Below are 230686 nucleotides of genomic sequence, written 5' to 3'. Positions count from 1 at the left end.
GATGTCCTTTGGTTTGTAAGAAGCATCGTTTATTGAATTTCTTGGATGCGCATAAATTGGGGCACCTCCAGCGTCTTCAGAAACTGTTTTTAGATCGGCATACGCATTTTTATAAACCGAAGAATTGCTTAGAATAATCCCTTTAATAGTATATCCATCTGCCACAAGTTGCTTAACAGCTTTAAGGGTTTCTTTTTCTACAACATCTATTAAAAGAATGTCTTTTCTATTAATATGTCTAATAGCATATCCTTGATTAAATCCATTTTCTTGTTCGCTTCCCTTAATAATAAAAGTATCAGGGATCAATTTCAAAAATTTCCCTATCTCTCCTTGTAAAATAAATTCGGCTGTTTGGCTGTGTAAAACTTCCATTTTATCTACTGTTTTCATAAGATATTTTTTTTTAAATTATAATTCAATTTACAAAGTGAACTTGCAAAAGGCTTCACCTTTAATAATGTTTAACGAGCATTTAGGAGATCCTTAACGCAATGGCAAAAGCTGCAAATTTTCCGTGATGGGAGAGAGAAAAGTTTTGCTCCAATTTCGTGTTCTTCAAATATAAAACGGGGAATTTGTTTTTATTCTTTTGAATTCTGAAATTGGTTTTTGGCTCTTTTAAAAGTACGGAATATTCGGCAAATAATTTGTCTTTAAGAGCGCTTTCCCCGTCAAGAATTTTGATGCATGCTTCCCGATTTATTTCTGAACCAGTCATAGCTGTACTGTGGATATAGGTTGAAGTGATTGTTGAAGTAGAGAAATAAATAAGGCCTTTTATTCTTAAAATTCCCTGAACCGCTTCTTTTTCTTCTGAAATTATTTCGCATATAAAATCAAGAGGATTATACTTTCTGGGTAAATTAAATTGGCGTTGATGTGCCTTATAAGCCGCTTCTTTTAAAGACCAAAATAATTGAAGCCAAATTTCAGGCTCTTCGGAATCAAAAATTGCAGTTTGTTCTGATGAGGTAAATAATTTATTTAAATAACGGGTAGTGTTCCAATTTGGAGAGATCGGAATTTCAAGATCTATGATATCATTCCCAATCAATTCTCCATTTTGGTTAAGATTATTCTCTTTGCATCGCCAGCCGTTAGCATTCCTTCCATAGAAGCGTTATCTATTTCTATGTTAAATTCGTCTTCTACATCCAAGATCACATCTACTAGGTTTGCTGAATTTATTTCGAGGTCTGTCAGAAAATCAGTTTTCTCATCAAAATCATCCAGGCCTTCTTGGCGTTGCACATACGGAGTAACAATGATTTTTATTTTTTCTAAAATAGTGTTGTCTGTCATGAGGCTAATATAACAATCTATTTGAAGTGAAAAGTTAAAAATATTAAATTCTGAATTAAACATATTTCTTAAATATCGCCACCGCATTCACATCCCCAAAACCAAAACTTGCTTTTGCTATTATGTTAATCGGTTTTTCAATTGTTTTTCGGGGAATACGCTCTTCAGGAATCAGCTCGAGGATCTCTGGATGTATTTCTTCGCAGTTGATGTTTGGAAATACAAAACCTTTTGCTATTTCCAGCACACTTGCTACACATTCCATACTGCCGGAAGCACTTAGGCAATGCCCTGTCATTCCCTTAAGAGAGTTGATATAAGGAAAACTCTCAACGCTCTTCAGATTTAATGCTTCTGCCCAATTCGCGATTTCTATGGAATCCTTGCTCGTAGCTGTTAAATGCCCATTTATCGAGTCTATTTCTGATGCTGATATTTTTGAATTGTTTAAAGCTCCCGTTATGCAACGTTGTACCGCTTCGTTATTTGCAGCCGTCATACTTCCTGCTCCTCGTTGTCCGCCACTGTTTACTTCTCCTCCCAAGACTTCTGCATATATTTTCGCCCCCCTTTCCAATGCAGCCTCCAGATCTTCCAAAACCAAAGAACCGGCTCCGCTTCCTGGAACAAAGCCCGAGGCATCGGCACTCATGGGTTTAGATGCGGCCTCTGGATTTTCATTGAAATTTCCGGGAAGAATCCGCATGGCATCGAAGCCGCCCCATACATAAGGTCCGTAATCACTACAGCTTCCCACTAGCATTCTGGTTGCTTTTCCGGCTTTAATACGCTCATAGCCCATTAAAAGTGCCTCTGTTCCAGTGGTACATGCAGAAGAGTTGGTGGTCACCTGATTTCCACAACCTAAAATACCTCCTAAATACGCACTTATCCCACTCGCCATGGTCTGGATCACACTGGTACTTCCTAAGCGCCTCGTTTTTCCTGCATCTATTAAATGTATGGCTTCCCTAAATTTATCTACTCCTAAAATCCCAGTGCCAAAAATGATCCCACTAGCCCAATCTGGTGAATCCTTATGAGAGATTTGAAGTCCGGCATCTTTCCAGGCATCCGTTCCAGAGATCACACCGTAAACTATTCCGCTGCTATTTAATCCTCGTAATTGTAATGGCGTAAAATATTCAGCTAGCTTGGCTTCAGAAATTTCTGGCTTCCCTCCTATCTGGCAACTAAAATTAAGTTCTTTAAGTTGAGGATGAAAAGTGATCCCGCTCGTACCTGCACGAAGTGCTTCCTTAAATTTAGGGATACTCACCCCATTGGGAGCACAAATTCCCAATCCTGTAATGACAACTCGTTTTTCCATTTTAATTATTCCAAAAATTTGAATTCTTCATAATATTGAACCTTAAACTTTGAATCCTCGAGATCAGTCGAAGGGTCATGAAAACATCTCGACTACGCTCGATGTGACATTTGAAACCCATAGCGATAAGAGGTGGAATTATTTTTAATAACATTCTAATCAAAAACTCGTCATCCTGAATTTATTTCAGGATCTCACTTTACCTTTTTCAATAACCTTGAACCTTAAATCTTGAACTTTGAATTTTATGTCTTCATCATCCCCGCAATCATTCCTCGACATACCAATTCGTTATTACTATTGAACATTTCAACAGCACATTTCAATTTATGGAACCTGAAATATTCTTTTTTTGAGACCACTCTCACTTGTTCCCCTGGATAAATCGGTAAAAAGAAATCTATTTGAGTAGAACTCAACGCGATTTCAATTTCTTCCGCAGCTAAACTTTTAGTATCTACTAAACTATTCAGAAGATAAATTCCTAGACATACCACCCCAATTTGTGACATACACTCGGTTAAGATCACTCCTGGCGTTACAGGGTGATCTTTAAAATGCCCTTTATAAAAATAAGCGTCTTCAAGAAATGTATAAGTTCCTTTACAAGCTTCAGCATTGACCTCTAAAATTTCATCAACAAATAAAAATGGCTTTGAATAAGGTAGTGCAGAAATGATCGAATTATAGTTCACCTGAGAAATAAAAATTTGGGTTAATGTTTATTTAAAAAAAATCGTTTGAGAAATTATTTTTTGATTTTCCGATTTTGTACAGTTATTAATTTTAAGTAGCAACATTCAGGTTTTACGTCATGCTGAACTTGTTTCAGCATCTCACTAAAAATCAGGATGAGACCCTGAAACAAGTTCAGGGTGACGATATGTTTCAGTTCATGCTGGATGAAATACAGCTCTACCTAATTATTTGAGATGTTCCCCGCCATTCACGGGAATTATAGTCCCTGTGATCCAACTGGCTTCATCTTTACTTAAAAGATATACCACATTGGCAACATCGTTTGGAACAGTTAAACGTTTAAAAGGATTGTGTTTTAGGGCATGCATGCGCAAAGTTTCATTTCCGGGGATCATTTGGAAAGATCTGGTAACCGTAACTCCCGCCTGTATACAGTTCGCACGAATCCCATAACGAGCAAATTCAAGCGCCATACTTCTAGTTATGGCTTCCAGAACCACTTTTGCTGCAGATACTGCAGCGTAGTTTTCCCAAGCTTTTTTATTTCCTTCACTGGTAAATGAAACAACCCGGGCATCTTTGGCAAATAATCCTGCCTGATACACCGCTTCGGTCCAATCGTATAAACTTAAGGCCATCGCATCTATAGTGATTTGGAAGTCTATATTTTCCAAAAAAGGCCCTTTCCCGCTCATGGGCTTTAAATTTCCTTTGGCAATACTGTGCACCAACGTCCTTATTTTACCTTTCTCTCCTAGAATATTGGTGATCTCCTTGATAAGATCTTCCCGTTTATCTTTCTGTACGGCGTCTATATTAAAACTCTCTAGCCGAACTCCAGATTCTCTGATATCTTCAAAAGCTTCTTCGATATCGGGGATTTCAGACCTTCGATCCCTATGTATAATTATAATATTCATGCCGTGTTTGGCAAGTTTTCTGGCTGTTGCAAGCCCTAGTCCGCTACTGCCTCCAAGGATCAGCGCCCAATAATTGAGATCTTTAAATTCTGCTACCATTCTATTAAAATTCGTTGTGCTGAAAACCCGGGACCAAAACTTAAAAGTAAACCCTGCTCTCCTTTTGGAATTTCTTTCTGAAGAAATCTTTCCAAAACATACAGTACGGTTACACTGCTCATATTCCCATATAATCGAAGTACTTCTCGGGTATCATCAATATTCTTCCCTAAGGTACCAAAAAGATTAGACACTGTTTGTACTATCTTTCTCCCGCCAGGATGAAAAATAAGATGCTCCACTTTGTCTATAGAACTTCCATTCTTCTCAAGAAAAGGATAAATAATATCAGGAAAATGTTTGGAAATCGTTTCGGGAACACGCTCATCCAAGATCATTAGCAAACCGGAGTTGGCTAAATGAAAGCCCATGAGATGGGTGGCATCAAAAAAATGATACATTTCATCCCCAATAATTTTGGGGCCTTTAGCATCTTCTTCAGAAGAAAGCAACACGCAGGCCGCACCATCCCCAAAAATGGCTGCACTCACCATATTCGCCATACTAAAATCTTCCAACTGAAAAGTAGCTGTTGGACTTTCTACGGCAATAATGGCCGCCCTTTTTCCTGGATTGGCTTGTAAAAATTTATGGGCGTAGATCATTCCTGAGATTCCTGCAGCACAACCCATTTCTGTAACCGGAAGTCGTGTGATGTTTTGATTTAGTTCTAGTTCGTTAATCAAATACGCATCTAGAGAAGGGATCATGATCCCCGTACAACTCACGGTTATAATAAAATCCAAAGATTCCGGTGCCCAGTGATTCTCTTCTAAGGCAGCTTTTAACACATTCTTTCCTAATTTCTTGACCTCCCGAACATAGATATTGTTTTTATCTTCAAAAGAAGTCTTTGTGAAAACTTCTTCCGGTGCCATTATGGAATATCGCTTATCCACCCCCGCCCCTTCAAATATTTTGGTGATCTTTCTTTTAAAACGCTCATCTTTTTCATCCAACCACTCTTCCACCAACGGAATAATATCTGAAGTTTCTCTAAAATATTTTGGAAGTTCTTTTTGAACACTAATAATTCTTACACTCATAAGGGGTTATTTCTTTAAGATCCAACGGTAGCGGAAGGCCCATTTCCATTTAATACTATGTTTTTGAGTTGGTATTTTTTTAGCTAAATTTTTTAGATCATTCTTTTTAAAACCGCGCAGAATAGAAGTTAATCCATCTTTTCTTGCAATTTCGTTATTGATGAACATTTTACAGAAAGCTTGAAATAATACATAGGCGGTTTTACTCCGCTGAAGATCATTAATTACAATTCCAATACTGGACTGATCCTTAAAGATATTAAGCAGTTCCAAAATCTCCTCATTTTTAAAATGATGGAGCGTCAAGGTACAAAGCACAATATCATATTTTTGCTTTTTATATGCCTCGCTGAAAATATTTAAGGCTTCAAACTTTATTTCAGGATAATAATCTGATCTCCTTTGAGCAATTTCAATAGTGTATGGATTGGCATCTATCCCCATAAGTTCGAGATCAAATTTTTGCTTTCTTCCCCAATTGGCAATCTCCCGAAGTACTGCACCACTACCACAACCAATATCGGCTATTCTAATAGTCGTTTTCTCAGGGGTATTTTTCAGAAGAAATTGAATTCCCTCTAAAGTAATTGTATTTCCTCCCAACCATTTATTTATCTTTTCAAGATCGCTCAGGGTTTGTTCCAAGTCTCCCCCCTTTAATTCGAAATCATCCATGATCTCGATTGTTTCACTGCGCTTAGAGGTATTTATAGCAATCATACTATTGGTTTTCCATGGGTTCTTGAAATGATCTTTGGTAGTAATGAGGGGAAAGTACTTATAATTCTTTGTACAAATCGAGAAAGTCCTGGACTTAACAAAACGTTTTGTAATAGTCTGCCCATCCGTAACCTGGAACTAAACTGGACATTCCAGTTTGTCTGATATTCCTTCTCCATTGCTTCTCTTGAGCTTCCATCATTTTTGTAATAATTAATGATAGCTTCGGAAGCAATCTTGGCACTGTGAATAGCCATTGCCATACCGTTGCCAGATAAAGGGTGAATTAACCCAGCTGCATCTCCTACCATCAGGATATGGTTTTGAATACTCAATTTCTTTTCAAAAGAGATTTGTGCGATACTAAGGTCATTTTCAAATAAGGGCGTAGCTTGTTGGAAAAAAGATCTCAAATGTGGGTTTTGCATTAAGACCTTGTTTTTAAAATCGAGGGAATCCTTATATCGTTTAAAACTCGAATAAGAAGTCAAATAGCATGCATTAATAGCTCCGCTCTCAGTTTTGGATAATCCGCAATAACCACCTTTAAAATTATGGAGCATCACCAAATTATCTGGGAAATCATCTTTTTTATAGTGGCATTTAATAGCCAGCCAGCCAGACTTTTGATCTATAAATTCCCGATCCAATTTTTTATCCAATAAAGACCGCTTTCCATATGCTCCCAGAACTATATTAAATTTAAAAGATTCCTTCTGATTTGTAATTATTTCAAACTCATCTTCAATAAAATCTACATCGATAACTAAGGCTTGTATAAATTTTACTCCAGATGCCATAGCTTTTTGATGTAAAAATTCATCTAAGGCATAGCGGGAAATCCCTAAACCACCTAAAGGCAATTTGGCACTTACTATTTTTCCTTTAACCGAGCTGTATTGCAACCTATTGATTAAAGCCGGCTCGAGTTCTTTAATATGGATATCAAGCTGTTCTAAATAAGGAAGTATTTCACGGGACACATATTCTCCACAAACCTTATGATTAGGATACCTGTTTTTTTCGAATACCGTAACCGGTATATTGTTTTTAGAAAGATGGATGGCGGCAACGAGTCCTGAGAGACCGCCACCAACAATCCCAATGGATTTCTTTTTCACCTGTTGAAGATACTAAATTGAAACAAAAAAATCCCGGGCTTTCCCCGGGATTTAATATGAATTTGTGAGTTGTCCTAGTGCTCTGATGTAGCTTCTTCAGCTTCTTTCTTCATTTGCTCATTTGCCACAATGGCTAACTCCACTCTTCGGTTTTTAGCTCTACCCTCCTCAGTGGTATTATCATACTTAGGTTGGGCTTCTCCATACCATTTGGTATCGAACCTACCTTTAGAAATCCCATCGCTTACTAAAAAGTTCGTTACAGCTTGAGCCCTGTTCTTGGACAAAGTTAAATTATAACTATCACTACCTCTATCATCTGTATGTCCCTCTACTAAAATTTCAGTATCTGGATATTCTTTGAAAATACCAACCAACTTGTGAAGCGCCTCTCTTGACTTTTCATTGATGTTATACTTTTCGGTATCAAAATAGATTCCACTATTCTCATCAAAAGTCACGTTAATTCCTTCCCCTACTCTTTCTACTTCGGCACCAGGGATTTCTTGTTCGATCTTTTTTGCTTGTTCATCCATTCTGTTTCCAATGTATCCTCCAGCAGCACCACCTACAACACCACCAATAATAGCACCCAAGGCGCTATTTCCTTTACCTACATTGTTACCTATAACCCCACCAATAACGGCTCCACTCCCAGCACCGATCACGGCCCCTTTTTGAGTATTGTTTGCATTCTTGGTAGCTTCACAACCAACTAATAGTGTTGCAGAAAATGCAAAGGCCAAAAATTTATTTATTCCAATTTTCATAATTTATATTTTAAAGTTTAGTAAAATTCATTCGGATAACAAATGGAGATCCCTCCAAAGTTACCGTTTGCTCCCAAGTCATTGTAGTTTCGGTTAAAGAAACCAGGTTGATCCTGAAGCCTTGATTGCCCGTAGTAGATTTCCATTTGTTATCTGTTGGCTTCAACAGAAAGTCGAAAGTTCCACTTGGAGTATTTTCCTCGTCTATAGACCAAACGAAATAACGTTCGCCTGCAGTACAGTTGGCACCAGCGGTACTATAAGTACCTGTATTGTTATTGGATACAAAGCTCCAATTGCTTCCTTTAAAGCATGCGGCAGAAGCATCATTAAACAAAGTCACATCGAAGGTTCCTTGAGAATTTGGATAGGTTACATTGTTTAGCATCCAATCCCCTTTAAAGGTTTTTCGGGCCTCTGTGGCTACCTTAGTGGGTCCACAGGAAACAATTAAAAGAATTGTGGTTAGTATAAAAATCATTTTTTTCATAAGGGTCGTTTTTTGTTTAAGATTTGAAAAAATCCAACCCGATAAAGTTATTTTATCTGATTGGATTTGTATGTTGTATTTAAATTATCTTCTGAATAATCTGCTTAATAAAGAAATAACAAGCAATACAATAAAAATATAAAAGATAATTTTTGCAATGTCCGCAGATCCTTCTGCAATTCCTCCAAAACCGAAGATTGCGGCAACTAGAGCAATGACAAGGAAAATAACAATAAGTCGTACCATAATATAATAGTAGTTTAAAGATTAGTTAAAGCTAAATTACTTTACGGCTGGGCATCTCGCAAAAGATTATTAATAATTTAACAAGGAAATTGTTAAGGAACCCTAAATATGAACTCCAAAAGCCAATATTATGCTAATACGCCATTAATTCCTTTAATTTTTCATTAATACGATTTTTGGGAAGGTATTGATTTTCTAGGTTTTGTGTAAAAGGTATAGGGGTTTCCATGCTTCCCAATCGCATTATGGGCGCATCTAAATATTCAAAACATTCTTCTGCTATTTGTGCAGCAATGTCTGATGCAATACTACCGAAGATGGAATCCTCATTTATTACAAGGACTCTTCCTGTCTTTTTAACAGAATTGAAAACAGTTTCTATATCCATTGGTTGTAAGGTTCTAAGATCTATAAGGTCCACACTAAGATCTGGGAATTCCAATAAGGCTTCCATTGCCCAGTGCACCGCGGCCCCATAAGTAACTATAGTAACCTCATGCCCTTCCTGAAGGAAAGCTGCCTTCCCGAATGGGATAGTGTAGTAATTAGTAGGCACTTCTTGACGAATACTTCTATACAGCGCTTTATGTTCAAAAAACAAAACTGGATTGGGATCGGTGAAAGCAGTATTCAATAATCCTTTTGCATCTTTTGGAAAAGCGGGATATACTACTTTTAATCCCGGTGTTTTGGTAAACCAAGCTTCATTGGTCTGACTATGGAAGGGCCCTGCTCCTACGCCTGCCCCGCAAGGCATCCTAATAACCACATCTGCCGGCTGGTTCCATCTATAATGAGCCTTGGCAAGGTAATTTACAATTGGGTTAAAACCAGAACTCACAAAATCTGCAAATTGCATCTCCACCATGGACTTTATTCCTTTAATGGAAAGTCCCATGGCAGTAGCCACTATTCCCGACTCACAAATAGGGGTATTTCGAACCCGGTCTTTTCCAAAATCAGCAAGACTGTTCTCCGTTATTTTAAAAACCCCACCATAATCTGCGATATCTTGCCCCATTAAAACAAGATCCTCATGCCGCTGCATAGATTGTTTTAAAGCTTCGGCTATGGCATCTATAAACCGAATTGTTTCAACTTCTTTATTTTCTTCAAAATGCTGATATTCAAACTTCTCATATACATCATTTAATTCTTCACTTTCAGAAGAGACAATTACTTCTTCGTCAAATGCAAGCTGTAGATTTTCATCAATTTCAGCTTTAATTTCTTTTATATAGTCGTTATCGACCTCTTCAGTAAGGATATTTTTTTCCTGAAGCAATTCTTTGAAATTTAATATTGGATCCTTCGCAGCCCACTCATTCAGCAGCTCTTCCGGAACATATTTGGTACCACTGGCTTCCTCGTGACCTCTCATTCTAAACGTGATAAATTCCAACAATACAGGTCTTGGGTTTTCACGAAGGCTTTCAGCAATTTCTGAAACCTTGGTATAGACTTCTAAAATATTATTCCCATCTATTTGATGTGCTTCCATACCATAACCAATTCCCCGATCCATGATATTCTTGCACCTGTATTGTTCTGTGGTTGGAGTAGAAAGTCCGTAGCCGTTATTTTCCACACAAAATAATACCGGTAGATCCCATACGGAAGCTATATTTAAAGCTTCATGAAAATCTCCCTCACTTGTTCCCCCTTCTCCAGTAAAAACAGCAGTTATTTTTTTCTCTTTTTTGAGTTTGTGCGCCAAGGCAATTCCATCGGCCACCCCTAATTGAGGGCCTAGATGAGAAATCATCCCTACGATCTTGAATTCCTGGGTTCCAAAATGAAAACTTCGGTCCCTGCCTTTTGTAAAGCCATTCGCTTTTCCCTGCCATTGTGAGAACAATCTATAAAGTGGAATTTCTCGAGCGGTAAAAACACCTAAATTTCTATGCATTGGCAAGATATACTCATCTTCTTGCATTGCCATGGTAATCCCTATGGAAATAGCTTCTTGGCCAATCCCACTAAACCATTTGGAAATTCTTCCCTGCCTTAAAAGAATAAGCATTTTCTCTTCTATGAGCCTGGGCTTAAGCATGCCACGATATAACTTTAATAAAGTGGTCTCTGAAAGCTCGGTATCTGGGTATTTTATTGTTGTAAACTCCGTGGGTGTTGGTTTCATAAAAAAATTCTAGTTAATCAAATGTAATTAATTTTATGAGTTCCCTATAATTGAAAAGAAAAATATATACTCCGTTAATTTTATTTAACTTTGTTTGTAAACTATGATAAAGACACCGTAAAATGGCAATGAGCAATATCCCAAGTGTAGACTTAGCAGATTTCCTTTCTGGAGATCCAAAACGCAAGCAAAAATTTGTAGATGAAATAGGTAAAGCCTATGAAGAGATTGGATTCGTTTCCCTAAAAAATCACTTTTTAAGTGATGAGCTGGTAGAGGAATTATATAAAGAAGTAAAATCGTTCTTTGATCTTCCAGAAGAGACCAAGAGAAGTTATGAAATTGAAGGTTTAGGCGGACAAAGAGGGTATATCTCTTTTGGGAAAGAACATGCAAAAGGTAAAAAAGAAGGAGATTTAAAGGAATTTTGGCATTTTGGACAAGAGCCAACAGCCGGTGCGAATTTAAAAGAAGAGTATCCTCCAAATGTAATCGTAGAGGAATTAAAGGATTTTAATCATACCGGGATGGAGGCATATAGAATGCTGGAAAAAACCGGAATCTATGTATTACGTGCACTAGCTTTATATATTGGCTTGGATGAGCACTTTTTTGACCATTGGGCCAGTAACGGAAACAGTATTTTAAGACCTATCCACTACCCTCCCATCACAGAAGAACCAAAAGGAGCAGAACGTGCCGGGGCACATGGGGACATAAATTTGATCACTCTTTTAATGGGAGCTTCGACCGGCGGTCTTCAAGTACTTAGAAAAGATGGGGAATGGATAGATGCTATTCCACAAGAGGATGAATTGGTAATAAATGTAGGTGATATGCTGGAAAGGCTTACGAACAATAAATTGCGGTCTACAATTCATAAAGTGGTAAACCCACCGAAGGAACAATGGAGCAATCCTAGATATTCCATTCCATTTTTCATGCATCCAAGAGGGGAAATGCCTTTAAATTGTTTGGAGGAATGCATAGATGAAAACAATCCTAAGCAGCATGAAGATATTACCGCTGGCGAATTTCTACATCAGCGTCTTGTTGAGATAGGCTTGATTAAAAAGTAAGTTATGTCCAAAAAAAAGTTAGGTCTTGAAGATCTGGGCGGATTTGTGTTTTCTACAGATAACGATTTTGATATAGGTGCCAACAATTCAGATGATACCGAAACCCCAGCACCAAAAGATCAATATTTAGAAGCTCATTACAGCAATAAAGGTCGCGGTGGTAAAATCGTGACGGTTATCAAAGGTTTTGAAGGGAATGATGAAGACCTTAACTCCCTTGGGAAAACATTAAAAAAGAAGTGTGGGGTTGGTGGATCTGTAAAAGATGGCGAGATCATTATTCAGGGAGATGTTAGAAACAAGGTCATGGAGTTTTTAAAACAAGAGGGTTATAAAGTGAAACGAGTTGGTGGATGATTAGTACTAATGCTTTTTTAATTTCAGAACATGCCTAGACAATTACATATTGCCAATGGAAATATCCTTGCACAAAACATCTTGGATTTGGGCATCCAAGGAGATATTGTAGTTTGGCGCGAAATGCTTTGTGAAGGACCTACCACCTATGAATTGGGAACACCAGAATTTATTAAAATGCGTACCGCCTTTTTAAAGAAAGGCTATCAAATTAATCCCGAAGATTACAAAGAGAAATTTCTTGATGAACTACATAAATTAGACAGGATAAAAAATGTAGATGAAATTATACTATGGTTCGAATTCGATCTTTTTTCCCATATCAATATGATAGCTGCCATTAGCCGATTAATAGAAAACAAGATCGATCTGCCGGTATATCTGGTGTGCAGCAAAAAACTAAAAGGAGAGAAAGAATTTCAGCCTTTATCTCAATTGTCCTTAAAACATTTAAAAAACCATTTTGACCAAAAGATACCTCTAAATGAAGATGATCTAGAAATGGCCAATGTAATATGGCAATATTACAATGAAGAAAATCCCTTGAAATTAAAAGCTTTGATCAAGCAGAAATCCAATTTCGAATATCTATCCAGCTGCGTTAGAACGCACATAGAGCGATTCCCGAATTCCAAAACCGGATTAAATACTATTGAAGCAAATATCCTACGATTAATAAAAGAGAACAACATCACGAGCTTAAACCAATTGCTTGGGTATTCTATTCAATATCAAGGGTATTTTGGGTATGGAGAAAGGCAAATTCAAAGATTATTGGACAAATTAAAACCATTTTACAGCCTTAAAAACAACAAGATTGTTTTAACTGCAAAAGGCGAAGAAGCTCACACGGCTGCTCGCAATTTTTATCAGGACCTAAAAAACAAGGATTCATTTGGCGGGGTTAAAATGTATGATTTTTTATACGATTCCGAATCACATAATATTTTAAAATTATAGCATGGCTTTAAAACCTTCAGAGTTTATCTTAAATAAAGATGGCAGTATATACCACTTAAACCTATTACCAGAACAATTAGCTTCAACTATTATAACAGTGGGTGATCCAGATAGGGTAAACCATGTAACGAAGCATTTCGACACCATAGAACATAGGGTTCATAAAAGAGAGTTTCATACGCAAACCGGAACTTATAAAGGGAAACGCATGAGTGTAATCTCTACTGGTATTGGAACCGATAATATAGATATCGTTTTAAACGAATTGGACGCCTTGGTGAACATTGATTTTAAAACCCGAAAAGTTAAAGAAAAGCTTACCTCTTTGGATATTATTAGAATTGGAACCTCTGGAAGTGTCCAGTCAGATCTTCCCATCGATTCTTTTTTGGTTTCTGAAACCGCAGTTGGTTTCGACTCATTGTTGCATTTTTATAAAAGTGAAAACATTCAGGATAAAGTATTTTCTGAAGCCTTAAAAGATCATTTAGAGTTTTCAAAAGATAATGGAACTCCCTATGTCGTAAATGCATCTTCAGCTTTACTGTCCCATTTTAATGATTCCAGCTATTTTAAAGGAACCACAGTAACAAATTGCGGGTTTTACGGTCCACAGGGGAGAGTTCTTAGGTTGCCGCTAAGCAATCCTAGCTTAAATGACAGAATGGCCAGCTTTGAATATTCTGGTAAAAGAATCACCAATTTCGAAATGGAAACAGCGGGGATCTACGGCCTATCACAACTCCTTGGGCATAGAGCTTTATCCTTGAACGCGATTATAGCCAATAGGGGAACAGGGGAATTCAGCAAAAACACCACAAAAACGGTAGAAAAACTCATCGCAAATGCACTGGATAGGATAGCTGGGATTTAGTAAGTTATTTAACAGAACATTAAAGTTGAGAGCATGGGAGTCTTTGTATTTTTGTTGAAAAATAGTCCCTTATGCTCATATCTAAAGAATCTCGTTTAAGACATCGCGACCTTAATTGGTTAAGTTTTAATGAACGGGTGTTACAAGAGGCAGAAGATAAAATTAATCCGCTTTATGAGCGGCTAAAATTTTTGGCAATCTTTTCTTCCAATTTAGATGAATATTTTAGGGTTCGCGTGTCCCAATTGCGGCAGATAAAGAAAGTAGAAAAGAGCATTCGTAAGAAACTTGCTTTACGCCCCAATAAATTTACAAAAGAAATTCTGGAAGAAGTAGAGCTTCAGCAACACAGGTTTGGAGAGGTCTTTCATGATCAAATTATTCCTGAACTTGCAAAAAATGGGGTTTTCCTTATTGAGGCAAAGGATTTTAATAAAGACCAAAATGCTACCGCCAAGGTTTATTATAAAAATAAAGTAGCAGAATTTCTTAGGCCTGAAATTATAGATCTTTCTCACGAATCTGATCTATTTCTCACCAATAACGTACTCTATTTTGCGGTGACTTTTGCCGATGAGAATAAGCTTGGAATTGTTAATATTCCCACTAAAGACTGTGGAAGATTTGTTCAGTTCAATAACAATACGATCACATTTTTGGATGACATTATAAGGAATATAATTCCAGAGTTGTTCCCAGAAGAATCTATTTCCGGGGTTTTTGAAATTAAAATGTCCAGAGATGCCGAGTTATACATTGAAGATGAATTTGATGGGGTTTTAGCTGAAAAAATTTACGAATCTTTGGCTCAACGAACCGATGGACAACCAACACGGTTGTTGTATGATGCAGAGATGCCTAAGGAAATTCAGAAAAAACTGCGCAAGCTTTTACATCTTGGCAAAATAGATATGATGCCGGGTGGCCAATATCATAATTTTAGCGATTTCTTTTCTTTTCCCGATCCATCCCATAATACTCAACTACACTATAAGGAGCTTCCACCCCTTAAACATAAGGTGCTAGGAAATACCGAAGATTATTTTGAGGCTATTGCCAAAAAAGATCAGTCCTTACATTTTCCTTTTATGTCGTTTGCTTATGTGGAGAAATTTTTGGAGCAGGCGGCTTCAGATCCGGATACAGAAAAAATCAAGATCTCCTTGTACAGGGTTGCCGATGAATCTGCACTTACTTCCAGCCTTTTGAAGGCTATTGAAAATGGTATAAAAGTAACCATTTTTGTGGAAGCCAAAGCAAGGTTCGATGAAGCCAATAACATCGTGTGGGGAAGGAAGTTTGAAGAAAAAGGAGCCAATGTAATTTATAGTTATCCTAAGATAAAAGTACACTCCAAGATCATGTTGGTGAAACGGCGTGAAAATGGAAAATCAAAAAGATATGCTTACATAGGAACCGGTAATTTTAATAGTAAGACTTCAAAAATCTACTGTGATCATGCAATCTTTACGGCAGATAAAAGAGTTACCAAAGAATTGGATCGGGTTTTTAAAGTTTTAGATGGAAAATTGATAATTCCCAGGGAAAAACACTTACTTATCTCTCCATTTTCTACCCGTAGAAATTTCACCAAACTCGTTTTAAACGAAATCAAGTTCGCTAAAGAAGGAAAAAAGGCTTCTATTATAGCTAAAATGAATAGCTTGGAAGACGAAGAAATGATCGAACTTTTATATAAGGCAAGCAATGCCGGGGTAAAAATTAGATTGCTTATTCGTGGATTTACCAGTCTTATTCCCGGAATTAAAGGGATGAGTGAAAATATTTATATCACCAGTATCATAGATAGATTCCTAGAGCATGGGAGAATATATCTTTTTGAAAATGGTGGAGAAGAACAAATTTTCTTTGGAAGTGCAGATTGGATGGGCAGAAACCTAGATAGGAGGATCGAGGTAATAACCCCCATTTTTGATGAAGATATAGCTCGGGAATTTAAAGAAATCTTACATATACAGTTATGGGATAACGTAAAGGCTAGGGTTCAGGATGAAGCGGAATCCAATAGATATGTTGAAAAAGGAGAGAATGAAAAAGCGATCCGTTCTCAATATGAGATTTATGAGTACTTAAAAGAAAAACATAGCTAAAATGAGAACACTTAGAGTTGGTGGAGTTCCAGAACATTTTAACCTTCCTTGGCATCTTGCTATAGAAGATGGCGATTTTGAATATGATCATTTACATATTGAATGGCATTCTTATCCTGGAGGAACAGGTGCCATGAACGCTGCTTTAAGAAGTAACGAAATAGATGTTGCCATTATACTATCTGAAGGCATTATTAAAGACATAATTGCCGGGAATCCATCCAAAATAGTGCAAACATACGTTCATTCTCCTTTAATATGGGGAATACATGTTGATGCTAATTCTCCTTATCATTCCGTTGAAGACCTTAGGAATACAAAAGCTGCCATTTCCAGGATGGGTTCTGGGTCTCATTTAATGGCCTATATAAATGCTGAAAAACATCACTGGGATACCAAGTCTTTAGATTTTGAAATTGTGGGAGATATAGATGGTGCCGTAAAAGCACTTTCCGATGATACTGCTCAATACTTCATGTGGGAGCGTTTTACCACAAAACCTTTGGTAGATAAAGGGATTTTTAGAAGAGTTGGGGAGTGCCCTACTCCTTGGCCATGTTTTGTAATTGCGGTTCGAGAAGAAGTTTTGGAATATCAACGGGACTCGGTTCGGGAGATGCTGAAAGTGATAAATACCAAAACCATCAGTTTTAAAGAAATCCCGGAAATTGAATCCCTGCTTGCAAAAAGATACGATCAAAAACTCGAAGATATTAAGGAATGGTTGGAAATCACTTCTTGGAGTGAATCCCAGCTGACTTTAGAAGAAATTGAAAATATTCAAACACATTTATTAAGTTTGAATTTAATTTCAGAAAAACATCCTGTTTCCAATTTAATTTATAATTTGTAGTCTTTTAAAAATCATTTTTATTCCAAAAGACTATATGAAAAATCAATTACTTCTCCCCCTATTTCTACTTGCTTCATTTTTAGGCTTTTCACAAGAAAATCTTACCAAAACCGAAACCACTGCTAAGGAAGAAGTTTATAAGAGGGACATTGCAAAAAACGAACTAAGTATAGGTACATTAAATTTAGTAGCCTTTGGGGCTTTGGATGTTGCCTATGAACGTATCATGACACAAAATTCCAGTTGGGCAATTGAAGCTTTTATATTGGCACTAGACAGGAAAAATGAGGACATTGGCGATGCCTTTAATAAAGATGTTTCTTTAACAGGAAAATACAAACATTTCTTTGGTGACCGCACTGCTTGGGGCTTTTATGTAAATGGACTTGCCATGATTTCTTCGGGGAAATTTAGAACTACAGAAGAAACATTTGTAAATGGTAATTTCTTTTATAATACGGAAGAAAAAGATTACACAGATTTCGCCCTTGGATTTGGATTAGGGGGCAAGTTTGTTTCTAAACAAGGTTTTTTCTTGGATCTAAGCACTGGGATTGGAAGAAATTTATTCAGTGATGACTCCCCTGTGGTTGTAGGGCAATTTAATGTGAATCTAGGGTTCCGATTCTAAACTACCAGTTTATTGGGGATCTCCCCTTTTTTATTAGGTAATTATTGGTTTGTGTAAAATGTTTATTGCCAAACCAAAAGCCTCTATTTGCACTTAAGGGAGAAGGATGGCCACTAGTTAAAATCAAGTGTTTAGCAGTATCTATCTTTCTTCCTTTTTTTTTCGCGTAACCTCCCCAAAGTAAAAACACTAGATTATCTTTTTCTTCAGAAAGAATTTTTATCACAGCATCTGTAAAACTTTCCCAACCTTTATTTTGATGGGAACCTGCATCGCCACCTCTAACAGTTAATACAGCATTCAATAATAACACCCCTTGATTTGCCCATTTTTCGAGATCTCCATTTTCTGTATTATAGGTTTCTCCAAGATCCGCATCTAATTCCTTAAAAATATTCTTTAATGAAGGTGGATTGGCAATTCCATTATTTACTGAAAAACACAAGCCATTAGCTTGTCCCTCTCCATGATATGGATCCTGCCCTATTATAACCACCTTGACTTTATCGAAAGTTGCTTTATTAAAGGCTTCAAAAACATGCTCCTGTTTTGGGTAGCAGGTACTATTTTCATACTCTTCGGAAATAAAATTTACTAAATCTTGAAAATAGGGTTTATTAAATTCATCGTTTAGTACCTTTTTCCAACTGTTATGGATAGTGAGCTTCATTATAATTTAAGTAAATTTGTAAAACCCAAAATTAGGGAAAAATTACTATGATAAAAATTGCATCGAAAAGCCTTCAGGATCTAGAGTTTCCTACCGTTAGAAAACAAATAAGTGAGTTGTGCACCACTCAAATGGGGAAAGAAAAGGCTTTAGACATTGTTCCATATACTTCTTACGATGACACTATTTTTGGTCTCCACCAAACAAACGAATATGTGGGTTCCTACATGCAGGACAGTAAAATCCCAAATCATGGTTTTGATGTCGTTCATAAAGAAATCAAACTCTTAGGGATAGAAAATGCGGTTTTAGAAATTGGGGGTTTTAAGAAAATCTCTAGTCTCTCACAAACGGTCAACGACCAATTACGATTTTTTAATAAATTCAAGGAACTTTATCCAAGTTTATATAAAACCACAGAAGAGATAGAATACACCAAAGTACTTATCCAAAGGATAGATGAAGTGATAGATAGGTTTGGTGATGTAAAAGATAATGCTTCTCCTTTGCTTCTAAATACTCGCCGAGCCATGACTTTGGTAAAGGCCCAGATAAATTCCAGTTTTACCAATGCGCTTTCTAAATACAGTGGCGCTGGCTATTTAGATGATATAAAAGAAAGTGTTGTGGATAACATTCGGGTATTGGCAGTCTCGGCCATGCATCGCAAGAAAGTGAAAGGCGGGATTTTGGGCAATTCCAAAACCGGGAGTATTGTATACATTCAGCCGGAAGCCACTTTAAACCATACCAGAGAATTAAATAATCTGGAATATGAAGAAAAAGAAGAGATAGACAGAATTCTAAAAGAGCTTACTATATTTTTGGTTCCCTATATTGAATTACTAAAAGAATATCAAGATTTATTAAGCGAAATAGATGTGATTGCTGCAAAAGCGAAGTATGCGCGTTTAATTAACGGCTTATTACCAAAGATCACAACAGATCGGGAACTTTTTATAAAAGATGCCTATCACCCCCTCCTTTACAGGAATAATCTAAAATCTGGCGAAAAGACCTATCCTCAAAATATTGAACTTTCCAAAGAAGAACGCATTATTGTTATTTCTGGCCCTAATGCAGGTGGAAAAAGTATTACCCTTAAAACGGTTGGTTTGCTTCAGATCATGCTGCAAAGCGGAATTTTAATTCCTGTTCATGAATATAGTCGGGTTTGTCTTTTCGATAAAATTTTAACCGATATTGGAGATAATCAGTCTATAGAAAATCATTTGAGCACCTATAGTTATCGCTTAAAGAACATGAATTATTTTCTGAAGAAATGTGATGATAAAACCTTATTTCTTATAGATGAATTTGGAACCGGAAGTGACCCGGAATTGGGAGGTGCTTTAGCCGAAACCTTTTTGGAGGTGTTCTATGAGCGAGAGTCTTTTGGGATCCTAACCACGCATTATACCAATTTAAAGATGTTGGCCAATGAATTGCCATATATGAGCAATGCCAATATGATGTTCGATTCCAGAACTTTGGAGCCACTTTTTAAATTGCATCTTGGAGAAGCAGGAAGCTCATTTACTTTTGAAGTTGCCCAGAAAAATGGTATTCCATATAGCTTGATAAACCGTTCAAAAAAGAAGGTGGAACGCGGAAAAATCAGGTTCGATAAAAGTATTGCCGATCTTCAACGAGAACGCAGCAAGCTTCAAAAAACCACAGATTCCCTGAAAAATAAGGAATTAAAAGCCTCTCAACAAAAAGAGAAACTCGAAGAAACCAATTCCAAGATTCAGCAGAAGCTGGAAAGCTATCAGGAATTATACGATAGCAATCAGCGGTTAATATATCTCGGACAGAAAATCAATGATCTTAGTGAGAAATATTTCAGCAATAAAAAGAAGAAAGATCTTATTGGAGAATTCTTGAAGATTGTGGAAATAGAAAACTCCAAACGCAAGAAGGCAACTCCAAAAGAAATCAAGGTCAAAAAAGTTAAAGAAAAAAAGGTATTGCAAGAAGCTGAAAAGAAAGTTGAAGTTATTAGGGAGCGTAAAAAGGAAGAAAAGAAAATAGAAGCCATTCAGCAAAAAAAAGAAGCGAACAAACCGAAAGTATCCTTAAAGATTGGAGACAGAGTGCGCATGGAAGATGGTCGCGCTGTTGGTTCCATAGATAAAATTGAAAAAGGAAAAGCCATCGTGAATTATGGGATGTTTACCACAAACGTAGACCTAGGCCAATTGGAACTAGTGCAACCGGCAAAAAAGAAATAGTAAATGGAAGCAGTTTTACCAGAAAATAAAAAGATCATCCTTTTTGATGGCGTTTGCAACCTGTGCAATAATGCCATCAATTTTATTATTGAACATGATAAAAAAGATGTTTTTAGGTTTGCATCTTTACAGGGCGATCTAGGTAAAAAACTGGTTTCAGAAAGAGGTATCGACCCCGAAATTCTGGATTCTATTATCTTGATAGAACCGGGAATTGTGTATTACGAAAAATCCACTGCGGCACTTAAGATAGCCAAAGAGCTTTCTGGAGGCTATTCTTTGCTAAAACATTTCTTGTTTCTTCCTGATTTTATTAGGAATGGAGTTTATAATATAATAGCCTCTAACCGATATAGTTGGTTTGGAAAAAAAGAAACCTGCATGATCCCAACGCCAGAGTTAAAAGCGAAATTTTTGGATTAAGAAATATTACCCGATTAAAGATTAAAGACCACTTCGCTGAAAGAGACAAGAACAAAGACATGAGGTTAGCTAGTCATTATATGATTGATTTTTAGCGACTTGTTGTTGACAGCATTTATCATTAAAAAACATAACGAATTGATTTACAGAAATTCTTAAGTGAAATTAAGGTTGTCAGCAAAGTATCATAAAAAGAAAATCTCTGTCATTCTGTTCCAGCTGAAGTTATCAGAATTTTTTAAGAATTAAATATCATAATAAATAAAGACCCTGAAACTTCCGAATCCTCGGGACTGGGTGACGATGTTGATTTTAGAATTGCCGTCATGTTGAACGGTCTTGGTTAAGGCAAGGGGCGTGGAGTATCTTTGTTACTTGATGTCTAAAATAGCACTTTTCACCACATTGACCGCTATTTGCGCTTAACCAATGTTGCCAACTGGCTGCTACTTGAATCTTTCTATTTTAGATGGTTTTTGTTGAGTACCAAAAACATCTGCAATTTTAATAAAACCATTTTCTTCATCCACCGAATAGATGATTTTGTAATGTTTGAAAACCAAATATCTATATGTGATTTTCCTTTCTTTAAGGAGTTCTTCCTTTTGTCCGATAAATGGATCTTTTTCTATTCTATTAGGTTCATTAATTAAACTTTGAACCATTTCTTTCGCAACTCTATTACTAGCATTTTTTTCATAATATTCGAAAATATCGTCGAGTTGTTTCTCTGCAAAATCTGACCAAATTATTTCTAAATTCATTATTTGTATTTAGATAATAATTCGGATGATTTTTTAAATCGGTTTTTCTTAAAGTCAGATTCAGATTGGTCAATTCGTTTATTCAATTCTTTTTTTGTCATTGGTTTGAATTCTTCTCCAACAACAATTTTTTTCTCTTTTTTAAGTAACTTTTCAAGTCGGGAAATAGCTTCCTCACTTTGAAGTTTTAAAAAATCTTGGACAAACTTTATTTTTCTTGACTGTAAATCCATTTCAATTACCTTTTTATCAAAATTACGAATTCTAATTTAATCCTTAAACTTTCTTTTGGATTTCCGATCAGCTTGTTGCCAACTCGTTTCAGCATCTCCTAAGGCATGCTAATAAATACGTAAATTTCCTACGCTAGATAAAATTTTTTTATCACGGGGGGGGGGAAGAAATAACGAATAAACCTAAACCCAACCTCTTCTTCAGAAACACCTGCAATATTCAAAAGCGATCTTATTACTGAAGGACTTCCTTCTCTTTTGCAGGCTTATAATTATCGTCCCAATCCTTCACGTTTGGAGGCCCTAATTGATCTACAGATTTTGCGACAAGCATAGAAACGGCAGCATCTCCGGTAACATTCACTGTAGTTCTGCACATATCCAAAGGCCTGTCTATGGCAAAGATCAACGCCAAACCAGCTTCTGGGATTCCTGCCTGAGCAAGTACAATTACCAACATGACCATCCCTGCACCAGGAACCGCTGCAGAGCCTATAGATGCCAAAGTAGCCGTAACTATAATTCCCAATTGGGCGCCAATAGTAAGGTCTATACCAAATGCCTGTGCAATAAAAACCGCGGCCACCGCTTGATACAGACTGGTACCATCCATATTTATAGTGGCCCCAATTGGCAAGACAAAACTGGTTACTTCCTTATGTACCCCAAGATGTTCTTCTACTCTTTCCATGGTAACAGGCAGCGTTGCTGCACTGGAACTTGTTGAAAAGGCCAATAATTGAGCTGGTGCAATTCCGTTTAAGAAGAAACCTGGCTTATTTTTAGTGAATATCCATACTATTAATATATAAAAACCAATCATTAATGCTAGCCCTATTAACACGGTTACTGCATACATGGCAAGTGCCGCAAAAAGATCGGCACTAGGAGATTCTACCACCAAAGCTGCCAAAAGAGCAAATACACCATAGGGAGCGGTCAACATAATAAGATCTATCATTTTTAAAATGACTTCATTAAAACCATCAAAAAAATCCTTTACAGGTTTTGCAGTAGCTTCTGGAATTAAAATCAAACCAATTCCGAAGAAAATAGCGAAAAAGATCACTTGCAACATATTTCCATTATCGCTTGCAGCACCAAAAATATTACTAGGCACAAGGTCCTCCAGAGCTTGTAAAGGCCCTGATTCCTTCTGTTTTTGTGCATCTGCAATCCTCACAGAGGCATCGGTTTCGTAACTGGTAATAAGATCTGTCCTGGTTTCCTCACTTATAGCATTTCCTGGTTTTATAAGGTTTACCAGTCCAAGTCCTATAGAAACTGCTATCACTGTTGTAATAATATAGGTAACAATGGTTCTTGTTCCCATTTGGGACAATTTGGAGATATCCTTTAAATCTGAGATCCCTTTTATCAACGATGCTAGAATCAATGGAACTGCAATTAATTTTAAGGCATTAATAAAAATGTTCCCGAATGGTTTAATCCAATCGCTTACAAATTCTGGCCCCCAACTAAAATTGGTCAATACCAATGCGAAAAGTACCCCCAAGAGCATTCCCAATAAAATTTGCCAGTGCAGTGCTAATTTCTTCATTATATCGTTTTGCTTTAATTATATTTTGGAGATCTTGTTTTGTAGCCAAAAATCTGCTAGAACCAAAGCTGCCATCGCCTCGACAATAGGAATAGCTCTAGGAACCACGCAAGGATCATGTCTTCCTTTTCCCTGCATTTCTACCAACTCTCCTTTGAAGTTAATAGTTTCTTGCTTTTGCATAATTGTAGCAACAGGCTTAAAAGCTACCTTAAAGTAGATATCCATTCCATTGGAAATTCCTCCTTGTACACCACCGCTTAAATTTGTTTTTGTAGAACCATCTTGATTAAAAAGATCGTTATGCTCACTGCCTTTTAATTTTGTACCCTCAAAACCACTTCCTATTTCAAAGCCCTTTACAGCATTAATAGAAAGCATTGCTTGGCCGAGAGTCGCATGTAATTTATCGAAAACCGGTTCTCCCAAACCTTTGGGCATATTTTTAATGATACATTTTACCGTACCACCAACGGTATCCCCCTGAGAACGAATCTCACGGATATAATTTTCCATTTTCACTGCTGTCTCAGGATCTGGACAACGTACGGGATTGGATTCTATTAAACCAAAATCCAGTTCAGCAGTCCCTTTCTCTAGTTGAATCTCACCTACTGATGAGGTAAAAGCAACTATTTCAATATCTTTTATAACTTGTTTGGCAATAGCACCGCCAACAACCCTACAAGCTGTTTCCCTTGCTGAAGAACGTCCCCCACCCCTATAATCCCTTACTCCATATTTTTCAGAATAGGTGTAATCTGCATGCGAGGGCCTAAAAGTATCTTTTATATGGGAATAATCGTTTGATTTCTGATTGGCATTTTCTATAGTAAAACCAATGGGTGTACCGGTAGTTACTCCTTCAAAGATCCCCGAAAGAAAAACCACAGTATCAGGTTCTTTGCGTTGAGTAACGATTGCCGATTGTCCAGGTTTTCTTTTATTGAGATCCTCTTGAATCTTATCCAAGTCCAATTTTATGCCAGCAGGACAACCATCTATAATTCCACCTATAGCAGGCCCGTGTGATTCTCCGAATGTAGTAAGTTTAAATAGTTTGCCAAAGGAATTTCCTGCCATAGCCCGATTTTTAACAAATGTAATTTTTTAACTACAGATTTAAAAATCTAAGTCAATATTAAAATAATGAAGAAAACATTCATAAATTAAAATATCCATTTAAATAGTTACTCCTTTTAGGCTAAGGCTTCTTTTAAAATTGTTACCGGGTGTTTAGCTTCTCTTTTTGTGCCATCAAAAATCTGGTGCCGACAACTAGTACCGTTGGCAGCAATTATAGTATCTGAAGTGCATTTCCTAACCGCTGGAAAAAGGCTTTGTTCCCCAATATTCATGCTAACCCCATAATGCTCTTTTTCATATCCAAACGAACCCGCCATTCCACAACAACCAGAGGTAATTATTCGAACATTATAATTGGTTGGTAAATTCAATATGTCAAAAGTGTATGCAGAGTTGGACATTGCCTTTTGATGACAATGCGTATGAATTTTTATTTCATTTTTTTCTGAAGTAAACGAACTGGATTCAATATTTCCAAGGGCAATTTCCTTCTTTAAAAATTCTTCGATCAAAAAGCAGTTTTTGGATAAATCTTTAGCCTTTTCGGAATCATTGGCCAATCGAAGATATTCATCCCTAAAACCCAATATTGCTGATGGCTCAATTCCCAATAAAGGTGTTTCGTTAGAAATCAAATCTGAAAATAGTTCAATGTTTTTATTGGCAACTTCCTTCGCTTCCTCCAAAAACCCCTTGGAGATATAACTTCGGCCGCTCTCTGGGTTTTTAAGGACAATAACTTGATAATTTAATTTTTGTAACAGCTCCAATGCATCGATTCCAATATGGGCATCCAAATAATTGGTGAACTCATCATTAAATAGATACACAGTTTTAATGGGATCTGTAAGCTCACTATGGTTTTTAGAATAATAATCCCAAAGGGTTTGCTTGGAAAGTTTTGGCAGTGTTCTTTCTGATGCCACTCCCATCACTTTTTTAGCAATTCCCGAAGTAATAGAATTGGAAAATAAAAAGTTGAATACGCCGGTGGCTTTAGAGGCAAAACCATTCATTTTTGCATTATTGGCAAAAGCCCTGCTTCTTAAGGATTTTCCGTTGGATTTTTGATACTGGTATTGAAATTCTGCTTTTAAGGCTGCTACATCTACATTCGAGGGACATTCACTTTTGCAACCCTTACAGCTTATGCAGAGATCAAATACTTCTTTTAGTTCTTCATGTTCGAATTTGTTGGGTTTGTCCGAATTTGTGAGAAATTCCCTTAAAGCATTTGCTCGTGCTCTTGTTGTGTCTTTTTCGTTTTTAGTTGCGCGGTAACTGGGGCACATGATACCACCAGCTTCTACCGACTTTCTACAATCCCCGCTCCCGTTACATTTTTCGGCCAATCTTAAAATTCCTTGAGAATCAGAAAAATCCATTAGGGTTTTAATTTCTGGTTCCTTTCTATCTACCTCATAGCGCAAAGAAGTATCCATAGGGGCAGTATTGGTGATCTTGCCCGGATTAAAAATGTTATGCGGATCGAAAATCGCTTTTACTTCTTCCAAAAGCTTGTAATTCCCAGTGCCTATCATCAGTTCAATAAATTCTCCACGTAACCTTCCATCGCCATGTTCCCCACTCATAGAACCCCGGTATTTTTTCACCAAGGCAGCTACTTCTTCAGTAATTTTCCTAAACAGGATTACGTCTTCATCCTTCTTTAGGTTCAGGATGGGCCTTAAATGCAATTCCCCCGCTCCCGCATGTGCGTAATACACGGCTTCCTGTTTATGGTTCTTCATAATTACTGAAAATTCTGCAATATAATTTGCCAGATCTGGCAATGCCACCGCGGTATCTTCTATGCATGCAACCGCTTTTTTATCGCCAATAAGATTTCCTAGCAAGCCAAGTCCGGCTTTGCGCAATTCCAAAGCTTTATCTATCTGATCGTCTAAAAGGATTGGTAAAGCATAGCTCAGAGTTGTTTTTTCCAGTCTGTTTAAAAGCTGGTGAATTTGGTTGTTCAAATCTTCCTGACTGTTGGACCGTAATTCCAGCATCAGTATTGCCTTGGGATCCCCTTCAATAAAAAACCGGTTCTCTTTATATTTTAAATTCTGAATGGTACAATCCAAAATTACCTTGTCCATCATTTCACAAGTAAACAAATCACTTTCCATAGAAGGCACTACGGCCAACATGCATTTTTCTATACTTGAAAAATGGGCAGCTACCATCGCAGTATATTTTGGAGGTAATACATCCAATTGTAAGGTGATTTCGGTTGTAAAAGCTAGGGTGCCTTCACTTCCTGAAAGCAGTTCGCATAAGTTTAGTGATTTATTGTTTTCAGAAAACACTTGGGTATCAATTAAGTTGTCTATTGCATAGCCCGTATTTCTCCTATGAATTGTTCCTAAAGGGAATTCTTTAATTATTTCTTGTTGAACTTCAGCAGGAGCAAGCAATTTATAAAGCTTCGCATATATTTCAGCCTTTAAAGAGTTTCCTTTTTCAACTTTTTCAAATTCATTTTTTGAAATAGTGCTAAATTCAGCTTCGCTCCCATCGCTTAAAATAGTTTTTAGAGCGAGGGTTTTATCGCGGGTTGTTCCATATTTAATAGAGGTAGTTCCGCTAGAATTGTTCCCAACCATGCCACCTATCATACATCTATTGGAGGTAGAAGTGTTGGGGCCAAAGAACAATCCATGTTCCTCAACAGCCCTATTAAGATCGTCACGGATCACTCCAGGTTGAACTGTGACGGTTCTATTTTTTGGATCGATTTTTAAAATCTTATTGAAATGTTTGGAAACATCTACGACAATCCCGCTTCCCACACATTGACCTGCCAAAGAAGTCCCTGCGGTCCGGGGAATTAGACCAACCTGATTTTTTGTTGCAAATTCGATTAAGGATTTAATGTCGGCCTTTGCTTTGGGGTAGCAAACCGCTACAGGTATTTCCCTGTAAACAGATGCATCTGTGGCATATATACTTTTATGTAGGTCATCAAACAGAAGTTCTCCTTCCAGGATACTTTCTAATTCTAATAATTTCTCTTTCATAGCTGCGCTAAAATTACGAATTTATGGATCATTTGCTTAACATGTTTTTAATGATTATTAACAATACATTGGCACTGGAAGCAATTTAAGTGTGATTTTAACGTTTAAATTTGCTGAACAAACTAAAATAAATCAAAAAATGAAAAAACTAATTTTATTGGCAATATTTGCAATTGGAGCAACGGCTGCTACCAATGCACAAACAATTTCTGATAATGCAATAGGTTTACGTATTGGAGGTGCAAATGCCTATGGAGCAGAGATCTCTTACCAAAGGGCCTTAGGAGAAAACAATAGATTGGAACTGGATCTAGGTTGGAGAAATGATAAAAACAACTACGATTCTTTTAAATTAGCTGCTTTGTACCAGTGGGTTTGGAACATTGAAGGTGGGTTTAACTGGTATGCTGGTGCTGGTGGAGGTGTAGGAAGTGTTAGCGATAACAGAAGGGACGATCTAAGGCGAAATGATGGAACGTTTCTTTTTCTTGCTGGGAATATAGGAATCGAATATAATTTTGATATTCCTTTGTTGATCTCATTGGATTTTAGACCAGAAATTGGGTTTAGCGATTATGATGTAATAGACGATTTCTCGCCAGATATCGCCTTAGGAGTTAGATACCAATTCTAGGAGCTAAAGAAATTTTATAAAAAAGGCTGAAGGAATTAAAATTCTATTCAGCCTTTTCTATTTCCATCAAAGCCTTTTCGTACAATCGCTCGTATAATGGCACTATTTTGTGAATATCGAATATGGTTGATTGCTTCCAGGCATTCAGCTTAAATTTTTCAAGAGTTGCATCGTTTTCAAGAATTTTTATGGCATTGGCAGCCATTTCTTCTATATTTCCCACGTCGCTTAAATATCCCGATATCCCTTGTTTATTTACCTCTGGAAGCCCTCCACTGTTGGAGGAAATAACCGGAACTCCATTTACCATAGCTTCCAAAGCAGCCAGACCAAAACTCTCTTTTTCTGAAGGCAATAAGAAAAGATCTGAAAAACATAAGATTTTATCTACCTCGTTACTTTGCCCCAAGAACACTACTTTATCTTGAATTCCCAATTCTTTCACCAAAAATTTCGCTTTTTCCCTTTCTGGTCCTTCCCCAACCATGATAAGCTTGGATTTTATGCTCTGTTGAACGATATAAAAAATTCTAATAATATCCAAGATGCGCTTTACCGGCCTAAAATTGCTTACATGGGAAATGATCTTTTCATCTTCATCTGCCATCAACGTACGCTGGCAGTCGGTAAATCCAATTTTGAATTTTGCAACATCAATAAAATTAGGAACAACTTCAATCTCCTTTTTAATTTTGAATAGCTTAAGTGTATCTTCTTTTAGGGATTCTGAAACCGAGGTAACAATGTCACTATTATTGATACTAAAAGTCACAGCTGGCTTATAAAAGGGGTGGCTTCCCACTAAGGTAATATCGGTGCCGTGTAGGGTGGTTACCATAGGGATAAATATTCCTTCTTCTTCCAACATTTTTTTTGCCATATACCCCGCATAGGCATGCGGAATGGCATAGTGCACATGTAGAACTTCAATTTCATGAAGCTTTACCATGGTCACCAATTTACTGCTTAATGCTAATTCGTAAGGTTGGAAATGAAATAAAGGATATTCCGGAACGGTTACTTCATGAAATTTTATATTTCCGGTAAGTTGTTCCAATCTTACAGGTTGCTTGTAGGTGATAAAATGGATTTCATGCCCCCTTTTGGAGAGTTCCATGCCCAACTCCGTTGCCACGACTCCACTCCCGCCAAATGTGGGATAACAAACAATACCTATTTTCATAATTTAATCCTCTATAGATTCATATATAATTTGTTGTATTTTTTCTCGAATATCCTCCCGAATCAATTTCCGATTGTTCACATCTGGATATGTCCTATTGGATAAAAATACATATACTATTTCCTTGTCCGGATCTGCCCAGGCCAACGTACCTGTAAATCCTGTATGGCCAAAACTGGATAAAGAAACACATCCGCAGGTAGGGCCCGCTTTTCCCAATTGGGGTTTGTCGAAACCAACCCCCCGCCTTACATCTTCTTTACAATAATAACAAGTATTAAACTTGTCCAAGGTTTCTTGCTCAAAATATTGCTTCCCACCATAATTGCCGCCGTTTAGGTACATCTGCATTATTTTAGCCACATCGGTAGCATTGCTGAACAACCCGGCATGACCTCCAATTCCACCTTGCATTGCAGCTCCTTGATCATGAACATATCCTAAAACTTCTTGTTTTCGCCAAAGCTTATCATATTCTGTAGGTACAATCCTATTTTCATTTATAGTGGCCAAGGGTAAATAGGTAATGGTATTTGCTCCTAAAGCGTCATAAAAATGTTCTTTTACCAAATAGCTTAAGGAAGAGTTATAATGATCTTCAATAAAATATTTCATAATATAAAATGGAAGGTCACTGTATTTGTAGACCAGTTTAGGTTCCAACTTGCTATCCCTTATCACTCCCATAATAGAGTCGCGTAAATCGTCCCGAATAAACATTTTATCTGCGATCTTGGTATTATAAATATCCATTGGTTCATCTCTATAATATTTTACAGACCTGCCTTTTGTGTCCTTATCTATGGTCGAAATATAAAACGGGATCCAAGGTTTTAACTTCGCATAATGCATAAGCATATCCTGTAACTTGATATTTGCTTTGTTCGATCCTTTAAAAAATGGCATTAGATCCCCTAATTTCGAATTGAATTTAAGTTCGCCTTTTTCTTCTAGCTCCATGATCAACGGCAAGCTCGCTAGGATCTTGGTTAATGAGGCCAGATCGTATACAGAAGAGTCTGTCACTTTTATAGTCTTCTCGTAGGTATGATAACCCGCATTCCTTTCAAAGATCACCTTGCCTTTTCGAGCTACAATTAATTGTAGTCCCGGGGTCATTTCTTCTGAAATAGCCAAATTGATCAATGAATCTATTTTTTGAAGTTTATAGGAATTCATGCCAACAGCTTCAGGATACCCGTAGGACAATCTGTTCACGCTTTTGGTATAATAACCTGTGCCCGCAGGAAATGCTTCACTGATGCTTACCGGTAACCTTCCCTTTGCTCCCAAGGCTCCAAAAATGATTTCAGCAGATTTCCTTTGGGCAGCTTCAGAGTTTTGGTAGCTCATTAGTATCCCTTCAATATTACTGCTCGAATTAAGGTCCATAAGGGCATAAGGCCTTGCAAATACATCTAGGATAGTGGTATTGTTTCTTGCTATTTCATGGATCCAGTTTAACTCTTCCGCAGAAAAGGCATATCTGGCCCAAGGAGAGGCATTGGATTTATGATACCCAATGATCACCTGATTGTAATTCTTTAGTTTTTCCAGTAACTCGTCTAGCCTCGTAGCCCGTACCCTATCTATTTGTCCATATTTGGATAAGTGATGATAAAAAGGTGCACCATCATCGTCTCCCAAGCTCACATAAGCAATCTTTTTAGTATCAAGTTCCTTTATTGGTAAATTGCCCACATCGTTCTTAATAATGGTGATGGCATTCTCTATAAGTTTATCATAAAGAGCAAGATCTTCTACCGTATTGAGTTCTGAAACAAGATTGGTAGTATCTACGGGCTTATAATTATTTAAACCGGCTTTATATTTGGCAAATAAGATCTTTCTAACCGAATGTGCCATTCGTGCTTCTGAAATGGTTCCATCGTTATAAGCCTCCATGACCTTATCCACAGCTTTCGGCACATCTTCAGAGATCAATAAAATATCATTCCCCGCCATAAATGCTGCAAGGTCTATTTCTCCAGGGTTTTTATAATTCGATGCTCCTTTCATATTAAGCGCATCAGTAAAAATAAGTCCGTTGAATTTTAATTCTTTTTTTAGCAGATCATTTACAATTGCTTTGGATAAAGAAGATGGAATGGTTTCTTGTGTTTCCAAACCAGGCACATTAAGATGTGCAACCATAATGCTGGAAACCCCTTCTTCTATAAGTTTTTTAAACGGGTACAGTTCTATACTGTCCAATCTGCTTTTTGAAAATGAAATTGTAGGCAAGGTTTTATGGGAATCCTTTTTGGTATCTCCATGCCCGGGAAAATGTTTAGCACTAGAGAGAATTCCCTCTTTATGCATCCCCCTCATAAAGGAAACCGACTTTAAAGCAACGTTTATTTTTTCTTCCCCAAAGGAGCGATTTCCGATAATTGGGTTTAACGGATTCGTATTGATATCTACAACGGGAGCAAAATTTATATGGACTCCCAATCTTTTGGAATTACGGGAGATAGCAGCCCCAGCTTCTTCAATTAGTTTAAGGTCCTGGACAGCTCCCAGGGTCATGTTCCAAGGCAGGGCGAAGGTAGAATCCAACCTCATGGCAAGGCCCCATTCTGCATCCATACCTATTAAAAGTGGCATTTTTGAGAGGGCTTGAAATTCGTTGTTCAACTTTGCTTGGCGTTGTGGCCCACCCTTGGAAAATATAATTCCCCCAATATGATAATCTTTTATAAGATCACGCACTTTCTCGATGTTTTTTCCTGTTTGATTGGAAAAAACATCCACCATAAATAACTGGCCTACTTTTTCCTGTAGGGTCATATTCTCATAAATACTATCTACCCAGATCTTTTGCTCTTTAAAATTTTCTGCAATGAGGGGATTGGTACTTTGAGAGAAGCAAGTATGGGCAAAAAATAGAAATAAGAAAACAGAATAAAATTGGGGTTTTCTCATTCGGTATTTAGTTTAAAAAACGGTTGTGCCAACTATCTGATGCAGGTACTTCCCAATCTGATAAGTATTCACCTTTATTGGTCACCAGGTTATTAAAAACGATGGTGTTCTTGCTAACGGCCTTTTCCTTTGCCATTTTTCTGAATTCGGTCAAAGTTTTATAAGCCACAAATTCACCTTGCTTATAACTTACGTTCATTTTATCCAAAAGATCTACATTGTATTTCTTTTCCAATTCCATAATAAATTTTACAGAACCATCTATAGAACAGCCTGAAGCAGCATTTAATTGCTGGTCGAGCGCTAGAGTGATAAAGCGTTTGTATTTTATTTCAAAAGAAGCTTTTAGATCGGCGCCATGGGCAGTCCATTGTGCAATAAAGTCTTCTAATTTAGCCGTGATCTCCTGAAGTTCCAGCTCTGTAAACGATCTATTGGACTGATATATCCAAACTCTGGAAGAATCTGGTAATTCGGTAAAAGGTACAAGCATATTTTGTGGAGTTATATTTTTACAAAGCTACTTTTTTAAAGGGATAGCTTCAAATATAGTACCACTAAAATGATGTTGTTAACATCATTTTATTAGTTAAAATCCTGAGGATTGCGTTTTAAATCGAAAAGCTAAAGATCGTGTGCATTTGCAATCATTTCGGCAACATCCATCACTTCAATAGTGCCTTCCTGATTTTTGCCTTTTACGCCATCTGTCATCATTGTATTACAAAATGGGCATCCAGCTGCGATAATATCAGGTTTAACTTCCATTGCCTGCTCGGTACGCTCGATATTCACCTCTTTATTTCCAGGCTCTGGTTCTTTGAACATTTGCCCACCCCCGGCACCACAACAAAAACCATTGCTTTTGCATTTACGCATCTCTACCAACTCCACTTCCAGTTTTCGAAGTAGGTCCCTTGGAGCTTCATATACATTGTTGGCGCGGCCTAAGTAACAAGGATCGTGAAAAGTAATGCGTTTCCCTTTAAATTTTCCTCCTTCAACTTTTAACCTTCCTTCTTCTAAAAGAGATTTTAGGAACGTAGTATGGTGCATCACCTCATAATTTCCACCTAAAGCTGGATATTCGTTTTTTAGCGTGTTAAAGCAGTGCGGACAAGCAGTTACCACTTTTTTTATCTCATACCCATTAAGCACTTCAATATTTGTTGCAGCCTGCATCTGGAATAAAAATTCATTTCCCGCTCTTTTTGCAGGATCCCCATTACAGCTTTCTTCTGTTCCAAGGACAGCAAAATCTACTTTGGCTTCATGCAATAATTTCACAAAAGCCTTGGTTACTTTTTTTGCGCGATCATCAAAACTGCCCATACAGCCCACCCAAAATAAGATTTCAGGCTTCTTTCCTTCAGCCATATATTCTGCCATTGTTGGTACCTTTATTACTTCTGCCATTTTCTGATATTTTTATAATTTGTATATCCGTTTTTTATCCCAACAGTTCTTTCGTCACCCTGAATTTGTTTCAGGGTCTCAATATTGCATTGGTTTACAATGAAATGAGATTCTGAAACTCCCGAACGGTCGGGACAGAATGACGTTCTTGTTAAGTTTAGGATCATTTACGGACAAACGATTTTATAATTAAGAGATTCAAATTTATCATAAGAATCTAATATTTAATCACTTAAATTAATTTACATGAAGTTTTACTTAAATCTAATTCTCATTGGCCCAATTCAATCTGTCCATTTGGTTGTAGGGCCAAGGTGCTCCATTATTTTCGATATTGGTCATTGCGTTTGCGAGATCTAAGGGAGCAGCACTTTGTTCCATTACCAGATATCTTCTCATATCCAAAATAATGGATAATGGATCTATCCCGATTGGACAAGCTTCCACACAAGCATTGCACGTGGTACATGCCCAAAGTTCTTCCCTTAAAATATAATTATCCAAAAGTTGTTTCCCATCATCCTCGAAACTTCCTTTTTCATTGATAATGTTTCCCACCTCCTCCAATCTATCCCGGGTATCCATCATGACCTTTCTTGGAGATAATTTTTTGCCGGTTTGGTTCGCTGGACATTCTGCGGTGCAACGACCACATTCTGTACAGGTATATGCGTTTAAAAGCTGTACTTGATTAAGATCCACCACATCTGATGCTCCAAACTTCTCAGGTGCCTCATCTTCAGCTCCTTCCGCAGGCATTGCGTAAGGATCGGCATCTGGATCCATCATCAACTTCACTTCGTTGGTAACCGCTTCCAGATTATCAAATTTCCCTTGTGGTGTTAATTTTGAAAGATATACGTTAGGGAAGGCCAATAAAATATGAAGGTGTTTAGAATAGTATAAATAATTCAAGAAGATTAGAATTCCAACTATATGCAACCACCAAGTGGTTCTTTCAATAATAATAAGTGTAGCATTACTGAAACCCTCAAACCAAGGGAGCAAATACTGACTAATGGGAAAAGAACCTGCAATTCCCGCATTTTGGGCATAATGATCGGCTCCGTTTAGTTGCAATTGATAATCGGCGGCATTCATGGTTAGGAAAAGGATCATCAAGACCATTTCAAAATAAAGAATGTAATTGGCATCGTTTTTAGGCCAACCTTTTAATTCGTTGCCCAAGAACCTGTAAATATTGGACACATTTCGCCTTAGCCAGAAAATGGTTACGCCCAAAAGTACCATAAGTGCCAATATTTCAAAAGAACCAATTAGAAAATTGTACCCAAAGCCTAAAAAGGATAATATTCTATGGGTTCCAAAAACACCATCAATTATAATTTCGAGCACTTCGATATTAATGATAATAAAACCCAGGTATACAATTATATGTAGAAATCCAGCAAATGGCTTTTTAACCATTTTTGACTGTCCCAGGGCAACTCTAGCCATTTTGGCAAAGCGTTCTCCGGGATTGTCCGATCTATCTACTTTTCTACCTAATTTAACGTTGCGAATTACACGCCGGATGTTTCTGGTAAAAAATGCGATCCCTGCCACAAGCACAATTAGAAAGGCAATTTGAGCGATAATTTGCATAAGATATTCTATTTTAAAGAATCTTTGGGAGGCTGATATGACCCCGGTTTTTTACCGAATAATGAAAAGTGGACATATCGTTTGGGATTCAATTTAAGATCTTGTAGTAATTCTTCCAATTGCCTGGTTGCTCTATCCAGGTTGTCATATACCTTATCGTCATTTAAAAGTTTCCCTGCCGTCCCTTTTCCATCATTTAAATTACTGGATAATTGCTCGAAATCTGCAATAACATTCTCCAAGTTTTGGGTCATTCCATTTAGATCTACTCGAGCAAGGGTGTCTGAAAACTTATTGAAATTCCCGGACATTTCATCTAAATTGGTAAAAGTTCTATCCAATTTTTCCGAATTACCCGCTACAATGCCATTTAAAGATCGTGCCGTATTTTTAAATGAACGCACTGTTTCCGATAGGTCATCGAAAGTAGCAGAAATATTGTTTCTGGTTTCAGGATTTAAAACCTGGTTGAAAGCAGTAAGCAAAGAATCGGTACTTACAATTACCCGCTCTACCTTAACTTGTAAGGGAGTTAACCTTTCATTTACCAATTCCATGATACCTTCTTCTATATCGCTAGGCAAAGTATCGCCCGTTTTTGCCATTTGCTTGGATTCATAATCTGGAACAATAGCAAGGGACTTCCCTCCTATTAAACCACCACCATAAATTTGTGCCAAACTATTTCTTGAAAATTTAAAATCGCTATCTACACTAAAGGTTACCAGAAGAATCCCGGTACCATCTAAAAAATCTATTTTATTAACTTGGCCAACCTTTAAACCATTAATGGTAACTGCCGATGATGGGGAAAGCCCCTCCACATCTGCATAAACCGCATGAAATTTACGGCTGGAATCCAAGAGGTTTTTACCTTTAAGAAAACTATAACCAAAAATCAATATTGCGATGGCTATAATTGCCAAGATACCAGTTTTAACCTCTCTAGAATATTTCAAAAGCTTTTTTTTAGATACGTACAAATTTAGAAATAAATATAGGAAAGTACTGCTATTTGGCTTGTGATTTTAACGCGTCGTTAACTGTAATCTTATTCCCATCCTTAAAAGCGACCAAATAACTGGTCTTATAGCCTTTGGTTTTCGCTTGTTCGTGCAAGCTTTGGATCTGGGAATAACTGGAGGTGGCTCCAAAGTAGTATTTAAACAATTTTCCCTCTTTCTCTCTAAAAACCGGTGTAAGACCTTTGAAGTTCGAAGATTTTGGTTCTAGTTTTTTAGAACTGGCAGCAAGTTGAACTTTAAACGTGATACCTTCGTAATTGTCCGTAAACTCTTTGATCTTGTTTTCTTGGGCAATAACTTCGATTTTGGCATTATTCTCCAAATTATCCAATACGCCAAGATTGATACTGTGGCTATAGTCTTTAATTGCACCTACAATTGCACCAGCCACTTTTGTTTGGCCATTTGTACTGTTAAGATATTTGCCTTCACTTGTATTGGTAAGAAACCCTGTTTCAATTAGCACACTGGGCATATAAGTTTGCCTTAAAACCAAAAACCCAGCTTGCTTAACTCCCCTATTACTTCTATTAAGGTCATTTGTGAATTTTTTCTGAACAAAATCTGCCAATAAAATACTCTGATCCAGATATTCTTCTTGCATAATGGTCATTCCAATGTAAGATTCTGGGGAATTAGGATCGAAACCATCATAGGTTATCTGGTAATCTTCCTCCAAAAATATAACCGAATTTTCACGTTTTGCAACTTCAAAATTGGCCTGATTTCTATGCAAACCTAGAACAAAAGTTTCGGTACCATAAGCTTGAGAGTTGTGGGCATTGCAGTGAACAGACACGAAAAGATCTGCTTTCGCATCATTTGCAATTTTTGCTCTCGTATCTAAAGGTATAAACTCGTCTTTATCCCTAGTATAGATAACTTTAATATCATTGTTCTTCTCGAGTTCTTTACCGATCTTGAGGATAATACTAAGCGCTATATCCTTCTCTTTGAAACCTCCACCTCTATTTCCAGGATCTTTTCCTCCATGACCGGCATCCAAAACCACCACAAACTTGGTTTTTTCGGTGTGGTTTTTGTTAGGTGTAGACGCAGATATTAGTATCCCTGTTAGTAATAAGACTAAAACTTTAAGACTGTTGGCTTTCATATATAGGTTAACGATTCTGTTAGAGCAATTATTTTAATGATCAGTTTTTTTAAATTCCCAAAAGGAAGCTTAAAAAATATATGTAATTTTGACTATTCAAAAAGCAAGCCATTCTTTACAAAAATAGCACTTATAGCATTGCAGACAAACGCACTTTATATTCTTTTTACAATTGTTTTAATGCTGATCTTGCCAGTATTATCTCAAGCTCAAGAAATAAAAACAACAGAAGAAGTCCGCATTAACGCACACAGGGATAGCACAATAACTGTTTCTGATTCTCTCTCCACTAAAACCGCAAAATTAATCCCCAACCCAATACAAACGGATACTTTAAAGAAAAAACCTGCTTTATTGACCGATGTTGTGGCCTATAAGGCCGAAGATTATATGCGTTTGAGTCCAGGAGAAAACAGAATGTATTTATACGATCAGGCGCAAATTACATATGGGGATATGGTAATTACGGCCGGACTTATTATTTTGGATAACGAAAAAAATGAGGTGTACGCCTTTGGAATTCCAGATTCTTTGGGGAATTATTCGCAAACCCCAATCTTCACTCAAGCTCAAAATACGGTAAGGCCAGATTCCATACGCTTCAATTTTAAATCCAAGAAAGCACTGGTTTATAATTCCAATACTGAAGAAGGAGCATTCAAGGTAAAGGGGGAAGTAACAAAAAGAGAGAATGATTCGGTCTATTTTATGCAAAATGTAAAGTTCACCACTTCTGAAAATGAGGAGGATCCAGATTATTATTTTTTCGCCCGAAGGATAAAATTTGTGCCTAAAAAGAAGATTGTTACTGGCTTGGTAAATATGTATATTGCAGATGTACCAACACCCTTGGGTCTCCCTTTTGGATATTTTCCATTGACCGAAGAAGAAACCTCCGGATTTATTATTCCATCTTACGGGCAGAGTAATAATAGAGGCTATAGTTTACAAAATGGAGGATATTATTTTGCGATTAGCGATTATATAGATCTTTTGGCACTTGGGGATTATTATACCAACGGGAGTTATGGCCTACGGCTGGAATCCAGTTATGCCCTGCGCTATAAATTTCGTGGGAACTTAAGTTTTAGATATGAGAACCTGTTAAATAGCGAACGAGGCTTCCCAGATTTTTCACAAAGTTCTGTTTATAATTTAAGATGGAGCCATTCTCAGGATACCAAGTCCAGTCCTAGTTCCAGGTTTTCTGCTTCTGTAAACTTGGGAAGCAGTACTTATTACCAAGAATCCATCAATCAAACCAACACCGCTAATTTTTTGAACAATACGTTAAGTTCTTCGGTATCTTATTCAAAGACCTTTCAGGGCGAGCCACAGGTAAATGTTAGTGTTGCAGCTACTCATACCCAAAACAGTAATACAGGGGCAATAAGCATGACATTGCCTACGGTTCAAGGAAGCGTTTCTAGGGTCTATCCTTTGGCTCCCAAATTGGGTGCAAAAAAAGGAATTATTGAGAATATCAATTTTCAATACAATTTTAGGGGGGAGAATAGGATCCAGACTTTCGATTCCTTGTTCTTTAAACCCGAAATGTTTAGGGATGCAACCTACGGTGCCCAACACAGCATCCCAATTTCCACCAACTTTAAGTTATTGAACTATTTAAGTGTGAGTGCCAATGCCAACTATGAGGAGAATTGGGTTTTCAAAACTTTTGAAAGATCCTATGATCAGGAAAATCAGGTAGAAGTAATAGATACCATAGATGGTTTTGATTCTTTTAGGACCTATAACTTTAGTACCAGTATGGGAACTACTATCTATGGAATGAAGAATTTTGGAGAAGATAAAAAGATCCAAGCCATTCGTCATGTAATGAGGCCTTCAATTAGTTACAATATTAATCCAGGTTTCGATCAATATTACGATCAATATGAGGTTATAGATGATCTAGATCCTACCCAAAATAAAACCGTAGATTACACAAGGTTTCAAGGATCGTTATTTGGTGTTCCTGGCCAGCTTTTTTCCAGCTCTATTGGTTTGTCTGTTAGCAATACGTTGGAAGCAAAAGTAAGGGATAAAGATAGCACCGCTACAGAGGCTAAAAAAATAAAATTATTGAACAATTTTAGCGTGAGCACTGCTTATAATTTAGCTGCGGATTCACTAAGTTTATCTCCAATAAGCATGCGTGGCAGCATCCCCCTTGTAGAGAATAAATTAGACATTAATTTTGGAGCAAACCTGGATATCTATACACTGGACAATAACAACAGAAGGGTAGACAAGCTAAATATAAATAATGGAGGGAGCCTCTTTAGAATGACATCTGCCAATATTAGTTTTGGATATGCGCTCTCCAGTAAAGATTTTGAATTGGGGGGAACTAATAAAGATAAATCTGAAAATGAAACCTTTAGAAATGGCGGCCGTCCAGATGATTTGTTTGGGAAATCTCAAGGCATAGACGGAAAACTATACGATGAAGAAGAGGATGTTTTTGATAAACAAGAAGACAAGAAGAAAAATGAATGGTATAATTACAAGATTCCTTGGGACCTAAGGCTTGCATACACCATGACCTATAGTAATAATGCCAGACAAAATGAAATCTCTTCCCATTCTATTATGTTCTCTGGAGATGTGGAAATTGCACCAAAATGGGTAATAGGGGCATCTTCTGGATTCGATATAAAAGATGGCGGATTTACATATACCCAATTGCGGTTTCAAAGAGATCTTGACAGTTGGAGGATGAGTTTTAATTGGATACCATTTAGCGAGCGTAGTTCTTGGAATTTCTTTATAGGAATTAAATCTTCAATATTAAGTGATATTAAATATGACAAGCGCCTAGAGCCGGACAAAAATTTATAAAATATATATGTTATGAAAAAAATAATCAAAACTTCCAATGCTCCTGCTCCCATAGGACCATACAATCAAGCTGTTTTAAAAGGCGATATGCTGTTTACTTCTGGCCAGATCGCAATAGATCCAAAAACAGGAAATCTGGTGACAGATACCATTCAGAATGAAACAGAATTAGTGATGGAGAATTTAAAAGCAATTCTTACAAAAGCAGGAATGACTTTCGAAAATGTTTTAAAATCATCTATTTTTATTAGCGACATGAACAACTTTGCGCAGATCAATGAAGTCTACGCCCGATATTTTAATGCTGAAACCGCTCCAGCAAGAGAAACAGTAGAGGTTGCAAATCTCCCAAAATTCGTAAATGTTGAAATTAGTGTGATTGCTTCTAAATAGCTTTCATTAACAAGCTTGCGGTTGCGGGATTTGTGGCCAAGGGAATATTATGCACATCACACAATCGCATCAACATAAAAATATCTGGTTCATGAGGATGCTTATCTAATGGATCCCTAAAGAAAAGCACCATATCCACTTTGCCTTCCGCCACTCTGGAGGCAATTTGCGCATCGCCGCCCATTGGTCCAGACAATAATTTTTCTACCTCAAAACCAGCAGCTTCGGTTTTTGCTCCTGTTGTCCCAGTGGCCATAAGTTTAATATGTTTTAGATGAAGAATATCTTTATATTCATTTAAAAATTGAACCATTTCTGGTTTTTTTCCATTGTGGGCTATAATTGCAATTGTCATGTTTTAAGTAGATAAGATGTCTGAAATTCTTAATAAGTCCCGATTAATATCATGCTTTTCTTTTAGGGCACTCACTAGGCTACAGGATTCAATTTGGTTATTTACAAAGCCTACCATGACATTTTTTTGCCCATCGAGTAATAATTCTACTGCTTTTACACATAGCCTGCTGGCCAAGACCCTGTCGAAACAACTAGGGCTTCCGCCTCGCTGAATATGGCCCAACACAGTTACCTTGGAGTCGTAATCGGGCAAGTTTTTGGTTACATATTCTGCCAATTCAAAAACATTCTTTCCAATTTTATCACCTTCAGAAACAACCACGATACTGGACATTTTGCCAGATTTTCGGCTGCGCTCTAAAGAAGCCAATAAGCGATCTAACCCAAGATCTTCTTCGGGAATCAGGATTTCTTCAGCTCCAGCTCCAATTCCACTGTTCAATGCAATAAAACCTGCATCCCTGCCCATCACTTCCACAAAAAACAATCTATTATGGGAACTTGCAGTATCCCTTATTTTATCGATTGCTTCTACAACTGTATTTAAAGCGGTATCGTAACCAATGGTATAATGGGTCCCAAAAATATCGTTATCTATGGTGCCTGGAACACCTATTACCGGAAAACCATGCTCCTCACTAAATATCTTACCACCACGAAATGTCCCATCTCCCCCAATTAAAATCATGGCATCTACTTTGGCCTTGCTTAAACTATTGGCAGCTTTTTTTCTGCCTTGCGGAGTGAGAAAATCCTTGGATCTGGCCGACTTTAATATGGTACCTCCCCTGGAAATAATATTTCGAACACTCCTCGCATCCATTTCCATATAATCCCCTTCGACCATTCCTTGGAATCCACGATAAAATCCTACACATTCTACATTATAATAAGCGCAGGATCTCACGACAGCTCGAATTGCTGCATTCATCCCAGGAGAATCCCCACCAGAGGTCATTACACCAATCCGTTTGATTTTGTTAACCATAAATATTTTTTTTTGAATTTTAAAATTACAAAGTATATTTCAAATTCTTAAAAAGTGAAGAACTATTTAACCTTAATATAATAAATGGAGGGTGAAATCTTATTGTTTTGGAAAAACTATATAATCTGGCGCCAAAGATTTGGCAGATTCTTCTTGCTCTTTTTCTTCTACAGATTTTACTATTTCTTTGTTTATGATCTTTCTGACCAATTCTTTAAAAGTATCGAAATCAACAGAATAGGAAAGTCCTATTCCTTGGGTAAAACCAATTTCTTCCCCGATAAACTGAATATTATTTTCCCTGTTGAAAACCTTTGCGCGTAAGCTCCCGTCTTCATTTAAAAGAAATTCAATTTCCACATCGCCCACAATTATAGATTCTGTAACACCCCCTACCGGGACTCCTACTTGCCCATTTATAAGTACTCTATTGGTGATTTGGGTAGAAAGTGTAAGTCCAAACCTATCTACAGTTTGCTGATCTGGAGTACGATCCCCTTGTACATAATTTACACCTACCTGGAATTTTCCGTCTTCATCCGCAAAAATATCATTTACCAAAGAAGAAGCTCTTTCAACTAAATTTCCGGTAATGGCGTTCTGCCCAATGGCAAATTCACTATAAAATGATCCTTGGGTGACCAAAAACAATGCTTGTAACTCCCTACTTGCCCTATCACTAATTCTATATTCCAATTCTGAACGGACTACCGAACTTGCATTGGGGAATTCCACATTAAAAGTAATATCGGGTTGTGCAATTTGCCCTTGTAATAAAATAATGACTTCTACAGGGATCTTTCTATTGATGGATGGGTTTTCCAATAATACCGCCGGGTTGGCATTTACTTCGTATACCGCACTTACATCTAGCTGGGCTTGGGCTGGGTTCCCATCCCAGTTTATACTTCCCCCGGAACGCACTTGGAACACCTTTTGTACAAGGCCTGCATATTTGAAATTATAAACTCCTTGATATACCACAAAATCCCCCCACATATTAAACTTTCCATTGGTATTGATCTCCAACAACAAATTTCCTGCTCCATGACCACGTAAAGTACTTCCGCTAGTTTGGTCCACAACCACCTCCAATTCGGCATCATTGGTGATGTCCAGGTCAAAATTAAGTTCCAAACCTTTTACTTCCTTAATTTGAATAGGGATACCTGCTAAACGAGATGCTTTTTCCTCAGGACTCAAAAAATAGATATAAGAGTTATCGCCAATAGATTCGGTGTCGCTTAATGGGATCTTAAAAATAGTTCCCTTTGCGGTAGAAGCATTCACATCTATCACCAGTTCATCTGTAGGCCCTTTTATACTTGCAAAACCATCTATGTAAGCTGTACCGTAATATAATGCATCTTCAGTAGCCTCTGTATCCAATACCAGCAATCTATCACTGGTAACACTAAGGTCTAAAAACCATTTTTTAAAATTCTTATGGGAGATAATCCCATCTAAAATTCCCGAAGTTTTGTATTTGGTATCTACTATTTCTATTTCATCAAAATTAAATTGCTGCTTTGTGAGGTTTACAGTGGCATTTTCCCTAAAATCCAGGTCTACGTTTAAATAAGGAATCCGAAGTCCCGCTTTTTCCAAAGTTAATTTCCCGGTAATATCCGGATTTTTATAATTGCCGCTCACTTTGGCATCTCCAGAGGCGAACCCCCTAATATTATCTATGGCATCCCTACCTAACGCACTAAAGGCAGCCATATTGAATTTCCTGAGATTCACATCCAGATCTATAGTTGGGTTGTTGCCCACATTAATACCCCCATTGGCATTCAAGGACTCAAAACCCTTATTGGCAATAGTGGCATCCACATTATAAAATGAAAGGTCCTCATTGCCCTCTACATCCAATTTTAAGTTCCCCAATAAATTATCATTTACCGTGAGATTTTGTATTTTCAAAGATGTATTGGGATAATAAGCTCCTTTTTGTTGTTGTAAATTCAAATTACCATTTAGTATTCCTTCCACATCCAGGCTATCTATATCTGGCGTGATCTTACCAATATCCACATCTTCAAATGCTATCTTAAAATCTTTGTACGTGCTATCCCTCAAACTCCCATTTAACCTGATGAATTCTTGATTATGGCTCAACACCAAAGAATCTATCATTACATCTGTGAATTTATTATCGAATACAATCTTGTTGCTTCGGTTGTTGTTTTCGTTTAAAAACCAAAGATTGTCTTTAAATACCACATCAGATCGTTGAACCCCAACCACCGATTTATTCTGTTCGTTTATGGTATGATAAAAGTTAAGATTGAAGACATCCTTGTTGTTCTTTCCGCCTTGCAATTCTGAACGTATAAACAAGGTATCCCGCAAGGTCACATTAATTAAGCTGAATTCTGAAAAATTATAAAACTGTGTAGAAACACTATCGGCTTCCACGTACATATTATAAATAGGATTATTATTATCTACCTGAATATTGATATCCTGCATCATATTCCCGAAAGCCTCGATCTTGGGAGATTTGAATGTTAGCTTGAATTCAGATTCATCAGACTCGATCCTCCCCCGAATATAAGTGTTTGGTGCCAATGCCACTTTTGGATAGAATACTTCCACGATCTTATTATAGATATCGAAATCGAATTCCAGATATTGATTTGTAGTAATTACATTGGGCCTATAATTGGTATAAATGCTTCCAATCGAGTTGTTTATTAAATCCCCCATTTCAGCAATTTTAAATTTCCCAATAACCTGTCCATTGATCACATCTGGAGAATTTACGGCAATGGTTCTCACCCCTTCAGCATCAAAAGTGGAATTCACCTCAAGGTCATCAAAATAGTACAGATCGTTCTGGTTTTGATAAGAGGTGTTCAACAACAACACTTTTCCCGCAACATTATCCAGCGTATTTCCCTGCATATTTATAAGGATATCCCCTTTTAATACCGAAATACTGTCACGTGTTATTAGATTGAGCTCATTTAAGTCTGCATAGGCTATGGAAGCCTGAAAGTCGTAGATATTTACTTTCTGGGAAATATCCACCAGCCCATTGAATTCCAATTTAAAATTTGGATCGTTGGAGTTGAAGTTCCCATTAAAAACCGAATTTCTTACATTCCCTAAAATACTGATGTCTGAATAGGTATAATCCTTAAAATTCAATCTAGATATTTTCCCACGAATTTGAGTGTTGAGGGACTCTTGGGTGAACCCATTCCCATTTATATTGAGGTTTAGGCTGGTTGTTCCCAGATCTTTATTATCCAATAACCGCCCGATATTGAATTGATTAAAAACCAGGTTCCCCTTATAATTAACATTTTTATCATTGCTTATATTGTTCATTACAAAGTCCGCCTTTGCACTACCCAGTTGTGTATCTATAAGAACATCGGCATCTAGGGAATTCTTCGTTACAGTCGTTTTCCCTGTTAATCTTAGATTACCAAATTCACGAAGCGTTAGCGGCAATTTATCTTTTAAGATAGTTGGCAAAAGGTTCACGAGATCGTAATAATTGGAAGCCAACTCATTAAATTCTCCAAAAAGCACAAAATCGTTCATCCCTTCAGAAAATGCTCCTTTTAAATTTACAAAGCCATCAATTCGGCTCCTGTCCATCCCCTTAAGATTTAGGTTCCTCAGTTCAAAATCATTCAGGGTTCCCACTAGATCTGTTGTAAGCTGTATATTCTGGTTGCTCCCAAAAGGAGCATAAAAATTCACAAGATCGTTGGTGGAAATATTCGAGTCTTTAAAAGAAGCTTTAAGCTGAACTTTATTTAGAAAATCTGAAAAATCCTGAAGTGCATAGTCCATTTCAATAGAAGCATCCAACCTGGAATATGGGGTAATAAGCAAAAAAGAATCTAGGATCATCTTTGTTGGCGAATACGAAAAATCTGTTTGCAAGTCCAGAATATCCATGCCACGGCCTTCTTCGGCCTGCAAAGAATTTATGTTTATCTTAAATTCCTGATCGATTACGTCGAGATATTCAGCTTGTAGTTCCAGCTTATCCAAAATAATTATTTCTGGATAAGTGACGTTTTCATCAACATAACTGTAATGGCCATCAGAAATAAAAATATCCCGAACCTTAAGTTTGAATTGTTTTGGCTCTCCAGTAGGCTCGGTTTTCAATTTATCCAGCAGCATGCTAAGGTTGTCTGACTCTTCTCCTTTATAGCGTTTCATCTTAAAAATAAAACCCTCAGCAGTGGAACTCCCTAGACTGGGATTGTTTACAAGGAGATTGGAAACTCCAAGGATAGAAGTTCTAAATTCCTGGATATCTAGCAAGGTATTGGCATGGTGATCTTTTATTAAAACCTCGTTCAGCTTTATTTTTCCAAAATACGAAAGACTCACCCTTCCAACAGACACGTCGACATCTGAACGCTCTTGTATGGAATTTGTTATCTTTTTTGCCACCGAGGTTTGCACGGCAGGGATAGAAAATAAAATCAATAAAAAAACGAAAAACAACAGCAGCGCTACTACTGTTCTAATTAGTATTTTCAAGAATTTTTTGATATGCTTTTATGTTTTAACTTTGTAAACAATATTAACAATTAATATGCCTACCTTTTCTTAATGGCTTCCCAAAATATATACATTCTGGCTATTGAATCTTCTTGCGATGATACAGCTGCCGCTATACTCAAAAACGATACTCTATTGTCCAATATTGTTGCCACGCAGGATGTGCATCAAAAATTTGGTGGTGTTGTCCCCGAACTTGCATCCAGAGCGCATCAACAAAATATTGTCCCTGTTATTCATCAGGCAATTGCCCAGGCAAATATCGACAAAAAAGACATATCTGCAATCGCCTTTACCAGAGGACCTGGTTTAATGGGCTCCCTCCTAGTTGGAACCTCTTTTGCCAAATCTTTAGCGCTTGGCCTTAACATTCCTTTAATAGAAGTGAACCATATGCAAGCGCATATTTTGGCTCATTTCATTAAAGAAGAAAATTTTGATATTCCGCAATTTCCATTTCTTGCACTTACTATTAGTGGTGGCCATACCCAAATTGTAAAAGTGGAGAGTCATTTTGAAATGGAAGTCATTGGCCAAACCATAGACGATGCAGTGGGAGAAGCCTACGATAAAAGCGCAAAAATCCTGGGATTGCCCTATCCTGGTGGTCCACTAATTGATAAATATGCCCAACTTGGAGATCCCAAGGCCTATAAATTTACCAAGCCAAAAGTGGGAGGCTTGGATTTTAGCTTCAGTGGCTTAAAAACTGCCATTCTTTATTTTATTCAGAAACAAGTAAAGGAGAACCCGAATTTTATTGAAGAAAACAGAAATGATATCTGTGCCTCCATTCAATATACCATTGTAAATATCTTAATGGATAAGCTGAAAAAAGCAGTAAAAGAAACTGGAATTACTCAAATAGCAATTGGGGGTGGAGTTTCGGCCAACAGCGGAATTCGAAAAGCTTTAAAAGAAGCTGAAGGCAAATACGCTTGGAAAACCTATGTCCCAAAATTCGAATACACCACAGATAATGCAGCGATGATTGGTATTGTTGGTTATTATAAATATTTGGCAAAAGAGTTTGTAGATCTTTCAGTAACCGCCCAACCGAGATATAAAATATAAGACATGCAGTTATTTTACCATCCAGATATCGCAGAAGAAGCGCAACAAATTATTTTTCCTCGAGAGGAGAGCAAACATATCGTAAAGGTATTGCGCAAAAAGGAAGGTGATCTTTTGCATGTCACCAACGGGAAGGGTTTTTTGTTTATTTCAGAATTAACTTTGATCACGGCACAACAGTGCATTGCCAAAGTAATAGAAGTTAAAAAGGAGGAAAAACCAAAGTATTATTTACATATGGCAGTGGCGCCCACTAAAATGAACGATCGTTACGAGTGGTTCCTGGAGAAAGCAACCGAGATTGGTGTTATGGAGATCACTCCAATTATTTGCGATCATAGCGAACGAAAAGTGGTGAAACTGGATCGTTTTGAAAGGGTATTACAAAGTGCCATGAAGCAATCTTTGCATTTTACACTTCCAAAGCTCAATCAGCCGGTTCGGTTTTCTGAATTTGTTACCGATACCCCTGAAGGAAGCAAATTCATAGCACATTGCGAAGCCGAAATAGATAAAAAATCATTGCAACATTCTTTAGCACTAGGCGAAAAATGCATTATTTTAATAGGTCCTGAAGGGGATTTTTCTACTGAAGAAATAGAGTTGGCAAAACAACATGAGTGGAATCCCGTTAGCTTAGGGAACACAAGATTAAGAACAGAAACCGCTGCAATTGTTGCTTGCCATACGGTGGCTTTGTTCAACGAAGAATAATTTTAAATGAAACGATTTCTTGCCATAATCCTTTTTTTTCTGTTTAGTCTATCTATGACTGCGCAGGAGATCGCCTTATTGAAATATCAAGGAGGCGGAGATTGGTATGCAAACCCCACGGCACTTCCTAATCTTGTAAAATTTTGTAATCAAAACATCAATACCGCAATAAAGAATAAGGTCGAAACTGTTACGCCTGAAAGCATTTCTTTATTTCAATATCCATTTGTCCACATGACGGGTCATGGAAATGTGTTTTTTAGCAATGAAGAGGCAGAAAACCTTAGAACGTATTTATTGGGGGGTGGATTTCTCCATATCGATGATAATTATGGGATGAACAATTTTATAAGAGCCGAATTGAAAAAAGTGTTTCCCAACAAGGAATTACAAGAATTACCTGCATCGCATCCTATTTTTAGCAGTGCTTTTAATTTCCCCAACGGATTGCCAAAGATCCACGAACATGATGGCTTGGCACCACAAGCTTTTGGAATATACGATAAGGAACGTCTCATTTTGCTTTTTACTTTTGAAAGTGATCTTGGTGATGGCTGGGAAGATCCTGCTGTGCACAACGATCCACCGGAAGTGCGTTTAAAAGCACTCCAAATGGGTGCTAACATCATTAAATATGTTTTTGAAAATTGAGTTTACAACTAGATCATTCCAGGCATTCCGAATCTGAAAATAAATTTCCCATCATTATCCTCACGGATAATATAATGGGCGAAGCCAATATTGGAAGCTTATTTAGGCTTGCGGATGCCTTTAATATTGAAAAATTGATCTTTTCGGGTACGCCAATCAATTTAAAAAGCAACAGGCTGCGCAGAACTGCGAGGGGCACTTTCGAAAAAGTGAATTTTGATCATACCAAAGATATTATAGATGCTATTGAAAGTTATAAATCCAAGGGTTATAAACCTATCGCCCTGGAAATCACCTCAGACAGTGTGGCTTTAGATACTCTAAACTTAAAAAAGGATTCAAAAATTTTACTGATTGTGGGAAATGAACGGCACGGAATAAGTCAAATGGTACTAGATGTTGTCCCAACTAAAGTTCATATTGCAATGTTTGGAAACAACAGTAGCATGAACGTTTCGCAGGCTACAGGAATTGCTTTGTACGAAATTTCAAAAACCTTTCTTACCTTTCGCCAGAAATAATATCTTTACCCTGTGAACGCAAAAACTTTTTCTTACGGGATACTTAGGGCAATAGGGATTTTATTGGGAATTTTTGCCCTCTTGTTTTTTCTATATAAGATCCAGTCCGTTTTAGTATATATAGCTATCGCTGGAGTTATTTCCTTGATAGGAAGGCCAGTCGTGATCTTTCTAAGATCACGGCTTAAAGTGCCCAATCTGGCTGCCGTACTAATTGTGCTTCTTCTGGTTTTAGCAATTTTTATTGGAATAATTTTGGTTTTTGTACCAATTGTAATTGAACAAAGCCATCATTTAGGTCAAATAGATATAGAAGCCTTTAAGAGTGATATCAACTTAATGAACGATCAAATTAATGATTATCTGGGAGTTAAAGATATTAATTTGATGGAAAGCTTAAGGAAAAGTGAGATAGCTCAAAGCTTGGATGTAAATCTTATTCCGAAGTTCTTAAACAGTGTTTTTGGGATCTTGGGAGCGACTTTGATAGCTGTTTTTGCTATCATGTTTATATCCTTTTTTCTGCTGAAGGATAGCAAATTGATGCTGAACAGTATTTTGGTTTTCGCAAATAAAGGAGAAGAAGATAAATTTCAGCGGGTTTTCAATAAGATAAAGATCTTGCTTTCCAGATATTTTGTGGGTCTAACCATGCAAGTCTTTGTTTTGTTTGTTTTGTACTATTTATTGCTAAGTATTTTTGAAATAAACAATCCCTTGGCCATTGCCTTTATATGTGCGTTCTTAAATTTAGTTCCCTATTTGGGGCCTATTTTCGCTGGGATCTTAATGGCTTTGTTCGTAATCTCCAGTAATCTTGGCGCCGATTTTCAAGTAGTGATCTTGCCAAACCTTATTTTTGTGATGATGGGGTACGCCATTGCTCAACTAATAGACAATTTAATAAGTCAGCCAATGATCTTTGGGGCCAGCGTTAGATCGCATCCCTTAGAGATATTTCTAATTATTCTAATCTCCGGACTTTTATTCGGAATTATAGGGATGGTGGTAGCGATTCCATTTTATACTGCCTTAAAAGTGATTGCGAAGGAAACATTGAGCGAATATAAGATCGTTAAGAGACTTACTAGAGATCTTTAAATCCATTAGCTTGAACAAAGCACTTTTATATCCAGAAGTCAAAAAATTCATTCAGGAGCACCTAAACGGGGACCTTACTACCCTTATTTTAAAAGGATCCCCTTTTCCAGAAGTTAGTATTCAAGAAATTGCGACCCAAATAACCGGGATAAAAAAGGCCAAAAACAAATTGCCTACTTGGTTTGGGAACAGGGATATTTTGTATCCCCAAAATCTGAATTTAGAACAAACCTCTTCAGAAGTCACTGCAAAGTATAAAAGCGGTTTAATTGGAGGTGATACCCTTATCGATCTTACTGGGGGTTTTGGAATTGACGATTATCATTTTTCGAAAAGTTTTAAAACAGTACTCCATTGTGAACTCAATGAAGATCTTTCTGAGCTAGCAGCCCATAATTTCTCAGTATTGGGTGTCTCCAATATCAAAACAATAGTTGGTGACAGCTTGGTATATTTAAGGAAAACCGAAAAAAAACATGATTGGATTTATCTGGATCCTGCCCGAAGGGATGATTATGGAGGAAAAGTGTTCCTTTTGGAACAATGCACCCCAAATGTGCCGGCCAACTTAAAATTGCTATTTCAAAAATCCTATAATATCTTGATTAAATCCTCTCCCCTTCTGGATCTTACCGCCGGAATAGCTGAATTGCGCAAAGTGATGGAAATACATATCGTATCGGTAAACAATGAGGTAAAGGAATTATTATGGATCTTGAACAGGAATATTTCGAAGGAAATAAAGGTCAAGACAATCAATATAACCAAAAAAGAAACTCAATATTTTGAAGCTGTTTTAAATGATGAAACCGAACCTTCAAAATATAGCTTAGCATTAAAATTTTTGTACGAACCAAATCCGGCAATTATGAAAAGTAAGCTTTTTGGAGCCTTATCTGCTGAAACCCATACCTATAAACTACAATCCAATTCCCATTTATTTACTTCTGAAGAATTACAACCTTTCCCAGGGAGAAGCTTCGAGATTATGGAAATTCTCCCCTACCATAAAAAAGCTTTAAGAAGGTCTTTGAAACTTAATAAGGCAAATATTACCACAAGGAATTTTCCAAAATCTGTAAGTGAGATAAGAAAAGAACTGAAAATTGAAGATGGAGGCAATAATTACCTCTTTTTTACAACAGATTTAAAAAACGATAAAATTGTTTTGGTTTGTAGAAAGGTTTCTAATATCAAGGAGGAGTAATCTAATTTTACAACTGACATCTGACTGTCATCCTGAAGGGAGCGTAGCGCACTGAAGGATCTCAACGAAGCAGAATTTTTTTATTGAGATCCCTCCCTCGTCCTATCGTGTGGACACATCTTTATGAATCGTCCACCCTTCCATGGCCGCCTTAAAATATTTCAGTCCTATCCATAGGGTCGTTATGCCGGGATGCCTTTTGCTTTCATAGCCTTTCCATCCGCCAAGTCTAGCTATCGCCCAAACATATCTTTTTAGCCCTTTTTCCTTGTACGGGTTTTTTTGTTTCCCTGTCCTACCTTCCAGTCTTATTATCTGGTGCTCTAAAAACGCTTGCTCTTCTTCCGTGAAACAGCTATCGGCGCTCATCTCTCCTTCTGGTACTGCATACGCCAGCCGCATCAAGAACAGTTGGATGATGACCTCCATTATCAACAAGCTCAGTTTTCTTACCGATGACCCATGCTCCAGCTCTGACGCCTCGATATTGTAGCCCTCTTTTTTCAATATCTTGAACACCTCTTCTATCGTCCACCTCCACTTATACCATTCCACGCACATTTCTGCCATTTCCAGGGTCTCTATGGGCAGGCTTGTCAATAACCTCCAGCACACCCTGCCCGGCCCGGCCCGGTTAGCCTCTTTGGCCTCCACCAGATATAGTTTTATGCTGGCCGCCACTGCCTTGCTGGCCGCCCTGGTCCTTTTCAGTTCTACCTCTTTATATCTGATTTCAATTTTTGCGGTCCTTTTTTTCCTTCTGGTCTTTGCACAGGCATCCACCTGTACCTCATAGGACCCTTGACAGGGCTGGTCCGCCAGGCAGCTGAACAATTTTGACCCATCCGCCAAGGCCCTATCCGCACGGGCCCTTATCAATAGATCTGTTCGTGCATCTGGTATGCTTGCAAACTGTTCGTAGATATCCCCTTCCCTATCTTGTACGATCACCATTCCCGCTACCACGTCCCTTAGTGAGGCCTGTGTGTTTTTGGACACCTCTATCCACTTATAGGACTCTTTTTCTTCCATGGGCAGCTTGCCGTACTGTCTTTCATGCTTTGATTTGAAGTCCAAGGACCTGTTCCAGATCTTAATATCAGAATAGCCGTAGGGGGTGCCGCTCACGGCATCCAAGACCAAACTTGGGTGGACAAAGAACCCCAGTCCCTGGGAATTCTTCGCATTGGTCGTGCCCACAAAGCCATCTTTGTTGATCCTATTACCATGGCTGCTTAGGTTGACCTCCGTGGTATCTTGGATACAGACAACAAATTTGCCCGCACAAGCCATCTGGCAATTATGTACCAGGTTCTCTACTATATCTTCTTCACTGACCCTATCGTTCTGCAAAAAACGGTAAACGGCCTTTGCGTCTGATTCGTTCCTGCTGAGCTGACGGATCGAATGGACGCTCTTGCTGAACAGGTCCGATAAAATCTTGTTGCCCCGATAAACCAAACGTTTATCCCCTAAGCCTGTGAACCCCCTTCTCATTTTTTGAGTAAAATTAATGCTAATCCCTTAAACTAGTAAATAATTGTGTCCACACGATAGGATGATTCAGGAGTATAAGAATCTCATTTCAATGTAAACCAATACAATAATTTGAGACCCTGAAATAAATTCAGGGTGACGACATAACTATTATGGGAAAAAATGGGTATACATAAAAATATTAATTGAAATCCGGTATATGCTATAACTACTAATTAATTAAAGGCGTAAGCCTGTGTGGCAATCTCGCAAATTTTATTGCACTCGTATTTTAAGCAGTATGTAATATGGGTTTAGCATCCATTTTTAAAATTCCTTTCGAATTTTGCTGCATCTCATGAGCCAGGTAATAATAAATCACGAAAAATATAAAATACATGATCATTGATTTTTGACGTATAATAATCCCAAGATTGGACATTACAAAAGTCATCGCAAAAGAAGTGATTAGAAATAAAGCCAGGCTCATTTTTACATTCATAGGTGCCAGCTTAATAAACTTAAAGAAATCCAATTTCATAATTTTCATAAATAACAAAATATAGATCAAATTTTCAATTGAAACGATTACCCCCAAAATACCCGGGGCATCAAAAAATAATGGTCGAAACCAAAAACTAAATATTTTTTCTGGAAGGGAATATTCCGCCATATTTAAACCAGAGCCCGAATGACTTAGTGAGTCTGCCCTATTTGAGGTGAACGTTAGAAAATCTGAAATAAGATCGTTTGAATTTTCCAGGTTCACCACCGAAAGAATTGAGTTTTGAAGCAATACTAAACTTAAAATGAAAACACAAAATGCAACACTTTTTTGTTTCCATGTAAATTTTCCGATACCCGTCAACACTCCTAGGAGGGATCCAATAGCCAAAATCAGGAAAATATGGGGGCGAATATAAAAAACCAAGAGGGAACCAAGTAGTAAGGTAACAACGCGCTCTTTGGGTTTTGAAATTGCATATCCAAAAAGCATTAATCCTAAAAATATAAGGGAACCTTTACCTAAAGAAGCCGTCCAGAAATGCATATTTGGAAGAAAAAGAATAAGGGTGAGCAAATCAACTTTTCTAAACACTTTTACATTTAAAGGAATATTTTCTTTAAAAAACAGGTATGCATAAACAAATCCCATATATCCTATCCAAGCAAACAGCAACATCATCATCTCATAGCTAAATCCTAAGTAATTAATAAAAGGATAGGAAATAAAATCGATAAAGGTGGTTTCAGTTCCAAAAAAATCCAACCATCCTTTATTTGTATTGTTAGGAACATTATAATATCTAACGGAATCGGATCTATTGAAAAGCGCATACACATAATAAATACCCCCAAAGGCTAAATGATATAATGAAAGCACATTCAGTAATTTTTTATTAAAAAAAGAATGCCTCAATTGTAATTTTGAAAAAATATGCTGATTAATAAAGAACAAAACCAACAATAATAAACTAGTTTGAATTAAATTAATAAAATCCATAGTCAATATCCCCATGCTTAATAAAATTATAATGTATATCCGTTTTCTGTCCTAAAAGCTCTTTCGTCACCCTGAATTTATTTCAGGGTCTCAATATTGCATTGATTTACATTGAAATGAGATTCTGAAACAAGTTCAGAATGACGTCATTTTTCAGTTAGGATACTTTACGGACAAGCAAAAAATTATTAAAGCATTTCACATTACAATTATAAGACCTCTTGGAAGTGAATTTAAATTTTCCATCTATGAAGTCAAATAATAAACTAATTACTAGGGTTTTAAGGGTTTCTCGTTTAGAAATTATTTACTATCCTGCATACCAAACACTTGAGATACCCCAGAAATGTGTGGAAATATTACATAGAAAACAGTAAAGCAGGACTGCTTGAAGTTACACAAAGGAGTTGAGCTCACTCATGGTCAAAGATCCAAAACCATATTTTATTCCACACTTTTTATAGTGTTCGAGTAATTTTCTTAGGTCTGAGAGATTTTCGTTAGGATTATTACCAAAATTATGTGGGTGCCACCATAAATGATATATTTCACCATTTTTTGCAGCATAAGTCATTTCAGATGTAATTCTTTTCAATTTTAGGCTATTCAGAAAAAAATTAGTGGAATATGGCCTAAGCAATCGACTTGCTTTTTGGGATAGCGGTTTTCCATCTATCTTATTTAATTCCTTAATCTTATAAGATTTGTTGTTAGAACCAAAATATGCATCGCCAGTGCGAAAAAGCTTATTCTTAAGGGAAGTGCTTTGTGTATCCTTCCAATACCAGTCTGTTGGATTCGAACGAACATTTTCGATTCCAAGTTCATAACAAACTTTTAGATAAGATTCATTGAACTGGTTCCTGGGAAAAACAAGGGATTTAAGTTCAATATCCATAGCTCTAGCTACAGATATAGATTTTTCCAAATCAGCTTTAAAAGATGCGAGGGTTTGTCCATCCTCTAGACAATAATAATGTGAATAGGTATGGGTACCTATTTCCTGGTTGGGAGTGTTTTTAATTTGTGAAATAAGATCTTTTGCAAAGCATGACAGATCGGACAATTCCGTCTTTAGTAAATCCCCATATTGATATGCCGAAAGAGAAGAATTTATATATTCCGGAAGTGTGGTAGGCTTATTCGCTTCCCACTCCTCAAAGTTCCTATTAAACGACATACCAACCGTTGCCCAGGTACAATGAATGTTATATTCAGAAAATAAGTTTAGTATTTTAGGAATTACCTTTCTTGTATTTTCAAAGTAAAGTTTTTTATCCTTATGATCTACCTTATCGAACACTCCCCAAAGCAGTTCAAAATCCAATGATATTACTAAAAAACCTTTATTGTTCATTTGTGATTTATTATTTCTAGGATTAGATAATCTACGAAATTTCACATCGAGCACAGTCGTGATGCCCTACTCGTGAAAACTAAATTGATCATAGATTTACGAAGATAATTATATTATTAAACTAAAAGTTTCATGTGCCTTCCCCTATTTCATTTTCTCCCTTGCTTTTTTTACTTCATCACAATGTCACTTCGTTACAAAACTAAAGAATCTCCTCTTTTCAATTCTATTTCTCTACTAAGTTTCAACTTCCTTAACCTCATGATTCTATCATATTTCTCTTGAGCTAAAAAGTAATAAATAACAAAAAAGGCAAAATACATTACCATGGATTTCTGTCTCATAATTATCCCCAAATTGGACATTACAAAGGTCATAGCAAAAGATGATAGGAGGAAAACTACTAGGCTCATTTTTACCAGGACCGGAGATTTAAGAATAAATTTCATGAATTTTTTATTTAGAATCTTGAAAAACAAGAGCAAATACAATAAATTCTCAATAGAAGTTATAATTCCTAAGATATTGGGTGCATCTATAAATAAAGGTCGAAACCAGAAAGTAAATAATTTAAGTGGAAGTGGATAAGACGACATATCTACTCCCGAACCAGATTTACCCAGTTCTTCAGCTCTAGTATCCGAAAAACTTTCAAAATCTTCCACCAAATTTTCTGATCCTTCCAATCCTGCAATACCTAAAATTTGATCCTGTACAATAATTAATCCTCCAATCAATGAAATGTAAATTAGAGCTTTTTTCCAAAATGCTATTTTTTCACTCCCACTCATATAACCCAACACAGTTCCTACTGCAATGAACAAAAAAACATGTGGTCTAATGAAATAGATAATACACGATCCCAAAACCAAAATAAACAACCTCGATTTCGGAACTTTAATAGCATATGCAAACATCATTAGTCCCATAAAAATAGCAGAACCTTTTCCGAGAGAGGCAGTCCAGAAATGCATGTTTGGAAAAAACAAAATAAGTGTTAATAAATCAATTCTCTTGAAAACTTTAACTTTGATAGGGATATTTTCACGAAAAAGAAGATAAGCATATACAAATCCAATATATCCAAACCATGAAAAAAGCAGCATCATCATTTCATAATTGAAATGCAAATAATTAATAAATGGATAAGAAATAAAATCTATAAATGTAGTCCCAGTTCCGAAAAAATCGAACCATCCAAATTCTGGATTTTGAGGCCTTGTAAAATAAGTTTTAGAATCAGAATTATTAAAGAAAGCATAGGCATAATAAATTCCCCAAAATATAAAATGATACCAAAATAAAATATTCATTAGCTTTTTTGAAAAAAAAGCATGTTTCTTTCTCAAGGAATTAAAAATTGCTTGAGAAATTATATAAAGAAATATTAACAAAAAAAATGTGCCAATCATCTTAGAATAATTCTAAATCTCCAAGGGAATAATTCCAATTATTAATTTGTAATAACTTTTTGTGAAACTCTATATTTAGGTTCAAATTTTTCAAGGTAAGAACCGGGCCGAAATTTCCAGAAAAACCGAAATTGGAGTTTAAGTCATTAGAAGCAGTTACTATTTGAGTTCCATGTTTAATGCTAAGGGTATTAATAGTTTTCATTACTTTTGATCGTCCTAGTTTAGTAGTAAAGATTTGATCAGTCACTCTTAGCTCTTTAAAGTATTTATGTTTTTTAACATAGGCGGCCATATAAAAATCTTCATCTCCCAAAATTTCGTAGCCTTGTAATGGATTGTTTTCATATCGCCATAAAAGATAGCTTAACGATTTAGGAGTAAAAAATCTTTGTCTTTCACCCATGATCGAATTATATTCTGAAATTAAATTTAAAAATTGAGAATCATCAGATTTTAAGTTTGTTTCGTATGCTTTATCTGGAGAATCGAATGACCATTTAAATGGATTGTTTAATACAACCCGAATGTTTAGCTTCCCAACTTCCTCCCATCCCATCTTAATATAGCCTGGTTTACTTTTTACATTAGGAGTATTGAAAATTAAATGAACACCTTTGGACTTTGCTATGTCTATTGCAGCTAAGGTTAATTTTTTAAATACACCTTTTCCTTGATGCGATGGATGGGTTGCGGTATCAACTGCCCTGTAAGCCAAATAATCCACATTTATTTTTTGCCATTTCCAGCTCATGAATGCTCGAATCCCGATAATTTCATTATTTTCTACTGCTAGCAAAACAAGAGATCTCCCAAATGGATTACCAACATGTTTGTATCTCCATACTTCCTCCGTCTTTTTTGAAGATGTCTCTCCAAGACTAGCTTTTAAAACTTCAAGGATACCTGGTATGTCTTTATCGGTTGCTTCCCTTATCTGCATTTTCTTTTCTCTTTTTGTTTAATCTTGTAATGTAGTGACGCTGTGATGTTGTGATTTGGGATTCGATAGTTCGATAATTTTCGCCTTCATCACATGTTTATTGTTCCGCCACTTCTTCACTACTTTACTCCATCACTTCTTCACTGCGTTAGTCCTTCACTCCTTAACTCCTTCACTAACTAACGAACCATAAATATCCTCCAAAGAATCCACCATCCTTTTTAAACTAAACGAATTCACAGCGCGTTCGCGAGCAGCTTTTTTAAGTTCCAGTAACTTTTCAGGATCATCAATTAAAACCTGGCACAAACCAGAGAGTTTTTCCCACTCTCCAATTTTACACATCAATCCATCCTGCTCATCCCGAATAACTTCTTTTATACCACCCGCATCTGTTGACACCACGGCGCACTCCATGCTCATAGCCTCTAAAAGCGCAATTGGTAAGCCTTCAAAAGAACTGCTCATCATAAAGATATCCATCGCCGAAAAATAGGGCTTAACGTCAGTTTGTAGCCCTGTAAATTTCACCTTTTTTTCTAATTTCAATCTTTTTAACTCCTGAATTATTTCTTCTTCCAATGGCCCGGCGCCTACTATTATTCCATATACATTTGGATTTTTAGTTTCAATTTTCTTAAATACCTGTAACCATTCCACAAGTCTTTTCTGAAAGCGAAAGACTGCTACGTTCCCTATAACCAATGCATCTTTCGAAATGCTCAATTCCCTTTTTATTTTAATACCCAAATCAGGATCTCTTCTAAAAGTATCAGTATTTGCTCCGTTTAGCAGTGTTTTAACTGGAATTTTTGGGTTTATATTATTCTTTATTGAATTGGTTACATCTTCTGAAACCCCCAATGCCAAACTTTGGGAATTAAACGTGAATTGATTGATCTTTTTGGTAGCAATATGATATCGCTCTTGCATATTATGCTCTGTATAAACTACCGGAACTTTGGTTTTAGCAAAAACCAGTCTTCCCAAAAAACCTGCCCAAGGAAGATGACAATGGATAATATCTATTGTATTTGTCTTGCAATAATCAATAACCCTTGAATACTGTTGCAATAGTTTTATATTGTTGGATGCCGAAAAACAAGTCACTTTACCTCCAGCCTCCTCTAAACTAGAAACCATCTGATCTTTCCATGGCAAGAAATAAATATAGTGGAATTCAAATTTAGAAGTAGTATGAATTTTCAAGGTCTCAGGCAGCAACATCTCTGCACCCCCTCTACCTAAAGATTTTATTATATGAAGAACTTTTATTTTATTCATTCCCTAGTATAGCTAATTGAAATTGCATTAACTTTAAATTACGTGGTAAAATTAACCTTTTAAGGTTTTAGAACAAGATTATATGTAGAATATAATAATATCTATGTTTTCAAATAAGTACATCTTGAATTGGAATTTGATAAAAGCAAAAAGAAGAAAGGATAACAATTATAGAAGATGATACAAAATAAAATTTGTTTTTCCGTAAAGCGTCCTAAACTGAAAAAGGACGTCATTCTGTCCCGACCGTTCGGGAGTTTCAGAATCTCAGTACATTGGTAATCAATACCATATTAAGACCCTGAAATAAATTCAGCGTGACGAGAGAACAATTAGGACAAAAAGCGGATATAAAAAAATAAAATAATCAATTTTTATTTTCCTTATCCTATTTAGATCCTTAAGCATAAGTATTAGAAAAGCCTTAAATTTTATAGAAAATTGTATAATTAGATTTAACCATATATAGGAAGGTTTAAACTATTTTATCATAAGTGAACTAAAAAATTATCTATTAGCTGATGCAATTAAATTCCGATATAAGTTCTCAAATTTCTTAGCATTTATTTCCGGATCAAAACCTTTGGATATCATGTTAAAAGCATTTTCTCCCAAAACCTTTCTCAATTGAGAATCATGCATTAATTCTAATAATTTCTCTTTAAATTCATCTTTATTAAATTCCTCTATTAAAAATCCAGTCTGCCCATTTATTAAAACCTCCGATACCCCCCCTACATTTGTGGATATAGAAGGGATTTTCTGGGTTCCCGCTTCCAAAACAACCCCAGGCACCCCTTCTATTTTACTACAAAGAACAAGGCAATCTGATGCAGCCAAAAGCTCAGGAATATCCTTTCTAAATCCAAGAAAAAAGACATTTTGGGACAAGCCTTTTTGCTCGGCAATTCGCTTGATTTTTTCAAGCATAATTCCGTTTCCAACACAAACAAGTTTGATGCCTGAACCTTCGTTTTTTAATTCATCAAAGATATCCAATAGGAACTCGTGGTTTTTTTCCGGACTGAAATTCCCTATATGCATGGCTATTTTGGATTTTTCATGAATTCTAAGATTCTTCCTTAAATCTTCATAAAGCTTGGATCTATCCACACCTTTTATAGGAATACCTCTCCTTATGACCTCAGTCCTTATTTTAGGATAATTATATGTTTTAATAAAATCTGCCATAGCCTCATCTCCAACCGATGTTACATGAGCAATACGCTGAAACATTTTCTTATATAATATTTTTTGTGGCCTACTTGAAATCCATTCACTTATTATACTTATATTTCTATAAACCAAAGGAATATTTCCGAAAAACAAAGATGCTGTAACCGTATATTTAAGAGTATCTGATCCATTACACTGAATTATGTCGGGTTTGATTTCTTTTACCAGACTAACAATCTTTTTCACTATATTAATTGAAAATTTTCCGTTCTTGGTAGAAACCAGATCTCTGTTATCTGCCTTTTCAACACTTAAAACATCCTTCTCATTCTCGTACAACCCCACAAAAATTACTTCATGACCTAATTTTATCAATTCACTACTGAGATATGCCGCAAAAAGCTCTGCACCCCTATATTGCCGTTTGGTAACAATTTGTAAAATTTTCATTTTACCACGGGGTGAAGGTTTTGGAGAATTTATAACATTATTATAACAATCAAGAAATTCATTGGTAATAATATCATTAGAGTAGTGATCAATTACCATTTTTTTTGCATTCTCAATCATTAAAGAATTGTTCTCACGATTTCCCAATACTATTTCTAACGTGTTTTTAAATCCAGATTCATCGTTTTTTTCAACCAAACAGCCGGTTATGCCATTCACTACTATCTCGCTTATACCCCCAACATCATAAGCAATCACCGGGATTTCACAATACATAGCCTCTAAAATAACAGCAGGTAAACCTTCTATTATACTGGGAAGGATGAACACATCCGCTGCCTTTATATAAGAAAGGGGATTATTAACAAAACCATAAAATGTGACTTTTGAGTTTAATTCCTTTTTATTAACCTCTTTTTCAATCTGAGGTTTCAAAGGACCATCTCCTATAAGGTGCAGATGAATGTTTTGATTTGTTTTTAGAACCTCATTAAATATTCTTAAAAGACCTTCATGGTTCTTTTCAAAAGTAAAACCTCCAACATGAACTATATGCTGACTGTCCTCAGGTTGTAGTTCGATTTCTTTAATATCTGAAATCGTTTCCAATCCTACAGGAATTACAGTGGTGTTACCTGCTAGAAATGGAAAATGGATTAAAATGTCTTTTTCTGATGCCTGGGAAACTGAAATAACAAATTCCACATTTTTATAAAAAAAGGAATTTAAACCTTTTTGAATTGGAGATTTTAAATAGCGCCCAACTTCACTTGCATTTCGGGAAATAATAGGTGTTTTCCATCCAAAAAATATTTTAGAAAAAACAGCATATTTTAGAGTATCACCGGCATTCGCTTGGATTATATCAGGATTGAAATTTTTTACTATCCTTGTCAATTTCTTCCATGCAGAGATATCAAAAAACCTATTTTTTGATGATGCTTTTAAAGAAGTGATCTCACCATTGAAAGGCAAAACAACTTCTTCTTCAAAAAGGGCCACAATTTTAACCTGATGTCCTGATTTAATCAAATGATTTGATAACTGACAGGTAAACATTTCTGCTCCTCGATTTTGGGGTTTTTGGATGAGGTGGAGTATTTTCATTTGCAAAATTAAAATCTACTTTTTATAATCGAGACTTTCATTATGGTTAAACATCTTACTAGGATTGCTAATTACCACTAAATATATGGGAATATCGAAATTCATTAATGTAAATGGTCTTATTAATACATCATTCCTAATTTTAATATTTCCAACAAAAGTAGAATGACACCAATTAGAACTCTATTACAAATTAGTGGTGATCCCTCTCTTTTTCCTCTACTTTCGTGCCCAATTGTACATTCCTACATAATATTACAATTTTCTCCTATCATCACATTTTGAATAATAATATTTATAAAACGACCAAAAATAATCCTTTTCCCAAATTATATAAATGCGGAATTTCTACATTAATTGGAAATTTAAAAGTTTATACCATATACGATAAATAAGCTCTAAATGACATGATTTTTTTATACTTAAGAGATATTCTATTAATAAACACAAATCTTGCCCCCAATTGAATTAAAAAGATTTCTCCTATATCGTTATTAGATTCATTACTATAACTATTAAAATCGGCTTTAATCACTCTAACTATTTCAATAAAATTATAAATAACTATTTATTAATTAAATCCTGATAAACTTTTTCATATTGATCAGAAATTTGAGAAATTTCAAATTTGTGGATTGCAGATTCTCGAGCCTTTTGGGCTATTTCTTTCATCTCCTTTCCATTTTGTAGGGCCCAAATTAATTTTTCTGTTAAATCCTCAATATTTCCTTTTCTAAAAATTACTGCTTCATCATAAGCCAAACATTCTAAATTTTCAGGAATGTTTGAAGCTACTATAGGGGTTTCTGCCATCATAGCTTCAATTAAGGCTCCAGGTAACCCCTCATACCAACTGGGGAAAACAAATATATCTGAAATTTCTAGTAGTGAAGGTATATCATTCCTGCTTCCCAGTAATTTTATTTTATTTTGAAGGTTGTTTTTAGAAATGAAATTTTCCAAAATATCTCTATATTGTCCCTCTCCTGCAATCAATAAGACCAGATTTGGATAAGTTTTACTAACTGTTTTAAATGCCTTTAATAAATCTAGCTGCCCTTTCCTGGCTAATAACCGACTTACATTTAGAAGGATTGTTTTATTAGCAATCCCAATTTCATCTTTTAATTCCTGAATTTTATTGATTCCAATTTGTTTAAATTCGTTAATATCTCTTCCACGATGAATTACTTGAATTTTATTTAACGGAATTTTTAGTGCTGATGCATTAGTAGCTTGAATCGCTTTGGAGTTGGATATAAATAAATCGACATCTCTACAAGTAAACCTGTCATAAAGTTGAAATAAATAAAGTTTTAGTTTACCATAATAGTTCAAATTTGTATATCGTTGTTTTATATATGAATTATTCACTAAGCTGTTTACTAAAGGTACATTAAAGTGCCTTTTTAATTTTCTTCCTATAATATCCGATTTAAAAAGAGTCGTGTGTATAATATCCGGATTTATCTCCTCTACAATTGGAATTAAAAGTTTTATTATCCTTTTAAAGTGATATCCTGGAACAATATCTAAATTAGTGACTTGTATTCCGTTCGCCAACAATATACTACTAAGTGTTGAACCTTGATAAATTTGGAGAAATACTGGTGTGACATTCTTAAAATTGATTGCTATTTTTACTAGACTTTTTTCAGCTCCACCAGTTTCTAAAGTGTCAATTATAAATAAAACTTTAATTTTCTTATCCAATTCCCTTATTTTATTTTGTTTTATTTCCAGATGTGGTTGCTCAATTGAAATAATTGAATGGTTTTTTAAGGTAAAGAAGTTGTTCCTCAAAATGAATCCTATCACAAATAGTATAATAGACTATTACATGTAAAGAATTAATATTCCTTTTCAAATTGAATTTATTTGGCGATTTTTATGAAATGATAAAAATACTAATTTTTGGGTATCAAATCAAGGCACTTTCCGTTTATAATAAAAAATCAATTGGATTTAGAATAAGTGATATAATTACAACAAGTCATTGTTTGATCAAAGATAAATACCTGGCTATATATTATCGCTTTTTCGCGGGAATTAAATCTTTGAAGTCCATAAGAGTTTTAAAATTAAATAAATAGCTTAAACCTAAATAAAAGACTATACTCATTAATGCTCCAGTTAAAATCCGGACAATATCTGAAGCTTTGTTGATATATAAGTCTAAAAAATACATGCAAGCGGCTACAAAAATTGAAACACCCAACATTGGCAAAATATCTAAAATCTGAGCCCAAGCAGAATAATTTATCATTTTACTTGTGTAATGACCAATAATAAAGAACGAAACAATTGAAACTACAACTTGAGACCACATTAAACCCAAGACTCCAAATTGGAGTCCCACAATTACACCCAAAACTAATAACACCTGTTTAACAATAGTCAACCGTAAAAAGATATCAGTTCGCCCTTTCACCATAAACACATTGGAATTGTAAATATGCAGAGGATAAAAAATACCTGAAATACATAAGATTTGAAAGTATGGCACTGCTGGCAACCATTTCTCAGTAAATAAAATCCGAAATATTGGTTCAGCCAGAACCCCAAGTGAAAGCATAAAGGGGGCAATAACAAATATCACCATCATAATGACTTTTCGATACACCCTTTTTAATTTCTCTGTATCATTTTGAATTTTAGAAAAAAGCGGAAAGGTAACTTTTTCTAAAGCCATGGTTAGATTAGTTACAGGAAGGTTTTTCATTGTTTCTGCTCTGGTATAAAATCCTACCTGGGCAGCGCTAAAAAATTTACCGATTACCAGAATATACAAATTAGCAAAAATGCGTTGGATAAGAGTAGAAAGTGTAATCTTGTAGCCAAAATTAAAATGTACTTTGAATTTTTTTACATTAAACTCCCAAGTAGGTTTCCAATCAGAATAGATCCAAAACTGAATACTTCTTATTACTGCTGTAACCAATTGATTCCATACTAAACTCCAAACTCCAAATCCATTAATAGCCAAAACGATTCCAGTTATACCTCCAATAATAATAGATGGAATTGAAATGATGGTTTGTTTCTTAAAATCCATCTCGATGGTCATCCGTGTTTGCTGTACAGCAGTAAAAGCAGATATTATAAAAACCAAACAATAAAGCTGGACCAAAGGTGTTAAAACCGGTTCCTCATAAAAATTAGCAATTAAAGGTGCCGAAAAATAGGCAACAAAATAGAGAATAATACTTGCACCAAGATTATAATAAAACACCGTTGCATAATCATCCTGCTCAATATCTGTATTTCTAATTAGGGATTGGGTAAGACCAGATTTTAGGAGAGCATCGCCTACATGTATAAAAACAGCGATCATCCCAATAAGCCCAAACTGCTCTGGCAAAAGAAGTCGTGCAAGAAAAATAGAGACAATAAAACTAACTAGTTGAGTACCAAACTGCTGGGCAAATGTCCAGACTAACCCGAATACAGCCTGCGATTTTAAATTGGGCATAAAAGAATAATCGTTTTATTAACTGAAAAAAAAAATCTAACTTTAGAAAGAAGGGTTTAAAAGAAACTTTTTCAAGGAACCAGCACTTTCCCAATCACTTATAATTTTAGCAGAATTCCTCAATACCACTTCTTTACGCTGCAAATAAATATTTACAATAATTGGAGATACCTTAATGCGTCATTACCAATCCTTATCTTCCCTAACACTACGGCGTCTGGCTCATTTAGTATCCTATCCCCAATTATTGGATGTCCTTAATAAATTTATTACTCTAATAATTGTTTATAGTAATCTTCAAAATTATTATCCACTCGTAAAAATTCTCTGTTTATAAAATTATATTCTAAATTGTCCAAACTGCCTATTTTTTTGCTTACTTCTCTAATATCCTGTAAATTCTCAGCGCTAGTATGTAAAGAATAATCCCCCACGTTTAAAGATTGACAATTCTCCAGGGAAATTTGTAACACGCGACAGCCTTCAGCCATGGCTTCAATCATTAAAGTGGAAATGGCACCAATTACCAAGCCGTAATTGTTTAAATTAATTTTATCCGTGAGTTTTACAGAATTATTTTCTAAAGCAGTATCTAATTCAGGAGATGATAAAGCACGTGGATGCTTTTTAAAATGAAAATCATTGTACTTTGAATTCAACTTTAAATAATTTATAACTTCCAGTAATTTTTCCTGATATTCCACATCAAATTCAGTGTTAATTTTATTTAACGATTCACCAATAATTAAAACTTTATTAGATCTATTCAGCTCTTTTATTTCCCTGAATAAATAGGTGGGCAGCACATGAATTTTTTCAGAAGCAATCCCTAAAGCAATATAATTTTGGGCAAGCAGGCTACTCCATACAACAGATCTGCTGGCCTTTATACTGAATTCAAATTCATAAGGCATATTATTAAGTTGATATAAACCATGTTGAATAATATAATACTTACTATCATCATTCTTATCTTCACATAATTTTGCCAAAAACGGACTTAATATGGAAGGGCCACAGTTTAAGATTGTAATATTTGACGGCCTAAAATAGTATTGCAAATAATTATAACCCCTCTTTGCTGCCCAAACACGAATTCTATCATTTGGAGATATATACCCAAGCTGAAGATAAAATAAGGCTTTCTTTAAAAATGCTGAATTATTTATATCCAGTTTTATAGCATCTGTAAATATTTTTTGAATTTCCGGTTTGGGGTGCAGCAAAAATATTTTCTCGTGGGTCTCTTCCGGTTTAACAAAAAATATTCGTAGAAAAATTTTTAATAGAGAGCGACCCGCCATTTGCCTTTTCCTTTTACGGATTTCAGGAAAACCTCTTTCCATTGTGCTATATGCAGTGCTTATAAAATTTTCATCTATCATAGATTCATTGCAAGTAAGTAAATAAATTATTTAGTAAATCGATCACCCTTTATCCAGTTCTTATCTGCCTTTTCTCCCAGAAAGTCTTTTAAATACTTAGGATGCATCCCGAAGCCCGGTCTAATACTCCTTACATTTTTTTTAGTAATCACTTCTCCCATTTTAATGTCTTCTACTACATAAAGTGATCGGCTAAAATCTCTCCCTTTTTTTTGTTTTTCGGTAAGGGAATAATCCACTTTTCCCATGGCCTTTTCTGCCTCTCTAACCGCTGTTACCATATCTGTAAATTCTTTTTCATCCATAGAAAATGAAGCGTCAGGACCTCCAATAGATTTATCTAGAATAAAATGTTTTTCAATAATCTTGGCCCCAAAACAGGTTGCAACCACAGGCACGGTACTTCCCATAGTATGGTCCGACAGTCCGGAGATTACTCCGTAACGATCTGCCAAGTCCTTTACCATGACCATATTGGCTTCTTCTATGGGTGCAGGATACGAGGAGGTACATTTCAACAATGCAATATCCTTATTCCCCATTCTTATACAAGCGTCTAAAGCCAGTTCAATGTCCTCTTTCTCGGCAATTCCTGTAGAAATTATTATAGGTTTCCCTTTTGAGGCAGTATATTCTATTAAAGGAATATCGGTAATTTCGAAAGAGGCTATTTTATAAGCTGGAACGTCTAAACCTTCCAAAAAATCTACCGCCGTTTTATCAAAGGGAGATGAAAAACACAATAAACCCTCTTTCTTAGCGGCTTCCATTATTTCCTTATGCCATTCCCAAGGCGTATAGGCCTCTTGATATAAATTGTATAAATTTTTCCCTTCCCAAATGGTTCCTTTTATCTTAAAGTCTTCTTTGTCACTATCTATTGTTATAGTATCAGCTGTATAGGTTTGTAGCTTAATACAATCTGCCCCTGCCCTTTTAGCTGCTTCTACAGTTTTTAATGCTGTTTCTAAACTCCCGTTATGGTTTGCAGATAATTCTGCGATAATAAATACTGGTGAATCATTATTTATATTATAATTTCCTATTTTCATTTTATTTCTTTTTCATATTTAAATTCCGAGTCATTTCTCTCTATAAGGTCAAATTTTAACTTCTCGAAGATTCGAATTGAAGCTTTATTTCCCTCTAATACATAGCCAAAAACGCTTTTTATATCAGGTCTATCATTTTTGATTGAGATTATACCTTTCTTTAAAATTGTTGTACCTAAGCCTTTCCCTTTAAATTTGGAATCTATCAAATAACTTATTTTTGCCTCGTTCCTATCATTAAAATCAAAACGCAATGAACCTGTAGCTGTGCCATGATTTTCCAATATATAATATTCACAATTGGTATCATGCAATTTTGAATAAAACCACTGAGTATGATTTTTTTGGGAAACTTTATTTTGATTATACGAAAAGCTTCTTATTTCAGGGTCATTCACCCATCGAAAAGTTATATCAACATCGGTCTTAGTAGCCTTCCTTAAAATACAGTTTCTAAGCATTTTGGAGTGGATAATTACATCAAGATATTTATCTTCAAAAAAACAATGCTCATTCAGAACTGCTTCCCTCCTGTAGTTATTGTTTTCCAATACCGAATATAAATGAGGTCTTAAGTCATAGGCATAGGTAAAAATCTTATGTAATTTAAGTTTTGTCGCAACTTGTTCAATCAAATTTAAAAGATTACTCCAATGGGTATCAAAATATTCCTTTTCTAATTCAGTATCCATTATAAAAGAAATCTCCGCATGTTTATCTACCCAGTTGATATGTACCAAGCCACCATAACCAATACATTTTTTTCCTTCTAAATAAGAAAACAAAATTTGATCTGGTTTATCTGTCTCAAAGAGTTTTGAAATTACAACATCAAAATAACTATCTTGTTTTTCTTTGGTTAAAGGTTCATTTTGTCTTAAATGGTACATCTGTTCATTGCGCCATTTCATAATCTCATAGCGATCTTCTGTCCTAAGTGGCACTATAGAATACTTTCCAAATGTATAAACTTGTTTATTGAGGACTTTATAATAATTCATCGTTTAAAAATCAACGGGCATTTTAACTACCATTTTTTTTACTTTGCTATGATTCTTATAAAGAGCCATATGAGCAAAAGTGTTTGGGATTATACAAAAATAACCCTTCGGCACTGTTAGTGTTTTTATTTCACCTGATTTTGCCAGTAAATAATCATTGGTTTCATCGTATTCTTGAAAAATAGTAGCTTCATTTTTTAAATCAGCATACGCAATAATATCCGTTCCTTCCAAGGTAATGTGAATATCCATAAAAATTTTGTGGGCTTCTAAAACACTTTCGTCAAAAATTGCTGAAACAGAATCACTAAAGATGGGAATCAGGTCAATGCCATCTATAGATTCTTTACTATTGATATCAGATAATTGCTTCGATTCCAATATTTTTATTAATCGAGATACTCCTGAAAACAACAATGTATATTTATCAATATTTTCTATTCTGTCTGTTATCATATTACAAGGTCTTGATTTTTGTTTTTTCATTTAAAGTGTCAATCAATGACTGGTCAGTTTTATATTTTGCGCTGATATGGGAATTTATAGAACTTATTTCATTATTGGCATCCAAAAAAGTAAAAACATCCTTAAGATTATAATCGGTATTATTTACGCTCAAATGTTCATGAATCTTACGAAACATTTCTAAATCTAAATCATAATCCAATGTTAATCTATAAGGTCTAATTAGTTCATTGGGAAGGTTTACAAAGTTCAGATTGAAATAACTTTCATTATTGGTAAAATACCAAGTCATATACTCTGAATAGGCTGCATTAGGGAAATAGGATTTTACCTCTTCCAATGCAGAAGAATTTATAATTTCTAAATTAGTACCAATAGCAGCCTCTTTTGCTGTAGTATAATCTGCTCCTGTTTTAAAATGGGAATTAAGAAGAATTTGTAATATACTATTGTCAATAAATGGGTTATCTCCTGTAACTCTAATAATCACATCAATTTTTAAATCACGCACAATTTGCAAATACCTATCAATTACATCATCAGGATCTCCTCTATGAAATATAACCTTATCACTGAAAGTATAATTTTTTAAAGGGGTATCACTATCTAAAGTTGAAGTCGCTAGTATTACATTATTCACATTTTCAAAGGCACATGCATTTTTAATACATTTTTCAATCGTTGTCAAAGAGCCTATCTTTAATAGAGCCTTCTCCTTTAAACGCGAGGATTTCAATCTTGCAGCTATCACAACTGCTATGGTAGCTTTCTTAAAATCATGTTTCATTAAGGTCGACCCTGCCTTTATATCTGATGATAAAATATGATATGAATTTAATAATTTCTCAATTTCTATAGCATTTATGCCATTTTTGTTGGATCTTTTATATTCAAGATCATTAACTAGAGAAATTCCATTTCCATTATATTTATCCTTCTTTAATATAGGTTTTAAAATAGAATTAGTTAGATATATTTGTTCTCTATTATTGATAAAAGGTTCCTTCATCAAACTGTCGTAAAGCGCAACCCTTTCCATAAGGATGTCAAATTTCTTAGGAGTTATGCTCGAGTAAAAGTCGAATTCTGTGTTAAAATCATCACTCAACATCACATGCTTTTCGATACAATCGGCACCTGAAGCAATAGCTAAAACAGGTAACCAAAGCGCCAATTCGTTAGTTCCATCAACGTGGTCAGCAAAAACAATTTTACAATTAAAGAGGTCTTTAACAACCTGTATCTTTGAAAGTCCAGAATCAGTGATAGTTGTCGGATACGCTTGAAAACCAACTTCAATAAGTAATTCTTTTACGTTCAACGATGCTTTGATTTTATCATAATGATATCGTATCTCTTCTTCATTCAACGAAGCAACGTTGATAATTAGCTTCAGATTTGATAAATCTAAGCCTGAAAGCTTTTCTACCAATGAAAAATTAAACAACACCGATACTTGAAGTTTGATACCATGTACCAATTGGATATTGTCTTCTAAAACCTCTACTCCGTAATCATCAAACAAATCAAGCCAAACATCTTTAGTCCTGCTTGCATTAACAATAAAAGATTTCCACTGTCCATTTTCAAAATGTAACTTTTTATAAATTTCATAAGCTACAAAATCAGTAGTAGCTAATTTATCTGGGTGTAAGGGTTGGAATTTGATACCTATATTTTCATTGTATTGAGAAAAGGAATCAATTAGTGTATTCAAGTATTCTGCATTTCCTCCATGAGTATTTGCGACTTCTATAATGGTATATGACATATTTTTAATTTATTTGATGGTCCAGCCACCATCGACTACTATATTTTGTCCGGTGATAAAATTAGCGGCATCTGAAGACAAGAAGGTAAAAATACCACCTAAATCATTTGGTTTTCCTATTCTATTTAAACAAGTTTTATCTGCAAGTGCTTTAACAAAACGCTCATCTTGTTGTACAGATTCTGAAGGAAAAGGACCAGGAGTTACCGTATTTACATTCACATTGTATTTACCTAAATAAGAGGCATAGTATTTTGTTAATTGAATTACACCAGCTTTCGCAGCACCGTAATGAGGTGGATTTAAAAAGTTAGGAGAATCTTCATAAACCGAAAAATCTGGGGCTACCACTCCATACATAGATGATACGTTTATAATTTTTCCACCAGTACTACTTTTAAAATAAGGGATTATTTCTCTAATTGCTCTAAAAACAGAATTTAAAGAACCGTCAATTCCATTTTCCCAATCTTTGTCTTCCATTTTTTCCGGAGATTGCCCTGAAGAATAAAAAGCATTATTAACTAATACCGAGATGGAATGATTTTTTGAAATTTCAAGAAAAGCACTCTTAATACTCTCTGTTTTTGAAATGTCACAATTTTGAAATAAGAGGGTGCTATTAAGAAATTCATTCTCCTTAAAAGCGTTTTTAAATTTCTCTATACTCCTTCCCAACACAATTACCTTAGCATTATGGAACAACAAACTTTCTGCAATAGCCTTGCCTAGATATCCATACCCTCCAGTAACCAATATTGTTTTTTCACCAAGATCGAAATTGTAGATCATATATGATTTATTTTTTCCATAACGAAGGATTAAGAATTTGCCTGGAAATATCCTTATTTAAAATGGGTAATTCCTTGGCATTTTTTAAACCTTCTATATTTTGCTTCAATTGTTTAGAATTCTCAACTCCAATAATTACTTTATCTATATAACTTTTATCCAGTACAAAACGAAGTAACGAAACCGAAAGATCTTCTTGCAGTAATTGTAATTCCCTAAGATTTTCTTTTATCTCGCTAAAATAAGATGATAATAGCTCTGGTTTCATAAAAAACAATCCCTGTAAAAAGGATGATCTTGTATGAATCTCGCATCCAATGCTTTTCAAATATACTAATGATTCTTCAAATCTATTATCAAAATAATTGAACGGAACTTGAACGAGATCTGGTATATAATTTTTTTTCAATAATTTCTCCAGCTCTTCTGGCTCATTTAATGAAAAACCTATTTTTTGTACTTTACCATGTTCTTTAAATTCAAGCAATTCTTTCCATTGAGTTGGATACTCTAACAATTCCATGGGTCTATGAGCCAAGTATCCATACAATTGTTTTACACCCAAGTTTTTCAGACTATTTTCCAATTGTACATTTACAGCCTGATTTTTTGGAGCTATAAATTTGGAAACAATTTTGAAATCATTTAAAGTGTTATTTCCTATTACTTCCTCAGCATTTCCATAAGCAGAAGCGGAATCTAATATCTTTATTCCATATTTTTTTGCCAAAGCTAGAATCTCAGTAACTTCTCTAACCTTAGTTTGGCCATTAACATTGGCTATTCCATAAGCTAATCCAAATTGAACAGTGCCAAGACCTATTTTTTGCCTATTTATCATAAAACTGGTTCACCTTTTTAATAACAAATATTTGCTCCTCATTAGTAAGCGTGGGATACATTGGTAAACTAATACAATGCTGATAATACTTTTCTGCATTCGGCATATCCTCTTCCTTCCAACCAAAATTTCTGTAATAAGGCATTAAATGACAAGGGATATAATGAATTTGTGCGTATATATTATTTTCACGTAAATAATTATACAAGCCTAATCTGTTATCTACTTCAAGTACGTATAAATGATACGCATGGCCTTCTACAACTCTGGATTGACCTTTGATAAATTCTTTACCTTGAAAAGCCTCAAGATAGGTGGCTGCAATTTCTCTTCTTTTAGCCAAACCTTTATCTGCTCTTTTTAACTGGCTAATACCCAAGGCCGCCTGAAAATCGGTTAAGCGGTAATTATATCCTAAATCCTGCATTTCCATGTACCAGTTTGGATAATCATGGGATTCGGGATTCGGAATCCGGGATCCGTCCGATGTCTCGACTCCGCTCGACATGACGGGCGAGCCAATGGCGAATTCTATTGAGTTTTTATATTGATCTTCATTTTTGGTAATTCCGTGGGTCCTTAATTGGAGAAGCTTTTCATATAATTCCTCATCATTGGTAGTGATCATTCCACCTTCACCACAGGCGATATGTTTTACTGGATGAAATGAAAATATTGCCAAATCTGCAAAATTCCCATTCCCACAGTGCTGTTTATTTGAATCGCTATCCATAAAATATCCACCGGGTGCGTGACAGGAATCTTCAATTATCCATAAACCATATTCATTAGCAAGTTTTCTAAAAGCTTCAAGATCAACCGCCCTGCCAGCAAAATCTACAGGAATTATTCCTTTATAGGTGCCTTTAGGAGATGCTTTTAGAAGTTCTTTTACTTTATCAATATCCAGTAAATAGGTTTTAGGATCAATATCTGCAAAAACAACTTCCCCACCACAGTACCTTACACAATTCGCAGATGCCGCAAAAGTAATAGGAGTAGTGATCACCTTATCTCCTTGCTGAACATTTAAAGCCATGGCACATAGATGCAACGCAGCAGTCCCATTAGAAATCGCCACCGCATATTTACTACCTACATAATTTGCAAAAGCTTCTTCAAAATTTGCAATTTTAGGACCCTGCGTTAGGTAATCAGATTTTAGAGTGCTTACTACTGCCTCAATATCTTCTTCTGTAATATTTTGTCGACCGTAGGGAATTGAATTGTTCATAAATTATACTTCAAAGGTTGAATCTACATGTTCTTTTATTAAATCTCTGAGGCCTTCTATCGACTCCCATTCTTCATTTTCAGCAGAATTATACTGAAAACCAGGTTTTACCTTCTCAGCATTAAAATTATTAATAAATTCCTCTAATTTCCATTTATGGGTTGAAGGAAGGATGGTATAATATTTACCTAAATCGTAGGTGTAATAAGAATCCGATGCGGTAATCATTTCTTCATGAATCTTTTCACCTGGACGAATTCCAATAACAGGCTTTTCGCATTTAGGTCCAATTGCTTCAGCTACATCAGTAATTTTGTAAGAAGGAATTTTTGGAACAAATATCTCACCACCCCATGCGTGTTCTAAGGCATGCATTACCATATCTACACCTCCCTGTAATGAGATATTAAAACGGGTCATTGTTGGGTCTGTTATTGGCAAAACTCCCCCACTCTTCTTTTTCAAGAAAAACGGAATTACGGAACCATTCGAACCCATAACATTACCATATCTTACTACAGAGAACTTTATAGGGTTCCAACCTGTAATATTGTTTGCTGCAACAAATAATTTATCGGAAGCTAGTTTGGTGGCGCCATATAAATTAATAGGAGCGGCAGCCTTATCAGTAGAAAGTGCTACAACGCGAGAAACTTCTGTTTCTAAACAAGCATTAATAATATTTTCTGCACCCATGATATTGGTTTTTACACATTCCATAGGATTGTACTCAGCAATAGGGACATGCTTCATGGCGGCAGCATGAATAACATAATCTATGCCTTTTAAAGCTCTTTTTACTCTGGCTTCATCCCTAACATCCCCGATGAAAAAACGAAGTTGTGGATATTCTGACGTGGGATAATCCTGAGCCATCTCGAACTGCTTTTGTTCGTCGCGAGAAAAAATAATTAGTTTTTTTACATCTGGGTATTTTTTTAAAATATGAGCTGTTAAAGCTCTTCCGAGAGAACCGGTTCCTCCGGTTATGAGAATAGATTTATCTTTTAAGTCTAACATAGCTGTCAATCATTTGTTTAAATTTCTTGTAATTAGTTTAAATTTTTAATTTATTCCAGTTTCTACATCATTTTAAAGAAGCTTCTCATACTGAACATTTCGTCGCTTTTCATGACAAAAATTTTGTCTAAGTTTTTTATAAGGAGCCTCTTATAAAATGTTCTTAGACATTCACTTTATTCACCCCCACAGCATAATGATTAATTTATTTAACATAGAAAAAACATCTCCATAATGAGTAAAAAAAAATAAATTGAGTTCAATTCCCAGAGCATCTATACCTTCTAATAAAAAAATCAATCCCCTAAGACTTTCCGTATCTATCGAACTGGTGCCACTCACCATTTGAGACAAAAACATCGTCAATCCCAACCCATCCAAAACTCCAATTAAAAGGCATAGCGCAAACACAATGAAATTGTGGTATCACAAATGAGAATAAAAATAAGCCAAACTCTCAAAGTATTTTTTACTTATTTTTTTTACCAAAATTGTATTTTTTTTTAAATTATACATTGTAGGATTTATTCTCTTTTTAAATATTTAATGATAATACTGTTTGTACCACGCAACGAACTCTTTAATCCCTTTACTTATTGAAGTACTGGGACTATAATCATAATCTTTAATCAAAGATTCCACATCTGCCCAAGTCCGGTTTACATCACCAGCTTGCATTGGAAACATTTGTTTTAGTTCTAATTAAAGATCCAAAACCACTACCATAAAATATATTGTCACCTAATATTAGAGCAACTTTATCTTTCCCAATAAATTCCTCTCCTATAACAAAAGCTTCCGCTAAACCATTTGGTTCAGGTTGTACAGCATATTCAAATTTACAACCCACTTGAGCACCATCTCCCAGTAAATTCTTAAAGGCCTCCTGATCATGTGGGGTCGTGATGATTAATATTTCCCTAATTCCAGCAATCATTAATACCGAAAGCGGGTAATAGATCATTGGCTTGTCATAAACAGGTAACAATTGTTTGCTAACAGAAATTGTTATTGGATATAAACGGGTTCCAGATCCTCCCGCTAATATTATACCTTTCATAATTATTAAATTTTTACTTGTTTATAATTATATTTATTTTCCAAGAACCAATTATAAGTAGCTTTAACACCTATCTCTAGGCTAGTTTTGGCCTCCCATCCGGCATTTCTCATTTTATCCACATTCATTAACTTACGTGGAGTACCATCTGGCTTTGAACTATCCCATACTATTTCTCCTTTATGACCTACAACTTTTTGAATTAACTCTGCCAATTCTTTAATAGAAAGATCTCTTCCTGTTCCTATATTATATAGATGCTCGGGCAATTTATTCTCTACTGCAAAAACAACGGCATCTGCCATGTCGTCTACATGTAAAAATTCCCGCATCGGACTGCCGCTACCCCATAGTTCGACGGACTTACTATTTACTTTCGCTTCATGAAATTTTCTAATCATTGCAGGTAAAACGTGCGAAGTTTTTAAATCGAAATTATCATGGGTTCCATATAAATTAGTTGGCATTAAACTCACATAATCCTTCCCAAATTGTTTTCTTATCGCTTCACAGGCTTTAACTCCGGCTATTTTAGCAATTGCATAGGACTCATTGGTCGGCTCTAAACTTCCGGTGAGTAAATAATCTTCTTTAAGTGGTTGTGGGGCAAGCCTTGGGTAGATACATGAACTTCCTAAAAAGATGAATTTCTCTACTTTAGTTTTATGAGCATTATCTATTAAGTTATTCTGAATTTGTAAGTTCTCCATTAAGAACTGGTATGGGTATTCATTGTTAGCAAGGATGCCTCCAACCCGTGCTGCAGCATCAATAACCACTTCAGGTTTTTCTTTTTCAAAAAAGTTGGACACTGCTTTTTGATCTCGAAGGTCCAATTCTTTGCTGGTCTTCCCCAAAAGATTAGAATATCCTTTAATAGTCAAAGCTCTCCAGATTGCAGAACCCACCATTCCGTGATGACCGGCGATGTATATTTTTGAATCTATATTCATTTCAATAGTTTTAAATTCCGAAGCAAGTTCAAAATGACCAATAAGCGAGCCTACTACTCGAAATAATTTAAAATATTATATCCTCCTTCTTGCAAATGCTGTTCTTTCTGCATTAATTTCACATCGCTTTCCATCATGTCTTTAACCAAGTCTTGTAAATCAAATTCTGGAATCCATCCAAGTTTTGTGTTTGCTTTTGATGCATTACCAATAAGCAATTCCACTTCTGTTGGTCTGAAATATTTTGGATCTACCGCTAAAACTTCTTTCCCTTCTTTCAATTGGAATTCAGGATTGCTACAAGTTACTACATAAGCTTTCTCGTTAACACCTTCTCCTTCGAACTTAAGCTCTATGCCAACCTCTGCAAAACTCATACTCACGAAATCTCTAACAGGAGTTGTCTTTCCGGTAGCAATTACCCAATCCTCTGCTTCCTCAGCCTGAAGGATCATCCACATCATTCTCACATAATCCTTGGCATGACCCCAGTCACGTTGGGCATCTAAATTTCCTAAATAGAATTTATCCTGTAACCCCAATGCAATACGGGAAGTAGCTCTGGTAATTTTTCGGGTAACAAATGTTTCCCCTCTAATAGGAGATTCGTGATTGAACAAGATCCCATTGCAAGCAAACATATTATAGGCTTCCCTATAATTCACTGTGATCCAATAAGCATACATTTTTGCAACTGCATACGGACTTCTTGGATAAAATGGGGTAGTTTCAGATTGCGGAACTTCTTGTACTTTCCCATAAAGCTCGGAAGTAGAAGCCTGATAAATCCTTGTCTTCTTTTCCAAACCTAAGATCCTAACCGCATCTAAAATTCGTAAAGTCCCAAGTCCATCTGCATTACCTGTATATTCAGGAATCTCGAAAGATACATGTACATGGCTCATCGCTGCTAAATTATAAATCTCATCCGGCTGAATTTGCTGTATAAGACGTATTAAATTTGTGCTATCAGTCATATCCCCATAGTGTAGAATAAAGCGTTGGTTTTCTTCATGAGGATCCTGGTATAAATGATCTATTCTATCTGTATTGAATTGAGAGGCCCTTCTTTTTAAACCATGTACGATATATCCCTTTTTTAAAAGGAATTCACTTAAATATGCGCCGTCCTGTCCGGTAACACCGGTTATTAATGCTACTTTCATTCTCTAATTTCTATTATAATCGTCCTCAATCCTTACTATATCGTCTTCTCCAAAATATGTCCCGTGCTGAACTTCTACAAATACTAAAGGTTCTTTAAATGGGTTTTCAATTCTATGTTTTGCACCCAATGGAATAATTACTACTTCCCCTGCCTTATAATCTCTCACTTCTCCATCTATTGTAATTCTACCTGTTCCATGCACGATTGTCCAGACTTCCGCCCTTTTATGATGATATTGATAGGAAAGCCTTCCTCCTGGATTTACTTCTATTCTTTTCACTTTGTGGGTATCGGCCTCTTCCAATACCCAATATTGACCCCATGGTCTTATGTCATGTTCCATATTTAATTATTTTAACTGAAGTATTTTCTTCTAAAACTTGAATATAAATAAAACGATCATGAGTAACGTTCATTTTAAAATAGTTTCATAAAAATTATCTAAATAATTATGCCAATCGCTTATCACCATACGAATTCTAATTGTGACCTTCTATTATTTATTCAACATTAATGAATTATTATCAAAATTAAGTATAGTAAGTATAGAATGTTGCTTTAAACAGCCTCTATTTGGACTGAACTTAAAATTAAACAATTATTAATATTGCTCATTATAATACTTTTGATAGTCCCCAGAAGTTACATTATCCAACCATTTTTTATTATTTAAATACCAATCTATTGTTTTTTCTAACCCTTCTTCAAAAGTAACAGATGGTTTCCATCCTAATTCTTTATTTATTTTAGTTGCATCTATTGCATATCTTTTATCATGGCCAGGTCTATCCTTAATATATGTTATCAATTTTTCAGATGTACCTTTATCTCGACCTAATTTCACATCCATTATATCACATAGTAATTTAACTAAATCAATATTCTGCCATTCATTAAATCCACCGATATTATAGGTGCTTTTTAATTTACCATTATGAAAAGCTAAATCTATTGCTACTGCATGATCTATAACATATAACCAATCTCTAGTATATTTTCCATCACCATATACAGGTAAATTTATATTATCAATAATGTTATTAATAAAAAGTGGAATTAGTTTTTCAGGAAATTGATTAGGCCCGTAATTATTTGAACAATTTGTTATAATATAGGGTAGATCATAAGTTTCACCGTATGCTCTCACAAAATGGTCTGAACTTGCCTTTGAAGCTGAGTATGGAGAATTTGGATCATATGAGGTACTTTCAGTAAATAATCCTGTTTCTCCTAAAGTTCCATATACTTCATCTGTACTTATATGATAAAACAAGTTGTTTTTATAATCTTTAGACCAGTGATCTTTCGCTGCATTCAATAAATTCATAGTTCCAATTACATTTGTTTTTACGAATGCCAACGGATCTTTAATGGAACGATCTACATGAGACTCTGCAGCTAAATGGATAACTTTATCAAACTTATATTTTTCGAATAAACTATTAATTTCCAGGATATTATTTATATCCGCTTTTATAAAATGATAATTCGATCTATCTTCTATGTCCACCAAGTTTTCCAGGTTACCGGCATAGGTCAATGCATCCAAATTAAATATCTCGTATTCCGGATATTTATTCACAAACAACCTCACTACATGAGAACCAATAAAACCTGCACCTCCAGTAATTAAAATCTTCATGATTAATTATTATTTGTAATATTGTTTGTACCAAACAATGAATTTATTCACGCCTTCACTAACATTAGTTTTTGGATTATAATCAAAAACCTGCTTTAATGAGTCTACATCTGCCCAGGTCCGGTTTACATCACCAGCTTGCATTGGAAACATTTCTTTTTTAGCTTCGATACCCAATTGTTTTTCAATTTCTTCGATAAAATCCAAAAGTTTTACAGGTTTGCTATTGCCTATATTATATAAAGAATATTTTTCTCCCTCATTCTCTTGGTTTATCACCTTGACAACACCATCTATGATATCATCAATATAAGTAAAGTCACGCTCAAGATTTCCTTGGTTAAATACCTTAACGGGATTTTCTTTTATTATGGCATCGGTAAATAAAAACATAGCCATATCAGGTCTCCCCCACGGTCCGTAAACAGTGAAAAATCTTAAACCTGTTGTTTTAAATCCATATAAATGGCTGTAGGTATAAGCCATTAATTCATTGCTCTTTTTAGTTGCGGCATATAGGCTTATAGGATGATCTACATTGTCTTCAGTGGAAAAAGGAACTTTTGTATTTAGTCCATAAACGCTAGAACTGCTCGCGTAAATTAAATGTTTGACATTATGATGCCTGCAACATTCCAGAAGATTAAGATAACCTACAACATTGCTGTCTATATACGCTTCAGGATTTTCAATACTATAGCGCACACCTGCTTGCGCAGCGAGGTTACAAACAATTTCGAAATTGTATTCCTTGAAAATCTCCGGAAGGTTTTCCCTATCCTCCAAATTAAGTCTTATAAACTTAAGATGGTCATATTTATTACTGGAAACAGGCTTATTAAAAATTTCTGCCCCGGATCTCTCAATTCCCAATTCCTTCAACCTGTCGTATTTCAGATTTACGTCATAGTAATTATTGATATTATCAATACCAACAACATTAAAACCTTCTTTTAAAAGTTTCTCCGCCAAATGAAAGCCAATAAAACCAGCTACTCCTGTAACTAAAATATTTTTCATAATTAATCCAATTAACTTCCAATCATAAAAAACTAAGACCCAATTTTTTTAAAATCAGCTTTATCCAATAATCACCTATCCTCAAATAAAAATGCCTATTACAGCATATCCTCATAAACTACTTTCTTTTCCAGATCTTCAATCGCTCCCATACACTTAAAAATGCCACAGCGTGATCATTTTTATACGCTTCCTGAAAGATGTAAATAAGCTTTAGCCAAATTATTTTTAAATTTTAATTTCTCCCGCAGGAAATTTTTTGTGCAAACTTAACTTTTTAAAGGCAGTTCTCCTTTAACAAAACATACTTTAGCTTTTATATAACAGTCTTTTTCGATAATATGGATAACTCTATTTCTCCAATCAACCGATTCTTTCATATTTTACGCTCCCTGCAATTCCCCCAATTTCCTGAAATATGGAGATTCGGAAATTAAATTTTCATATCTAATAAGGTCTAAAATTTTACTGCCTTTGATTATAACGATTCTATCTGCATTTTTTATAGTGGCAATTTTATGGGTAATTATTAATAAGAGTGTAATTTCCTATAAGTTGCTCAATACTCAATTGTATGGCCTTCTCCGTCTCACAACCCAATGGGGAAGTAGCCTCGTCTAAAATCAATATTTCCACATCTTTATGCAGCTCACGGGCTATGGAAATATGCTGTTTTTGCCCTCCACTTAAATTAATTCCATTATTTTTCAACATGGTATGCTCAAATAAGGGCAAATTTTGAATAAATTCTGTTACAGCTACCTTCTTTATTGCTTCCTGAAACTCGTTTTGTTTTTCTCTGAAAGTTTCGCCCGAAAGCGCACATTATTAAAATAGTATCATTAAAAATGATGGAATCCTAATTAATGTAACCAACTAGCAATTCCAGGCTAGATTTTAATTCAGCTATTGCTGCCTCTTTAGCAAAACTATTAACTCTTCGCCATGTTCAACATCACTAATACAAAGATTTTTCTGAATATATTTCCATATTAAATTATTGAAATATTTAACCTGAAGTGACCCAAATTTATTATTGGTGAGTTTTATATAGAACTTTAACCATTTAGGTTCCCTATATACGTATTCCACTTTTTCAATTTCGAAGGGGATGTTCGCCGCCTGAAGCTGATTTTCAAACAATTCCTGGTTATAATGTCTATAGTGCTTTGCAGAAACCGGTTTTACCGTGCTTGGAACACTTATTAGTATTTTGCCCTGTTCGTTTGTCCTTGCGGCAAGTTTAGTGAAAAAATCGCTTACTTCTTCATCCGGAATATGCTCTAAAACCTCAATTGCGGTGACTATATCAAACTTTTCTTCAATTTCGGAAGCATCTTTAGGAAAGAACTCAATCTCCGGATGGAAAGCCTTTGCAAAGCCTATGGCCCGCTTAGAAAGATCTACCCCTATTTTTTTAGGTACCTCCTTACCTAATAAACCTAAAAACCGACCTTCCCCACAGCCTACATCCAACACCGAATTTGCTCTTAAGGATTCTATGATTTTTTTACAATGCAATAAATAGCAGAAATATTTATAACCCCAGGCAAGGCTACGGTAATTCACTACATTGTCCTGGTTATCTAAATGAGGTAAATGATGATAGGGAAAGTGGTACTCCAGTTCCTGTATTTTAAATTTTTTATTCAAAATTTTATTTTTTATTTAGTCCTGTGGTATTTATAGTATTCCCTCGGCATCTCCGCAAGTCATGATTAATTTATCATCAATATGAAAGTTGTTTTCCTGATAAACAAGTACCACATTTCGATCTTTTTTGGTGTAAAGAAAGTTAATTTGGTTAGTGATAACATTTGGAAAATAATAAATTATATAGCATTGTTCATATTTGCAAAGCGCTTTAACCGCGTAGTTTATACTATTTATATCCCCAACGTAATCGCAAAATATAATATATTTAATTGCTTTGTACCTATTGATCCTGTAGGCCAAATAATTCTTGCTACCCTGAAAGGAAAACTCCTTTAATTTATACTCCTTTCTTTCGTACCTCCATTTTAAAAATTCCGTAGAATTTGCGCTTGTATAATAATTGTAATAAAGTTTTTTGGAAGCATCTTCTGGATTAAAATCCCTAATTTCACCATGGTTTTTGGTAGAAGGTACCACAACCCCCACCCTATAGTGAAAATCCCTATGTAAAGAGCGCCACCCTACTTTCATCATTTCGGGATGACTATTTTGATTGGGGTTTGCATATAAAAATTCATAATTTCCCTCGTGTAAATCCAGGGAAAACCGCAATAAATGTTTGAAAATTCCTTTTCCCCTATGTTCTGGTGCCGTACAACCATCTACTCCCCTAAGACAACGAATTACTCCTTTATCTTTAGACTGAAAATTATATTTCATATAAATTACGGTAGCAATAATTTTACCATTGTATAAAGCAAGTCCTCCTTTAGATTCCCCAAAAGGATTACGAGTATGTTTCCATAGCAGTAATTCTTTAGTGTAGCGTTTATTCTTATAAGCATGAATGTGTTTTACCGTTTCTTCAATATCCTTTTCTAAGTCAAAAGCCCTATACTCGATCATAATTTTAATATTAGTAATTTTCCTTAACTCCTTTTAATCTTGCAACGAGATGAGTATAGGTGGAGTGGGCGCCAGAAACCTTTGCCTTTAATTCTGGAAGGCTCATATAGGAGTTGGCAGCAATTCTCGCTATTCTAAGAGGGTTTAAGTCTTTCTCGTTAATTTTATGTTCAAATAAAAATGCCAGTTTCACTGAATATTCTTTAAGAATTTTTTCGGCCCTGCCACTATGATTTCCGTTTGGATAAGCAAAATACTCAAATGTCCCTACCTGCCAATCCTTAAAACATCTTTTGGAATTATCCAGTTCTGAAATTATCTCTTCTGTTTCACATTTATCAAACATAGGATGAGTATGGGAATGATTCCCTATTTCAATATTAGAATCTTCAAAATAATGTAAATCTTCACTTGTCAATTGTTTTCCATAAACAGGTATTGTTTCCTTTTTTACTTTTCTTCTTTCCCTGTTGGGAACTTTTTTTAAGCTGTTTAAACAGCTCCTAATTTCGGCCTGGCCCTTTCCTTCCTGTGCTTTTTTTCTCGCCAGCGTATCCCACCAAAATTCCTGATTGGAATTAATTGCTTCGGTAACCACAAAAACACAGGCCGGAATTTCGTATTTCTTTAGCAACGGAAGCCCATTTTCCTTTAAGTTATAAATTCCATCATCGAAGGTTAATAATAACGGATACTTAGGTAAGCTGAAAGCTTTCTCTTTACAATATAAATAATCATGAAGCTGGGAAATGCGAATAATGGAATATTTGGCTTTTAAATGCCGAAGTTGCTTTTCGAATGGAACAGGATCGGGAACTTCGTGATAGGCCAGAACCCGTAACCTATTGCGATACAAATACCTTGTAACAGGGCTCAAAAAACTTAAAAAGAGATAAAATATGCTGCGCATATATGCTTTGGTATTATTATTCTGTAGGGTTCAAATACTTTTCATTAGTTAGAACACGATATTTTTACCTGAATTCTTTGTCTGGATAAAATCCGTATCCCTAATTACCGGGTTATAGCTGCTGTTAACATCCGGATAGGGGATTAATTCCCAGGACACATCCCTATCCATAAAAAAATAGTAGGGAGCATTTGTACTAATATATGCGAAAACCCTACTAAATATATTAAGAAAATAGGTATAGGAATTTCTCACTTAAATTAAATTTTAGAATGCACATAGGTTTAGATAAAATGCGGGTAGCACTTAGAGGAGTTTTCATTCTTAACAAACTTTTATTTTGGCTCCATTAAATACTCACGTGCCTTTATCATACTTTTTTCATCTAAAGGAATTATTTTATAATCCAAGCTTTTCATGAGATTCAAACAGGCCTCCCGAATGTCGTCCCCGTGTGTAGAGAGGAAAATTACAGGTTTCTGAGACTTTAAAAAAGGTTCCAGATCTTTGAGAACCTGGTATTCTGCTCCTTCGATATCCATTTTTATTAAATCTGGAAACTGAATTATCTTTTCTTTAATAAATCTGCTAAGTTTTATAGCACATACGTTCATATCGCCTTCCAAACTCAGTTTACCTCCTACGGAATTCCCTCTTGCAAATCTTAAAACGCCTTCTTTATCTGCTACCGCTTTTTTAAAATGAAAAATATTATTAAGATTATTCATTTTAATATGTTTCTGCAAAAAGCCATAATTCGTTTCCACTGGTTCGAAGCTATAAACAGTAGCTGCTTTATTTACAGATTTATATAAAAGCGTATAATATCCTGCATGAGCGCCTAAATCCAAAAATATTTGGGATTCTTTAGATTTTTGAACAAATTTTAAGCTCTGATTACTCTCGTAAGTGCCTAGCCAAACACTATTGTTATGTGAACCTGCAATCCATTTTTTTCCTCTCAGGGGTCCAGTAAGAATGGGGATTACCATACTCTTTGGAATTATTAAAAAAGGCAATCTTAATAACCTTCCAAAAAGATTGCTCCTTCTCAATAAATTGTGTTTTCTTAAGTTCAGCATAGTGATGTAACGGCAGTTTAGTATTTCTTTCGAACCTATTAGAGACCACTGCATAGTCCTAAATTGATCTTATGTAACGTTGTTTGAAAAATCAAAATTACAACTAAAATTGTTCCTCCCCATATATAAAAGTATTTGTTGCCAATAATCACCATACTATAAAAAGTATTCTTTTGGATAAGCATAGGTCTTAGATTTCCTGCAACCGGACCATTTTTTTGAAATAGGGCGATTCTCTAATCAATTTATCATAACTGGCTATTTCCGAAATTCTTCCATTTTTCATTATTACAATTTTATCAGCATTTTTAATGGTGGCAATCCTATGGGCTATAATAATAATTATATAATCTCCTTTTAGGTTGTCCATATTATGCTGAATGACCATTTCTGTTTCAGAATCCAATGCTGAAGTTGCTTCGTCCAAAATAAGAACCTCTACTTCTTTATACAATTCTCTTGCAATAGAAATACGTTGTTTTTGACCACCACTTAATTTGATGCCGCTATGACCAAGTGGTTCATTTTCTTTTTCGGGAAGGGAATTAACAAAATCTGAAAGCGCAGCCTTATTTACTGCCTTCCAAAACCGTTCTAGGTTTTTCTCCGTTCGTTCGGCCCAAAAAGAAATATTGTTAAAAAGCGAATCATCAAAAACCACAGGATCCTGAGTAATATATCCTATTCTTTTTTGTAGATTATTAATATTTATATCTTTCGTTGGTATCTTATTTATAAGGAATTCACCTTGATCAACTGGCAATAAACCGGCAATAATATTTACTAAAGTGGTTTTCCCACTGCCGCTTTCTCCCACTAAAGCAATAGTCTCCTTTTTATTTATTCTGAAGGAAATATCTTTTAATATTGAAGTTTTTTCATAATTGAAAGAAACATTTGACAATTCTATAGTTTGAATTGGTTCTTCAAAGTTTACAGTTCCTCTTTTTTCCTGATTAACTTGTAATTCTCTGCTAAATTTTGTCATATTCTCTAAAGACCCAGACGTTCCCAAGAACTTATTCCATCTTATCTGCAAATGCACTAAATAACCTAAAGCCCTATAGAAAAATATTAAGCTGATTATAATAGGACCGAGATCGGAATCGAAATAGGTGATTTGAATAATAATTACAGCTACTACAACAGTTATTAGAATAGGTTCTCTTCCAGCATTGAGCAAAGCATCGAGTTTACCGATTTTTTTATTGCTCTGCTCAATCCTACTCGTTGAATCTATAAGCCTTTTGGTATATTTATCTGATGCTCCTGTGGCTTTAAGGTACTTGAAATTTCCAATATTCTGAATTACCAAGTTTTCAAAAACATTATTTTCACCAGTTAATTTTCGAGAAGCTTTTTTAGTGTTCTTATATAAATTTTTATAAAGAAAATTGGTTAAAACCCCTCCCAAACTCACTAAAACAGCAAACTGGGCATCTATAAAGAAAGCAAAAACCATATATATAAAAACCAGGATACCGTACTGGAAGGATGTAAAATATTCAGTATATGCACCTGAGACCTTATTTATCTCTCCTGTTAAAGTATTTTGAACTCTTCCAAAATTAGTATTTACGAAAAATTTATATGAAAGCCTATTCAATCCTTTTACAAGACTTACTCTTAATTTTTTAATAAACCATTGTTGCACATTCACCTTATATATACCTGAAACGTAGAGCATCACGCCTTTTCCGAAGAAAAAAACCAACATAAGGCAAAGAATAGAAACTAAATTCAAGGGTATACCTATCACTTCGAAAAAATCTACTAAAAAACGTAATCTCCCCAAAGAATCAGGATTAACCGTCGCTGATTCACTTACTAACTGTAGTAGGGGTAAAAACATTGTTAAACCTAGGCCATCCAAGAGCCCTACAATTACACTGAGAAAAACAATCACAAAAATTCTGTATCCTAAAAAAGAATAAAAATAGGAGAGGCCTGCAAAATACCTTTTAATAAATTTTTTAAAAAAATCCACTTTTCTATTCAAGTTAAACTAAAATTAACAACCTCTGCATACTAATATTTTATCTCTTCCCATCGGAAATAATATGAATAGAAAATTTCTCAAACAGATTAATCTTCTAGTGAAAGAACTTCATATTTTTCCCTAAACTCCCCATCCGGTTTAAAGCCATATCTGTACCCTATTTCTTCAAGCACTGGATTGCGGTAATCATTTAAAATATATAAAAATCTAAAGTGTTTGTATAAGAAAACATCAGAACCTACAGGATAATCTCTCCGGGTTTCTTCAGCGATCTCCAATTGTTCATTATATACCCCTTTATACCTATTTATCCTAGCAAACAACAAACCTGCTATTATTGCTAATACAAGATTTGAAATCATAAAGAATTTTTTATTGGATAGGTCTAAATTCCTTGCTAACAATATAAAAACAAATGGAAAGCTAAGTATAAAATAATGAGCTACGGTTTGTATATATAATGGTAAAAGATTAACGAAAATCCCGAGAATCAAAACTGTATCAATTTTATTCCGAAATGGATTAATGCGAACAAATATAATTGGTATTACTAATAAGATGAAAATCTTTGCACCTGCCAAAAACCTGAACCAGGTAGCCTCCAACTCTATCATCTCCTGGTCGTATCCAGAACCGGTTAACTGTAGTGATAAAGCCGTGAAACTAACCTGTTGCACAAGAACAAAATAGGTTAAAAAAATAATCAAGGGTAAAAACATTCCTAATATGAATTTTACGAAATAATCCTTTTGATAACCGTGATACACAAATATTAACACAAAAAATGGCAGAAAATTGAAAATGCCATATTGTTTGGAAAAGAAACCTAAAGCCAGAAAAAATCCACACCAAAAGAATTTCTTTTTAATTAAAAGATAGTATGCCATAAAGCAAAACATAATCACATATACCTCAAGGTTTATATAAGAACCGTCTGAACTTAAAACGGCTATAAACAGAAAAAGACTTAAGAAAGCAGATAGTGCTTTTCCAAGGCCTTCGCTCCTACTTATTTTGTAGAAAAACAAAACCGATATTGCTATTATACAATATTGAAAAGTCAGGAAAAGGTGATAGGAAGGATTATCTGTCAATAATCTTACAAGAGAGTTAAGATACATAGCTATAGGTGTATAACTACTGAAAATATCCCTATATGGTATATAGCCTAGAGCAATATCCCTGGCCATAGAAAGATAGTAAGGGGCATCTGTACTAATATAAGCGAAAACCACACTTAAAAGAAGCAGAAAAAAAAGAACAATTCCCCAAAAAAAGTTAATTAGCTTTAATCGTTTCATCTATTGTATTGGTAATTAAATCTATTGTATTTTTCCCAAGTTCAAAATAGAAGGGCAATCTTAGTAAACACTGGCTATATCTATCTGAATTTTTCAATTCTGTTCCGTGATATTTTTCGGAATAAAACGGGCTTTTATGCAAGCTTAAGTAATGAAAAACGGCTAAAATGTCATTCTCTTTAAGTCTTTCTATAAGGAGTGAACGTAGTTCCATATTTTCACAAACCATATAAAACATATGCCCATTATTTGTTGCGTAATTGGGAATAACTGGAAGTTTTACCATAAAGGCTTCACTTAAATGCTGAAGTTTTTCCCGATATAAGTTCCATATTTCAATCCTTCGCTTTTGAATTTCTTCTAAATGTTCCAATTGTGCCCATAAAAATGCCGCTGTAATTTCTGAAGGAAGAAATGAACTTCCAATATCCACCCAACTATATTTTGCTATTTCACCTCTAAAAAAAGCTGAACGGTTAGTGCCTTTTTCCCAAATAATCTCTGACCTTTCCATTAAACTGGAATCATTGATCACCAACATCCCTCCCTCACCAGAAATTATATTTTTTGTTTCATGAAAAGAAAAAGTACTTAAATGACCAAAGGAGCCCAATGCGCTTTTAACACCATCATTACCAATATAATAGCTATCAATGGCATGGGCTACATCTTCAATAACAAATAGATCATATCTATTGGCCAATCCCATAATTATATCCATATCGCAAGCCACGCCTGCATAGTGTACAGGGACAATTGCCTTGGTTCTCGGACTAATTAATGATTCTATTTTAGATTCGTCCATCCCAGGATGGTCATCTCTACTATCAACAAAAATTATTTTGGCTCCCCTAAGAACAAATGCATTCGCAGTGCTTACAAAAGTATAAGCTGGCATTATCACTTCATCCCCGGGTTGTATATTTATTAAAATCGCAGCCATCTCCAAAGCGTCTGTACATGAAGTTGTCAATAAGCACTTCCCAAACTTGTATTTTTCTTCAAAAAAACGCTGACATTTATTCGTGAATTTCCCGGCACCGGAAAGTTTCCCGGAAGCCATGGCTACTTTAATATAACTTAGCTCATTACCAGATATATATGGTTTGTTAAAAGGAATATTCATTTTATATCAAATCGGCTTTTTTTACTTGTATAAGGCATTAAACCCTACTTTTCATTATTGGATTATTGGCAATAATGATTTTCATTATTATCTTATTTAATCAAATCCTCTAGTTCCGTTTTTTGTTGCTCCTTAATAATCCTAATTAAATATTCCCCTATTATTCCAAAGGCCAATAAATTTAGTCCCCCAAAAAAACTAATAAGGGATACTGTAGAAGCATATCCTGGATAATCTATACCTATCAATAGTTTTCTAAATACGATGGAAAAAATAAAAATCATTGATCCTAAAAACCCTATTATGCCAATAAAACCCAATATTCTTAATGGTAGTGAGGAATAATACAAAATCCCATTAAGGGAAAGTGTTATCAATTTCGATAAATTATAATTAGTACTTTCAAACATCCTGTTTTCATGATCAACCTTGATGTTTTTTAAATTACTGGTAGCATTAACCATCAGGCTGGAAACAGCAGGCATCGCATTATAATTCTTGGTTATGGACTTTCCCAAATCCCTACTCATAATTCTAAATGAGGAAAGGACCAGACCTTTTGGTTTATCTAGAAAAATGACATCTATCTTTTTAAAAACATAACTCCCAAAAGACCTCCATAAGGAGTGTTTCCTTTCCAAATAATTTGGAACAGCAAAAACCCCTTCTATAACAACATTAGAAGTAATAGCGTTTATTAATTTGGGAATTTCGTTAATTGGGTGCTGAAGGTCATCATCCATTGTGATTACGTAATCTCCATTGGACCTATTAATTCCAGCTAGGGTAGCAATGTGTTGACCTTGGTTTTTCCTGAAAGCAATTGTTTTTATATTCACATACTCCTGCTCCAAGTAATCCAACATTTTTTTTGTTTCCAAGAAAAAAGGACTGTCATTTACAAATATAATTTCAAAGCTATACCCTAATTCGGTTTCCATCTTCGAAAGTTCTGAAGCTATGATCTTAAGACTCTCCGAACTTTTATAAACAGGAATAATTATTGAAATTAATGACATTGATTTAATATTTGTGATATTCTCGAGTATAACTGAAATTAAATTAACATTTTAAGGATATTAATTGTTATTCTATATTCCATTTTGAATTATTTCGAATAATTTTACATGGATTCCCATAAGCAATTACCCCAGAGGGGATATCTTTAGTAACCAAACTCCCCGCTCCTATCACAGAATTTTTTCCTATATTAATTCCATCCAATATAGTAGCGCCTGCTCCAATTACAGATCCTTTGCCAAGAATAACTTTACCTGCTATAATAGCCCCAGGGTTAATGTCCACAAAATCCCCAATTATACAATGATGCCCAATTAATGCACCTCGTTTTATGGTTATCCCAAAACCAAGTTTTGTTTGAGAACTTATGGTCACATTTTGCTCCACGAAACACCCAGCATCCAAAGTTACCGATTTTGATATATAGGACGTTTGGTGAACCACATTTATAAACTGCTTTATTGAAAGTTTATAAGTGTCCTTGAAATAATTGAAGATAGGAAATTTGTTTTTGGGTCCTGATGCACCAAAGATCACCGGATTTTTTTTATCTGGACCATTTCCTAATTCATGAAGGGCATATGGAAATTCGAAATTTGGCATTTGCGGTATGGCTTTCATTTTCAAATTAAGGAAAATATCCAAAAAATTTGCCTGCCCATTATCATTTAAAATATCAAAAATCACACTAACTAAATACTGCGACATTCCCAAAATTTGAATTTTTTTATCCATTCCTATGACGATTATAAAAACCTAATGCTCCAAAATCCTTAGGTTTAAAAAATTCTTTTTGGTTAATCTCAATCAACTCATGCGTTCTCTTAATCAACTCAACATTCGAAACAAGTCTCGTTCTACTTGAATCCCACCAAATATTATCTTCTAGACCCACTCTTGCGCCATAACCCATTGAAATAGCAGTTGCATTAACTGGCAATTGTTCTGCGCCCAAACCAGCTAAGGACACAAAATGGTCTTTGGGAATTTCATTCACTGCTGTTCCAATTTGTAAATACGAAGCTTGAAAACCTGCTATATTCCCAAATAATAAGTTCCAGTAAAATGGACCTTTAATATATTCTTTATTTATTAAATATTTGCCGTAATTAATCATTCCCAGATCAAAACATTCCAACTCGGGAACAACGCCATAGCCTGACATTTTTTCAACCAGCCTAATAATTATTTCCGGATCATTTATAGAAGCTTGACGTAAAAAATTTAGAGATGAAAGTGTTAAGGAGCACATATCTGGTTTCAGTTCTATTACTGCAGATCGCTTTTCGAATTCAGGAAAATTTCGACCAGAGGTACTACCACATATTATTAAATCTGGGCAGTGTTTACGAACTCCCTCAAAAATTTCCCTATACACTTCTGGTTTCCATGTTGGAACTTGGTTCTCTTCCCGTGCATGTAGATGTGCCATGGTAATCCCTATCTCATAAGCTTCATGAGTTTGTTCTATTATTTCATTGGGAGAAATGGGAACATGGGAAGTCATGGCTTTTGTTGGGATCATTCCCGTAGGACAGAAATTGACTATAATTTTATTTTTATTCACAATATATGAATTATACTAATTATTAGTTCTTATCTCAAATAATTTACAGAAATTTAAAAAAATAACTGATCCTAAAAAAAAGGGATTCCAAAAATGATGAAATTCTAAAATAGGCAATAGAATAAATCAAATTTGATACTTAAGTGTTAAACCTTAATTTTACAATAATCAACTACCTATTGCATAGAATTCAAAACCAAGTTCTTCTTTTGTTTTTCGATCTAGTAACCTTCTCCCATCAAAAAGGAATGCTGGTTTTAGCATATCATCATAGATCTTTTTCCAATCCAGTTCCTTAAATTCATCCCATTCGGTTAAAACAGCAACTGCATGCGAGTCTTTGCATGCTTCTTCAGCAGTATTAACCACTTTTACCAGAGACCTGTTTTCAGAATCTGGTCTTGTTCCTAAATAATCTAAATCTGCATAAATTTGTTCCGCAGTCACTTTAGGATCGTACACCACAATTTCAGCTTGCTCATTTAAGAGATAATCTGAAACATAAATTGCTGCAGATTCCCTTGTATCATTCGTGTCTTTCTTAAATGCCCAGCCTAAAATAGTTATTTTTTTACCTGAAACTGTATTGAATAAAGTTTTTACAATATTAGCGGCAAATCTGCGCTTTTGATGATCATTTAAAATAATCACTTGTTCCCAAAAATCTGCAACTTCATTCAATCCAAATGATTTAGCTATATATACCAAGTTCAAGATATCCTTCTGAAAACACGAACCTCCAAATCCAACAGAAGATTGCAAAAATTTAGACCCTATTCTGGAATCCATTCCTACAGCCTTTGCTACCTCGTTTACGTTGGCACCTGTTTTCTCACACAATTCACTCATCGCATTTATAGACGACACTCGCTGAGCAAGAAATGCGTTCGCTGTTAGTTTTGAAAGTTCAGAAGACCAAATATTTGTTGTGAGAATATGTTCAGCCGGAACCCAATTAGAATAAATATCCACAAGGGATTGTACCGCTTTTTTACCTTCAGCAGTATCAATATCCCCACCTATTAGTACTCGATCTGGATTATTTAAATCCTCTACAGCAGTTCCTTCTGCTAAAAATTCTGGATTGGATAAAATTTGAAAATCAACACCATTCCCTGTATTTTCTAAAATATCCTTTAATGCTTGAGCAGTTCTTACCGGTAAAGTTGATTTTTCAACTACAATCTTATCATTTTTAGCAACTCGGGCAATTTGTCTTGCACATAGCTCTATATATTTAAGATCGGCAGCCATCCCCTTGCCCATTCCGTAAGTTTTAGTGGGCGTATTTACCGAAATGAAGATCATCTCAGCATTATCAATTGCACTGTCGACATCTGTCGAAAAAAACAAGTTTCTGCCCTTCGCTTCTTTCACTATTTCTGATAAACCTGGCTCATAAATTGGAATCTTATTTACATCCTCGTCATTCCAGGCAGCGATCCTTTTTTCATTTATATCTACTACCGTTACTTTGATATCAGGACATTTTTGAGCTATAATTGCCATGGTCGGGCCTCCTACGTATCCTGCTCCTATGCAGCAAATGTTTTTAATTGTAGTCATCTTAATATTTTCTTTTCTTATAGTTTAAGTAACGGAGTAACCATGTAACGTTGTGATCATGTTACGGAGTAAAAATTTAACGCAATAACCTTGTGACGGAGTAAAAATGTGATGTTGTGACCAAGTGACGCAGTTACGTAGTTTCATTTAACTTCAATATATCGTCACTTTTATAAAATATTACTTTACATCATCACTTCTTCACTCCTTCAAACTTTGTATTAATTTCAACAACATTCTGCGAATGTAAATGGATTGTTCTTTTAATTCATTATTTTCTGAAATAAATTTCAATCGACCGGCGATTTCCATTTGCGTTTCCAATTCTGCCAGTGAACCCAACGAAATATATAGAAAGCGAATAAATTCCTTTTTACTGTTCCGGGCAGCACCTTTTGCAATATTTGAGGGAACAGAAACCGCCGCTCTTCTAAGCTGACTTATTAAACCAAATCTTTCATCAACAAGAAAATTTTTCGTTAAATTGTAAACTGCAACAACAAGATCAATACTTGTTTTATAAACAGTCAAGTCCTTGTGGGATTTCATATTCTTTAAATTGTTACGTTGTGATCCTGTGACACTGCAAAATAGTTTTATTTTAACTTCATTTCTTATGCAGTGACCTTATGACGAAGTGACGGAGTAATGTAGTTTTATTTTTACATATTACGAGGTTACCATTTTACTGAACAACGTAGTTTGTTTTCACTTCGTTACAAAATCACTTCATCCCAACATTACTTCGTTTCTTCATCACTTCGTTACAATTTCTTATCACATTTATCCCCTAGAACTCCCTTAACATCATAGACCACTGCATTTCCAGATTTAAGCTTTTTGAACTCCAAATTTAAAAATTCCTTATGAGCCACCGTCAAAACAATCGCATCAAACTTTTTCTCTGGCAATGCTTTAGATGTTGTCAACTCATATTCATGTTTAACCTCTTCTGGATTCGCCAATGGATCATAAATGGTGATGTATACACCATATTCCTTTAAATTCTTAATAACATCCACAACCTTTGTGTTTCGCACATCTGGGCAGTTTTCCTTAAAAGTGATTCCCAAAACCAACACTTCTGCTCCTTTGACTTTTATGTCATGTTGTAGCATCAGTTTTACAACTTCACTTGCAACGTATTGTCCCATACTATCGTTCATTCTTCTTCCGGCAAGAATGATTTCTGGATGATACCCCACTTCTTGAGCTTTTTGGGCTAAATAATAAGGATCCACTCCTATACAATGTCCTCCAACCAGCCCTGGCTTAAATGGTAAAAAATTCCATTTTGTGCCAGCTGCTTCTAAAACATCATTGGTGTCTATATCGAGCATGTTAAAGATCTTTGCCAGTTCATTTACAAAGGCAATATTAATATCCCGTTGTGAATTTTCTATAACTTTTGCTGCTTCTGCAACTTTAATGGTGGGCGCTAAATGAGTCCCAGCAGTAATTACAGTTTTATAAAGCTCATTTATTTTTTTTCCGACCTCGGGCGTGGAACCAGCTGTCACTTTAAGAATTTTATCTACTGTGTGCTCTTTATCTCCTGGATTAATTCGCTCTGGAGAATATCCCGCAAAGAAATCCTGGTTGAATTTTAGCCCACTTATTTTTTCGAGAACAGGAACACATTCATCTTCTGTAACCCCTGGATATACCGTAGATTCATATATTACTATATCTCCTTTTTTTAGAACTTTCCCTACAGTTTCACTGCTTTTATATAATGGCGTAAGATCTGGTCTATTGTTTTTATCTACCGGTGTTGGAACGGTTATAATGTAGTAATTACAATCTTTGATATCTTCTAAATTTGTAGAACAATAAAGACCATCTTCATTAGATGGTTTCGAAAGCAAAGATGCTTTTAAGATATCATCTTCCACCTCTAGAGTAGCATCCTTACCATTCATTAATTCTTTTACCCTAGTTTGATTGATATCAAATCCTATAACTGGAAATTTGGTAGCAAATAATCTGGCAAGTGGCAAACCCACATATCCTAGGCCAATTACTGCAATTTTTATATCGTTATTCATTATATAATAATTATATTATCAATATTATTTAAGGTTCTGCCAATACCAATCCACGGCCTCTTCCAAACCTGCCTTTATATTATATTTTGGATCATACCCAAAATTTGTTTTTGCTTTATCTATAGAAGCCAAAGAATGCGGTATATCTCCAGCACGATTTGGGCCATGCTTAATTTCTATACTTGCAATTTCAGGGTCATATTTCGCTAAATATTCTTTCAGCAAATTTGTTAATTCCAGTAAGTTTGTTCTATCTCCTACCGCTGTATTATATACTTCATTTAAAGCTTCCTTATTGTCTGATGTGAGCGCCAAAAGATTCATCTGGATTACATTATCTATATAAGTGAAATCACGGGAATAAGTTCCATCTCCATTAATTAAAGGAGATTCATGATTCATTAATTGAATAACAAATTTTGGAATAACCGCGGCATAGCCTCCATCAGGGTCTTGTTTTCTCCCGAATACATTAAAATAGCGAAGCCCCACAGTATCTAGATCGTATGCATTTTTGAAAATATCGGCGTAAAGTTCATTCACATATTTGGTAATTGCATATGGAGATAGTGGCTTCCCGATAATATGTTCCACTTTTGGCAAATTTTCTGAATCTCCATAAGTAGAAGAACTTGCAGCATATATAAAGCGTTTTACTTTTGCGTCACGAGCAGCTACCAGCATATTCAAAAAACCCGATACATTTACTTCGTTACTTGTAATTGGATTTTTTAGGGATCTTGGAACAGAACCCAAAGCAGCTTCGTGCAAAATATAGTCTACCCCCTTAACTGCTTTATGGCAAGTGTCCAGATTCCTGATATCCCCTTCTATTAAGGTGAACATAGGATTATCTTTAAAAGCTTCCAAGTTCTCAAGTTTCCCAGTAGCAAAATTATCCAAACATACTACTTGTGCCCCAAGGTTAAGAAGTGTTTCACAAAGATTGGAACCTATAAAACCTGCCCCACCGGTAACCAATATTTTTGAAGATTTTAATTTAGAAAATTGTTCTTGCATTAAATGCGAATGTTTTGATTAACAAGCGGCAAAGATAGTATTTCTGTACTAAGCCTTAGTATTGATAATCCTAAATTAATGTGAAAGAGAAACTGTTTTGCCATTTTTGAAATTTTTACCCACTAACTAATTTTGTTAAATAAGCTCCATATTCATTTTTATAATTATTTTTTGCCCACTTAACCAAATGATTTTTATCTATAAATTCTTTTCTAAAGGCAATCTCCTCCAAACAAGCTATTTTTAATCCTTGTCGTTTTTCTATTGTATGTACAAAATTTGAGGCTTCCAAAAAGGATTCATGGGTTCCCGTGTCCAGCCAAGCAAAACCCCGCCCATGAGTTCCACTTCTAGATCTCCAGCTTTTAAATATTCCTTATTTACACTAGTGATTTCGAGCTCCCCACGCTCACTATGAGTTACGGGTTTTGCTATTTCGATAACCGAACTTGGGTAAAAATAAATACCTGTACAGCTTAAATATTTTTTGGGGATTTGTGACGTTCATTACTAAGCGCGTTTCTTATTTTAAAGCGATATGGAAAGTATATAAAAATAGATGAACGAATTTATCCATGAGAAAAATCAATAAGAACATCGGGGAGAAATACTTTTACAAAAAGTCGAGGCAAGCTTTGGTAAATTAAACCCTCAATAATGGATTAAATTCCTTTGCTCAAGGAAATAACCCACATATCGGAAAATTTCTCATATCCCAACCGTGAAAAATGACAATTATCGGGCAATCTAAATTTTTTCTCTAAAAGCAAATCTGTATTCGGACCTGGAAAAACTATATCCATATCATGGATAATCTTATTTTGAATTTTTATCAATTCAGCATCTGAATCAGTATTACAGATTGAAGTCCTTGATAGGTAGATTGGAACTATAATCCCTTGAGCTTTTAAAGAATTAACTAAAATTTCAAAATCCTTATAATAATTAGAATTACCATATTTATTGGAATGATTAATTTCACCTTGATGAAAAAGAATAGCATCCACCCTGCCATAATCCCTATATAATTGATTGTAATTTTTAATCAAGTAATTTAAATAAGGTTCCTTGTTTAGGTCTTCTATTTTTCTTCCTCCATACCCATTATTAGAAAAAACAACCTTCTTGTGCACATTGTTTTTTATCAATTTATCACCAACCATTCCCCACACAGAACCATCATCCCCAGTTGCACCCAATGAGGGGTCTTTATAGGGATATGCCTTCCCGTCAAGATATTGAAAAACCTCATTTTCGACTTCATATCCAATTTGCCCATGATTTGCGGCATTTGATTGCCCATAGGTCAAGTATATTCCAGTTGTAGTATCTATGGATAAATTCCTTTCCTTCAAATTGCTCGTATCAAAATTTCTCTTATTTTCTGGCATGGGGGCGAAATGTTCCTTAAAACCAAACAACAAACTAAATGGAAAATGCTTATAGTGGCCTGTGGAAATTCCTATTAAGTAAACTATAACTAAAACACTTAAAGCAAGTAATATGTTACGTTTAGCAATCATAAAATGTTTTCCTTTTTTTTAATAAATATTTAAAACATTCTTCTATTTAAAAGTCAAATATATTAGGTTATAAAAAGGAAACCTATATTTTTGTTAAAAATAAAAGATGAAAATCTTAGGGATATCATGTTTCTACCATGACTCTGCGGCAAGTATAATGGTGAATAATGAAATTATCGCATCTGTCCAAGAGGAGAGGTTTACCAGGATTAAGCATACTCCAGATTTCCCCATAAATTCAATCAAATTTTGTCTGGAAGAGACCGGACTTTTGTTGAACGAATTGGATGCAATTATTTTTTATGATAAACCTTTACTAAAATTCGAAAGATTACTTAGTACCTATTACGCAATTGCGCCACAAGGGCTTTTTTCCTTTTTAAGATCGATTCCTATTTGGATTAAAGAAAAAATGTTCTTTAGGAAACTATTGAAGGAGCAACTAAAAAATATTGATAAGGATTTCGATAGTAAGAAAGTTAAAATTCTATTTTCTGAACATCATCTTTCTCATGCTGCTAGTAGTTTCTTTGTTTCAAACTACCAAGAATCTGCGATACTTACTATAGATGGTGTTGGAGAATGGAGCACGGCATCCATTGGAATTGGAAAAAGCAATAAAATTGAAATTCTTAAAGAGCTATACTTTCCCCATTCTTTAGGTTTGCTCTACAGCGCATTCACTTATTATTTAGGGTTTCGGGTAAATTCAGGCGAATATAAGCTAATGGGTCTTGCTCCTTATGGCAATCCAGAGTCTAAAGACACGAAAATTTATATTTCAAAAATTAAAGATGAGATCATTGATATTAAAGAAGATGGTTCACTATTTATAAATCAAAAATATTTTAGATATGCGGGTGGCAGCAGAATGATTGACCACAAAAAATTTGAAACTTTATTCGGATTAAAAGTAAGAGATGATACAGATGAACTTTTACAATCACATTGCAATCTGGCTTTCGCTATTCAAGATATTACTGAGGAAGTTGTAATTAAAATGGCAAAAGAGGCTAAGCGCCTTACAAATTCCAATAATTTGTGCTTGTCGGGTGGTGTTGCCTTGAATTGTGTTGCAAATGGAAAAATTCATGGATTAAATTTATTTGGTAACATTTATATACAACCAGCATCAGGCGATGCCGGTGGCGCATTAGGAGCTGCCCTTGCCGCAAATTATATGTACTTCCAAAATGAAAGAATTTATACAGATTCTTATGATAACATGAAGGGATCTTATTTAGGGCCTTATTATTCAAATAAGGAAATTCTTAGCATGAATAAAAAATATAAGGCAACATCCGTTTATCATGAAAGCTTTGAAAGTACCTCGGAGGAAGCTGCAAGACTTTTATCGAAAGGATTTGTGGTTGGGTGGTTCCAGGGAAGATCGGAATTTGGTCCCCGTGCACTCGGCAATAGATCTATATTAGCCGACCCCAGAAACCATGAAATGCAAAAAAAATTAAATCTCAAAATTAAATACAGAGAAGGGTTTAGACCTTTTGCCCCGTCCGTTCTAGAAGAAGATTATGAGGAATTTTTCAAGGATAATTTAAAAAGTCCCTATATGTTAATGGTAAAAGAAATTTCAGAGAGAATAAAATGTGATGTCCCAGAAAATTATTATAACCTAAATTATTGGGATAAACTATATACCAAAAGAAGTTCGCTCCAATCTATAACTCATGTAGATTTTAGTGCAAGGATTCAAACTGTTTCAAAAAATACAAACAAAAAATTTTGGACCCTGATTAATGAATTTAAAAAGGTGACGGGTGTAGGTGTTTTAGTCAATACAAGTTTTAATGTAAGGGGAGAACCTATTGTAAATTCTCCAGAAGATGCCTACCGATGCTTTATGTCTACAGAAATGGATTATTTGGTGATCAATAATCATGTATACGATAAAAACACACAAATCGCTGAAATTAAAAGGGAGATATTTAAAAATGACTAAGACGAAGATCATCAAATTAATAAAATTGATAGCCATCAATTTCGTGGTCATAATTCTTTTTTTGATGGTGACAGACCCTATTCTTGGTTTGATATTGGAAGATGATCCTGGGATTTCAAGAAGCATCAATTTTAAGGAAAATAATCCATTATCCTTGGTAAAAGTAAGTCCTTATGAGGATAGCAATGAAAAAAAACCAGTGATCAAACAAACCGATATACATGGTTTTTTAATCGGCCCCGGAGATAATTCGAAGGATAAAATTGATGTAGTTTTCATGGGGGCCAGCACGGTTGAATTAGAAAATGTTCAGGAAAACAAACGATTCCCTTATTTATCTATCAAAAAACTAAATGATAGCTTAAACACTAAACTTGTTTCAAGAAATGCAGGTGTAGGAGGAAATATATTGTCTATGACCAATCTTCTCTTAACAACTAAAGTGGTTCCTCTTAACCCTAAGTATGTTATACTTTCCTCGTCATTGATCGATATGATCTATTTATCGAAAAATAAGTCATATTGGACAGGATCTAAGAAGTACCTAAATAGAAATAATCCAAAAACAGATACCTATAAGGGGATTAAAAACATGTTTTTCCCCAATCTTTGGTTACAACTTCGAAAATATGCCAATTTCTCAGAAGATTTAGAGATGTTTAAACAATCTAAATTCTCTCCGATGGACAAATCAAGAATTTTAGATCAATATGAAAAACAGCTTGAGGTGTTTATTAACACATGTCTTATTTATGGGATAAGCCCTATTCTAACAACAGATTATCATGTACCTATGCTTATGAAAGCTAATTTGCAAAAACAGGGGATTTTTAACAATAAGGAAATTCAGTTCTATCTAAATGAATTAATTCCTTCATTAAATAATTTAATTGAACAGAAAGCTGGGTGTTATAATATTCCTCTCATAAAACTTCATGAACTCATTGATCGGAACAATAATTTTGTTAATATAAATGATGGTTTGCATCTTACGAATTTAGGAAGTGAAAAAGTATCAGAAAAAATTTCATTCTATTTAATCGATAAATTTCAAAATGAAAAAAATTAAGGACATCTTCATTTCTCTTATAATATTGATTATTGGACTATTCATACTTGAATTGGCTTTGAGATTAATTAACTCAGATATGAGTAATTATAACATCGAAATGTGGAAATATGCCAATGAACTTAAAACCCAAGATTCCGTTCTTGGCCATGTTCACAAGAAAAGCAAAGAAGCTACACTTCAAAATGTGGAAATAAAACTTAATTCATTAGGAATGAGATCCCCAGAGCCCAATCCTGACAAGAAAAAAATTTTATTCCTAGGATCTTCTATCAGTTTGGGTTGGGGCATAGAAAATGAAAATAGCTATGCAGAAATTGTTAATGACAGATTAAATGATGAAAACCTTGATTACCAGGTGCTAAATGCTTCGGTAGGTAATTATAACACATTCCGATATACAGAAAATTTTCTAAGAAATCAAACAGCGATTGATCCTGAAATTATCGTTATTAATTATTTTCTAAATGATGCAGAAATATTGCCAATGGGCTCTGGAAACTTCCTGCTAAAAAATAGTGAACTGGCAGCATCTGTAACAATAGCCATTAAAAAGATGATAGCCAATAATAAAGAGAGTTTAAATGAGCATTACAACACCCTATATGAACCTGAAAATAAGGGTTTTAAATTAATGGAGGGCTCTCTGGCCAAACTAGCTAAATACGCTAAAGCAGAAGATATCAAAGTTTATCTGGTTTTAATACCAGATATTCATTTTCTGCAGGATTACCCCTTTTTACCCATTCACAATAAGATAAAAACCATCTCTCAGGATTATGATTTTGAATTTATTGATTTATATGAAACCTTAAAAGGTGTCAGTTTTGAGAAATTACAGATAATCCCCGGAGATTCTCATCCCAATGAATTTGGGCATACTCTTATAGGTAAGAAACTTTCAGATATTTTAATTTCAGAATTGAAGTAATGCTTTTTAATTCATTTGAATTCCTGATTTTCTTACCAATTGTCTTTATTATCTATTGGCTTTTTCAGGAAAAGCGAATAATACAAAACATTATCATTTTAATAAGTTCATATATTTTCTATGGATGGTGGGACTACAGGTTTTTAGCATTGATTGTTTTTTCAACTATTATAGACTACCTAATAGGTCTTCGAATTGTAGAAACCAAAAGTGAATTTCAAAAAAAAATCCTCTTATTCACTAGTATAGTATGTAATTTGGGTTTACTTATGTTCTTTAAATACTATAATTTCTTTATAGATTCGTGGGTGGACCTATTAAATAGTATTGGTTATAGTACTGAGAACATCTGGACTTTAAAGATTATTTTACCGGTGGGGATCTCCTTTTACACTTTTCAGACAATGTCCTACACTATTGATATCTACAGAAATAATCTAAAACCTACTAGAAATTTTATCTCATTCGCATCTTTTGTATCATTTTTCCCGCAGTTGGTGGCCGGGCCTATTGAAAGAGCTACCAATTTTCTTCCGCAAATACTTAATAAAAGAATTTACAATAAAGATCAGATACTACAAGGTTTACGATTAATTCTCTGGGGGCTATTTAAAAAAGTGGTTATTGCCGATTCTATGGGTTTCGTCGTAGGGGAAATATTCGGGGATTTTGAGAATCAAGGTGGAGGCACACTCTGGTTAGGAGCCATCTATTTTGCGTTCCAAATATATTGTGATTTTAGTGGTTACTCAGATATAGCAATTGGTACTGCTAAACTTTTTGGCTTTGAATTGATGTCAAATTTTAAATTTCCTTATTTCTCCCGCAATGTTGGAGAATTTTGGAGAAGATGGCATATTTCTCTTTCCACCTGGTTCAGGGATTATTTATTTATCCCTCTTGGCGGGTCAAAAAACACAAAATTGATATCTATTCGGAATATTTTTATAATTTTTATTGTTAGCGGCTTGTGGCATGGCGCTAACTGGACATTTATAGTATGGGGTGCATTCCATGCTGTTTTGTTTCTTCCCTCTTTTATAGGGAAATCGAATAGAAAATTTATAGATATCGTAGCATTGAATAAAAAAATTCCAACTTTTAAAGAAGTATTTTTTATACTTAGGACTTTTGTTTTAGTAACAATTGGATGGGTTTTCTTTAGAAGCGAAACCTTAACTGAAGCATTCACCTATGTATGGCATATGTCCAATCCAACATATTTCACTATTAGTCCCAATATTAAACTTTTTTTCTACATGGTTTTGTTAATTATACTTGAATGGAATATGAGATATGATGAAAGAAACCCTCTAAAATTCAAACAAAAACCGTTAAGAATAATTGTATTCATGTTAATTATAACCCTAATAATCCTTAACTTTGGCAGCAATCCACAACAGTTTATTTATTTCGATTTTTAATTATGAAAGAACTTGTTAACTTTTTAATGGAGAGAAAAAAATTCTGGATGATTCCGGTGATTGTCATACTTGTATTAATTGGATTTTTGGTACTTGTAGCAGGAAGTAGTGCGCTTTCCCCATTCATCTATACATTATTCTAACTTCTAGATGAAATTACAATCCCATACCACAATACTTTCTATTGCATTTGGCTTTCTAATAATTAATTATTTTTTAAATTCAGAGATAATTACTTATGGCTTGTTAATCTTAATCGCCGGTAGTCTATTTTCGGAAAAATTTTCTGATTTTATTGAAAAGATATGGCACCAGATTGCATTAATTCTAAGCTATATTGTACCAAATATATTATTAACTCTTGTATTTTATTGTATCCTTACTCCATTAGCCTTATTAGCTAAATTTTTTAAAAGTGAAACAGATTATATAACTGATAATAATAGTAGTTCCAACTTCAAAAGTTCTAAAAGAGAATTTAATAAACAGTTTTTTGAGAAAACCTGGTAAAAAACACAAGTACTCTCTAAGATCATCTCCTTTGTAAGGGTTTTCAGAATTTTAATTCTACTGCTTTTGGTTAAAAATCAGGATACTTCTCAAGCTGTGTAGATTTAAATTATTTGACTAATTATCCATGCTTATCATCAGTTTAATCTAATCAAGTTTCAGGTTATTGCTTATTTTTATTTAAAATATTCATCAAGTATTGCCCATACTCATTTTTAATTAATGGAATTGCCAGTTCACTGAGTTTTTCCCTGGAAATATACTTTTTATCAAAAGCTATCTCCTCCAAACAAGCTATTTTTAATCCTTGTCGTTTTTCTATGGTATGCACAAAATTGGAAGCTTCCAAAAAGGATTCATGGGTGCCCGTATCCAGCCAAGCAAAACCCCGACCCATAAGTTCCACTTCTAGATCTCCAGCTTTTAAATATTCCTGATTTACACTAGTGATTTCCAATTCGCCACGGTCACTCGGTTTAACCGTTTTTGCTATTTTGATAACCGAATTTGGATAAAAATAGATGCCTGTAACGGCATAATTGCTTTTTGGGTTTGTGGGTTTTTCTTGTATGCTCTTAACTTTCCCGTTTTCACTAAATTCTACAACACCATATTGTTTGGGATTTTGTACGAAATAACCAAAAACGGTAGCTTTTCTGTTTTTAGAGTTTTCAACAGCACTTTTTAGCATTCCCGTAAAACCCTGTCCGTAAAAAATATTGTCACCCAAAATAAGGCATACATCATCATCGGCTATAAATTCTTCACCAATTATAAATGCTTGGGCCAGGCCATCTGGCGAAGCTTGTTCCAAAAAAGAAAAACTCATGCCCAACTCCTTTCCATTTCCCAATAATTTTCTGAAATTGGGGAGATCTTCTGGGGTGGATATTATTAAAACTTCCCGTATTCCCGCCAGCATTAAAACCGATAATGGGTAATAAATCATCGGTTTATCATAAATGGGCAATAACTGTTTGGAAATCCCTTTTGTTATGGGATAGAGCCTTGTGCCGGTTCCTCCCGCTAATATTATTCCTTTCATAAGTTATTTGGTAGAATATTGATTAAAATAATAGTCCTTATATGTTCCAGAAGTTAGATGATTTAACCATTCCTCATTATTTAAGTACCAATCGACTGTTTTAACCAAACCCTCTTCAAAAGTTACCGTTGGTTTCCAACCTAATTGTTTGCCTATTTTGGACGCGTCAATCGCATAACGTTTATCATGCCCTGGACGATCTTTTATAAAGCTGATTAGTTTGGCAGAGCTCCCTTCCTTCCTATGGAGTTTAACGTCCATTATTTGACATAGAAGTTTTACAAGCTCAATGTTTTTCCATTCATTGATTCCACCAATATTATAGGTTTCTTTATTTTTTCCTTTGTGGAAAACCTCATCAATTGCACATGCATGATCAATTACATACAACCAGTCCCTTGTATAATCACCATTTCCATAAACAGGCAGTGGTTTTTCTTCAATTATATTATTGATAAATAAAGGAATCAGTTTTTCGGGAAATTGATTGGGCCCATAATTATTGGAACAATTGGAAATTATAAATGGTAGATCATATGTTTCCCCGTAAGCCCTTACAAAGTGATCTGAACTTGCTTTGGAGGCCGAATAAGGAGAGTTAGGGGCATACGATGTGGTTTCTGTAAATAATCCCGTTTCTCCTAAGGTACCATATACTTCATCTGTACTAATGTGATAGAACACTTTATTCTCCATATCATTTTTCCAACATTCTTTTGCAGCATTCAATAAATTCATCGTACCAATCACATTGGTTTTAACAAAAGCCAAGGGATCTGTAATGGATCGATCTACGTGAGATTCTGCTGCGAGATGAATTACCCTATCGAATTGATGTTTTTGAAATAATCTTGCTATCTCTTGGGCATCATTAATATCTGCTTTTAAAAAAGTATAATTTGATACCCCTTCGATATCCCTCAAATTTTCCAAATTCCCCGCATAGGTCAACGCATCTAAATTGAACACCTCGTAGTTGGGATATTTATTTACAAATAATCCAACTACATAAGACCCAATAAAACCAGCTCCTCCAGTAACTAAAATTTTCTTCCCAATCTTTTTTTGCATAGGATTGCTTTACCATCATATTAACCTAAAGAGAATGACATCTCGTACATTCAAATTTTTAGGTGCTTTTCACAAAAGTATCAAATTCAAATTTTATAATTTTACTTTTTCAGTAATACCACAAAATGTTTAAGAAAATAACCAAGACCAAGTATCCGCCGAGTAGCCCGATTTTAGTTTGGGATGGAGAATGCAAATTTTGTAAGTGGTGGAAAACCAGATGGGAATTAAGGACCAAGAACGATTTGAGTTTTAAAACTTATCAAGAAGTTGCTGCTCAATTTCCAGACATTCCTGAAAAAGAATTTAAAAAGGCAAGCCGACTAATTGAGATTGATGGGTGCGTTTATTCTGGCTCAGATTCTGCTTACAGAAGCCTGTATATCGCCGGCGACGATAAATGGCATATTTGGTATGCTAAAGAGGGATGGTTTCAAAAAATAAGTGATTTGGGGTACAATCATATTGCAAAAAATAGAAACTTCTATTACAAGGCCACAATCGTTCTTTTTGGAAAGGATCCTGAAAAGCCTGCATTTTATTGGATGTATTATCTGCTGCTTTTTATGTTTATATTTCTATTTTTAATATTATGAAATTCATTAAAACATATTGGCTATATATTGTTGCTGCACTTATCACGTTAATAGGAATATTGACAGGCTGGTACTTGTTTGTTTTTTTCGCAATTCCATTCGCCCTCTTCAGAAGAAAAGATCAAGAAAAATAATCCCGTTTTTTTGAGTTAAATATATCTTAAATCAATAATGCGATTTGCTTTTAGATACGCTAGGCTGTAACTTCAAACTAAATTAAAACCAAGATAAAATGAAAGATTACGGCACGTTGTCTCAAGCAATAAACAAGTTGAAATTAGAGGAAGGTTACGAATATGATTTTAATTTATTGGATGAAAAAATCGAATTGAAGTCTCAATCAGAATCTTACCATGCAGACGATTTTGAAGTAGATAAGGTTTTGAGATTTGAAGGAATGAGCAACCCAGATGATAATGCCATCTTATATTGCATTCATACCAAAGATGGTAAAAAAGGAACTTTGGTAGATGGATACGGGATTTCAGGGGGTCAAATAGCAAAAGAGTTAATGGATAAACTTGATCTTAAATCTAGTAGGGAAACGAAATAAGCCTCTCGTTAAATTTATATTAAACCAACTTCCAAAATTGGATAGCACTACAAACTATCATAATTTCGTATCGTATTTTAAAAATCAATAAACAAAAACTATGAGCTATTTAGGATTAGACGAAAAAAAAACAGTTAATACAGTAAAAGAGTTAAATATTCTTTTAGCAGATTATCACTTATATTATCAAAAACTTCGAAACTTTCATTGGAACGTGATGGGAAAGAACTTTTTTGATCTTCATGAGAAATTTGAAGAATTATATGACGATGCAAAACTGAAAGTAGATGAAATAGCAGAAAGAATACTTACACTTCGCTATCAACCAGCAAGTAACTTAAGTGATTATTTGAAATCTTCCAGTGTAAAAGAGTCCAAGTCCGATCTTTCAGATTCTGAAATGATCAAGACTTTACTGAAAGATCATGGCATTATTTTAAAACAGTTAAGAAAAGTTGTTGAAGAAGCAGATAAAGGTGGTGATGAAGGAACAATTGACCTAATAGGAGCGTATATTGGAGAATTGGAAAAAACAAGTTGGATGTTGGATGCATGGAAAATGAAAACCAACGATACTCATAAAACCTTATAATTTATAAACTACTGGATGATCAAAGATTTCAATTTAAACGACTCTATTAAAGGTATTTGGGTTAAAATGGCCACATGGCTGGATTCCTTGATCCTCAACCTTCCAAATTTCATATTAGCTGGGGTAATTTTTGTGCTATTTATTTTTATTGCGAAATATGCAGCAAAAATAGCAGATAAATTGCTTAGAAGAAAAGGTTCTCAAGACTCTATAAGGCAGATTACCACGAAGGTTGTTAAGATTTTAATTATTCTGCTTGGTTTTTTTGTCGCTTTAGGACTGTTGAATTTAGATAAGGTCTTGACCTCTGTTCTTGCGGGTGCAGGTGTAGTTGGTCTGGCAATCGGGCTTGCCTTGCAGGGCACACTTAGCAATACATTTAGCGGGGTTATCCTAAGTTTTTTACCAGAACTACAAATTGGGGATTGGGTAGAGACCAATGGATATGCAGGAGAAGTTATGGAAATTAATTTGAGGAACATAGTTGTTAAGGAATCTGATAACAACTATGTGATGATTCCAAATTCCAAGATCGTCGATGAGCCATTTAAGAATTTCACTAGAACTGCAAGATCCCGGGTGATGGTTAATTGTGGGGTAGCTTACAGTAGCGATCTGGAATTCGTTCAAAAACTAACTACAGAGACCATGGAGTCCCTTTTTCCGCAGCGAGGCAATGAAGAAGTAGAATTTATGTATGGTGAATTTGGGGACAGCTCTATTAACTTTGTTGTTCGTTTTTGGACAGATGTTGCAAGAAATCGGGATATATTAATGGCAAAGAACAAAGCGATAATCGCAATTAAGAAAGCTTTTGATAAAAACGGAATCAATATTCCATTCCCTATCAGAACAATCGATTTTACAAATAAGCTATCTATTAATGGTCCTCAGAAAGAGGAATAATATCAAAATTTTAAACAGGAAAAGCCTCTGCAGTTGCAGAGGCTTTTTTATTACGCAGAACGCTGTACCGAAAGCGTGAGGATTTTCAGGGTCTCAAAAATTGTATTGATTTAAATTGAAATGAGATTCTGAAATTTCCGATTCTTCCGAAACAGGATGACGTCCTTTTTCAGTTTAGGATACTTTACAGATACGCATATTTATTTTGAATGGTTTGTTATTTTGACGGAGTGAAGTATGAGCGACGAGAAATCTCTATAAAATAAGATTCCTCCTCATTCTTCGTTCGGAATGACAGCATTTGCCATTAAAAAAATATCAAATTGTTTTGAAAAAATTTTTAAGTCGAACTAACTTTTTAAGACTTTGTTGTCCATTAAAATAACAAGAATCTGCGGAAGCCCAGTTACAGTTAAGTCTATTTTCTTATCTCTAGAAGTGTGAAGCGGTCTTTAATCTTTAACCGGACACTAATGGTTTTAAAACTTAAATCCAAATCCGAAAGTAAACCTCAAATCTTCTGCACTACTAAATAAACTAAACTTAGCACTCAATGCTTCAGCGCTATTAATCCACAGCCCTCCGCCATAGCTATCATGCCACTTGTTGCTATCTCCCTCTTCTGTCCATACCCTACCAAGGTCATACCCCCCAAATATTCCAATTTGGAATGGCAGGAAAGAGGTCTTAAATTGGTTAAAGCTATAACGCAAGTCTGCTCCCGTTGCAAATGCTTTTTTCCCAGTAAAACGTTGTTGTCTAAACCCTCGTAGACCGGAATTCCCTCCTAATTGGGCAGCTTGATAAAACTCGTAATCATCCCCGATATTAAAATGAGCTTGTACTTGGGATTTTAAAACCAACTTGCGATTTTCAGAAAGAGCATTATAAAACCCTAAATAGGGCTTTATATATCCAAAATTTCTATCTAAATCTTCAAGGTTTAGTTTTCCCCCACCATTTAATTCGAATTTCATTCCTCGAGTAGGGTTCAAATTATTGTCATAGCTTTCGTATCTATATGTGGCATCTAGACCTCCAAAGAATTTTCTTTCGAAAAAATCTGGATCATTGGGAACAAAATCTTCAGTAATAAATCTATTTTCGGTCTCATCTACTTTGATTCCTTCAAAATTGGCCATATAACCAAAATAACTTCCGAAGGGTGATTTCCTAACAAAACCAAATTTGATCCCTGCCCTGCCTATTTTGGTCCTGTTATAGTCATAATCCAGATCATCATCGAAATTTGGAGTTTCATTCCCGTAGCCAAAGAAATTATTGGAAGCATTTGGACTGGAAAAATTGGCACCTATTACCAAATTGAAATTTCCAATTATTCGAGCAAACTCTCCTTGATAGCTAGCATCAAAACCATTTGTTGCAAAATAATATCCCAAACTATACGTGTTTCTTATGGTGAATGGATTTCTCTTGAAACCATTCTCGGTCGAAACACTCTGTACCCCAATTTTAATTCCATCATCTGGGTTATACCCAAAGCCTGGCACTATGGATCCCGATTTAAACGTCTTTTTATCCTTATCAAAGGTGTTCTGGTTATAGTTGTCCCTAAACCTGATTTTTGCCTTCCCTTGTGACTCCACCGTACTAGGCTTGCTTAGATAATCATAAATCTTCACCTTTCTTCCACTATTCTCGGCAACCTTGTAAACATCGTTATTTTGCCCCCCAATAACCCGAACAAAGATTAAATTCTTCTCTGTATCTCCTATTACATTTATTACATCATCATCGTCTAGGGCATATAACCAAATTTCATCTGTATCTTCCATATTATATGTCTTATCACTTACCACATCAGCTTTTTCACCACCTTTTATCCTAGAAATGGTAATCCTGGTTTTGCCCTGGTCCAAACGTTCGATTTCTATGAAGTCATCTTTATCTGTTCCTGTAACTATGGCCAATTTGGCCATATAATCGTAATATCTTTTGGCGATATCCACAATATTTCCTCTTCTCCCCTTTAGGCTCTTTACAATAAAATCTGTGGTTTCGTTTCTTGTGATTTCTGGCAATTCCAAAAATGCCTCATCAATAATTTCGTCGGTTAAATTCTTCTGGATAAATTCAGCTTGTTCTATCCAGGCTTCCCTTCCCAAATTCTGGATAAGGGTTCTATCCATTCCGGTAGCTGCGGTATTGAACCATTTTACATCTTTAATATCATCGCCATATACCGCAAATTGATTTGCAAAGCCTGCCAAACCCTTTAATGTCCCAAAAAATGCTCCATCAAAATTAGAGAAAGCCTGATCGCGATCTCTTGGAATTGGCAAAAATCGCTTATTGCCATTTGCCAATTCTACTTCGGCCCATTTCCATTGGTCTTGGTGCCTGTCCCAGTCTCCAATAAGCATATCGAAGATTCTAGCCTTTATATATGCTTCTTCATCCAAAAAGTATTTTTCATCTTTCCTTAACTTCTCCAGCATATCTGAAGTACTTAAAATATCCTTGGTATCTTCTCCAAATGATTTCATGCCAGCCCAGTCATCTTCTGGTCTTTCCACGATCATATAGAGTTCGTCCCCAAAATCTGAATTATATTCCCCCAGTGCTTTTTGTTTGGGCACATAAAACAACTTTGGGTTTGTATGGTACAAACCAATAGCATTGGATAATTTGGGAACTGCGAGAAACGCATATGGATGTGCAGCGGTATAAAAATCCTCAATCACATTTTCTGCAACCGTATTTTCCAACTGCTCCTGCACAGGAGTACCTTTAAAGGCCACTGTTTGCAAAAATTGAACAGCACTCTTCTTAAGACGGCGCATATTATAATCCCTGCCCAAGCTATCTTCCATTCTAATAGAAATAGTTTGATGCCCTCCACCTTTAATCACAGGTTTTAAACCGCCATATAAGGTATCCAAATTTGCGACTTTTACAGTTATGGCAGTTCCATATAGGTCTCTATAGCGCTGGCCCCATACGCTTTCATATAAGCCCGTTTTCTCAGTTTCTTCTTCGTTGTAAATAGAAGTAGTAATCGTTGATGGGAATTCTGTTGGCAAGTGGGAAACATCATAAGGTTTGGGTGCAGAAAAAACTTCTTTCTGATATAAAAGCTTAGCCTTGTTATTTTTGTTTCCGTAAAAACTGACCCAAGAAGAACCATCTTCAAAAACATCGTAAACCGCAAAGCCTTGTTCGGGATATGCAAAATAGCCGTCGTTGCTCAGTACCGCATAAGATCCTTTAGATCCTGATCCTGCAACAATTTGACGGATACTATCGTGTTCTATATATTGAAGTGAATGTTCGTGACCAGAAACAAAAATCAACCTATCCGAACCTTGTGCGATGGTTTCCAATCTTTTTACAAGCGATTTATACCGTTCATTCTGTGCATCTTGAATAGATACTCCCCCACTTGTTCTTATTAAAGCAGCCAAAGAGCCCAAAATTGGAACGGGTATTTTCTTTTGTGATGGATAAATATGCCTGGTAAATTCGTATTGTCCTCCATGGACTCCATTGGTATACAAAGGATGGTGGACTGCTATTATAATTGTTTTATTTTGGTTTTTTTGCAATTCTGAAGCAAGTTCCAAAAACAAGGCTTCCCTTGTTTTTATCTTGGGACAATTATCATTAATAGTAGGGTGCCTATCCCAATTTTCCAAAAACCATTGAGAATCTAGGGTTATAAGTTGAATATTCTCTGAAATTTCTATTACATCTAGACCACATCCTGTTTTTGGAGCCCATATTAAATTCGTCTTCACCTTCTCTTTTAAATAATCCCGCTCTCGTTCCAGACCTTTTACCCCCTCATTGTACCAATCGTGGTTTCCAGGGATAACCACCACATTTCCTTCGTATGTCTCGAACGCATCCAATTGGGCATCCAATCTATATTCGGCAGCTTCACGCTCTGGGCTATCCTTGGGGGGCATCCCTACAGGATATATGTTATCTCCTAAAATTAGCGTGTAATTGTCTGTCACCTTTACAGAATCCATATAATTCTTTAGGGCAATCAAGCCCTTGGAACTTCCACCGGGAGGGGAGTAGCCGCCATCTCCCAACAAGTAAAAAGATTTCTCGATTTTCTTATCTGTAGGATAGTTGAAATTCTTGGTTGGTTCGCCTTCTCTATATTTTGGATCGTAGGTAGAACATCCAACAAGTAGTAAAATGGCTAATAAAGTTAGAAAAATAATATTTTTTTTCATAAAAATCCAAAGGGCATTTTTTTTTGTAATTTGGCTCCATATCTAATCACATTTTATATGACAGAATTACTAAAAAAGGCAGATAAGTTCGTCCTTGATTTGTTCAAGGAAAAACTGCCAAATACATATGTTTATCACAATTACAACCACACGAAGCGGGTGGTTAAAAGTACTAAAGAATTAATTGAGAATTCGGAAATAAATGTTAAAGAAGAAGAGGTATTGCTCTTATCTGCTTGGCTCCATGATACTGGGTACACTGTAAAGTTTGAAGGACATGAGGAAGAAAGCGTAAAAATTGCCAAGCGATTTTTAAAGGATAACAATGCAGACGAAGAGACCATTGAGTTGGTTTCAAAATGCATCATGGCTACCAAATTTGAAACTACTCCTAAGACCAAACTTGAAAAAATTATTAGGGATGCAGACTGTTCCCATCTTGCAAAAGACTATTTTGAAGAAACCAGCGAGTTATTACGGCAGGAATTACAATTGCTGAACATTCATAATTATTCTTCTGAGGAATGGTTGGCCGAGAACGTACATTTGTTTACAGATAAGCATAATTTTCATACAGAATATGCATCAAAGCACTGGAAAGTTGGGAAAGACAATAATCTTTCAGAAATATTAGAAAAACGGACAAAGAAAGTTCAGAAACTAAAAAAAGAAGAAACCAAAGCCCGGCTTAAGGCGGAATATAAAAATAACAATCCCGAAAGAAGCATTCAAAGCTTGTTTAGGGTCACCATGCGAAACCATATAAAGCTAAGTGATATTGCCGATACCAAAGCCAATATTTTGCTTTCTGTAAATGCAATTATTATCTCCCTTGCCTTGGCGAACATTATCCCAAAATTAGATGCAGTGACCAATAAGCACTTATTGATCCCCACCCTGATCCTGGTAATCTTTAGTGTGGCATCCATCATTTTATCTATTATGTCTACTAGACCAAATGTAACCACGGGCGAATTCACTAAAGAACAGGTTGAAAGCAGGGATGTAAACCTACTGTTCTTTGGGAATTTTCATAAAATGCCCTTCGATCAGTTTAAATGGGGAATTAACGAGATAATTAAGGACAAGGATTATGTATATGAATCCCTTATGTTGGATCTTCACCTTTTAGGAAAGGTATTGCATAGAAAGTACATGCTTCTGCGATTAACTTATACCGTATTTATGGTAGGGATAATAGCATCGGTATTAAGTTTTGTGATCGCTTTTTACCTTAAATAATCCATTAGGCCCTCATAAGTGATCGCCTTATCAAAAGCATTCTCATCCGGGTGATATAGGACATTTACCCGGATAGCTTTTAGGCCAATTACTCCTTGCACGTCTTCCAGTTCCAGTAGTTCCACCTCGTCTCCCAGGTATTGTTTGATCTGTAGGTATTTTATATACCTTAAATATTCCCGTTCATCACTGCTTTGGGAATACACAATGGAGATCTTCCCTTTTTGCGTAATTCGCTCCTCCGTATTTTTAATAAACGCCTTGTCTATGCGTTTTTTGATGATTTCGTAACGCGCATTATAGGTGCCATCCACATCAAATTTCTTTTCATCCATTCTATATCGAATAGATAAGGTACTGTTAAAAACCAATATTAAAGAAGCCGCATCCAATTGTATAGGGGTGTTTTTTTGAAGCTGATAGAATTTGTTTTCCATCTCGCACATGGTGGCCAACTGCCAAAGTCTAAGATTGTATAAATACACTTCATTGAAAGGCTTGTTATTGGTAAGGGAAGCACCAATATAAATATTATGGTCCACCCCATCGGTCTTATACCTTTCAAAATAATGTGGATATATTTTTTGAGCTTCTACTTGTTTTTTATCAAGCAACCTCGCCATTGTCCTATTGATTCGCTGCACCGTATCATCATAATTTTGACGATGATTATATATAATCCCTGTTTCAGGATTCAATTGCTTTTGGTATTTCTCTACTAATTTCTTCAGTTCCTTGGATTGGCTACTTAAATGTTCCATTAACGGGTTCACTTCTTTCTGAAGCAAATTAAAGACCCGCTGCTCGCTTGAAGCGTTTAAAGTGTCTTGAAGATCTTCTTTAAAGTCTGTAATCCTAAACCGCACCTGATCATAAATGGGCATATTCTCTATCTGGTAGGCCATATCTATAATATGTTCTATCTCTTCCAGCTGGTGCATTAGATCGTTTTGAATAGCATTGTTTCTGGCATCAGAAGAACCTACAATATCTATTTGGCCATAAAGTGGATACACATCTTTAAACGCAATATCCTTAAAGGAAGCTAATCCGTCTTTGTTGAGATCTTTAATAAATTGCTTTGCCTCCCTATCAAAAATCCATAACACGCTTGGATGTATTGCCGTACATTCACTTTGAATCACCGCCTTGACCTTGTTTTCGAACTCACTCCTGTTTCGTTCTATGGCAGTAACTATATAGGGAAGTATATCATCCAGTTTAATGGCATTTATACTGTTTAATTCATTTTTTCTATAAGATACTATTTCCAAAATTCCCCATAGTTCATTTTCAACGGCTATGGGTGCCAGAATACAGCTCATCACATTATTCTTTAAAAGATTTTGTGACAATAAATTGTTCCCTGTTTCTTTGGCGTAACGCTCTACGTTCGTAATCGTAAAATAGGTTTGTTCTTCTATTAACTTTTTAAAGGTTTTACTACAGATGCTCTCTTTACAATTACTTTCCTGTTTATCGTTTAGAATAAAACTAAAGGAATCTTGATTATCCATACGCTCAAAAACCATCCGGTTTTTATTGAACATGGTAAAACCAACCCTAATATCCGGAATCCTATAAATAGATTGAAAAATCTCCTCAAATTTCAATAATTCTTCTTCATTGGAAGATTCCTTGTGAAGCAGCGTGGTTTTAAGGTCAGAGATTGCATCGTCTACCGTAACATCGGTAAGATTAATGATTATAAAACCTTTGAATATCCAACTTAATGGCGGGAACTTCTTTTTCCAAAATGCTACATCCTCTATGTTTTGTATTAAAAGATCTACATCGTCCTCTGTAATTTCAACAGCGTTCTTCCCTTTTTCGATATCGATAAAATCGGCATTCAATGCCAATCTATAATGTTTTAATATCCCTGTCTCATCCGGAATATCATAATATAAAGGCCTTGAGAAATCTATTTTATAATTGTAGTGATGGTTAAGTATTAGAATACACCCATAGATATAGAACATATCCTCATTTAAATTCCGCATAGAAAGCTCGAATCCTTCCCCTGCATTATCCAAAATCTTTTTAAAACGCTTAGATGTATTAAAGATTAAATTATGAAAAGGTACCGTAGCTGCTTTAATTTCATTTTTACTTAAAATTTTTGGAAAAAGCTCATCCAATAAAATTTTAATTACATCTTTAAATTTAGATAAATCATTAGGGTCTTCTATTCCTTCCTCGAGTTTTGGAAAGGACGAAACATATTCCAATACCTTTGCCATGTACTCCTTGGATATACTACTTTGCTCCTCGTCCAATTGAAGTTTATACTCTTCTATAATTTTATGGAAACTTATTTTTATATCTAAAGGAAAATCCTGAATTTGATTTTTCATAAATTTTTTTAAAGCTTAAAATTACTATTTCTTTTAGCGCGCTACCTGCCAAGCCTTGAAATTAACATTTTTTTACAAACTTAATTCAACAATCCAAAGTGAGTTGTGTATTTTTGCCAAAAACAAACTTAAATGAAACGACTTATAATAGCTACAGCAGTACTAAGTATCCTTGGATGCAACAAGGAAAAAGAAGGATATTCCATCTCGGGGGATCTTCAAAACATCGAAGATGGAAAGATGGTTTACCTATCTGAACTCGATGAAAATACTCAGCCTTTAAAACTAGATTCGGTTGCAGTAAAAGATGGGAAATTCATGTTGGACCTACCAGAAGTTACAACTTCTAATTTAAACTTTCTTAACGTAGAAGGAGTTAGAGGAAACGTTCTATTTGTTTCAGAAAATGAGCCTATAAAATTCCAGATCTATAAAGATAGTTTGCAAGCATCTGTGGTTGAAGGAGGAAAAGAGAACAAATTGCTCTACACCTACCTAGATCATATTAAAGAGCTGAATTCCAAGGTAATGAGAATTAGAAAAGACCTACGAACTCAGGCCACCACAAGAGATTCTTCTGCAATGGCTAACCTGCAAAAAGAGGAAGAAGGCCTTATAAATAGCGACCTGGCATATAAGAAAAAAGTGGTTAAAGAAAATCCCGATAATTTTGTTTCTATTTTAATCCTTTCAGACATGATAAATATGGGAGCTCCTGCAAATGAAGCAAAAGAACTATACGGGAACCTTTCAGAAAAGATCAAACAAACATCTTTGGCTAAGGCATTAAAAGAGAATTTGGACAAACGAAGCAAGGTAGGGATAGGAAGCAAAGCTCCAGAGTTTACGGCTCCAAATCCGCAAGGAGAAGAAATAGCCCTTAAAGATGTTTTAGGCAAAGTAACATTGATCGACTTTTGGGCCGCGTGGTGTAAGCCATGTAGAGTAGAAAACCCCAACATTGTAAAAGTGTATGAAAAATATCACGATAAGGGATTTAATATCTTAGGGGTTTCTTTAGACAGAGCTGGTCAAAAAGAAAAATGGATGCAAGCGATCAAAGATGATAATTTAACATGGGAGCAAGTATCCAATTTACAGTTCTGGAACGATCCTGTTGCTACTTTATATAATGTGCGAGCGATTCCTGCTGCATTCCTTTTGGATGAAAATGGAATAATTGTAGCTAAAAATCTTCGAGGTGATGCTTTGGAAGCGAAGGTTAAGGAGCTGTTGGAAAAATAATTATCCCGATTACGCAGGTTTTGTTTGACCATTAGAAATTTCTGTTTGTTCTCTTTTTTTGTCGGTTATCATTTTTAACCTGCAACCTTCAGATTCTTCATAATGCTCTTTCAAATAAGTTCTAAAATCCGTAAGTTATCAACAAAACATACCGCAAAACCTTGATTAAAGAGGCTTTGCGGTTTTGTGTTTTTCACTTAAATTAGTGATTCTTACGAACACGTTATGAAAACAATAAATCGCAAGCAATTAAATGCATTTGGTGGCATAAATTTTATATATGAGCATTTAAATGAACTCCAATGTCAATCCACATTGGAAAATAACTTCCGCTTTATAGTCATTGAGTTAAAAAAATTAAAACATATACCCAAAAGATAGTTCAACAACAGAGTTCTGTGATTTTTCATCACCAAATTCTTCTGAATCCAATACGTTGGCTTGGCTAAACCAAGATTATAACGACCCTGCAGAAAAATTCCAGCAGGTAATTTATACCCTTAACCAAAATTCACACCATAATCAAAACCAGAAAAAAAATCTTTGCCATCAACTCCCATATCCTCTAATTCAACTTCGGATGAGGTTAAAAATCCAATTTGGGGACCTGCTTCCAAACTAAATCCATTAGATACATAATATCTGGCCACCAAAGGAATTTGGATATAATCAAGTTTAAAGTTTCCATCGAAACCCTCATCACTAAATTTTGCACCCTGGGATGAATATAAAACCTCAGGTGCAAAATAAAAACTTTCTTCAACTGGAATTTCCACTACAAGACCCAGATGGAAACTAGTACGAATATCGACATTCTCTGCATTCCCATTAAGATTGGCAAAGTTCACCCCCTCCCTTAGCTCCTATTTTAAAGAATTCCTGAGCTTGTAATACAGGTAGAGTCATAAAAGCAACTACCAGAAAAGTAAATGTGTTTTTTATTTTAAGATATTTTATTATTTAGCAATCAAACATATAATTTATTTTTATTATTTCAAATATTATCATAAAAAAATAATATAATACTTAACTTATACCAATTTTCATAACAATAATATAATTATAATAAAAATATTGTTCAAAATTGAAATCCAATCCTGAAACAATTTCGATAGCTATCGGAACATAATGAGGTTCTTTATCAGGATATTACACTTCATGAATATACAAATTTATTACATCTTTATTTACTCGATTTTTCATGTGTAATAAAATCAGTCTATTTTGTAATAGTTTGAATTATTTGTAAAAAAACTACAAGCCGAATTCTATCCCAAGGTTGATGGAATTAAAACTCCATCCCCCATCCATACTTATACCTTCATAGGAAGCAGCTATTCCCAATTTCCCAATTTTATAACCAACTAGTGGCCTATAATAAAACCCGCCATCATTTCCATCATCTATTCCTATAGCATACCCAAGGTCTGCCCCTAAATAAAGGGAGGAAAGACCAAAACGACCAGATGCAGCAATCGGCAGGAACTGGGCATCGTCAGAATCTGCAAAATAATGAGAATATCCCACCATCGCACCTACATCCAACATTTCAGCAACATTAAACATGTAGGCGACATCTGTTCCCACATGGAAATTTGAAATATCTTCTACATCCCCAACAGGAATTCCCCCATTTGCACCAAACCTAAAATTGCCCTGACTGTAAACAGAAGTAGCTGTGAAAAAGATAACTACAAATAGAACCAGTAATTTTTTCATAATTGTTATTTTTAAGATTAGTTACTTAAAATTATTAAAAAAATATGAGCAAACAACAAATAAACACACAATGAAAGGATTTATTTACATTGATTATCAATAAGTTAGGATGAAATACAAATAAAAAAGGCGCAACTTTACAGTTGCGCCCTTTAATACTGATTATTGGATCTCTAAAACATAAATCCAATTCCTCCTTGGAATACAGAATGTTTTACATCGCTGTTCTTGAAACCTACATAAGAATCATCGTAAACATCAGATAAACCAAAGTTATAACGTGCATTTACAAAGAAACCACCTCTAAACTTGTAAGAAGCTCCTAATCCTAAACTAAGATCTACTTTGTTAAATTGATCTTCATTCAATGCTACATCTCCACCATCCCCACTTGGGTTGCTGTCTATTTCGCTATTCACTAGAAAACCTATTTGTGGTCCTGCTTCAATAGAAAGTCCTTCTATTAAGTAATATTTTGCTAATACAGGAACATTAATATAGTCTAATTGATATTCTACATCATTAGCATTATTTCTGCTAGCAATATCATATCCTTGACCAGAATACAGCACCTCTGGCTGAACAGAAAACTTATCTGAGAGCGGGATTTCTGCTAAAAGGCCCAAGTTAAAAGAAGTTCTGGAACTTGGATTATCAAAATCCCCAAAACCGTCTCCCCTAAAAGTGCTAAGGTTAAGTCCTCCCTTTACACCAAAATAAACACTTTCTTGAGCACTTAAACTACCTATGCTCAACAAAGCCATTCCTATTAATAAAATTGATTTTTTCATTTATTTCTATTTACTGTTAGCCAACAAAATTAGTCCTACATTTGTTAAGGAAGCGTTATTCGATCTTAAAGTATTACTAATTATAGCCTAGCTATTTGTTAATAACCTTAAACATGAATTGGAAGGAAGCCTCGCTAGACTATAAGAATTATTTGTTGATAGAACGGGGATTATCCATTAATTCTGTTGCTAACTATTCTTTGGATATTCATAAACTTATTAACTATCTTGAAGAAAATAACATTTCTATCTCTCCAATAAAAATTTCCTCAGAGATACTCCAACAATTTATTTTTGAAGTTGCCAAATCATTAAATCCCAGATCTCAGTCTCGATTAATTTCAGGATTGAAAAGTTTTTTTGACTTTTTGATCTTTGAAGGCTATAGAGAACATAATCCCATGGAAATCATAGAATCTCCCAAGGTTGGAAGGAAACTTCCAGATGTGCTTTCCCTTGCTGAAATAGATAAAATGATATTTAATATAGACCTTTCCAGTGCACAAGGAGAGCGAAATAAGGCAATTATTGAAACCTTGTACAGCTGCGGACTCCGGGTTTCAGAACTATTGGATCTAAAAATTTCTGATTTGTTTTTTAAGGAAGGTTTTATTAAGGTAACCGGGAAAGGAGATAAACAACGCTTTGTTCCCATAAGTGATACAACGCAGGATTATATTACTGAATATCTTCAAAATTCCAGGAACCATAATGCCATACATCCTAAAGCTTCAGATATTGTATTCTTAAACCGAAGGGGGAAATCACTTACCCGAGCCATGATCTTTACCATTGTTCGGAATCTTGCCAAACAAGCTGGAATTCATAAAAAAACAAGTCCGCATACCTTTAGGCATTCCTTTGCAACCCATCTATTGGAGAATGGAGCCGATTTAAGAGCCATACAACTCATGTTGGGCCATGAAAGCATAACAACCACAGAAATTTATATGCACGTGGACAAAAGCCATTTAAAACAAGTAATACATAGTTTTCATCCCAGAAGCAATTACTAATGTTTTGCTAAAGCCCTGCTTTAATTTTTTATTAAGCTCCTTCCTAAGTAAATTCAGTAAAAATTATAAAAATGAAGTATTTGAAATTTAAAAATGGGGACAAAATGCCTGCTATAGGACTAGGCACTTGGAAATCTGATAAAGGAGAAGTAGGAAACGCTTTAAAAACTGCCATTAAAAATGGCTATAGACATATAGATTGTGCTGCTATTTATGGGAATGAAGCAGAAATAGGAGAAGCACTTTCTGAAGTTCTAAAAGAAGGCATTGTAAAAAGGGAGGAACTATGGATCACTTCCAAACTCTGGAACAATGCGCACAAACCTGAAGATGTAATTCCTGCACTAAAACAAACATTAAAAGATCTACAATTGGATTATTTGGATCTTTATCTTATTCATTGGCCGGTAGCCTTTAAACCAGGTGTCACTAACCCGGAAAAAGATGAGGATTACTTGTCTTTGGAAGAAGCCCCAATTATAGAAACCTGGAAAAAGATGTTGGAAGCAAAAAAAACAGGTCTTACAAGGCATGTGGGAGTTTCTAATTTTAGTGCAACCAAATTAGAAGACCTTTTATCCAAGACCGAGGAAGGCCCAGAAGTGAATCAGGTAGAATTGCACCCCTACCTGCAACAAAACTCATTGTTGGAATTTTGCAGTAAGAACAATATTCACCTTACCGCATATTCACCTTTAGGAAGCAGAGATAGAACCGATGCAATGAAAGCTCCCGATGAGCCTTCGCTTTTAAAAAATAAGGTGATCCAAAAAATTGCAAAAAAACATGGAGCCTCTCCTGCCCAGATTGTTATAAATTGGAACACGCTACGGGGAACATCCGTAATCCCAAAGTCTACGAATGAAGGCAGGATAATTGAAAACCTAGAAAGTACAGGTCTTAAACTGGATGAAGAAGATCTAAAACAAATAGCTGGTCTAGATGAACGTTTTAGGTACGTTACAGGCGAATTTTTTGTTACCAAAGGCAACAGTTATAGCGATATCTACGACGAAAAATAGGGTTTGCACCATTCCCATAAATCCAAAAATCCCGCTGAGTGCGGGATTTTTTATTATTCAGTACTAAGACCTATTTAGCAATGTTCACTGCCCTGGTTTCCCTAATTACAGTTACTTTAACCTGTCCAGGATACGTCATATCTGTTTGGATCTTTTGTGAGATCTCGAAAGATAAGTTTGCAGCCTTATCATCTGTCACTTTTTCACTCTCCACGATAACCCGCAACTCTCTACCTGCTTGGATCGCATAGGCTTTCTTAACCCCTCCAAATCCAAAGGCAATTTCCTCAAGATCTTTAAGTCTTTGGATATAAGAATCCAACACTTGCCTTCTTGCTCCAGGTCTTGCACCACTTATCGCATCACATACTTGTATGATGGGAGATAGTAAAGAGGTCATTTCTATTTCATCATGGTGGGCTCCAATTGCATTACATACCTCTGGCTTTTCTCCATATTTCTCTGCCCATTGCATTCCGAGGATTGCGTGCGGTATTTCTGTTTCGGTATCTGGCACTTTACCAATATCGTGCAATAGTCCTGCCCGTTTCGCTAATTTAGGGTTCAGGCCAAGTTCTGCTGCCATCACCCCACATAGTTTTGCTACTTCCCTTGAGTGATGCAATAGGTTTTGTCCATAAGAAGAACGGTATTTCATTCTACCCACCACTTTGATCAATTCTGGATGTAATCCATGAATTCCAAGATCAATAACAGTACGCTTCCCTATATCTATAATTTCTTCATCTATCATTTTTCTGGTTTTCTTAACAACCTCTTCAATTCTAGCAGGGTGTATTCTACCATCTGTAACCAATTTATGAAGGGATAAACGGGCTACCTCCCTACGAATACTATCAAAACAAGAGAGAATAATCGCTTCAGGAGTATCATCCACAATAATTTCTACTCCGGTCGCGGCCTCTATCGCCCTAATATTTCTACCTTCCCTACCAATTATTCTACCTTTAACATCGTCACTCTCTAGGTTAAACACAGAAACACAATTCTCAATAGCTTCTTCTGTACCTATTCGCTGAATGGTATTTATAATGATTTTCTTTGCTTCTTGCTGCGCGGTTAATTTGGCCTCTTCTATGGTATCCTGAATAAGTGCCATGGCATCGGCCTTTGCAATATCCCTTAAAGTTTCTGTAAGTTGCGACTTCGCATCTTCCGCAGATAATCCAGATATCACTTCCAACTGTTGGATTTGACTGTGGTGCAGCTTATCTATATCCTGTTTCTTTTTCTCCAGATAGTCATTTCTATGATCGTAGTCCTTTATTTTATCTTCTAAATCCTTATTAAGGTTCTTGTTCTTGGCTAGTTCACTAGATACTTGAGATTCCTTATCGCGGGTCCTTTTTTCTGAATCTTGGATCTTTTTATCACGGGAAAGGATTACTTTCTCGTGTTCAGTCTTTAATTCTATAAACTTCTCTTTAGCTTGAAGAATTTTATCTTTTTTGATGTTCTCGGCATCAGCTTTTGCTTCCCTTAAAATTGCAGCTGCCGACTTCTTGGCACCTTTGGTGATTTTTGAAGCATGATTCTTTTCTAGATATTTAGCGACCGCAAAACCAATTGCTACACCCACTATCCCGACAACTATCATAATTATTATTGATTCCATATATTTAATTTAATTGTATAAAAAAGCCTGTACTAGATCAAATTTTGTATAAACCCCTTAAAATAAGTTTAGGGCTAACAAGCTGATCAAGTATCCGCTCTAAGACGGCACGCTTTTACAGCTTAAACTCACCCTTTTCAAAGAATTCGTGTTGAGTTTATCAAATATATATCACTAATACAGGCAGTAAACCTTAATGCTATTTAAAAGAACTAGGTAGCTAATTGTTCCTGAAGAAGATTATTGAGCGATCTCAATTTTTCTTCCATCAGTTGCACTTCGCTAGTATTATCTATAGATTTTTGCTCGGTCTGGGCGGCAAATTGCAAGGCGCACATAGCCAATACATCTTGCTTGTCCCTTACGGCATAACTTTGCTCAAATTGCTTGATCATCGCTTCTATCTTCTTTGCAGCCTTGCGCAAGCCTTCTTCCTGTTCAGCCTGAATGGTGAGAGGATACACGCGATCTGCAATAGATAATTTGATTTTAAGCTTGTCGGACATTTATTGTTTTTATTCTGAAAGTTGAACTATACATTGATCAATCTCCCTTATTAAACCGTTTATTTTGAGCTTGGTTTCTTTCTTATAATCGTTACTGCCTAGCATTGCGTTGGCGGCTTTTAGTGTTTGAATTCGTTTTTCTGAATTTTTCACTTCTTCAGATAAACGCTCATTTTCAATTTTCAAAATTGCTAATTCTTCCCGAATTGAATGCTGTGACTGCCTTGTAGCCTCATACTTATGAAGCAACTTGCTAATTCTATTTTCAAGACTATCAACTATTTCCGTTAAATCACTCATAAAAGCTCAACGTGCTACTAATATTCACAAAGTTAACATACCGCTTGAAATTTCCCAATACTTTTAGAGCTATTTTTCAAATACATTGAATTTAATCTAAGTTACATTAAACCAAAGCTTTAATTATTTCTAAAAGTTTATTTATATTTATCGCCCCATAAAAATGCTGCTTAATATGACTATGAAGAAGATTTTTGCCCTCACATTATTGCTTTTAAATGCTGCTTTAAACGCCCAATCCAAAATACCTTCAGATTTCTTTCAAAACCCTTTGGATGTAGGTTTGGTGCTTTCGGGAACTTTTGGGGAATTGCGCTCCAATCACTTTCATTCTGGGATGGATATAAAGACCCAACAGCGGGAAGGACTTCCTGTTTTAGCATCAGGAGATGGTTTTGTAAGCAGGATCAATATCCAACATTATGGCTATGGCAAGGCGCTCTATATTCAGCATCCAAATGGATTTACAACGGTGTATGGTCATCTTCAAAAATTTTCCCCAGAAATAGAAGCATATATCAAAAAGCAGCAATACGCCAAAGAAACATATGAAATAGAGCTTTTCCCAAAGGCCAATGAACTAAAGGTTACTGCCAGTGAATTGGTTGCTATTAGTGGGAATACCGGTGGAAGTGGTGGCCCACATCTACATTTTGAAATAAGGGATGGCCAACAGCGACCTATGAACCCTAATTTATTCGGAATTGAGATCAAGGATACTCAAGCTCCCACCGTAAATAGTTTGTGGGTGTATCCTTTGGGAGAGAACGCGCATGTGAACAGTTCTGGAGAACGGCAACGGGTTAAACTTACTCCGCTTAAAGATGGTTCTTTTAAGGCTGAACAAATAAATGCCTGTGGTGAGGTTGCTTTTGGTGTGGATACTACAGACAAACAGGACGGCGCAGCCAATAATAACGGGATCTATCAAATAGATGCTGTTTTAAATGGAGACTCCATTTTTCAGCTAAATTTCGATCGCTTTTCATTTTCAGAGTCACGGCATTTAAACCAAATGATAGATTATGAATATTTCAGTAACAATAAAAGCAGGATCACAAGGCTATATGTGCAACCAAACAATCCGTTAAGTGTTTACCGAAATGTGGTAAATAAAGGAACCATCAATATTCAGGACAGTTTAACCTATTTATATAATATTACTATCCGTGATTTTGCTGGGAACGAACGCGTGATACGAGTGCCAATTAAAGGGGAGCAACCTACTAAGCCAATTGCAAAAAACGCCAAAAAGACCGATTATCTTGCAAAAGCTGCGCAAGCCTTTACCATTGAAGAAAACGGAATAGATGTGTATATCCCAAAGGGTAGTTTGTATGAAGATACCTTTTTGGATATTTCTTTTACCGGGGACACCCTTCATTTTCATAAGGATGATACTCCCATTCACAGTAATATTACCATTGGTTTTGATGTAAGCAAGTATTCTGCAGAGAGCAAGGAAAAGATGTTCATTGCCAGATTGGGATATCGCGGAAGGCCAAGTTATTCTACCACCTATAAAAAAGAAAATAGGTTTACCACAGGTGTTCGTACTTTTGGGGATTATACGTTGGTGGCGGATATCAAGCCTCCTTCCATCACTCCAGTAAACTTTAAGGACGGACAATGGATTTCAAGTAACAGCGATCTACAACTAAAGATTACAGATGACCTTTCTGGGATAAAAAGCTACCGGGCAACGGTCAACGGCAAATTTATTTTGATGGAATATGAGTATAAGAACAATATGCTAACTCATAATTTTAGTGATGCTGTGCTTATAGAAACCGAAAACAAATTAAAGGTGATCGTAACAGATAATGTGGGCAACAGCAGTACCTACGAAGCTACTTTTTTTAGAAAATAGGTTTTTAAAGAACAGCAAATGCCATCCTGAAACCCGATAAAAAAAAATACTTAGCATAGGAAATCGACGTATTTAAAATCACCTCGAATTAAGACTGTTAAAGGATCTCAGAGCAGATCCTACTGGGTCAAGTTAACAATAAAAAGAGTTGTCATTCTGAAGGGAACGTAGTGATCTGAAGAATCTCAATACAAGAGGAACAATTTAACTAGAGATCCCTCCTAAGGTCCTATCGTGTGGACACATCTTTATGAATCGTCCACCCTTCCATGGCCGCCTTAAAATATTTCAGTCCTATCCATAGGGTCGTTATGCCGGGATGCCTTTTGCTTTCATAGCCTTTCCATCCGCCAAGTCTAGCTATCGCCCAAACATATCTTTTTAGCCCTTTTTCCTTGTACGGGTTTTTTTGTTTCCCTGTCCTACCTTCCAGTCTTATTATCTGGTGCTCTAAAAACGCTTGCTCTTCTTCCGTGAAACAGCTATCGGCGCTCATCTCTCCTTCTGGTACTGCATACGCCAGCCGCATCAAGAACAGTTGGATGATGACCTCCATTATCAACAAGCTCAGTTTTCTTACCGATGACCCATGCTCCAGCTCTGACGCCTCGATATTGTAGCCCTCTTTTTTCAATATCTTGAACACCTCTTCTATCGTCCACCTCCACTTATACCATTCCACGCACATTTCTGCCATTTCCAGGGTCTCTATGGGCAGGCTTGTCAATAACCTCCAGCACACCCTGTCCGGTCCGGTCCGGTTAGCCTCTTTGGCCTCCACCAGATATAGTTTTATGCTGGGCGCCACTGCCTTGCTGGCCGCCCTGGTCCTTTTCAGTTCTACCTCTTTATATCTGATTTCAATTTTTGCGGTCCTTTTTTTCCTTCTGGTCTTTGCACAGGCATCCACCTGTACCTCATAGGACCCTTGACAGGGCTGGTCCGCCAGGCAGCTGAACAATTTTGACCCATCCGCCAAGGTCCTATCCGCACGGGCCCTTATCAATAGATCTGTTCGTGCATCTGGTATGCTTGCAAACTGTTCGTAGATATCCCCTTCCCTATCTTGTACGATCACCATTCCCGCTACCACGTCCCTTAGTGAGGCCTGTGTGTTTTTGGACACCTCTATCCACTTATAGGACTCTTTTTCTTCCATGGGCAGCTTGCCGTACTGTCTTTCATGCTTTGATTTGAAGTCCAAGGACCTGTTCCAGATCTTAATATCAGAATAGCCGTAGGGGGTGCCGCTCACGGCATCCAAGACCAAACTTGGGTGGACAAAGAACCCCAGTCCCTGGGAATTCTTCGCATTGGTCGTGCCCACAAAGCCATCTTTGTTGATCCTATTACCATGGCTGCTTAGGTTGACCTCCGTGGTATCTTGGATACAGACAACAAATTTGCCCGCACAAGCCATCTGGCAATTATGTACCAGGTTCTCTACTATATCTTCTTCACTGACCCTATCGTTCTGCAAAAAACGGTAAACGGCCTTTGCGTCTGATTCGTTCCTGCTGAGCTGACGGATCGAATGGACGCTCTTGCTGAACAGGTCCGATAAAATCTTGTTGCCCCGATAAACCAAACGTTTATCCCCTAAGCCTGTGAGCCCCCTTCTCATTTTTTGAGTAAAATTAATGCTAATCCCTTAAACTAGTAAATAATTGTGTCCACACGATAGTCCTAAGGTCGGGATGACATAAGAATAGAATTATCAATTATTCAAAAATCTCAACTCTCCATAAACTCTTTAAGCACCGCAACCACATAATCCAGTTCTTCTTTAGTGTTAAATCTGGAGAAGGAAAACCTAAGAGAAGGTTTGTTCATATCTTCTTCAGAAAGGAAAGCGCTTAGAACGTGGGAGCCTTTATCGCTTCCACTTTGGCAAGCAGAACCTTTAGAACAAGCGATCCCCTTAAGATCTAATTGAAACAAGAGCATTAAAGCTTTCTCCGGTGGAATTGGCAAACAAACATTTACCAAGGTATACGTGCTTTTTGTAAAATCCTTACAATTTCCGTTGAATTTCACTCCTGGAATATTTTCTTCTAATTGCTCTATAAAATAGGTTTTTAAAGAACTTATGTAGGCTGTCTCTTCTTCTAGGTTCGCATAAGCCAATTTAAAAGCCTCTTCCAGCCCAACAATATTATGTACGCTTTCTGTCCCGGCACGATGTCCGCGCTCTTGTTCTCCTCCAAAAATCAACGGTTTAAGTCCGCTGTTTTTACGAATAAATGCAAATCCAACTCCTTTTGGTCCGTGAAATTTATGAGCGCTCACCGCAGTAAAATCTATGGGTGTTTCCTTAAGATCCATTTTATAATGCCCTATGGACTGCACGGCGTCACAATGAAACAAAGCTTTATGTTCTTTACAAAGTGTTCCTGCTTTTTGAACATCCAATAAGTTTCCAATTTCATTGTTCACATGCATCAAACTCACCAATGTTTTTGCTTCAGAATTGCTGAGTACTTCTTCCAAATGTAAAAGATCTACATTTCCGGTAGTATCCAAATTTACATATTCCACCTCGATCTCGTAACACTCCTTAAGCTGATTTACGGTGTACAAAACCGCATGATGTTCTATTTTAGAAGTGATAATCCTCTTCACCCCTAGATCCCGGACAGCAGAATTAAGCGCCAGGTTATCGGCTTCGGTTCCACCCGAAGTAAAGATGATTTCGGCCGCAGTGACATTTAAAATAGAAGCTATGGCCTTTCTAGCATTTTCGATTAAAGCTTTAGATGACCTTCCGTAACTATGTATAGAAGAGGGATTTCCGTAAAAATCTTTCATCACTGTTGTCATTCTATCTATAACTTCGTCACGCATTTGCGTGGTAGCGGCACTGTCTAAATATACTTTTCTCATCGAAGACAAAAATAAAAGAAATAAAATTATTTAAAGGATGCTCTGCTATAAAATCCTAATACTTTATTTTTGTGGAAAACGGAAACTATGCGTAATTACTTTTATCTCCTTTTTTTATTGCTTGGTTTTACCTCCTGCGATGATGGAGATATCATAATAAACAATTTTGATTTTGAAGATGATACTTTATCAAGTTGTGATAAAATTGGTAGACCAAAAGTTTTTTTCAATATAAACAGTGATGATATATTTGAATCCATTTCTCTAGTTTCTAGCAATACCGCAATTAGTGATTTAGCAAGCATATTAACCACAAAAACAGAAACTGATATTAGTTTTAATCTTGATAGTAATAACAAAATAAACTATCGTGTTTATGATGGCAGTATAACTACAGATTATTTCTGCAATTCTTTACCACCAAGCAGTCCAAAGGTTATTCAGGAATTTGTAAGTGTTGGTGGGACGGTTAAAATTTCTACTACAAGAATTTATCTTGACTCAACAGATAGTGACGGGGATGGAATAAAGGACGTAGATGAATTTGATGGTGATACAGATGGCGATGGAATTGATGATAAATATGATATAGATGATGACGGAGATAATGTACTTACATCTAGAGAAATAGAAAATCCTAATGAGGATTTCGTTAATGAAGATGGATATAGAGATACTGATCAAGATGATATACCAAATTATTTGGACGACGATGATGACAATGATACTGTAAAAACAAAATTTGAAGTTTCAGAAGAATTTCAAGATCCTACAGTTTTAGAAAATGCTAACGCAGAGGGATTAGCAAATTATTTAAATCCAACTGTTACAAGTAGTTTTCTAGAGGTAACATTCGTAAAAGAAAATAAATTTAATGTAAAATACACCTCTATAATTAAAATAGAAAATTTACAATTACAAAATCAAGATGGGACCGGAGAAGTGATTTCCTTTGAATCTTATAGATTAGGAGAATATAATTCAACCTCTACGCCTTTAATTATAGTCCCTACAACTACCGAAATCGATAATTAAGAGTTCTGATAAATATAGACCTCGGTAGCACCCAATCCATATTTCTGGAAATTCGCATCATAAAATTTAAGGTTGTCATATCTACTCAATAGATAATCTAGCTCTGCTTTTAAAACGCCCTCACCCACTCCATGGATAAACACGATTTTTGGAATCCGTTTGCTAACAGCAAAATTAATTTGCCGTTTTGCGGTTTCCAATTGCAGGTTTAAAATATCATAATTGCTCATTCCCCTAAACGAATTTACCAATTTTTCGATATGAAGATCCACTTCCATTGGAGGAGCACTGCGATCCTTCGACTTTACCTTTTCAGCCTTAATCCGCTTTGTTGGCTGCTTTTCCTTTATTATTTGCGAAATAGGGATATTTTCCGAAGCGATCATCCTACTCTGCTCCTCTTCTATTTTAACCAATTCTGAAGCATGAAATTCCATTAAAAATCCTTCAGAAGTTTCCACATAAATAGTATCCCCATCCATATTGATCACTTTTCCTTCCAAAGCGTCATCCAGCACCTCTACTTTATCATTGACTTCAAATTTCATAACTAACTTTTTTCATCATTGTTATCGTCCTCATCGTCCTTGGTTTCTACCCAGAAATTGGTAGCACGGTACAATCCAAACATCAAAATTACCAAGCCTAAAATCTGTAAATATTTATTTCTATCCTCTTCAGAAATGGTATATATCAATATTCCCCCACCTATTACGATAAGGACAGTATTGATGATTTGACCATGTTTTTTATTCATAATATACTGATATTTAACACTTAAAAACCTTTTAGGGTTGTTTTTCAATTGAATAAAACCCTATTTTTAATTAAAATCACAGGGCGATGAGGCAAATATACATTTTAGTGCTATTTATTGTACCATACATTGGGCATTCTCAATTAACCATAAAACCATCTCAAGATTCAAATATTTATTTATATTCCGAAGGCTCACTATTATTTGTGGAAAAGGAAATGAATTTAATTGCCAACCTGGATAAACAACCTAGTCTTTATTTAAGAAACGAAGCTCAACTGCTTCAAGGAAAAGCCAATTCTAACAATAGTGGGGATGGAATAATTTCTGTTTTTCAGGAAGGAAACGCCAGCAATTTTACCTATAATTATTGGAGCTTGCCAGTTGGTAATACTGAAACCAATAGCAGATTTGGAAGCCTATTTTTCGATCCGGTTACTAGAACCGAAAGCAATCCGGCAATAATCACTTCAAGTTATAATGGAATTTCCCAGCCCTTAAGCATTTCTAATAAATGGATCTATAAATTTTCTGGAACAGAATATTCCGACTGGCAATTTATCGGGAACAATTTTGATCTTCCACCTGGCGAAGGCTTTACCATGAAAGGAGTGAACGGCACAAATACCGCTATAAATATTTATAATGTCCCTAACAATCCAGGCAATAAACAACGCTATGATCTACGGGGAAAACCAAATTCAGGGGTATATGAATTGGATATCCAGGAGGGCGATAGTAAACTCATTGGCAACCCTTACCCTTCTGCTCTAGACCTTAATGCTTTTCTCCAAGATAATACAAACACTACTGGCATTGCATATTTCTGGGATTCCCAGTTTATAGACTCCCACTATTTAAAGGAATATGAGGGCGGTTACGGGGTGTATTCACCTGGAGCTGGGATATATGGGTATGTCCCGGCCATCTTTAACAAATTTGATGGTGCTGGAAATACGTTGGGGGAAACAGGGCTTTTAGGAGCTTATTACGCCAGAAGATTCTCTCCGATAGGCCAAGGTTTTATTGTTATAGGGAGTCGGGATGGAAATATCACATTCGATAATAAATACCGAAACTTTATAAAAGAAGATCAGCTTTTATCTCAATTCAAATCCAAGAAAGTTGGTTTAAAAAGTTCAGAAACCGAAGAGTTTCCAATGCTAAGGTTGAATATTGAATTACAGGACAACTATATTAGACAACTGCTTTTGGTGCTTCGCGATAACGCAACTATAGCAGCAGACCATGCAATGGATGCCATTAACCCTGAAACGCTAAGTTCTAACGCTGGTTGGATGATAGAAGATGAAAATTATATTATTAATGTAAGGCCACTGGACGAACTCGAAGAAATTCCTCTTTTTATAGTGCTGGCAAAAACAACAGAAATAGTTTTTAGTATTGCTGAAATAAAAGGATTTAAGTCTAAAGTATTTCTGTTGGACTCTTCTACCAATAAATATCACGATCTAAGCAATGGTCCCATAATACTCAATTTGGATGCCGGTGAATATTCGGAAAGATTCAAACTCACTTATACCAATAAGGAACAAATCTATATAAATAGGGAGATTGTAAAGGATATTAATAATTATAGTATTTTTCAGAACAATCCCGAATCGAGATTGGAAATAAGGATTCCTGAACAATCCATTCCTATGGATATTGTACTTTTTGACAGCTTGGGCAAAAAGATCCTGGGGAAAAAAGGAATTACTAATGAGCATTATCATGAATTTTCCACTAGAAAATTAAGCAAAGGTTTATATATTCTGAAAATAACGAACAAGAATGCTACGATAATTTCCAAAAAAGTGATAATTTCAAATTAATATACGATCTCAGACAAATCCGTTAGAAATTACCTGGATGGGTATTACTATTAAAAATTTCGAGGCCAACCTCGGGAAAATAAACCCTCAGAGAGGGAAATCGAAACTATGGAAGAATTATTACTTCCCTGTTTAAATAAACAGCTTTTTGGAATTGAATGTTATGGCTGTGGCGGCCAACGTTCAGTTATATTATTGTTAAATGGCGATTTTCATGGAGCATTTCTTATGTTCCCGGCTATCTATCCGATACTCATTTTATTGGGGTTTGTGATATTCAACCTTTTCTATAAATTCCAGAAAGACTATTTCATTAAAATTACACTTATACTTATTACCGCAATCGTACTGGCTGCTAGCTATTTAACTAAAATATACTATTTTTTCAACTAAAACCAACTAAAAACAAAGTCATCTTATGGAAGTAAATAAACAAGAATTACCAAACGCCACCCTTATACTAATTTTGGGAATATTATCTATTTTAGGTTGCTGTTGTTATGGGATTGTAGGTGCAATATTTGCAATTATAACCTTGATCTTGGCAAAAAAAGCCATGGAAATTTATAATGCAAATCCAGAAATGTATTTGGGATATCAAAATGTAAAAATAGGACGAATCTTGGCCATTATAGGTTTGATACTAAGCGTACTGTTTTTATTGACTTTTATTGGAATGCTTATTTTCCATGGAGGAATGGAAGGATTGGAAGAATTTCAGCGTGAAATGATGGAAAAACAGGGTATGTAATTTAATATCTATAAATACAAAGGCCCAGAAATATGGCATTTCTGGGCCTTTGTATTTATTATAGGATCTATTTCAATCGTTCAATAAGTTTTTCTAAGGATATTTTTTCCTGATCTCCAGAAAGCATGTCTTTAAGTCCGTAGACTTGATTTTTCATCTCTTCTTCTCCTGCAAGCACTACAAATGGAATTTCCCGTCTATTGGCATAATTCATTTGTTTTTTCATCTTGGCAGCATCTGGATAAATTTCCGCGGCAATTCCTGCATCCCTTAATTTCTGAACGGCCTTCAATCCATAAAGGGCTTCCTTTTCGCCGAAGTTTATAAACAACACTTTGGTATTGGCAGTAACTGTATCTGGGAAAAGTCCGAGTTCTTCCAACACAAGGTAAATCCTATCCAAACCAAAAGAAATCCCAACTCCGCTCATATCTTTTAAACCGAAGATGCCTGTAAGGTCATCATATCTTCCACCGCCTCCAATAGACCCCAACTTTACAGTTGCGGGAGGCGCAACTTCAAAAATAGCTCCTGTGTAGTAATTTAAGCCTCGTGCCAAGGTAACATCCAGATCTAAAATGGCAGATTTCAATGGCAGTTCTGAAATCACATTCTGAATAAATTCCAATTCTTCCACCCCTTTCATTCCTATCTCTGATTTAGAAAGAATTTGCTTTAACACATCCACTTTCTCGCCGAAGTTACCTTTCAGTCCGAAAATTGGTTGAATATTTTTTAAGGCTTCCAAAGAGATTCCTTTTTCCAGCATTTCTTTTTTAACCCCTTCTTCCCCTATTTTGTCCAGCTTATCCAGCGCAACCGTAAAATCTATTAATTTATCTTGTTCCCCAATCACTTCGGCAAAACCAGACAACACTTTTCTGTTGTTAAGTTTTATACTAACACCTTCCAGATTAAGACTTGTAAATACTTCATCATATAGCTGAATGAATTCCACTTCTTGCCATAGGCTGTTACTTCCAACAACATCCGCATCACACTGAAAAAATTCCCTAAATCTTCCTTTCTGTGGTCTATCGGCTCTCCACACCGGCTGTATCTGGTAGCGCTTAAAAGGAAATTCTACCTCGCTCTGATGCTGAACCACATATCGTGCAAAAGGTACTGTAAGATCGTACCTCAGGGCTTTTTCACTAATAGACGGAGTGAGTTTTAAACTATCGAAATTACTATAAGCTTCTTGGTCGGCTTTTTTAAGAAAATCTCCCGAGTTTAAAATCTTAAAGATCAACCTATCCCCTTCTTCCCCATATTTTCCCATCAACGTATCTGAGTTTTCAAAACTAGGCGTTTCAATAGGTTGAAAACCAAATTTTTCGAATTGTGCTTTAATAGTATTCATTATATAAGTCCGCTTAGAAACTTCTATTGGAGAAAAATCTCTGGTACCTTTAGGGATCGAGGGTTTTTGTGCCATAATTTTATTTTGTGATATTCTAATAAACTAGTTGGTAAACAATATTCGAAATAAAAAAGTTAATATAATAAATCCTTTTTTTTCTAATATTATTTCAAAGGTCACATCGAGCGAAGTCGAGATGTTTTTTAGCCCCTTCTCCCGAAGTACGGGATAGCTGAGGGGGATAAAACTTGAAACCGATAAATCTAAAACTAACGAAGTAAAAATGGATATTTACAGCAGTTATTTCAATATTATTACCGCTGCAAATATCTTAATTTTTAAACGAACCGAAACAAATTTCAAAATTTAAGTAACATATAGGTATCTTCATAGTCTAATCTTTTTGTTAGACCGAAGATATTATGTTTCAACTTTTTAAGGAAAATGTAAGGATTGCTTTTGAATCTATTAAAAGTCAGCTTCTTAGGACCATTCTCACTGTATTGATTATCGCAATTGGGATTACCGCATTGGTAGGTATTCTTAGTGCAGTTAGTGCACTGGAAAATACCATTAGTAGCGATTTTGCCTCGATGGGTTCCAATACCTTTAATCTACAGCGCTATGAATTTACCACTCAAAGACGTGGTGGAAGTGAAAAAGAGAAAATAAATCCTATTTTATCTTATAGGGAAGTTAGAACCTTTAAAGAGGAGTTTATTTTTCCGAAAACCCAGACGTCCCTTTCCTTTAATGGAACCGGAAATGCCGAAGTAAAATATGAAAGTGAAAAGACAGATCCGGAAGTGTCTGTTTTAGGAGTCAACGAGAATTACCTTACCAACTCTGGGCTAAAATTGGAGAATGGTCGTGAATTCAACTATTTCGATATTCAGAACAACAACAAAGTTGCCATCCTGGGAGCCGATTTTGCCGATGGAATTTTCAAGAATACAAATCCTATTGGTAAAACGATTAGTGTACGAGGAGTAAAATTCCAGGTAATCGGGATTTTGGAATCCAAGGGTTCCACCTTCGGGAACAACCAAGATTTACGGGTATTGATCCCGATTGAAACAGCGAGATCCATCTTTACCCAACCCAATATCAATTACAACATCAGTGTAAAAGTGGATGACAAAGAATTAATGGAAGCTGCACAAAGTGAAGCAATTATCACTTTCAGAAACATTCGCGGGCTAAACCCTGTAGAAGAAAATAATTTTGGAATTGAAAAAAGTGATGATCTTATCAATAGAATTCTCTCCATTACTGGATATCTAAACATTGCTGCGTGGATTATTTCTATTATCACAATCTTTGGATCTTCCATCGCCTTAATGAATATCATGTTGGTTTCTGTGGCGGAAAGAACCCGGGAAATCGGGATTCGGAAAGCTTTGGGAGCCAAGAAAAGTACCATTGCCACTCAGTTCTTTATGGAAACATTGATTATTGGGCAACTAGGAGGAATCTTGGGAATTATACTCGGCATTTTAATTGGCTATGCCGTAGCATCTGTAGCCGACTTTGACTTTGTAACGCCATGGAAAGCGATGTTATGGGCAACCGGGATTACTATTTTAGTGGCCATTCTTGCAGGAAGTTATCCTGCCAATAAAGCTGCAAAACAAGATCCTATAGAATCCTTGAGGTACGAATAATTAATTATTCTCTACCATATCGTTAAAATACTCGAACAACTTACCTTTTGTAATGACAGCCCCTTGCTTTATCAAAGCAAAAATATCCTTGTTCCTATCCTCGCTTACCGCTTTGGTAGAAGTATAAAGGTTCACCGCATCATCTAACAAATTACTTTGAAGCCATTGATACCCTTCCCTGGTGGTAATATCTATTGCTTCGTTCTCTACTTTTACTGCGACAAGTTTAATTTCTGCCATGGTGATATTGAACAAATACATTTGATGCTTAGAAAAATGCTCCAAATAAGTTACTTTTTCCAATACTCCTTCCCAGATCAAATCGCTAAAAACATCCAATTCATCCTCTGCAAGCTTGGGCGTATCGCGTTTAATGTCGTCCCATTCATCTGCTGTTATAGATTGTGAGGCAAGAAAATTAATAAATTCCTGATGTAATTCTTCAAATTGCTCTTTGCTAAGTCTGTTATATTTCATCTTTTAATCCTGAAAAGTTATAAATGTATATTTTTTTTATTCTTGTATATCTATTGTTTGTTCAATAGTACTTTCGTCACACTGAATTTATTTCAAGGTCTCAATATTGTGTTGATTTTCATTGTAATGAGATTCTGAAACAAGTTCAGAATGACGCCCCTTTTATGTTTGGGATACATTCCGGACAAACAATTTTAGTATTATAAAAGAAATAAGACTTTTTAATATGTTCTTTTAAAATAAGCATAAAAAAAAGCTGCTCAAAAAATATCGTGGATATTCTTTAAGCAGCTCTTATAAATTATTTGATTAAGCCTCGGCTATCACGTCAAAAGTAAAGGTAGAGATCACTTCACGGTGAAAACGCAAAGTTGCCTCATATTGTCCTAAACGCTTGATGTTCCCACCGGCGATCGTAATAAATTTTTTCTCCAATTCCACTCCTTCTTTTGCTAATGCCCCAGATAAGTCTCCATTGGTAATAGATCCAAACATCTTGTCTCCACCCCCTGCTTTTGCAGTAAGTTTCAATTCCAGTCCGTTTAGTTTGGCAGCTTGTTTTTTAGCTGCATCTATGTTCTTTTGTTCTTTAAAAGCTTGTTGCTTTATAGTTTCAGCTAATACCTTCTTTGCTGAAGGAGTTGCCAAATCTGCAAAACCTTGAGGAATTAAAAAATTTCTACCGTAACCATGCTTAACAGTTACCATATCATTTTTAAATCCTAGGTTTTCTACGTCTTTTTTAAGTATCAATTCCATAATTGCCTCTTTCTTATTTTAATAAATCGCCAACATACGGCATTAATGCTAAGTGACGGGAACGTTTAACCGCTACAGCCACCTTACGCTGATATTTTAAAGAAGTTCCAGTTAAACGACGTGGCAACAATTTACCCTGCTCGTTTACGAAGCTCAATAACCAATCTGCATCTTTATAGTCGATATATTTAATACCAGATCTCTTAAACCTACAATACTTTTTAGCCTTGTTGGTTTCTATGTTTAGCGGAGTTAAATACCTGATTTCTCCGTCTTTTTTTCCTTTTGCTTGTTGTTCAATAGATGACATAACTACGCTTTTTCTTTGTTTCTATTTCTTCTTTTTTCTGCCCAAGCAATAGCATGTTTATCTAAACGTACAGTTAGATAACGCATCATACGCTCTTCTCTTCTAAATTCAACTTCCAATGGGTTAATAACCTCACCTGGAGCTTGAAATTCGAATAAGTGGTAAAACCCACTTTTTTTGTGTTGGATTGCATAAGCTAATTTTTTTAGCCCCCAATCTTCTTTGGATACCATCTTGGCGCCGTTAGAAACAAGAAAATCTTCGTATTTCTTAACTGTCTCCTTTATCTGTTCATCAGATAAAACGGGATTCAAGATGAAAACAGTTTCATAGTGATTCATAAAAATATGATTTAAAATTAATTTGGCTGCAAAAGTACCATTATTTTTATTATCCACAAAGCCTTTCTTATAACGCGCATTTTGTTTTTTATTAGTGCAGGTTAATAGGCTGTTGTCCGATGAAATTGCCTTTTACCTTGTATTACTAAAAATTAATGAGTAATATTGTTTATACTTAACCTTATCAAGACGTGGACGAAATTTTACTTAAATGCGCAGTTGTGGATGATTCTAGCTTACAGCGTTTATCTATTGTAAAGCTAATTATGGATCACCCCAATTTAAAGGTGGTAGCACAATACAATAATGCCATTGAAACCAAAAATGGATTGTTGGATACTGAAGTCGATTTGATATTTCTGGATATAGAAATGCCAATCCTTACCGGATTCGAACTTTTGGATGACCTACCAAATAAACCTCAAATTATATTCGTTACGGGCAAAACAAAATATGCCTTTAAAGCATTCGATTACGATGCGGTAGATTATATCCATAAGCCTGTTAATAAAGAGCGTTTTAACAATGCAGTTGCAAAGGCCATCAATCTTTATCAGTTAAAGATCAATGGAGTTCCCGTAGAAGACGAAAATTTCATTTTTGTAAAAAGCAATCTTAAGAACAGAAAGGTGTTTCTTAATAAATTAAAGTACATAGAAGCGTTAGGGGATTACGTTAAGTTTGTTACTGAAAAGGATACGTTTGTAGTACTCGCCACCATGAAATCTTTTGAACAGCAGTTACCATCAGATAAGTTCTTAAGAATTCATAAGTCTTATATAGTAAATCTTGAAAAGGTTGAACGTTATAATAGCAAGAACATTGAGATCGACAAACAGCAACTCCCATTAAGCAGGCATAAGAAAACCAATCTTATTGAAGCTTTAAGCGCGATGCAATAAATTCCTCTTTTTTTAGGCAATATAATTTTCACTAGGTATTCTTAGTTATTTATAAGATAGGATTGTTGCTGTCCGACAAATATTGCAGAGATTTGCGAGCACCCAGTATTAATAATGATTAGAAGTAGTTAACATGTCCGACTATGCTATTCAGGTGGGCGTATGCAGGAGCATGCATTTGATCTTGTTTTGGTTAGATTTCATTTTGAAAATTAATACTTATAGTTAAATTTATATCTTTATTCTTGTTTCTTTGAGCAAAGCGATCTTTTTTCTGTAACCTCATGATTGAAAATTTATAAATTACGAAGGATCTACATTCGTAATCACTCGTACACTTCTCCACATTCCAATTGCCTTAAAAGTGGTCAAGATCTTGTGAATATATTTTTTTGTTTTTCCCAAGGATTGATTTGGCGGGATCTTTAATAGGATATTTTTATAATATTCGTTGCGAATCCTGGCAACTGGTGGAAATTCCGGTCCCAGAACATGCTCCTTAAATACGTTGGCCAAGGACTTCGCAATCCAATCGGCTGCATCATTGGTTTTGGAATAGTCCTTACTCTTAATAGTGAATTTTATTAGTTTATAATATGGCGGATATTGGTATTGGTAGCGTTCTTCCAATTGCTCCTTGTACATTTCCAAATAGTTGTTTTCTGAAACCTGCTTCACTATCTGATGATGCGGATTATAGGTTTGAATGATCACCTTTCCCCTATTTTTGGTCCTTCCAGATCTCCCCGCTACCTGAAGCATTAGTTGAAAACTGCGTTCATGTGCCCTAAAATCTGGAAAATTCAGCAAATTATCGGCGTTCATAATACCCACCAATCTCACTTTTCTAAAATCGAGGCCCTTGCTAAGCATCTGGGTGCCAACCAAGACATCGATACTTTCCTGTTCAAAAGCGCTTATTATTTTTTGATGTCCATGTTTCCCGCGAGTGGTATCCAAATCCATACGCCCAATCCTGGCTTCAGGAAGCAAAGATTTCAATTCTGTTTCAATTTGCTCGGTCCCAAAACCTTTTGTAGTGAGTTCTACACTTTCGCAAGCCATACATTGCTTTTGCATTGCCATATGATATCCGCAATAGTGACATCGCAACTGATTGTTATGATTGTGATACGTAAGGCTCACATCACAGTTGGGACATTGTGGGGAATGCCCACAGGTAATACATTCTAAAATTGGGGAATAGCCTCTTCTATTCTGAAACAAGATCACCTGCTCCCCTTCTTCGAGGGTTACTTTGATCTCCTCCAACAATCTATCGGAAAAATGCCCGGTCATTTGCTTCTTTTTGTACTTCTCTTTGAGGTCTACAATCTCAATTTCCGGAGGCAACACATCCCCATATCTTCGGTCTAAAAAAACAAGCTTGTATTTATTATGGGTGGCATTATAATAAGACTCTAAAGAAGGTGTCGCCGATCCCATAAGCACTTTTGCGCCATGAAGCTTTGCCAATACCACCGAAGCGTCCCTGGCATTATATCTTGGTGCGGGATCAAATTGCTTAAAAGTGGTCTCATGCTCTTCATCCACTACAATAAGACCCAAATCTTTAAAAGGTAGAAATATAGCAGAACGTGCTCCTAAAATGATCTTTGCTTTCTCATTATTATCTAAAACATGCTTATACACTTCCATGCGTTCGTTCACAGAATATTTACTGTGATACACCAAAACTTGTTCTCCAAAAAAGGATTGCAACCGGGAAACCAATTGAGCTGTTAAAGCTATTTCCGGAAGCAAATAGAGCACCTGCTTTCCTTCCTTAATCGTTTGCTCAATAAGTTTTATATAGATCTCGGTTTTTCCTGAAGAGGTAATGCCGTGTAGCAAACAAACATCTGTTTCTTGATAGGCATCCGTTATTTCTTTAAATGCAGTTTGTTGCCATTCATTTAATACCATTTTTTGATCTACCTCATCGATATTGAATTGGATCCTATCTTTTTGTAAATGGTATTCAATTAACACCTTCTTATCTATTAGGCTCTTGATTACAGCAGTAGAAGTTCCACTAGCTTTGGAAAGCACTTTTAACTCAAGGGGTTTTTTGGACTGTGCCTGTAGTTGAAAAAGAGTTAAAATCACCGCCTTCTGCTTTGGGGCCTTGGTAAGTTCATCTAGCAATAGATGCATTTTATTTTCTGGGAGGTGCTTTTCGTTCAATTTTACATAGCGTATCAACTTGGGTTTATACTGCTCGAAAATTTCTTGGTTAACAACCACAATTCCTTTAGAAACCAACCTATTAATAACAGGTAATACTGTTTTTTTATCCAACAGCTGCATAATCTCTTTGATCTTAAGGGACGATTGCCGTTGCAAGGCTTCATAAATGAGGTATTCCTGATCATCCAGTTTTGCACCATCCCCGGTTCCGGATGGTAAAAGCTGAATTAAACTTTCGCTTTCCAACAAGAAGCCCCCGGGCAGTGCTGCCTTAAGTACCTCCCCTCCTGCACACATATAATAAGAGGAGATCCAATTCCAGAATTTCAATTGATTTTCAGTAATTATTGCAGAGTTATCCAGGATCTGCTCAATCTCCTTGGCTTCATACTTTTCTGGTGCAGTATTATGGATGGAAGCAACTATTCCTGTATGTATTTTCGATTTGCCAAAAGGCACTGCAACCCGCATTCCAGGAGTCAAGATTTCAGACTCTGTTTGGGAAACCTCATAGGTAAATTGCATTTCTAATGGAAGCGGTAGAATTACATTTATATAAAAACCCATGCAGTATCTTTAAGTTGGTCAACAAATTTAATGTATATCCTTTTTTTGTCCTAATAGTTCTCTCGTCACCCTGAATTTATTTCAGGGTCTTAATATTGTATTGATTTACATTGTAATGAGATTCTGAAACAATTCCGATTGCTATCGGGACGTTCCATGTGACATTTTAAAGCAATACGGTTAAGAAAGCGGATATACCTACAAATTTAACCTTCTTTTTACTTCAAATAAAAAATCCACTCCTTAAAAGAGTGGATTTTTTCAACAATGCGTTGTTCAAATTTTTAATTTGCTCGTAACCAAGTTTGAGTTCTGTAGAAAAAAGATATATATCCTCTCACTTTCAACTTTTCAGGATTATCCTCATCCAACCAGATCTTGCATCTATATATTTTTCCGCTTTTTGGATCTGTTACCACCCCCCCGGCATATTCATCCCCAGATCGCTCCAGTCCCGTCATCACCACCATACCTTCAATTGGCATATTCTTCAATTCTCCTTCGCACTTGGTGCAAACCCTATCCCTATCTTCTTCCTTCAAGATCCTAACTACCTTACCGTTTAGCTCATCCCCTACTTTATAGATCTCTATAATCGAGGTAGATAAACCGGTTTCTTCATTTACAGTCTTCCATTTCCCCAACACAGATTGTGCCTGAGAGTTAAAGCCCATGTAAAAAAGCAAGAGGCACAATAAAGTAGGGTTTTTCATGTTCATAGTTGGAGTGCAACAATTAGTTTTAAGTAGATTCAATTAGCTTTTACCCAACATTGCTTTCTTAAGGTCTTTATCTGCTGGTTTTTTAGACAACCATATTCCAAATAATGCTCTCTTAAACTCCATTCCTGGAATGGTTCCTTGCAACTTATTGTTTTTATATACTTTTACACCTTCTTTTGGAAGGTATACCATATCGAAGATATCGTTCTTTTGGATCTCTTCTGAAAAATAACTTTTGAATTGGGCTATTTCCGAGGATATCCCAGAGGTTTTACCGTCTGTGGCCTTTTCAAAACCTTCATTCACGGCGTCGATCATTTTATCACTGGTAATCAATTTAGAAACAATGTGCAATTTAATGGCCATTGGCTGATTTCCATTTACAATCACATTGGCATCTGCATTCTTTTTATCTAAATACAACGCGCCAGCATACATATCCATCCAAAATTTTTCTCGTACTCCTACTCCATTCAGTGCTAATTTTTCACCTTCAAAAGTAACAGTATTTGGTAAAACAACACCGGCAGCCTTAGTTTGAGCAGGTGCAGAAGCAATAGTTACCATTGCAAACAATAACAATAAAACATTTTTCATTTTAATTTGAGTTTAGTTAATTTAATTTAGATTTCTTTTTCATTTTAAGTAATGAGGCATTCAATTCAAATCCGAGCAACAATATATTGGAATTCAACCATATATAGATCATAAGTACTAAAAGTGCTCCTATGGATCCATATAATTCGTTATATCTACTAAAATTCTCGATATATAAACCAAATAAGTAGGTGTTCAGCAAGATTAAAACTGTGGTGAACAATGATCCTATCGAAAAAAACCTTGCCTGTCTACCTTCTCTCGTACCCGAATAATAAAGGGTTGCTACCCCTACATAGATCAATAATATAAATGCGGTGTATTTCACTAATTTTGGGGACAACCTCTTATCCCCAAAAATCCCTAACTGACTGATATCATCTACAGCATAGGTAAGATAAACCGCTAATATTACTGTAATTAACAACAACAATGCCATAACGATGGAAACCCCCAGAGCAACTAAATATTGCCGTACTATGGACCGATTTGTATTGGTGTGAAAGGAAAATTCAAAACCTGTAAAAATAGAATTCACCCCGTTGGTCATTAAGAATACCGAAAGTATGAAGGTAACCGATAGCAATCCTCCCCTGGGAGTGCTCGCAATATCGTAGAACACTTCATCAAAGAATTCTGAAGTTGTTGGGGGCAAAAGCGAATCCATGAACACCAAAAACTGCAATTGAAAATCGTCTATGAATTGGATGTATGGAATTAGGTTTAAAATAAATAACAGGAAAGGGAACAGCGCCATAAAAAAACTAAAGGCAATAGCACTTGCCCTTGTAGAAAATGTACCATGGATTATTCCCCCAGTATAGATTACCCAGAGATCATGAAACGTTAAGCCATCCAGTCCAGGAAGAACGATCTGTTTAGTTCTATACTCCCAAGCCTCAGATATTCTAACTAATAATGATTTGGAAGGTTTTTTAGCTTGCATGCATTATACCGCTTTTAAACTGAGGTCCATATTGTATACAGAATGAGTTAATGCGCCACTAGAAACATAATCCACTCCACATTCAGCATATTTCCTCACAGTCTCCAAGGTAATTCCACCACTGGATTCTGTAAGGCATTTTGTATTGATTGCCTGTACAGCCTTTTTTGTCTCCTCGTAATTAAAGTTATCTATAAGAATCCTATAGATTCCATCACTTTTTAATATTTCTTGAATTTCTGCTAAATCCCTTGCTTCCACAATAATTTTAAGATCGAGATCATTATTTTTAAGATATGCCTTGGTTTTATCTATAGCTTGCGTGATTCCTCCTGCAAAGTCTATATGATTGTCCTTTAACATGATCATATCGTAAAGGGCAAATCTATGGTTTTCACCTCCCCCAATTTTAACCGCCCATTTCTCTAGAGCCCTGATCCCCGGAGTCGTCTTTCTAGTATCCAAGATTTGAGTTTTTGTGCCTTCCAGCTTCTTTACAAATTCGTTCGTTTTGGTGGCAATAGCACTCATACGCTGCATCGCGTTCAAGACCAAACGCTCTGCTTTCAAAATAGATTGAGAAGGACCTTCTACATAAAAGACAATGTCCCTTTTTTGAACCCTTTGCCCATCTTCAATTAAAGTGTCCACTTTTAGATCTGGGTCTATATACTTAAAAACCTGCTTTGCAAACTCCACTCCGGCAATTATACCGTTATCCTTTACGAGTAGTTTGGCTTTACCTTTTGCTTCTTTTGGAATACACGCCAAAGAACTGTGGTCGCCTTCCCCAACATCTTCTCTTACCGCATTGGAAATAATTAATTCAATTTCCTTTTGAAATTGTGCCTGTGAAATCATCGCAATGGTTATTTTTGTAAATGTAGCAAAGTATTAGTAAAATGACCATAAAATTACTTGGTATAGGTAAAACAGATGATAAAACCCTTCAAAATTTAACGGATGTTTATGTGAAACGGCTTCAGTTTTATAACAAATTTGAAATTGAACTGGTCCCGGATCTCAAAAAAGCTAAAAATCTAGATGAAAATCAACAGAAACTTAAAGAGGGAGAACTGCTTCTGAATAAAATACCTGCTTCAGATTTTGTGGTGCTCTTAGATGAAAATGGAAAACAACTGAGTTCTGTCGATTTTTCCGAATTTATTCAGAAGCGATTCAACAGCGGATTAAAACAAGTGGTTTTTGTAATTGGGGGGCCATATGGATTTTCTGAAGAAGTTTATAAAAGAGCCGACAGTAGGCTATCCTTATCGAAAATGACATTTTCGCACCAAATGGTGCGGCTTTTTTTTACGGAACAATTATACAGGGCCTTTACTATTTTAAAGAACGAGCCCTACCACCACAAATAACTACTATTATATGAAACTTGTATTCGCTACCCACAACAAAAACAAGCTACAGGAAGTACAGGCATTGTTCCCAAAGGATATTACGCTGCTTTCCTTAGATGATATAGGGTGTTTTGAAGAAATTCCCGAAACGGCAGATACCATAGATGGAAACGCTATTTTAAAAGCAAATTTTGTGAAAGAACATTACCACATGGATTGTTTTGCAGATGACACAGGATTGGAAGTAAAAGCGCTTAATGGAGAACCGGGAGTGCATTCGGCAAGGTATGCGGGAACGCATAAGGACAATGAGGCAAATATAGATAAGCTGCTTGCCAATCTTGAAAATAGGGAAAATCGGGAGGCTCGGTTTAAAACCGTGATCGCATTGAACCTGGAGGGCCACGAATTATTGTTTACAGGTGTATGTGAAGGAACCATATTAAAAGAGCGAAAAGGGGAACACGGTTTTGGTTACGATGCTGTTTTTCAGCCAAATAATTCTGAAAAATCCTTTGGAGAAATGGAAATGGAAGAAAAATCCAAGCATAGTCATCGCGGAAAAGCACTTCGAAATCTCATAGAATACTTAGCTAAATAGTTGGGAGATATTCATTTAAGAATTTTGGTGTAAGCTGTAAAGGAAATCGTACCTTTGCAACTTATTAAAATTTTATATGAATAAATTTGAACAATTAGGATTAAATCCTGCCATACTTAAAGCTGTTGAGGAAATGGGCTTTACAGAGCCGAGTGAGGTACAGGAAAAAGCGATTCCAATTTTATTGCAAGAAGACACCGATATGGTTGCACTTGCCCAAACAGGTACAGGAAAAACCGCCGCTTTTGGTTTTCCACTCATCCACAAGATCAACGCACAAAGTAAGCATACACAAGGATTGATTCTTTCCCCAACCAGGGAATTGTGTTTACAAATCACAAATGAGCTTAAAAATTACGGAAAGTTTACACCAGGATTAAATACAGTTGCTATTTATGGTGGAGCAAGCATTACAGATCAAGCCCAGCAAATTCGTCGTGGAGCACAAATAATCGTTGCTACCCCGGGAAGAATGCAAGATATGATCAAACGTAAGTTGGTTGATATTTCTAAAATTGAGTACTGCATCTTGGATGAAGCAGATGAAATGTTGAATATGGGATTCTTTGAAGATATTACAAATATCTTATCTCATACTCCAAATGAAAAAAGCACATGGTTGTTCTCTGCTACCATGCCTAGAGAAGTATCTACCATTGCTAAAAAATTCATGCGTTCTCCTGTAGAAATTACAGTTGGAAACAAAAATGAAAGTACTTCCAATGTTTCCCATGAGTACTATTTGGTGAATACCCGCGACAGATATGCCGCTTTAAGGAGGTTAGCAGATGCTAATCCAGAAATTTTCTCTGTGATCTTTTGTAGAACAAAGAGGGATACTCAAAAAGTTGCCGAGAATTTAGTTGAAGATGGTTATAATGCTGCTGCAATACACGGGGATCTTAGTCAGAACCAACGTGATATGGTAATGAAGAGTTTTAGAAACCGCCAGATCCAAATGTTGGTTGCAACAGATGTTGCCGCTCGTGGAATTGATGTAGATGATATTACCCACGTGATCAACTACCAATTGCCAGATGAACCAGAAATCTATACCCATAGAAGTGGTAGAACTGGTAGAGCCGGGAAAACTGGTATCTCAATGGTAATTGTTTCCAAAAGTGAACTTAGAAAGATCAAGAGCATAGAGCGCATTATAAAGAAAAACTTCGAACAAAAAGAAATTCCAGATGGAATGAAAATTTGTGAAGTTCAACTTTTTCACTTGGCAAATGATATTAAGAACACAGAGATCAATCATGACATAGACCCTTATCTACCAAGTATAGAGACGGTTTTGGAAGGTTTAACCAAGGAAGAGATCATTAAAAAGGTATTTTCTGTAGAATTTACCAGATTCTTCAATCATTACAAGAACGCAGCAGATCTTAATTCTAAAGTTTCAAATTCCAGGGATAGGGATTCGGGTTCTAATGGGGATAGCACACGTTATTTCATTAATGTTGGAACCAAAGATGATTTTGATTGGATGTCCCTAAAAGATTATATTAAAGAAACCTTGGACCTTGGAAGGGATGATGTGTCTAGAGTAGATGTTAAAGAGAGTTTTTCTTTCTTCAATACCAGTTCTGAAATGGCAGAAAAGGTGATCGCTACTTTCGAAAATGTACAACATCAAGGAAGAAGTGTAAATGTGGAGGTTTCACAAGACACTGGTCGCGGTGGCCGAAGAAGATCTTCAGGTGGCGGTGATCGCAATAGAAGTCGCGGTAAAAGCAGTGGAGACTTTAAATCTAGAAGAAGCGATAGCTCCTCTGAATCTGGTGGGAGAAGAAGATCTGATAAGCCTTCTTTCACTAGAAACGATAGTAAATCTTCTGAAGGGTCTAGCAGAAGAAGATCTTCAGATTCTGGAAGTACTGGTCAATCCTCGGGAAGAGGTGGAAGCAGAAAAAAGAACATTATCAGCTCAGTAAATCGTAGAAAATCCAATAAATCATAAATAAATAAACCTTGGGAGGAGTTTGGTATGCTTTTTACTGTACATTCCTCCCATTGTATGCTACTTTCATGAGAAAATTTACCTTATTACTTTTTATTGCATTTTTCGCCCTCAGCGCTGTTGTAAACGCGCAAGATATTGTTACGGGTAAGGTTTTGAATGCCTCCAATGATGTTCCTTTAGAAAATGTAAATATCGTGAACCTTAACCAGGTCAAAGGTACTACCACTTCTGAAGAAGGTGATTTTGAGCTCCTGGCAACCGTAAATGACACCTTATACTTTTCCTATTTAGGTTTTAGGACCATTCAGGTTCGAGTAACCAATGACTGGTTGAAATACGGAAGCGTAAAAGTAAAAATGACCGAACTGGGAATTGCTTTGGAAGAAGTTATTGTTAGTCCTATCACGCTTACTGGCTATCTGGAAATAGATGTTAAAAATATCCCTATTTATGAGAACAGTAGGTATAGCATTTCCGGGTTAAACTCAGGATACGAAGGAGGAAGTTATTCTCCCGGCGCAGCAGCCAAGGCTCTGGGCGCTATTTTTAATCCTGCAGATGCGCTTTACAACCTCTTCGGAAACAAGCCCCGGCAGATGAAAAAGCTTCGGCAAATGAAGGAAGACGATGAAATACGAAAGCTACTTCAAACAAAATTCGATAGACAAACTTTGGCTGCAGTGTTACAGATTAGTGCTGTAGAAATCGAAGAAATCCTGGCGCGATGCAATTACTCCAAAGATTTTATGAATTCGGCCAATGATCTTCAAATCTTGGACGCGATAAGTGGGTGTTATGAAGAGTACAAAGTATTGAAGCGATAATAAGAAAAAGCAATACCACAATAAAAATCCAACGGAGGTCGATACTTAATCGACTTCGGTTTTTTTATTCTTATATTCCAGCATGGTCTTAAGGTTTTTAAGGCCCAACTCCAGATCTTCTCCATACATTTTATCTGCTGGTTGAAAAAGGGCTATTACAGAAAAAGGGAAATTAAGGCCTCCCCGAATACCCCAAACCATTTTGGTTTTATTTTCATCCAACTCTTTAAGGCCTTTATATTCAAGAAGTATCATTTTTGCCGGCCTTATCACAAGTACCCTGGTTTCCATGATCCTCCCTTGATTGAGCTTTACAATTTTTTGGGTGCCTTCAAATAACCTGTTCTTACTTCTCCAGTATAGGAGCGCTCCTTGCTTTCCATCCTCCCCATTAAACTTCAAAATTCCTTTATAATTTTTTTTGAACCATGGCATCCAATGAGATTCCTTTTTTAATTGTCTCACCAAGTTATATACATCCTCTTTAGAACGATTAATGACAACTGTTCTGCTAATATCAAATTCCTTTCTTGCCCATGCATGCAAAAAAGCAATAAAAGTAATAAAGCCAATTATAATATAAAAAATTAGGGTCATGTAAATCTCTTGTTATTAGTCACAAAATAAAAAAAGCATTAATTATTCTCAAATCGTCTAACCAAATAATCAAAGTTTTTAAAACTTTTTCTTAGCCATTCAAATTTAACTTCATTTTTGTCATAATCACTCAATTCCCAAGAAATTTTGCTTTTTCTTAATCTCGATGTAAGTTCCTGTAAGATAATTGCAGCCGAAACCGAGATGTTTAAACTCTCTGTAAATCCAACCATTGGGATTTTTATACATTGATCTGCATTGCTGAGAACCCCTTGCGAAAGTCCGTCTTTTTCGGTTCCCAAAAAAAGCGCGGAGGGTTTTGTAATATCAAAATCTGAAAGTTCAATAGCCTCTGCATTAGGAGATGTAGCAATAATCTGGTAGCCGTCCTCTCTTAGTTTATTCATGCATTTTAAACTATCCTCATGCCTATTGAGTGTCACCCATTTTTGGGCACCCATGGCAATCTCACGATCGATTTTCTTAACCTTCAATTCCTCGATCACATGTACATTTTGTATTCCGAACACATCGCAACTTCTAATCACCGCACTTGTATTGTGCAATTGATATACATCTTCTGTAACCACTGTAAAATGATTGGTTCGCTGGTCAATCACCTTGTTGAACAAGGCTTTTCGCCCTGGGGTAAGCAACTCTTCTAAAAATGCCAAAAATTCTTTACTGGCCATTCAACTAACTATTTCGTATATTTTTGTTCGAAGATATAAAAAAAGACCGATCTAAAAATGAATCTCAGATCGGCCGATATATTTAAAAAAGTATGCTAATTTTATTTCTCAAACTGCTTCAAAGTCTTAACAATAATATTCACACAATCCAACAATTCCGCTTCTGTCATCACCAATGGTGGCGCAAAACGAATGATGTTTCCGTGGGTGGGCTTGGCTAAAAGACCATTGTCCCTAAGAGCCATGCAAATATCCCAAGCAGTAGAACTTTCTTCGGAATCGTTAATTACAATTGCATTTAGCAACCCTCTTCCTCTTACAAGGCTTACAAGATCACTTTGCTGGATATACTTGTTCATTTCACTTCTGAAAAGGTCGCCAAGTTTTCTGGCATTTTGAATGAGTTTTTCATCTTTTACAACATCCAATGCAGCAATAGCCACGGCTCCTGCAACTGGATTTCCACCAAAAGTAGAACCATGTTGCCCTGGTTTTATCACATTCATTACCTCATCATCAGCTAATACCGCAGAAACCGGGTAATTACCACCAGAAAGTGCTTTTCCTAAGATCAGCATATCAGGCCTAACATAGGTTTCTTGTCTCTCACAATGAGCTTGACAGTCGCAATTACCACAAACGGCTAATAAACCACCCGTTCTTGCAATCCCAGTCTGGATCTCATCAGCGATAAAAAGTGCATTGTGCTTTTTACACAATTCCTTCGCTTGCTTCATGTAATCATCTGCCGGAGTAAAAACCCCTGCTTCCCCTTGAATTGGCTCAACTAAAAACCCTGCGATATTATCGTTGTTTTCTAAAGCACTTTTCAATGCTTCGATGTCATTATATGGGATCTTAATAAATCCCGGAGTATAAGGACCAAAATTCTTGCGTGCATTCTCATCGTTGGAGAAAGAAATTACGGTAGTAGTCCTTCCGTGGAAATTGTTTTCGCAAACAATTATCTGTGCTTGATGCTCTGCTACGCCTTTCTTCTCGTAAGCCCATTTTCTTGCGATCTTTATAGCAGTTTCCACCGCCTCGGCTCCCGTATTCATGGGAAGTACTTTATCGAATTTGAAATATTCCGTAATATATTTCTCGTAAGGCCCCAGGATATCGTTATAAAATGCCCTTGAAGTAAGAGATAAGGTAGATGCTTGCTCGTGCATCGCTTTTACGATATTTGGATGACAATGCCCTTGGTTTACTGCCGAATATGCCGAAAGAAAATCGTAATATTTTTTGCCTTCTACATCCCAAACATGAACTCCTTTTCCTTTACTCAGCACTACGGGTAATGGATGGTAATTATGAGCTCCATATTTATCTTCCATTTCAATCGCCTGGTCGGAAGCTGTTACTTTTTCTAATTGCATGTTCAATAATTTAAAAATTTATTCTAACAATTCCTTCTTTCCTGTAGTCTATACGTGCTGAAAATGGAGAGAAATCATCCAAAAATTCAACATGCGCAAATTACTAAATGTAAACTGAAATTTATAATGGGAGCACTATAAAATCTTTACAATTATCCTATTTTTGCGCTATGGGAAGAAAGAAAAGAAATCTGGTATTCGAAGAGTTGGAAATTTTGGATGCCGGTGCCAAAGGAAAAAGCATTGCAAAAGCTCCAGATGGAAAAGTGGTGTTTATAAATAATGCTGTTCCGGGAGATGTTGCAGATATTAGAACTACCAAAAAGAAAAAGTCCTTTTACGAAGGTACTGCCACCAAGTTTCATAAACTTTCAGAAAAACGCGTAGAACCAGTTTGTCAACATTTTGGAACCTGTGGAGGTTGTAAATGGCAGCATATGGGCTATGAGCACCAGCTATTCTACAAGCAACAGGAAATTACCAATAATTTACAGCGCTTAGGTAAAATAGAGCTGCCAGAAATAGAACCTATTTTGGGGAGTAGGGAAATTTATTTTTATAGAAATAAAATGGAATTCTCTTTTAGTGATAGTAGATGGTTAACGCTGGATGAGATTAATAGCGACCAGGATTTTAAAGATAAAAATGCCCTAGGATTTCATATTCCCGGAATGTGGGACAAGATCTTGGATATTAAAAAGTGCCATTTACAGGAAGATCCCAGCAATGCCATAAGAAATCATGTAAAGGAATTCGCCATTGCAAATGATATCCCATTTTTCAATACCAGAAATCAGTATGGGTTGTTACGAACTCTTATGATTCGTACTTCATCTACCGGAGAAATTATGGTTGTGCTTCAATTATTTGCTGAAGACAAAGAAAAGCGAACTTTATTATTGGATAGTTTAGCTGAAAAATTTCCGGAGATCACTTCGCTTCAATATGTGATCAATGGAAAAGGAAACGATACCATTTATGACCAGGAAGTGATTTGTTATATAGGAGAAGACCATATTTTTGAAGAAATGGAAGGCCTTAAGTTCAAGATAAACGCCAAATCTTTCTACCAGACCAATTCTGCTCAAGCTTACGAATTATATAAAGTAACGAGGGACTTCGCAGGGCTTACAGGAAATGAGTTGGTGTACGATCTTTATACAGGAACGGGAACCATCGCACAGTTTGTAGCTAAAAAAGCGAAGAAGGTAGTTGGTATAGAAACTGTTCCGGTTGCCATTGAAGATGCAAAAGAGAATGCCAAACGAAATAATATAGAGAATACCGAGTTTTATACAGGGGACATGAGAAAGGTGTTCACCCAAGATTTTATCAATGAACACGGGCATCCAGATGTCATAATTACAGATCCGCCCAGGGATGGAATGCACAAGGATGTGGTTGCTCAAATAATTGGTATCTTGCCTCAACGAATTGTGTACGTTAGTTGTAATTCGGCTACACAGGCACGGGATTTGGCACTTTTAGACGAACATTATAAAGTAACCCGGGTAAGACCAGTAGATATGTTCCCACAAACCTTTCATGTAGAAAATGTAGTATGTTTGGAAAAAAGATAAAATTTCAAAATAGCAGTAGGTTGATCCTTGGAATGATTTTGCTGTTAATTCTGAATCTTGGCTGTCAGCGGGATGATATTTGTTCGGAATCTACCTTGATCACCCCACTCTTAAAAATCTCTTTTTTAGATTTTGATGCTAATACCGAAGGGGATACAATAGCTAAACCGGTTACCAATTTAAGTGTTAGGGCTGAAGGAGATACTGTAAACTATATTAATCGGGTAACTACTTCAGAAATAAGTATTCCTCTAAGGACCGATGTAGATGCAACTTCTTACGAATTTATATTGAATGCTCGTGATGATGATGACACTTCAGAAGAAAATATTGATATTATTGATTTTACCTATACGCGAAATCAGGAATATATCAATAGGGCCTGTAGTTTTAGGGTGACCTATATAAATCTAACAGCTACTGTGCAAGACGAAACTCCAACAACCAATAAATGGATAAAAAGAATTAAAATAGAACAACCCACTGTAGAAGATGAAACAACAACACATATTTCTATTTTTCATTAGCATTTTTTGGCTTTTGGGAATAGAAAGTTCCAATGCGCAAACTGCTACAGATACCGTTAATTATAAAGAGCGCTATGGGCTACGTGTAGGCATAGACCTCAGTAAACCTTTGCGAACCATGTTAGAGGACGACTACAGCGGACTTGAATTATTGGGGGATTACAGGATTTACAAAGATTATTATCTGGCGGCCGAAATTGGAAATGAACAACAAGATATTTTCGAAGAAAATCTAAGTGTGAGCTCCAAGGGAAGTTATATAAAGTTGGGTGCAGATTACAATGCTTATGAAAACTGGGCGGGTATGGAAAATGCCATTTTTATAGGGCTTCGATATGGATTTTCTACTTTTTCACAGACTTTGGAGAGTTATGCTATTTCTACTCAAACCCCTTATTTTGGAACTGACATTATAACTGATCCCGAAGAGACCAAAGGGCTTACTGCGAGTTGGGCAGAGCTTATTGTAGGTGTTAAAGTCGAACTATTCCAGAATTTATATTTAGGCGCCAATGTGCAACTTAAAAGACAAATTTCTGAAACTACTCCTTCCAATATAGACAATCTATATATCCCGGGATTTGGAACCACCAATGATTTTAGTGAGTTTGGGGTGGGTTACAGCTATAACATCTCCTATCTTATCCCGCTTTACAAGAAGGCGAAGAAATAGTATTTGATTTGAATTTAGATCTCATTATATGTCATCCTGAATTTATTTCAGGATCTAACATCCTTCTTCGTAATATAAAAGATTTCTCGACTCCGCTACCATTGACGTGTTTTTATTTATTTGTGAATCCAAGACCCTGAAACCAGTTCAGGGTGACGATGCGGAATTGTCGTCATGCTGAACTTGTTTCAGCATCCCATCAGCTTATATAAAAAACACGTCAATTTCCTACGCTCGAAATGACAATATTGACTGTCATTCTGAAAGAAGTGGAACGGATTGAAGAATCCCGATGGAACAGCAATTGGTTTTAGAAGAGATTCCTCCTTCGTCGGAATGACAAAAAAAGTTGAGTGTCATTCTGAAGGAAAGCAGTGAATTGAAGAATCTCAAGGAAACAGAATCACTCTACCAGAGATCCCTCCTAACGTCGGGATGACATTCCTGTCATTCTGAAAGGAGTGGAACGGATTGAAGAATCCCGATGAAACAGAATCACTCTACCAGAGATTACTCCTAAGGTCGGGATGACAATAAAAAGAACTATTCCTCTTCCTGGTCCCTTATTTTATGTAACTTTTTGGTACCCGCATAAATATCATATTTCAGTAATTTAGATTCCAAGGCTCCGTTAAAAAGTTTGATCTTTCTGGAAGGTCGCAATCCAACATGTTTGATCGCTTCTAGGTTAGAGGTGAGGAACCAAGCTGCGGTATCCGGGTAACTTTGTTTTAGCGTGTCCCCTATTTCCTTATAAAAAACAGGCATATCTATATCCAATCGCTCTCCGTATGGCGGATTGAAAACCATATGCAAATGTCGTTCGCTATCTTTTGTGCTTTCAAAGAAATTTTGTTGCTTCACCTTAATGAACTCTGCAAGATTTGCATTTTCAACATTATCTATGGCCTTACTAACTGCAGAAGGGGCTTTATCGTAACCAATAATGGTAAAATGAAAATCACGTACTTTTTTAAGTACAGATTCTTCTACCTTCTCAAAAAGATCTACATCCCAATCTTTCCATTTTTCGAATGCAAATTCCTTTCTATTAAGATTTGGCGGAATATTACAAGCAATCATCGCAGCTTCTATCAAAATAGTACCACTTCCGCACATAGGATCCATAAAATCACTTTGTCCATCCCAACCGGATAATAGCAGCATCCCGGCTGCCAAGACTTCATTTATTGGAGCGATGTTCGTTGCGGTTTTATATCCACGTTTATGTAGCGATTGTCCCGAACTATCTAAAGATACGTTACAGTAATTATGCTCTATATGGATATTGATTCTTAAAGTTGGAAAATCCAGATCTACGTCTGGTCTCGAACCAAATTTCTCTCTAAATCTATCTACTACCGCATCCTTTGTTTTTTGAGCGATATATTTGGAATGGGTAAATTGTTCAGAATGGACGGTTGCATCTATCGCCAAGGTATCCTTTACATCCATAAAATCTTCCCAAGCGATCTTCTTGATTTCATTGTAAAGATCTTCTTCAGAATTAATCCTAAAAGACTTAAAAGGTTTTAAGACCTTAATGGCGGTACGCAAACAAAGATTGGCTTTGTACATAAAACCTTTATCCCCCGTAAATCGCACGTTTCGTACCCCCTCTTTAATATCCATGGCACCAAGATTGCGCAACTCCTTTGCCAATATAGGTTCGAAGCCAAAAAGTGTTTTGGCAACCATTTCAAAATTATTATCCATTCCCATCATTTCTTAAGCGGCAAAAATACATTATTTTTGTGCGATATGACAAATACAGCATGGGCAGCATACCTATTTTAAAAGGAATATTAAGAAAACACATGAACCGACTTATAAAATAAATCTTGAGAACCTAATTTATTAAATGATCTATATCCTGCCACTCTTATCGGTCCTAATTGGTTTTTTTATAGCCTTATTTTTAAAACCAAATTCCTCGTTAACATTCAAATTACTGCTTTCTTTTAGTGGAGCGTACCTATTATCTGTTACTGTTTTTGAATTGCTCCCAGAAGTATATAGTTCTGGTGATTCTCAAATAGGCGTGTTTATAATGCTGGGATTATTACTTCAAATTGTTCTGGAGTTTTTGTCCAAAGGTGCAGAACATGGCCATATTCATCATGAGGGGAATACTGCTCATTTTCCAGTTTTACTATTAATCAGTTTGGGAATTCATTCATTATTGGAAGGCTTTCCGTTGAATACCTCAGAACATTTACTGTATGGGGTAGCCATCCATAAGATCCCTGTAGCTGCTATTCTCTCTGCTTTTTTACTTCAATTGAATATCGGGAAGTTTAAGGTCGCTTTATTTTTAATTCTATTTGCATTCATGACTCCTTTGGGAAGCTGGATGTCGGCTAATTTTGAAATACTTAATGAATATACCACGTATATAAGCGCCGTGGTAATTGGGATCTTTCTACATGTTTCTACCACTATTATTTTTGAAGCTTCCAAAACACACACTTTTAATGCATCAAAATTGGGAGTGATCGTTGCGGGAATTCTATTAGCTTATTTACTATAAATGTTCAGTAGGGAACAAAAATATAGGCTATACCATATTTAAAAATAGCGGCGAAATGCGGGTTAATTTTATGGAATAATCATTTTTTTTGTTACAAAGGACTTAAAATGAATATCCAAGCTGAAAAAATAGAATTGGCTAAATTGTTATTAAATACTGATAATCCTCAGATTATTAAATCTATTAAGCAGATTTTTAGAAATGAAACACCAACTGATTTCTGGGATGATTTATCTTCAGCACAAAAAAAGGAAATAAAAGAGGCTTCTTCACAAATAGACCAAGGAAAAACTATTGAATACGAATCCTTTATGGCAAAGCATAGATAATGAAGAGAACCGTGGTTGCTTCTATTATCACAAAAGAAAAATTAGATAGAAGTTTTGATATTAATCAAGAATTTCGGGGCAAGCCCACCTGAATATTACGGGCAGGTCTCGGGGAATTAAACCCTCAATGAGGGATTAAAGAACAACCAGAAATATTTCCAGCACCTCAAAAGGGAAAAGGCTTAAGAAGATGCGTTGTAACAAAATAAACAACTTTATTTTATAGGTTCGACGATAAAAAATAAATGTACATCCATTTTTTGACCTAACAATTCTTTCGTCACCCTGAGACCCATGATAAAAAAAAATTATCCAGCGTAGGGAATTAACGAATTTTTCATAGAAGCTTATGAGATGCTGAAACAAGTTCAGCATGACGACAATTCCCCATCGTCACCCTGAACTGGTTTCAGGGTCTTGGATTCATAAATAAAAATACGACGATGGCAATTTATTTCAGGGTCTCAATATTAGATTGATTTACATGGAAATGAGATTCTGAAACTCCCGAACGGTCGGGACAGAATGACGTCCTTTTTTACTTTAGGATACTTTACGGACAAATAACAATAACAATAATCGTTACGATATTTGATATTCCTTACTCCCGAAATTTGCACTAATCGAGACAGCCGTCTGTAAGCAAAGAAGCTTCATGTTTTATGTACAATTAGATTCGGTGAATATCCATAATAAAAATCATTGGCAATAAATATATGAATTCTTGAGTTTCAATTTGAAAGAATTAGAAGTATTTTTCATTGAATATAAAGAATATATCACAGCTTAATTATATACTACAAGCCCACTTTTTAAACTATCTTTGCGGGCACTACTAAGCCTATGAGTTTTACCCTACTTTCTTCCCCTTTACAAGGATTTACAGACTTTCGTTTTCGGAATGCTTTTCACCATTATTTTGGCGGAATAGACACGTTTTACGCACCTTACATTCGCCTAGATGGGAAAATGGTGGTAAAAAATTCCTATCAACGGGATCTTCTTCCAGAGCACAACAATACCTTAGAAGTAATTCCGCAAGTGATTACCAACGATGCCGAAGAATTTTTATTTGTAGCTAAATATGTGCAAGAACTGGGATATAAAGAACTCAACTGGAATCTAGGTTGCCCTTATCCTATGGTTACCAAACGCGGTATGGGTTCTGGATTGATTTGTGATCCGGCAAAAATTGACCATATTTTAGATAAGGCGCATACTGAAACCGATATCCTGGTTTCCATGAAAATGCGAATGGGATACGAAAACAGCAACGAGATCTTGGAGGCATTCCCTATCCTCGATAAATATCCGCTGAAGAATATAGCCATTCATGCGCGTATAGGAAAACAACTTTATAAAGGTGGTGTAGATCTGGATGCTTTTGAGCGTTGTATTGGTAGCACTAAGCACAAATTATACTATAATGGTGATATCACCAAGGTAAGTTCATTTAAAAATATGCAGGAGCGATTTCCAAGCATCGATCATTTTATGATTGGTCGCGGACTTATTGCCGATCCTTTTTTACCAAGCATAATAAAAAATGACACTACCGAATATCCAAAAGACCGTTGGAAGATTTTTAGTGAATTTCATGATACCATTTATGAGCAATATGATGCAGCATTGTCCGGCCCTACGCCTATCAAGATGAAAATGCAAGGTTTTTGGAGCTACTTTTCCCAGTCTTTTTCTAATCCGCAGAAGAGCTTTAAAAAGATTAAAAAAGCGAACAATCCAAGGGCTTACAAACAAGCTGTTGCAGAAATATTAAAAAGCGAACAATAAGCTACCTTTGTAGGCATCTATTTAATATGTTATCTTGAAAGACCTTTTACTTCTTACTCCACCCTTTACTCAACTAAATACGCCTTACCCAGCTACAGCATATTTAAAAGGGTTCCTGAACACCAAAAATGTTTCCGCTTTTCAGATGGATCTTGGAATAGAAGTAATCCTGGAACTTTTTTCAGAAAAAACTTTTAGGGAGTTATTTGAGATCGCTTTCGAAAATGACAGTATTCAATCTGAAAATTGTGAACGGATCTATGCTTTAAAAGAGGCCTATTTACAACCTTTGGATGAAGTTGTACGTTTTCTGCAAGGCAAGAACCAAACTTTGGCCAGACAAATTTGTACTGATGACTTTTTGCCTCGCGCTTCCAGGTTCGATCAGTTGGACGATATGGACTGGGCATTTGGTTCTATGGGAATGCAGGACAAAGCCAAGCATTTGGCCACTTTATATCTCGAAGATCTTTCAGATTTTATTATTGAATGCATCGATGATAATTTTGGGTTTAGCAGGTATGCCGAACGCCTTGGGCAAAGCGCCAATTCTTTCGATGAACTTTACGAGAAGCTTCAACAAAAGCCAACTTTTATAGACGATCTAACCTTACAAATCCTTGAGAAAAACATAAAAACCATTCAGCCAAAACTGGTATGTTTTTCGGTGCCATTTCCTGGGAATTTGTACAGTGCTTTTAGGTGTGCACAATTTATGAAAGCGAAGTATCCAACTATTAAGATGGCAATGGGGGGCGGTTTTCCGAACACCGAATTACGATCGGTTTCAGATACACGGGTTTTTGAATTTTTCGATTTTATTACTTTGGACGATGGGGAATTACCTATTGAATTATTGGAAAATGCTGTTTGTAATCCAACCTCAGAAAAACCTCTTTTTAAAAGAACTCTTTTACTGGAAGATGGAAAAGTTATTTATAAAAATGATACCGAAAGAGCAGATTATAAACAAAGTGATTTAGGCACTCCAGATTATTCAGATCTATTATTGGACGATTATGTCTCGGTAATAGAAATCGCCAACCCAATGCACAGCTTATGGAGCGATGGCCGTTGGAACAAACTAACGATGGCACATGGTTGCTATTGGGGAAAATGTACGTTTTGCGATATTTCCCTGGACTATGTTAAAATTTATGAACCCATTGCCGCCAAATTATTGGTAGATAGAATGGAAGAGCTCATAGCTCAAACTGGCGAAAACGGGTTTCATTTTGTTGATGAAGCTGCCCCGCCTGCTTTAATGAAGGCCTTAGCTTTAGAAATAATAAAACGGAAACTCACGGCTACCTGGTGGACCAATATTCGGTTTGAAAAGAATTTCACGAAAGATCTTTGTGTCTTGCTAAAGGCTTCCGGATGTATTGCAATTTCCGGCGGATTGGAAGTTGCTTCCGATAGGTTATTGAAATTGATAGATAAAGGAGTAACGGTAGCGCAGGTGGCACAGGTAACCCGAAATTTGACCGAAGCCAACATCATGGTACATTCCTATTTAATGTACGGCTACCCCTCCCAAACGGCACAAGAAACGGTGGACAGTTTGGAAATGGTAAGGCAGTTGTTCGAACTTGGGATTATTCAGTCTGGGTTTTGGCATCAGTTCGCTTTAACGGCGCATAGTCCGGTAGGCTTGAATCCTTCGGAATATGGAATTACACCAAATTATAAGAACATCACTTTTGCGAACAACGATGTGGATTTTAGGGATCATACAGGCATAGATCATTCAAAATTCAGTATCGGACTCAAGAAATCACTTTTCAATTTCATGCACGGAATCGGATTTGAGCTTTCGCTTCAAGAATGGTTCGGTTTTAAAATTCCGAAGACCCAAATTGATTCAAATTTTATCGAAAACTGTTTAACTATCGTTCCGAATTTCAGCATAAAACCTACGGCTAAAATTATTTGGCTGGGGGTAATGCCTTTGGTTGCCGAACAGGTAAAAACGAAACGAGGAATTACCAGGCATCAATTGGTAATGACCTTTCATAGCCCTACAGAAACCTTTCAGCTTAACATTGAAAAAGAAATTGGAGATTGGTTGCTAGAAACATTGGCACAACTGACGCCTACCAATGAAAAGCAGCTAACTTTTTCTAGTTTAAAACAAAGTTTTGAAACTCAATTTGATGATTTTGAATTGTTTTGGTTCTCTAAACCTATCGAAGTTTTAAAAGCCCATGGCTTGTTGGTGTTGTAAACTTGCTTGTAAAATAGCTTCCCATTTTCCTCATCCGCAGCTCGACTTATCCACTTATCAATCAAAAAGGATTCGTCACCCCGCGGCCTATGATAAAAAAACATCTGGTGTTGGGATTTAACAAAATTGCCAAAAACACACCTAAATGGAGAAAAACCGACTTTATAAAATTTATTGATCTAAATATAAAATCTCCTTGGCCTGAGTCTCGACTTCGAGAGGTTTGTTTCGGCTTCCCTATACTTCCCATATCCTTAAACAATCCCGAAAACCTTCAGCCCAGGATGAGGATTTTTGTCATTCTGAAAGTAGCGAAGCGAATTGAAGAATCTCAGAATTAGGTATGCTGAAATAATTCCGATAGTTATAGGAGCAGCATGACGTCCTCTTTAAAATTTTTCTAATTTTGGACCTTCATATTCAGAATGAAAATAAGCGATCTTTGAAATTAAAAACACTAAAATCGGTTTTAAACAACTTATTTATAGTATTTTAACTCTATAAATGAAAGATCATGGAGCAGGTTCTACTTTTCCCATTGCAGCATAGAAATGTTTTGCGAATTGGCATCGCCTTTAAGTACAATGATGCGCTAAAGTCATATCTCAAGGAACTGCCCCAAGTAAAATGGACCAAGACCCATTCTTGTTTTTATGTTGAATTTACGCAGGAAAACAAAGAAAAAATATACGAGCACCTTCAGAAATTTGAGTGTTCTTTAGATTATTCATCCTTACAATCCTATAGAATTGATCCTAGAGTGGAAGCATCTTTAAAGGAATTCAATTCGTATTTGCAAGGAAAACGTTATAGCAAGAGTACCATTGCCACATATTGCACTTTTATTTTGAAGTTGTTGAAATTTCAGAAAAAACCAATTTCCGCCTACCAACATCGGGACCTGGAACTGTTTATTGAAAAAGAGATCGCAAAGCCCGGTTATGCTATTAGTACGCACAGGCAATGTATTAGTGCCTTGAAGCATTTTGAAAAATTACATAAACTAGAGGCTTTGAATGTGGATGCAATCGATAGGCCCCATAAAAGCAAGTATTTACCGGTAGTGCTTTCTAAGGAGGAAGTAATAGACATTTTTAGGGCCACACGCAATTTAAAACACCGCGCCCTATTGATACTTATTTATTCCTCTGGCTTACGAATTGGAGAAGCCTTGAGCTTGCGTTTGCAAGACATCGATGTGGACAGAAGGCAAATTTATATTCGAAATGCGAAGGGAAGAAAGGACAGACATGTGGTCATGGCAGAGTCTTTTGTGCCTATTTTATATAATTATCTCACCACGTACCGTCCCAAAAAATTATTTATTGAAGGTCAAGGTGGAATGGAATATAGTCCATCTTCGGTTCGCATGGTTTTAAAGAATTCTTGCCGTAGGAGCAAGATCAAGAAACATGTGACCCCGCATACGCTACGGCATTCTTATGCGACCCATATGCTGGAAAACGGGATCGATCTAAGGCATATCCAGGCACTGTTGGGACATTCCCGCCCAGAAACCACGATGATCTATACCCATGTAAGCCAGCATGATCTATTAAAGATCAAGAGTCCGTTGGATGTTGTATTAAAGCAATTAAAGGATTCCGATAAAAACCCTGAAAACCTACGTTTATCCCGAAATATATTCGATTAAAAGTGTATATTCGATTTGATATAACACGTTAGCCACAAGCAAAATTTAGAAAAATTCGTTTATTTCACGTAAATTATTAATATATTTGTACGTAAAACAAATGTGATGGATAAAAAATTGACATTAAGTTTAAATGATAATATTATAGAAACTGCAAAACACTATGCTAAATCTAATAATATTAGTTTATCAAAATTAATCGAATCCTATTTAAGTTCTCTGACTAAAAAAAAACATAAAAAAGAAAATCAAATAACACCGTTGGTTGAAAGTCTTAGCGGAGTTATTTCAATTGATGATGATTTTGATGTGAAAGATGATTACACTCAATATTTAATTGAAAAATATAAATGAGAAAAATATTGATTGATACAAACATTGTAATTGACCTACTTTCCAAAAGAAAGGATTTTTATGATGATGCTGCTAATTTATTTTCTCTAGCAGATAAAAAAGAACTAAAACTGACAATTTCATCTTTAACTTTTGCAAACACCAATTATATTCTCACAAAATTAAAGTCAGCTAAAGAAGCGAGAGAAATTTTGAGAAAATTTAAGGTTCTGGTTGAGTTATTGAATTTAGATGATAAGATTACAGAACTAGCATTAAGCGATGAAAGTTTTCCAGATTTTGAGGATGGATTACAATACTATTCTGCGATTGAAAATGAAATTGATATTATAATTACACGAAATAAAAAAGATTTTAAAAATTCGAAATTACCGATATTGACAGCAAAAGAATACTTAGCTACGATATAATTTTGCCAGTGGCTAACATCGTATAACAGCAAATAGCGGGTATTTTGCTGAAAAGTGTTATTTTAGATACTAATTAACAAACAACAAAACCGACAAGTTTGCGTCCCTACTCCACGCCACTTGCGTTATACAAGACCGTTGCCCACAATGGGAGCATTCTGCAAAGTAGAATTTTAGTCGTATAAAATAAATAATCCGGTAACTGAAAAATATCCAACTGAATTATGAAAAAGTAGATTTTGAACATCAACTAAAAAAAAATCAAGATAATTTAATTGAATAAAATTCAGCGGTGCGGAAAAGAACCAAAAAATTCAAAAAAAGATCAAAACTAAAAAAAATATAAAAAATGAAAAATGGAAAAATTTGAGATCCTTAAAATCAGAACGCGGATTCTTTAGAAAATGAGTGAAATTTGATTTGAAAAAAATAGTAATAAATAATATTCACTCGGGCGTGAAAAAAAGGTAAAAACAAACATTTTCAGTTATTATTCTGACTTTTACTCAAGAATGAAAAATGGCAAAATTGAATGCCTTTAATTTCAAAATAATGATTTTTTTACTCATGCGCAAAAAAATGTAAAAATCGAGAGATTTTCAATTTAGATTATTGACAAATATTTGATTTGAAAATGGCATTTTTGAATGTTATTAGTAAAAATAAGAAAATCAGAGCGGAACAAAACCCAGAACGGAAACCACGATACGCAAAAACCACTGTGGGCAACATCGTTTAACAGCAAATAGCGGGCATTCTGGTGAAAAGTGTTATTTTAGAGATCAATTAAAAAACAACAAAGCCGACAAGTTCGCGTCCCCATTCCACGCCACTTGCGTTAAACAAGACCGTTGTAGTGCATTAGACAATGCAAGAAACATCCTACAAAAAATAAAAATTCAATATGGAAAAATGGAATGAACTATGTTACATACTATCTGAAAATTTACCTTCAAATACTAGTGAACAGTTATTTGAATTAAAAGTAGTTCAGGCATTTGAAAAATTAGGGTGGAGTCAATTTTATAATGAAATTGTGGTGCGGAAAAGTATTCAATTAGGAGCTTCAAATAGAATTGTTCCAGATTTAATTTTGAAATCAGAAGATAAAGGAAATCTTTTCGTTGTAGAAGTTAAAAAACCTTCTCTCGAAATTAACAATTCTACTTACAAAGGGCAACTCTCGTCATTTATGGGAATTACGAGAGTTGAATTAGGGATTCTAATTGGTAATAAATTACAGCTATTTTTAGACGGCAAATTTTTTAACAAAAGTGGAATTGTCTTAATCGACGAAATTGAATTTAAAAGAGACAATGAAAAAGGTTTAAAGTTTGTGGAATTATTTACAAAAGAAAATTACAACAAACAAAATATCGAAAATCACGCACAAGAAAAAATTCAACAATTAAAAGAAATAGAAGATTTTAAAAGACTAAAAAACGAATTACTTTCTCAAAATTATAATGAAAAAATAATTGACTATTTAAAAACAGAACTTCTAAAAGAATATAAAGAAAAGACAATTAAAAAAGCACTCAAAGTATTGGAAGTTAAAATTGAGAATAAAAACAAAATAATTCCTGTAGAAAGTTACGAAAAAAGAAGAACGAAAAGATACAGTTCAATTGAAAATTTCAATGAATTTGATGGAAAGCTTCCAATTGGAAAATATGTACGAAAAACATTTAACGAATTAGTAAAAAACAATTTAATTGACAGAAATGAAATTGAAAGATTACAAAGAGCAGATTATTCAAAAATGACATTTGATATTCAATTTCCTTTTTTGGCTAAAGAAAACTCTACCTATTACGAAAGAGTTAGATATTGGAAAAATCCATATCAAATAAATGGCGAAATATTTTTTGTCACTTCCCAATGGTATGAGGTTCCTGCTAATAATGACAGACCATATTATGAGGAATGGCTAAAGAAAATGAAAAAACAATGTCGAGTAGGTAAAGGGGAATTGCACCCCTAAACCTCTCTCAGAACCGTACGTGATGCTCTCACATCATACGGCTCTTCTTAACAAGTCTAAGGCGTAAAACCATATTGCCAATGCACAAATAGATTGGGAAACTGCTTGGCAGTCTCCTGTAACCATTTGTAGGCAAAGAACCAATGTTTACGCCTAAATCGCCGATATTTGTTGCGTACCCATTTAGCCAGTCGCATATTCAAAAAGCGGAACACATAATGTAGTTCGCTCATTCGCACCTTGCCGTAATAATGAATCCACCCTCGTACTTTGTTCGCTATAATGCCTGCCAAATCGGGCAGGCGCAAGTGAACCATACGGTGCAGTTTCATCTTGAACAAGGTTTGATTGATTCGCTTTTGACTTTGGCGGCTGATGGCGGGCGTGAAACCCAAATGAAAGTTCCCGTAGTAGCCCTTTACCATTCTTGGTTTGAATGTAAAACCTAAAAAACTGAAGGTTACATAGTGGACCTTGAACGGTGGGTGCTTCTTTTGGTTGCGCTTGCAATAAACAATATTGCTCTTGCCTTTCTTTATCTGCAACTTGCATTGCTCAAATCTGGCTTTTACCGCTTCCAAAGTCCGCAGGGCTTGTTTGAAGTTTGCACAATGGATGATAATATCATCTGCATATCGTTCAAACTTTACTTCGGGATGGTGCTGTTCAATCCATTTGTCAAAAACAACGTCTAGGAAAATGTTTGCCAATAATGGGCTTATAACACCTCCCTGTGGTGTGCCTTTGCTACGGGGATGAACACTCCCATCTTTCTTTTGGACACTGGCTTTTAACCAACGTGTCACGTACAAGTGAATGTGCTTCTCTTTGGTAAAGTGACCCAATGCTTTGAGCATTAAATCGTGGTCTATCTCATCAAAAAAACTCTTGATGTCCAAATCTATTGCCCAATCCATCGCCATACAGTTTTCCCTGCATTGCTTTATGGCTTGGTGCGCCGATTTGTTCGGTCGATAGCCAAAGGAACTTTTGCTGAACCGCTTATCTGCAAGCTGCTCCAGCTCCTCTCTAATTACCATTTGAGCCGTTCGGTCTTGTACCGTCGGGATGCCCAGTTTCCGTATCCTGCCATCTGCTTTGGGTATTTCTACTTCGCGAACGGGCTTGGGAAAGTAACTTCCACTCGCTAACCTGTTCCATACGGGATAAAGGTATTTCATAGGGCGAGCGGACACTTCGGAAATCGATACTTTATCGACACCCGATGCACCCTTGTTACTGCGTACCTTCTTAAAGGCTTCCATTACCTGTCGCTTATCTATCGGTTGCGACTTTTGTTTCTCTTTGAAAATCATCCTAATCTACATTAGTTGTAATACAAGTTAAAACTGTTAAGTCAGCCCCTTCGCTCCCATCCCATTACAGGATGCTCATCGCTACTACGGGATAATCCGTCACTAATGGCACGTATGGCTAATTTCTTCCTTGCCCTTCGGGGTTGTGGAATTTTCGCACCTGCCATTAGCTTCTCCTGTTCCGTAATTGAGCCGTAAGTAAAGCTCCTGCCCTCTTTATGCCGATTGCCACTTGACCAGTAAATAGGTTACTCCCGTCAAGTCCTGTCTCTCGGGACCGCCCATCCCTCGATTTTGACAATACTAAAGTTGTTTACGACACTTCTACAAGGGTTCACTCACATCTCGTTCAGCTTCTTTACCCCCACCATAGCAAACTACATTACCCTACAAGTGGCAGTAGCGCCTTTGACCTTATCGCTCAAGACCAACCCGTGAAAGGTAAGCCCCATAAGGCGGTTTGACCGGTATGCCTAAACATCCCAGCCGAGAGACCAATCCCCAAAATCTTCTTGCGTGTTTCCACCCGAAACAAATGCCGGGGTCGTTTCCAGAAAATTATGAGACTCTCATCTCAATTACAGTTTTGTTGCTCCTCAATTTTACTTAAATTGTATCCCGAAGCAACACAGGACACACAACGCACTACAACACCGTATATAAGCTATGGCTTGGTCGTTGCCTACTTGGAAAATCCTGCGGATTTCCCAAAGCCGGTTTTTATCTGGAAAGGTTCGTGCCGAAACACGCCACAGCTCATATACAAAAACGTTGGGCTTCATACTGACAAAAAATCGAACTAAATCATATTTTTTGTACATTTGATTAAAAGAAATTTTAAATGGATATTCAAACAACAAAACTTGAACTACTCAAAACAATTTTGGAGACTGAAAACACTGATTTCATCCAAAGAGTAGCTGACTTTGTGAAAAAAGAAAAAGTAGATTTTTGGGACGAATTGTCTTTATCTGAACAATCTGAAATAAAACAAGGTATTGAGGAATTGGATAAAGGGAAAAGGGTTTCCTACAAGTCATTCCTAAAGAAAATTTCTTAATGAAAGTATTCTTATCCGAACTTGCCGAATCAAAACTTCTAAAGCTATCCGAATATTTATTGGAAGAGTGGAACTTAAAAACTCGTGACAAGTTTATCTCAAAACTAAACGATAAAATTAAACAAATATCAAATCAACCTGATAGTTGTCCAAAATCATCGGAATTTAAAAATCTTTATAAATGTGTTGTAACAAAGCAAACGACATTTTTCTATAGAATAATAGCTGAACGAAAAGAAATAGAAATAATTACGATTTTTGACACACGACAAAATCCTATTAAGTTAAAAAAAGACATCGATTAAAAAGTACGAAAGCCCAACACCGCATATAAGCTATGGCTAGGTCAGTCCACACTTGGAAAATCCTACGGATTTTCCAAAGCCGGTCTTTATCAGGAAAGGCCTGTGCCGAGGCACGCCACAGCCCATATACAAAAACGTTGTGCACAATACATAAACAAAATGCTCCATTCAATAACTTAACTAAAACATATACTAATTGAGATAATTTTATTATATTGCTTTAAAAATCAATAAATTATGAAAAAGCAAACAATTTTTTTAGCATTACTTGGATTTTTACTTTACTCGTGTTCGGAGAACGTTGATTCTAACGAAAACATTATTACTGAACAGAAATTAAATAATGTAGCAATTGAAATCGTAGAGCAAGAACCAATAACTATTACTGAGCAGAAATCAAATTACGAAGTAATTGAGATTGTAGAACAACAGCCAATAACTTATACTAAACAGAAATCAAACGAGGCAATAATAGAAATCGTAGAACAAGAGCCAATAACCATTACTGAACAAAGATCACATAATGCAGTAATAGAAATTACAGAGCAAGAACCAATAATTATAACGGAGCAATAGAAATGATAAAAAAAATTGATTTGTAACACGTATAAAAATTTTAAATATTTATCATTCAAAAGATCTACAACAAGTGGGCAAATCAGATTAGATTTGTCCACTTATTTATTTTCAACTCAAAACAGTATAAAAATTGCTCTGTTAAGACTTTATTGTAAAATTAATTCTGATATCCAAATAATATGACTATCCAAAAATCAAATTACTTATAATGCAATATAAAATTTTGATGCATTTTCATAGTTATATAAAGAAATAATTAATTTCAATTGTACTGTGCACAACATCGTTTAACAGCAAATAGCGGGCATTCGATTGAAAAGTGTTATTTTAGAGACCAAGTAACAAACAACAAAACCGACAAGTTCGCGTACTTACTCCACGCCACTTGCGTTAAACAAGACCGTTGTAATTCATGGCTCAGAATGAAAATACGCAAAAAAAATAACGGCAAATCTGAATTTAAAAACCGATCATTCGCAACTGTTACGCTGACTTTTTTAAGATTTTAGTTAAAACAAAAAACACTCATGCTTAATTTTTATGGAAAATTAAAAAGAACGAAAAATGTGAAAATTGGATGCTCTTAAAATCAGTCCGCGGATTTTGATTAGATAAAAAATAAATGAAAAGAAGAAGAAATACTCGAGAATTTTTAAAATCTGTACGCAAACTTTTACTCGGGCGTAAAAAAAAATAAAAATAGATGCCTCCAGCTTATTATTCCGACTTTTACTCAAGCATGAAAAATGGAAAAAATGAATACCTTTAGATTTACAATTCTGACATTAACCAAGACGTGAAAAATGACAAAAATAAGTAAGAACAAAAAAATTAAAAAACTGGGTCTTGCTCGGACGTGAAAAATAAAATCAAAATTCAGAAAAGAACAAAATGACTTAAAAAGGCTGGCGACAAAACAACATATTCCGAGGATCGCCACGAAATACAACATCGTTTAACAGCAAATAGCGGGCATTCTAGTGAAAAGTGTTATTTTAGAGACCAAGGAAAAAACAACAAAGCCGACAAGTTCGCGTCCTTACCCCACGCCACTTGCGTTAAACAAGACCGTTGGCATTCATTAAATACAGCAACTAAATGGCATTGTACAAAATCGACAAATCCTTGGAGTATATTAAGGAAAAAGCTTTTAAACTTGAAAAGGAAATACAGGAGTTAACAGAAAATAATCTGAAAACTATATTTGATCTTGAGATAGTCAAATCAGAATTTGCCTTAAACAATTTTAGAATCGATACTCTTGCGTTTGATTTTGAATCAAATTCATTCGTAATATTAGAATACAAAAGAAATCAGAATTTTAGTGTAATTGACCAGGGCTATGCTTATTTGGCTCTAATGCTCAATAATAAAGCAGATTTTATTTTAGAATTTAATGAAAGTCAAAATAAAACTTTAAAAAGGAATGATGTTGATTGGTCACAATCTAGAGTGATTTTCGTATCACCGAAATTCACTAATTATCAAAGAGAAGCCATAAATTTTAAAGACTTGCCTATTGAATTATGGGAAGTTAAAAGATATGAGAATAATTCAGTTTCTTATGACCAAATCCAAAAAGCTGGAGCACAAGAAAGTATAAAAACTATATCCAAAACTGATCAAACGATTGACAAAGTTGCAAAAGAAATCAAAGTTTACTCTGAGGAAGAACATTTAGAAAATGTATCAGAAGAGATTAAGGAATTATACGATAAAATGAAAAATGCCATTCTTAATTTCGATGAGATTGAAGTGAAACCTAAAAAGAAATATATAGCTTTTGTTACTGGTAGAAATGTTATTGATATACATCCACAGAAAAAAGCACTTAAGATGTGGATAAATATGACAATCGGAGAACTAGATGATCCAAAACAGATAACAAGAGATGTTTCTTCTACAGGCCATTGGGGAAATGGAGATTATGAATTGCAAATAAGTTCGGATGAAAATTTTGAATATATTTTGAGTTTAATTAAACAGTCAATAAATAGAAATAAGAAGTAACGAAATGCCAACATCGTTTAACAGCAAATAGCGGGCATTCCAGTGAAAAGTGTTATTTTAGAGACCAAGTAAAAAACAACAAAGCCGACAAGTTCGCGTCCTAACTCCACGCCACTTGCGTTAAACAAGACCGTTGCCAACAAGCTAAAAAAAAAAACAAGAAATCCAATAATCTATCTAAATGACAAAAGTAATTACCCAACTTTCAACTAAAATAAAATCGGAATTTAAAAAAGCAGATGAAATTTGGGTAGCTGTAGCTTTACTAAATAATAGCGGATTGGAGTTAGTTTTGGATAGCCTGAAAGAAAATTGCAAAAAGAATTTTTTAGTTGGTATTGATTTACCAACTGACCCTAAAGCATTACGAAAATTATACGAACTACAATTGACTTCGGAATTTAACGTGCGCATTCATACGGACAAACAATACTTTCATCCTAAACTCTATCTATCAAAATATAAATACGACTTTACAGCATTTATTGGTTCTGCAAATTGTACAAATGGAGGATTGAATTCCAATGTTGAACTTTCATTAATGACAAAAGAAAGTCAAACGTGTGAGGATTTAAAAAATTGGTTCGAGAAAATTTTTGATTTAGGGAAACCTTTGACTTTAAAATTTCTTGCTAAATATCAAGCGGATTATGATGAGCGATTAAGAAGAAAAAAAGAAGACGAGAAAATCGCAAAAAAAGAAAAGAGAGATCTTAAAAAAGAAGTTGAAGCGACTTTTATTGAAAGAAGAGAATTTATTAAGGTTTTAAAATCATATAAGAAAAGTAAGGACTACAAAACAATTGTTTCTGACCGAAAAAAAGCAATTAAAGAGTTACGTCGCTCAATAGATTACCCGAATTTCAAAAATATCGATGTCGACTGGTTTTTCAAAATTTGGGATTTAGGACATTTAATTTCAATCCCAAAACCGACAATAAAAAGAGAGATTACAAAATTCAGAGAATTGTTGATAATGCTTTGTGATGATAAAATTGATTTAGCTCTTCGATATAATTCAGCATTGGAAGGGAAACTTAAAATTAGGGGAATCGGCGAAGGTTTGATTTCAAAGATTTTGATAATTCACAATTCAAATGACTACTATGTTAAAAATGATAAATCTACGTTGGCTTTACAAAAATTCGGAATTGAATTACCTAAAGGTTTATCCAAAGGTGAGAAGTATAAAATAACTATAAAAGTGTTGAAGGAAATAAGCGAAGAAACTTTAATAGAGGACTTGGCAGTTTTGGATTATTACTTATACGTCATTGGAAATGAGGAAACATCTGAAAAAAGCCAGTTGGCAACATCGGTTAAGCGCAAATAGCGGGTATTCTGGTGAAAAGTGCTATTTTAGACACCAAGTAAAAAGCAACTAAGCCGACAAGTACGAGACCCTACTCCACGCTACTTGCCTTAACCAAGACCGTTAGGCGCAAACCCTATGAAAAATTCAATTCAAGAAGAATATCAGAAATCCATAAAACTTTATGAAGAGTTTGCAGAAGCTCTAGTAAATGATTTGAAAGTAGTATTGAAATATCCCGATTTAAATATTCAACTTATTAATAAGAGATTAAAGGATCCAACCAGTTTAATTTTAAAATTTCAATCAAATGATAAGTATAAAAAATTAAATGATATTACAGACATTGTTGGAATTCGAATCGTAACAACATATTTAAGCGAAATTCCATACATATGTAGACAGATTGAGGATAAGTTCAATATTGATAATCATAATACAAATAAAAATGAACCCGTTAAAGAATCAGAATTTGGTTATTCTTCGATTCACTATATAGTCCATGGAGCGAAAGAGGTCAGTTTTCTTAGTAATAATGACAAATTTTCAAATTTAATAGCTGAAATTCAAGTGCGCACATTACTTCAACATGCCTGGGCTGAAACTTCACATAAAATAGACTATAAGTCAGATAATAGTGTTTCTAAAAAACATAAACGTAAGCTTTTTAGAATATCAGCTTTATTGGAATTAGCTGATCAGGAATTTTATTATTTAAGAAAAGGAACAGTAAAAAGTCAAAAAGAAATAATTCCACAAGGAGTAAATGATTATCGCGACTTGCCTATAAATGTGGAAAATTTGCAGGCATTTGTTTTAGAGTCGGATATATGTAACATATTAGATAAGAAAATTGCTGATTTATCAAATAATAATTTACATTTCAATAGAGACTCTATAACTGAAAAAAATCTGAATCATGTTCAGAAATTAGGATTAAATTCTATTGGTGAATTAAATAAAAGCCTAAGGAAAAAATCAAAAGAAATTATTGAATGCTATATGGAGCAAAATTCAACATGGGATGAATTTATGAATGCATTTCCAGAGAAACATGGCAATGGTTCTTCGCCAAGAGGTATATCAATAACTTATTTATATTTTTCCATCTATGCTAAATATGATTAAATGGTCAGCGCCTAACATCGGTTAAGCGCAAATAGCGGGCATTCTGGTAAAAAGTGCTATTTTAGAGACCAAGTAAAAAACAACAAAGCCGACAAGAACGCGTCCCTACTCCACGCCACTTGCCTTAACCAAGACCGTTGCAACGCATAGCTCGGAAACAAAATCTCGTAAAGAACATATTTGAAGTTTTAATTGATAAAAACCAATCTTCCGCAACTGTTGCGTTGACTTTTTCAAGATTTTAGTTAAAAGAAAAACCACTCAACCGCAAGGTTTACGGGAAAAATTTAAAAAGATGAAAAACGTGAAAATTGGATGCTCTTAAAATCAGTCCGCGGATTTTGATTAGATAAAGAATAAATGAAAAGAAGAAGAAATACTCGAGAATTTTTAAAATCTGTACGCAAACTTTTATTCGGGCGTAAAAAAAAATAAAAATAGATGCATTCAGCTTATTATTCCGACTTTTACTCAAGCATGAAAAATGGATAAAATGAATAGCTTTAGATTTACCACTCTGACAATAACCAAGACGAGAAAAATGACAAAAATAATCAAGAACAAAAAAATTAAAAAACTGGCTCTTGCTCGGACGTGAAAAATAAAATCAAGATTTGGAAAAGAACAAAATGACTTAAAAAGGCTGGCAACAAAACAACATATTCCGAGGATCGCTACGCGGTGCAACATCGTTTAACAGCAAATGGCGGGCATTCTGGTGAAAAGTGTTATTTTAGAGACCAATTAAAAAACAACAAAGCCGACAAGTTCGCGTCCCTATTCCACGCCACTTGCGTTAAACAAGACCGTTGCATACAAGAAAAAACAGAGTGATTTTCGTTAAAAGAAAAAGAAAAAAACGTGCGGAAAAAAACTTAAAAATCAAAAATTGACAAAATGAGAAGTTGCTTTTCTGATCCAGATTAATGAAAATCAGACTCTGATCTTAAAAAAAATAATTTAAACTTATCGGTAAATGATCAAAAAAAGCCGACTGTCCCGTAAATAGAATATTTAATGAAGAAAAACTTGAAACTTAGAAAACGAAATTCTCGAAAATTGACAAAAACAACTCCGACTATTTTTAAGAAAAATTAAGCTTAAGAAAACAACTCTTAAAGATCAAAAAAACAAAAAATGAGAATTTTGAACTTAAAAACAAATTCTACTCGCTCCTACTCAGACTTAAAAACAGCAAATTAAAAGAGGATTTATTTTTAAATCAGTTTCAATAAAACCATTTATACAAAAGTGAACTATAAAAAAACGTCAGACAAAAATGTAAATTCAGAAAATTTATTTGGGTTTTGAAACAAGATTAGAGGATTTTTTCCAGTATGCAACAACGGTTCATCGCAAATAACGGGTAGTTTGCTGAAAATTGTTATTTTAGAGACCAATTATGGAAACAACTAAGCCGACAAATCCGCATTCTTACTCCCGCAACTTGCGATAACCGAGACCGTTGTAACTCATGGCGCAGAATGAAAATACCGAAAAAAAAACTGTTGAAAATCTAAATAAAAAAACCAATCTCCCGCAACTGTTGCGCTGACTTTTTTAAGATTTTGGTAAAAACTCACTCAACTCTGACTTTATGAAAAAGAATTTTAAAAGATGAAAAATTTAAAAATAGAACATCTTTAAAATCAGTGCGCAGATTCTTACTCAGATCTAAAAAAGCCAAATGAGAAATAGAAATAATGAACAAATAATTAAATAATTTCATCGACTTTGACTCGGATGTGAAAAAAGTAAAAAAACGGGCATTTAGATTATTATTCCGACTTTTACTCAAGCATAAAAAATGGATAATTTGAATGCTTTTAATTTATAAGGTTGACTTTAACTCGGACTTGAAAAATGGGGGAATTGATTAAGAACCAAAAAATAGAAACTGACCCTTACTCAAACCTGAAAAAAAGTGAATATTCAGATAAGATAAAAAAGGCATACAACAAAATAACATAATTGCGTAGCGCCACGAGGTACAACATCGTTTAACAGCAAATAGCGGGTATTGTGGTGAAAAGTGTTATTTTAGAGACCATGTAACAAACAACAAAGCCGACAAGTTCGCGTCCCTACTCCACGCCACTTGCGTTAAACAAGACCGTTGTAATGCATTAACTCACATTTCGAATTTAAGTTGATTCAAAAAAAGTTTTTGATTTTTAGTCAATTTTGATCAGTAATTAAAAAAATTATGACTTAAAAAGTATAACAAAGAAGACTGATAAATGAACAAAATACTATTTTTGAAAACTATGAACGAAGAATTAATTGTCAATTTAAGTCTTAATGAGTTAAGAGAAAACAAACTTGAAAAGGATGAAAAAAAATTCTTTTTGAAATGGTTGACCGAAAATGAATTCATAATAAGCTTGAACTTTTCAATTGGAACAAATTACGCATTAGATATTAATGAAAAAGCGAAAAGCGCTATTATTGCTTACGGAGTTGCATCTGAACTTAATAAAAATAAAACTCACATTAAATTAAAAACTAAATTCAAAAATGGATTAGTAATTATATTACTGCTTCCAATTGTTATGTTGATTTTACAATTGACATTAAATTTAGAAATTCCAATACTTTTCTTTTTGTTTCCTATTATTTTCTATGTAATTATAATTATGATATTTAACAGTGAGGAAAAAAAATTGTTGAGATATTTTAAAGAATATTTCACGTAAAAAATAACGCATTACAACATCGTTTAACAGCAAATGGCGGGCATACTCGTGAAAAGTGTTATTTTAGAGATCAAGTAACAAACAACAAAGCCGACAAGTTCGCGTCCATACTCCACGCCACTTGCGTTAAACAAGACCGTTGCCATTAATACTGACCATTCTAACTAAATAAGAGCCTTATCATCATATTATTTACTAAAAAACACACTAAACTGTCATATTTATCAAACTATGGTAACTAAAATAGTAAAGGGAAGTATTAAAAATGGAAAAACAGAAAACCATATTTCTTTCTGCTTTGCAAGAAAATCAGGATAAGTTATATAGAATTTGCTCTATTTATTCAGTTAGTAGTGAAGATTCGAAAGACCTTTTTCAGGAAGTTTTAGTTCACATATGGAAGTCGATGAGTTCATTTAAAGGTAACTCTTCTATTGCCACTTGGATGTTTAGAATAGCATTAAATGTTTGTCTTCGTTTTAAATCTAAATACGCAAAGACCCAAAATCGATTTATAAGATTAGATAGTATGACTATTTCTAATTTAGGTTCGGAAGAGGGTAATGAAAAAAATAATGAAAAAATAATTGCTTTAAGAAAGTGTGTCAAAAAATTGAATGAAGGAGATAAAGCAATAATTGCTCTGTACTTGGAAGGATTAGCATACCGAGAAATTTCAGATATACTTGGATTATCTGAAAATCACATAGCCGTAAAAATCAAGCGGATAAAATCAAAATTGTTTAACTGCATAAATGAAATATTATGATTGAAGATGAATTAATTAAAATCTGGCAATCGTCCAGTAATCAGGAGCGTATAAAATTTGAGAAATCAAAATTAATGATTGAATTACAATCAAGTTTAAATCGTTTACACAAATGGTGGAACTATCTAAAACTTTCCGAATCGATTTTAGCTGTATTTGGAGTTTTAGTATCTATTTTTTTATTATTCAAGATTCCATTCATTCTGACAAAAATGGCAATAGCATTGATAATGATTTGTGCAGTTTATTTAATAATTAAATATCAACGTATTAAAAAATTTAAGCATAGCGATTTGGAAGAAAATTACCTAAATTATCTCAAAAAAAACAAGGAATATCTTCTAGTACAAAAAAAGTTTCTTAAAACATATTTTTATTGGGGCATTTTGCCAGTTTTCCCAATTATGATACTATTTAATATCAGTATTTGGAATAAGATACCAGAAAACTTTATAATAGGCTTAATCTTTATAAATATAGCTACAATCGGAATAGGAGTTTATGGATATCTCACAAATAAAAAAAGAGTAAAAAAAGAAATAACCCCAAGAATATCTAGAGTTAATAAATTAATAAATAAATTAGAACAATAGCCATATGATATCCAAATATAGACCTTCAAAAATTTCAAAAAACTTCTTAGAACAATTGTCAAAAATTCTGAGCTTTTCAACTTCAAAAACAAGAAGAGAAACAATCAAACAAAAGAGAAGACAAAATAGGAGTAAAAAGTACTAATGGCAACATCGTTTAACAGCAAATAGCGGGTATTTTGATGAAAAGTGTTATTTTAGAGACCAAGTAACAAACAACTAAGCCGACAGGTTCGCGTCCCTACTCCACGCCACTTGCGTTAAACAAGACCGTTGTAATTCATGGCTCAGAATGAAAATACGCAAAAAAATAACGGCAAATCTGAATTTAAAAACCGATCATTCGCAACTGTTACGCTGACTTTTTTAAGATTTTAGTTAAAACAAAAAACACTCATGCTTAATTTTTATGGAAAATTAAAAAGAACGAAAAATGTGAAAATTGGATGCTCTTAAAATCAGTGTATGGATTTTGACTTAGATAAAAAATAAATAAAAAGAAGAAGAAATACTCGAGAATTTTTAAAATCTGTACGCAAACTTTTACTCGGGCGTAAAAAAAAATAAAAATAGATGCCTCCAGCTTATTATTCCGACTTTTACTCAAGCATGAAAAATGGAAAAAATGAATACCTTTAGATTTACAATTCTGACATTAACCAAGACGTGAAAAATGACAAAAATAAGTAAGAACAAAAAAATTAAAAAACTGGGTCTTGCTCGGACGTGAAAAATAAAATCAAAATTCAGAAAAGAACAAAATGACTTAAAAAGGCTGGCGACAAAACAACATATTCCGAGGATCGCCACGAAATACAACATCGTTTAACAGCAAATAGCGGGCATTCTAGTGAAAAGTGTTATTTTAGAGACCAAGGAAAAAACAACAAAGCCGACAAGTTCGCGTCCCCATTCCACGCCACTTGCGTTAAACAAGACCGTTGGCATTCATTGTTTAGAAAAATACAGATCATTATGAATTTAGAATCCGGGAATTATATTGAATTATACAATCCCTTAAAATATAATTTTTTTCCAGTACGCATTTTAGAATCGGATTCTAACAGGATAAAGGTAAAAATATTATCTACCGAAAAAGATCGATATTTCGACAATTATTATCTAGATCAATTTGGTTTTCGTATACCATTTATTTCTGAAAAATTAATAAATTATTGCGGTTTTAATAGAATTGATAAAAGCCCAATATTTAATAACAAAGATTATGATCTCTCAATTATTGAATGTTATCAGGGAAAAATAGATAGAAATCAATTTTTAAGAACTCTGGATATTGAAACTCGGTTTTTAGGATTTAAGATTTTAGAAAAAAATAAAGAAGAAGAATTTATAGAAATTTTGAAAAAACTACCATTTAATTGCGATTTTAAATCTTTTCAAAAAGAAAATAAATTAATTAATAGTGGAAACGCAAATATTCTTTTCAAAAAGTTAAATGAATTTGGGATTAATGACATCAACACCGATAAAATAATTTTGGAATCTAAATCCGAATAATATGAAGCAAGCGAAAATCACATTTATATTATTAACAGTTGCCATATTGGTTTTTAGTTGTAATAACAATCGTACTTCCAAAGACAAAACTTTGAATCAAAATATTACGAGTATTAAGTTACCCTCCACAAATTCTGATAAGGGAATTATAAAAAATTTGGAAAGTGGATGCTCTTATAATGAAGATAGCAAAGGTGATGAGATCGAGATTTATTTAGCAGATAAGAAAGAAATTGATGTAATTCAAAATATAACTTCATTTTCTGGTATTCCATTAAATTTTAAAATTTACCAAGCAGATATTGAAAATGCTGTAGCAACCATAATTAATAACGAAAGATTTATACTTTACGATAAACGACTTCTAGATTTTGCCGATTCAGAAACAAATTCCTATTGGAGTTCAATATCAATCTTGGCTCATGAAATTGGTCATCATTTATCTGGTCATACATTAAAAGAGTTGGAAGATAGTCACAAGGCAGAATTAGAAGCAGATAATTTTTCTGGTTTTGTTTTATATAAAATGGGAGCTTCACTAGATCAAGCAACTAAGGCTATTAAAAAACTTGGATCAAACGTAGAATCAGCAAGTCATCCTAAAAAGGAAGATAGAATCCGCGCAATCAAAGAAGGTTGGGAAAAAGCATATAATTTAGATTACAAATCTGCTATTCCTCCACCTTTAAGCGAAAATCCTAATGATTTTTACGAGTATACAATGGATATGCTATATAACCAAGAAAATTTAGAGTTCTATTCCAGAATCTCAGATGGTTATGATTTTATGTATGGAGTTATAACCGATTCAAATTTAGAAGATCAAATGGTGGAAAATGTTGTTATGGAAATAATAAAAACTGGTAAGAAATGGGAAACTAATTATGGGAGTTTAAATGGCAAGAGAATAAAATTTAATCTAGATTATGGTTATGGTCCAAATATGTGTAGTGCTTGTATGCGACAATTACCTGAATTATTAAAGGCTGGTCGCAGAGTAAAATTTGCTTTTGATGAAGGTCGACCAGATGGGGGAAGTTCATTAAATGGAGTATTCTTCTTATCATATGTTAAAGCAGTTGAACAAGAAGAAATTGATTTCTATTTGCGAAACAGTAATAATCTAGGTTTCAAGAAAGTTATTGAAGATTTCCTTTTAGCAGAGGAAAATCGAAGTTTTGAAAAAATAAATCAATACTACTCTAGTAATCTAAAAAGATATTGGAACACTAATTATCCAACTTCTAAAGAACTCTATACACAATACCAAAACGCTTGGAGCAATACTAAATTTGCTCAAAATATCATTCAAAAAATTCAAATAGTTAATCCTACCACATATATTCTCTACACCAATTTTAGATTTTTTGATCTTAAAGCTGGCACGTATAAAGACATTAAAAGTGAAGTGAAATTTGTATTTAACAAAGAGGGTAAAATTGTTGAAATATATGGAGTATAGAAAAACAACGAAATGCCAACATCGTATAACAGCAAATAGCGGGTATTCTGCTGAAAAGTGTTATTTTAGGGATCAAGTAAAAAACAACAAAGCCGACAAAAACGTGTCCGTACCCACGCCACTTGCGTTATACAAGACCGTTGCAACGCATAGCTCAGAAACAAAATCTCGTAAAGAACATATTTGAAGTTTTAATTGATAAAAACCAATCTCCCGCAACTGTTGCGTTGACTTTTTCAAGATTTTAGTTAAAAGAAAAACCACTCAACCGCAAGGTTTACGGGAAAAATTTAAAAAGATGAAAAACGTGAAAATTGGATGCTCTTAAAATCAGTCCGCGGATTTTGATTAGATAAAGAATAAATGAAAAGAAGAAGAAATACTTGAGAATTTTTAAAATCTGTACGCAAACTTTTATTCGGGCGTAAAAAAAAATAAAAATAGATGCATTCAGCTTATTATTCCGACTTTTACTCAAGCATGAAAAATGGATAAAATGAATAGCTTTAGATTTACCACTCTGACAATAACCAAGACGAGAAAAATGACAAAAATAATCAAGAACAAAAAAATTAAAAAACTGGCTCTTGCTCGGACGTGAAAAATAAAATCAAGATTCAGAAAAGAACAAAATGACTTAAAAAGGCTGGCAACAAAACAACATATTCCGAGGATCGCTACGCGGTGCAACATCGTTTAACAGCAAATAGCGGGCATTCCAGTGAAAAGTGTTATTTTAGAGACCAAGTAAAAAACAACAAAGCCGACAAGTTCGCGTCCTTACCCCACGCCACTTGCGTTAAACAAGACCGTTAGCTACAAGCGGATTACAAAATCGTGCAAATAATTAAAAAATAACACGTGTGAACTAAATTCTTCATTATATTTGTATTTATAACTTTCAATTCAAAAGTGATGAATACTAAACTCACATTGACGATAGAACAAGAAATTATAAAAAGGGCAAAAGATTACGCGAAAGAAAAAAATCGTAGCCTTTCAGATATTATTGAAAACTATTTAAAAGTTCTTACAAAAGAAGAACAAAAACAAAAGGATAAAAGACTCAATCCTGTAGTGAAATCTTTAAAAGGATCATTTAAAATGTCTAAAAACATGGACTACAAAAAAGAACTTAGAAATCGCTTAGAAGAAAAATATAAATAATGGAAAACGTTCTTATTGATACTGATGTCATTTTAGATTTCTTCTTTGACAGAGAACCATTTTCAGAATTTGCAACAGATATTTTGAACTTATGCGAAGAAAATAAATTAAAAGGATTTACAACTCCTGTAATAATTTGTAACACTTACTATTTATTAAGAAAAACGGCAAAACACGAAATAGTAATTGAAAAGATTAAACAACTTTTGACAATAGTAGATGTATTGCAAATTGATAAGGAGGTTGTTCTTGATTCATTAAACTCAGATTTCAAAGATTTTGAGGATGCACTGCAAAATTATTCGGCACTCAAAAATGGTAAAATAAGCATTGTCTTAACTAGAAATATTAAAGACTACAAAAAGAGTGAATTGGCAGTAATGACTCCTGAAACATATTTACGTGGAACCGCCAGTAGCTAACAACGTATATCGCAAATGGCGGGTTTCGTAGAAAAGAACTAAATTAGTTTCCATAACAAACAAAAACGTTAAGCCGACAAATCCGCATCCATAATTCCGCGCCACTTGTCGATATACGAGACCGTTGCAACGCATAGCTCGGAAACAAAATCTCGTAAAGAACATATTTGAAGTTTTAATTGATAAAAACCAATCTCCCGCAACTGTTGCGTTGACTTTTTCAAGATTTTAGTTAAAAGAAAAACCACTCAACCGCAAGGTTTACGGGAAAAATTTAAAAAGATGAAAAACGTGAAAATTGGATGCTCTTAAAATCAGTCCGCGGATTTTGATTAGATAAAGAATAAATGAAAAGAAGAAGAAATACTCGAGAATTTTTAAAATCTGTACGTAAACTTTTATTCGGGCGTAAAAAAAAATAAAAATAGATGCATTCAGCTTATTATTCCGACTTTTACTCAAGCATGAAAAATGGATAAAATGAATAGCTTTAGATTTACCACTCTGACAATAACCAAGACGTGAAAAATGACAAAAATAATCAAGAACAAAAAAATTAAAAAACTGGCTCTTGTTCGGACGTGAAAATAAAATCAAGATTTGGAAAAGAACAAAATGACTTAAAAAGGCTGGCAACAAAACAACATATTCCGAGGATCGCTACGCGGTGCAACATCGTTTAACAGCAAATGGCGGGCATTCTGGTGAAAAGTGCTATTTTAGAGACCAAGGAAAAAACAACAAAGCCGACAAGTTCGCGTCCCCATTCCACGCCACTTGCGTTAAACAAGACCGTTGTGTTTCATACTAACCAGCCGCATATTTTAGCACTTTCGGTTTTTGCCAACGCTCAATTCCAACGCTCTAAAAACCAAAAGAGCTAAAATTTCCCAACGCTCGAAAAAATACAATCGGAATTTCTTGTTTTCCAAAATTTGACAAGCTATATTTGACACTTATTGTCAAGTAATAATTTTCAAATGGAAACAATCGGACAAATTTTACGGAATAAAAGACAGACTCTCGGACTTCTTTTAAGGCAAGTTTCTGCCTATGTTGATATCGACCAAGCTATATTGAGCAAAATCGAAAGAAACGAGCGAAAACCGACAAAAGAAATGTTGGACAAACTTGCAGAAATACTAAAACTCGACAAAGACGAGTTGTTGATACAATTTATAAGTGACAAAATTGCCTATGAAATTGCAGACGAAGATTGTGCAAGTAAAGTGCTAAAAGTTGCAGAGAAAAAAATCAAATATTTAAAATCACACCCAATTCAAAACTAACTATGCGAACATTAACGACTGATACAGAAAATACAAGCGTAGTTGAGGAACCTCAATTGGCTGTAAAATTCTACACAAAAGAAAAAAAGAAAAAAGAAAATAAAGTAGATAAATCTACTTTAAATATGCTTTCCCTATTTTCTGGTTGTGGTGGAATGGATTTAGGTTTTGAGGGCAATTTTTCAGTTTTAAAATCATCTGTAAACGAAATTTTAAACCCTAATTTCATAAAGGAAGAACTTGAAAACAACTTTGTAAACCTTTCAAAAACACGTTTTAAAACAGTTTTTGCAAATGATATTTTGAAAGATGCAAGAAACGCTTGGGTAAACTACTTTTCAAAAAGAGGACACAATGCAGAAGATTACCAAACAGACAGCATTGTTGATTTGGTAAAACTGCATCAAAGCGGAACAAAGGTTTTTCCTAAAAATATAGACATTGTGACTGGTGGCTTTCCTTGTCAAGATTTTAGTGTTGCTGGAAAAAGAAACGGATTTAATTCACATAAAAATCATAAAGGAGAACTAAACACCGAAACTTGTGCGACCGAAGAAACTCGTGGTCAACTTTATATGTGGATGAAACAAGTCATTGAAATAACTCAACCAAAAATTTTCATTGCAGAAAATGTAAAAGGTTTGGTTAATCTTTCAAATGTAAAAGATATTATTCAAAGTGATTTTTCTACTGCTGGAGATAATGGTTATTTGGTTTTGAATCCTCGTGTTTTACACGCAGCAGATTATGGTGTTCCGCAATCAAGAGAACGAGTTTTCTTTATAGGTATTAAGAAATCAGCATTAAACAAATCTGCACTTGAACAATTGGAAAAAGAAAGTATTTCAGACAAATACAATCCGTATCCAAAACCAACTCATGCCTACACAACAGATGGAGAAGATTTAAAACGTCACGTAGATTTAAAAGAGCTTTTTGAGAAAATAGAAGAACCTGAAAAATCGAAAGATTTATCTCAACAATTTTACTCGAAAGCAAAATTTATGGGTAAACATTGCCAAGGACAAATAGAAATTAAGCCAGATGGAATAAGTCCAACAATTAGAGCAGAACATCACGGAAATATAGAGTTTAGAAGACTATCGAAAAAAAACGGAGGAATTTTAACAGATGAACTTTCCAAAGGACTTAAAGAAAGACGTTTGACACCAAGGGAATGTGCTTTAATTCAAACTTTTCCACCTGATTATGAATTTGTAATCGCAAACAAACAAGGTCATAAAGGTTCATATTTAGTAAGCCCTTCAAAAGCGTACAAAGTAATTGGTAATGCTGTTCCACCACTACTCGCATACAATTTGGCAAAGAGAATAGAAAATGTTTGGGATTTATATTTTAAAAAATAATGGTAGTATCCGTCAATTCAGAACCACACAAAAGTGAGTTCAACACTTTATTAAATTCAACAATCACAGAATTAAATGCTCACGCAAAGAAATCACCGAAAAAAATTGAGCAATTAAGAGGTAACAAACTAGAGCCATATGTCGGTAATATAATGACTGAATTGGCAGTTGGTACAGCTTTTGAAAACTCAATTCAAGTAATTGGAGGTCAAAAATTCCCTGACATTGTTGCAAAAAAATTTTACGGAATAGAAGTCAAAACCACAACTCAAAATCATTGGAAAACAACTGGAAATAGCGTTTTAGAATCTACAAGGGTTGAAGATGTCGAGCGAATTTTTATGCTTTTCGGTAAGCTTGGAAAACCGATTGAATTTAGATGTCGTGCTTACGAAGAATGTTTATCGGAAGTCGTTGTTACTCATTCACCAAGATATTTAATCGATATGAACTTGGAAGAAGGTAAAACGATTTTTGATAAAATCAATACTTCTTATGATACCTTACGTCAAAAGAAAAACCCAATTAAACCAATTACGGATTACTACAAAAGTAAATTAAAACCAGGACAAGATTTGTGGTGGATTCAAGACACAGAGAAAGCAAGTAATCTAGTCATCAATATTTGGAATAATTTAAGCCTAAAAGAAAAGCAAGAGATTAAAAACAGAGCAATGGTATATTTTCCAGAGGTTTTCAGTAACCGAGGAGATAAATTTGCTCGACTTGCAATATGGCTTGTAACGCGAGAGGCTGTCGTTTGTCCGAATGTAAGGGATTTATTTACTGCTGGCGGAAAAGCCAATTATTTGATTAAAAACAAAACGTATAAAAACATTCCTAGAGTATTTATAAAGCTGTTTGATAATATAGATTCTGTTTTGGAAATTTTGATTAACACTTCAGCAATTGAATTGACTGAATACTGGAATGAAAAAACGACTGAAAAGAAAAAAATTATGGATTGGATTGAGTTGGTTGGAATGAACTCAAAGTCAGTTCAAGGAGCAAAACATTTGGACATAAAACAAATGTTAACGGAATTAATACTCTGACGGATATGCCAACGCTTAAAGCCATACACATTTGCAATTCGCCAAAGCCAACACACAAGCCCAAAATTGCAAAAGAGTATGTCTTTGCCAACGCTAGCAAGTTTGCGGAAAAAAGGTCGAGTAGGTAAAGGGGAATTGCACCCCTAAACCTCTCTCAGAACCGTACGTGATGCTCTCACATCATACGGCTCTTCTTAACAAGTCTAAGGCGTAAAACCATATTGCCAATGCACAAATAGATTGGGAAACTGCTTGGCAGTCTCCTGTAACCATTTGTAGGCAAAGAACCAATGTTTACGCCTAAATCGCCGATATTTGTTGCGTACCCATTTAGCCAGTCGCATATTCAAAAAGCGGAACACATAATGTAGTTCGCTCATTCGCACCTTGCCGTAATAATGAATCCACCCTCGTACTTTGTTCGCTATAATGCCTGCCAAATCGGGCAGGCGCAAGTGAACCATACGGTGCAGTTTCATCTTGAACAAGGTTTGATTGATTCGCTTTTGACTTTGGCGGCTGATGGCGGGCGTGAAACCCAAATGAAAGTTCCCGTAGTAGCCCTTTACCATTCTTGGTTTGAATGTAAAACCTAAAAAACTGAAGGTTACATAGTGGACCTTGAACGGTGGGTGCTTCTTTTGGTTGCGCTTGCAATAAACAATATTGCTCTTGCCTTTCTTTATCTGCAACTTGCATTGCTCAAATCTGGCTTTTACCGCTTCCAAAGTCCGCAGGGCTTGTTTGAAGTTTGCACAATGGATGATAATATCATCTGCATATCGTTCAAACTTTACTTCGGGATGGTGCTGTTCAATCCATTTGTCAAAAACAACGTCTAGGAAAATGTTTGCCAATAATGGGCTTATAACACCTCCCTGTGGTGTGCCTTTGCTACGGGGATGAACACTCCCATCTTTCTTTTGGACACTGGCTTTTAACCAACGTGTCACGTACAAGTGAATGTGCTTCTCTTTGGTAAAGTGACCCAATGCTTTGAGCATTAAATCGTGGTCTATCTCATCAAAAAAACTCTTGATGTCCAAATCTATTGCCCAATCCATCGCCATACAGTTTTCCCTGCATTGCTTTATGGCTTGGTGCGCCGATTTGTTCGGTCGATAGCCAAAGGAACTTTTGCTGAACCGCTTATCTGCAAGCTGCTCCAGCTCCTCTCTAATTACCATTTGAGCCGTTCGGTCTTGTACCGTCGGGATGCCCAGTTTCCGTATCCTGCCATCTGCTTTGGGTATTTCTACTTCGCGAACGGGCTTGGGAAAGTAACTTCCACTCGCTAACCTGTTCCATACGGGATAAAGGTATTTCATAGGGCGAGCGGACACTTCGGAAATCGATACTTTATCGACACCCGATGCACCCTTGTTACTGCGTACCTTCTTAAAGGCTTCCATTACCTGTCGCTTATCTATCGGTTGCGACTTTTGTTTCTCTTTGAAAATCATCCTAATCTACATTAGTTGTAATACAAGTTAAAACTGTTAAGTCAGCCCCTTCGCTCCCATCCCATTACAGGATGCTCATCGCTACTACGGGATAATCCGTCACTAATGGCACGTATGGCTAATTTCTTCCTTGCCCTTCGGGGTTGTGGAATTTTCGCACCTGCCATTAGCTTCTCCTGTTCCGTAATTGAGCCGTAAGTAAAGCTCCTGCCCTCTTTATGCCGATTGCCACTTGACCAGTAAATAGGTTACTCCCGTCAAGTCCTGTCTCTCGGGACCGCCCATCCCTCGATTTTGACAATACTAAAGTTGTTTACGACACTTCTACAAGGGTTCACTCACATCTCGTTCAGCTTCTTTACCCCCACCATAGCAAACTACATTACCCTACAAGTGGCAGTAGCGCCTTTGACCTTATCGCTCAAGACCAACCCGTGAAAGGTAAGCCCCATAAGGCGGTTTGACCGGTATGCCTAAACATCCCAGCCGAGAGACCAATCCCCAAAATCTTCTTGCGTGTTTCCACCCGAAACAAATGCCGGGGTCGTTTCCAGAAAATTATGAGACTCTCATCTCAATTACAGTTTTGTTGCTCCTCAATTTTACTTAAATTGTATCCCGAAGCAACACAGGACACACTACGAAAACACAACAACGTATATAAAAAATAGCGGTTTTGGTGCTGAAACAAAAGTAAGTTAGTATAAAAAATGGTCTGTGTTAAACCGAAAAGTTCGTGCGTAAAATCCGCTACTTTTCATATACAAGACCGTTGCAAAGCATTACTCAGAATGAAAAACGCAAAAAAATAACGGCAAATCTGAATGAAAAAAAACACTCTTTCGCAACTGTTGCGCTGACTTTTTCAAGATTTTAGTAAAACAAAAACCACTCAAGCGCGAGTTTTATGGAAAAGTTGACAAGGATAAAAAATGGGAAAATTGGATGCCCTTAAAATCAGTGAGCGGATCCTTTCGAAAATGAGAAAATTAGAATTGAAAATTTGAACTGATAATCAATAATTTTTAAATGCAGGACGCTGAATTTCTTACTCAAACGTGAAAAATGAAAATTTTAAAGGTCTTTAGATAAAAATTGCTAAAATTTAAAGGTGCGAAAAAGGGAGAATTTGAATGCTCTTAGATTTATAATTCTAACTTTCACTCAAACGTAAAAATGATAAAAAGGATTAAGAACAAAAACTTAAAAACTGATTCTTACTCGAGAACGTGAAAAGTTAATTCGAGATCCAGAAAAGAACAAAAACAACAAAAAAAGATTGACAACAAAACAACAAAATCTGAACATCACAACGGTATGCAACATCGTTTAACAGCAAATAGCGGGCATTCTGGTGAAAAGCGTTATTTTAGAGACCAATTAACAAACAACAAAACCGACAAGTTCGCGTCCCAACCCCACGCCACTTGCGTTAAACAAGACCGTTATACCGCATTAAAAACAGTGAGAATTGAACTTAAATTTATTTAATATTCATTATTTTTGTTAGAAATGACTTGCTTATGAATATTCAAGCTGAAAAGATAGAGTTGGCAAAATTGTTATTAAATACTGATAATCCTAAGATCATTAAGTCTATTCAACAAATTTTTAAAAAAGAAAAAACTACCGATTTTTGGGAGGATTTATCTTCTGACCAAAAAAAGGAAATAAAAGAAGCAAGGAAACAAATAGAACAAGGAAAAACCACTGACTACGAATCATTTATGGCCAAACATAGATAATGAGTAGAACTGTAGTTACATCAGATATTGCGAAAGAAAAACTAGAAGACCTATTTGAATATTTGATTAAAAAATGGTCTTACAAAGTAAAATCTGAGTTCGTTCAAAAATTAGATAGAAATATTGAAATCATAAAAGAGCAACCAGAAATATTCCCGGAATCCACAAAAGAAAAGGGGTTAAGAAGATGTGTAATAACAAAACAGACAACTCTATTTTATAGTTTCAACGAAGAAAAAATAAATATTGTTACAATATTTGACACCAGAAAAGATCCCGAAAAATTAAAGAGAGATTTGTAATTTAACGCGGTATAACAACGTATATCGCAAATGGCGGGTTTAATAGAAAAGTACTAAATTAGTTTCCATAACAAACAAAACAGTTAAGCCGACAAATCCGCATCCATAATTCCGCGCCACTTGTCGATATACGAGACCGTTGCAAACAAGAAAAAATGAATGATTTTTTATTTAGAAGAAAAGGAAAAAAGAGACCGAAAAAAAATATAAGTACTAAAAATTGACAAAATGAGCAGTTGTTTGCTAACTAAAACTTTCATGAAAAAATCCTGCTCCGATTCATAAAAAACAAGAATGTTTTCATTTAAAATTGCATGATAAATGACAAAAAAAGCGGACTGTTCCAAAATGATAATTTCACTTCACTATTAAGAAAAAAATCAAATAAAGTTTCTCGATAATTGACAAAATTACCCCGACTATTTCAAAGAAAAATTAAATTTAAGAAAACAACTTTTAAAAGATAAAAAAAAGAAGGAAATCTAAAAATGAGAATTTTGAACTTTAAAAACTGATTCTACTCGGATCCAAATATTGAAAAAATGGAGAAAGATTATTTTTAGAAAGTAAAAAAAACGCTTCCTAAACTCACAAAAACTTTTAAAAAATGATCGATAAAAACAAAAATTGAGCTAATTTGTTAAGGTTTTCAAAACATCAATGGTGGAGTTTTTCCTGTTAGCAACATCGTTTAACAGCAAATGTCGGGCATTGTGCTGAAAAGCGTTATTTTAGAGAGCAAAAAGAAAACAACAAAGCCGACAAAAACGTGTCCCTACTCCACGCCACTTGCGTTAAACAAGACCGTTGTGCACAATACATAAACAAAATGCTCCATTCAATAACTTAACTAAAACATATACTAATTGAGATAATTTTATTATATTGCTTTAAAAATCAATAAATTATGAAAAAGCAAACAATTTTTTTAGCATTACTTGGATTTTTACTTTACTCGTGTTCGGAGAACGTTGATTCTAACGAAAACATTATTACTGAACAGAAATTAAATAATGTAGCAATTGAAATCGTAGAGCAAGAACCAATAACTATTACTGAGCAGAAATCAAATTACGAAGTAATTGAGATTGTAGAACAACAGCCAATAACTTATACTAAACAGAAATCAAACGAGGCAATAATAGAAATCGTAGAACAAGAGCCAATAACCATTACTGAACAAAGATCACATAATGCAGTAATAGAAATTACAGAGCAAGAACCAATAATTATAACGGAGCAATAGAAATGATAAAAAAAATTGATTTGTAACACGTATAAAAATTTTAAATATTTATCATTCAAAAGATCTACAACAAGTGGGCAAATCAGATTAGATTTGTCCACTTATTTATTTTCAACTCAAAACAGTATAAAAATTGCTCTGTTAAGACTTTATTGTAAAATTAATTCTGATATCCAAATAATATGACTATCCAAAAATCAAATTACTTATAATGCAATATAAAATTTTGATGCATTTTCATAGTTATATAAAGAAATAATTAATTTCAATTGTACTGTGCACAACATCGTTTAACAGCAAATAGCGGGCATTCGATTGAAAAGTGTTATTTTAGAGACCAAGTAACAAACAACAAAACCGACAAGTTCGCGTACTTACTCCACGCCACTTGCGTTAAACAAGACCGTTGTAGAGCATTAAAAAAAAGGAGAAAAATGAACATCTATTTAAGTAAAAGTTCCGTGTTTGTTAAAATTGCGACAATAAGTATTCTAATTTTACTGACATTAGTCGTACTGATTTTAGTTACGATGGATAAAAGTTTCGGATTGATCGGTGGAGTTATTTTGAGTCTGCTGATTATAGGATCTGTAATTTATTTTTATGCTAATTCCTTGGATAAGATAATACTCGAAAAGAAAATAATCATATTAAAGAAAAACATCGGACAAATTGAAATTCCAATGACCGATATACTTAATGTTGAGAAATTAGAATTTTCGAATTTGACAATGACTTATGGAAGTAAAGGGGTTTTCGGATTCATCGGAAATACGATGGACAATTCTATTAGCTTAGTAAAAGATAGAAGGAATATGATTCGAATTACAACGAAAAACAATAAGTATATATTGAGTTCAGAAAGATCCGACCAATTAGTGACTGAGATAAAGTCGAGTAGGTAAAGGGGAATTGCACCCCTAAACCTCTCTCAGAACCGTACGTGATGCTCTCACATCATACGGCTCTTCTTAACAAGTCTAAGGCGTAAAACCATATTGCCAATGCACAAATAGATTGGGAAACTGCTTGGCAGTCTCCTGTAACCATTTGTAGGCAAAGAACCAATGTTTACGCCTAAATCGCCGATATTTGTTGCGTACCCATTTAGCCAGTCGCATATTCAAAAAGCGGAACACATAATGTAGTTCGCTCATTCGCACCTTGCCGTAATAATGAATCCACCCTCGTACTTTGTTCGCTATAATGCCTGCCAAATCGGGCAGGCGCAAGTGAACCATACGGTGCAGTTTCATCTTGAACAAGGTTTGATTGATTCGCTTTTGACTTTGGCGGCTGATGGCGGGCGTGAAACCCAAATGAAAGTTCCCGTAGTAGCCCTTTACCATTCTTGGTTTGAATGTAAAACCTAAAAAACTGAAGGTTACATAGTGGACCTTGAACGGTGGGTGCTTCTTTTGGTTGCGCTTGCAATAAACAATATTGCTCTTGCCTTTCTTTATCTGCAACTTGCATTGCTCAAATCTGGCTTTTACCGCTTCCAAAGTCCGCAGGGCTTGTTTGAAGTTTGCACAATGGATGATAATATCATCTGCATATCGTTCAAACTTTACTTCGGGATGGTGCTGTTCAATCCATTTGTCAAAAACAACGTCTAGGAAAATGTTTGCCAATAATGGGCTTATAACACCTCCCTGTGGTGTGCCTTTGCTACGGGGATGAACACTCCCATCTTTCTTTTGGACACTGGCTTTTAACCAACGTGTCACGTACAAGTGAATGTGCTTCTCTTTGGTAAAGTGACCCAATGCTTTGAGCATTAAATCGTGGTCTATCTCATCAAAAAAACTCTTGATGTCCAAATCTATTGCCCAATCCATCGCCATACAGTTTTCCCTGCATTGCTTTATGGCTTGGTGCGCCGATTTGTTCGGTCGATAGCCAAAGGAACTTTTGCTGAACCGCTTATCTGCAAGCTGCTCCAGCTCCTCTCTAATTACCATTTGAGCCGTTCGGTCTTGTACCGTCGGGATGCCCAGTTTCCGTATCCTGCCATCTGCTTTGGGTATTTCTACTTCGCGAACGGGCTTGGGAAAGTAACTTCCACTCGCTAACCTGTTCCATACGGGATAAAGGTATTTCATAGGGCGAGCGGACACTTCGGAAATCGATACTTTATCGACACCCGATGCACCCTTGTTACTGCGTACCTTCTTAAAGGCTTCCATTACCTGTCGCTTATCTATCGGTTGCGACTTTTGTTTCTCTTTGAAAATCATCCTAATCTACATTAGTTGTAATACAAGTTAAAACTGTTAAGTCAGCCCCTTCGCTCCCATCCCATTACAGGATGCTCATCGCTACTACGGGATAATCCGTCACTAATGGCACGTATGGCTAATTTCTTCCTTGCCCTTCGGGGTTGTGGAATTTTCGCACCTGCCATTAGCTTCTCCTGTTCCGTAATTGAGCCGTAAGTAAAGCTCCTGCCCTCTTTATGCCGATTGCCACTTGACCAGTAAATAGGTTACTCCCGTCAAGTCCTGTCTCTCGGGACCGCCCATCCCTCGATTTTGACAATACTAAAGTTGTTTACGACACTTCTACAAGGGTTCACTCACATCTCGTTCAGCTTCTTTACCCCCACCATAGCAAACTACATTACCCTACAAGTGGCAGTAGCGCCTTTGACCTTATCGCTCAAGACCAACCCGTGAAAGGTAAGCCCCATAAGGCGGTTTGACCGGTATGCCTAAACATCCCAGCCGAGAGACCAATCCCCAAAATCTTCTTGCGTGTTTCCACCCGAAACAAATGCCGGGGTCGTTTCCAGAAAATTATGAGACTCTCATCTCAATTACAGTTTTGTTGCTCCTCAATTTTACTTAAATTGTATCCCGAAGCAACACAGGACACACAACGCTCTACAACATCGTTTAACAGCAAATAGCGGGCATTCTGGTGAAAAGTGTTATTTTAGAGACCAATTAAAAAACAACTAAGCCGACAAGTTTGCGTCCCTACTCCGCGCCACTTGCGTTAAACAAGACCGTTGCCATTCATTGTGGGAAAACCGAGTAACCAATTATAATTATGAAAAACCTTTTAGTATTTGCGTTAATAATTTTAGGCTTTTTTAGTTGTAAACAGGAAGAAAAACCGGTAAAAAGTGAAAGTCGAAAAAATCAAATAGTCATCGGACAAAAGGACAGTATCTACTCTGAAATTCTGGACGAATCTCGTGCATTATGGATACATATACCTGAATCTGCTAAAGACAGTTCTTTATACAAAACTAAATATCCAGTATTATATTTATTAGATGGACCTTCAAATTTCAAATCTGTAAGTGGAATAATTGAGCATTTAAGCAGTAATATGATTGTGCCAGAAATGATTATTGTTGGCATCGCTAATACAATTAGGTCTTTAGATATGACACCAACAAAAGTTGATATTGATGTTATGTCTGGCGATAGCATTCAATATCCATCTGGTGGTGGAAATAAATTTCTTGATTTTATTGAGAAAGAATTAATTCCACACGTAGAGAAAAAATATCCTGCAACTACTTACAAAACTTTTGTTGGCCATTCTTTTGGAGGTTTAAGCGTAATTAATGCTTTAGTAAATAGAAAAGAGCTTTTTAACAATTACGTCGCAATAGACCCAAGTTTATGGTGGGACAATCGTGCTTTTTTAAATGTAGCTGATTCCATTTTATCTGTAAATAAATTTGATAATAGAGCACTTTACGTTGGAATAGCAAATACAATGGAATCTGGAATGGATATTGAGAAAGTCCAAAATGATAGTGTTCCCGACACATATTTCACAGTACATATCAAATCAGTATTACAATTTGTTAATTCTCTTGACGCAAAAAAAGATAATGGATTATTATTTGATTGGAAATACTACGAAAATGATGACCACGGAAGTGTTCCATTTATTGCCGAATATGATGCTCTTAAATTTCTTTTTTCTTGGTATAAACTTAATGAAGTAAATGATTTCTATTCTGAAAACTCAACATTAAACCATCAAGAAATACTGAATTTAATCAATTCCCATTATGCGAATATTTCGAATAAATTTGGTTATGAAGTAATTCCACCTGAAAATTATATAAACTCAATCGGTAATGGATTTATGTATAATGATATGCCTAAAAAAGCCTATGAATTGTTGAATTTGAACATTAAAAACTATCCTAAAAGTCCAAACGTTTATGAATCTTTGGGAGATTATTACTTATTTCAGTCTGATACTTTAAATGCGATTAAAGAATTCAAAAAAGGACTTGAAATTGGAGACAATAAAAAACTACAGGAAAAATTAGATAAATTAGAAAATGGAGAAATTTAATAAAATGAATAGTCCGAATTAACCTTTGCGAAAAAACAACGAAATGGCAACACCGTGTATAATTAATTGCTTTGGCAAGTGCTTATTTGGAAAATTCCTTCGGAATTTTCTCGCGTTCGTTTTTGTTTACTAAATTAGTTGCTTAAACACGCAACTAACCATACACAAAACCGTTGTGGTGCATTATTCAGCATGTTCAGAAAACCTAATTAAATTTTATTCATTCAAAAAAATAATGTAAATTTGTATCCAAGTAGATACAATATTTATGTTCTTTATTGAAAAAACAATTGAATTTGATAAATGGCTGAGAAAGCTAAAAGACTTAAAAGCTAAATCAAAAATCTTATTCAGAATTCAAAAAATAGAAAATGACGAGCATTTTGGCGATTGCAAACCTGTAGGCGACGGAATAAGAGAAATGCGTGTGAATTTTGCGAAAGGATATCGTGTTTATTTCAAAGAAAAGGACGGTAAAATAATTGTTTTGCTAATTGGTGGAGATAAGTCATCTCAAGAAAATGATATAAAGAAAGCAAAAGAAATCTGGAAAAAACTAAACAAATAGAAAATATGGGAACTTCAAAATTTGACATTGCAGATTATTTAGACAGCAAGGAGATGATCGCTGAATATCTCAATACTGTTTTAGAAGAAGGAGATAATGCAGATGTAATTAATGCAATCGGTCATATTGCAAAGGCGATTGGGATGACTAAAATATCAGAACAAACAGGATTGAGCAGGCCAAGTTTATACAAAGCTTTATCAGATGGAGCAAAACCTCAATTTGCAACAATAATGAAAGTTTTAAAAGCGATTGGAGGACAAATTCAGGTCAACCCAAAAATGTCTGCTTAATAAATAACGCACCACAACATCGTTTAACAGCAAATAGCGGGCAGATTGCTGAAAAGCGTTATTTTAGAGAGCAAAAAGAAAACAACAAAGCCGACAAAAACGTGTCCCTACTCCACGCCACTTGCGTTAAACAAGACCGTTGTGCACAAGCAAAAAAAAAAAATGAAACAAAAAGCAAGATTAGATTTTTTACTAAATGAACTTTACAAAAGTAAATCCGAAGATCAAATGTCGGATATTTATGCAATTACGGATAAAATGCCCGACGATATAAATAGAAGTGATGCCAAGGTTCTGGCAGAAAGATTATATAATCTTGATTTAATAAAACTATCACATACTAAAAGTAGTCTTCGTGCTACATTGACAAGTATCGGCATTGAATATTGTGAAGAAGATTCATTTACAGAAGTTGGTAAACCTGTTATAAATCACAATTATAATTTGACAATTAGTAATAGTCCAAATTCAAATATTGTAAATCAATCCAAAAGCATAAATATTAATTCCAAAATCGAAAATATCACCTATCTAATAGATGAAATTTCCAATACAATTAATCAAGATTCTAAAGTTACTGATGAACGAAAAGAAAACATTGATGAGTGCACTAAAGAAATTAAATTAAATCTTGAAAAAAATAATATTCCGAAATTTGGAATAAAAAGTTTGCTGAATTTATTGAGTGACATCGCTTCAGTTAGCAGTCTAGTATTAAGTTTATCTGAATATGTATAGTCGCCAGTGCACAACATCGTTTAACAGCAAATAGCGGGCATTCTGCTGAAAAGTGTTATTTTAGAGACCAATTAACAAACAACTAAACCGACAAGTTCGCGTCCCTACTCCACGCCACTTGCGTTAAACAAGACCGTTGCCTGCAATCCCCCTACTAAAAAATCGAGTTGAGTTTTTCTGCTAACGGGCGTATCTTTGTTTCGGCTCCTTGTTAAGGCCGGTTTCAGCATTGGTGTTTAAAAAGCCCGACCGCAATCAAGGTTTGAATGTAAAAAGTAATAGGTCATCATTACTTGCGTTTGAGTTTAGTGGCGATACTTTCATAGTAATCCCGATTGGAATAATTTCAAAATCAGTAGTTACATTTCTTGGAGCTTATTTTATAATCTTTAAAAACAAACTATTATGAAAAAAAAGCAGATTTCACTAGAAGTGGTCAATCCCAATGCGGCAGGTATTGATATTGGAAGTAGAAGCCATTGGGTTGCTGTTGGCCAAAATGCCCAGGACGTAAAAGAATTTGGTGTTTACAGCCAAGACCATCAAGAGCTTTGTGAGTGGCTCAAAAAGCACAAGGTCACGACCATTGCCATGGAAAGCACTGGAACTTACTGGCAAAATTTATTTTCTTCATTAGTCGTCTTTGGTTTTGATGTCATTTTGGTGAATGGCCGTCAAACAAAAAACATAAAAGGAAAAAAAACAGATATTTTAGATTGCCAATGGATACAAAAACTGCACACTCTAAGATTGCTCAGCAGTAGTTTTTTGCCCGATAGCACAACAGCAGTTATCAGGACCTACTCTCGCCATAGACAAAACATTTTAAAACAATCTGCCAGTGCGATCTTAAAAATGCAAAAATACCTGAGATTGATGAACATGAGACTGGATGTGGTGGTAAAAGACATCGTAGGGCTTACGGGAACAAAAATTATCACGGCATTTATCGGTGGCGAAAAATCAGGAAAAGTATTGGCTCAGAACAGACATTATAATTGCCGAAAATCGGAAGATGAAATTTCCAGAGCATTACAATATAATGGCCGTGAAGATTATTACTTTGCCCTAAAACAAGAATGGGAAACCTATTTGCACCTTCAAAAACAAATAGACCAAGTAGATATTCAAATTAAAAAACACCTCGAAGAAGTCATCAATAATGACGATGATAAAAAACAGCACATTGCAAGTAAAAAACCATACAAAAGAAAAAACAAGAACACCATTAGAAATGCCGATATGAACCAGCTCTCCTATCAGTATTTTGAAGGAGTGGATTTAATGGCAATTGAAGGTGTGAACGACGCAACACTAATGGCCTTTATAAGCGAAATAGGTTTAGAGGGAATCAACAAATTTGAATCAGCAAAGCAATTTACCTCCTGGCTCAGGCTTGCCCCAAACAATAAAATCAGTGGAGGAAGGGTATTGAGCCATCACTTGCCAAAAGGAAGCAATCGTTTAAAAGTAGCCCTCAGGCAAGCCGCAAATACAATTGGAAATTTAAAGGATGGGCATTTATCCGATTTTTTCAGAAGAATAAACTACAAAAAAGGACGGGCAACCGCCATAAGTGCCACAGCACGAAAACTAGCAGTCATTATTTGGAATATGCTCACAAGAGGAATTCCTTATCACCCACCAACAGAATATCTGTTCCTTGACCAAAAAAGAAAACTAAAACTGGTCAATAGAATTAAAAGGAATATTGCTAAATTTGACATTAAACCCGAAGATATCGGATTAACTAAAATACTGAATATCAGTACTTAATATTTGACGTTAGTTGGAAGCTAAAACAGATAAAAAATAATTATGGAACTAAATACAGCAATAACAGCAATATCGATCTTTATAATAACCACTTTTCTCTGTTGGAAGATTTTAAGTAATTATAATAAAAAACAACTGGGTAAAAAGATGTCTAAACAATGGAATTCTAAACTTTATTTATGGCAAGGTGTAATTTTTTCTAGTACTGGATTAACATTTCTGATTATTTTTCTATTAAAATGGACCGAGGTGTTGTCTTTTTAGAAGTTTAAAAAACATTAATAAATCCCAGCAAAAAACTTATTCCACTAAACCATAAACAATTTAATGAAAAGAATAATTCCATATAAAGAAGTTAATGAAGCTGTATTGTCGCTAGATAACGGAGGCAGATTTTATAACCTACTAACTAAATCAAACGATGGAATAATAGACCAATCTGAACTAGGAAAAGTTGGAGGATTGTTTAATGACAAACAAAAAATGATTCTTTTTCTGGAAATGTCTATGAGTTCATTGAGTAGTGAAGAAAAGGAAATAATCCTTTCAAAATTGGATGAAGATTTAAAGCAAACTTATGCTAAGTACAAGTCTCAAAAATTACTACCATCCGAAGCGAATATAAAAGGAATAATTGCTGCAAATGCAATTTTAAAAGGAGTTCCAAAATTGATTGATAAAAAATCAGATTTTAATGGATTTATAATGGTTCCAATAATGGCTGGAAAAGCAATGACCTTTGTAATGATTCCAATTATTGATAATTATAATGTTTATGAATTACGAGATGAAAAAACTTCTGAAACATTTCTAATTGCACATTCTAGAAATTCAGAAAAACTGCCAAGTGAAAAAATAATTATTGCAGGGTTATTAAAAGAACTTAAATCAGGAAAAAACGAAAACAGCAAAAAAATTAAATTCCTTGAAGCAAACTATTACATTTCAAATTAGTTAATACGCCAGTTGCCAACATCGTTTAACAGCAAATAGCGGGCAGTTTGCTGAAAAGTTTTATTTTAGAGACCAAGTAACAAACAACAAAGCCGACAAGTTCGCGTCCTAATTCCACGCCACTTGCGTTAAACAAGACCGTTGTGCCGCATACTTTCACAAAGTTTGGAATTATGAAGATAAATGAAAAATTAAGAAAACAGATTTTTGAAATAATCAATAATCAACTTAGAGATAACGACCCACCTGAGACTAAGAAAACATTCGATAGATTACAAAATAAGGGGTATAATGAATTTCAAACCAGACAAATGATTGGGCAATGTTTAGCAGTTGAATTGTTTGATATTTTGAAACATGGAAAGTCGTATAACAATGAAAGATATGTTAAGAATTTAATAGCTTTACCTAAAGAACCATTTGATTGAATTAAATCGATAAATTATAGAAAAAAAGAGACGAAATTCTCTGACAATAATTAAGGTTTAAAAATGAAAAAAACACTAAAAAGAAAATTCAGACTTCTTCCAGCAAAAGAATGGGTAAAAACTTATTCAGGAAACAATATAGTTAAAGGGTATTCAAAAAAGTATTCTGTTGACAAATTATGTGCGGTCAAGGAATTAAGAATGATTGGAATTGAAATTTCAGAAGAATTCGAAAATCGGTTGCGTCAGTCGTTAGAATCGCTTAAACAGCAAAAAAATTCATTAAAGAAAAGTCGAGAGGATGAATTAAATGAACTATGGGATTTTGAAAGTGATGAAATTTTTGCAATGATTCTCGGATATACAAACGGAGGATTTCCATACGGAGTAACGCAAAAAGAAATGGAAGAAATAAAAAGAGAAAAAGAAATTGAATAACTAAGCCATTAAAAAAACAACCCTTAAAAAGTATTGACACTAATTAATGATTACGGTAAAGTACGACGGCACAACATCGTTTAACAGCAAATAGCGGGCATTCTGGTGAAAAGTGTTATTTTAGAGACCAAGCAACAAACAACTAAGCCGACAAGTTCGCGTCCCTACTCCACGCCACTTGCGTTAAACAAGACCGTTATGCTTTATATGTAAAAATCATTCAACTATAAACAAATTGAATTGAAAAAAGATTAAATTTGAAAATAAACCTTGAAAAGATGAATTATCAAACCATATCTGTAGATTTTCCGTACGATATTCTTTTGGCGTTGAATGAATCAGAAAATGATTTAAAAAAACGTATTAAAATAATGTTGGCCATTCAATTATATAAAATTCAAAAATTGACCATTGGTAAAGCCGCTCAACTTTCTGGACTTTCTCGATTAGAATTTGAGACTGAACTTTCCAAAAATAAAATTTCAATATCTAGCTTGACAGAAAAAGACGTACTAAAAGATATTGAAAAATTAAAATAGAAATGAAAAACGGACTTGTAATTGCCGATGCAGGGCCTATTTTTTCCCTTGCCATTATTGATAAGCTGGAGATTTTAAATAGTTTGTTCGATGAAATCAAAATACCAAATGCAGTTTGGGAAGAAATAACTTTAAAGAAAAACACCGAATATTATAAGGAAATCAAAAGTTTTTTTGAACTAAAAGTTGTCAAAATATCCAGTTTCAACGAATTGACTTTTATAATGGATTATGGAGAATCGGAATCATTAATCCTTTATAAAGAACTGAATGCTCAATTTCTTCTAATAGATGATAAAAAAGCACGGACAATAGCTGAAAATTTCAATATTGAGTGTATTGGAACTTTAGGTTTGTTATCAATAGCAAAATCTAAAGGATTGTTAGATAATTTAAGACCTTTATTTGTAACGTTTATCCAGAACAATAGATATTATTCTATAAAATTATTGAACAAATTACTAGAGAATCACAAAGAGCAGAAGATAACATACAAAGCATAACATCGTTTAACAGCAAATAGCGGGTATTTGAACAAAAAGTAATATTTTAGAGGCCAATTAAAGAACAACTAAGCCGACAAGTTCGCGTTCCTACTCCACGCCACTTGCGTTAAACAAGACCGTTGTGCAACATTTTAAACATTGAAAATTGTATGAAAATTTTTCCAAAAAAAGATTATTCTATCGAATTAAATAATGATAGTTCGTTAGCGATTTCGGAATTAAAAAATCAAACTTTATCAAAAGAACAGTTTGTGTCTGACTGGAATAATCAAACATTCATTGGAGAAATTGACAAAAATATTTTTGAAATTAAGCTTTCTAAAAAGTTATATGGAGAATTATGTATTCTGAAAGGAAAATTAAATAACCGAAAAGGAATAATCGAAATAAGAACAAGTAAAGTATTTAAAATTATTTTCTTGTCATTTGTATCGTTGGCGATTTCTGGAATAATTGCAGCTATAATCCAAAATAAGCTAAATGTAATATTCCCCCTTTTTATAACAATTCTAGTAATGAGATTTATTTTTCTGGAATTCGGATTCAGGATTATTTCAAAAAGCGGAATAAACAAATTGACAGAAATAATTGGAATAAAGGAATTAAAAAGTCGAGTAGGTAAAGGGGAATTGCACCCCTAAACCTCTCTCAGAACCGTACGTGATGCTCTCACATCATACGGCTCTTCTTAACAAGTCTAAGGCGTAAAACCATATTGCCAATGCACAAATAGATTGGGAAACTGCTTGGCAGTCTCCTGTAACCATTTGTAGGCAAAGAACCAATGTTTACGCCTAAATCGCCGATATTTGTTGCGTACCCATTTAGCCAGTCGCATATTCAAAAAGCGGAACACATAATGTAGTTCGCTCATTCGCACCTTGCCGTAATAATGAATCCACCCTCGTACTTTGTTCGCTATAATGCCTGCCAAATCGGGCAGGCGCAAGTGAACCATACGGTGCAGTTTCATCTTGAACAAGGTTTGATTGATTCGCTTTTGACTTTGGCGGCTGATGGCGGGCGTGAAACCCAAATGAAAGTTCCCGTAGTAGCCCTTTACCATTCTTGGTTTGAATGTAAAACCTAAAAAACTGAAGGTTACATAGTGGACCTTGAACGGTGGGTGCTTCTTTTGGTTGCGCTTGCAATAAACAATATTGCTCTTGCCTTTCTTTATCTGCAACTTGCATTGCTCAAATCTGGCTTTTACCGCTTCCAAAGTCCGCAGGGCTTGTTTGAAGTTTGCACAATGGATGATAATATCATCTGCATATCGTTCAAACTTTACTTCGGGATGGTGCTGTTCAATCCATTTGTCAAAAACAACGTCTAGGAAAATGTTTGCCAATAATGGGCTTATAACACCTCCCTGTGGTGTGCCTTTGCTACGGGGATGAACACTCCCATCTTTCTTTTGGACACTGGCTTTTAACCAACGTGTCACGTACAAGTGAATGTGCTTCTCTTTGGTAAAGTGACCCAATGCTTTGAGCATTAAATCGTGGTCTATCTCATCAAAAAAACTCTTGATGTCCAAATCTATTGCCCAATCCATCGCCATACAGTTTTCCCTGCATTGCTTTATGGCTTGGTGCGCCGATTTGTTCGGTCGATAGCCAAAGGAACTTTTGCTGAACCGCTTATCTGCAAGCTGCTCCAGCTCCTCTCTAATTACCATTTGAGCCGTTCGGTCTTGTACCGTCGGGATGCCCAGTTTCCGTATCCTGCCATCTGCTTTGGGTATTTCTACTTCGCGAACGGGCTTGGGAAAGTAACTTCCACTCGCTAACCTGTTCCATACGGGATAAAGGTATTTCATAGGGCGAGCGGACACTTCGGAAATCGATACTTTATCGACACCCGATGCACCCTTGTTACTGCGTACCTTCTTAAAGGCTTCCATTACCTGTCGCTTATCTATCGGTTGCGACTTTTGTTTCTCTTTGAAAATCATCCTAATCTACATTAGTTGTAATACAAGTTAAAACTGTTAAGTCAGCCCCTTCGCTCCCATCCCATTACAGGATGCTCATCGCTACTACGGGATAATCCGTCACTAATGGCACGTATGGCTAATTTCTTCCTTGCCCTTCGGGGTTGTGGAATTTTCGCACCTGCCATTAGCTTCTCCTGTTCCGTAATTGAGCCGTAAGTAAAGCTCCTGCCCTCTTTATGCCGATTGCCACTTGACCAGTAAATAGGTTACTCCCGTCAAGTCCTGTCTCTCGGGACCGCCCATCCCTCGATTTTGACAATACTAAAGTTGTTTACGACACTTCTACAAGGGTTCACTCACATCTCGTTCAGCTTCTTTACCCCCACCATAGCAAACTACATTACCCTACAAGTGGCAGTAGCGCCTTTGACCTTATCGCTCAAGACCAACCCGTGAAAGGTAAGCCCCATAAGGCGGTTTGACCGGTATGCCTAAACATCCCAGCCGAGAGACCAATCCCCAAAACCTTCTTGCGTGTTTCCACCCGAAACAAATGCCGGGGTCGTTTCCAGAAAATTATGAGACTCTCATCTCAATTACAGTTTTGTTGCTCCTCAATTTTACTTAAATTGTATCCCGAAGCAACACAGGACACACAACGTTGGGTAACATCGGTTAAGCGCAAATAGCGGGCATTCCGGTGAAAAGTGTTATTTTAGAGACCAAGAAACAAACAACAAAGCCGACAAGAACGCGTCCCCATTCCACGCCACTTGCGTTAAACATGACCGTTATGTGTCATTTAAGATGATCCGTTGAAAGAACAAATACTTATTTTGAATCTTATATTTTCGACTTTCTATAATTGAAAGAATAAAAAGCTCTAATGAAATTGAACAATAAAATTAAAATATTCGGACTTTATTTTCTCAGTTTATTCTGTATACTGATATTTTTAATTATAAATAATTCAATTAATTTAAAAAGTTTAATTATTAAAGCTGACAACTTCAGACCAGAAAATGGATTTTTCTTATTTTTAACCACAGGATTTATCAAATATGGAATACTTATAATTGGTATCAGTATCTTTACAATATTGACTTATAAAATGATTAAAAAAATATGGTAAATATTATTTTAGCTATTGCATTCATCATTCTTGGATCTGTGTTAATTATTTACTATAACGGACTTAAGAAAAAAGAAAAGGGTGGTCTTTCGTTTAAACTAATTAGTGGTGGAATAGGTTTTATAATAATCGGTCTAGGGTTGATTATTCGGGAAATATTTTAAAACTGACTATTAATTAAAGTCGAGTAGGTAAAGGGGAATTGCACCCCTAAACCTCTCTCAGAACCGTACGTGATGCTCTCACATCATACGGCTCTTCTTAACAAGTCTAAGGCGTAAAACCATATTGCCAATGCACAAATAGATTGGGAAACTGCTTGGCAGTCTCCTGTAACCATTTGTAGGCAAAGAACCAATGTTTACGCCTAAATCGCCGATATTTGTTGCGTACCCATTTAGCCAGTCGCATATTCAAAAAGCGGAACACATAATGTAGTTCGCTCATTCGCACCTTGCCGTAATAATGAATCCACCCTCGTACTTTGTTCGCTATAATGCCTGCCAAATCGGGCAGGCGCAAGTGAACCATACGGTGCAGTTTCATCTTGAACAAGGTTTGATTGATTCGCTTTTGACTTTGGCGGCTGATGGCGGGCGTGAAACCCAAATGAAAGTTCCCGTAGTAGCCCTTTACCATTCTTGGTTTGAATGTAAAACCTAAAAAACTGAAGGTTACATAGTGGACCTTGAACGGTGGGTGCTTCTTTTGGTTGCGCTTGCAATAAACAATATTGCTCTTGCCTTTCTTTATCTGCAACTTGCATTGCTCAAATCTGGCTTTTACCGCTTCCAAAGTCCGCAGGGCTTGTTTGAAGTTTGCACAATGGATGATAATATCATCTGCATATCGTTCAAACTTTACTTCGGGATGGTGCTGTTCAATCCATTTGTCAAAAACAACGTCTAGGAAAATGTTTGCCAATAATGGGCTTATAACACCTCCCTGTGGTGTGCCTTTGCTACGGGGATGAACACTCCCATCTTTCTTTTGGACACTGGCTTTTAACCAACGTGTCACGTACAAGTGAATGTGCTTCTCTTTGGTAAAGTGACCCAATGCTTTGAGCATTAAATCGTGGTCTATCTCATCAAAAAAACTCTTGATGTCCAAATCTATTGCCCAATCCATCGCCATACAGTTTTCCCTGCATTGCTTTATGGCTTGGTGCGCCGATTTGTTCGGTCGATAGCCAAAGGAACTTTTGCTGAACCGCTTATCTGCAAGCTGCTCCAGCTCCTCTCTAATTACCATTTGAGCCGTTCGGTCTTGTACCGTCGGGATGCCCAGTTTCCGTATCCTGCCATCTGCTTTGGGTATTTCTACTTCGCGAACGGGCTTGGGAAAGTAACTTCCACTCGCTAACCTGTTCCATACGGGATAAAGGTATTTCATAGGGCGAGCGGACACTTCGGAAATCGATACTTTATCGACACCCGATGCACCCTTGTTACTGCGTACCTTCTTAAAGGCTTCCATTACCTGTCGCTTATCTATCGGTTGCGACTTTTGTTTCTCTTTGAAAATCATCCTAATCTACATTAGTTGTAATACAAGTTAAAACTGTTAAGTCAGCCCCTTCGCTCCCATCCCATTACAGGATGCTCATCGCTACTACGGGATAATCCGTCACTAATGGCACGTATGGCTAATTTCTTCCTTGCCCTTCGGGGTTGTGGAATTTTCGCACCTGCCATTAGCTTCTCCTGTTCCGTAATTGAGCCGTAAGTAAAGCTCCTGCCCTCTTTATGCCGATTGCCACTTGACCAGTAAATAGGTTACTCCCGTCAAGTCCTGTCTCTCGGGACCGCCCATCCCTCGATTTTGACAATACTAAAGTTGTTTACGACACTTCTACAAGGGTTCACTCACATCTCGTTCAGCTTCTTTACCCCCACCATAGCAAACTACATTACCCTACAAGTGGCAGTAGCGCCTTTGACCTTATCGCTCAAGACCAACCCGTGAAAGGTAAGCCCCATAAGGCGGTTTGACCGGTATGCCTAAACATCCCAGCCGAGAGACCAATCCCCAAAATCTTCTTGCGTGTTTCCACCCGAAACAAATGCCGGGGTCGTTTCCAGAAAATTATGAGACTCTCATCTCAATTACAGTTTTGTTGCTCCTCAATTTTACTTAAATTGTATCCCGAAGCAACACAGGACACACAACTGTGGGCAACATCGTTTAACAGCAAATAGCGGGCAGTTTGATGAAAAGTGCTATTTTAGAGACCAAGTAAAAAAGAACAAAGCCGACAAGAACGTGACCCTACCCCACGCTACTTGCGTTAAACAAGACCGTCAGACTGTCTAAAAACCCCTTGCTTTCTTAATAACTATGTTGATTTCTTATTTGCTGAGCTGTTTCCTATTGTTAGGCTTAACCGTATCTTTTAGGTATGAAATTCATTATACCCAAAGACCGTAAACAAGCCAGCCTGTTCCCAGTTTCCCTGGATGAAGCCATTGACCAAGAAAACGAAGTCCGAGCCATTGATGTGTTCGTTGATGGCCTCGATCTTGAAAAGATGGGCTTCAAGGTACATTTCCCCGAAGGCGGAAGGCCGGCCTATCATCCAGCAACGCTCCTGAAATTGTTCCTATATGGATATATGAACCGCCTGCGTTCTTCCAGGATCCTCGAGCGCGAGTGCAAACGAAACATGGAGATGATGTGGCTCCTTGGCCAACTTGCCCCCGACCACAACACCATTGCCAATTTCAGAAAAAACAACCCCAAGGCCATCAAACACGTGTTCCGCGCCACGGTGGAACTGGCCATGAACTTCAAACTGATCGGCGGTAGGATCATTGCCGGGGACAGTACCAAACTGCGTGCACAGAACAGTAAAAAGAACAATTTCAACGAAAAGAAGATAAAACGCCACCTGGAATATATCGACAACAAACTCGATCAGTACAACCAGGACCTGGCAAAGGCCGATGGGGAGACTGAAAAACAAGAGGTCCAAAAAGAAATACGAAAGCATGCCCAGCGAAGGGAAAATTATACAAAGCTCAAAAAACAACTGGAGCAGACCGGGGAAGAACAAATTTCAACTTCCGATGGGGAAAGCCGCCATATGGTCCTGCGGGGGAACATTACCGAGGTGGCCTATAACGTACAGTCCACTGTGGACGGCCTGCACTGCATCCCTATTGATTACCAGGTCACCAACCGAAATGACTCCAAGGCCATGGGCGATATGATAAGAAGGTCCAAGGCCATACTCAGGAACAATACCTTTACAGCACTCTTTGACAAAGGCTACCACACAGGATCGGAACTCGAAACCGCTCAAAAGCTCGGTATCAAAACAATGGTGGCCATTCCCGCGCCCGCATCCACGGCACCACACCCGGATTACAACCTACAGAATTTCATTTACGACCAACAACAGGACCAGTATACCTGCCCACAGGGACACGCCCTGAAGACCAACGGCAACTTTTATACAAACCATCAAGGCAAGCCCAACCAAAGTAAGTTCAAACAATACAAAACAAAGGCCTGTAAGGGGTGCCCCGTGCGAGACCTGTGCACCAGGGCAAAAAATGGAAGGCTCCTTGCCCGGAATGTCTTTGCGCCATTCTACGAGGAGAACCGAAAAAACATGGAACAAGAAAAAGAACTCTACCGCCGCAGGCAGGCCATTGTGGAACACCCATTTGGAACCATGAAAAGGCAATGGGGGTTTGACCATATCCTTACCAAAAAAGGAAAGAAAAGGGCCTCTGCAGATGTAGGCTTCATCTTTATTGCCTACAACCTCAAAAGGATCATTAACCTGATAGGCCATAAAGCCCTACAAGAAGGCAGCAATACCTTGTTTGATAAAATTTTGGGCTTAATAGCGCGATTTTACCGCTTTTTAAGAACTAGTGTTAAGTTAATTATGATATGACGGTTATTATTTATATCTTGGCCTTAAAATAAGCCAATGATACACTACACCATCAAGTTGAGCCAAACGGAAGTTGAAGAGCTTAACGGAATTATTAGTAAAGGACGTCATACCTCTCAGGCCTTTCGCACCGCCTACATTTTGTTAAACTGCGATAAAGGGGAATTTTCCGATGATACCACGATAAAGAATGCGGAGATTACCAAAGTTCTCAAAATAGGTGAACGAACGATAGGCCGGGTAAAGAAGAAGTTCATTGAAGAAGGATTTGAAAGTGTTTTGGAACGACGTGTTTCAAGCCAGAATTACACAAAAAAGGTAGATGGGGATATTGAGGCTAAATTGGTTAAACTCTGTTGCAGTGAGCCCCCAGAAGGATTTTCGAAATGGTCATTGAGACTTTTGGCGGACAGGATGGTGGAATTGGAATATATCGATTACATATCGCACGTCACAGTGGGCCAGGTATTAAAAAAAACGAACTTAAGCCTTGGAAAGTAAAAGGCTGGGTCATTCCCCCAGAGCAGAGCAGTGAATTTGTAGCTAATATGGAATATGTGCTAGACGTATACAAAATGCCATACGATGAAGACTTTCCGGTTGTTTGCATGGACGAATCGCCCAAGCAGTTAATCCAAGAGGTAGCCTCAACGCCCATCAAGCCGGGACAGGAGGCCAGGATGGACTATGAGTACATCAGACATGGTATGGTAAATATTTTTATGGCCAATGAACCCTTGAAGGGTAAAAGGCTGGTTGAAATTACCCAGCGTAAAACAAAAACAGACTGGGCTAAATTTATCAAGAGAATAGCTGATGAGGTGTACCCACAGGCTAAAAAGATAAAACTGGTGATGGACAATTTCAAAACGCATGATGCATCGGCCTTTTATGAAACATTTGAACCGCAGGAAGCCAAAAGGCTCCGGGACAGGTTTGAATTTGTTTACACACCTAAGCACGGGAGCTGGCTGAACATGGCAGAAATAGAATTGCATGTACTCAATGGCCAATGCTTAAACCGTCATATTGCCAGCGAGAAGGAAATAAAATCAGAAGTGGATGCGTGGCAAAATCACAGAAACAACAAAACCTCAAAAATCAATTGGCAGTTTACAAATGACCAGGCACGTATAAAACTCAAAAGACTCTACCCGTCAATTACAACTTAACATAACACTAGTTTCCTTTTCCAATATAACGCAAAGTTTTGCTGGCACCATGCCATACAGCCTTAAAAAACGTATTTTAGGACAATAAAACCATTGTCAACCATGTTTTTAGACAGACTGCCGTTACCCAACATTCAAAAAAACTATGAAAATATTTTACTTAATGATTTTAGGTATCCTCTTTACAGGTTGTTGTAAAGATGAAGTTGTTGGAAGAGATCTTCTCTCAGATTATGAAAAGGAACTTATACCATATAGCGGTTACGATGAGATCGAATACATAAATGAAGAGGGGCAAATTGTTCTAGCCCAGAGTACGCCGACTAAAATAGAAAGCGACAGATGGAGGCCAGGACCTGAAAGTTGTTCGGTTAGAGAATATCAGACATCTACTAGCCACTTAATTTTTAGATCAGAAGATTTTACTCTTCAAATTGAAATTGATAAATTATTAGCTGGCAACTTTACAATTAATATTGGTCGAGGTGAATCTTTTTATTTTGGCCAAGATTGTAGAATTCCTTTAGATCAACCAATAGAACAAAGAGTCACAAATATTTCAATAGAAGATTATGAATTTACAAATGTAATAGTTTTCGAAAATTGTAGTGATTTCTCAGAAATAAGTAAAATATTTTATTCCGCAGAAAATGGAATTGAATATTTAGAATTTTTAAACGGATCATTTTTGAAAATTAATTAAATAAAGAGTCGAGTAGGTAAAGGGGAATTGCACCCCTAAACCTCTCTCAGAACCGTACGTGATGCTCTCACATCATACGGCTCTTCTTAACAAGTCTAAGGCGTAAAACCATATTGCCAATGCACAAATAGATTGGGAAACTGCTTGGCAGTCTCCTGTAACCATTTGTAGGCAAAGAACCAATGTTTACGCCTAAATCGCCGATATTTGTTGCGTACCCATTTAGCCAGTCGCATATTCAAAAAGCGGAACACATAATGTAGTTCGCTCATTCGCACCTTGCCGTAATAATGAATCCACCCTCGTACTTTGTTCGCTATAATGCCTGCCAAATCGGGCAGGCGCAAGTGAACCATACGGTGCAGTTTCATCTTGAACAAGGTTTGATTGATTCGCTTTTGACTTTGGCGGCTGATGGCGGGCGTGAAACCCAAATGAAAGTTCCCGTAGTAGCCCTTTACCATTCTTGGTTTGAATGTAAAACCTAAAAAACTGAAGGTTACATAGTGGACCTTGAACGGTGGGTGCTTCTTTTGGTTGCGCTTGCAATAAACAATATTGCTCTTGCCTTTCTTTATCTGCAACTTGCATTGCTCAAATCTGGCTTTTACCGCTTCCAAAGTCCGCAGGGCTTGTTTGAAGTTTGCACAATGGATGATAATATCATCTGCATATCGTTCAAACTTTACTTCGGGATGGTGCTGTTCAATCCATTTGTCAAAAACAACGTCTAGGAAAATGTTTGCCAATAATGGGCTTATAACACCTCCCTGTGGTGTGCCTTTGCTACGGGGATGAACACTCCCATCTTTCTTTTGGACACTGGCTTTTAACCAACGTGTCACGTACAAGTGAATGTGCTTCTCTTTGGTAAAGTGACCCAATGCTTTGAGCATTAAATCGTGGTCTATCTCATCAAAAAAACTCTTGATGTCCAAATCTATTGCCCAATCCATCGCCATACAGTTTTCCCTGCATTGCTTTATGGCTTGGTGCGCCGATTTGTGTGGTCGATAGCCAAAGGAACTTTTGCTGAACTGCTTATCTGCAAGCTGCTCCAGCTCCTCTCTAATTACCATTTGAGCCGTTCGGTCTTGTACCGTCGGGATGCCCAGTTTCCGTATCCTGCCATCTGCTTTGGGTATTTCTACTTCGCGAACGGGCTTGGGAAAGTAACTTCCACTAGCTAACCTGTTCCATACGGGATAAAGGTATTTCATAGGGCGAGCGGACACTTCGGAAATCGATACTTTATCGACACCCGATGCACCCTTGTTACTGCGTACCTTCTTAAAGGCTTCCATTACCTGTCGCTTATCTATCGGTTGCGACTTTTGTTTCTCTTTGAAAATCATCCTAATCTACATTAGTTGTAATACAAGTTAAAACTGTTAAGTCAGCCCCTTCGCTCCCATCCCATTACAGGATGCTCATCGCTACTACGGGATAATCCGTCACTAATGGCACGTATGGCTAATTTCTTCCTTGCCCTTCGGGGTTGTGGAATTTTCGCACCTGCCATTAGCTTCTCCTGTTCCGTAATTGAGCCGTAAGTAAAGCTCCTGCCCTCTTTATGCCGATTGCCACTTGACCAGTAAATAGGTTACTCCCGTCAAGTCCTGTCTCTCGGGACCGCCCATCCCTCGATTTTGACAATACTAAAGTTGTTTACGACACTTCTACAAGGGTTCACTCACATCTCGTTCAGCTTCTTTACCCCCACCATAGCAAACTACATTACCCTACAAGTGGCAGTAGCGCCTTTGACCTTATCGCTCAAGACCAACCCGTGAAAGGTAAGCCCCATAAGGCGGTTTGACCGGTATGCCTAAACATCCCAGCCGAGAGACCAATCCCCAAAACCTTCTTGCGTGTTTCCACCCGAAACAAATGCCGGGGTCGTTTCCAGAAAATTATGAGACTCTCATCTCAATTACAGTTTTGTTGCTCCTCAATTTTACTTAAATTGTATCCCGAAGCAACACAGGACACACAACGTTGGGTAACATCGGTTAAGCGCAAATAGCGGGCATTCCGGTGAAAAGTGTTATTTTAGAGACCAAGTAAAAAACAACAAAGCCGACAAGTTCGCGTCCTAACTCCACGCCACTTGCGTTAAACAAGACCGTTGCCACCAATATTAAAACAGTGATTTCGGTTCAAATAACAAAATAATCTTTAAATTTGAAGTAAAAAGATGATAGTTGAACGACAAAATAATGAAATTCTAGTAAGATTTTCGGCAGGAGCGAAAGCTTCAAAGATTCAATCTATTCTTGATTATCTGAGATATGAAGAGTTGACCTCCAAGTCAACAGCTACAAAAGATGATTTGGTGGATTTATTAAAAGATGCCAAAAAAGGTAGAACGGATAAAATAAAAAAAGAGCTCGGATTAAATGACTAAAATAATCGTTGACTCTAATATAATTTTTAGTGCATTATTGAATATTAATAGCCGAATCGGGCAAATATTGATTAATGGAAAAAAGAATTATGATTTTTATGCTCCAAAGTACGTGCGGACTGAAATACTTGAACATCAGGAAAAAATCAAGAAAATAGCTAAGCTAAATAACGATGATTTCTTCGAGGTTTACGAATTGATATTAAGAAATATTATAATTCTTAATCATTCAATCTTACCAATTGAAAATTTCAATAAAGCGACTGAACTTTGTAAAGATATTGATGTTGATGACACCTTATTTGTAGCTTTCTCTGAATACTTAAAAGCTGATTTATGGACTGGCGATAAAAAATTATTATCAGGACTTACTAAAAAGGGTTATAGAAAAACAATTACCACCGAAAAATTATATCAAGATTTTCGCAAAAAGAACAAACTTTAGGATTTAATACTGGAGGCAACATCGTTTAACAGCAAATAGCGGGCAGTTTGCTGAAAAGTGTAATTTTAGAGATTAATTAAAAAACAACAAAGCCGACAAGAACGTGTCCCCATTCCACGCCACTTGCCTTAACCAAGACCGTCAGACTGTCTAATAACCCCCTTCGCTTTTAATAACTTTGTTAATTTCTTCTATTATTGTTTTATAGCACAATGAGCTACTGTTGTATCTTCATGCCATGAGATTTATAGAAGGAAAAAATCGCAAACAATCCTCGTTGTTCCCTGTGTCCCTAGAGGACGCCATTAATCAGGAAAACGAGGTCAGGGCCGTAGATATCTTTGTAGATAGCTTGGATTTAGAAGACATGGGGTTTCGAGTAAATTTCCCAGAAGGAGGTCGTCCTGCTTACCACCCAGGTGTGTTGCTCAAGTTATTTATCTATGGATATTTGAACCGACTGCGTTCCTCCCGAAATTTGGAGCGCGAATGCAAACGAAATATCGAATTGATGTGGCTCCTTGGGCAACTCTCCCCAGACCATAACACCATTGCCAACTTTAGAAAGGACAATCCTGAGGCTATAAAGAAAGTTTTTCGTGCCACAGTAGCACTGGCCAAACACTTCAATCTCATTGGAGGGAAACTTATTGCAGGGGATGGCACCAAGCTAAGAGCCCAGAACAGCAAAAAGAACAACTTCAATAAAAAGAAGATCGACCGTCACCTTCGATATATCGATAACAAGCTTCAGGAATATAACCAAGCGCTAGAACAAGCCGATGGTACTGTAGAAAAAGAAAATATCCATGAGCAGATGGATACCCAGAACAAGCGCAAGGATACGTATCATAAACTCGAGCAGGAATTGGATCAAACCCAAGAAGACCAGATCTCAACCTCGGACAACGAGAGCAGACATATGGTCTTGAGGGGCAACATTACAGAGGTAGTCTATAATGTCCAGTCCACCGTAGATGCCAAGCACTGCATCCCCATTGATTATGAAGTCACCAACAATAATGATAAAAAAGCGATGGGAGCCATGATCAGAAGAGCAAAATCCATTATAGGGAACAATGATTTCACCGCTCTTTTTGACAAAGGATATCATACTGGATCTGAATTGGAAATTGCCCAGGGTTTAGGGATCAAAACCCTGGTTGCTATTCCTGCCCCCGGTTCCAATGCACCGGATCCCCTGTACAATGTTAAAAATTTTACCTACGATACGGGGAACGATCACTACATATGTCCCCAAGGTAATTTTCTGAAAACCAACGGCACCTTTTACGTCAACCACCGAGGGAAATCAAACGAGTCAAGGTTCAAACAGTATAAAACAAGAGCTTGTAAGGGATGCCCGGTGCGGGAGTTATGCACCACGGCCAAAAACGGGAGGCTCCTGGCTAGGAACCTATACACTCCTGTTTATGAAGAAAACAAAAGAAATATGGAAGCTGATCCTGAATTGTACAGACGCAGGCAGGCTATTGTAGAACATCCCTTTGGAACCATGAAAAGGCAATGGGGATTTGATCATATCCTTTCTAAAAAAGGCAAGAAAAGGGCTTCTGCAGATGTTGGGTTTATTTTCATTGCCTACAATCTCAGACGAATTTTGAACTTGATTGGCAAAAAGGCATGGAAGGAGTTATTGAACACCTTATGTGCTTGTTTTTATACCTTTATAAGAGCGTATAAAGTCATATTAAAGCTAATACCCATCTTTAATTTCAACATCTCTGATTCGCGTTTTATTCCTCAGCATACCATAAAAAGCCTTATTTTAGTCACAAATCGGTAAATAACCTAAGTTATTAGACAGACTGCCGTTGGGCATAATGCGGAAATTGTGCAATCTATCAAATTCAGTACTGAAAAAGCCAACCACACAAACAGCACATTTATTTTTGCCAACGCTCAAAGCCAACGCTCGAAAAAATAAAAGAGCTTTTTTTCGCCTTTGCGCTCGAATTGTACACAGCAAAATGTGAACAAAAAAACAAACTAACCGAACAAAACGAACAAATCTTTTATAACTTGTGGGATTGAAATAAAAATGAAATGCTAAAAGAAAGAATCGACATAGAAAACATTGATGGACAGTTATTTGAACTAAAAATAATTGAGCCAGAAGATTCAAAACCAGCATCTTTCACTCACTATTTACAAAATCATAAAAACGGAGTATCGCAATTTTACAAAAAGGACGCACTCGCTTTTGTAAAAGAAATTCTGGAAAAAAATTATCCAACAGAAGAAATCACAAACAAAGTTGCAGAAAATGCTCTGCAATATTTAATTTTCGATTACAAAAAATCAGTCCCATTTCCAGCACCTGAAAAGCCTAAATTCAAATTCATAGATCTTTTTGCAGGAATTGGTGGATTCCGTTTAGCATTTCAAAATCTCGAAGGAAAATGTGTGTTTACGAGTGAATGGGACAAGTATTCAAAACAAACTTACAAAGCCAACTTTGGCGAAATTCCTTTTGGAGACATCACCAAATCCGAAACGAAAAATTACATTCCAGACAACTTTGATGTACTTTGTGCAGGTTTTCCTTGTCAAGCATTTTCAATAGCAGGTAGACGAGGTGGATTTGAAGACACAAGAGGAACTCTATTCTTTGATGTTGCAGAAATTATAAAAAACAAACAACCCAAGGCTATTTTTCTTGAAAACGTAAAAGGTCTTCGTAACCACGACAAAGGCAAAACATTAGCTACAATCTTAAATGTTCTTCGAGAAGATTTGAACTATTACGTTCCAGAACCGCAAATATTAAACGCAAAAGAATTTGGTGTTCCGCAAAATCGTGAACGAATTTTCATTGTAGGTTTCCGTAAAGATTTAGGAATAACAGACTTTCAATATCCCGAACCAACCAATAAGAACGCAGTTTTAGACGATATTTTAGAACAAGAAGAAGTTTCGGTAAAATATTATTTATCCACTACTTACGTTCAAACCTTAAAAAATCACAGAGCACGTCACGAAAGCAAAGGAAATGGATTTGGTTACGAAATTATTCCAAATGATGGAACTGCAAACGCAGTCGTTTGTGGCGGAATGGGTCGAGAACGAAATTTAGTATTAGATGATAGATTAACAAATTTTGTTCCTGTAACGCATATTACGGGAAAAGTAAACCGAGAAGGAATACGAAAAATGACACCAAGAGAATGGGCAAGACTTCAGGGCTTTCCAGACAGTTTTAAAATCATTGTATCAGACGCACAAGCATATAAACAGTTTGGTAATTCGGTTGCAGTTCCAGCAATTCAAGCTACAGCGGAAAAAATTATAGAAAAACTAAATTTTAAATGATTACAGGAAACAAAGGCGAATGGAGTGAAATTTATGCTCTTTTCAAACTATTAGGCGATAAGCAATTATTTCTTGGAGATAAAGACATTGAGAAACTTGAGGGTTTAGTTTACCCAATTATAAAAATACTACGTTCAGAAAACAATGGAGATTTTGAGTATGCTATTCAAGACGAAATAATTTTAGTTTCTGGTAATAAACAAGTATTGAAAATTCCGATTGATGAGTTTAAAACAAAGGCTATATTCCTATTAAAAGCAATTAAGGAAAATCGAGAAAGAACATTTTCTGTTCCAGAAATAGAACAATTTATGCAATCCATAAATTGTATTTCTTTAAAAGCAAGTTCTTCTGCGAAAACTGATATAACTATTGTTGTTCACGACCAACGAACGAATCAACAGCCGACACTTGGTTTTAGTATCAAATCTCAACTTGGGAGTCCCTCCACTCTACTCAATGCTGGAAAAACAACTAATTTCATTTACAACATTAATGATGCAAGTCTAACTAAAGATGAGATTGAGCAGATAAATTCTATAGGTACAAGAAGTAAGATAATGGACAGAATTGTTCAAATTCAGAGCAAAGGCGGAACATTTGAATTTGTCAAAACGGAAAGACAAATATTTTCAAATAATCTTGTTTTAATTGACAGTTTGCTTCCTGAAATTTTATCGCAAATTGTTTTTGATTTTTATTCAAGTGAGTTTTCGCATTTAACTGATCTGGTCAATTCAACAGCAGAAAAAAATCCTTTGAAATTTGATATAGAAAACGAACACAAATTTTACGAATACAAAATTAAACGCTTTCTTACTGACGTTGCACTTGGAATGATGCCATCGCAAGTTTGGACAGGAAAATATGATGCAACAGGTGGTTATTTAATCGTCAAGGAAAATGGCGATGTTCTTTGCTATCACATTTACAATAGAAACGAGTTTGAGGACTACTTGTTAAATAACACCAAACTTGATACTGCAAGTTCTTCCCGACACGGGTTTGGAGAAATTTATGAAGAAAATGAAAAATTATACTTCAATCTAAATTTGCAAATTCGGTTCATAAAATAATAGCCAACACTAAAAGCCATACACATTTGCAATTCGCACCAGCCAAAGCTAAAGCCAAAAATCACAAAAGAGTATGTCTTGCCAGCGCTCACGTCCAAACTCAATAAGAAACATCGGAAAACCAAGCAGAACGTAAAAAGCACTATGCACAACATCGGTTCCTATGAAAAGCAATAATCTTCTCTCTTAAAGATAATATTTTAATTTCTCTTATTTCATTCTTATAAAATTTTAACGTGTTGAATTTTTGATGAAGCTTCGCTTCAGTAAGAATTCAACACAAAAATAACCTGCTCAGCATCCTATTTGTGGTCACTTCCTGAGCGCCACCAGCATCACTATGATCATGGTTAATAAACCTGCCCACTGGCTAACAAAAAATGTGGTCCAAGATGGCCACCACCGATGTTTTGTGGTACAGGCTTGATATTTAGTTTGAGCTTGGTCATTGTATTGATTTTTATTTATGCGATCACCCCTACCTCATAAGGGATTTCGGTTTTTATCACTGCTAAAGTGCGGCTCAATAATTTATGGGCCACCTTCACTATTATTTTCTTCACATCTTTGCCCATATGCTTGCGGTAATACGCCTGAATCACAGGGTCTGTTCTTATCGCCTGCCAGGAAGCCTCCACAAAATACGATCGGATAAGCCGATGGCAACGGGGGTTCATGCCAAGTGCCTTAGAAGTAGCCCCGCTTTGATAGATCCCAGGAGCCAATCCAACATAACCCGCTAAATGTTTAAGCGTGTTGAAGCGCCTTAGATCCCCTAGTTCAGCCAAAATACCTACGGCTACAATGCCTCCAATGCCCGGAACACTCCTTAACAGATAGTAATCTTTTTTGAAGTGTTTTCGGCAATAGGCTCTCAACTGACTTGAGACTTCCCGAAGCTCTTTATCAATAAACCGGAAAGTCCGCATTTTGCTAGCCATCGTTTCCTGTGCGGTGGGATAATGGAACTCTTGGCTATCCACCCAGTGACGAAAAGCATGGCTCCAATGATCATTATCGAACTCTGCAGGAATTTTAATCCCGAAATAAAGCAAGTGCATCTTGATCCTACTTTTGATCCGACGAAAGTCCTTGACCAGTTCATTGCGACGGCGAAACAGACTACGTAATCCTTCTCGTTCTATATCTGGAACAGTGATACCATCCAGACGGCCATCTTTAAGCTCTCTGCTAATGAGTTGCGCATCGATACGGTCTGTTTTAGTATAGCGCTCCTTTCCTTTACGGTGGATATCAGCTGGGTTCACAACCAGGGATTTCCAACCAAAGACCTCAAAACTGCGATGGGCAGAATAACCACAGCAACCAGCCTCATAAGCAGTAGTTACTTGGTGATCACAGAAATGTTTCTGAACGTACTCATATAACTTCTCAGGTTCTGGAGGCATCGTAAAAGATTTACCTCCAAAGAGATCGGTGCTGCAATGTATTTTCCAGCTTCTCTTGTGAATATCAATTCCTATGAATAACTTTGGTAATGCAGTAACTCGGGTTTCCATATCTTTAGTTTTTATCGTGATTATTAAAGATACTCGATTACTGCTTTTTCATGGATGCTAAGAGCGAATAGCGGGCATTCTGGTGAAAAGTGTTATTTTAGAGACCAAGTAAAAAACAACTAAACCGACAAGAACTTGTCCCTACTCCACGCCACTTGCCTTAACCAAGACCGTTGTAATTCATGGCTCAGAATGAAAATACGCAAAAAAAATAACGGCAAATCTGAATTTAAAAACCGATCATTCGCAACTGTTACGCTGACTTTTTTAAGATTTTAGTTAAAACAAAAAACACTCATGCTTAATTTTTATGGAAAATTAAAAAGAACGAAAAATGTGAAAATTGGATGCTCTTAAAATCAGTCCGCGGATTTTGATTAGATAAAAAATAAATGAAAAGAAGAAGAAATACTCGAGAATTTTTAAAATCTGTACGCAAACTTTTACTCGGGCGTAAAAAAAAATAAAAATAGATGCCTCCAGCTTATTATTCCGACTTTTACTCAAGCATGAAAAATGGATAAAATGAATACCTTTAGATTTACAATTCTGACATTAACCAAGACGTGAAAAATGACAAAAATAAGTAAGAACAAAAAAAGTAAAAATCACACCTTCTTAGAAGGTGGCTTTGGATAGCCCCCATAGGGGGCGGCAAGGCGATGGTCAGAAATCAAATCTTTGTTGCTGCTCCTCAACCCGCTTTTCTTCTTTCTCTTGGAACTTGACGTATTTTTTAATCATTTCCTCATCCAGTCCAACTGTGCTCACAAAATAACCTCGAGACCAAAAATGATTGCCCCAATAGGGTTTCTTTTTCAATTTCGGGTAACTCTTAAAAAGTTTTATTGCAATCTTCCCTTTCAATGTACCCATCAATTTTGAAATAGAAACTTTGGGGGGAACAGACACCAGCAAGTGAACATGGTCCTCTTGAACGTTCAGTTCCTCAACCTCACAACTTTTCCATTCACAAAGCATTCTTATATCTTGCTCGACCAATTCCTTCACCGCGCCCTTCAATATCCGGAGGCGATATTTTGGAACCCAAACAATATGATAGTCACACTTATAAACAACGCGACTAAGTTTCTTATATTTACCCATAGTGCAAATATAAGGCACAGCCATCAGAACATTACCACCTGCAAAGCAGGTGGATTTTTAAGGTAAATTAAAAAACTGGGTCTTGCTCGGACGTGAAAAATAAAATCAAAATTCAGAAAAGAACAAAATGACTTAAAAAGGCTGGCGACAAAACAACATATTCCGAGGATCGCGTCGAGTAGGTAAAGGGGAATTGCACCCCTAAACCTCTCTCAGAACCGTACGTGATGCTCTCACATCATACGGCTCTTCTTAACAAGTCTAAGGCGTAAAACCATATTGCCAATGCACAAATAGATTGGGAAACTGCTTGGCAGTCTCCTGTAACCATTTGTAGGCAAAGAACCAATGTTTACGCCTAAATCGCCGATATTTGTTGCGTACCCATTTAGCCAGTCGCATATTCAAAAAGCGGAACACATAATGTAGTTCGCTCATTCGCACCTTGCCGTAATAATGAATCCACCCTCGTACTTTGTTCGCTATAATGCCTGCCAAATCGGGCAGGCGCAAGTGAACCATACGGTGCAGTTTCATCTTGAACAAGGTTTGATTGATTCGCTTTTGACTTTGGCGGCTGATGGCGGGCGTGAAACCCAAATGAAAGTTCCCGTAGTAGCCCTTTACCATTCTTGGTTTGAATGTAAAACCTAAAAAACTGAAGGTTACATAGTGGACCTTGAACGGTGGGTGCTTCTTTTGGTTGCGCTTGCAATAAACAATATTGCTCTTGCCTTTCTTTATCTGCAACTTGCATTGCTCAAATCTGGCTTTTACCGCTTCCAAAGTCCGCAGGGCTTGTTTGAAGTTTGCACAATGGATGATAATATCATCTGCATATCGTTCAAACTTTACTTCGGGATGGTGCTGTTCAATCCATTTGTCAAAAACAACGTCTAGGAAAATGTTTGCCAATAATGGGCTTATAACACCTCCCTGTGGTGTGCCTTTGCTACGGGGATGAACACTCCCATCTTTCTTTTGGACACTGGCTTTTAACCAACGTGTCACGTACAAGTGAATGTGCTTCTCTTTGGTAAAGTGACCCAATGCTTTGAGCATTAAATCGTGGTCTATCTCATCAAAAAAACTCTTGATGTCCAAATCTATTGCCCAATCCATCGCCATACAGTTTTCCCTGCATTGCTTTATGGCTTGGTGCGCCGATTTGTTCGGTCGATAGCCAAAGGAACTTTTGCTGAACCGCTTATCTGCAAGCTGCTCCAGCTCCTCTCTAATTACCATTTGAGCCGTTCGGTCTTGTACCGTCGGGATGCCCAGTTTCCGTATCCTGCCATCTGCTTTGGGTATTTCTACTTCGCGAACGGGCTTGGGAAAGTAACTTCCACTCGCTAACCTGTTCCATACGGGATAAAGGTATTTCATAGGGCGAGCGGACACTTCGGAAATCGATACTTTATCGACACCCGATGCACCCTTGTTACTGCGTACCTTCTTAAAGGCTTCCATTACCTGTCGCTTATCTATCGGTTGCGACTTTTGTTTCTCTTTGAAAATCATCCTAATCTACATTAGTTGTAATACAAGTTAAAACTGTTAAGTCAGCCCCTTCGCTCCCATCCCATTACAGGATGCTCATCGCTACTACGGGATAATCCGTCACTAATGGCACGTATGGCTAATTTCTTCCTTGCCCTTCGGGGTTGTGGAATTTTCGCACCTGCCATTAGCTTCTCCTGTTCCGTAATTGAGCCGTAAGTAAAGCTCCTGCCCTCTTTATGCCGATTGCCACTTGACCAGTAAATAGGTTACTCCCGTCAAGTCCTGTCTCTCGGGACCGCCCATCCCTCGATTTTGACAATACTAAAGTTGTTTACGACACTTCTACAAGGGTTCACTCACATCTCGTTCAGCTTCTTTACCCCCACCATAGCAAACTACATTACCCTACAAGTGGCAGTAGCGCCTTTGACCTTATCGCTCAAGACCAACCCGTGAAAGGTAAGCCCCATAAGGCGGTTTGACCGGTATGCCTAAACATCCCAGCCGAGAGACCAATCCCCAAAATCTTCTTGCGTGTTTCCACCCGAAACAAATGCCGGGGTCGTTTCCAGAAAATTATGAGACTCTCATCTCAATTACAGTTTTGTTGCTCCTCAATTTTACTTAAATTGTATCCCGAAGCAACACAGGACACACAACTGTGGGCAACATCGTTTAACAGCAAATAGCGGGCAGTTTGATGAAAAGTGCTATTTTAGAGACCAAGTAAAAAAGAACAAAGCCGACAAGAACGTGACCCTACCCCACGCTACTTGCGTTAAACAAGACCGTCAGACTGTCTAAAAACCCCTTGCTTTCTTAATAACTATGTTGATTTCTTATTTGCTGAGCTGTTTCCTATTGTTAGGCTTAACCGTATCTTTTAGGTATGAAATTCATTATACCCAAAGACCGTAAACAAGCCAGCCTGTTCCCAGTTTCCCTGGATGAAGCCATTGACCAAGAAAACGAAGTCCGAGCCATTGATGTGTTCGTTGATGGCCTCGATCTTGAAAAGATGGGCTTCAAGGTACATTTCCCCGAAGGCGGAAGGCCGGCCTATCATCCAGCAACGCTCCTGAAATTGTTCCTATATGGATATATGAACCGCCTGCGTTCTTCCAGGATCCTCGAGCGCGAGTGCAAACGAAATATGGAGATGATGTGGCTCCTTGGCCAACTTGCCCCCGACCACAACACCATTGCCAATTTCAGAAAAAACAACCCCAAGGCCATCAAACACGTGTTCCGCGCCACGGTGGAACTGGCCATGAACTTCAAACTGATCGGCGGTAGGATCATTGCCGGGGACAGTACCAAACTGCGTGCACAGAACAGTAAAAAGAACAATTTCAACGAAAAGAAGATAAAACGCCACCTGGAATATATCGACAACAAACTCGATCAGTACAACCAGGACCTGGCAAAGGCCGATGGGGAGACTGAAAAACAAGAGGTCCAAAAAGAAATACGAAAGCATGCCCAGCGAAGGGAAAATTATACAAAGCTCAAAAAACAACTGGAGCAGACCGGGGAAGAACAAATTTCAACTTCCGATGGGGAAAGCCGCCATATGGTCCTGCGGGGGAACATTACCGAGGTGGCCTATAACGTACAGTCCACTGTGGACGGCCTGCACTGCATCCCTATTGATTACCAGGTCACCAACCGAAATGACTCCAAGGCCATGGGCGATATGATAAGAAGGTCCAAGGCCATACTCAGGAACAATACCTTTACAGCACTCTTTGACAAAGGCTACCACACAGGATCGGAACTCGAAACCGCTCAAAAGCTCGGTATCAAAACAATGGTGGCCATTCCCGCGCCCGCATCCACGGCACCACACCCGGATTACAACCTACAGAATTTCATTTACGACCAACAACAGGACCAGTATACCTGCCCACAGGGACACGCCCTGAAGACCAACGGCAACTTTTATACAAACCATCAAGGCAAGCCCAACCAAAGTAAGTTCAAACAATACAAAACAAAGGCCTGTAAGGGGTGCCCCGTGCGAGACCTGTGCACCAGGGCAAAAAATGGAAGGCTCCTTGCCCGGAATGTCTTTGCGCCATTCTACGAGGAGAACCGAAAAAACATGGAACAAGAAAAAGAACTCTACCGCCGCAGGCAGGCCATTGTGGAACACCCATTTGGAACCATGAAAAGGCAATGGGGGTTTGACCATATCCTTACCAAAAAAGGAAAGAAAAGGGCCTCTGCAGATGTAGGCTTCATCTTTATTGCCTACAACCTCAAAAGGATCATTAACCTGATAGGCCATAAAGCCCTACAAGAAGGTAGCAATACCTTGTTTGATAAAATTTTGGGCTTAATAGCGCGATTTTACCGCTTTTTAAGAACTAGTTTCCTTTTCCAATATAACGCAAAGTTTTGCTGGCACCATGCCATACAGCCTTAAAAAACGTATTTTAGGACAATAAAACCATTGTCAACCATGTTTTTAGACAGACTGCCGTTATGCAGCAGTTAAAAAATCCGAACAAAGAATCATATTTGAAGGCAAATTTGTAAATTTGAATTATGGACGTAAATATTCAAAATAAAAAGATAGAATTAATTCAGTGGTTATCTACTCTTAATGATATGTCAATAATTGAAAAAATAATCAAACTCAGAGAACGAGAAAAATCAGATTGGTGGAATGAAATTTCTGTGTCTGAGAAAAAATCATTAGAAAAAGGAATTAAAGATGCTGATGCTGGAAATTTGAATTCTCACTCTGATGTAAAGAAGATTTATGAAAAGTGGTTATAAAATTTTGTGGACTGACCACGCTATTTCAGAATTAAAAGATACAATTGAACATTTAGAGGAAAAATGGACGGAAAAGGAACTTTCAAACTTTTCAGAAGAACTAGATCATACAATTGAACTAATCTCAAAAAATCCTGAACTTTTCCAAGTTTCAAGTAAGAAAAAGGAAGTAAGAAGAGCTGTTGTCGCACGATATAATAATCTTTATTATCGGACTAAAAATGACACAGTTGAAATACTTTCTATATTTTCTAATCGACAAGATCCCGATAAAATTAACATCTAAAGTCGAGTAGGTAAAGGGGAATTGCACCCCTAAACCTCTCTCAGAACCGTACGTGATGCTCTCACATCATACGGCTCTTCTTAACAAGTCTAAGGCGTAAAACCATATTGCCAATGCACAAATAGATTGGGAAACTGCTTGGCAGTCTCCTGTAACCATTTGTAGGCAAAGAACCAATGTTTACGCCTAAATCGCCGATATTTGTTGCGTACCCATTTAGCCAGTCGCATATTCAAAAAGCGGAACACATAATGTAGTTCGCTCATTCGCACCTTGCCGTAATAATGAATCCACCCTCGTACTTTGTTCGCTATAATGCCTGCCAAATCGGGCAGGCGCAAGTGAACCATACGGTGCAGTTTCATCTTGAACAAGGTTTGATTGATTCGCTTTTGACTTTGGCGGCTGATGGCGGGCGTGAAACCCAAATGAAAGTTCCCGTAGTAGCCCTTTACCATTCTTGGTTTGAATGTAAAACCTAAAAAACTGAAGGTTACATAGTGGACCTTGAACGGTGGGTGCTTCTTTTGGTTGCGCTTGCAATAAACAATATTGCTCTTGCCTTTCTTTATCTGCAACTTGCATTGCTCAAATCTGGCTTTTACCGCTTCCAAAGTCCGCAGGGCTTGTTTGAAGTTTGCACAATGGATGATAATATCATCTGCATATCGTTCAAACTTTACTTCGGGATGGTGCTGTTCAATCCATTTGTCAAAAACAACGTCTAGGAAAATGTTTGCCAATAATGGGCTTATAACACCTCCCTGTGGTGTGCCTTTGCTACGGGGATGAACACTCCCATCTTTCTTTTGGACACTGGCTTTTAACCAACGTGTCACGTACAAGTGAATGTGCTTCTCTTTGGTAAAGTGACCCAATGCTTTGAGCATTAAATCGTGGTCTATCTCATCAAAAAAACTCTTGATGTCCAAATCTATTGCCCAATCCATCGCCATACAGTTTTCCCTGCATTGCTTTATGGCTTGGTGCGCCGATTTGTGTGGTCGATAGCCAAAGGAACTTTTGCTGAACTGCTTATCTGCAAGCTGCTCCAGCTCCTCTCTAATTACCATTTGAGCCGTTCGGTCTTGTACCGTCGGGATGCCCAGTTTCCGTATCCTGCCATCTGCTTTGGGTATTTCTACTTCGCGAACGGGCTTGGGAAAGTAACTTCCACTAGCTAACCTGTTCCATACGGGATAAAGGTATTTCATAGGGCGAGCGGACACTTCGGAAATCGATACTTTATCGACACCCGATGCACCCTTGTTACTGCGTACCTTCTTAAAGGCTTCCATTACCTGTCGCTTATCTATCGGTTGCGACTTTTGTTTCTCTTTGAAAATCATCCTAATCTACATTAGTTGTAATACAAGTTAAAACTGTTAAGTCAGCCCCTTCGCTCCCATCCCATTACAGGATGCTCATCGCTACTACGGGATAATCCGTCACTAATGGCACGTATGGCTAATTTCTTCCTTGCCCTTCGGGGTTGTGGAATTTTCGCACCTGCCATTAGCTTCTCCTGTTCCGTAATTGAGCCGTAAGTAAAGCTCCTGCCCTCTTTATGCCGATTGCCACTTGACCAGTAAATAGGTTACTCCCGTCAAGTCCTGTCTCTCGGGACCGCCCATCCCTCGATTTTGACAATACTAAAGTTGTTTACGACACTTCTACAAGGGTTCACTCACATCTCGTTCAGCTTCTTTACCCCCACCATAGCAAACTACATTACCCTACAAGTGGCAGTAGCGCCTTTGACCTTATCGCTCAAGACCAACCCGTGAAAGGTAAGCCCCATAAGGCGGTTTGACCGGTATGCCTAAACATCCCAGCCGAGAGACCAATCCCCAAAACCTTCTTGCGTGTTTCCACCCGAAACAAATGCCGGGGTCGTTTCCAGAAAATTATGAGACTCTCATCTCAATTACAGTTTTGTTGCTCCTCAATTTTACTTAAATTGTATCCCGAAGCAACACAGGACACACAACGTTGGGTAACATCGGTTAAGCGCAAATAGCGGGCATTCCGGTGAAAAGTGTTATTTTAGAGACCAAGAAACAAACAACAAAGCCGACAAGAACGCGTCCCCATTCCACGCCACTTGCCTTAACCAAGACCGTCAGACTGTCTAATAACCCCCTTCGCTTTTAATAACTTTGTTAATTTCTTCTATTATTGTTTTATAGCACAATGAGCTACTGTTGTATCTTCATGCCATGAGATTTATAGAAGGAAAAAATCGCAAACAATCCTCGTTGTTCCCTGTGTCCCTAGAGGACGCCATTAATCAGGAAAACGAGGTCAGGGCCGTAGATATCTTTGTAGATAGCTTGGATTTAGAAGACATGGGGTTTCGAGTAAATTTCCCAGAAGGAGGTCGTCCTGCTTACCACCCAGGTGTGTTGCTCAAGTTATTTATCTATGGATATTTGAACCGACTGCGTTCCTCCCGAAATTTGGAGCGCGAATGCAAACGAAATATCGAATTGATGTGGCTCCTTGGGCAACTCTCCCCAGACCATAACACCATTGCCAACTTTAGAAAGGACAATCCTGAGGCTATAAAGAAAGTTTTTCGTGCCACAGTAGCACTGGCCAAACACTTCAATCTCATTGGAGGGAAACTTATTGCAGGGGATGGCACCAAGCTAAGAGCCCAGAACAGCAAAAAGAACAACTTCAATAAAAAGAAGATCGACCGTCACCTTCGATATATCGATAACAAGCTTCAGGAATATAACCAAGCGCTAGAACAAGCCGATGGTACTGTAGAAAAAGAAAATATCCATGAGCAGATGGATACCCAGAACAAGCGCAAGGATACGTATCATAAACTCGAGCAGGAATTGGATCAAACCCAAGAAGACCAGATCTCAACCTCGGACAACGAGAGCAGACATATGGTCTTGAGGGGCAACATTACAGAGGTAGTCTATAATGTCCAGTCCACCGTAGATGCCAAGCACTGCATCCCCATTGATTATGAAGTCACCAACAATAATGATAAAAAAGCGATGGGAGCCATGATCAGAAGAGCAAAATCCATTATAGGGAACAATGATTTCACCGCTCTTTTTGACAAAGGATATCATACTGGATCTGAATTGGAAATTGCCCAGGGTTTAGGGATCAAAACCCTGGTTGCTATTCCTGCCCCCGGTTCCAATGCACCGGATCCCCTGTACAATGTTAAAAATTTTACCTACGATACGGGGAACGATCACTACATATGTCCCCAAGGTAATTTTCTGAAAACCAACGGCACCTTTTACGTCAACCACCGAGGGAAATCAAACGAGTCAAGGTTCAAACAGTATAAAACAAGAGCTTGTAAGGGATGCCCGGTGCGGGAGTTATGCACCACGGCCAAAAACGGGAGGCTCCTGGCTAGGAACCTATACACTCCTGTTTATGAAGAAAACAAAAGAAATATGGAAGCTGATCCTGAATTGTACAGACGCAGGCAGGCTATTGTAGAACATCCCTTTGGAACCATGAAAAGGCAATGGGGATTTGATCATATCCTTTCTAAAAAAGGCAAGAAAAGGGCTTCTGCAGATGTTGGGTTTATTTTCATTGCCTACAATCTCAGACGAATTTTGAACTTGATTGGCAAAAAGGCATGGAAGGAGTTATTGAACACCTTATGTGCTTGTTTTTATACCTTTATAAGAGCGTATAAAGTCATATTAAAGCTAATACCCATCTTTAATTTCAACATCTCTGATTCGCGTTTTATTCCTCAGCATACCATAAAAAGCCTTATTTTAGTCACAAATCGGTAAATAACCTAAGTTATTAGACAGACTGCCGTTGGGCATAATGCGAGAAATTTAGCAACAAGGAACAAAATCGATAAAAAGAAAGACTAAATTTGTGATAATGGAAGATAAAAACTTATACATAATCGCAGGTTGTAACGGAGCAGGAAAAACAACAGCTTCTTTTACCATTTTACCAGAAATTATTGAATGTAAAGAATTTGTCAATGCAGATGAAATTGCAAAAGGTCTCTCACCTTTCCAACCTGAAATGGTTGCATTTGAATCTGGTAGAATAATGATAAATAGAATTAATGAACTTTTAAAAGAAGGTGAAAATTTTGCTTTTGAAACTACCTTATCGACCCGAAGTTATAAGAATAAAATAATTCAAGCTAAAGAAAAAGGGTATACTGTTACACTTTTATTCTTTTGGTTAAAAAACATCGAATTGGCACAGCAACGTGTGAAAATTAGGGTTAAAGAAGGCGGACATAATATTCCAGATAAAGTAATTGAAAGAAGATATTTAAGAGGCATTAATAATCTATTTGAAATTTATCTTCCGATTGTTGACGGCGCATTGATTTTTGACAATTCATATGGTAAACACGAATTAATTGCTCAAAAAACAGTGGATAATCATATAGATGTAATAAATGATAAAAAATTTAAAGAATTAAAAAGCTATTATGACAACAAAAGATAAACAAATCGAATTAAAGGATAAGATTTTAATCGGG

216 protein-coding genes, 1 other RNA gene and 1 pseudogene (2 of these 218 running past the window's edge) are annotated in these 230686 nt (G+C 35.9%); 99 read left to right on the top strand and 119 right to left on the bottom strand.

Annotated features, from left to right (window positions below; all coding sequences use genetic code 11):
• From JM83_RS16345 to JM83_RS16285, 13 genes are all read right to left on the bottom strand, one after another.
• Positions 1-393, bottom strand: partial view of a hypothetical protein gene (locus JM83_RS16345; protein ID WP_144963178.1) — the 5' portion only. It extends 333 nt beyond the left edge of the window; only the first 393 of its 726 coding nucleotides appear in the window; its start codon is at positions 391-393; its stop codon lies beyond the left edge, outside the window.
• A gap of 82 nt (positions 394-475) precedes the next feature.
• Positions 476-1057: a 4'-phosphopantetheinyl transferase superfamily protein gene (locus tag JM83_RS16340; RefSeq protein WP_144963177.1), complete on the bottom strand. Its 582-nt coding sequence runs from the start codon at positions 1055-1057 to the stop codon at positions 476-478.
• Positions 1054-1305 carry a phosphopantetheine-binding protein gene (locus JM83_RS16335; protein WP_144963176.1) on the bottom strand — a complete coding sequence of 84 codons (252 nt, stop codon included), beginning with the start codon at positions 1303-1305 and terminating at the stop codon, positions 1054-1056. The genes JM83_RS16340 and JM83_RS16335 overlap by 4 nt, the downstream gene beginning before the upstream one ends.
• Before the next feature lie 55 nt (positions 1306-1360).
• Positions 1361-2635 (bottom strand): beta-ketoacyl-[acyl-carrier-protein] synthase family protein, encoded by a 1275-nt coding sequence (locus JM83_RS16330; RefSeq protein WP_144963175.1) that lies wholly within the window; start codon positions 2633-2635, stop codon positions 1361-1363.
• 245 nt (positions 2636-2880) lie between these two features.
• A complete protein-coding gene (locus JM83_RS16325; RefSeq protein ID WP_144963174.1) occupies positions 2881-3330 on the bottom strand; it encodes a 3-hydroxyacyl-ACP dehydratase FabZ family protein in 450 nt (149 codons plus the stop codon).
• Positions 3331-3558: 228 nt separating this feature from the next.
• Complete coding sequence (locus tag JM83_RS16320; protein ID WP_144963173.1) at positions 3559-4353, bottom strand: enoyl-ACP reductase; 795 nt, start codon at positions 4351-4353, stop codon at positions 3559-3561.
• Entirely contained in the window at positions 4347-5399 is a 1053-nt protein-coding gene (locus tag JM83_RS16315; RefSeq protein WP_144963172.1) for a type III polyketide synthase, read from the bottom strand. The genes JM83_RS16320 and JM83_RS16315 overlap by 7 nt, the downstream gene beginning before the upstream one ends.
• Before the next feature lie 6 nt (positions 5400-5405).
• The gene (locus JM83_RS16310; protein WP_144963171.1) at positions 5406-6119 is read right to left on the bottom strand and encodes a methyltransferase domain-containing protein; all 714 of its coding nucleotides are present in this window, start codon (positions 6117-6119) and stop codon (positions 5406-5408) included.
• Complete coding sequence (locus JM83_RS16305; RefSeq protein WP_144963170.1) at positions 6116-7240, bottom strand: NAD(P)/FAD-dependent oxidoreductase; 1125 nt, start codon at positions 7238-7240, stop codon at positions 6116-6118. Before JM83_RS16305 ends, JM83_RS16310 begins: the two co-directional genes overlap by 4 nt.
• A gap of 74 nt (positions 7241-7314) precedes the next feature.
• A complete protein-coding gene (locus tag JM83_RS16300; RefSeq protein WP_144963169.1) occupies positions 7315-8010 on the bottom strand; it encodes an OmpA family protein in 696 nt (231 codons plus the stop codon).
• Positions 8011-8020: 10 nt separating this feature from the next.
• Positions 8021-8500: a lipocalin family protein gene (locus tag JM83_RS16295; RefSeq protein ID WP_144963168.1), complete on the bottom strand. Its 480-nt coding sequence runs from the start codon at positions 8498-8500 to the stop codon at positions 8021-8023.
• Between the two features lie 84 nt (positions 8501-8584).
• Positions 8585-8746, bottom strand: a complete 162-nt coding sequence (locus JM83_RS16290; protein ID WP_144963167.1) for a DUF1328 domain-containing protein — start codon at positions 8744-8746, stop codon at positions 8585-8587.
• Positions 8747-8879: 133 nt separating this feature from the next.
• A complete protein-coding gene (locus tag JM83_RS16285; RefSeq protein ID WP_144963166.1) occupies positions 8880-10886 on the bottom strand; it encodes a thiamine pyrophosphate-dependent enzyme in 2007 nt (668 codons plus the stop codon).
• 128 nt (positions 10887-11014) lie between these two features.
• Here JM83_RS16285 and JM83_RS16280 point away from each other — a divergent pair, with 128 nt between their 5' ends.
• The 7 genes from JM83_RS16280 (at position 11015) to JM83_RS16250 (ending at position 17751) form a co-directional block, all read left to right on the top strand.
• Entirely contained in the window at positions 11015-11965 is a 951-nt protein-coding gene (locus tag JM83_RS16280; RefSeq protein ID WP_144963165.1) for an isopenicillin N synthase family dioxygenase, read from the top strand.
• A 3-nt stretch (positions 11966-11968) separates the two neighbouring features.
• Positions 11969-12322: a translation initiation factor gene (locus JM83_RS16275; RefSeq protein WP_144963164.1), complete on the top strand. Its 354-nt coding sequence runs from the start codon at positions 11969-11971 to the stop codon at positions 12320-12322.
• Between the two features lie 30 nt (positions 12323-12352).
• Entirely contained in the window at positions 12353-13282 is a 930-nt protein-coding gene (locus JM83_RS16270; RefSeq protein ID WP_144963163.1) for a DUF1835 domain-containing protein, read from the top strand.
• Between the two features lies 1 nt (position 13283).
• The gene (locus JM83_RS16265; RefSeq protein ID WP_144963162.1) at positions 13284-14156 is read left to right on the top strand and encodes a nucleoside phosphorylase; all 873 of its coding nucleotides are present in this window, start codon (positions 13284-13286) and stop codon (positions 14154-14156) included.
• 71 nt (positions 14157-14227) lie between these two features.
• Positions 14228-16267: a polyphosphate kinase 1 gene (gene ppk1 / locus JM83_RS16260; protein WP_144963161.1), complete on the top strand. Its 2040-nt coding sequence runs from the start codon at positions 14228-14230 to the stop codon at positions 16265-16267.
• Position 16268: 1 nt separating this feature from the next.
• Positions 16269-17120, top strand: coding sequence for a substrate-binding domain-containing protein (locus JM83_RS16255; RefSeq protein WP_144963160.1), 852 nt, complete (start codon positions 16269-16271; stop codon positions 17118-17120).
• A 34-nt stretch (positions 17121-17154) separates the two neighbouring features.
• Positions 17155-17751 carry a hypothetical protein gene (locus tag JM83_RS16250; protein ID WP_144963159.1) on the top strand — a complete coding sequence of 199 codons (597 nt, stop codon included), beginning with the start codon at positions 17155-17157 and terminating at the stop codon, positions 17749-17751.
• Between the two features lies 1 nt (position 17752).
• Here the strand turns inward: JM83_RS16250 and JM83_RS16245 are convergent, their stop codons facing one another.
• A complete protein-coding gene (locus JM83_RS16245) occupies positions 17753-18421 on the bottom strand; it encodes a uracil-DNA glycosylase (RefSeq protein ID WP_144963158.1) in 669 nt (222 codons plus the stop codon).
• Between the two features lie 47 nt (positions 18422-18468).
• Between JM83_RS16245 and JM83_RS16240 the strand changes: the two genes are divergently transcribed.
• Both JM83_RS16240 and JM83_RS16235 read left to right on the top strand, forming a co-directional pair.
• A complete protein-coding gene (locus JM83_RS16240) occupies positions 18469-20655 on the top strand; it encodes an endonuclease MutS2 (protein WP_144963157.1) in 2187 nt (728 codons plus the stop codon).
• Positions 20656-20658: 3 nt separating this feature from the next.
• Entirely contained in the window at positions 20659-21078 is a 420-nt protein-coding gene (locus tag JM83_RS16235; protein ID WP_144963156.1) for a thiol-disulfide oxidoreductase DCC family protein, read from the top strand.
• Between the two features lie 446 nt (positions 21079-21524).
• Here the strand turns inward: JM83_RS16235 and JM83_RS16230 are convergent, their stop codons facing one another.
• From JM83_RS16230 to JM83_RS16210, 5 genes are all read right to left on the bottom strand, one after another.
• The gene (locus tag JM83_RS16230; protein ID WP_144963155.1) at positions 21525-21842 is read right to left on the bottom strand and encodes a type II toxin-antitoxin system RelE/ParE family toxin; all 318 of its coding nucleotides are present in this window, start codon (positions 21840-21842) and stop codon (positions 21525-21527) included.
• Complete coding sequence (locus tag JM83_RS16225) at positions 21842-22075, bottom strand: hypothetical protein (RefSeq protein ID WP_144963154.1); 234 nt, start codon at positions 22073-22075, stop codon at positions 21842-21844. The genes JM83_RS16230 and JM83_RS16225 overlap by 1 nt, the downstream gene beginning before the upstream one ends.
• Positions 22076-22310: 235 nt before the next feature.
• Positions 22311-23636, bottom strand: coding sequence for a dicarboxylate/amino acid:cation symporter (locus tag JM83_RS16220; protein ID WP_144963153.1), 1326 nt, complete (start codon positions 23634-23636; stop codon positions 22311-22313).
• An 18-nt stretch (positions 23637-23654) separates the two neighbouring features.
• On the bottom strand, positions 23655-24719 hold the full coding sequence (gene aroC, locus JM83_RS16215; protein WP_144963152.1) for a chorismate synthase: 1065 nt from the start codon (positions 24717-24719) through the stop codon (positions 23655-23657).
• Between the two features lie 116 nt (positions 24720-24835).
• Entirely contained in the window at positions 24836-27745 is a 2910-nt protein-coding gene (locus JM83_RS16210) for an FAD-binding and (Fe-S)-binding domain-containing protein (protein WP_144963151.1), read from the bottom strand.
• A gap of 139 nt (positions 27746-27884) precedes the next feature.
• Here JM83_RS16210 and JM83_RS16205 point away from each other — a divergent pair, with 139 nt between their 5' ends.
• Complete coding sequence (locus tag JM83_RS16205) at positions 27885-28379, top strand: hypothetical protein (RefSeq protein WP_144963150.1); 495 nt, start codon at positions 27885-27887, stop codon at positions 28377-28379.
• Positions 28380-28422: 43 nt separating this feature from the next.
• On the opposite strand, the gene bshA is transcribed toward JM83_RS16205, so the two are convergent.
• The 7 genes from bshA to JM83_RS16170 all read right to left on the bottom strand — a co-directional run bounded on the left by bshA (position 28423) and on the right by JM83_RS16170 (position 37647).
• Complete coding sequence (bshA, locus tag JM83_RS16200; RefSeq protein ID WP_144963149.1) at positions 28423-29562, bottom strand: N-acetyl-alpha-D-glucosaminyl L-malate synthase BshA; 1140 nt, start codon at positions 29560-29562, stop codon at positions 28423-28425.
• A gap of 3 nt (positions 29563-29565) precedes the next feature.
• Entirely contained in the window at positions 29566-32487 is a 2922-nt protein-coding gene (locus JM83_RS16195; RefSeq protein WP_144963148.1) for a glycoside hydrolase family 3 N-terminal domain-containing protein, read from the bottom strand.
• 7 nt (positions 32488-32494) lie between these two features.
• A complete protein-coding gene (locus tag JM83_RS16190; protein WP_144963147.1) occupies positions 32495-32980 on the bottom strand; it encodes an ABC transporter ATPase in 486 nt (161 codons plus the stop codon).
• Between the two features lie 131 nt (positions 32981-33111).
• Positions 33112-33903: a (Fe-S)-binding protein gene (locus JM83_RS16185; RefSeq protein WP_144963146.1), complete on the bottom strand. Its 792-nt coding sequence runs from the start codon at positions 33901-33903 to the stop codon at positions 33112-33114.
• Positions 33904-34167: 264 nt separating this feature from the next.
• Positions 34168-35508, bottom strand: coding sequence for a (Fe-S)-binding protein (locus tag JM83_RS16180; protein WP_144963145.1), 1341 nt, complete (start codon positions 35506-35508; stop codon positions 34168-34170).
• Positions 35509-35516: 8 nt separating this feature from the next.
• Positions 35517-36467, bottom strand: coding sequence for an MlaD family protein (locus tag JM83_RS16175; protein ID WP_144963144.1), 951 nt, complete (start codon positions 36465-36467; stop codon positions 35517-35519).
• A gap of 52 nt (positions 36468-36519) precedes the next feature.
• Entirely contained in the window at positions 36520-37647 is a 1128-nt protein-coding gene (locus JM83_RS16170; protein ID WP_144963143.1) for an N-acetylmuramoyl-L-alanine amidase, read from the bottom strand.
• Between the two features lie 180 nt (positions 37648-37827).
• Here JM83_RS16170 and JM83_RS16165 point away from each other — a divergent pair, with 180 nt between their 5' ends.
• Together JM83_RS16165 and JM83_RS16160 are read left to right on the top strand one after the other, a co-directional pair.
• On the top strand, positions 37828-40491 hold the full coding sequence (locus JM83_RS16165) for a putative LPS assembly protein LptD (protein ID WP_144963824.1): 2664 nt from the start codon (positions 37828-37830) through the stop codon (positions 40489-40491).
• A 12-nt stretch (positions 40492-40503) separates the two neighbouring features.
• Positions 40504-40884, top strand: coding sequence for a Rid family detoxifying hydrolase (locus JM83_RS16160; RefSeq protein WP_144963142.1), 381 nt, complete (start codon positions 40504-40506; stop codon positions 40882-40884).
• On the opposite strand, the gene JM83_RS16155 is transcribed toward JM83_RS16160, so the two are convergent.
• From JM83_RS16155 to JM83_RS16145, 3 genes are all read right to left on the bottom strand, one after another.
• On the bottom strand, positions 40877-41239 hold the full coding sequence (locus JM83_RS16155; RefSeq protein WP_144963141.1) for a methylglyoxal synthase: 363 nt from the start codon (positions 41237-41239) through the stop codon (positions 40877-40879). The two genes, JM83_RS16160 and JM83_RS16155, sit on opposite strands and share 8 nt — an antisense overlap.
• A 3-nt stretch (positions 41240-41242) precedes the next feature.
• Positions 41243-42229, bottom strand: a complete 987-nt coding sequence (pfkA, locus tag JM83_RS16150; protein WP_144963140.1) for a 6-phosphofructokinase — start codon at positions 42227-42229, stop codon at positions 41243-41245.
• Between the two features lie 99 nt (positions 42230-42328).
• Positions 42329-46747: a translocation/assembly module TamB domain-containing protein gene (locus JM83_RS16145; protein WP_261376822.1), complete on the bottom strand. Its 4419-nt coding sequence runs from the start codon at positions 46745-46747 to the stop codon at positions 42329-42331.
• Positions 46748-46819: 72 nt separating this feature from the next.
• On the opposite strand from JM83_RS16145, the gene tsaD reads away from it, so the two are divergent.
• The 6 genes from tsaD to JM83_RS16115 are packed head-to-tail and all read left to right on the top strand — an operon-like array spanning position 46820 to position 52036.
• Positions 46820-47842 carry a tRNA (adenosine(37)-N6)-threonylcarbamoyltransferase complex transferase subunit TsaD gene (tsaD, locus tag JM83_RS16140; RefSeq protein ID WP_144963139.1) on the top strand — a complete coding sequence of 341 codons (1023 nt, stop codon included), beginning with the start codon at positions 46820-46822 and terminating at the stop codon, positions 47840-47842.
• A 3-nt stretch (positions 47843-47845) separates the two neighbouring features.
• Positions 47846-48556 carry a 16S rRNA (uracil(1498)-N(3))-methyltransferase gene (locus tag JM83_RS16135; protein ID WP_144963138.1) on the top strand — a complete coding sequence of 237 codons (711 nt, stop codon included), beginning with the start codon at positions 47846-47848 and terminating at the stop codon, positions 48554-48556.
• Between the two features lie 6 nt (positions 48557-48562).
• Positions 48563-49207: a DUF4159 domain-containing protein gene (locus JM83_RS16130; protein ID WP_144963137.1), complete on the top strand. Its 645-nt coding sequence runs from the start codon at positions 48563-48565 to the stop codon at positions 49205-49207.
• A complete protein-coding gene (locus JM83_RS16125) occupies positions 49204-49728 on the top strand; it encodes a TrmH family RNA methyltransferase (protein ID WP_144963136.1) in 525 nt (174 codons plus the stop codon). The genes JM83_RS16130 and JM83_RS16125 overlap by 4 nt, the downstream gene beginning before the upstream one ends.
• 12 nt (positions 49729-49740) lie before the next feature.
• Entirely contained in the window at positions 49741-50829 is a 1089-nt protein-coding gene (locus tag JM83_RS16120) for an AI-2E family transporter (protein ID WP_144963135.1), read from the top strand.
• Between the two features lie 10 nt (positions 50830-50839).
• A complete protein-coding gene (locus tag JM83_RS16115; protein WP_144963134.1) occupies positions 50840-52036 on the top strand; it encodes a class I SAM-dependent methyltransferase in 1197 nt (398 codons plus the stop codon).
• Between the two features lie 102 nt (positions 52037-52138).
• On the opposite strand, the gene JM83_RS16110 is transcribed toward JM83_RS16115, so the two are convergent.
• The 43 genes and pseudogenes from JM83_RS16110 to JM83_RS15900 all read right to left on the bottom strand — a co-directional run bounded on the left by JM83_RS16110 (position 52139) and on the right by JM83_RS15900 (position 99345).
• On the bottom strand, positions 52139-53533 hold the full coding sequence (locus JM83_RS16110) for an IS4 family transposase (RefSeq protein WP_144963133.1): 1395 nt from the start codon (positions 53531-53533) through the stop codon (positions 52139-52141).
• Between the two features lie 271 nt (positions 53534-53804).
• Complete coding sequence (locus tag JM83_RS16105; protein ID WP_261376815.1) at positions 53805-54896, bottom strand: hypothetical protein; 1092 nt, start codon at positions 54894-54896, stop codon at positions 53805-53807.
• Between the two features lie 514 nt (positions 54897-55410).
• Positions 55411-56373: a polysaccharide deacetylase family protein gene (locus JM83_RS16100; protein WP_144963132.1), complete on the bottom strand. Its 963-nt coding sequence runs from the start codon at positions 56371-56373 to the stop codon at positions 55411-55413.
• Positions 56374-56567: 194 nt separating this feature from the next.
• A complete protein-coding gene (locus JM83_RS16095; RefSeq protein ID WP_261376814.1) occupies positions 56568-57686 on the bottom strand; it encodes a hypothetical protein in 1119 nt (372 codons plus the stop codon).
• A 100-nt stretch (positions 57687-57786) separates the two neighbouring features.
• A complete protein-coding gene (locus JM83_RS16090) occupies positions 57787-58728 on the bottom strand; it encodes a GNAT family N-acetyltransferase (RefSeq protein ID WP_144963130.1) in 942 nt (313 codons plus the stop codon).
• Between the two features lie 156 nt (positions 58729-58884).
• On the bottom strand, positions 58885-60012 hold the full coding sequence (locus JM83_RS16085; RefSeq protein ID WP_144963129.1) for a glycosyltransferase: 1128 nt from the start codon (positions 60010-60012) through the stop codon (positions 58885-58887).
• A gap of 507 nt (positions 60013-60519) precedes the next feature.
• Positions 60520-62745, bottom strand: coding sequence for a glycosyltransferase (locus tag JM83_RS16080; RefSeq protein WP_144963128.1), 2226 nt, complete (start codon positions 62743-62745; stop codon positions 60520-60522).
• A gap of 564 nt (positions 62746-63309) precedes the next feature.
• Positions 63310-64458: a glycosyltransferase family 4 protein gene (locus tag JM83_RS16075; protein ID WP_144963127.1), complete on the bottom strand. Its 1149-nt coding sequence runs from the start codon at positions 64456-64458 to the stop codon at positions 63310-63312.
• A gap of 316 nt (positions 64459-64774) precedes the next feature.
• Positions 64775-66217 (bottom strand): lipopolysaccharide biosynthesis protein, encoded by a 1443-nt coding sequence (locus JM83_RS16070; RefSeq protein WP_144963126.1) that lies wholly within the window; start codon positions 66215-66217, stop codon positions 64775-64777.
• Positions 66218-66486: 269 nt separating this feature from the next.
• Positions 66487-67602: a hypothetical protein gene (locus JM83_RS16065; RefSeq protein WP_144963125.1), complete on the bottom strand. Its 1116-nt coding sequence runs from the start codon at positions 67600-67602 to the stop codon at positions 66487-66489.
• A gap of 26 nt (positions 67603-67628) precedes the next feature.
• Entirely contained in the window at positions 67629-68654 is a 1026-nt protein-coding gene (pseI, locus tag JM83_RS16060; protein WP_144963124.1) for a pseudaminic acid synthase, read from the bottom strand.
• Positions 68651-69655, bottom strand: a complete 1005-nt coding sequence (locus tag JM83_RS19215) for a GNAT family N-acetyltransferase (protein ID WP_186435025.1) — start codon at positions 69653-69655, stop codon at positions 68651-68653. Before JM83_RS19215 ends, pseI begins: the two co-directional genes overlap by 4 nt.
• A gap of 3 nt (positions 69656-69658) precedes the next feature.
• Complete coding sequence (locus JM83_RS16050; protein ID WP_144963123.1) at positions 69659-70141, bottom strand: YhcH/YjgK/YiaL family protein; 483 nt, start codon at positions 70139-70141, stop codon at positions 69659-69661.
• Positions 70113-71891 carry a cytidylyltransferase domain-containing protein gene (locus JM83_RS16045; protein ID WP_144963122.1) on the bottom strand — a complete coding sequence of 593 codons (1779 nt, stop codon included), beginning with the start codon at positions 71889-71891 and terminating at the stop codon, positions 70113-70115. The genes JM83_RS16050 and JM83_RS16045 overlap by 29 nt, the downstream gene beginning before the upstream one ends.
• A gap of 9 nt (positions 71892-71900) precedes the next feature.
• The gene (locus JM83_RS16040; protein ID WP_144963121.1) at positions 71901-72683 is read right to left on the bottom strand and encodes an SDR family oxidoreductase; all 783 of its coding nucleotides are present in this window, start codon (positions 72681-72683) and stop codon (positions 71901-71903) included.
• 7 nt (positions 72684-72690) lie between these two features.
• A complete protein-coding gene (locus tag JM83_RS16035) occupies positions 72691-73524 on the bottom strand; it encodes an aldo/keto reductase (RefSeq protein ID WP_144963120.1) in 834 nt (277 codons plus the stop codon).
• Complete coding sequence (gene pseC / locus JM83_RS16030; protein ID WP_144963119.1) at positions 73514-74758, bottom strand: UDP-4-amino-4,6-dideoxy-N-acetyl-beta-L-altrosamine transaminase; 1245 nt, start codon at positions 74756-74758, stop codon at positions 73514-73516. The genes JM83_RS16035 and pseC overlap by 11 nt, the downstream gene beginning before the upstream one ends.
• A 3-nt stretch (positions 74759-74761) precedes the next feature.
• A complete protein-coding gene (pseB, locus tag JM83_RS16025; protein WP_144963118.1) occupies positions 74762-75778 on the bottom strand; it encodes a UDP-N-acetylglucosamine 4,6-dehydratase (inverting) in 1017 nt (338 codons plus the stop codon).
• A gap of 682 nt (positions 75779-76460) precedes the next feature.
• Positions 76461-76838 (bottom strand): annotated as a pseudogene (locus JM83_RS16015) (sugar nucleotidyltransferase); the annotation flags it as partial.
• 5 nt (positions 76839-76843) lie between these two features.
• On the bottom strand, positions 76844-77791 hold the full coding sequence (locus JM83_RS16010; protein WP_144963117.1) for a GDP-L-fucose synthase family protein: 948 nt from the start codon (positions 77789-77791) through the stop codon (positions 76844-76846).
• A gap of 53 nt (positions 77792-77844) precedes the next feature.
• Positions 77845-78957 carry a GDP-mannose 4,6-dehydratase gene (gene gmd / locus JM83_RS16005; protein WP_144963116.1) on the bottom strand — a complete coding sequence of 371 codons (1113 nt, stop codon included), beginning with the start codon at positions 78955-78957 and terminating at the stop codon, positions 77845-77847.
• Positions 78958-78960: 3 nt separating this feature from the next.
• Positions 78961-79302: a phosphomannose isomerase type II C-terminal cupin domain gene (locus JM83_RS16000; RefSeq protein ID WP_144963115.1), complete on the bottom strand. Its 342-nt coding sequence runs from the start codon at positions 79300-79302 to the stop codon at positions 78961-78963.
• Positions 79303-79560: 258 nt separating this feature from the next.
• Positions 79561-80601, bottom strand: a complete 1041-nt coding sequence (gene rfbB / locus JM83_RS15995; protein ID WP_186435024.1) for a dTDP-glucose 4,6-dehydratase — start codon at positions 80599-80601, stop codon at positions 79561-79563.
• A gap of 9 nt (positions 80602-80610) precedes the next feature.
• A complete protein-coding gene (locus tag JM83_RS15990; protein ID WP_144963113.1) occupies positions 80611-81621 on the bottom strand; it encodes an NAD-dependent epimerase in 1011 nt (336 codons plus the stop codon).
• Between the two features lie 516 nt (positions 81622-82137).
• Complete coding sequence (locus JM83_RS15985) at positions 82138-82365, bottom strand: ATP-binding cassette domain-containing protein (RefSeq protein ID WP_409994709.1); 228 nt, start codon at positions 82363-82365, stop codon at positions 82138-82140.
• 162 nt (positions 82366-82527) lie between these two features.
• Positions 82528-83274 carry a class I SAM-dependent methyltransferase gene (locus JM83_RS15980; protein ID WP_186435023.1) on the bottom strand — a complete coding sequence of 249 codons (747 nt, stop codon included), beginning with the start codon at positions 83272-83274 and terminating at the stop codon, positions 82528-82530.
• 30 nt (positions 83275-83304) lie between these two features.
• Positions 83305-84183: a GNAT family N-acetyltransferase gene (locus tag JM83_RS15975; protein ID WP_144963110.1), complete on the bottom strand. Its 879-nt coding sequence runs from the start codon at positions 84181-84183 to the stop codon at positions 83305-83307.
• Positions 84184-84193: 10 nt separating this feature from the next.
• On the bottom strand, positions 84194-85093 hold the full coding sequence (locus tag JM83_RS15970; RefSeq protein WP_144963109.1) for a polysaccharide deacetylase family protein: 900 nt from the start codon (positions 85091-85093) through the stop codon (positions 84194-84196).
• A gap of 48 nt (positions 85094-85141) precedes the next feature.
• The gene (locus JM83_RS15965) at positions 85142-85348 is read right to left on the bottom strand and encodes a hypothetical protein (RefSeq protein WP_144963108.1); all 207 of its coding nucleotides are present in this window, start codon (positions 85346-85348) and stop codon (positions 85142-85144) included.
• Between the two features lie 80 nt (positions 85349-85428).
• Complete coding sequence (locus JM83_RS15960) at positions 85429-86175, bottom strand: FkbM family methyltransferase (protein ID WP_186435022.1); 747 nt, start codon at positions 86173-86175, stop codon at positions 85429-85431.
• Positions 86176-86365: 190 nt separating this feature from the next.
• Positions 86366-88162, bottom strand: a complete 1797-nt coding sequence (locus JM83_RS15955; protein WP_144963106.1) for an ABC transporter ATP-binding protein — start codon at positions 88160-88162, stop codon at positions 86366-86368.
• A 98-nt stretch (positions 88163-88260) separates the two neighbouring features.
• Positions 88261-89475 carry a hypothetical protein gene (locus JM83_RS15950; RefSeq protein ID WP_144963105.1) on the bottom strand — a complete coding sequence of 405 codons (1215 nt, stop codon included), beginning with the start codon at positions 89473-89475 and terminating at the stop codon, positions 88261-88263.
• Positions 89453-90601, bottom strand: a complete 1149-nt coding sequence (gene rffA / locus JM83_RS15945; RefSeq protein WP_144963104.1) for a dTDP-4-amino-4,6-dideoxygalactose transaminase — start codon at positions 90599-90601, stop codon at positions 89453-89455. Before rffA ends, JM83_RS15950 begins: the two co-directional genes overlap by 23 nt.
• Positions 90602-90693: 92 nt before the next feature.
• On the bottom strand, positions 90694-91620 hold the full coding sequence (locus JM83_RS15940) for a glycosyltransferase (protein WP_144963103.1): 927 nt from the start codon (positions 91618-91620) through the stop codon (positions 90694-90696).
• Between the two features lie 67 nt (positions 91621-91687).
• Entirely contained in the window at positions 91688-92356 is a 669-nt protein-coding gene (locus JM83_RS15935) for an acetyltransferase (protein WP_144963102.1), read from the bottom strand.
• Positions 92349-93188, bottom strand: a complete 840-nt coding sequence (locus JM83_RS15930) for a 3-keto-5-aminohexanoate cleavage protein (protein ID WP_222430240.1) — start codon at positions 93186-93188, stop codon at positions 92349-92351. Before JM83_RS15930 ends, JM83_RS15935 begins: the two co-directional genes overlap by 8 nt.
• Positions 93189-93356: 168 nt before the next feature.
• On the bottom strand, positions 93357-94754 hold the full coding sequence (locus JM83_RS15925; protein ID WP_144963100.1) for a nucleotide sugar dehydrogenase: 1398 nt from the start codon (positions 94752-94754) through the stop codon (positions 93357-93359).
• A 201-nt stretch (positions 94755-94955) separates the two neighbouring features.
• Complete coding sequence (locus JM83_RS15920) at positions 94956-95303, bottom strand: four helix bundle protein (protein ID WP_144963099.1); 348 nt, start codon at positions 95301-95303, stop codon at positions 94956-94958.
• A 215-nt stretch (positions 95304-95518) separates the two neighbouring features.
• Positions 95519-96802 carry a nucleotide sugar dehydrogenase gene (locus JM83_RS15915; protein ID WP_186435021.1) on the bottom strand — a complete coding sequence of 428 codons (1284 nt, stop codon included), beginning with the start codon at positions 96800-96802 and terminating at the stop codon, positions 95519-95521.
• Positions 96803-96826: 24 nt separating this feature from the next.
• Entirely contained in the window at positions 96827-97822 is a 996-nt protein-coding gene (locus JM83_RS15910) for an SDR family oxidoreductase (RefSeq protein ID WP_144963098.1), read from the bottom strand.
• Positions 97823-97937: 115 nt separating this feature from the next.
• Positions 97938-98114 carry a hypothetical protein gene (locus tag JM83_RS19805; protein ID WP_222430239.1) on the bottom strand — a complete coding sequence of 59 codons (177 nt, stop codon included), beginning with the start codon at positions 98112-98114 and terminating at the stop codon, positions 97938-97940.
• Positions 98084-98257: a hypothetical protein gene (locus JM83_RS19800; RefSeq protein ID WP_409994708.1), complete on the bottom strand. Its 174-nt coding sequence runs from the start codon at positions 98255-98257 to the stop codon at positions 98084-98086. The genes JM83_RS19805 and JM83_RS19800 overlap by 31 nt, the downstream gene beginning before the upstream one ends.
• Before the next feature lie 227 nt (positions 98258-98484).
• On the bottom strand, positions 98485-99345 hold the full coding sequence (locus tag JM83_RS15900) for a sialate O-acetylesterase (RefSeq protein ID WP_144963097.1): 861 nt from the start codon (positions 99343-99345) through the stop codon (positions 98485-98487).
• A 106-nt stretch (positions 99346-99451) separates the two neighbouring features.
• Between JM83_RS15900 and JM83_RS15895 the strand changes: the two genes are divergently transcribed.
• The 5 genes from JM83_RS15895 to JM83_RS19310 all read left to right on the top strand — a co-directional run bounded on the left by JM83_RS15895 (position 99452) and on the right by JM83_RS19310 (position 104872).
• Positions 99452-101305 (top strand): carbamoyltransferase, encoded by a 1854-nt coding sequence (locus tag JM83_RS15895; RefSeq protein ID WP_144963096.1) that lies wholly within the window; start codon positions 99452-99454, stop codon positions 101303-101305.
• Between the two features lie 94 nt (positions 101306-101399).
• On the top strand, positions 101400-102374 hold the full coding sequence (locus JM83_RS15890) for an SGNH/GDSL hydrolase family protein (protein ID WP_144963095.1): 975 nt from the start codon (positions 101400-101402) through the stop codon (positions 102372-102374).
• Between the two features lie 79 nt (positions 102375-102453).
• Entirely contained in the window at positions 102454-103305 is an 852-nt protein-coding gene (locus tag JM83_RS15885; RefSeq protein ID WP_186435020.1) for an SGNH/GDSL hydrolase family protein, read from the top strand.
• Entirely contained in the window at positions 103305-104729 is a 1425-nt protein-coding gene (locus tag JM83_RS15880) for an MBOAT family O-acyltransferase (protein ID WP_144963093.1), read from the top strand. The genes JM83_RS15885 and JM83_RS15880 overlap by 1 nt, the downstream gene beginning before the upstream one ends.
• Positions 104730-104731: 2 nt before the next feature.
• The gene (locus tag JM83_RS19310) at positions 104732-104872 is read left to right on the top strand and encodes a DUF5989 family protein (RefSeq protein ID WP_222430238.1); all 141 of its coding nucleotides are present in this window, start codon (positions 104732-104734) and stop codon (positions 104870-104872) included.
• Between the two features lie 530 nt (positions 104873-105402).
• On the opposite strand, the gene rfbA is transcribed toward JM83_RS19310, so the two are convergent.
• Together rfbA and rfbB (JM83_RS15870) are read right to left on the bottom strand one after the other, a co-directional pair.
• Positions 105403-106284, bottom strand: a complete 882-nt coding sequence (gene rfbA, locus JM83_RS15875; RefSeq protein WP_144963092.1) for a glucose-1-phosphate thymidylyltransferase RfbA — start codon at positions 106282-106284, stop codon at positions 105403-105405.
• A gap of 3 nt (positions 106285-106287) precedes the next feature.
• Positions 106288-107355 (bottom strand): dTDP-glucose 4,6-dehydratase, encoded by a 1068-nt coding sequence (gene rfbB / locus JM83_RS15870; protein WP_144963091.1) that lies wholly within the window; start codon positions 107353-107355, stop codon positions 106288-106290.
• A 125-nt stretch (positions 107356-107480) separates the two neighbouring features.
• On the opposite strand from rfbB (JM83_RS15870), the gene JM83_RS15865 reads away from it, so the two are divergent.
• From JM83_RS15865 to JM83_RS15850, 4 genes are all read left to right on the top strand, one after another.
• Positions 107481-107951 (top strand): thiol-disulfide oxidoreductase DCC family protein, encoded by a 471-nt coding sequence (locus JM83_RS15865; protein ID WP_144963090.1) that lies wholly within the window; start codon positions 107481-107483, stop codon positions 107949-107951.
• A 232-nt stretch (positions 107952-108183) separates the two neighbouring features.
• A complete protein-coding gene (locus JM83_RS15860; protein WP_144963089.1) occupies positions 108184-108504 on the top strand; it encodes a phosphoribosylpyrophosphate synthetase in 321 nt (106 codons plus the stop codon).
• A 100-nt stretch (positions 108505-108604) separates the two neighbouring features.
• Positions 108605-109096 (top strand): Dps family protein, encoded by a 492-nt coding sequence (locus JM83_RS15855; RefSeq protein ID WP_144963088.1) that lies wholly within the window; start codon positions 108605-108607, stop codon positions 109094-109096.
• 15 nt (positions 109097-109111) lie between these two features.
• Positions 109112-110002 (top strand): mechanosensitive ion channel family protein, encoded by an 891-nt coding sequence (locus JM83_RS15850; RefSeq protein WP_144963087.1) that lies wholly within the window; start codon positions 109112-109114, stop codon positions 110000-110002.
• Between the two features lie 479 nt (positions 110003-110481).
• On the opposite strand, the gene JM83_RS15845 is transcribed toward JM83_RS15850, so the two are convergent.
• Complete coding sequence (locus tag JM83_RS15845) at positions 110482-114210, bottom strand: metallophosphoesterase (RefSeq protein ID WP_144963086.1); 3729 nt, start codon at positions 114208-114210, stop codon at positions 110482-110484.
• Positions 114211-114267: 57 nt separating this feature from the next.
• Here JM83_RS15845 and JM83_RS15840 point away from each other — a divergent pair, with 57 nt between their 5' ends.
• Positions 114268-115452, top strand: coding sequence for a Pycsar system effector family protein (locus tag JM83_RS15840; RefSeq protein WP_144963085.1), 1185 nt, complete (start codon positions 114268-114270; stop codon positions 115450-115452).
• Here JM83_RS15840 and JM83_RS15835 read toward each other — a convergent pair.
• A complete protein-coding gene (locus JM83_RS15835; protein WP_144963084.1) occupies positions 115440-117809 on the bottom strand; it encodes a GAF domain-containing protein in 2370 nt (789 codons plus the stop codon). The genes JM83_RS15840 and JM83_RS15835 overlap by 13 nt on opposite strands.
• Positions 117810-117941: 132 nt before the next feature.
• Here JM83_RS15835 and JM83_RS15830 point away from each other — a divergent pair, with 132 nt between their 5' ends.
• A complete protein-coding gene (locus JM83_RS15830; protein WP_144963083.1) occupies positions 117942-119054 on the top strand; it encodes a TlpA disulfide reductase family protein in 1113 nt (370 codons plus the stop codon).
• A 500-nt stretch (positions 119055-119554) separates the two neighbouring features.
• On the opposite strand, the gene JM83_RS15825 is transcribed toward JM83_RS15830, so the two are convergent.
• The 3 genes from JM83_RS15825 to JM83_RS15815 all read right to left on the bottom strand — a co-directional run bounded on the left by JM83_RS15825 (position 119555) and on the right by JM83_RS15815 (position 121564).
• Entirely contained in the window at positions 119555-119902 is a 348-nt protein-coding gene (locus tag JM83_RS15825; RefSeq protein ID WP_144963082.1) for a porin family protein, read from the bottom strand.
• 406 nt (positions 119903-120308) lie between these two features.
• Entirely contained in the window at positions 120309-120773 is a 465-nt protein-coding gene (locus tag JM83_RS15820) for a hypothetical protein (protein WP_144963081.1), read from the bottom strand.
• 173 nt (positions 120774-120946) lie between these two features.
• Complete coding sequence (locus tag JM83_RS15815) at positions 120947-121564, bottom strand: porin family protein (protein WP_144963080.1); 618 nt, start codon at positions 121562-121564, stop codon at positions 120947-120949.
• 113 nt (positions 121565-121677) lie between these two features.
• Between JM83_RS15815 and xerD the strand changes: the two genes are divergently transcribed.
• Positions 121678-122580 (top strand): site-specific tyrosine recombinase XerD, encoded by a 903-nt coding sequence (gene xerD, locus JM83_RS15810; protein WP_144963079.1) that lies wholly within the window; start codon positions 121678-121680, stop codon positions 122578-122580.
• A 71-nt stretch (positions 122581-122651) separates the two neighbouring features.
• Positions 122652-123602, top strand: a complete 951-nt coding sequence (locus JM83_RS15805) for an aldo/keto reductase (protein ID WP_144963078.1) — start codon at positions 122652-122654, stop codon at positions 123600-123602.
• Between the two features lie 70 nt (positions 123603-123672).
• Here JM83_RS15805 and rny read toward each other — a convergent pair whose 3' ends face one another.
• From rny to JM83_RS15785, 4 genes are all read right to left on the bottom strand, one after another.
• Positions 123673-125238 carry a ribonuclease Y gene (rny, locus tag JM83_RS15800; RefSeq protein WP_144963077.1) on the bottom strand — a complete coding sequence of 522 codons (1566 nt, stop codon included), beginning with the start codon at positions 125236-125238 and terminating at the stop codon, positions 123673-123675.
• 50 nt (positions 125239-125288) lie between these two features.
• Positions 125289-125395, bottom strand: a non-coding RNA gene (ssrS, locus tag JM83_RS15795) — 6S RNA.
• A 55-nt stretch (positions 125396-125450) separates the two neighbouring features.
• Positions 125451-125744 (bottom strand): cell division protein ZapA, encoded by a 294-nt coding sequence (locus JM83_RS15790; RefSeq protein ID WP_144963076.1) that lies wholly within the window; start codon positions 125742-125744, stop codon positions 125451-125453.
• A 9-nt stretch (positions 125745-125753) separates the two neighbouring features.
• Positions 125754-126044: a hypothetical protein gene (locus tag JM83_RS15785; RefSeq protein WP_144963075.1), complete on the bottom strand. Its 291-nt coding sequence runs from the start codon at positions 126042-126044 to the stop codon at positions 125754-125756.
• A gap of 181 nt (positions 126045-126225) precedes the next feature.
• Here JM83_RS15785 and JM83_RS15780 point away from each other — a divergent pair, with 181 nt between their 5' ends.
• Positions 126226-127914 (top strand): M23 family metallopeptidase, encoded by a 1689-nt coding sequence (locus JM83_RS15780; RefSeq protein WP_186435019.1) that lies wholly within the window; start codon positions 126226-126228, stop codon positions 127912-127914.
• A 229-nt stretch (positions 127915-128143) separates the two neighbouring features.
• Here JM83_RS15780 and JM83_RS15775 read toward each other — a convergent pair whose 3' ends face one another.
• Together JM83_RS15775 and JM83_RS15770 are read right to left on the bottom strand one after the other, a co-directional pair.
• Positions 128144-129538 carry an IS4 family transposase gene (locus JM83_RS15775; protein ID WP_144963073.1) on the bottom strand — a complete coding sequence of 465 codons (1395 nt, stop codon included), beginning with the start codon at positions 129536-129538 and terminating at the stop codon, positions 128144-128146.
• Positions 129539-129648: 110 nt separating this feature from the next.
• Positions 129649-130797, bottom strand: coding sequence for a cysteine desulfurase family protein (locus tag JM83_RS15770; protein ID WP_144963072.1), 1149 nt, complete (start codon positions 130795-130797; stop codon positions 129649-129651).
• A gap of 87 nt (positions 130798-130884) precedes the next feature.
• Between JM83_RS15770 and JM83_RS15765 the strand changes: the two genes are divergently transcribed.
• Positions 130885-131832, top strand: a complete 948-nt coding sequence (locus tag JM83_RS15765) for a hypothetical protein (protein WP_144963071.1) — start codon at positions 130885-130887, stop codon at positions 131830-131832.
• On the opposite strand, the gene JM83_RS15760 is transcribed toward JM83_RS15765, so the two are convergent.
• Both JM83_RS15760 and JM83_RS15755 read right to left on the bottom strand, forming a co-directional pair.
• Positions 131829-132380 carry a Smr/MutS family protein gene (locus tag JM83_RS15760; RefSeq protein WP_144963070.1) on the bottom strand — a complete coding sequence of 184 codons (552 nt, stop codon included), beginning with the start codon at positions 132378-132380 and terminating at the stop codon, positions 131829-131831. The genes JM83_RS15765 and JM83_RS15760 overlap by 4 nt on opposite strands.
• Positions 132381-132382: 2 nt before the next feature.
• On the bottom strand, positions 132383-132589 hold the full coding sequence (locus JM83_RS15755) for a hypothetical protein (RefSeq protein ID WP_144963069.1): 207 nt from the start codon (positions 132587-132589) through the stop codon (positions 132383-132385).
• An 86-nt stretch (positions 132590-132675) separates the two neighbouring features.
• Between JM83_RS15755 and JM83_RS15750 the strand changes: the two genes are divergently transcribed.
• The 3 genes from JM83_RS15750 to JM83_RS15740 all read left to right on the top strand — a co-directional run bounded on the left by JM83_RS15750 (position 132676) and on the right by JM83_RS15740 (position 135175).
• Entirely contained in the window at positions 132676-134424 is a 1749-nt protein-coding gene (locus JM83_RS15750) for a T9SS type A sorting domain-containing protein (RefSeq protein ID WP_144963068.1), read from the top strand.
• Positions 134425-134532: 108 nt separating this feature from the next.
• Entirely contained in the window at positions 134533-134817 is a 285-nt protein-coding gene (locus JM83_RS15745) for a DUF2752 domain-containing protein (protein WP_144963067.1), read from the top strand.
• A gap of 25 nt (positions 134818-134842) precedes the next feature.
• On the top strand, positions 134843-135175 hold the full coding sequence (locus JM83_RS15740) for a CCC motif membrane protein (protein ID WP_144963066.1): 333 nt from the start codon (positions 134843-134845) through the stop codon (positions 135173-135175).
• A 67-nt stretch (positions 135176-135242) separates the two neighbouring features.
• Here the strand turns inward: JM83_RS15740 and hisS are convergent, their stop codons facing one another.
• Positions 135243-136613 carry a histidine--tRNA ligase gene (gene hisS, locus JM83_RS15735; protein WP_144963065.1) on the bottom strand — a complete coding sequence of 457 codons (1371 nt, stop codon included), beginning with the start codon at positions 136611-136613 and terminating at the stop codon, positions 135243-135245.
• 347 nt (positions 136614-136960) lie between these two features.
• Between hisS and JM83_RS15730 the strand changes: the two genes are divergently transcribed.
• On the top strand, positions 136961-138202 hold the full coding sequence (locus JM83_RS15730; RefSeq protein WP_144963064.1) for an ABC transporter permease: 1242 nt from the start codon (positions 136961-136963) through the stop codon (positions 138200-138202).
• Here JM83_RS15730 and JM83_RS15725 read toward each other — a convergent pair whose 3' ends face one another.
• From JM83_RS15725 to rpsF, 4 genes are all read right to left on the bottom strand, one after another.
• Positions 138203-138679, bottom strand: coding sequence for a DUF6495 family protein (locus JM83_RS15725; RefSeq protein ID WP_144963063.1), 477 nt, complete (start codon positions 138677-138679; stop codon positions 138203-138205).
• A 309-nt stretch (positions 138680-138988) separates the two neighbouring features.
• Positions 138989-139438 (bottom strand): 50S ribosomal protein L9, encoded by a 450-nt coding sequence (gene rplI, locus JM83_RS15720; RefSeq protein ID WP_144963062.1) that lies wholly within the window; start codon positions 139436-139438, stop codon positions 138989-138991.
• A gap of 13 nt (positions 139439-139451) precedes the next feature.
• Positions 139452-139748, bottom strand: a complete 297-nt coding sequence (rpsR, locus tag JM83_RS15715) for a 30S ribosomal protein S18 (protein ID WP_026838831.1) — start codon at positions 139746-139748, stop codon at positions 139452-139454.
• 2 nt (positions 139749-139750) lie between these two features.
• On the bottom strand, positions 139751-140089 hold the full coding sequence (gene rpsF, locus JM83_RS15710; protein ID WP_010229179.1) for a 30S ribosomal protein S6: 339 nt from the start codon (positions 140087-140089) through the stop codon (positions 139751-139753).
• A 221-nt stretch (positions 140090-140310) separates the two neighbouring features.
• On the opposite strand from rpsF, the gene JM83_RS15705 reads away from it, so the two are divergent.
• Positions 140311-140991: a LytR/AlgR family response regulator transcription factor gene (locus JM83_RS15705; protein WP_409994700.1), complete on the top strand. Its 681-nt coding sequence runs from the start codon at positions 140311-140313 to the stop codon at positions 140989-140991.
• Positions 140992-141294: 303 nt separating this feature from the next.
• Here the strand turns inward: JM83_RS15705 and priA are convergent, their stop codons facing one another.
• From priA to nadC, 5 genes are all read right to left on the bottom strand, one after another.
• Positions 141295-143748 carry a primosomal protein N' gene (gene priA, locus JM83_RS15700; RefSeq protein WP_144963060.1) on the bottom strand — a complete coding sequence of 818 codons (2454 nt, stop codon included), beginning with the start codon at positions 143746-143748 and terminating at the stop codon, positions 141295-141297.
• A gap of 284 nt (positions 143749-144032) precedes the next feature.
• A complete protein-coding gene (locus JM83_RS15695) occupies positions 144033-144461 on the bottom strand; it encodes a DUF2147 domain-containing protein (RefSeq protein WP_261376756.1) in 429 nt (142 codons plus the stop codon).
• A gap of 42 nt (positions 144462-144503) precedes the next feature.
• On the bottom strand, positions 144504-145067 hold the full coding sequence (locus JM83_RS15690; protein ID WP_144963059.1) for a chalcone isomerase family protein: 564 nt from the start codon (positions 145065-145067) through the stop codon (positions 144504-144506).
• A 16-nt stretch (positions 145068-145083) separates the two neighbouring features.
• A complete protein-coding gene (locus JM83_RS15685) occupies positions 145084-146013 on the bottom strand; it encodes a YihY/virulence factor BrkB family protein (protein ID WP_144963058.1) in 930 nt (309 codons plus the stop codon).
• Between the two features lie 3 nt (positions 146014-146016).
• Positions 146017-146874 carry a carboxylating nicotinate-nucleotide diphosphorylase gene (gene nadC, locus JM83_RS15680; RefSeq protein ID WP_144963057.1) on the bottom strand — a complete coding sequence of 286 codons (858 nt, stop codon included), beginning with the start codon at positions 146872-146874 and terminating at the stop codon, positions 146017-146019.
• Between the two features lie 41 nt (positions 146875-146915).
• Here nadC and rlmH point away from each other — a divergent pair, with 41 nt between their 5' ends.
• The 4 genes from rlmH to JM83_RS15660 all read left to right on the top strand — a co-directional run bounded on the left by rlmH (position 146916) and on the right by JM83_RS15660 (position 150762).
• Positions 146916-147389: a 23S rRNA (pseudouridine(1915)-N(3))-methyltransferase RlmH gene (gene rlmH / locus JM83_RS15675; RefSeq protein WP_144963056.1), complete on the top strand. Its 474-nt coding sequence runs from the start codon at positions 146916-146918 to the stop codon at positions 147387-147389.
• 10 nt (positions 147390-147399) lie between these two features.
• A complete protein-coding gene (locus JM83_RS15670) occupies positions 147400-147972 on the top strand; it encodes a non-canonical purine NTP diphosphatase (protein ID WP_144963055.1) in 573 nt (190 codons plus the stop codon).
• 76 nt (positions 147973-148048) lie between these two features.
• Positions 148049-149935: a DEAD/DEAH box helicase gene (locus JM83_RS15665; protein ID WP_144963054.1), complete on the top strand. Its 1887-nt coding sequence runs from the start codon at positions 148049-148051 to the stop codon at positions 149933-149935.
• 68 nt (positions 149936-150003) lie between these two features.
• The gene (locus JM83_RS15660) at positions 150004-150762 is read left to right on the top strand and encodes a carboxypeptidase-like regulatory domain-containing protein (RefSeq protein WP_144963053.1); all 759 of its coding nucleotides are present in this window, start codon (positions 150004-150006) and stop codon (positions 150760-150762) included.
• A 45-nt stretch (positions 150763-150807) separates the two neighbouring features.
• On the opposite strand, the gene JM83_RS15655 is transcribed toward JM83_RS15660, so the two are convergent.
• From JM83_RS15655 to rocD, 3 genes are all read right to left on the bottom strand, one after another.
• Positions 150808-151359 (bottom strand): SRPBCC family protein, encoded by a 552-nt coding sequence (locus tag JM83_RS15655; protein WP_144963052.1) that lies wholly within the window; start codon positions 151357-151359, stop codon positions 150808-150810.
• Positions 151360-151397: 38 nt separating this feature from the next.
• Positions 151398-152051, bottom strand: a complete 654-nt coding sequence (locus JM83_RS15650; RefSeq protein ID WP_144963051.1) for a TrmH family RNA methyltransferase — start codon at positions 152049-152051, stop codon at positions 151398-151400.
• Between the two features lie 101 nt (positions 152052-152152).
• On the bottom strand, positions 152153-153433 hold the full coding sequence (gene rocD, locus JM83_RS15645) for an ornithine--oxo-acid transaminase (RefSeq protein WP_144963050.1): 1281 nt from the start codon (positions 153431-153433) through the stop codon (positions 152153-152155).
• Between the two features lie 170 nt (positions 153434-153603).
• Here rocD and rlmD point away from each other — a divergent pair, with 170 nt between their 5' ends.
• From rlmD to JM83_RS15630, 3 genes are read left to right on the top strand one after another with little or no spacing between them, the layout of a single operon-like run.
• Positions 153604-155013, top strand: coding sequence for a 23S rRNA (uracil(1939)-C(5))-methyltransferase RlmD (rlmD, locus tag JM83_RS15640; RefSeq protein WP_144963049.1), 1410 nt, complete (start codon positions 153604-153606; stop codon positions 155011-155013).
• Complete coding sequence (locus JM83_RS15635) at positions 154995-155540, top strand: DUF6452 family protein (protein WP_144963048.1); 546 nt, start codon at positions 154995-154997, stop codon at positions 155538-155540. The genes rlmD and JM83_RS15635 overlap by 19 nt, the downstream gene beginning before the upstream one ends.
• Positions 155506-156213 (top strand): DUF6048 family protein, encoded by a 708-nt coding sequence (locus JM83_RS15630; protein ID WP_186435018.1) that lies wholly within the window; start codon positions 155506-155508, stop codon positions 156211-156213. Before JM83_RS15635 ends, JM83_RS15630 begins: the two co-directional genes overlap by 35 nt.
• A 543-nt stretch (positions 156214-156756) precedes the next feature.
• Here JM83_RS15630 and JM83_RS15625 read toward each other — a convergent pair.
• Positions 156757-157929, bottom strand: coding sequence for a class I SAM-dependent RNA methyltransferase (locus JM83_RS15625; protein WP_144963047.1), 1173 nt, complete (start codon positions 157927-157929; stop codon positions 156757-156759).
• A 145-nt stretch (positions 157930-158074) separates the two neighbouring features.
• Here JM83_RS15625 and JM83_RS15620 point away from each other — a divergent pair, with 145 nt between their 5' ends.
• From JM83_RS15620 to JM83_RS15585, 8 genes are all read left to right on the top strand, one after another.
• The gene (locus JM83_RS15620) at positions 158075-158743 is read left to right on the top strand and encodes a ZIP family metal transporter (RefSeq protein ID WP_144963046.1); all 669 of its coding nucleotides are present in this window, start codon (positions 158075-158077) and stop codon (positions 158741-158743) included.
• Positions 158744-158850: 107 nt separating this feature from the next.
• Positions 158851-159072, top strand: a complete 222-nt coding sequence (locus JM83_RS15615; RefSeq protein ID WP_144963045.1) for a hypothetical protein — start codon at positions 158851-158853, stop codon at positions 159070-159072.
• A gap of 843 nt (positions 159073-159915) precedes the next feature.
• Positions 159916-160863 carry a tRNA dihydrouridine synthase gene (locus JM83_RS15610; RefSeq protein ID WP_144963044.1) on the top strand — a complete coding sequence of 316 codons (948 nt, stop codon included), beginning with the start codon at positions 159916-159918 and terminating at the stop codon, positions 160861-160863.
• 34 nt (positions 160864-160897) lie between these two features.
• A complete protein-coding gene (locus JM83_RS15605) occupies positions 160898-163090 on the top strand; it encodes a B12-binding domain-containing radical SAM protein (RefSeq protein ID WP_144963043.1) in 2193 nt (730 codons plus the stop codon).
• 514 nt (positions 163091-163604) lie between these two features.
• Complete coding sequence (locus JM83_RS15600; protein WP_144963042.1) at positions 163605-164744, top strand: tyrosine-type recombinase/integrase; 1140 nt, start codon at positions 163605-163607, stop codon at positions 164742-164744.
• A gap of 105 nt (positions 164745-164849) precedes the next feature.
• Positions 164850-165098: a DUF6364 family protein gene (locus JM83_RS15595; RefSeq protein WP_144963041.1), complete on the top strand. Its 249-nt coding sequence runs from the start codon at positions 164850-164852 to the stop codon at positions 165096-165098.
• The gene (locus tag JM83_RS15590; protein WP_144963040.1) at positions 165095-165508 is read left to right on the top strand and encodes a type II toxin-antitoxin system VapC family toxin; all 414 of its coding nucleotides are present in this window, start codon (positions 165095-165097) and stop codon (positions 165506-165508) included. The genes JM83_RS15595 and JM83_RS15590 overlap by 4 nt, the downstream gene beginning before the upstream one ends.
• Before the next feature lie 904 nt (positions 165509-166412).
• Complete coding sequence (locus JM83_RS15585; RefSeq protein WP_144963039.1) at positions 166413-167492, top strand: type I restriction enzyme HsdR N-terminal domain-containing protein; 1080 nt, start codon at positions 166413-166415, stop codon at positions 167490-167492.
• A gap of 56 nt (positions 167493-167548) precedes the next feature.
• On the opposite strand, the gene ltrA (JM83_RS15580) is transcribed toward JM83_RS15585, so the two are convergent.
• Together ltrA (JM83_RS15580) and JM83_RS19610 are read right to left on the bottom strand one after the other, a co-directional pair.
• Complete coding sequence (gene ltrA / locus JM83_RS15580) at positions 167549-168808, bottom strand: group II intron reverse transcriptase/maturase (RefSeq protein ID WP_144960768.1); 1260 nt, start codon at positions 168806-168808, stop codon at positions 167549-167551.
• Positions 168809-168849: 41 nt separating this feature from the next.
• Entirely contained in the window at positions 168850-168975 is a 126-nt protein-coding gene (locus JM83_RS19610) for a hypothetical protein (RefSeq protein ID WP_261376330.1), read from the bottom strand.
• Positions 168976-169649: 674 nt separating this feature from the next.
• Here JM83_RS19610 and JM83_RS15575 point away from each other — a divergent pair.
• From JM83_RS15575 to JM83_RS15500, 16 genes are all read left to right on the top strand, one after another.
• A complete protein-coding gene (locus JM83_RS15575; protein WP_144963038.1) occupies positions 169650-169868 on the top strand; it encodes a hypothetical protein in 219 nt (72 codons plus the stop codon).
• Complete coding sequence (locus JM83_RS15570; protein ID WP_144963037.1) at positions 169868-170173, top strand: type II toxin-antitoxin system RelE/ParE family toxin; 306 nt, start codon at positions 169868-169870, stop codon at positions 170171-170173. Before JM83_RS15575 ends, JM83_RS15570 begins: the two co-directional genes overlap by 1 nt.
• A gap of 237 nt (positions 170174-170410) precedes the next feature.
• On the top strand, positions 170411-170749 hold the full coding sequence (locus JM83_RS15565) for a hypothetical protein (protein ID WP_144963027.1): 339 nt from the start codon (positions 170411-170413) through the stop codon (positions 170747-170749).
• A 1101-nt stretch (positions 170750-171850) separates the two neighbouring features.
• Entirely contained in the window at positions 171851-172762 is a 912-nt protein-coding gene (locus tag JM83_RS15560; RefSeq protein ID WP_144963036.1) for a DUF5655 domain-containing protein, read from the top strand.
• A gap of 181 nt (positions 172763-172943) precedes the next feature.
• Entirely contained in the window at positions 172944-174095 is a 1152-nt protein-coding gene (locus tag JM83_RS15555) for a phospholipase D-like domain-containing protein (RefSeq protein ID WP_144960851.1), read from the top strand.
• A 117-nt stretch (positions 174096-174212) separates the two neighbouring features.
• The gene (locus tag JM83_RS15550; RefSeq protein WP_144963035.1) at positions 174213-175202 is read left to right on the top strand and encodes a GTP pyrophosphokinase family protein; all 990 of its coding nucleotides are present in this window, start codon (positions 174213-174215) and stop codon (positions 175200-175202) included.
• 2267 nt (positions 175203-177469) lie between these two features.
• Positions 177470-177898, top strand: a complete 429-nt coding sequence (locus tag JM83_RS15545; RefSeq protein WP_144963034.1) for a hypothetical protein — start codon at positions 177470-177472, stop codon at positions 177896-177898.
• Positions 177899-178163: 265 nt separating this feature from the next.
• The gene (locus JM83_RS15540; RefSeq protein WP_144963033.1) at positions 178164-178667 is read left to right on the top strand and encodes an RNA polymerase sigma factor; all 504 of its coding nucleotides are present in this window, start codon (positions 178164-178166) and stop codon (positions 178665-178667) included.
• Entirely contained in the window at positions 178664-179260 is a 597-nt protein-coding gene (locus tag JM83_RS15535; protein WP_144963032.1) for a hypothetical protein, read from the top strand. Before JM83_RS15540 ends, JM83_RS15535 begins: the two co-directional genes overlap by 4 nt.
• A 975-nt stretch (positions 179261-180235) precedes the next feature.
• Positions 180236-180778, top strand: a complete 543-nt coding sequence (locus tag JM83_RS15530) for a hypothetical protein (RefSeq protein ID WP_144960847.1) — start codon at positions 180236-180238, stop codon at positions 180776-180778.
• A 1-nt stretch (position 180779) separates the two neighbouring features.
• Positions 180780-182240, top strand: coding sequence for a hypothetical protein (locus JM83_RS15525; RefSeq protein ID WP_144960845.1), 1461 nt, complete (start codon positions 180780-180782; stop codon positions 182238-182240).
• Positions 182241-183155: 915 nt separating this feature from the next.
• On the top strand, positions 183156-183407 hold the full coding sequence (locus tag JM83_RS15520; RefSeq protein ID WP_144963031.1) for a DUF6364 family protein: 252 nt from the start codon (positions 183156-183158) through the stop codon (positions 183405-183407).
• Positions 183407-183829, top strand: coding sequence for a type II toxin-antitoxin system VapC family toxin (locus tag JM83_RS15515; protein ID WP_144963030.1), 423 nt, complete (start codon positions 183407-183409; stop codon positions 183827-183829). Before JM83_RS15520 ends, JM83_RS15515 begins: the two co-directional genes overlap by 1 nt.
• A 980-nt stretch (positions 183830-184809) precedes the next feature.
• Positions 184810-185118: a helix-turn-helix domain-containing protein gene (locus JM83_RS15510; RefSeq protein WP_144963029.1), complete on the top strand. Its 309-nt coding sequence runs from the start codon at positions 184810-184812 to the stop codon at positions 185116-185118.
• 2 nt (positions 185119-185120) lie between these two features.
• The gene (locus JM83_RS15505) at positions 185121-186485 is read left to right on the top strand and encodes a DNA cytosine methyltransferase (protein WP_144963028.1); all 1365 of its coding nucleotides are present in this window, start codon (positions 185121-185123) and stop codon (positions 186483-186485) included.
• Complete coding sequence (locus tag JM83_RS15500) at positions 186485-187540, top strand: hypothetical protein (protein WP_261376717.1); 1056 nt, start codon at positions 186485-186487, stop codon at positions 187538-187540. The genes JM83_RS15505 and JM83_RS15500 overlap by 1 nt, the downstream gene beginning before the upstream one ends.
• 203 nt (positions 187541-187743) lie before the next feature.
• On the opposite strand, the gene ltrA (JM83_RS15495) is transcribed toward JM83_RS15500, so the two are convergent.
• Both ltrA (JM83_RS15495) and JM83_RS19605 read right to left on the bottom strand, forming a co-directional pair.
• Positions 187744-189003 carry a group II intron reverse transcriptase/maturase gene (ltrA, locus tag JM83_RS15495; RefSeq protein ID WP_144960768.1) on the bottom strand — a complete coding sequence of 420 codons (1260 nt, stop codon included), beginning with the start codon at positions 189001-189003 and terminating at the stop codon, positions 187744-187746.
• Between the two features lie 41 nt (positions 189004-189044).
• Positions 189045-189170 carry a hypothetical protein gene (locus JM83_RS19605; RefSeq protein WP_261376330.1) on the bottom strand — a complete coding sequence of 42 codons (126 nt, stop codon included), beginning with the start codon at positions 189168-189170 and terminating at the stop codon, positions 189045-189047.
• A 1356-nt stretch (positions 189171-190526) separates the two neighbouring features.
• Between JM83_RS19605 and JM83_RS15490 the strand changes: the two genes are divergently transcribed.
• The 4 genes from JM83_RS15490 (at position 190527) to JM83_RS15475 (ending at position 193201) form a co-directional block, all read left to right on the top strand.
• Positions 190527-190748 carry a hypothetical protein gene (locus JM83_RS15490; protein WP_144960811.1) on the top strand — a complete coding sequence of 74 codons (222 nt, stop codon included), beginning with the start codon at positions 190527-190529 and terminating at the stop codon, positions 190746-190748.
• Entirely contained in the window at positions 190748-191050 is a 303-nt protein-coding gene (locus JM83_RS15485) for a type II toxin-antitoxin system RelE/ParE family toxin (protein WP_144960809.1), read from the top strand. Before JM83_RS15490 ends, JM83_RS15485 begins: the two co-directional genes overlap by 1 nt.
• Positions 191051-191957: 907 nt before the next feature.
• Positions 191958-192296 carry a hypothetical protein gene (locus JM83_RS15480; protein ID WP_144963027.1) on the top strand — a complete coding sequence of 113 codons (339 nt, stop codon included), beginning with the start codon at positions 191958-191960 and terminating at the stop codon, positions 192294-192296.
• Between the two features lie 434 nt (positions 192297-192730).
• A complete protein-coding gene (locus tag JM83_RS15475) occupies positions 192731-193201 on the top strand; it encodes a PH domain-containing protein (RefSeq protein ID WP_144963026.1) in 471 nt (156 codons plus the stop codon).
• Between the two features lie 75 nt (positions 193202-193276).
• Here JM83_RS15475 and ltrA (JM83_RS15470) read toward each other — a convergent pair whose 3' ends face one another.
• Both ltrA (JM83_RS15470) and JM83_RS19600 read right to left on the bottom strand, forming a co-directional pair.
• Positions 193277-194536 carry a group II intron reverse transcriptase/maturase gene (gene ltrA, locus JM83_RS15470; RefSeq protein WP_144960768.1) on the bottom strand — a complete coding sequence of 420 codons (1260 nt, stop codon included), beginning with the start codon at positions 194534-194536 and terminating at the stop codon, positions 193277-193279.
• A 41-nt stretch (positions 194537-194577) separates the two neighbouring features.
• Positions 194578-194703: a hypothetical protein gene (locus JM83_RS19600; RefSeq protein ID WP_261376330.1), complete on the bottom strand. Its 126-nt coding sequence runs from the start codon at positions 194701-194703 to the stop codon at positions 194578-194580.
• Positions 194704-195350: 647 nt separating this feature from the next.
• Between JM83_RS19600 and JM83_RS15465 the strand changes: the two genes are divergently transcribed.
• The 11 genes from JM83_RS15465 to JM83_RS15410 all read left to right on the top strand — a co-directional run bounded on the left by JM83_RS15465 (position 195351) and on the right by JM83_RS15410 (position 203506).
• Positions 195351-196625: an alpha/beta hydrolase gene (locus JM83_RS15465; protein ID WP_144963025.1), complete on the top strand. Its 1275-nt coding sequence runs from the start codon at positions 195351-195353 to the stop codon at positions 196623-196625.
• A gap of 268 nt (positions 196626-196893) precedes the next feature.
• Complete coding sequence (locus tag JM83_RS15460; protein WP_144960829.1) at positions 196894-197193, top strand: type II toxin-antitoxin system RelE/ParE family toxin; 300 nt, start codon at positions 196894-196896, stop codon at positions 197191-197193.
• A gap of 5 nt (positions 197194-197198) precedes the next feature.
• A complete protein-coding gene (locus JM83_RS15455; RefSeq protein WP_144960827.1) occupies positions 197199-197486 on the top strand; it encodes an addiction module antidote protein in 288 nt (95 codons plus the stop codon).
• Positions 197487-197648: 162 nt separating this feature from the next.
• Positions 197649-198224 (top strand): hypothetical protein, encoded by a 576-nt coding sequence (locus tag JM83_RS15450; protein WP_144963024.1) that lies wholly within the window; start codon positions 197649-197651, stop codon positions 198222-198224.
• A gap of 405 nt (positions 198225-198629) precedes the next feature.
• Positions 198630-200000 carry an IS110 family transposase gene (locus JM83_RS15445; protein ID WP_144963023.1) on the top strand — a complete coding sequence of 457 codons (1371 nt, stop codon included), beginning with the start codon at positions 198630-198632 and terminating at the stop codon, positions 199998-200000.
• Positions 200001-200327: 327 nt separating this feature from the next.
• Positions 200328-200954, top strand: a complete 627-nt coding sequence (locus JM83_RS15435; RefSeq protein ID WP_144963021.1) for a hypothetical protein — start codon at positions 200328-200330, stop codon at positions 200952-200954.
• A 173-nt stretch (positions 200955-201127) separates the two neighbouring features.
• Positions 201128-201382, top strand: a complete 255-nt coding sequence (locus JM83_RS15430; protein ID WP_144963020.1) for a hypothetical protein — start codon at positions 201128-201130, stop codon at positions 201380-201382.
• 63 nt (positions 201383-201445) lie between these two features.
• Positions 201446-201820, top strand: a complete 375-nt coding sequence (locus tag JM83_RS15425) for a hypothetical protein (protein ID WP_186435017.1) — start codon at positions 201446-201448, stop codon at positions 201818-201820.
• Positions 201821-202098: 278 nt separating this feature from the next.
• Positions 202099-202359 carry a UPF0175 family protein gene (locus JM83_RS15420; protein ID WP_144962851.1) on the top strand — a complete coding sequence of 87 codons (261 nt, stop codon included), beginning with the start codon at positions 202099-202101 and terminating at the stop codon, positions 202357-202359.
• A 2-nt stretch (positions 202360-202361) separates the two neighbouring features.
• The gene (locus JM83_RS15415) at positions 202362-202862 is read left to right on the top strand and encodes a DUF3368 domain-containing protein (RefSeq protein ID WP_144963019.1); all 501 of its coding nucleotides are present in this window, start codon (positions 202362-202364) and stop codon (positions 202860-202862) included.
• A gap of 152 nt (positions 202863-203014) precedes the next feature.
• A complete protein-coding gene (locus JM83_RS15410) occupies positions 203015-203506 on the top strand; it encodes a hypothetical protein (RefSeq protein WP_144963018.1) in 492 nt (163 codons plus the stop codon).
• A gap of 56 nt (positions 203507-203562) precedes the next feature.
• On the opposite strand, the gene ltrA (JM83_RS15405) is transcribed toward JM83_RS15410, so the two are convergent.
• Both ltrA (JM83_RS15405) and JM83_RS19595 read right to left on the bottom strand, forming a co-directional pair.
• Positions 203563-204822: a group II intron reverse transcriptase/maturase gene (ltrA, locus tag JM83_RS15405; RefSeq protein WP_144960768.1), complete on the bottom strand. Its 1260-nt coding sequence runs from the start codon at positions 204820-204822 to the stop codon at positions 203563-203565.
• A gap of 41 nt (positions 204823-204863) precedes the next feature.
• Complete coding sequence (locus JM83_RS19595) at positions 204864-204989, bottom strand: hypothetical protein (protein ID WP_261376330.1); 126 nt, start codon at positions 204987-204989, stop codon at positions 204864-204866.
• A 940-nt stretch (positions 204990-205929) separates the two neighbouring features.
• On the opposite strand from JM83_RS19595, the gene JM83_RS19210 reads away from it, so the two are divergent.
• On the top strand, positions 205930-206100 hold the full coding sequence (locus JM83_RS19210; RefSeq protein ID WP_186435016.1) for a hypothetical protein: 171 nt from the start codon (positions 205930-205932) through the stop codon (positions 206098-206100).
• 106 nt (positions 206101-206206) lie between these two features.
• On the opposite strand, the gene ltrA (JM83_RS15400) is transcribed toward JM83_RS19210, so the two are convergent.
• The gene (gene ltrA, locus JM83_RS15400; protein WP_144960768.1) at positions 206207-207466 is read right to left on the bottom strand and encodes a group II intron reverse transcriptase/maturase; all 1260 of its coding nucleotides are present in this window, start codon (positions 207464-207466) and stop codon (positions 206207-206209) included.
• Positions 207467-207507: 41 nt separating this feature from the next.
• Positions 207508-207633: a hypothetical protein gene (locus JM83_RS19590; RefSeq protein ID WP_261376330.1), complete on the bottom strand. Its 126-nt coding sequence runs from the start codon at positions 207631-207633 to the stop codon at positions 207508-207510.
• A gap of 704 nt (positions 207634-208337) precedes the next feature.
• On the opposite strand from JM83_RS19590, the gene JM83_RS15395 reads away from it, so the two are divergent.
• The 3 genes from JM83_RS15395 to JM83_RS15385 all read left to right on the top strand — a co-directional run bounded on the left by JM83_RS15395 (position 208338) and on the right by JM83_RS15385 (position 211718).
• Positions 208338-209843, top strand: coding sequence for an IS1182 family transposase (locus JM83_RS15395; protein WP_144963017.1), 1506 nt, complete (start codon positions 208338-208340; stop codon positions 209841-209843).
• A 36-nt stretch (positions 209844-209879) separates the two neighbouring features.
• Positions 209880-211015, top strand: a protein-coding gene (locus tag JM83_RS15390) for an IS630 family transposase (RefSeq protein WP_144958303.1) whose coding sequence is annotated in 2 segments (ribosomal slippage) — positions 209880-210309 and positions 210309-211015 — 1137 coding nt in all. Because the reading frame shifts where the segments join, the coding sequence is not laid out codon by codon here.
• A 145-nt stretch (positions 211016-211160) separates the two neighbouring features.
• Complete coding sequence (locus tag JM83_RS15385; protein ID WP_144963016.1) at positions 211161-211718, top strand: hypothetical protein; 558 nt, start codon at positions 211161-211163, stop codon at positions 211716-211718.
• 95 nt (positions 211719-211813) lie between these two features.
• Here the strand turns inward: JM83_RS15385 and ltrA (JM83_RS15380) are convergent, their stop codons facing one another.
• Together ltrA (JM83_RS15380) and JM83_RS19585 are read right to left on the bottom strand one after the other, a co-directional pair.
• Complete coding sequence (ltrA, locus tag JM83_RS15380; protein ID WP_144963009.1) at positions 211814-213073, bottom strand: group II intron reverse transcriptase/maturase; 1260 nt, start codon at positions 213071-213073, stop codon at positions 211814-211816.
• Positions 213074-213114: 41 nt separating this feature from the next.
• Complete coding sequence (locus JM83_RS19585; RefSeq protein WP_261376330.1) at positions 213115-213240, bottom strand: hypothetical protein; 126 nt, start codon at positions 213238-213240, stop codon at positions 213115-213117.
• A gap of 675 nt (positions 213241-213915) precedes the next feature.
• On the opposite strand from JM83_RS19585, the gene JM83_RS15375 reads away from it, so the two are divergent.
• The 5 genes from JM83_RS15375 (at position 213916) to JM83_RS15355 (ending at position 218979) form a co-directional block, all read left to right on the top strand.
• Positions 213916-214125: a hypothetical protein gene (locus JM83_RS15375; protein ID WP_144963015.1), complete on the top strand. Its 210-nt coding sequence runs from the start codon at positions 213916-213918 to the stop codon at positions 214123-214125.
• Complete coding sequence (locus JM83_RS15370) at positions 214118-214570, top strand: PIN domain-containing protein (protein ID WP_144963014.1); 453 nt, start codon at positions 214118-214120, stop codon at positions 214568-214570. The genes JM83_RS15375 and JM83_RS15370 overlap by 8 nt, the downstream gene beginning before the upstream one ends.
• Positions 214571-214808: 238 nt before the next feature.
• Positions 214809-216377, top strand: coding sequence for an IS1182 family transposase (locus JM83_RS15365; protein WP_144962840.1), 1569 nt, complete (start codon positions 214809-214811; stop codon positions 216375-216377).
• Positions 216378-216637: 260 nt separating this feature from the next.
• Positions 216638-217903, top strand: a complete 1266-nt coding sequence (locus JM83_RS15360; protein ID WP_144963013.1) for a DNA cytosine methyltransferase — start codon at positions 216638-216640, stop codon at positions 217901-217903.
• On the top strand, positions 217900-218979 hold the full coding sequence (locus JM83_RS15355) for an HpaII family restriction endonuclease (RefSeq protein ID WP_144963012.1): 1080 nt from the start codon (positions 217900-217902) through the stop codon (positions 218977-218979). The genes JM83_RS15360 and JM83_RS15355 overlap by 4 nt, the downstream gene beginning before the upstream one ends.
• Positions 218980-219443: 464 nt before the next feature.
• On the opposite strand, the gene JM83_RS15350 is transcribed toward JM83_RS15355, so the two are convergent.
• From JM83_RS15350 to JM83_RS19580, 4 genes are all read right to left on the bottom strand, one after another.
• Positions 219444-220499, bottom strand: a complete 1056-nt coding sequence (locus JM83_RS15350) for an IS110 family transposase (protein WP_144963011.1) — start codon at positions 220497-220499, stop codon at positions 219444-219446.
• A gap of 666 nt (positions 220500-221165) precedes the next feature.
• Positions 221166-221606, bottom strand: coding sequence for an IS200/IS605 family transposase (gene tnpA, locus JM83_RS15345; protein WP_144960405.1), 441 nt, complete (start codon positions 221604-221606; stop codon positions 221166-221168).
• Between the two features lie 261 nt (positions 221607-221867).
• Entirely contained in the window at positions 221868-223127 is a 1260-nt protein-coding gene (ltrA, locus tag JM83_RS15340) for a group II intron reverse transcriptase/maturase (RefSeq protein ID WP_144960768.1), read from the bottom strand.
• A 41-nt stretch (positions 223128-223168) separates the two neighbouring features.
• A complete protein-coding gene (locus JM83_RS19580) occupies positions 223169-223294 on the bottom strand; it encodes a hypothetical protein (protein WP_261376330.1) in 126 nt (41 codons plus the stop codon).
• Positions 223295-223998: 704 nt separating this feature from the next.
• On the opposite strand from JM83_RS19580, the gene JM83_RS15335 reads away from it, so the two are divergent.
• The 3 genes from JM83_RS15335 (at position 223999) to JM83_RS15325 (ending at position 226179) form a co-directional block, all read left to right on the top strand.
• Complete coding sequence (locus tag JM83_RS15335) at positions 223999-225537, top strand: IS1182 family transposase (RefSeq protein ID WP_144960757.1); 1539 nt, start codon at positions 223999-224001, stop codon at positions 225535-225537.
• Positions 225538-225659: 122 nt separating this feature from the next.
• On the top strand, positions 225660-225893 hold the full coding sequence (locus tag JM83_RS15330; protein WP_121346841.1) for a hypothetical protein: 234 nt from the start codon (positions 225660-225662) through the stop codon (positions 225891-225893).
• The gene (locus JM83_RS15325; RefSeq protein WP_144963010.1) at positions 225877-226179 is read left to right on the top strand and encodes a type II toxin-antitoxin system RelE/ParE family toxin; all 303 of its coding nucleotides are present in this window, start codon (positions 225877-225879) and stop codon (positions 226177-226179) included. The genes JM83_RS15330 and JM83_RS15325 overlap by 17 nt, the downstream gene beginning before the upstream one ends.
• Before the next feature lie 89 nt (positions 226180-226268).
• Here JM83_RS15325 and ltrA (JM83_RS15320) read toward each other — a convergent pair whose 3' ends face one another.
• Together ltrA (JM83_RS15320) and JM83_RS19575 are read right to left on the bottom strand one after the other, a co-directional pair.
• On the bottom strand, positions 226269-227528 hold the full coding sequence (gene ltrA, locus JM83_RS15320; protein ID WP_144963009.1) for a group II intron reverse transcriptase/maturase: 1260 nt from the start codon (positions 227526-227528) through the stop codon (positions 226269-226271).
• Between the two features lie 41 nt (positions 227529-227569).
• The gene (locus JM83_RS19575; protein WP_261376330.1) at positions 227570-227695 is read right to left on the bottom strand and encodes a hypothetical protein; all 126 of its coding nucleotides are present in this window, start codon (positions 227693-227695) and stop codon (positions 227570-227572) included.
• Between the two features lie 703 nt (positions 227696-228398).
• Between JM83_RS19575 and JM83_RS15315 the strand changes: the two genes are divergently transcribed.
• The 3 genes from JM83_RS15315 to JM83_RS19205 all read left to right on the top strand — a co-directional run.
• The gene (locus JM83_RS15315; protein ID WP_144962840.1) at positions 228399-229967 is read left to right on the top strand and encodes an IS1182 family transposase; all 1569 of its coding nucleotides are present in this window, start codon (positions 228399-228401) and stop codon (positions 229965-229967) included.
• A 91-nt stretch (positions 229968-230058) separates the two neighbouring features.
• A complete protein-coding gene (locus JM83_RS15310; RefSeq protein WP_261376677.1) occupies positions 230059-230652 on the top strand; it encodes a zeta toxin family protein in 594 nt (197 codons plus the stop codon).
• Positions 230636-230686: the beginning of a hypothetical protein gene (locus tag JM83_RS19205; RefSeq protein WP_186435015.1), read on the top strand. The gene runs 102 nt beyond the window's last position; the window shows 51 of its 153 coding nt (coding positions 1-51); the start codon lies at positions 230636-230638; its stop codon lies beyond the right edge, outside the window. The genes JM83_RS15310 and JM83_RS19205 overlap by 17 nt, the downstream gene beginning before the upstream one ends.

The organism is Gillisia sp. Hel_I_86 (assembly GCF_007827275.1).
GTDB lineage: Bacteria > Bacteroidota > Bacteroidia > Flavobacteriales > Flavobacteriaceae > Gillisia.
This window is presented reverse-complemented; position numbering and strand designations above follow the sequence as displayed.

Excerpts from the sequence above, each read along its gene's own strand:
- ltrA (WP_144960768.1), bottom strand. The coding sequence starts at position 204,822 with ATGATTTTCAAAGAGAAACAAAAGTCGCAACCGATAGATAAGCGACAG.
- JM83_RS16295 (WP_144963168.1), bottom strand. The coding sequence starts at position 8,500 with ATGAAAAAAATGATTTTTATACTAACCACAATTCTTTTAATTGTTTCC.
- JM83_RS15745 (WP_144963067.1), top strand. The coding sequence starts at position 134,533 with ATGGAAGAATTATTACTTCCCTGTTTAAATAAACAGCTTTTTGGAATT.
- ppk1 (WP_144963161.1), top strand. The coding sequence starts at position 14,228 with ATGCTCATATCTAAAGAATCTCGTTTAAGACATCGCGACCTTAATTGG.
- rfbA (WP_144963092.1), bottom strand. The coding sequence starts at position 106,284 with ATGAAAGGAATAATATTAGCGGGAGGAACCGGCACAAGGCTCTATCCC.
- JM83_RS16265 (WP_144963162.1), top strand. The coding sequence starts at position 13,284 with ATGGCTTTAAAACCTTCAGAGTTTATCTTAAATAAAGATGGCAGTATA.
- JM83_RS16290 (WP_144963167.1), bottom strand. The coding sequence starts at position 8,746 with ATGGTACGACTTATTGTTATTTTCCTTGTCATTGCTCTAGTTGCCGCA.
- gmd (WP_144963116.1), bottom strand. The coding sequence starts at position 78,957 with ATGAAAGTAGCATTAATAACCGGTGTTACCGGACAGGACGGCGCATAT.
- JM83_RS15660 (WP_144963053.1), top strand. The coding sequence starts at position 150,004 with ATGAGAAAATTTACCTTATTACTTTTTATTGCATTTTTCGCCCTCAGC.
- JM83_RS15635 (WP_144963048.1), top strand. The coding sequence starts at position 154,995 with ATGTTTGGAAAAAAGATAAAATTTCAAAATAGCAGTAGGTTGATCCTT.
- JM83_RS15395 (WP_144963017.1), top strand. The coding sequence starts at position 208,338 with ATGAAATTCATTATACCCAAAGACCGTAAACAAGCCAGCCTGTTCCCA.
- ltrA (WP_144963009.1), bottom strand. The coding sequence starts at position 213,073 with ATGATTTTCAAAGAGAAACAAAAGTCGCAACCGATAGATAAGCGACAG.
- JM83_RS15830 (WP_144963083.1), top strand. The coding sequence starts at position 117,942 with ATGAAACGACTTATAATAGCTACAGCAGTACTAAGTATCCTTGGATGC.
- JM83_RS15330 (WP_121346841.1), top strand. The coding sequence starts at position 225,660 with ATGGACGTAAATATTCAAAATAAAAAGATAGAATTAATTCAGTGGTTA.
- JM83_RS16320 (WP_144963173.1), bottom strand. The coding sequence starts at position 4,353 with ATGGTAGCAGAATTTAAAGATCTCAATTATTGGGCGCTGATCCTTGGA.
- JM83_RS19580 (WP_261376330.1), bottom strand. The coding sequence starts at position 223,294 with ATGGCAGGTGCGAAAATTCCACAACCCCGAAGGGCAAGGAAGAAATTA.
- JM83_RS15780 (WP_186435019.1), top strand. The coding sequence starts at position 126,226 with ATGAAGAAGATTTTTGCCCTCACATTATTGCTTTTAAATGCTGCTTTA.
- JM83_RS15485 (WP_144960809.1), top strand. The coding sequence starts at position 190,748 with ATGAGTAGAACTGTAGTTACATCAGATATTGCGAAAGAAAAACTAGAA.
- JM83_RS15910 (WP_144963098.1), bottom strand. The coding sequence starts at position 97,822 with ATGCAAGAACAATTTTCTAAATTAAAATCTTCAAAAATATTGGTTACC.
- JM83_RS15480 (WP_144963027.1), top strand. The coding sequence starts at position 191,958 with ATGAAAAAGCAAACAATTTTTTTAGCATTACTTGGATTTTTACTTTAC.
- JM83_RS15785 (WP_144963075.1), bottom strand. The coding sequence starts at position 126,044 with ATGAGTGATTTAACGGAAATAGTTGATAGTCTTGAAAATAGAATTAGC.
- JM83_RS15465 (WP_144963025.1), top strand. The coding sequence starts at position 195,351 with ATGAAAAACCTTTTAGTATTTGCGTTAATAATTTTAGGCTTTTTTAGT.
- JM83_RS15350 (WP_144963011.1), bottom strand. The coding sequence starts at position 220,499 with ATGGAAACCCGAGTTACTGCATTACCAAAGTTATTCATAGGAATTGAT.
- JM83_RS15435 (WP_144963021.1), top strand. The coding sequence starts at position 200,328 with ATGAAAAGAATAATTCCATATAAAGAAGTTAATGAAGCTGTATTGTCG.
- JM83_RS16035 (WP_144963120.1), bottom strand. The coding sequence starts at position 73,524 with ATGATAAATAGGCAAAAAATAGGTCTTGGCACTGTTCAATTTGGATTA.
- JM83_RS16330 (WP_144963175.1), bottom strand. The coding sequence starts at position 2,635 with ATGGAAAAACGAGTTGTCATTACAGGATTGGGAATTTGTGCTCCCAAT.
- JM83_RS15750 (WP_144963068.1), top strand. The coding sequence starts at position 132,676 with ATGAGGCAAATATACATTTTAGTGCTATTTATTGTACCATACATTGGG.
- JM83_RS15325 (WP_144963010.1), top strand. The coding sequence starts at position 225,877 with ATGAAAAGTGGTTATAAAATTTTGTGGACTGACCACGCTATTTCAGAA.
- JM83_RS15600 (WP_144963042.1), top strand. The coding sequence starts at position 163,605 with ATGGAGCAGGTTCTACTTTTCCCATTGCAGCATAGAAATGTTTTGCGA.
- JM83_RS16000 (WP_144963115.1), bottom strand. The coding sequence starts at position 79,302 with ATGGAACATGACATAAGACCATGGGGTCAATATTGGGTATTGGAAGAG.
- xerD (WP_144963079.1), top strand. The coding sequence starts at position 121,678 with ATGAATTGGAAGGAAGCCTCGCTAGACTATAAGAATTATTTGTTGATA.
- JM83_RS16155 (WP_144963141.1), bottom strand. The coding sequence starts at position 41,239 with ATGACAATTGCAATTATAGCCCACAATGGAAAAAAACCAGAAATGGTT.
- JM83_RS15445 (WP_144963023.1), top strand. The coding sequence starts at position 198,630 with ATGAAAAAAAAGCAGATTTCACTAGAAGTGGTCAATCCCAATGCGGCA.
- JM83_RS15545 (WP_144963034.1), top strand. The coding sequence starts at position 177,470 with ATGAACGAAGAATTAATTGTCAATTTAAGTCTTAATGAGTTAAGAGAA.
- JM83_RS16180 (WP_144963145.1), bottom strand. The coding sequence starts at position 35,508 with ATGCAAATTATCGCTCAAATTGCCTTTCTAATTGTGCTTGTGGCAGGG.
- JM83_RS19590 (WP_261376330.1), bottom strand. The coding sequence starts at position 207,633 with ATGGCAGGTGCGAAAATTCCACAACCCCGAAGGGCAAGGAAGAAATTA.
- JM83_RS16110 (WP_144963133.1), bottom strand. The coding sequence starts at position 53,533 with ATGAGAAGGGGGTTCACAGGCTTAGGGGATAAACGTTTGGTTTATCGG.
- JM83_RS16050 (WP_144963123.1), bottom strand. The coding sequence starts at position 70,141 with ATGAAAAAACAAAAATCAAGACCTTGTAATATGATAACAGACAGAATA.
- JM83_RS16195 (WP_144963148.1), bottom strand. The coding sequence starts at position 32,487 with ATGAGAAAACCCCAATTTTATTCTGTTTTCTTATTTCTATTTTTTGCC.
- rlmH (WP_144963056.1), top strand. The coding sequence starts at position 146,916 with ATGACCATAAAATTACTTGGTATAGGTAAAACAGATGATAAAACCCTT.
- ltrA (WP_144960768.1), bottom strand. The coding sequence starts at position 207,466 with ATGATTTTCAAAGAGAAACAAAAGTCGCAACCGATAGATAAGCGACAG.
- JM83_RS16310 (WP_144963171.1), bottom strand. The coding sequence starts at position 6,119 with ATGATTGCTATAAATACCTCTAAGCGCAGTGAAACAATCGAGATCATG.
- JM83_RS15900 (WP_144963097.1), bottom strand. The coding sequence starts at position 99,345 with ATGATTGCTAAACGTAACATATTACTTGCTTTAAGTGTTTTAGTTATA.
- pseC (WP_144963119.1), bottom strand. The coding sequence starts at position 74,758 with ATGAACAATTCAATTCCCTACGGTCGACAAAATATTACAGAAGAAGAT.
- JM83_RS16040 (WP_144963121.1), bottom strand. The coding sequence starts at position 72,683 with ATGATCTACAATTTCGATCTTGGTGAAAAAACAATATTGGTTACTGGA.
- JM83_RS15540 (WP_144963033.1), top strand. The coding sequence starts at position 178,164 with ATGGAAAAACAGAAAACCATATTTCTTTCTGCTTTGCAAGAAAATCAG.
- rplI (WP_144963062.1), bottom strand. The coding sequence starts at position 139,438 with ATGGAATTGATACTTAAAAAAGACGTAGAAAACCTAGGATTTAAAAAT.
- JM83_RS16210 (WP_144963151.1), bottom strand. The coding sequence starts at position 27,745 with ATGAAAGAGAAATTATTAGAATTAGAAAGTATCCTGGAAGGAGAACTT.
- rffA (WP_144963104.1), bottom strand. The coding sequence starts at position 90,601 with ATGAATATTCCTTTTAACAAACCATATATATCTGGTAATGAGCTAAGT.
- JM83_RS16230 (WP_144963155.1), bottom strand. The coding sequence starts at position 21,842 with ATGAATTTAGAAATAATTTGGTCAGATTTTGCAGAGAAACAACTCGAC.
- JM83_RS15765 (WP_144963071.1), top strand. The coding sequence starts at position 130,885 with ATGCGTAATTACTTTTATCTCCTTTTTTTATTGCTTGGTTTTACCTCC.
- JM83_RS15570 (WP_144963037.1), top strand. The coding sequence starts at position 169,868 with ATGAAAGTATTCTTATCCGAACTTGCCGAATCAAAACTTCTAAAGCTA.
- JM83_RS15585 (WP_144963039.1), top strand. The coding sequence starts at position 166,413 with ATGGAAAAATGGAATGAACTATGTTACATACTATCTGAAAATTTACCT.
- JM83_RS16170 (WP_144963143.1), bottom strand. The coding sequence starts at position 37,647 with ATGAAAGCCAACAGTCTTAAAGTTTTAGTCTTATTACTAACAGGGATA.
- JM83_RS15820 (WP_144963081.1), bottom strand. The coding sequence starts at position 120,773 with ATGAAAAAATTACTGGTTCTATTTGTAGTTATCTTTTTCACAGCTACT.
- rpsR (WP_026838831.1), bottom strand. The coding sequence starts at position 139,748 with ATGTCATCTATTGAACAACAAGCAAAAGGAAAAAAAGACGGAGAAATC.
- JM83_RS16240 (WP_144963157.1), top strand. The coding sequence starts at position 18,469 with ATGATAAAAATTGCATCGAAAAGCCTTCAGGATCTAGAGTTTCCTACC.
- JM83_RS15850 (WP_144963087.1), top strand. The coding sequence starts at position 109,112 with ATGATCAAAGATTTCAATTTAAACGACTCTATTAAAGGTATTTGGGTT.
- JM83_RS15625 (WP_144963047.1), bottom strand. The coding sequence starts at position 157,929 with ATGGATAATAATTTTGAAATGGTTGCCAAAACACTTTTTGGCTTCGAA.
- pseI (WP_144963124.1), bottom strand. The coding sequence starts at position 68,654 with ATGAAAATAGGAAATTATAATATAAATAATGATTCACCAGTATTTATT.
- JM83_RS15815 (WP_144963080.1), bottom strand. The coding sequence starts at position 121,564 with ATGAAAAAATCAATTTTATTAATAGGAATGGCTTTGTTGAGCATAGGT.
- JM83_RS15670 (WP_144963055.1), top strand. The coding sequence starts at position 147,400 with ATGAAACTTGTATTCGCTACCCACAACAAAAACAAGCTACAGGAAGTA.
- JM83_RS15695 (WP_261376756.1), bottom strand. The coding sequence starts at position 144,461 with ATGAAAAACCCTACTTTATTGTGCCTCTTGCTTTTTTACATGGGCTTT.
- JM83_RS15855 (WP_144963088.1), top strand. The coding sequence starts at position 108,605 with ATGAGCTATTTAGGATTAGACGAAAAAAAAACAGTTAATACAGTAAAA.
- aroC (WP_144963152.1), bottom strand. The coding sequence starts at position 24,719 with ATGGCAGGAAATTCCTTTGGCAAACTATTTAAACTTACTACATTCGGA.
- JM83_RS15520 (WP_144963031.1), top strand. The coding sequence starts at position 183,156 with ATGAATACTAAACTCACATTGACGATAGAACAAGAAATTATAAAAAGG.
- rlmD (WP_144963049.1), top strand. The coding sequence starts at position 153,604 with ATGGGAAGAAAGAAAAGAAATCTGGTATTCGAAGAGTTGGAAATTTTG.
- JM83_RS15665 (WP_144963054.1), top strand. The coding sequence starts at position 148,049 with ATGAATAAATTTGAACAATTAGGATTAAATCCTGCCATACTTAAAGCT.
- JM83_RS15725 (WP_144963063.1), bottom strand. The coding sequence starts at position 138,679 with ATGAAATATAACAGACTTAGCAAAGAGCAATTTGAAGAATTACATCAG.
- JM83_RS15805 (WP_144963078.1), top strand. The coding sequence starts at position 122,652 with ATGAAGTATTTGAAATTTAAAAATGGGGACAAAATGCCTGCTATAGGA.
- rfbB (WP_144963091.1), bottom strand. The coding sequence starts at position 107,355 with ATGCAAAAAAAGATTGGGAAGAAAATTTTAGTTACTGGAGGAGCTGGT.
- JM83_RS15375 (WP_144963015.1), top strand. The coding sequence starts at position 213,916 with ATGATAGTTGAACGACAAAATAATGAAATTCTAGTAAGATTTTCGGCA.
- JM83_RS15610 (WP_144963044.1), top strand. The coding sequence starts at position 159,916 with ATGAGTTTTACCCTACTTTCTTCCCCTTTACAAGGATTTACAGACTTT.
- JM83_RS15950 (WP_144963105.1), bottom strand. The coding sequence starts at position 89,475 with ATGAAACGATTAAAGCTAATTAACTTTTTTTGGGGAATTGTTCTTTTT.
- pfkA (WP_144963140.1), bottom strand. The coding sequence starts at position 42,229 with ATGGTTAACAAAATCAAACGGATTGGTGTAATGACCTCTGGTGGGGAT.
- JM83_RS16205 (WP_144963150.1), top strand. The coding sequence starts at position 27,885 with ATGAAAAAACTAATTTTATTGGCAATATTTGCAATTGGAGCAACGGCT.
- JM83_RS15505 (WP_144963028.1), top strand. The coding sequence starts at position 185,121 with ATGCGAACATTAACGACTGATACAGAAAATACAAGCGTAGTTGAGGAA.
- JM83_RS15860 (WP_144963089.1), top strand. The coding sequence starts at position 108,184 with ATGAAAGATTACGGCACGTTGTCTCAAGCAATAAACAAGTTGAAATTA.
- JM83_RS15920 (WP_144963099.1), bottom strand. The coding sequence starts at position 95,303 with ATGAAATCCCACAAGGACTTGACTGTTTATAAAACAAGTATTGATCTT.
- JM83_RS15895 (WP_144963096.1), top strand. The coding sequence starts at position 99,452 with ATGAAAATCTTAGGGATATCATGTTTCTACCATGACTCTGCGGCAAGT.
- priA (WP_144963060.1), bottom strand. The coding sequence starts at position 143,748 with ATGGGTTTTTATATAAATGTAATTCTACCGCTTCCATTAGAAATGCAA.
- JM83_RS15490 (WP_144960811.1), top strand. The coding sequence starts at position 190,527 with ATGAATATTCAAGCTGAAAAGATAGAGTTGGCAAAATTGTTATTAAAT.
- JM83_RS16220 (WP_144963153.1), bottom strand. The coding sequence starts at position 23,636 with ATGAAGAAATTAGCACTGCACTGGCAAATTTTATTGGGAATGCTCTTG.
- JM83_RS16135 (WP_144963138.1), top strand. The coding sequence starts at position 47,846 with ATGCAGTTATTTTACCATCCAGATATCGCAGAAGAAGCGCAACAAATT.
- JM83_RS15615 (WP_144963045.1), top strand. The coding sequence starts at position 158,851 with ATGAATATCCAAGCTGAAAAAATAGAATTGGCTAAATTGTTATTAAAT.
- JM83_RS15880 (WP_144963093.1), top strand. The coding sequence starts at position 103,305 with ATGCTTTTTAATTCATTTGAATTCCTGATTTTCTTACCAATTGTCTTT.
- JM83_RS19610 (WP_261376330.1), bottom strand. The coding sequence starts at position 168,975 with ATGGCAGGTGCGAAAATTCCACAACCCCGAAGGGCAAGGAAGAAATTA.
- tsaD (WP_144963139.1), top strand. The coding sequence starts at position 46,820 with ATGGCTTCCCAAAATATATACATTCTGGCTATTGAATCTTCTTGCGAT.
- JM83_RS15575 (WP_144963038.1), top strand. The coding sequence starts at position 169,650 with ATGGATATTCAAACAACAAAACTTGAACTACTCAAAACAATTTTGGAG.
- JM83_RS15760 (WP_144963070.1), bottom strand. The coding sequence starts at position 132,380 with ATGAAATTTGAAGTCAATGATAAAGTAGAGGTGCTGGATGACGCTTTG.
- JM83_RS15515 (WP_144963030.1), top strand. The coding sequence starts at position 183,407 with ATGGAAAACGTTCTTATTGATACTGATGTCATTTTAGATTTCTTCTTT.
- rpsF (WP_010229179.1), bottom strand. The coding sequence starts at position 140,089 with ATGAATCACTATGAAACTGTTTTCATCTTGAATCCCGTTTTATCTGAT.
- JM83_RS15365 (WP_144962840.1), top strand. The coding sequence starts at position 214,809 with ATGAGATTTATAGAAGGAAAAAATCGCAAACAATCCTCGTTGTTCCCT.
- JM83_RS16190 (WP_144963147.1), bottom strand. The coding sequence starts at position 32,980 with ATGCTTGTACCTTTTACCGAATTACCAGATTCTTCCAGAGTTTGGATA.
- JM83_RS15510 (WP_144963029.1), top strand. The coding sequence starts at position 184,810 with ATGGAAACAATCGGACAAATTTTACGGAATAAAAGACAGACTCTCGGA.
- JM83_RS16280 (WP_144963165.1), top strand. The coding sequence starts at position 11,015 with ATGAGCAATATCCCAAGTGTAGACTTAGCAGATTTCCTTTCTGGAGAT.
- JM83_RS15915 (WP_186435021.1), bottom strand. The coding sequence starts at position 96,802 with ATGAATAACGATATAAAAATTGCAGTAATTGGCCTAGGATATGTGGGT.
- JM83_RS19585 (WP_261376330.1), bottom strand. The coding sequence starts at position 213,240 with ATGGCAGGTGCGAAAATTCCACAACCCCGAAGGGCAAGGAAGAAATTA.
- ltrA (WP_144960768.1), bottom strand. The coding sequence starts at position 194,536 with ATGATTTTCAAAGAGAAACAAAAGTCGCAACCGATAGATAAGCGACAG.
- tnpA (WP_144960405.1), bottom strand. The coding sequence starts at position 221,606 with ATGGGTAAATATAAGAAACTTAGTCGCGTTGTTTATAAGTGTGACTAT.
- JM83_RS16085 (WP_144963129.1), bottom strand. The coding sequence starts at position 60,012 with ATGAATAAAATAAAAGTTCTTCATATAATAAAATCTTTAGGTAGAGGG.
- JM83_RS15590 (WP_144963040.1), top strand. The coding sequence starts at position 165,095 with ATGAGAAAAATATTGATTGATACAAACATTGTAATTGACCTACTTTCC.
- JM83_RS19595 (WP_261376330.1), bottom strand. The coding sequence starts at position 204,989 with ATGGCAGGTGCGAAAATTCCACAACCCCGAAGGGCAAGGAAGAAATTA.
- JM83_RS15650 (WP_144963051.1), bottom strand. The coding sequence starts at position 152,051 with ATGGCCAGTAAAGAATTTTTGGCATTTTTAGAAGAGTTGCTTACCCCA.
- JM83_RS15845 (WP_144963086.1), bottom strand. The coding sequence starts at position 114,210 with ATGAAAAAAAATATTATTTTTCTAACTTTATTAGCCATTTTACTACTT.
- JM83_RS15500 (WP_261376717.1), top strand. The coding sequence starts at position 186,485 with ATGGTAGTATCCGTCAATTCAGAACCACACAAAAGTGAGTTCAACACT.
- JM83_RS15430 (WP_144963020.1), top strand. The coding sequence starts at position 201,128 with ATGAAGATAAATGAAAAATTAAGAAAACAGATTTTTGAAATAATCAAT.
- JM83_RS16335 (WP_144963176.1), bottom strand. The coding sequence starts at position 1,305 with ATGACAGACAACACTATTTTAGAAAAAATAAAAATCATTGTTACTCCG.
- JM83_RS19210 (WP_186435016.1), top strand. The coding sequence starts at position 205,930 with ATGGTAAATATTATTTTAGCTATTGCATTCATCATTCTTGGATCTGTG.
- JM83_RS15455 (WP_144960827.1), top strand. The coding sequence starts at position 197,199 with ATGGGAACTTCAAAATTTGACATTGCAGATTATTTAGACAGCAAGGAG.
- JM83_RS15550 (WP_144963035.1), top strand. The coding sequence starts at position 174,213 with ATGAAAAATTCAATTCAAGAAGAATATCAGAAATCCATAAAACTTTAT.
- JM83_RS15740 (WP_144963066.1), top strand. The coding sequence starts at position 134,843 with ATGGAAGTAAATAAACAAGAATTACCAAACGCCACCCTTATACTAATT.
- ltrA (WP_144960768.1), bottom strand. The coding sequence starts at position 223,127 with ATGATTTTCAAAGAGAAACAAAAGTCGCAACCGATAGATAAGCGACAG.
- rocD (WP_144963050.1), bottom strand. The coding sequence starts at position 153,433 with ATGCAATTAGAAAAAGTAACAGCTTCCGACCAGGCGATTGAAATGGAA.
- JM83_RS15925 (WP_144963100.1), bottom strand. The coding sequence starts at position 94,754 with ATGACTACAATTAAAAACATTTGCTGCATAGGAGCAGGATACGTAGGA.
- JM83_RS15940 (WP_144963103.1), bottom strand. The coding sequence starts at position 91,620 with ATGTCATTAATTTCAATAATTATTCCTGTTTATAAAAGTTCGGAGAGT.
- JM83_RS15990 (WP_144963113.1), bottom strand. The coding sequence starts at position 81,621 with ATGAAAAATATTTTAGTTACAGGAGTAGCTGGTTTTATTGGCTTTCAT.
- JM83_RS16185 (WP_144963146.1), bottom strand. The coding sequence starts at position 33,903 with ATGGCAGAAGTAATAAAGGTACCAACAATGGCAGAATATATGGCTGAA.
- JM83_RS16100 (WP_144963132.1), bottom strand. The coding sequence starts at position 56,373 with ATGAACAATAAAGGTTTTTTAGTAATATCATTGGATTTTGAACTGCTT.
- JM83_RS19600 (WP_261376330.1), bottom strand. The coding sequence starts at position 194,703 with ATGGCAGGTGCGAAAATTCCACAACCCCGAAGGGCAAGGAAGAAATTA.
- ltrA (WP_144960768.1), bottom strand. The coding sequence starts at position 168,808 with ATGATTTTCAAAGAGAAACAAAAGTCGCAACCGATAGATAAGCGACAG.
- JM83_RS16165 (WP_144963824.1), top strand. The coding sequence starts at position 37,828 with ATGCTGATCTTGCCAGTATTATCTCAAGCTCAAGAAATAAAAACAACA.
- JM83_RS16255 (WP_144963160.1), top strand. The coding sequence starts at position 16,269 with ATGAGAACACTTAGAGTTGGTGGAGTTCCAGAACATTTTAACCTTCCT.
- JM83_RS15410 (WP_144963018.1), top strand. The coding sequence starts at position 203,015 with ATGAAAATTTTTCCAAAAAAAGATTATTCTATCGAATTAAATAATGAT.
- JM83_RS15530 (WP_144960847.1), top strand. The coding sequence starts at position 180,236 with ATGAATTTAGAATCCGGGAATTATATTGAATTATACAATCCCTTAAAA.
- JM83_RS15560 (WP_144963036.1), top strand. The coding sequence starts at position 171,851 with ATGGCATTGTACAAAATCGACAAATCCTTGGAGTATATTAAGGAAAAA.
- JM83_RS15315 (WP_144962840.1), top strand. The coding sequence starts at position 228,399 with ATGAGATTTATAGAAGGAAAAAATCGCAAACAATCCTCGTTGTTCCCT.
- JM83_RS16130 (WP_144963137.1), top strand. The coding sequence starts at position 48,563 with ATGAAACGATTTCTTGCCATAATCCTTTTTTTTCTGTTTAGTCTATCT.
- JM83_RS16225 (WP_144963154.1), bottom strand. The coding sequence starts at position 22,075 with ATGGATTTACAGTCAAGAAAAATAAAGTTTGTCCAAGATTTTTTAAAA.
- JM83_RS15885 (WP_186435020.1), top strand. The coding sequence starts at position 102,454 with ATGAGTAATTATAACATCGAAATGTGGAAATATGCCAATGAACTTAAA.
- JM83_RS15755 (WP_144963069.1), bottom strand. The coding sequence starts at position 132,589 with ATGAATAAAAAACATGGTCAAATCATCAATACTGTCCTTATCGTAATA.
- JM83_RS15960 (WP_186435022.1), bottom strand. The coding sequence starts at position 86,175 with ATGCTGAACTTAAGAAAACACAATTTATTGAGAAGGAGCAATCTTTTT.
- JM83_RS15425 (WP_186435017.1), top strand. The coding sequence starts at position 201,446 with ATGAAAAAAACACTAAAAAGAAAATTCAGACTTCTTCCAGCAAAAGAA.
- JM83_RS19575 (WP_261376330.1), bottom strand. The coding sequence starts at position 227,695 with ATGGCAGGTGCGAAAATTCCACAACCCCGAAGGGCAAGGAAGAAATTA.
- JM83_RS16065 (WP_144963125.1), bottom strand. The coding sequence starts at position 67,602 with ATGATAGATGAAAATTTTATAAGCACTGCATATAGCACAATGGAAAGA.
- JM83_RS16245 (WP_144963158.1), bottom strand. The coding sequence starts at position 18,421 with ATGAAGCTCACTATCCATAACAGTTGGAAAAAGGTACTAAACGATGAA.
- JM83_RS15655 (WP_144963052.1), bottom strand. The coding sequence starts at position 151,359 with ATGACCCTAATTTTTTATATTATAATTGGCTTTATTACTTTTATTGCT.
- JM83_RS15630 (WP_186435018.1), top strand. The coding sequence starts at position 155,506 with ATGAAACAACAACACATATTTCTATTTTTCATTAGCATTTTTTGGCTT.
- JM83_RS15790 (WP_144963076.1), bottom strand. The coding sequence starts at position 125,744 with ATGTCCGACAAGCTTAAAATCAAATTATCTATTGCAGATCGCGTGTAT.
- JM83_RS15685 (WP_144963058.1), bottom strand. The coding sequence starts at position 146,013 with ATGCAAGCTAAAAAACCTTCCAAATCATTATTAGTTAGAATATCTGAG.
- JM83_RS15835 (WP_144963084.1), bottom strand. The coding sequence starts at position 117,809 with ATGAAAAATCAAATTCAGGATTTTCCTTTAGATATAAAAATAAGTTTC.
- JM83_RS16250 (WP_144963159.1), top strand. The coding sequence starts at position 17,155 with ATGAAAAATCAATTACTTCTCCCCCTATTTCTACTTGCTTCATTTTTA.
- JM83_RS16285 (WP_144963166.1), bottom strand. The coding sequence starts at position 10,886 with ATGAAACCAACACCCACGGAGTTTACAACAATAAAATACCCAGATACC.
- JM83_RS15565 (WP_144963027.1), top strand. The coding sequence starts at position 170,411 with ATGAAAAAGCAAACAATTTTTTTAGCATTACTTGGATTTTTACTTTAC.
- JM83_RS16080 (WP_144963128.1), bottom strand. The coding sequence starts at position 62,745 with ATGAAAATACTCCACCTCATCCAAAAACCCCAAAATCGAGGAGCAGAA.
- JM83_RS15385 (WP_144963016.1), top strand. The coding sequence starts at position 211,161 with ATGAAAATATTTTACTTAATGATTTTAGGTATCCTCTTTACAGGTTGT.
- JM83_RS16010 (WP_144963117.1), bottom strand. The coding sequence starts at position 77,791 with ATGAATATAGATTCAAAAATATACATCGCCGGTCATCACGGAATGGTG.
- JM83_RS15420 (WP_144962851.1), top strand. The coding sequence starts at position 202,099 with ATGAATTATCAAACCATATCTGTAGATTTTCCGTACGATATTCTTTTG.
- rny (WP_144963077.1), bottom strand. The coding sequence starts at position 125,238 with ATGGAATCAATAATAATTATGATAGTTGTCGGGATAGTGGGTGTAGCA.
- JM83_RS16095 (WP_261376814.1), bottom strand. The coding sequence starts at position 57,686 with ATGAATATTTTATTTTGGTATCATTTTATATTTTGGGGAATTTATTAT.
- JM83_RS15335 (WP_144960757.1), top strand. The coding sequence starts at position 223,999 with ATGAAATTCATTATACCCAAAGACCGTAAACAAGCCAGCCTGTTCCCA.
- JM83_RS15355 (WP_144963012.1), top strand. The coding sequence starts at position 217,900 with ATGATTACAGGAAACAAAGGCGAATGGAGTGAAATTTATGCTCTTTTC.
- JM83_RS19310 (WP_222430238.1), top strand. The coding sequence starts at position 104,732 with ATGAAAGAACTTGTTAACTTTTTAATGGAGAGAAAAAAATTCTGGATG.
- JM83_RS16160 (WP_144963142.1), top strand. The coding sequence starts at position 40,504 with ATGAAAAAAATAATCAAAACTTCCAATGCTCCTGCTCCCATAGGACCA.
- JM83_RS15730 (WP_144963064.1), top strand. The coding sequence starts at position 136,961 with ATGTTTCAACTTTTTAAGGAAAATGTAAGGATTGCTTTTGAATCTATT.
- JM83_RS16090 (WP_144963130.1), bottom strand. The coding sequence starts at position 58,728 with ATGCAGATAAGGGAAGCAACCGATAAAGACATACCAGGTATCCTTGAA.
- JM83_RS19605 (WP_261376330.1), bottom strand. The coding sequence starts at position 189,170 with ATGGCAGGTGCGAAAATTCCACAACCCCGAAGGGCAAGGAAGAAATTA.
- JM83_RS16235 (WP_144963156.1), top strand. The coding sequence starts at position 20,659 with ATGGAAGCAGTTTTACCAGAAAATAAAAAGATCATCCTTTTTGATGGC.
- ltrA (WP_144963009.1), bottom strand. The coding sequence starts at position 227,528 with ATGATTTTCAAAGAGAAACAAAAGTCGCAACCGATAGATAAGCGACAG.
- JM83_RS16275 (WP_144963164.1), top strand. The coding sequence starts at position 11,969 with ATGTCCAAAAAAAAGTTAGGTCTTGAAGATCTGGGCGGATTTGTGTTT.
- JM83_RS15970 (WP_144963109.1), bottom strand. The coding sequence starts at position 85,093 with ATGCGCAGCATATTTTATCTCTTTTTAAGTTTTTTGAGCCCTGTTACA.
- JM83_RS16270 (WP_144963163.1), top strand. The coding sequence starts at position 12,353 with ATGCCTAGACAATTACATATTGCCAATGGAAATATCCTTGCACAAAAC.
- JM83_RS16300 (WP_144963169.1), bottom strand. The coding sequence starts at position 8,010 with ATGAAAATTGGAATAAATAAATTTTTGGCCTTTGCATTTTCTGCAACA.
- bshA (WP_144963149.1), bottom strand. The coding sequence starts at position 29,562 with ATGAAAATAGGTATTGTTTGTTATCCCACATTTGGCGGGAGTGGAGTC.
- pseB (WP_144963118.1), bottom strand. The coding sequence starts at position 75,778 with ATGTTAGACTTAAAAGATAAATCTATTCTCATAACCGGAGGAACCGGT.
- JM83_RS15775 (WP_144963073.1), bottom strand. The coding sequence starts at position 129,538 with ATGAGAAGGGGGCTCACAGGCTTAGGGGATAAACGTTTGGTTTATCGG.
- JM83_RS15460 (WP_144960829.1), top strand. The coding sequence starts at position 196,894 with ATGTTCTTTATTGAAAAAACAATTGAATTTGATAAATGGCTGAGAAAG.
- JM83_RS15865 (WP_144963090.1), top strand. The coding sequence starts at position 107,481 with ATGTTTAAGAAAATAACCAAGACCAAGTATCCGCCGAGTAGCCCGATT.
- JM83_RS16070 (WP_144963126.1), bottom strand. The coding sequence starts at position 66,217 with ATGCCCAATTTAAAATCGCAGGCTGTATTCGGGTTAGTCTGGACATTT.
- ltrA (WP_144960768.1), bottom strand. The coding sequence starts at position 189,003 with ATGATTTTCAAAGAGAAACAAAAGTCGCAACCGATAGATAAGCGACAG.
- JM83_RS15595 (WP_144963041.1), top strand. The coding sequence starts at position 164,850 with ATGGATAAAAAATTGACATTAAGTTTAAATGATAATATTATAGAAACT.
- JM83_RS16315 (WP_144963172.1), bottom strand. The coding sequence starts at position 5,399 with ATGAGTGTAAGAATTATTAGTGTTCAAAAAGAACTTCCAAAATATTTT.
- JM83_RS15620 (WP_144963046.1), top strand. The coding sequence starts at position 158,075 with ATGATCTATATCCTGCCACTCTTATCGGTCCTAATTGGTTTTTTTATA.
- JM83_RS15475 (WP_144963026.1), top strand. The coding sequence starts at position 192,731 with ATGAACATCTATTTAAGTAAAAGTTCCGTGTTTGTTAAAATTGCGACA.
- hisS (WP_144963065.1), bottom strand. The coding sequence starts at position 136,613 with ATGGCACAAAAACCCTCGATCCCTAAAGGTACCAGAGATTTTTCTCCA.
- rfbB (WP_186435024.1), bottom strand. The coding sequence starts at position 80,601 with ATGAAGATTTTAATTACTGGAGGTGCAGGTTTTATTGGTTCTCATGTA.
- JM83_RS15975 (WP_144963110.1), bottom strand. The coding sequence starts at position 84,183 with ATGATCGAGTATAGGGCTTTTGACTTAGAAAAGGATATTGAAGAAACG.
- JM83_RS15525 (WP_144960845.1), top strand. The coding sequence starts at position 180,780 with ATGAAGCAAGCGAAAATCACATTTATATTATTAACAGTTGCCATATTG.
- JM83_RS15370 (WP_144963014.1), top strand. The coding sequence starts at position 214,118 with ATGACTAAAATAATCGTTGACTCTAATATAATTTTTAGTGCATTATTG.
- JM83_RS15450 (WP_144963024.1), top strand. The coding sequence starts at position 197,649 with ATGAAACAAAAAGCAAGATTAGATTTTTTACTAAATGAACTTTACAAA.
- JM83_RS16045 (WP_144963122.1), bottom strand. The coding sequence starts at position 71,891 with ATGTCATATACCATTATAGAAGTCGCAAATACTCATGGAGGAAATGCA.
- JM83_RS15770 (WP_144963072.1), bottom strand. The coding sequence starts at position 130,797 with ATGAGAAAAGTATATTTAGACAGTGCCGCTACCACGCAAATGCGTGAC.
- JM83_RS15690 (WP_144963059.1), bottom strand. The coding sequence starts at position 145,067 with ATGAAAAATGTTTTATTGTTATTGTTTGCAATGGTAACTATTGCTTCT.
- JM83_RS15935 (WP_144963102.1), bottom strand. The coding sequence starts at position 92,356 with ATGGATAAAAAAATTCAAATTTTGGGAATGTCGCAGTATTTAGTTAGT.
- JM83_RS15555 (WP_144960851.1), top strand. The coding sequence starts at position 172,944 with ATGACAAAAGTAATTACCCAACTTTCAACTAAAATAAAATCGGAATTT.
- JM83_RS15840 (WP_144963085.1), top strand. The coding sequence starts at position 114,268 with ATGACAGAATTACTAAAAAAGGCAGATAAGTTCGTCCTTGATTTGTTC.
- JM83_RS15360 (WP_144963013.1), top strand. The coding sequence starts at position 216,638 with ATGCTAAAAGAAAGAATCGACATAGAAAACATTGATGGACAGTTATTT.
- JM83_RS19215 (WP_186435025.1), bottom strand. The coding sequence starts at position 69,655 with ATGAATTATTATAAAGTCCTCAATAAACAAGTTTATACATTTGGAAAG.
- JM83_RS15535 (WP_144963032.1), top strand. The coding sequence starts at position 178,664 with ATGATTGAAGATGAATTAATTAAAATCTGGCAATCGTCCAGTAATCAG.
- JM83_RS15415 (WP_144963019.1), top strand. The coding sequence starts at position 202,362 with ATGAAAAACGGACTTGTAATTGCCGATGCAGGGCCTATTTTTTCCCTT.
- nadC (WP_144963057.1), bottom strand. The coding sequence starts at position 146,874 with ATGATTTCACAGGCACAATTTCAAAAGGAAATTGAATTAATTATTTCC.